The 230686-nt window shown below is 59.6% G+C and carries 207 protein-coding genes, 3 tRNA genes, 3 rRNA genes, 1 pseudogene and 1 riboswitch (1 of these 215 only partly in view); of the genes and pseudogenes, 96 read left to right on the forward strand and 118 right to left on the reverse strand.

Going from position 1 to position 230686, the window contains the following annotated elements:
- The 3 genes from glnG to glnA all read right to left on the reverse strand — a co-directional run.
- Positions 1–653, reverse strand: the 5' end (the start) of a protein-coding gene (glnG, locus tag AAIE04_RS08305) for a nitrogen regulation protein NR(I) (RefSeq protein WP_004931248.1). 760 nt of this gene lie to the left of the window's left edge; only the first 653 of its 1413 coding nucleotides appear in the window; the start codon lies at positions 651–653; its stop codon lies beyond the left edge, outside the window.
- 8 nt (positions 654–661) lie between these two features.
- The gene (glnL, locus tag AAIE04_RS08310; RefSeq protein ID WP_004931246.1) at positions 662–1711 is read right to left on the reverse strand and encodes a nitrogen regulation protein NR(II); all 1050 of its coding nucleotides are present in this window, start codon (positions 1709–1711) and stop codon (positions 662–664) included.
- A 193-nt stretch (positions 1712–1904) separates the two neighbouring features.
- Complete coding sequence (gene glnA, locus AAIE04_RS08315) at positions 1905–3314, reverse strand: glutamate--ammonia ligase (RefSeq protein WP_019452181.1); 1410 nt, start codon at positions 3312–3314, stop codon at positions 1905–1907.
- A gap of 370 nt (positions 3315–3684) precedes the next feature.
- Here glnA and typA point away from each other — a divergent pair, with 370 nt between their 5' ends.
- From typA to fabY, 5 genes are all read left to right on the forward strand, one after another.
- Complete coding sequence (typA, locus tag AAIE04_RS08320; protein WP_004931243.1) at positions 3685–5508, forward strand: ribosome-dependent GTPase TypA; 1824 nt, start codon at positions 3685–3687, stop codon at positions 5506–5508.
- A 166-nt stretch (positions 5509–5674) separates the two neighbouring features.
- On the forward strand, positions 5675–6265 hold the full coding sequence (gene yihX, locus AAIE04_RS08325; protein WP_004931242.1) for a glucose-1-phosphatase: 591 nt from the start codon (positions 5675–5677) through the stop codon (positions 6263–6265).
- A 51-nt stretch (positions 6266–6316) separates the two neighbouring features.
- Complete coding sequence (locus AAIE04_RS08330) at positions 6317–7210, forward strand: virulence factor BrkB family protein (RefSeq protein ID WP_063918305.1); 894 nt, start codon at positions 6317–6319, stop codon at positions 7208–7210.
- Positions 7207–7644: a D-aminoacyl-tRNA deacylase gene (gene dtd, locus AAIE04_RS08335; RefSeq protein WP_074053614.1), complete on the forward strand. Its 438-nt coding sequence runs from the start codon at positions 7207–7209 to the stop codon at positions 7642–7644. The genes AAIE04_RS08330 and dtd overlap by 4 nt, the downstream gene beginning before the upstream one ends.
- 21 nt (positions 7645–7665) lie before the next feature.
- Complete coding sequence (gene fabY / locus AAIE04_RS08340) at positions 7666–8613, forward strand: fatty acid biosynthesis protein FabY (RefSeq protein ID WP_025160304.1); 948 nt, start codon at positions 7666–7668, stop codon at positions 8611–8613.
- Positions 8614–8651: 38 nt separating this feature from the next.
- Here the strand turns inward: fabY and AAIE04_RS08345 are convergent, their stop codons facing one another.
- Both AAIE04_RS08345 and AAIE04_RS08350 read right to left on the reverse strand, forming a co-directional pair.
- Entirely contained in the window at positions 8652–10313 is a 1662-nt protein-coding gene (locus AAIE04_RS08345; RefSeq protein WP_498576780.1) for an AsmA family protein, read from the reverse strand.
- Between the two features lie 128 nt (positions 10314–10441).
- A complete protein-coding gene (locus AAIE04_RS08350; protein WP_019452186.1) occupies positions 10442–11842 on the reverse strand; it encodes a nucleobase:cation symporter-2 family protein in 1401 nt (466 codons plus the stop codon).
- Between the two features lie 240 nt (positions 11843–12082).
- Here AAIE04_RS08350 and gltS point away from each other — a divergent pair, with 240 nt between their 5' ends.
- Positions 12083–13294, forward strand: a complete 1212-nt coding sequence (gltS, locus tag AAIE04_RS08355) for a sodium/glutamate symporter (protein WP_019452187.1) — start codon at positions 12083–12085, stop codon at positions 13292–13294.
- Positions 13295–13337: 43 nt separating this feature from the next.
- On the opposite strand, the gene recG is transcribed toward gltS, so the two are convergent.
- The 6 genes from recG to AAIE04_RS08385 all read right to left on the reverse strand — a co-directional run bounded on the left by recG (position 13338) and on the right by AAIE04_RS08385 (position 20029).
- Positions 13338–15419, reverse strand: coding sequence for an ATP-dependent DNA helicase RecG (gene recG, locus AAIE04_RS08360; protein ID WP_063918309.1), 2082 nt, complete (start codon positions 15417–15419; stop codon positions 13338–13340).
- Positions 15416–16111, reverse strand: a complete 696-nt coding sequence (gene trmH / locus AAIE04_RS08365) for a tRNA (guanosine(18)-2'-O)-methyltransferase TrmH (RefSeq protein ID WP_004931227.1) — start codon at positions 16109–16111, stop codon at positions 15416–15418. The genes recG and trmH overlap by 4 nt, the downstream gene beginning before the upstream one ends.
- A 5-nt stretch (positions 16112–16116) precedes the next feature.
- Positions 16117–18228, reverse strand: coding sequence for a bifunctional GTP diphosphokinase/guanosine-3',5'-bis pyrophosphate 3'-pyrophosphohydrolase (gene spoT / locus AAIE04_RS08370; protein ID WP_019452189.1), 2112 nt, complete (start codon positions 18226–18228; stop codon positions 16117–16119).
- Between the two features lie 18 nt (positions 18229–18246).
- Entirely contained in the window at positions 18247–18522 is a 276-nt protein-coding gene (rpoZ, locus tag AAIE04_RS08375; protein ID WP_004931221.1) for a DNA-directed RNA polymerase subunit omega, read from the reverse strand.
- A gap of 54 nt (positions 18523–18576) precedes the next feature.
- The gene (gene gmk, locus AAIE04_RS08380; protein WP_004931218.1) at positions 18577–19200 is read right to left on the reverse strand and encodes a guanylate kinase; all 624 of its coding nucleotides are present in this window, start codon (positions 19198–19200) and stop codon (positions 18577–18579) included.
- Between the two features lie 211 nt (positions 19201–19411).
- On the reverse strand, positions 19412–20029 hold the full coding sequence (locus AAIE04_RS08385; RefSeq protein ID WP_019452191.1) for a trimeric intracellular cation channel family protein: 618 nt from the start codon (positions 20027–20029) through the stop codon (positions 19412–19414).
- A gap of 253 nt (positions 20030–20282) precedes the next feature.
- Here AAIE04_RS08385 and AAIE04_RS08390 point away from each other — a divergent pair, with 253 nt between their 5' ends.
- Positions 20283–20720 (forward strand): DUF3574 domain-containing protein, encoded by a 438-nt coding sequence (locus tag AAIE04_RS08390; protein ID WP_498576781.1) that lies wholly within the window; start codon positions 20283–20285, stop codon positions 20718–20720.
- A gap of 34 nt (positions 20721–20754) precedes the next feature.
- On the opposite strand, the gene AAIE04_RS08395 is transcribed toward AAIE04_RS08390, so the two are convergent.
- Positions 20755–21939 (reverse strand): NupC/NupG family nucleoside CNT transporter, encoded by a 1185-nt coding sequence (locus AAIE04_RS08395; protein ID WP_004931212.1) that lies wholly within the window; start codon positions 21937–21939, stop codon positions 20755–20757.
- Positions 21940–22287: 348 nt separating this feature from the next.
- On the opposite strand from AAIE04_RS08395, the gene AAIE04_RS08400 reads away from it, so the two are divergent.
- A complete protein-coding gene (locus tag AAIE04_RS08400) occupies positions 22288–22677 on the forward strand; it encodes a hypothetical protein (protein ID WP_019452194.1) in 390 nt (129 codons plus the stop codon).
- 164 nt (positions 22678–22841) lie between these two features.
- On the opposite strand, the gene AAIE04_RS08405 is transcribed toward AAIE04_RS08400, so the two are convergent.
- From AAIE04_RS08405 to AAIE04_RS08445, 9 genes are all read right to left on the reverse strand, one after another.
- Positions 22842–24353 (reverse strand): anti-phage dCTP deaminase, encoded by a 1512-nt coding sequence (locus AAIE04_RS08405; protein WP_498576782.1) that lies wholly within the window; start codon positions 24351–24353, stop codon positions 22842–22844.
- A 91-nt stretch (positions 24354–24444) separates the two neighbouring features.
- Positions 24445–24630 (reverse strand): hypothetical protein, encoded by a 186-nt coding sequence (locus AAIE04_RS08410; RefSeq protein ID WP_498576783.1) that lies wholly within the window; start codon positions 24628–24630, stop codon positions 24445–24447.
- A 629-nt stretch (positions 24631–25259) separates the two neighbouring features.
- Entirely contained in the window at positions 25260–25505 is a 246-nt protein-coding gene (locus AAIE04_RS08415) for an ogr/Delta-like zinc finger family protein (protein ID WP_498576784.1), read from the reverse strand.
- A 2-nt stretch (positions 25506–25507) separates the two neighbouring features.
- On the reverse strand, positions 25508–26257 hold the full coding sequence (sid, locus tag AAIE04_RS08420; RefSeq protein ID WP_498576785.1) for a capsid size-determining scaffold Sid: 750 nt from the start codon (positions 26255–26257) through the stop codon (positions 25508–25510).
- Positions 26258–26679: 422 nt separating this feature from the next.
- Complete coding sequence (locus AAIE04_RS08425) at positions 26680–29361, reverse strand: DUF927 domain-containing protein (protein ID WP_498576786.1); 2682 nt, start codon at positions 29359–29361, stop codon at positions 26680–26682.
- Between the two features lie 9 nt (positions 29362–29370).
- Entirely contained in the window at positions 29371–29721 is a 351-nt protein-coding gene (locus AAIE04_RS08430; RefSeq protein WP_033636586.1) for a DUF5375 family protein, read from the reverse strand.
- Entirely contained in the window at positions 29718–29999 is a 282-nt protein-coding gene (locus AAIE04_RS08435; protein ID WP_145956989.1) for a hypothetical protein, read from the reverse strand. Before AAIE04_RS08435 ends, AAIE04_RS08430 begins: the two co-directional genes overlap by 4 nt.
- A 44-nt stretch (positions 30000–30043) precedes the next feature.
- On the reverse strand, positions 30044–30397 hold the full coding sequence (locus AAIE04_RS08440; RefSeq protein ID WP_498576787.1) for a hypothetical protein: 354 nt from the start codon (positions 30395–30397) through the stop codon (positions 30044–30046).
- Complete coding sequence (locus tag AAIE04_RS08445) at positions 30390–30566, reverse strand: host cell division inhibitor Icd-like protein (protein ID WP_021807316.1); 177 nt, start codon at positions 30564–30566, stop codon at positions 30390–30392. The genes AAIE04_RS08440 and AAIE04_RS08445 overlap by 8 nt, the downstream gene beginning before the upstream one ends.
- A 135-nt stretch (positions 30567–30701) precedes the next feature.
- Here AAIE04_RS08445 and AAIE04_RS08450 point away from each other — a divergent pair, with 135 nt between their 5' ends.
- A complete protein-coding gene (locus AAIE04_RS08450) occupies positions 30702–30896 on the forward strand; it encodes a toxin-antitoxin system HicB family antitoxin (protein ID WP_072010298.1) in 195 nt (64 codons plus the stop codon).
- A 30-nt stretch (positions 30897–30926) separates the two neighbouring features.
- On the opposite strand, the gene AAIE04_RS08455 is transcribed toward AAIE04_RS08450, so the two are convergent.
- From AAIE04_RS08455 to AAIE04_RS08470, 4 genes are all read right to left on the reverse strand, one after another.
- Positions 30927–31145 carry a helix-turn-helix transcriptional regulator gene (locus tag AAIE04_RS08455; RefSeq protein WP_072010297.1) on the reverse strand — a complete coding sequence of 73 codons (219 nt, stop codon included), beginning with the start codon at positions 31143–31145 and terminating at the stop codon, positions 30927–30929.
- Positions 31146–31449: 304 nt separating this feature from the next.
- Positions 31450–32139, reverse strand: a complete 690-nt coding sequence (locus AAIE04_RS08460; protein WP_080289028.1) for a hypothetical protein — start codon at positions 32137–32139, stop codon at positions 31450–31452.
- An 18-nt stretch (positions 32140–32157) separates the two neighbouring features.
- A complete protein-coding gene (locus AAIE04_RS08465) occupies positions 32158–33381 on the reverse strand; it encodes a tyrosine-type recombinase/integrase (RefSeq protein ID WP_043148440.1) in 1224 nt (407 codons plus the stop codon).
- A gap of 175 nt (positions 33382–33556) precedes the next feature.
- Positions 33557–34420 carry a YicC/YloC family endoribonuclease gene (locus tag AAIE04_RS08470; RefSeq protein WP_015379441.1) on the reverse strand — a complete coding sequence of 288 codons (864 nt, stop codon included), beginning with the start codon at positions 34418–34420 and terminating at the stop codon, positions 33557–33559.
- Between the two features lie 126 nt (positions 34421–34546).
- Between AAIE04_RS08470 and rph the strand changes: the two genes are divergently transcribed.
- The 3 genes from rph to tnpA all read left to right on the forward strand — a co-directional run bounded on the left by rph (position 34547) and on the right by tnpA (position 36598).
- Positions 34547–35263 (forward strand): ribonuclease PH, encoded by a 717-nt coding sequence (gene rph, locus AAIE04_RS08475; RefSeq protein ID WP_025160305.1) that lies wholly within the window; start codon positions 34547–34549, stop codon positions 35261–35263.
- A gap of 96 nt (positions 35264–35359) precedes the next feature.
- Entirely contained in the window at positions 35360–36001 is a 642-nt protein-coding gene (gene pyrE, locus AAIE04_RS08480; protein ID WP_063918312.1) for an orotate phosphoribosyltransferase, read from the forward strand.
- A 150-nt stretch (positions 36002–36151) separates the two neighbouring features.
- The gene (tnpA, locus tag AAIE04_RS08485) at positions 36152–36598 is read left to right on the forward strand and encodes an IS200/IS605 family transposase (RefSeq protein WP_498576569.1); all 447 of its coding nucleotides are present in this window, start codon (positions 36152–36154) and stop codon (positions 36596–36598) included.
- Between the two features lie 61 nt (positions 36599–36659).
- On the opposite strand, the gene slmA is transcribed toward tnpA, so the two are convergent.
- The 3 genes from slmA to coaBC form a co-directional block, all read right to left on the reverse strand.
- On the reverse strand, positions 36660–37256 hold the full coding sequence (slmA, locus tag AAIE04_RS08490; RefSeq protein ID WP_004931203.1) for a nucleoid occlusion factor SlmA: 597 nt from the start codon (positions 37254–37256) through the stop codon (positions 36660–36662).
- Positions 37257–37507: 251 nt separating this feature from the next.
- Positions 37508–37966, reverse strand: coding sequence for a dUTP diphosphatase (gene dut, locus AAIE04_RS08495; protein ID WP_015379440.1), 459 nt, complete (start codon positions 37964–37966; stop codon positions 37508–37510).
- The gene (coaBC, locus tag AAIE04_RS08500) at positions 37944–39161 is read right to left on the reverse strand and encodes a bifunctional phosphopantothenoylcysteine decarboxylase/phosphopantothenate--cysteine ligase CoaBC (protein ID WP_043129414.1); all 1218 of its coding nucleotides are present in this window, start codon (positions 39159–39161) and stop codon (positions 37944–37946) included. The genes dut and coaBC overlap by 23 nt, the downstream gene beginning before the upstream one ends.
- Positions 39162–39344: 183 nt before the next feature.
- On the opposite strand from coaBC, the gene radC reads away from it, so the two are divergent.
- The 4 genes from radC (at position 39345) to mutM (ending at position 41603) form a co-directional block, all read left to right on the forward strand.
- Entirely contained in the window at positions 39345–40028 is a 684-nt protein-coding gene (radC, locus tag AAIE04_RS08505) for a RadC family protein (RefSeq protein WP_004931197.1), read from the forward strand.
- Between the two features lie 262 nt (positions 40029–40290).
- A complete protein-coding gene (gene rpmB / locus AAIE04_RS08510; protein WP_004931195.1) occupies positions 40291–40527 on the forward strand; it encodes a 50S ribosomal protein L28 in 237 nt (78 codons plus the stop codon).
- 11 nt (positions 40528–40538) lie between these two features.
- Entirely contained in the window at positions 40539–40706 is a 168-nt protein-coding gene (rpmG, locus tag AAIE04_RS08515; protein ID WP_002442576.1) for a 50S ribosomal protein L33, read from the forward strand.
- Between the two features lie 81 nt (positions 40707–40787).
- Positions 40788–41603, forward strand: a complete 816-nt coding sequence (gene mutM, locus AAIE04_RS08520) for a bifunctional DNA-formamidopyrimidine glycosylase/DNA-(apurinic or apyrimidinic site) lyase (protein ID WP_498576788.1) — start codon at positions 40788–40790, stop codon at positions 41601–41603.
- Positions 41604–41606: 3 nt separating this feature from the next.
- Here mutM and coaD read toward each other — a convergent pair whose 3' ends face one another.
- From coaD to waaA, 3 genes are read right to left on the reverse strand one after another with little or no spacing between them, the layout of a single operon-like run.
- Entirely contained in the window at positions 41607–42092 is a 486-nt protein-coding gene (gene coaD, locus AAIE04_RS08525; protein ID WP_004931181.1) for a pantetheine-phosphate adenylyltransferase, read from the reverse strand.
- 3 nt (positions 42093–42095) lie between these two features.
- Positions 42096–42869 carry a glycosyltransferase family 2 protein gene (locus tag AAIE04_RS08530; RefSeq protein ID WP_498576789.1) on the reverse strand — a complete coding sequence of 258 codons (774 nt, stop codon included), beginning with the start codon at positions 42867–42869 and terminating at the stop codon, positions 42096–42098.
- Positions 42870–44147 (reverse strand): lipid IV(A) 3-deoxy-D-manno-octulosonic acid transferase, encoded by a 1278-nt coding sequence (waaA, locus tag AAIE04_RS08535; protein ID WP_019452200.1) that lies wholly within the window; start codon positions 44145–44147, stop codon positions 42870–42872.
- A gap of 125 nt (positions 44148–44272) precedes the next feature.
- Here waaA and AAIE04_RS08540 point away from each other — a divergent pair, with 125 nt between their 5' ends.
- Complete coding sequence (locus AAIE04_RS08540; protein ID WP_498576790.1) at positions 44273–45286, forward strand: glycosyltransferase family 9 protein; 1014 nt, start codon at positions 44273–44275, stop codon at positions 45284–45286.
- Positions 45287–45330: 44 nt separating this feature from the next.
- Here AAIE04_RS08540 and AAIE04_RS08545 read toward each other — a convergent pair whose 3' ends face one another.
- Genes AAIE04_RS08545 through rfaQ form a run of 3 tightly spaced genes read right to left on the reverse strand, consistent with a single transcriptional unit; the run spans position 45331 to position 48640 of the window.
- Complete coding sequence (locus AAIE04_RS08545) at positions 45331–46431, reverse strand: glycosyltransferase (RefSeq protein WP_498576791.1); 1101 nt, start codon at positions 46429–46431, stop codon at positions 45331–45333.
- A 2-nt stretch (positions 46432–46433) separates the two neighbouring features.
- A complete protein-coding gene (locus tag AAIE04_RS08550; protein WP_498576792.1) occupies positions 46434–47561 on the reverse strand; it encodes a glycosyltransferase family 4 protein in 1128 nt (375 codons plus the stop codon).
- Positions 47558–48640, reverse strand: a complete 1083-nt coding sequence (gene rfaQ / locus AAIE04_RS08555) for a putative lipopolysaccharide heptosyltransferase III (RefSeq protein ID WP_198637210.1) — start codon at positions 48638–48640, stop codon at positions 47558–47560. The genes AAIE04_RS08550 and rfaQ overlap by 4 nt, the downstream gene beginning before the upstream one ends.
- 210 nt (positions 48641–48850) lie before the next feature.
- On the opposite strand from rfaQ, the gene AAIE04_RS08560 reads away from it, so the two are divergent.
- Both AAIE04_RS08560 and AAIE04_RS08565 read left to right on the forward strand, forming a co-directional pair.
- Entirely contained in the window at positions 48851–49807 is a 957-nt protein-coding gene (locus AAIE04_RS08560) for a polysaccharide deacetylase family protein (RefSeq protein ID WP_498576793.1), read from the forward strand.
- Between the two features lie 8 nt (positions 49808–49815).
- Positions 49816–50910 carry a glycosyltransferase family 9 protein gene (locus AAIE04_RS08565; protein ID WP_498576794.1) on the forward strand — a complete coding sequence of 365 codons (1095 nt, stop codon included), beginning with the start codon at positions 49816–49818 and terminating at the stop codon, positions 50908–50910.
- A gap of 36 nt (positions 50911–50946) precedes the next feature.
- Here the strand turns inward: AAIE04_RS08565 and AAIE04_RS08570 are convergent, their stop codons facing one another.
- The 6 genes from AAIE04_RS08570 to rfaD are packed head-to-tail and all read right to left on the reverse strand — an operon-like array spanning position 50947 to position 57320.
- Positions 50947–51924 carry a glycosyltransferase gene (locus tag AAIE04_RS08570; RefSeq protein WP_498576795.1) on the reverse strand — a complete coding sequence of 326 codons (978 nt, stop codon included), beginning with the start codon at positions 51922–51924 and terminating at the stop codon, positions 50947–50949.
- Positions 51921–53162: an O-antigen ligase family protein gene (locus AAIE04_RS08575; RefSeq protein WP_498576796.1), complete on the reverse strand. Its 1242-nt coding sequence runs from the start codon at positions 53160–53162 to the stop codon at positions 51921–51923. Before AAIE04_RS08575 ends, AAIE04_RS08570 begins: the two co-directional genes overlap by 4 nt.
- 28 nt (positions 53163–53190) lie before the next feature.
- The gene (locus AAIE04_RS08580; RefSeq protein ID WP_498576797.1) at positions 53191–54357 is read right to left on the reverse strand and encodes a glycosyltransferase family 4 protein; all 1167 of its coding nucleotides are present in this window, start codon (positions 54355–54357) and stop codon (positions 53191–53193) included.
- A complete protein-coding gene (gene rfaC, locus AAIE04_RS08585) occupies positions 54354–55319 on the reverse strand; it encodes a lipopolysaccharide heptosyltransferase RfaC (protein ID WP_019452210.1) in 966 nt (321 codons plus the stop codon). The genes AAIE04_RS08580 and rfaC overlap by 4 nt, the downstream gene beginning before the upstream one ends.
- A 2-nt stretch (positions 55320–55321) precedes the next feature.
- Positions 55322–56368, reverse strand: coding sequence for an ADP-heptose--LPS heptosyltransferase RfaF (rfaF, locus tag AAIE04_RS08590; protein ID WP_498576798.1), 1047 nt, complete (start codon positions 56366–56368; stop codon positions 55322–55324).
- A gap of 22 nt (positions 56369–56390) precedes the next feature.
- Positions 56391–57320, reverse strand: a complete 930-nt coding sequence (gene rfaD, locus AAIE04_RS08595; RefSeq protein ID WP_063918322.1) for an ADP-glyceromanno-heptose 6-epimerase — start codon at positions 57318–57320, stop codon at positions 56391–56393.
- Between the two features lie 240 nt (positions 57321–57560).
- Here rfaD and kbl point away from each other — a divergent pair, with 240 nt between their 5' ends.
- Both kbl and tdh read left to right on the forward strand, forming a co-directional pair.
- On the forward strand, positions 57561–58757 hold the full coding sequence (kbl, locus tag AAIE04_RS08600) for a glycine C-acetyltransferase (RefSeq protein WP_004931154.1): 1197 nt from the start codon (positions 57561–57563) through the stop codon (positions 58755–58757).
- A 9-nt stretch (positions 58758–58766) separates the two neighbouring features.
- Entirely contained in the window at positions 58767–59792 is a 1026-nt protein-coding gene (tdh, locus tag AAIE04_RS08605; protein ID WP_016929697.1) for an L-threonine 3-dehydrogenase, read from the forward strand.
- A 41-nt stretch (positions 59793–59833) separates the two neighbouring features.
- On the opposite strand, the gene AAIE04_RS08610 is transcribed toward tdh, so the two are convergent.
- From AAIE04_RS08610 to gpmM, 3 genes are read right to left on the reverse strand one after another with little or no spacing between them, the layout of a single operon-like run.
- Positions 59834–60787: a divergent polysaccharide deacetylase family protein gene (locus tag AAIE04_RS08610; RefSeq protein ID WP_309530744.1), complete on the reverse strand. Its 954-nt coding sequence runs from the start codon at positions 60785–60787 to the stop codon at positions 59834–59836.
- Positions 60788–60789: 2 nt separating this feature from the next.
- On the reverse strand, positions 60790–62124 hold the full coding sequence (gene envC, locus AAIE04_RS08615) for a murein hydrolase activator EnvC (protein ID WP_498576799.1): 1335 nt from the start codon (positions 62122–62124) through the stop codon (positions 60790–60792).
- Between the two features lie 9 nt (positions 62125–62133).
- Complete coding sequence (gpmM, locus tag AAIE04_RS08620) at positions 62134–63678, reverse strand: 2,3-bisphosphoglycerate-independent phosphoglycerate mutase (RefSeq protein WP_019452216.1); 1545 nt, start codon at positions 63676–63678, stop codon at positions 62134–62136.
- Between the two features lie 297 nt (positions 63679–63975).
- Here gpmM and AAIE04_RS08625 point away from each other — a divergent pair, with 297 nt between their 5' ends.
- The 5 genes from AAIE04_RS08625 to cysE all read left to right on the forward strand — a co-directional run bounded on the left by AAIE04_RS08625 (position 63976) and on the right by cysE (position 67159).
- Positions 63976–64410, forward strand: a complete 435-nt coding sequence (locus tag AAIE04_RS08625) for a rhodanese-like domain-containing protein (RefSeq protein WP_015379424.1) — start codon at positions 63976–63978, stop codon at positions 64408–64410.
- A gap of 28 nt (positions 64411–64438) precedes the next feature.
- On the forward strand, positions 64439–64687 hold the full coding sequence (gene grxC, locus AAIE04_RS08630) for a glutaredoxin 3 (RefSeq protein ID WP_019452217.1): 249 nt from the start codon (positions 64439–64441) through the stop codon (positions 64685–64687).
- Between the two features lie 57 nt (positions 64688–64744).
- Entirely contained in the window at positions 64745–65215 is a 471-nt protein-coding gene (gene secB, locus AAIE04_RS08635) for a protein-export chaperone SecB (RefSeq protein ID WP_004931139.1), read from the forward strand.
- Complete coding sequence (gene gpsA, locus AAIE04_RS08640; protein WP_019452219.1) at positions 65215–66234, forward strand: NAD(P)H-dependent glycerol-3-phosphate dehydrogenase; 1020 nt, start codon at positions 65215–65217, stop codon at positions 66232–66234. The genes secB and gpsA overlap by 1 nt, the downstream gene beginning before the upstream one ends.
- 103 nt (positions 66235–66337) lie before the next feature.
- Positions 66338–67159, forward strand: a complete 822-nt coding sequence (cysE, locus tag AAIE04_RS08645; protein WP_004931135.1) for a serine O-acetyltransferase — start codon at positions 66338–66340, stop codon at positions 67157–67159.
- Between the two features lie 61 nt (positions 67160–67220).
- On the opposite strand, the gene AAIE04_RS08650 is transcribed toward cysE, so the two are convergent.
- From AAIE04_RS08650 to cpxR, 5 genes are all read right to left on the reverse strand, one after another.
- The gene (locus AAIE04_RS08650; RefSeq protein ID WP_063918325.1) at positions 67221–67892 is read right to left on the reverse strand and encodes a DUF3313 domain-containing protein; all 672 of its coding nucleotides are present in this window, start codon (positions 67890–67892) and stop codon (positions 67221–67223) included.
- Between the two features lie 104 nt (positions 67893–67996).
- Positions 67997–68770 (reverse strand): CHAD domain-containing protein, encoded by a 774-nt coding sequence (locus tag AAIE04_RS08655; RefSeq protein WP_498576800.1) that lies wholly within the window; start codon positions 68768–68770, stop codon positions 67997–67999.
- 61 nt (positions 68771–68831) lie between these two features.
- Positions 68832–69305: a tRNA (uridine(34)/cytosine(34)/5-carboxymethylaminomethyluridine(34)-2'-O)-methyltransferase TrmL gene (gene trmL / locus AAIE04_RS08660; protein WP_019452222.1), complete on the reverse strand. Its 474-nt coding sequence runs from the start codon at positions 69303–69305 to the stop codon at positions 68832–68834.
- Positions 69306–69348: 43 nt separating this feature from the next.
- Entirely contained in the window at positions 69349–70743 is a 1395-nt protein-coding gene (cpxA, locus tag AAIE04_RS08665; RefSeq protein WP_019452223.1) for an envelope stress sensor histidine kinase CpxA, read from the reverse strand.
- Positions 70740–71438, reverse strand: a complete 699-nt coding sequence (gene cpxR / locus AAIE04_RS08670) for an envelope stress response regulator transcription factor CpxR (RefSeq protein ID WP_004931124.1) — start codon at positions 71436–71438, stop codon at positions 70740–70742. Before cpxR ends, cpxA begins: the two co-directional genes overlap by 4 nt.
- Before the next feature lie 148 nt (positions 71439–71586).
- Between cpxR and cpxP the strand changes: the two genes are divergently transcribed.
- The 4 genes from cpxP (at position 71587) to AAIE04_RS08690 (ending at position 75472) form a co-directional block, all read left to right on the forward strand.
- Positions 71587–72066, forward strand: a complete 480-nt coding sequence (gene cpxP, locus AAIE04_RS08675; protein WP_063918327.1) for a cell-envelope stress modulator CpxP — start codon at positions 71587–71589, stop codon at positions 72064–72066.
- A gap of 133 nt (positions 72067–72199) precedes the next feature.
- Positions 72200–73102, forward strand: coding sequence for a CDF family cation-efflux transporter FieF (gene fieF, locus AAIE04_RS08680; RefSeq protein ID WP_154747628.1), 903 nt, complete (start codon positions 72200–72202; stop codon positions 73100–73102).
- 231 nt (positions 73103–73333) lie between these two features.
- A complete protein-coding gene (gene pfkA / locus AAIE04_RS08685; RefSeq protein ID WP_004931116.1) occupies positions 73334–74296 on the forward strand; it encodes a 6-phosphofructokinase in 963 nt (320 codons plus the stop codon).
- A gap of 186 nt (positions 74297–74482) precedes the next feature.
- Positions 74483–75472 (forward strand): sulfate ABC transporter substrate-binding protein, encoded by a 990-nt coding sequence (locus AAIE04_RS08690; protein WP_025160374.1) that lies wholly within the window; start codon positions 74483–74485, stop codon positions 75470–75472.
- Positions 75473–75540: 68 nt separating this feature from the next.
- On the opposite strand, the gene tpiA is transcribed toward AAIE04_RS08690, so the two are convergent.
- Both tpiA and AAIE04_RS08700 read right to left on the reverse strand, forming a co-directional pair.
- Positions 75541–76308, reverse strand: a complete 768-nt coding sequence (gene tpiA / locus AAIE04_RS08695; protein ID WP_025160373.1) for a triose-phosphate isomerase — start codon at positions 76306–76308, stop codon at positions 75541–75543.
- A gap of 127 nt (positions 76309–76435) precedes the next feature.
- A complete protein-coding gene (locus tag AAIE04_RS08700) occupies positions 76436–77020 on the reverse strand; it encodes a DUF1454 family protein (protein WP_019452228.1) in 585 nt (194 codons plus the stop codon).
- 199 nt (positions 77021–77219) lie between these two features.
- Here AAIE04_RS08700 and AAIE04_RS08705 point away from each other — a divergent pair, with 199 nt between their 5' ends.
- The gene (locus AAIE04_RS08705; RefSeq protein WP_019452229.1) at positions 77220–77639 is read left to right on the forward strand and encodes a DUF805 domain-containing protein; all 420 of its coding nucleotides are present in this window, start codon (positions 77220–77222) and stop codon (positions 77637–77639) included.
- A 12-nt stretch (positions 77640–77651) separates the two neighbouring features.
- Here the strand turns inward: AAIE04_RS08705 and fpr are convergent, their stop codons facing one another.
- Both fpr and AAIE04_RS08715 read right to left on the reverse strand, forming a co-directional pair.
- On the reverse strand, positions 77652–78398 hold the full coding sequence (fpr, locus tag AAIE04_RS08710; protein ID WP_019452230.1) for a ferredoxin--NADP(+) reductase: 747 nt from the start codon (positions 78396–78398) through the stop codon (positions 77652–77654).
- Positions 78399–78401: 3 nt separating this feature from the next.
- Complete coding sequence (locus tag AAIE04_RS08715) at positions 78402–79013, reverse strand: helix-turn-helix transcriptional regulator (protein ID WP_019452231.1); 612 nt, start codon at positions 79011–79013, stop codon at positions 78402–78404.
- A 297-nt stretch (positions 79014–79310) separates the two neighbouring features.
- On the opposite strand from AAIE04_RS08715, the gene emrD reads away from it, so the two are divergent.
- Positions 79311–80495: a multidrug efflux MFS transporter EmrD gene (gene emrD / locus AAIE04_RS08720; RefSeq protein WP_074053582.1), complete on the forward strand. Its 1185-nt coding sequence runs from the start codon at positions 79311–79313 to the stop codon at positions 80493–80495.
- A 30-nt stretch (positions 80496–80525) separates the two neighbouring features.
- On the opposite strand, the gene glpX is transcribed toward emrD, so the two are convergent.
- The 3 genes from glpX to AAIE04_RS08735 all read right to left on the reverse strand — a co-directional run bounded on the left by glpX (position 80526) and on the right by AAIE04_RS08735 (position 84060).
- A complete protein-coding gene (gene glpX, locus AAIE04_RS08725) occupies positions 80526–81536 on the reverse strand; it encodes a class II fructose-bisphosphatase (protein ID WP_019452233.1) in 1011 nt (336 codons plus the stop codon).
- 127 nt (positions 81537–81663) lie between these two features.
- A complete protein-coding gene (gene glpK, locus AAIE04_RS08730) occupies positions 81664–83172 on the reverse strand; it encodes a glycerol kinase GlpK (RefSeq protein WP_019452234.1) in 1509 nt (502 codons plus the stop codon).
- A gap of 42 nt (positions 83173–83214) precedes the next feature.
- Positions 83215–84060 (reverse strand): MIP/aquaporin family protein, encoded by an 846-nt coding sequence (locus AAIE04_RS08735; protein ID WP_025160371.1) that lies wholly within the window; start codon positions 84058–84060, stop codon positions 83215–83217.
- Positions 84061–84583: 523 nt separating this feature from the next.
- On the opposite strand from AAIE04_RS08735, the gene zapB reads away from it, so the two are divergent.
- Positions 84584–84823, forward strand: coding sequence for a septal ring assembly protein ZapB (gene zapB, locus AAIE04_RS08740; protein WP_004931092.1), 240 nt, complete (start codon positions 84584–84586; stop codon positions 84821–84823).
- A 60-nt stretch (positions 84824–84883) separates the two neighbouring features.
- Here the strand turns inward: zapB and rraA are convergent, their stop codons facing one another.
- The 7 genes from rraA to priA form a co-directional block, all read right to left on the reverse strand.
- Positions 84884–85369, reverse strand: a complete 486-nt coding sequence (rraA, locus tag AAIE04_RS08745; protein ID WP_019452236.1) for a ribonuclease E activity regulator RraA — start codon at positions 85367–85369, stop codon at positions 84884–84886.
- A 75-nt stretch (positions 85370–85444) separates the two neighbouring features.
- Positions 85445–86362, reverse strand: coding sequence for a 1,4-dihydroxy-2-naphthoate polyprenyltransferase (locus AAIE04_RS08750; protein WP_498576801.1), 918 nt, complete (start codon positions 86360–86362; stop codon positions 85445–85447).
- Between the two features lie 96 nt (positions 86363–86458).
- A complete protein-coding gene (gene hslU / locus AAIE04_RS08755; protein ID WP_004931086.1) occupies positions 86459–87793 on the reverse strand; it encodes an ATP-dependent protease ATPase subunit HslU in 1335 nt (444 codons plus the stop codon).
- Between the two features lie 12 nt (positions 87794–87805).
- Positions 87806–88336, reverse strand: coding sequence for an ATP-dependent protease subunit HslV (hslV, locus tag AAIE04_RS08760; protein WP_498576802.1), 531 nt, complete (start codon positions 88334–88336; stop codon positions 87806–87808).
- A 102-nt stretch (positions 88337–88438) separates the two neighbouring features.
- A complete protein-coding gene (ftsN, locus tag AAIE04_RS08765; RefSeq protein ID WP_498576803.1) occupies positions 88439–89365 on the reverse strand; it encodes a cell division protein FtsN in 927 nt (308 codons plus the stop codon).
- Between the two features lie 65 nt (positions 89366–89430).
- Positions 89431–90459 (reverse strand): DNA-binding transcriptional regulator CytR, encoded by a 1029-nt coding sequence (gene cytR / locus AAIE04_RS08770; RefSeq protein ID WP_019452238.1) that lies wholly within the window; start codon positions 90457–90459, stop codon positions 89431–89433.
- A 291-nt stretch (positions 90460–90750) separates the two neighbouring features.
- A complete protein-coding gene (gene priA, locus AAIE04_RS08775; RefSeq protein ID WP_025160369.1) occupies positions 90751–92946 on the reverse strand; it encodes a primosomal protein N' in 2196 nt (731 codons plus the stop codon).
- A 201-nt stretch (positions 92947–93147) separates the two neighbouring features.
- On the opposite strand from priA, the gene rpmE reads away from it, so the two are divergent.
- The gene (gene rpmE, locus AAIE04_RS08780; RefSeq protein WP_004931078.1) at positions 93148–93363 is read left to right on the forward strand and encodes a 50S ribosomal protein L31; all 216 of its coding nucleotides are present in this window, start codon (positions 93148–93150) and stop codon (positions 93361–93363) included.
- A gap of 77 nt (positions 93364–93440) precedes the next feature.
- On the opposite strand, the gene metJ is transcribed toward rpmE, so the two are convergent.
- Positions 93441–93758: a met regulon transcriptional regulator MetJ gene (metJ, locus tag AAIE04_RS08785; protein WP_004931076.1), complete on the reverse strand. Its 318-nt coding sequence runs from the start codon at positions 93756–93758 to the stop codon at positions 93441–93443.
- Between the two features lie 304 nt (positions 93759–94062).
- Between metJ and metB the strand changes: the two genes are divergently transcribed.
- The 3 genes from metB (at position 94063) to metF (ending at position 98786) form a co-directional block, all read left to right on the forward strand.
- Positions 94063–95223 (forward strand): cystathionine gamma-synthase, encoded by a 1161-nt coding sequence (metB, locus tag AAIE04_RS08790; RefSeq protein ID WP_498576804.1) that lies wholly within the window; start codon positions 94063–94065, stop codon positions 95221–95223.
- Positions 95224–95225: 2 nt separating this feature from the next.
- On the forward strand, positions 95226–97661 hold the full coding sequence (locus tag AAIE04_RS08795; RefSeq protein ID WP_025160368.1) for a bifunctional aspartate kinase/homoserine dehydrogenase II: 2436 nt from the start codon (positions 95226–95228) through the stop codon (positions 97659–97661).
- 228 nt (positions 97662–97889) lie between these two features.
- Positions 97890–98786 carry a methylenetetrahydrofolate reductase gene (metF, locus tag AAIE04_RS08800; RefSeq protein WP_019452242.1) on the forward strand — a complete coding sequence of 299 codons (897 nt, stop codon included), beginning with the start codon at positions 97890–97892 and terminating at the stop codon, positions 98784–98786.
- 113 nt (positions 98787–98899) lie between these two features.
- Here metF and ppc read toward each other — a convergent pair whose 3' ends face one another.
- Positions 98900–101536, reverse strand: coding sequence for a phosphoenolpyruvate carboxylase (ppc, locus tag AAIE04_RS08805; protein ID WP_063918421.1), 2637 nt, complete (start codon positions 101534–101536; stop codon positions 98900–98902).
- Positions 101537–101795: 259 nt separating this feature from the next.
- Complete coding sequence (argE, locus tag AAIE04_RS08810) at positions 101796–102941, reverse strand: acetylornithine deacetylase (protein WP_019452244.1); 1146 nt, start codon at positions 102939–102941, stop codon at positions 101796–101798.
- Between the two features lie 216 nt (positions 102942–103157).
- Between argE and argC the strand changes: the two genes are divergently transcribed.
- From argC to argH, 4 genes are all read left to right on the forward strand, one after another.
- Positions 103158–104162 (forward strand): N-acetyl-gamma-glutamyl-phosphate reductase, encoded by a 1005-nt coding sequence (gene argC / locus AAIE04_RS08815; protein ID WP_025160365.1) that lies wholly within the window; start codon positions 103158–103160, stop codon positions 104160–104162.
- A gap of 20 nt (positions 104163–104182) precedes the next feature.
- On the forward strand, positions 104183–104956 hold the full coding sequence (argB, locus tag AAIE04_RS08820) for an acetylglutamate kinase (RefSeq protein WP_019452246.1): 774 nt from the start codon (positions 104183–104185) through the stop codon (positions 104954–104956).
- 25 nt (positions 104957–104981) lie between these two features.
- Positions 104982–106202 (forward strand): argininosuccinate synthase, encoded by a 1221-nt coding sequence (locus AAIE04_RS08825; protein WP_019452247.1) that lies wholly within the window; start codon positions 104982–104984, stop codon positions 106200–106202.
- 68 nt (positions 106203–106270) lie between these two features.
- A complete protein-coding gene (argH, locus tag AAIE04_RS08830) occupies positions 106271–107644 on the forward strand; it encodes an argininosuccinate lyase (RefSeq protein WP_043140965.1) in 1374 nt (457 codons plus the stop codon).
- 36 nt (positions 107645–107680) lie between these two features.
- Here the strand turns inward: argH and AAIE04_RS08835 are convergent, their stop codons facing one another.
- From AAIE04_RS08835 to AAIE04_RS08850, 4 genes are all read right to left on the reverse strand, one after another.
- Positions 107681–108007, reverse strand: a complete 327-nt coding sequence (locus AAIE04_RS08835) for a type II toxin-antitoxin system HicB family antitoxin (protein WP_019452249.1) — start codon at positions 108005–108007, stop codon at positions 107681–107683.
- Entirely contained in the window at positions 107994–108254 is a 261-nt protein-coding gene (locus tag AAIE04_RS08840; RefSeq protein WP_033652203.1) for a toxin HicA, read from the reverse strand. The genes AAIE04_RS08835 and AAIE04_RS08840 overlap by 14 nt, the downstream gene beginning before the upstream one ends.
- Positions 108255–108415: 161 nt before the next feature.
- Positions 108416–109864, reverse strand: a complete 1449-nt coding sequence (locus tag AAIE04_RS08845; RefSeq protein ID WP_154747634.1) for a dihydrolipoyl dehydrogenase — start codon at positions 109862–109864, stop codon at positions 108416–108418.
- A 72-nt stretch (positions 109865–109936) separates the two neighbouring features.
- Positions 109937–110668, reverse strand: coding sequence for a glutathione peroxidase (locus tag AAIE04_RS08850; RefSeq protein ID WP_019452251.1), 732 nt, complete (start codon positions 110666–110668; stop codon positions 109937–109939).
- Positions 110669–110819: 151 nt separating this feature from the next.
- Here AAIE04_RS08850 and oxyR point away from each other — a divergent pair, with 151 nt between their 5' ends.
- Positions 110820–111737, forward strand: coding sequence for a DNA-binding transcriptional regulator OxyR (oxyR, locus tag AAIE04_RS08855; RefSeq protein WP_015379402.1), 918 nt, complete (start codon positions 110820–110822; stop codon positions 111735–111737).
- Here oxyR and sthA read toward each other — a convergent pair.
- Positions 111720–113117, reverse strand: a complete 1398-nt coding sequence (gene sthA, locus AAIE04_RS08860) for a Si-specific NAD(P)(+) transhydrogenase (RefSeq protein WP_004931047.1) — start codon at positions 113115–113117, stop codon at positions 111720–111722. The genes oxyR and sthA overlap by 18 nt on opposite strands.
- A gap of 218 nt (positions 113118–113335) precedes the next feature.
- On the opposite strand from sthA, the gene fabR reads away from it, so the two are divergent.
- Positions 113336–113968: an HTH-type transcriptional repressor FabR gene (gene fabR, locus AAIE04_RS08865; protein ID WP_019452253.1), complete on the forward strand. Its 633-nt coding sequence runs from the start codon at positions 113336–113338 to the stop codon at positions 113966–113968.
- Between the two features lie 15 nt (positions 113969–113983).
- Complete coding sequence (locus tag AAIE04_RS08870; protein WP_019452254.1) at positions 113984–114355, forward strand: YijD family membrane protein; 372 nt, start codon at positions 113984–113986, stop codon at positions 114353–114355.
- Positions 114356–114388: 33 nt separating this feature from the next.
- Here AAIE04_RS08870 and trmA read toward each other — a convergent pair whose 3' ends face one another.
- Positions 114389–115492 carry a tRNA (uridine(54)-C5)-methyltransferase TrmA gene (trmA, locus tag AAIE04_RS08875; protein ID WP_063918335.1) on the reverse strand — a complete coding sequence of 368 codons (1104 nt, stop codon included), beginning with the start codon at positions 115490–115492 and terminating at the stop codon, positions 114389–114391.
- Positions 115493–115607: 115 nt separating this feature from the next.
- Positions 115608–115827: riboswitch (cobalamin riboswitch) on the forward strand.
- A 69-nt stretch (positions 115828–115896) separates the two neighbouring features.
- Between trmA and btuB the strand changes: the two genes are divergently transcribed.
- The 8 genes from btuB (at position 115897) to AAIE04_RS08915 (ending at position 124325) form a co-directional block, all read left to right on the forward strand.
- A complete protein-coding gene (btuB, locus tag AAIE04_RS08880) occupies positions 115897–117774 on the forward strand; it encodes a TonB-dependent vitamin B12 receptor BtuB (RefSeq protein WP_498576805.1) in 1878 nt (625 codons plus the stop codon).
- Positions 117719–118582: a glutamate racemase gene (gene murI / locus AAIE04_RS08885; protein WP_025921004.1), complete on the forward strand. Its 864-nt coding sequence runs from the start codon at positions 117719–117721 to the stop codon at positions 118580–118582. The genes btuB and murI overlap by 56 nt, the downstream gene beginning before the upstream one ends.
- Positions 118583–118956: 374 nt before the next feature.
- Positions 118957–120498: ribosomal RNA gene (locus AAIE04_RS08890) — 16S ribosomal RNA — on the forward strand.
- An 88-nt stretch (positions 120499–120586) separates the two neighbouring features.
- A tRNA-Glu gene (locus AAIE04_RS08895) sits at positions 120587–120662 on the forward strand.
- A gap of 239 nt (positions 120663–120901) precedes the next feature.
- A 23S ribosomal RNA gene (locus AAIE04_RS08900) occupies positions 120902–123809 on the forward strand.
- A 103-nt stretch (positions 123810–123912) separates the two neighbouring features.
- A 5S ribosomal RNA gene (gene rrf, locus AAIE04_RS08905) occupies positions 123913–124028 on the forward strand.
- Together the 16S, 23S and 5S rRNA genes with 3 tRNA genes alongside form the textbook arrangement of a ribosomal RNA operon.
- Before the next feature lie 93 nt (positions 124029–124121).
- Positions 124122–124198, forward strand: a tRNA-Asp gene (locus AAIE04_RS08910).
- A gap of 51 nt (positions 124199–124249) precedes the next feature.
- Positions 124250–124325: transfer RNA gene (locus AAIE04_RS08915), tRNA-Trp, on the forward strand.
- A gap of 265 nt (positions 124326–124590) precedes the next feature.
- Here AAIE04_RS08915 and hdfR read toward each other — a convergent pair.
- Positions 124591–125418: an HTH-type transcriptional regulator HdfR gene (gene hdfR / locus AAIE04_RS08920; RefSeq protein ID WP_025159876.1), complete on the reverse strand. Its 828-nt coding sequence runs from the start codon at positions 125416–125418 to the stop codon at positions 124591–124593.
- A gap of 119 nt (positions 125419–125537) precedes the next feature.
- Here hdfR and AAIE04_RS08925 point away from each other — a divergent pair, with 119 nt between their 5' ends.
- Entirely contained in the window at positions 125538–125876 is a 339-nt protein-coding gene (locus tag AAIE04_RS08925; RefSeq protein WP_019455272.1) for a MaoP family protein, read from the forward strand.
- A 28-nt stretch (positions 125877–125904) separates the two neighbouring features.
- Here the strand turns inward: AAIE04_RS08925 and AAIE04_RS08930 are convergent, their stop codons facing one another.
- Positions 125905–127428: a YifB family Mg chelatase-like AAA ATPase gene (locus tag AAIE04_RS08930; protein WP_498576806.1), complete on the reverse strand. Its 1524-nt coding sequence runs from the start codon at positions 127426–127428 to the stop codon at positions 125905–125907.
- A gap of 341 nt (positions 127429–127769) precedes the next feature.
- Here AAIE04_RS08930 and AAIE04_RS08935 point away from each other — a divergent pair, with 341 nt between their 5' ends.
- The 9 genes from AAIE04_RS08935 (at position 127770) to AAIE04_RS08975 (ending at position 137043) form a co-directional block, all read left to right on the forward strand.
- Entirely contained in the window at positions 127770–129002 is a 1233-nt protein-coding gene (locus AAIE04_RS08935) for an MFS transporter (RefSeq protein ID WP_019455270.1), read from the forward strand.
- Between the two features lie 133 nt (positions 129003–129135).
- Positions 129136–129234 carry an ilv operon leader peptide gene (gene ilvL, locus AAIE04_RS08940; RefSeq protein WP_013814970.1) on the forward strand — a complete coding sequence of 33 codons (99 nt, stop codon included), beginning with the start codon at positions 129136–129138 and terminating at the stop codon, positions 129232–129234.
- Positions 129235–129376: 142 nt separating this feature from the next.
- Positions 129377–131023: an acetolactate synthase 2 catalytic subunit gene (ilvG, locus tag AAIE04_RS08945; protein ID WP_498576807.1), complete on the forward strand. Its 1647-nt coding sequence runs from the start codon at positions 129377–129379 to the stop codon at positions 131021–131023.
- Positions 131020–131277: an acetolactate synthase 2 small subunit gene (gene ilvM / locus AAIE04_RS08950; RefSeq protein WP_004929955.1), complete on the forward strand. Its 258-nt coding sequence runs from the start codon at positions 131020–131022 to the stop codon at positions 131275–131277. The genes ilvG and ilvM overlap by 4 nt, the downstream gene beginning before the upstream one ends.
- A gap of 23 nt (positions 131278–131300) precedes the next feature.
- Positions 131301–132227 (forward strand): branched-chain amino acid transaminase, encoded by a 927-nt coding sequence (locus AAIE04_RS08955; RefSeq protein ID WP_019455268.1) that lies wholly within the window; start codon positions 131301–131303, stop codon positions 132225–132227.
- A gap of 106 nt (positions 132228–132333) precedes the next feature.
- On the forward strand, positions 132334–134184 hold the full coding sequence (ilvD, locus tag AAIE04_RS08960; protein WP_019455267.1) for a dihydroxy-acid dehydratase: 1851 nt from the start codon (positions 132334–132336) through the stop codon (positions 134182–134184).
- Positions 134185–134188: 4 nt separating this feature from the next.
- The gene (ilvA, locus tag AAIE04_RS08965) at positions 134189–135733 is read left to right on the forward strand and encodes a threonine ammonia-lyase, biosynthetic (protein ID WP_154747878.1); all 1545 of its coding nucleotides are present in this window, start codon (positions 134189–134191) and stop codon (positions 135731–135733) included.
- A 23-nt stretch (positions 135734–135756) separates the two neighbouring features.
- On the forward strand, positions 135757–136320 hold the full coding sequence (ssi4, locus tag AAIE04_RS08970; protein WP_498576866.1) for an immunity protein Sip4: 564 nt from the start codon (positions 135757–135759) through the stop codon (positions 136318–136320).
- A gap of 21 nt (positions 136321–136341) precedes the next feature.
- Complete coding sequence (locus AAIE04_RS08975) at positions 136342–137043, forward strand: DUF2461 domain-containing protein (protein ID WP_038874696.1); 702 nt, start codon at positions 136342–136344, stop codon at positions 137041–137043.
- Positions 137044–137051: 8 nt separating this feature from the next.
- Here AAIE04_RS08975 and ilvY read toward each other — a convergent pair whose 3' ends face one another.
- Positions 137052–137942 (reverse strand): HTH-type transcriptional activator IlvY, encoded by an 891-nt coding sequence (gene ilvY, locus AAIE04_RS08980; protein ID WP_031300319.1) that lies wholly within the window; start codon positions 137940–137942, stop codon positions 137052–137054.
- A gap of 168 nt (positions 137943–138110) precedes the next feature.
- On the opposite strand from ilvY, the gene ilvC reads away from it, so the two are divergent.
- Positions 138111–139586, forward strand: a complete 1476-nt coding sequence (gene ilvC / locus AAIE04_RS08985) for a ketol-acid reductoisomerase (RefSeq protein ID WP_019455262.1) — start codon at positions 138111–138113, stop codon at positions 139584–139586.
- A 48-nt stretch (positions 139587–139634) separates the two neighbouring features.
- On the opposite strand, the gene AAIE04_RS08990 is transcribed toward ilvC, so the two are convergent.
- Positions 139635–140336: a LuxR family transcriptional regulator gene (locus tag AAIE04_RS08990; protein ID WP_063918339.1), complete on the reverse strand. Its 702-nt coding sequence runs from the start codon at positions 140334–140336 to the stop codon at positions 139635–139637.
- A 243-nt stretch (positions 140337–140579) separates the two neighbouring features.
- Positions 140580–141512 (reverse strand): 2-dehydro-3-deoxygluconokinase, encoded by a 933-nt coding sequence (kdgK, locus tag AAIE04_RS08995; RefSeq protein ID WP_498576808.1) that lies wholly within the window; start codon positions 141510–141512, stop codon positions 140580–140582.
- A gap of 237 nt (positions 141513–141749) precedes the next feature.
- Here kdgK and pdeH point away from each other — a divergent pair, with 237 nt between their 5' ends.
- Positions 141750–142541 carry a cyclic-guanylate-specific phosphodiesterase gene (gene pdeH, locus AAIE04_RS09000; RefSeq protein WP_019455259.1) on the forward strand — a complete coding sequence of 264 codons (792 nt, stop codon included), beginning with the start codon at positions 141750–141752 and terminating at the stop codon, positions 142539–142541.
- A gap of 91 nt (positions 142542–142632) precedes the next feature.
- Positions 142633–144672: an AsmA family protein gene (locus AAIE04_RS09005; RefSeq protein ID WP_498576809.1), complete on the forward strand. Its 2040-nt coding sequence runs from the start codon at positions 142633–142635 to the stop codon at positions 144670–144672.
- Here AAIE04_RS09005 and AAIE04_RS09010 read toward each other — a convergent pair whose 3' ends face one another.
- The 3 genes from AAIE04_RS09010 to yhjD all read right to left on the reverse strand — a co-directional run bounded on the left by AAIE04_RS09010 (position 144673) and on the right by yhjD (position 148212).
- Positions 144673–145440, reverse strand: a complete 768-nt coding sequence (locus AAIE04_RS09010) for a CDP-diacylglycerol diphosphatase (RefSeq protein ID WP_063918342.1) — start codon at positions 145438–145440, stop codon at positions 144673–144675. It lies immediately after the preceding gene.
- 101 nt (positions 145441–145541) lie between these two features.
- Positions 145542–146864: an MFS transporter gene (locus AAIE04_RS09015; RefSeq protein ID WP_019455256.1), complete on the reverse strand. Its 1323-nt coding sequence runs from the start codon at positions 146862–146864 to the stop codon at positions 145542–145544.
- A 328-nt stretch (positions 146865–147192) separates the two neighbouring features.
- The gene (gene yhjD / locus AAIE04_RS09020; protein WP_063918344.1) at positions 147193–148212 is read right to left on the reverse strand and encodes an inner membrane protein YhjD; all 1020 of its coding nucleotides are present in this window, start codon (positions 148210–148212) and stop codon (positions 147193–147195) included.
- A 341-nt stretch (positions 148213–148553) separates the two neighbouring features.
- Here yhjD and AAIE04_RS09025 point away from each other — a divergent pair, with 341 nt between their 5' ends.
- The gene (locus AAIE04_RS09025) at positions 148554–149420 is read left to right on the forward strand and encodes a crotonase/enoyl-CoA hydratase family protein (RefSeq protein ID WP_019455254.1); all 867 of its coding nucleotides are present in this window, start codon (positions 148554–148556) and stop codon (positions 149418–149420) included.
- Positions 149421–149436: 16 nt separating this feature from the next.
- Here AAIE04_RS09025 and pdeR read toward each other — a convergent pair whose 3' ends face one another.
- Positions 149437–151431, reverse strand: a complete 1995-nt coding sequence (gene pdeR / locus AAIE04_RS09030) for a cyclic di-GMP phosphodiesterase (RefSeq protein WP_019455253.1) — start codon at positions 151429–151431, stop codon at positions 149437–149439.
- Between the two features lie 543 nt (positions 151432–151974).
- Here pdeR and spy point away from each other — a divergent pair.
- Complete coding sequence (spy, locus tag AAIE04_RS09035; RefSeq protein ID WP_019455252.1) at positions 151975–152466, forward strand: ATP-independent periplasmic protein-refolding chaperone Spy; 492 nt, start codon at positions 151975–151977, stop codon at positions 152464–152466.
- Between the two features lie 88 nt (positions 152467–152554).
- On the opposite strand, the gene AAIE04_RS09040 is transcribed toward spy, so the two are convergent.
- A complete protein-coding gene (locus AAIE04_RS09040) occupies positions 152555–153772 on the reverse strand; it encodes a Tm-1-like ATP-binding domain-containing protein (RefSeq protein WP_498576810.1) in 1218 nt (405 codons plus the stop codon).
- A gap of 351 nt (positions 153773–154123) precedes the next feature.
- On the opposite strand from AAIE04_RS09040, the gene AAIE04_RS09045 reads away from it, so the two are divergent.
- The 4 genes from AAIE04_RS09045 (at position 154124) to AAIE04_RS09060 (ending at position 162687) form a co-directional block, all read left to right on the forward strand.
- Positions 154124–154675, forward strand: coding sequence for a TetR/AcrR family transcriptional regulator (locus AAIE04_RS09045; RefSeq protein WP_498576867.1), 552 nt, complete (start codon positions 154124–154126; stop codon positions 154673–154675).
- Between the two features lie 476 nt (positions 154676–155151).
- Positions 155152–158163, forward strand: a complete 3012-nt coding sequence (locus AAIE04_RS09050) for an autotransporter outer membrane beta-barrel domain-containing protein (protein WP_498576868.1) — start codon at positions 155152–155154, stop codon at positions 158161–158163.
- Positions 158164–158359: 196 nt separating this feature from the next.
- A complete protein-coding gene (locus AAIE04_RS09055) occupies positions 158360–161380 on the forward strand; it encodes an autotransporter outer membrane beta-barrel domain-containing protein (protein WP_498576869.1) in 3021 nt (1006 codons plus the stop codon).
- A gap of 455 nt (positions 161381–161835) precedes the next feature.
- Entirely contained in the window at positions 161836–162687 is an 852-nt protein-coding gene (locus AAIE04_RS09060; protein WP_019455248.1) for a helix-turn-helix domain-containing protein, read from the forward strand.
- Between the two features lie 147 nt (positions 162688–162834).
- Here AAIE04_RS09060 and AAIE04_RS09065 read toward each other — a convergent pair.
- The 4 genes and pseudogenes from AAIE04_RS09065 to AAIE04_RS09080 form a co-directional block, all read right to left on the reverse strand.
- Positions 162835–163650, reverse strand: a pseudogene (locus AAIE04_RS09065) (hybrid sensor histidine kinase/response regulator); the annotation flags it as partial.
- Complete coding sequence (locus tag AAIE04_RS09070) at positions 163647–164141, reverse strand: putative pterin-binding protein (protein WP_063918349.1); 495 nt, start codon at positions 164139–164141, stop codon at positions 163647–163649. The pseudogene AAIE04_RS09065 and the gene AAIE04_RS09070, both read right to left, overlap by 4 nt.
- Positions 164142–164298: 157 nt before the next feature.
- Positions 164299–165651, reverse strand: coding sequence for a glutathione-disulfide reductase (gene gorA, locus AAIE04_RS09075; RefSeq protein ID WP_498576811.1), 1353 nt, complete (start codon positions 165649–165651; stop codon positions 164299–164301).
- A 130-nt stretch (positions 165652–165781) separates the two neighbouring features.
- Entirely contained in the window at positions 165782–166624 is an 843-nt protein-coding gene (locus AAIE04_RS09080; RefSeq protein ID WP_004931012.1) for a 23S rRNA (adenine(2030)-N(6))-methyltransferase RlmJ, read from the reverse strand.
- A gap of 135 nt (positions 166625–166759) precedes the next feature.
- Here AAIE04_RS09080 and AAIE04_RS09085 point away from each other — a divergent pair, with 135 nt between their 5' ends.
- The 4 genes from AAIE04_RS09085 (at position 166760) to rsmJ (ending at position 170558) form a co-directional block, all read left to right on the forward strand.
- On the forward strand, positions 166760–167164 hold the full coding sequence (locus tag AAIE04_RS09085; protein WP_019455244.1) for an ASCH domain-containing protein: 405 nt from the start codon (positions 166760–166762) through the stop codon (positions 167162–167164).
- Positions 167165–167180: 16 nt separating this feature from the next.
- Positions 167181–167642: an HIT family protein gene (locus AAIE04_RS09090; protein ID WP_019455243.1), complete on the forward strand. Its 462-nt coding sequence runs from the start codon at positions 167181–167183 to the stop codon at positions 167640–167642.
- Positions 167643–167760: 118 nt separating this feature from the next.
- Positions 167761–169803: an oligopeptidase A gene (gene prlC, locus AAIE04_RS09095; protein WP_019455242.1), complete on the forward strand. Its 2043-nt coding sequence runs from the start codon at positions 167761–167763 to the stop codon at positions 169801–169803.
- A gap of 8 nt (positions 169804–169811) precedes the next feature.
- Complete coding sequence (gene rsmJ / locus AAIE04_RS09100) at positions 169812–170558, forward strand: 16S rRNA (guanine(1516)-N(2))-methyltransferase RsmJ (protein ID WP_004931005.1); 747 nt, start codon at positions 169812–169814, stop codon at positions 170556–170558.
- A 27-nt stretch (positions 170559–170585) separates the two neighbouring features.
- Here the strand turns inward: rsmJ and AAIE04_RS09105 are convergent, their stop codons facing one another.
- The 10 genes from AAIE04_RS09105 to AAIE04_RS09150 all read right to left on the reverse strand — a co-directional run bounded on the left by AAIE04_RS09105 (position 170586) and on the right by AAIE04_RS09150 (position 181731).
- Positions 170586–171185 (reverse strand): SIS domain-containing protein, encoded by a 600-nt coding sequence (locus AAIE04_RS09105; protein WP_498576812.1) that lies wholly within the window; start codon positions 171183–171185, stop codon positions 170586–170588.
- Positions 171185–172822, reverse strand: a complete 1638-nt coding sequence (locus tag AAIE04_RS09110; protein WP_498576813.1) for an FGGY-family carbohydrate kinase — start codon at positions 172820–172822, stop codon at positions 171185–171187. Before AAIE04_RS09110 ends, AAIE04_RS09105 begins: the two co-directional genes overlap by 1 nt.
- 13 nt (positions 172823–172835) lie before the next feature.
- Positions 172836–173789, reverse strand: coding sequence for an ABC transporter permease (locus AAIE04_RS09115; RefSeq protein WP_498057318.1), 954 nt, complete (start codon positions 173787–173789; stop codon positions 172836–172838).
- A gap of 1 nt (position 173790) precedes the next feature.
- A complete protein-coding gene (locus tag AAIE04_RS09120) occupies positions 173791–174780 on the reverse strand; it encodes an ABC transporter permease (RefSeq protein WP_063918350.1) in 990 nt (329 codons plus the stop codon).
- On the reverse strand, positions 174773–176272 hold the full coding sequence (locus AAIE04_RS09125; protein ID WP_498057319.1) for a sugar ABC transporter ATP-binding protein: 1500 nt from the start codon (positions 176270–176272) through the stop codon (positions 174773–174775). The genes AAIE04_RS09120 and AAIE04_RS09125 overlap by 8 nt, the downstream gene beginning before the upstream one ends.
- Positions 176273–176377: 105 nt before the next feature.
- Positions 176378–177364, reverse strand: a complete 987-nt coding sequence (locus AAIE04_RS09130) for an autoinducer 2 ABC transporter substrate-binding protein (protein ID WP_063918351.1) — start codon at positions 177362–177364, stop codon at positions 176378–176380.
- A gap of 328 nt (positions 177365–177692) precedes the next feature.
- Positions 177693–179036: an NADP-specific glutamate dehydrogenase gene (gene gdhA / locus AAIE04_RS09135; RefSeq protein WP_019455234.1), complete on the reverse strand. Its 1344-nt coding sequence runs from the start codon at positions 179034–179036 to the stop codon at positions 177693–177695.
- Between the two features lie 203 nt (positions 179037–179239).
- Positions 179240–179677: a universal stress protein UspA gene (uspA, locus tag AAIE04_RS09140; RefSeq protein WP_019455233.1), complete on the reverse strand. Its 438-nt coding sequence runs from the start codon at positions 179675–179677 to the stop codon at positions 179240–179242.
- 267 nt (positions 179678–179944) lie between these two features.
- A complete protein-coding gene (locus tag AAIE04_RS09145) occupies positions 179945–180853 on the reverse strand; it encodes a LysR family transcriptional regulator (RefSeq protein ID WP_498576814.1) in 909 nt (302 codons plus the stop codon).
- A 104-nt stretch (positions 180854–180957) separates the two neighbouring features.
- Entirely contained in the window at positions 180958–181731 is a 774-nt protein-coding gene (locus AAIE04_RS09150) for an SDR family oxidoreductase (RefSeq protein WP_074056145.1), read from the reverse strand.
- Positions 181732–182163: 432 nt separating this feature from the next.
- On the opposite strand from AAIE04_RS09150, the gene uspB reads away from it, so the two are divergent.
- Positions 182164–182499: a universal stress protein UspB gene (uspB, locus tag AAIE04_RS09155; protein WP_019455230.1), complete on the forward strand. Its 336-nt coding sequence runs from the start codon at positions 182164–182166 to the stop codon at positions 182497–182499.
- A 135-nt stretch (positions 182500–182634) separates the two neighbouring features.
- Complete coding sequence (locus tag AAIE04_RS09160; RefSeq protein ID WP_498576815.1) at positions 182635–183234, forward strand: LysE family translocator; 600 nt, start codon at positions 182635–182637, stop codon at positions 183232–183234.
- A 98-nt stretch (positions 183235–183332) separates the two neighbouring features.
- Here AAIE04_RS09160 and pitA read toward each other — a convergent pair whose 3' ends face one another.
- Positions 183333–184835 carry an inorganic phosphate transporter PitA gene (gene pitA / locus AAIE04_RS09165; RefSeq protein ID WP_019455229.1) on the reverse strand — a complete coding sequence of 501 codons (1503 nt, stop codon included), beginning with the start codon at positions 184833–184835 and terminating at the stop codon, positions 183333–183335.
- 300 nt (positions 184836–185135) lie between these two features.
- On the opposite strand from pitA, the gene AAIE04_RS09170 reads away from it, so the two are divergent.
- Positions 185136–186335 (forward strand): BaiN/RdsA family NAD(P)/FAD-dependent oxidoreductase, encoded by a 1200-nt coding sequence (locus AAIE04_RS09170; protein ID WP_498057321.1) that lies wholly within the window; start codon positions 185136–185138, stop codon positions 186333–186335.
- A gap of 29 nt (positions 186336–186364) precedes the next feature.
- Here AAIE04_RS09170 and add read toward each other — a convergent pair whose 3' ends face one another.
- Positions 186365–187357, reverse strand: coding sequence for an adenosine deaminase (gene add / locus AAIE04_RS09175; RefSeq protein ID WP_498576816.1), 993 nt, complete (start codon positions 187355–187357; stop codon positions 186365–186367).
- A 14-nt stretch (positions 187358–187371) separates the two neighbouring features.
- A complete protein-coding gene (locus AAIE04_RS09180; RefSeq protein WP_498576817.1) occupies positions 187372–188307 on the reverse strand; it encodes a nucleoside hydrolase in 936 nt (311 codons plus the stop codon).
- A 161-nt stretch (positions 188308–188468) separates the two neighbouring features.
- Here AAIE04_RS09180 and AAIE04_RS09185 point away from each other — a divergent pair, with 161 nt between their 5' ends.
- Positions 188469–189152: a Crp/Fnr family transcriptional regulator gene (locus AAIE04_RS09185; protein ID WP_498576818.1), complete on the forward strand. Its 684-nt coding sequence runs from the start codon at positions 188469–188471 to the stop codon at positions 189150–189152.
- Here AAIE04_RS09185 and AAIE04_RS09190 read toward each other — a convergent pair.
- From AAIE04_RS09190 to AAIE04_RS09205, 4 genes are all read right to left on the reverse strand, one after another.
- Positions 189149–189568: a VOC family protein gene (locus AAIE04_RS09190; RefSeq protein ID WP_004930960.1), complete on the reverse strand. Its 420-nt coding sequence runs from the start codon at positions 189566–189568 to the stop codon at positions 189149–189151. The genes AAIE04_RS09185 and AAIE04_RS09190 overlap by 4 nt on opposite strands.
- 126 nt (positions 189569–189694) lie before the next feature.
- Entirely contained in the window at positions 189695–190111 is a 417-nt protein-coding gene (locus AAIE04_RS09195; RefSeq protein WP_498576819.1) for an SRPBCC family protein, read from the reverse strand.
- Between the two features lie 36 nt (positions 190112–190147).
- The gene (locus tag AAIE04_RS09200; RefSeq protein ID WP_063918359.1) at positions 190148–190945 is read right to left on the reverse strand and encodes an SDR family NAD(P)-dependent oxidoreductase; all 798 of its coding nucleotides are present in this window, start codon (positions 190943–190945) and stop codon (positions 190148–190150) included.
- Positions 190946–190998: 53 nt separating this feature from the next.
- Positions 190999–192009, reverse strand: coding sequence for an aldo/keto reductase (locus AAIE04_RS09205; protein WP_015379355.1), 1011 nt, complete (start codon positions 192007–192009; stop codon positions 190999–191001).
- A 142-nt stretch (positions 192010–192151) separates the two neighbouring features.
- Between AAIE04_RS09205 and AAIE04_RS09210 the strand changes: the two genes are divergently transcribed.
- A complete protein-coding gene (locus AAIE04_RS09210; RefSeq protein WP_015379354.1) occupies positions 192152–193051 on the forward strand; it encodes a LysR substrate-binding domain-containing protein in 900 nt (299 codons plus the stop codon).
- Between the two features lie 33 nt (positions 193052–193084).
- On the opposite strand, the gene AAIE04_RS09215 is transcribed toward AAIE04_RS09210, so the two are convergent.
- From AAIE04_RS09215 to AAIE04_RS09225, 3 genes are read right to left on the reverse strand one after another with little or no spacing between them, the layout of a single operon-like run.
- Complete coding sequence (locus AAIE04_RS09215; RefSeq protein ID WP_498576820.1) at positions 193085–195277, reverse strand: virulence factor SrfC family protein; 2193 nt, start codon at positions 195275–195277, stop codon at positions 193085–193087.
- Positions 195274–198219, reverse strand: coding sequence for a virulence factor SrfB (locus AAIE04_RS09220; protein ID WP_498576870.1), 2946 nt, complete (start codon positions 198217–198219; stop codon positions 195274–195276). Before AAIE04_RS09220 ends, AAIE04_RS09215 begins: the two co-directional genes overlap by 4 nt.
- Positions 198219–199469 carry an SrfA family protein gene (locus AAIE04_RS09225; RefSeq protein WP_498576821.1) on the reverse strand — a complete coding sequence of 417 codons (1251 nt, stop codon included), beginning with the start codon at positions 199467–199469 and terminating at the stop codon, positions 198219–198221. The genes AAIE04_RS09220 and AAIE04_RS09225 overlap by 1 nt, the downstream gene beginning before the upstream one ends.
- 298 nt (positions 199470–199767) lie before the next feature.
- On the opposite strand from AAIE04_RS09225, the gene AAIE04_RS09230 reads away from it, so the two are divergent.
- Positions 199768–200685 carry a DMT family transporter gene (locus AAIE04_RS09230; RefSeq protein WP_498057330.1) on the forward strand — a complete coding sequence of 306 codons (918 nt, stop codon included), beginning with the start codon at positions 199768–199770 and terminating at the stop codon, positions 200683–200685.
- On the opposite strand, the gene pdxR is transcribed toward AAIE04_RS09230, so the two are convergent.
- Entirely contained in the window at positions 200682–202175 is a 1494-nt protein-coding gene (pdxR, locus tag AAIE04_RS09235) for a MocR-like pyridoxine biosynthesis transcription factor PdxR (RefSeq protein ID WP_498576822.1), read from the reverse strand. The genes AAIE04_RS09230 and pdxR overlap by 4 nt on opposite strands.
- Before the next feature lie 161 nt (positions 202176–202336).
- Here pdxR and AAIE04_RS09240 point away from each other — a divergent pair, with 161 nt between their 5' ends.
- The 6 genes from AAIE04_RS09240 to AAIE04_RS09265 all read left to right on the forward strand — a co-directional run bounded on the left by AAIE04_RS09240 (position 202337) and on the right by AAIE04_RS09265 (position 209660).
- Positions 202337–203248: an arginase family protein gene (locus tag AAIE04_RS09240; RefSeq protein ID WP_498576823.1), complete on the forward strand. Its 912-nt coding sequence runs from the start codon at positions 202337–202339 to the stop codon at positions 203246–203248.
- An 883-nt stretch (positions 203249–204131) separates the two neighbouring features.
- On the forward strand, positions 204132–204518 hold the full coding sequence (locus AAIE04_RS09245; RefSeq protein ID WP_498576824.1) for a winged helix-turn-helix domain-containing protein: 387 nt from the start codon (positions 204132–204134) through the stop codon (positions 204516–204518).
- Positions 204519–204624: 106 nt separating this feature from the next.
- The gene (locus AAIE04_RS09250) at positions 204625–205167 is read left to right on the forward strand and encodes a fimbrial protein (RefSeq protein ID WP_498057334.1); all 543 of its coding nucleotides are present in this window, start codon (positions 204625–204627) and stop codon (positions 205165–205167) included.
- Positions 205168–205218: 51 nt separating this feature from the next.
- A complete protein-coding gene (locus tag AAIE04_RS09255) occupies positions 205219–205926 on the forward strand; it encodes a fimbrial biogenesis chaperone (RefSeq protein WP_498576825.1) in 708 nt (235 codons plus the stop codon).
- A gap of 47 nt (positions 205927–205973) precedes the next feature.
- Complete coding sequence (locus AAIE04_RS09260) at positions 205974–208526, forward strand: fimbria/pilus outer membrane usher protein (protein ID WP_498576826.1); 2553 nt, start codon at positions 205974–205976, stop codon at positions 208524–208526.
- Positions 208527–208616: 90 nt separating this feature from the next.
- Positions 208617–209660: a fimbrial protein gene (locus AAIE04_RS09265; protein WP_498057337.1), complete on the forward strand. Its 1044-nt coding sequence runs from the start codon at positions 208617–208619 to the stop codon at positions 209658–209660.
- Positions 209661–209673: 13 nt separating this feature from the next.
- Here AAIE04_RS09265 and AAIE04_RS09270 read toward each other — a convergent pair whose 3' ends face one another.
- The 8 genes from AAIE04_RS09270 to AAIE04_RS09305 all read right to left on the reverse strand — a co-directional run bounded on the left by AAIE04_RS09270 (position 209674) and on the right by AAIE04_RS09305 (position 217114).
- Positions 209674–210297 carry a LuxR C-terminal-related transcriptional regulator gene (locus AAIE04_RS09270; protein WP_498057338.1) on the reverse strand — a complete coding sequence of 208 codons (624 nt, stop codon included), beginning with the start codon at positions 210295–210297 and terminating at the stop codon, positions 209674–209676.
- Positions 210298–210398: 101 nt separating this feature from the next.
- Positions 210399–210938 (reverse strand): fimbrial protein, encoded by a 540-nt coding sequence (locus tag AAIE04_RS09275; protein WP_019455216.1) that lies wholly within the window; start codon positions 210936–210938, stop codon positions 210399–210401.
- A gap of 19 nt (positions 210939–210957) precedes the next feature.
- Positions 210958–211962, reverse strand: coding sequence for a fimbrial protein (locus AAIE04_RS09280; RefSeq protein ID WP_498576827.1), 1005 nt, complete (start codon positions 211960–211962; stop codon positions 210958–210960).
- Positions 211963–211976: 14 nt separating this feature from the next.
- Positions 211977–212588 carry a fimbrial protein gene (locus tag AAIE04_RS09285; RefSeq protein ID WP_498576828.1) on the reverse strand — a complete coding sequence of 204 codons (612 nt, stop codon included), beginning with the start codon at positions 212586–212588 and terminating at the stop codon, positions 211977–211979.
- Between the two features lie 11 nt (positions 212589–212599).
- On the reverse strand, positions 212600–213346 hold the full coding sequence (locus tag AAIE04_RS09290; RefSeq protein WP_498576829.1) for a fimbrial biogenesis chaperone: 747 nt from the start codon (positions 213344–213346) through the stop codon (positions 212600–212602).
- Positions 213347–213370: 24 nt separating this feature from the next.
- On the reverse strand, positions 213371–215872 hold the full coding sequence (locus tag AAIE04_RS09295; protein WP_498576830.1) for a fimbria/pilus outer membrane usher protein: 2502 nt from the start codon (positions 215870–215872) through the stop codon (positions 213371–213373).
- Between the two features lie 71 nt (positions 215873–215943).
- Positions 215944–216492: a fimbrial protein gene (locus AAIE04_RS09300; RefSeq protein WP_498576831.1), complete on the reverse strand. Its 549-nt coding sequence runs from the start codon at positions 216490–216492 to the stop codon at positions 215944–215946.
- A 91-nt stretch (positions 216493–216583) separates the two neighbouring features.
- Positions 216584–217114 (reverse strand): fimbrial protein, encoded by a 531-nt coding sequence (locus AAIE04_RS09305; RefSeq protein ID WP_498576832.1) that lies wholly within the window; start codon positions 217112–217114, stop codon positions 216584–216586.
- Between the two features lie 758 nt (positions 217115–217872).
- Here AAIE04_RS09305 and AAIE04_RS09310 point away from each other — a divergent pair.
- From AAIE04_RS09310 to fetB, 5 genes are all read left to right on the forward strand, one after another.
- On the forward strand, positions 217873–218286 hold the full coding sequence (locus tag AAIE04_RS09310; RefSeq protein ID WP_025159890.1) for a YuaE family lipoprotein: 414 nt from the start codon (positions 217873–217875) through the stop codon (positions 218284–218286).
- A gap of 2 nt (positions 218287–218288) precedes the next feature.
- Complete coding sequence (locus tag AAIE04_RS09315) at positions 218289–219416, forward strand: FKBP-type peptidyl-prolyl cis-trans isomerase N-terminal domain-containing protein (protein ID WP_498576833.1); 1128 nt, start codon at positions 218289–218291, stop codon at positions 219414–219416.
- Between the two features lie 37 nt (positions 219417–219453).
- The gene (locus AAIE04_RS09320) at positions 219454–219741 is read left to right on the forward strand and encodes a FaeA/PapI family transcriptional regulator (protein ID WP_019455208.1); all 288 of its coding nucleotides are present in this window, start codon (positions 219454–219456) and stop codon (positions 219739–219741) included.
- A 191-nt stretch (positions 219742–219932) separates the two neighbouring features.
- On the forward strand, positions 219933–220610 hold the full coding sequence (fetA, locus tag AAIE04_RS09325; RefSeq protein WP_063918372.1) for an iron efflux ABC transporter ATP-binding subunit FetA: 678 nt from the start codon (positions 219933–219935) through the stop codon (positions 220608–220610).
- Positions 220597–221370, forward strand: coding sequence for an iron efflux ABC transporter permease subunit FetB (gene fetB, locus AAIE04_RS09330; protein ID WP_019455206.1), 774 nt, complete (start codon positions 220597–220599; stop codon positions 221368–221370). Before fetA ends, fetB begins: the two co-directional genes overlap by 14 nt.
- 36 nt (positions 221371–221406) lie before the next feature.
- Here the strand turns inward: fetB and AAIE04_RS09335 are convergent, their stop codons facing one another.
- A complete protein-coding gene (locus AAIE04_RS09335) occupies positions 221407–222243 on the reverse strand; it encodes a TIM barrel protein (protein WP_063918373.1) in 837 nt (278 codons plus the stop codon).
- A gap of 31 nt (positions 222244–222274) precedes the next feature.
- Positions 222275–223717 carry a sugar porter family MFS transporter gene (locus AAIE04_RS09340; protein ID WP_154747653.1) on the reverse strand — a complete coding sequence of 481 codons (1443 nt, stop codon included), beginning with the start codon at positions 223715–223717 and terminating at the stop codon, positions 222275–222277.
- Between the two features lie 556 nt (positions 223718–224273).
- Between AAIE04_RS09340 and AAIE04_RS09345 the strand changes: the two genes are divergently transcribed.
- The 4 genes from AAIE04_RS09345 to AAIE04_RS09360 all read left to right on the forward strand — a co-directional run bounded on the left by AAIE04_RS09345 (position 224274) and on the right by AAIE04_RS09360 (position 227475).
- Entirely contained in the window at positions 224274–225779 is a 1506-nt protein-coding gene (locus AAIE04_RS09345; RefSeq protein WP_498576834.1) for a CoA-acylating methylmalonate-semialdehyde dehydrogenase, read from the forward strand.
- Between the two features lie 77 nt (positions 225780–225856).
- Positions 225857–226678 (forward strand): 5-deoxy-glucuronate isomerase, encoded by an 822-nt coding sequence (gene iolB, locus AAIE04_RS09350; protein ID WP_498576835.1) that lies wholly within the window; start codon positions 225857–225859, stop codon positions 226676–226678.
- 174 nt (positions 226679–226852) lie between these two features.
- Positions 226853–227122: a hypothetical protein gene (locus tag AAIE04_RS09355; RefSeq protein ID WP_004930864.1), complete on the forward strand. Its 270-nt coding sequence runs from the start codon at positions 226853–226855 to the stop codon at positions 227120–227122.
- Positions 227123–227136: 14 nt separating this feature from the next.
- Positions 227137–227475 carry a type II toxin-antitoxin system RelE/ParE family toxin gene (locus tag AAIE04_RS09360; RefSeq protein WP_063918375.1) on the forward strand — a complete coding sequence of 113 codons (339 nt, stop codon included), beginning with the start codon at positions 227137–227139 and terminating at the stop codon, positions 227473–227475.
- 48 nt (positions 227476–227523) lie between these two features.
- Here AAIE04_RS09360 and AAIE04_RS09365 read toward each other — a convergent pair whose 3' ends face one another.
- Positions 227524–228360 (reverse strand): MurR/RpiR family transcriptional regulator, encoded by an 837-nt coding sequence (locus tag AAIE04_RS09365; protein ID WP_019455199.1) that lies wholly within the window; start codon positions 228358–228360, stop codon positions 227524–227526.
- 204 nt (positions 228361–228564) lie between these two features.
- Positions 228565–230496: a bifunctional 5-dehydro-2-deoxygluconokinase/5-dehydro-2-deoxyphosphogluconate aldolase gene (locus AAIE04_RS09370; protein ID WP_498576836.1), complete on the reverse strand. Its 1932-nt coding sequence runs from the start codon at positions 230494–230496 to the stop codon at positions 228565–228567.
- Positions 230497–230686: the final 190 nt, after the last annotated feature.

Below are 230686 nucleotides of genomic sequence, written 5' to 3' on the forward strand. Positions count from 1 at the left end.
AAGGCGCCTTTCTCGTGGCCGAACAGCTCGGACTCGATCAGATCCTTGGGGATGGCGGCCATGTTCAGGGCGATGAACGGCGACTTGGCGCGCGGGCTGTGGCGGTGCAGCGCATGCGCCACCAGTTCCTTGCCGGTGCCGGATTCGCCGTTGATCAGTACGCTGATCGACGAACGCGACAGCCGGCCGATGATGCGAAACACGTCCTGCATCGCCGGCGCTTCGCCGATGATGTCCGCCGCCGGATCGCTGGCCGGCTGGTTGCGCACCGGCTGCTGCTGCTCCTGATAATGGCTGATGGCGCGCTCGACCAGCGCCACCGCTTCGTCGATGTCGAACGGCTTCGGCAGGTAGTCGAAGGCCCCTTGCTGATAGGCGCTGACGGCGGCGTCCAGATCCGAATGCGCGGTCATGATGATCACCGGCAGCATCGGATGGCGCTGTTTGATCTGTTTGAGCAGCGCCAGGCCATCGATACCCGGCATGCGGATATCGGACAGCAGCACGTCGGGGGTTTGCGTGGCCAAGGCTTCCAGCACGTCATTGCCGCCTTCGAAGGTGGCGCAGCTCAGGCCCGCGCCGGTGAGCGCGCGCTCAAGCACCCAGCGGATGGAGCTATCGTCATCGACGATCCAGACTATCCCTCGTTGCATAGCAAACCTCACTGACGAATGGGCAGGTAAACCGAGAATTCGGTATGACCTGGCCAACTGTTGAATTCAATTTTTCCGCAATGCTGATCGATAAGATTGCGGGCGATGGATAATCCCAGGCCGGTACCGCCTTCACGGCCGCTGACCATCGGGTAGAACAGCGTGTCCTGCAGCTGCGCCGGTACGCCGGGGCCGTCGTCTTCGACGTCGATGCGCGCCGCCAGGCGGTAGCGGGTGCCGTGCAACGTGATCTGAAACGCGGTGCGGGTGCGCAGCGTGATGGTGCCGCCCGCTTCACCCAGCGCCTGCAGCGCGTTGCGAGTGATGTTCAGCAGCACCTGTTCTATCTGATCCGGGTCGTGGGCCATTTCCGGCAGGCTCGGATCGTAGTCGCGCACCAGCGTGACGTTATCCGGCATTTCCAGCGATACCAGCTGGCAGACGCGCTCCGCGACCTGATGGATGCTTTGGGTGATGTGCTGGCCGGGCCGCTGTGGCCCGAGCAGGCGATCCACCAGATTGCGCAGCCGATCGGCTTGCTCGATGATCACCTTGGTGTACTCGGTTAGCGCCGGATCGGGCAGCGCCTTGGCCAGCAGCTGCGCCGCGCCGCGCAGGCCGCCCAGCGGATTTTTAATTTCGTGCGCCAAACCGCGCACCAGATCGCGGGCCGCCACCTGTTGGGCATGCTGCAACTGTTCCTGGCTCAGGCGGCGCTGATTGTCCATCGGCGCCAGCTCGACCAGGATATAGCCTTCCGGCAGAGCCTGAGCGGTCAGGGAAAGGATATGCGCGCGGCCGTCGACCACCAGGGTCACTTCATTGTCGGTGAAGCCCTGACCGGCGCGCAGGCTTTCACGCATCAACGAGACGTTCAGCGAAAAATAACCGAGCAAATCGGGCAGCGGGGTGCCGAACAGCTTGCGGGAGCTTTGCGCCAGCAACTGCTGTGCCGCCGGGTTGGCGTAGTGAACCGCCAGTGAGTCATCCAACAGCAGGATGCTGTTGATGAGTGAATTGAGGATCTGCCCAGCATCGGGCAGCTTGCCAGTTGCCATACAGCAGACTCCTGCACCTTTTTAGTGCATCTATCCTACTCCATCCGGGATCGGCGCGGTATGGAATAGTTTTGCAGAAAATACGGTGGAGAAAAAAACCCATCCGAAGATGGGCTGAAAGTTTCCACGGCAACAAAAAAGCGATAACAAAAATGTGGGCGCCGTCCGCCTCTGCAGACGGCGCGGGTCGGGCTTAGACGCTGTAGTACAGTTCGAACTCAACCGGGTGTGGCGTCATGCGAACGCGGTCCATCTCTTCTTTGCGCAGTTCGATGTAGGCATCGATCGCATCGTCGGTGAACACGCCGCCGCGGGTCAGGAACTCGCGGTCTTCGTTCAGTGCGGCCATCGCCTCGTCCAGCGAGCCGGCCACTTTTGGGATCTCGGCTTCTTCTTCCGGCGGCAGGTCGTACAGGTTTTTGTCCATGGCGTCGCCAGGGTGGATCTTGTTGATGATGCCGTCCAGGCCGGCCATCAGCAGTGCGGCGAAGCACAGGTATGGGTTAGCCGCCGGATCCGGGAAGCGAGCTTCGATGCGGCGCGCTTTCGGGCTGGAAACCACTGGAATGCGGATAGACGCAGAGCGGTTACGGGCGGAGTAAGCCAGCATCACCGGCGCTTCGTAACCCGGCACCAGACGTTTGTAGGAGTTGGTGGTCGGGTTGGCCAGGGCGTTGATCGCTTTGGCGTGCTTGATGATGCCGCCGATGTAGAACAGCGCGGTTTCAGACAGGCCGCCGTATTTGTCGCCGGCGAACAGGTTGGTACCGTTCTTGGACAGCGACATGTGGCAGTGCATGCCGGAACCGTTGTCGCCGAACATTGGCTTCGGCATGAAGGTCGCGGTTTTGCCGAAGGCGTGCGCTACGTTGTGCACCACGTATTTGTAGATCTGAATTTCGTCGGCTTTCTTGGTCATGGTGTTGAAGCGGGTTGCCACTTCGTTCTGACCGGCGGTCGCCACTTCGTGGTGGTGCGCTTCAACCACCAGGCCCATCTCTTCCATGGTCAGACACATGGTAGAACGCAGATCCTGCGAAGAGTCGACCGGTGGAACCGGGAAGTAACCGCCTTTCACCGCCGGACGGTGGCCTTTGTTGCCGCCGTCGTATTTTGTGCCGGAGTTCCAGGCGCCTTCGATGTCGTCGATGGCCACGTGGGAACCGCGGATGCTGCTGCCGAAGCGGATGTCGTCGAACAGGAAGAATTCAGGCTCTGGCCCGAACAGCACGGTGTCCGCGATGCCGGAAGAGCGCAGGAAGTCTTCGGCGCGTTTAGAGATGGAGCGCGGGTCGCGATCGTAGCCTTGCATGGTGCCCGGCTCGAGAATGTCGCAGCGAATGATCAGCGTAGGTTCTTCGAAGAACGGATCCAGAACCGCCGTGCTGGCGTCCGGCATCAGTACCATGTCAGATTCGTTGATGCCCTTCCAACCACCGATAGAGGAGCCGTCAAACATTTTACCTTCTTCGAAGAAGTCGGCGTTTACCTGGTGAGCCGGGATAGTCACGTGTTGTTCCTTACCCTTGGTGTCAGTGAAACGCAGGTCTACGAATTTCACTTCATGCTCATTCAGCATCGTCAAAACGTGTTCAGCGGACATACTTAACTCTCCCGGTTTATCATTGTCGTCGTCGTGGAACGAATCTGTGGAACTGGCTTTTTTTCGCCTTGAAAAGACTAAAGCGAAAAGCGTGCCAACTTTTAAAAAAGGCTTTCATCGCCTTTCTGCGCGGGTTTTACCCAGCCACAGTATGCACCATTAGCGATAATTTGCACCATTATGGTGCAATTGGGGTGGGCGTGGGCACCGAAATGGTGCAAAAGTGCAACGATTGCGGCTTTTTGCACCGTGAAAGGGATCACAAACTGACCGGTATGCGGTTGTTTATAAGAGATGGTTGTGATCTTGTTTAGTCCCTCGCTTAATACGTGTACAATAGCGCGCTATTTCTAATGCCCGAGGCAAAGCTGTGATCGAAAATTTGCGTAACATCGCCATTATTGCCCACGTTGACCATGGTAAAACCACCCTGGTTGATAAGCTGCTGCAACAATCCGGTACTTTCGGAGAGCGTGCGGAAGCCACCGAACGCGTAATGGACTCCAACGATTTGGAGAAAGAGCGTGGGATTACCATCCTCGCAAAAAACACCGCCATTAATTGGAACGGTTACCGTATCAACATCGTGGATACCCCAGGACACGCCGACTTCGGCGGCGAGGTAGAGCGCGTGATGTCGATGGTTGACTCGGTGCTGCTGGTTGTGGATGCAATGGATGGCCCTATGCCGCAAACCCGCTTCGTGACCAAGAAGGCCTTCGCCAACGGTCTGAAGCCGATCGTGGTCATCAACAAGGTTGACCGTCCAGGCGCGCGTCCTGACTGGGTTGTGGATCAGGTGTTCGACCTGTTCGTGAACCTCGACGCGACCGACGAGCAGCTCGACTTCCCGATCATTTATGCGTCTGCGCTGAACGGCATCGCCGGCGTCGATCACACCGACATGGCGGAAGACATGACCCCGCTGTATCAGGCGATCGTCGACCACGTGTCTGCGCCGCAGGTTGAGCTGGAAGCGCCATTCCAGATGCAGATCTCCCAGTTGGACTACAACAACTACCTGGGCGTTATCGGCATCGGCCGCATCAAGCGCGGTAAAGTGAAGCCGAACCAGCAGGTCACCATCATCGACAGCGAAGGCAAAACTCGCAACGGTAAAGTGGGCAAAGTGCTGGGCCACCTGGGTCTGGAGCGTATCGACAGCACCCTGGCGGAAGCGGGCGACATCATCGCCATCACCGGCCTGGGCGAGCTGAACATCTCCGACACCATCTGCGACACCAACGCCGTAGAAGCGCTGCCGGCGCTGTCCGTCGACGAACCGACCGTAACCATGTTCTTCAACGTCAACACCTCGCCGTTCTGCGGTAAAGAAGGTAAGTACGTGACCTCGCGTCAGATCCTTGATCGTCTGAACAAAGAGCTGGTGCACAACGTGGCGCTGCGCGTCGAAGAAACCGACGATGCGGACGCTTTCCGCGTATCCGGTCGTGGCGAGCTGCACCTGTCGGTGCTGATCGAAAACATGCGTCGTGAAGGTTTCGAGCTGGCGGTTTCCCGTCCGAAAGTTATCTTCCGCGAAATCGATGGCCGCAAGCAGGAGCCATTCGAGAACGTGACGCTGGATATCGAAGAGCAGCATCAGGGTTCCGTGATGCAGGCGATGGGCGAGCGTAAAGCCGACCTGAAAAACATGGATCCGGACGGTAAGGGCCGTGTGCGTCTCGACTACGTGATCCCAAGCCGCGGTCTGATCGGCTTCCGTAACGAATTCATGACCATGACTTCGGGCACCGGTCTGCTGTACTCCACCTTCAGCCACTACGACGACGTGCGTCCGGGCGAAGTGGGCCAGCGTCAGAACGGCGTGCTGATCTCCAACGGCCAGGGCAAAGCGGTTGCGTTCGCGCTGTTCGGCCTGCAGGATCGCGGTAAGCTGTTCCTGGGCCACGGTGCGGAAGTGTATGAAGGCCAGATCATCGGTATTCACTCACGTTCCAACGACCTGACCGTAAACTGCCTGACCGGTAAGAAGCTGACCAACATGCGTGCTTCCGGTACTGACGAAGCGACTACCCTGGTTCCAGCCATCAAAATGACCCTGGAGCAAGCTCTGGAGTTCATCGATGACGACGAACTGGTAGAAGTGACGCCGACCTCGATCCGTATCCGTAAGCGTCACCTGACGGAAAACGATCGTAAGCGTGCCAGCCGCGGTCCTAAAGACGCTTAATCGCTGATTGAGTGTCCCATGCTTAGGGCGCGGTTCTCGCGCCCTGAGTTTTTTCCTCTGTTGTTCCCCGTTTGTGCGGCGCGCTATGCGCTTTTCCGTTCGCTCCCTGTTCAGCTGTTCCTTTTCCCGCTACAGTGAAATCTCACCGGCCCATCAGGAGAGGACTATGCTGTATATCTTTGATTTAGGTAATGTGATCGTCGATATCGATTTCAAGCGTGTGCTGGGCGTGTGGAGCAATTTGAGCGGCACGCCGTTGGCGGTGCTGTCCGATCGTTTCGCCATGGGTGAGGTGTTCCAGCAACATGAACGCGGTGAAATCAGCGACGAAGACTTCGCCGGCAAGCTGTGCGATGAAATGGGCATCGCGCTCAGCTTCGAGCAGTTTGCCACCGGTTGGCAGGCGGTATTCGTCGCGCTGCGCCCGGAAGTGATCGACATCATGCAGCGCCTGCGCAACGAAGGCCACCGGGTGGTGGTGCTGTCGAACACCAACCGTTTGCACTGCAACTACTGGCCGCAGCACTATCCTGAAGTGGCCGCCGCTGCCGATCATCTCTACCTGTCGCAAGATCTCGGCATGCGCAAGCCGGAAGCCGATATCTATCAACATGTGCTGGCCGCGGAAAACACCGCCGCCGCCGACGCGGTGTTCTTCGACGATCACCCGGCGAACGTCCTCGCCGCGCAGGCGCTGGGGATCAAGACGGTGCACGTCACCGATCGCGACGTGGTGCCGGCCTATTTTGCCCAATGAGCGCAGGGCGCGTTAAGCTTAAGGCGTATCAACTGGCATCAAGGAGTGACCATGTCGTTTTTCCGCCGCAAGAAGCTGCCCCCTGCGATTAAGCCCGGCGTTACCTTCGGACGGTTGCTGTACCAGCGCATCGACAACGATGGCCTGACGATGCTGGCGGGCCATCTCGCCTATGTTTCCCTGCTGTCGCTGGTGCCGCTGGTCACCGTGGTGTTCGCGCTGTTCGCCGCTTTCCCGATGTTTGCCGACATCAGCGAACAGCTGAAGAGCTTTGTTTTTGCCAATTTCGTGCCGGCCGCCGGCAACGTGATCCAGAACTACCTGGAGCAGTTCGTTGCCAATTCCAACAAGATGACCGCCGTCGGCACCTGCGGGTTGATCGTCACCGCGCTGCTGCTGATCTCCTCGGTGGACAGCGTGCTGAACACCATCTGGCGCAGCAAGAACAAGCGGCCGATCGTCTTCTCCTTCGCCGTGTACTGGATGGTGCTGACGCTGGGGCCGCTGCTGGTGGGCGCCAGTATGGCCATCAGCTCCTACCTGCTGTCGCTCAACTGGCTGACTCAGACCGGGGTCAACGGTCTGGTGGATCAGGTGCTGCGCATATTTCCGCTGATTTTGTCGTGTATCTCCTTCTGGCTGCTGTATTGCATCGTGCCGACGGTGCGGGTGCCGCCCAAAGACGCGCTGATTGGCGCGGTGGTGGCCGGGTTGCTGTTCGAGCTGGGTAAGAAGGGGTTCGCGCTGTACGTCACCATGTTCCCCTCCTATCAGCTGATTTACGGTGTGCTGGCAGTGATCCCGATTTTATTCCTGTGGGTCTACTGGAGCTGGTGTATCGTGTTACTCGGTGCGGAAATCACCGCGACCATCGGCGAATACCGCGACTACCGCCGGCAGAAGGCGGAGCAACAGGAACCAAAACCAGAAGGGCAGCAGGAATGATTGCGTTGATTCAACGGGTGTTAAACGCCAGCGTCACGGTAGGTGGCGAGACGGTAGGCAAGATTGGCCCCGGTTTGTTAGTGTTATTGGGCGTGGAGCAGGGCGATAACGAGCAAAAAGCGCAGCGCCTGTGCGAACGCGTGTTGGGATACCGCATTTTCGGCGACGAGAACGACAAGATGAACCTCAACGTCCAGCAGGCCGGGGGCAGCGTGCTGGTTGTCTCGCAGTTCACCCTGGCGGCGGACACCCAAAAGGGCATGCGCCCCAGCTTCTCGCGCGGCGCCGCGCCGCAGGAAGCCGATCGGTTGTATCAATATTTTGTTGGCCAGTGCCGCGAGCGCGGCATAGAGACCCAGACCGGCGAGTTCGCCGCCGACATGCAGGTGGCGCTGGTCAACGATGGTCCGGTGACATTCTGGCTACAGGTCTAAGCATTCGGAGAACAGGCGTCTATGTATCACCTACGAGTACCCGTAACAGAGCAAGAACTGAAGGAGTATTACCAGTTTCGCTGGGAAATGCTGCGCAAGCCGCTGCACCAGCCGGTGGGTTCGGAAAAGGATGCCTATGACGCCATGGCCCATCACCAAATGGTGGTGGACGAGGTCGGTAAAATCGTCGCCATTGGGCGGCTGTATATCAATGCCGACAATGAGGCGGCGATTCGTTTTCTGGCGGTAGACCCGACGCTGCAGGATAAAGGGTTGGGGACGCTGGTGGCGATGACGCTGGAATCCGTTGCGCGGCAGGAAGGCGTGAAGCGGGTGGTGTGCAGCGCCCGTGAAGACGCGGTGGATTTCTTCGCCAAGCTGGGGTTCGTCAACCAGGGGGAGATCACCGCGCCGCAAACCACCCCGATCCGCCACTTTCTGATGATTAAACCGGTGGCGACGCTGGACGATATCCTGCATCGCCCCGACTGGTGCGGCCAACTGCAGCAGGCCTGGTATGAACACATCCCGCTGAGCGAAAAGATGGGCGTGCGCATCAGCCAGTACACCGGCCAGCGCTTCGTCACCACCATGCCGGAGATCGGCAACCAGAACCCGCACCATACCCTGTTCGCCGGCAGCCTGTTCTCACTGGCGACGCTGACCGCCTGGGGGCTGATTTGGCTGCTGCTGCGCGAGCGCCATCTGGGCGGCACCATCATTCTGGCGGACGCGCACATTCGCTACAGCAAACCGATCACCGGCAGACCGCGGGCGGTGGCGGATCTCGGTTCGCTGAGCGGCGATTTGGCGCGTCTGGCGCGCGGCCGCCGCGCGCGCGTACACGCCGAAGTGCATCTGTTCGGCGATGAGGATAAGGGCGCGGTGTTCGAAGGCACCTACATGGTGTTGCCGGCCGAGCCGGATGTGCCGCTGGATCAGGGCGGTTCTGAAGCGCTGGAAGAGTAAGGCGGCGGCCCTGCCCTGAAGGCGGGCCGCGCAGTGCATTACGGCAGCTGTTGGTTCACCGTTTGGCCATCGCCGGCGGTGGCCTGCAGATTGCCCTTCAATGAAGCTTTGAACGGCCCGTCGCTGTTCAACAGCCCTTTCAACTGCAGTTCGAGGTTGCCGTCGCCCGTCAGCGGCACCGGCTGCCATCCCCATTGCTGCAAGGTATTGAGCGGTACCGAGCGGCCGTTCAGCGTCAGCTGGAACGGTTTGCCCGGCAGCTGATCGACGCTCGCTTTGGCCTCCAGCAGCCCATTCGGCATAAAGGCGCTGAGCTCGGTGACGTTGATTTGGCTGGCGTCGGCGTTCAGCGCCAGCGAAGGGCGTCGCACGTCGATTTTGTTGAAGGTGGCCTCGCTGCCGTTCAGGTTCAGCGAGCCGGACCACACGCCCCACTGGTGGTCGCGCGCCAGCAGCAGGTTGCTGCCGTAGCCGTCCAGCGCGGTGATCTGGAACGGGAACGCCGGGTTGATGTCGATGATCAGATTGCGGTTGGTGGTCAGCTTGGTGACGTACACCTCGTTCAGCCAATCCGGCAGCGGTTTCAGCCACAGCTCGCGCCAGTCGATCGGCAGAGTGTATTCCAGCGCCGCCATGGCCACTTCATCCAGCTGCAGGCGTTTGCCGGCGCGCAGCCAGCTGCCGGAGGCGCGCAACAGGCCGCCTTCCCAGCGGGTGGTGAACTGCTGAATGGCGATGCCGGCGGAAGAGAGCCGCAGGGTGGCGATCGGGTCGATCAGGTGGAAGCCGCCGTTGATCACATCGCCGGCGTTGAAGTTGAGCGAGCCGTCCTCGCTGCGCCAGTCGCCCTTTTCGACGCTGACGTTTTGCAGCGACAGATCGAGATCGTTAAACGCCCACGCTTTGCCCTCCAGACGCGCGTCGATCAGATCGAACCGCTTGAGGGTGACCGGTGGCAAGGTGGTGAAGCGCTGCATGAACTCCGCCAGCGTCAACGGGGTTTGCAGGCGTACGCCGCTCAGCCGCAGGCGATCCACCTGCCAGCTGCCGTCGACGGCGCGGCTGGCCACGCCGGTCAGGTCACCCTGCGCCAGGTCGGCGCCAAAGTTGTTCAACAGCAGCTGACCCTGCTTTTGCTCTCCCTGCACCAATACCTTCGAGGCGGGAATGCCGTTCAGCGTCATCGAGCCGGCGCTGAACTGGAACTGGTTGTTGTCCCCCAGCAAATGGTCAGCCAGCGGGCGCCATGGCGTGATGCCGGCGTTGACCTGCTGCGCGTTGAGCTGCCACTCGTTATCGTTGGACTGCAACGCCATGTTGCTCAGCTGCAGTACGTCAGCCTGTACAGGCAGCGCCGCCGCCTGCGGCTGCACGTTCAGCGTGCCGTCGCGCAGCGTGACGCTGTGGAAATAGCGCGGTTCGGTGATTTGGCGCAGGCTGAGGCCGAGATCGACGCGTTTGGCGACCAGCGCCTGCGGCTGGCCGTTGCGCGCCAGCTGCACCTCTTCCAGAGCGATCTGGTCCGGCTGGCTCCACGAATGGGTGATTTTTCCTATCGACAGGCGGTATTCGCTGTTGCCACTGATCCAGGCGCTCAGGCGGCCTGCCGCCCAGCGGGTTTGCCCCACCAGATACAGCACCACCGCCGCCAGCACCATCAGCAGCAGCAACGTCAGCAACAGCTTTCCGATAAATTTCATCGTCTACATCCGCATCGGTCAAAAAAGATACCCTGTTTATGCCGCAATTGGCCGGGCATCTCAAGGGCAATGGTCTGATAGACAATAAAAAACGGCCGCAGGCGGCCGTTTGAACGTCAAGGGACGGGTTACTTTTTCTCGTGTTCCTGCGGGAACACCAGGTTCAGCACGATGGCGGTAATGCCGCCGGCGGCGATGCCGGAAGAGAGCAGAGTTTTCAGCCAGTCCGGCGCGAACTGCAGGATCAGCGGCTGCTGGGAGACGCCCATGCCGACGGCCAGCGACAGCGCCATGATCATGATGGCGCGGCGGTTCAGGCGCTCGCGCGACACGATGCGCACGCCGGAGGCGGCGATGGTGCCGAACATCACGATGGTCGCGCCGCCCAGCACCGGCTCAGGGATGTGCTGCACGAAGCCGGCAACCGCCGGGAACAGCCCCAGCGCGATCAGCATCAGCGCCACCACAAAGCCGACGTAGCGGCTGGCGACGCCGGTCAGCTGGATCACGCCGTTGTTCTGGCCGAAGCAGGAGTTGGGGAAGGTGTTGAACACTGCCGACAGCATCGAGTTCAGGCCGTTGGCCAGCACGCCGCCCTTCAGGCGCTTCATGTACAGCGGCCCGCTGACCGGCTGTTCGGAGACGTCGGAAGTGGCGGTGATGTCGCCGATGGTTTCCAGCGAGGTGACCATAAAGATCAGCATCAGCGGCAGCAGCAGGTTCCAGTCGAAGCCCAGGCCGTAATAGAGCGGCGTGGGGATGGTGATCGCCGCCGTGGGCGCCGCCGGCGCGTCGGCGGGCAGCATGTCCATCGCCCAGGCCAACAGATAGCCGACCGCCATGGCGATCACCAGCGAAGCCACGCGCAGGTAAGGGTTGCGCTGGCGGTTCAGCAGGATGATTACCGCCAGCACCGCGCCGGCCAGCAGCAGGTTTTTCGGCGAGCCGAAGCTGTGATCGTTCATCGCGGCATAGCCGCCGCCGATCGAAGTCAGGCCGACCTGAATCAGCGACAGGCCGATGATCATCACCACGATGCCGGAAACCAGCGGGGTGATGATGCGGCGCGCCAGATGCAGCACGCGCGACAGCAAAATTTCGGTGCAGGAGGCGACCATCAGGGTGCCGAACAGCGCGGCCATCATGGTCGGCACGTCGGCGCCGCCGTTTTTCAGCGCCAGACCGCCCATGATCAGCGGCGAAACGAAGTTGAAGCTGGTGCCCTGAATCGACAGCAGCCCGGAGCCCACCGGCCCCCAGGTTTTGATTTGCAGAATGGAAGCCAGACCGGAGGCGAACAGCGACATGCTGATGATGTGCTGAGTATCCTGCGCCGGCAGGCCCAGCGCCTGGCAGATCAGCAGGGCCGGAGTGATCACCGCGACGAACATCGCCAGCAGATGCTGGCCGGCGGCAAACAGCGTTTGTGGCAGCGGCGGGCGATCTTCCAGGCGATAAATCAGTTCACTGGCGCGGGGTTCTGAGGCGGCTTGGCGCGCGGCATCAAGCTCGGAGGATGACATGCTCATGGTGTGGCGTTTCCAGATACGGCAAAGCAGGCATTTTAATGCTCCGCCCCGCAAAAGCAAACGGTTGCGCGTAAATATTATGTTGCCGACTTTCTCGTTTATGTCGCATTTTCATTCATTTTTTCTTGTCATCTCAGCGTTTTTTACTTCTAATCCTGCACTCATCAAGTTTAAAAACTCAGTGGTTTTCTATAACTTATTATTTTTATTTGGATCTTTTCCCTTACATGGAGTACCTGGATGTTTCATCTTGATACTTATGGCACGTTAGTCGCGGCGACGCTGGTTTTGCTCCTCGGGGGCAAGTGCGTCAGGACCATTCCCCTGCTGCGAAAATATACCATTCCTGCTCCCGTCGCCGGTGGTTTGCTGGTGGCACTCCTGCTGTTAGCCCTGAAAAAACTCGTCAACTGGGAAATCAGTTTTGACATGTCGCTGAAGGACCCGCTGATGCTGGCCTTCTTCGCCACCATTGGTCTGAACGCCAACCTGGCGCGTTTGCGCGCCGGCGGCAAGGTGCTGGTGGTGTTCCTGTTCGTGGTGCTGGGGTTGCTTATCGTGCAGAACGCCATCGGCATCGGCATGGCGAAAATGCTGGGGCTGGATCCGCTGATGGGCCTGATCGCCGGGTCGATCACCCTGTCGGGCGGGCACGGCACCGGGGCGGCCTGGAGCAAGCTGTTCATCGAGCGCTACGGTTTTGAAAACGCGACGGAAGTCGCCATGGCCTGCGCCACCTTCGGCCTGGTGCTGGGCGGCCTGATCGGCGGCCCGGTGGCGCGCTATCTGGTCAAACACTCCTCTACACCGGAAGGCTCGCCGGAAGACAGCGTGCAGCCGAGCGGCTTCGAGAAGCCGGAAAGCGGCCGTCTCATCACCTCGCTGGTGATGATCGAAACCATCGCCATGATCGCCATCTGTCTAAGCCTGGGGCAGCTGATTGCCGGCCTGCTGAGCGGCACGGTGTTTGAACTGCCGAACTTCGTTTGCGTGCTGTTCGTCGGGGTGATCCTCAGCAACACGCTGGCCTTCACCGGTTTTTATACCGTGTTCGAGCGGGCGGTATCGGTGCTGGGCAACGTCAGCCTGTCGCTGTTCCTGGCGATGGCACTGATGAGCCTGCGCCTGTGGGAGCTGGCCTCGCTGGCGCTGCCGATGCTGGCGATCCTGGCGGTGCAGACGCTGGTCATGGCGCTGTACGCGATCTTCGTTACCTACCGGGTGATGGGTAAAAACTACGACGCGGCGGTGCTGGCCGCCGGCCATTGCGGCTTCGGCATGGGCGCCACGCCGACGGCGATCGCCAACATGCAGGCGATCACCGATCGTTTCGGCCCGTCGCACGTGGCGTTTTTGGTGGTGCCGATGGTGGGGGCATTCTTTATCGATATCGCCAATGCCATCGTCATCAAGCTGTATCTGCTGCTGCCGGTGTTCCCGGCGGTGGGGTGATATCGCGAGCCAGAAAAGAAGAGGGCGCCGTCGGCGCCCTTTTTTATGCGTTGGAGTAGCGCGCCTTCTCCGGCAGCCAGCGCTCGATCAGCGCCTGGGCATGCTCCGGATAGTGCTGGTGGAGGTGGCGAGCGACGCGTTGCACTTCGGGGATCATCGCCTGGTCGCGCAGCAGGTCCGCCACTTTGAATTCGGCGCTGCCGGTCTGGCGGGTGCCGAGCAGCTCGCCCGGGCCGCGGATCTCCAGATCGCGCTGCGCGATGACGAAGCCGTCATTGCTGTCGCGCAGCACCTGCAGGCGCGTTTGCGCGGTTTTGCTCAGCGGCGTTTTGTACAGCAGCACGCAGTGTGAGGCCACCGCGCCGCGCCCCACGCGGCCGCGCAGCTGGTGCAGTTGCGCCAGACCCAGCCGCTCCGGGTTCTCGATGATCATCAGGCTGGCGTTCGGCACGTCGACGCCGACTTCGATCACCGTGGTGGCGACCAACAGCTGCAGCTCACCCTGTTTAAACGCCTGCATCACCGCCTGCTTCTCCTGAGCTTTCATGCGGCCGTGCACCAGCGCCACCTTCAGCTCCGGCAATGCGGTTTTCAATTCTTCCCAGGTGGCTTCCGCCGCCTGCGCTTCCAGCAGTTCGGACTCTTCGATCAACGTGCACACCCAGTAAGCCTGCCGGCCCTCTTCCAGGCAGGCGCTCTTCACTCGTTGAATGATGTCGGCGCGGCGGGTATCGGGAATGGCGACGGTGGTCACCGGCGTGCGGCCCGGCGGCAGCTCGTCGATGACCGAGGTATCGAGATCGGCATAGGCGGTCATTGCCAGCGTGCGCGGAATCGGCGTGGCGGTCATGATCAGCTGATGGGCGTGGAAGCCCTGTTCTTCGCCTTTCTCCCACAGCGCCAGCCGCTGATGCACCCCGAAGCGGTGCTGCTCATCGATGATCACCAGTGCCAGGCCGTTGAACTGCACCTGTTCCTGGAAGATGGCGTGGGTGCCGACCACCATCGACACCTGGCCGCTGGCGATGGCTTCCTGCTGCGCGATGCGTGCCTTGCCTTTCTGTTTGCCGGCCAGCCAGCCGACCTCCAGCCCCAGCGGTTCGAACCACTGACGAAAATTGTTGGCGTGCTGCTCGGCCAGCAGCTCGGTTGGCGCCATCAGCGCTACCTGCTTGCCGTGCGCGATGGCGCGCAGCGCCGCCAGCGCCGCCACCAGCGTTTTGCCGGAGCCGACGTCGCCCTGCACCAGCCGCATCATCGGGAAGTCTTTTTGCATATCGGCTTCGATGTCGGCCACCACGCGCGTTTGCGCACCGGTCGGCGAGAACGGCAGCTGGGCGAGAAAACGGTTTTTCAGCCGATCGTCCGGCAGCAGCGGCTGCGCCCGGTAACTCTGGGCACCGGCGCGCACCGCCAGCATGCTGAGGTTATGCGCCAACAGCTCTTCGAGGATCAGGCGTTTTTGCGCCGGGTGTTTGCCCAGCTCCAGATCCGCCAGCTGGATGTCCGGCGGCGGGCGGTGCAGGGTGTGCAGCGCCTGCGGCAGGCTCATCAGGCCGCCGCTCAGCTCCGGCGGCAGCAGTTCGGCAATGGCGCAGGTATCCAGCAGCTCCAGCGCCTGGTCGGTCAATTTGCGCAGCGTGGCCTGCCGCACCCCCTCGGTGGTGGGGTAGACCGGCGTCAGCGACTCCTGCAGCTCAACCTCGCTGGTTTCGCCCTGAATGCGGTATTCCGGATGGATGATCTCCGCGCCGTGGTTGCCGCGTTTGATCTCGCCGTAGGCGGTCACGCGGCGGCCGGTGGCCAGGCTGTTCTTCATCGCGGCGTTGAAGTTGAAGAACCGCATGGTGAGGATGCCGGTACCGTCGCTGATCTGGCAGGTCAGCATGCGGCGGCGGCCGAAGCTGATGTCGCTGCGCAGCACTTCCCCTTCTACCGTGGCGTAGATGCCCGGCAGCAGATCGTTGATCGGATAGAGGCGGGTGCGGTCTTCGTAGCGCAGCGGCAGATGCAGCAGCAGATCCTGAATGGTGTCGAGGCCAAGCTTGGCCAATTTGCCCGCCTGGCTGGCGCCAACCCCGGAAAGCGTGGTGAGTGGGACAGCATCCAGCAGGCGGCCTTTCATTTGCGCACCGTCGCCTGCATGGCCGCCCACCATTCGGCGCTGGCGACCACCTGGCCCTGTTCATCGATCTGCGGGCGCGGCAGCCCTTTGCGCTTGGCCACGTTGGCCAACACCGGGTAGCCGCCTTCGAACAGCAGGCGCTGCTGCTCTTCTTCGTCCAGCATGCTGTTATCGCGGCGATACAGGCCGGCGTTTTGCCGTTGGCGCTGCGCCTCATACAGGATCAGCGCGGAGGCTACGGAGACGTTGAGCGATTGCACCATGCCGATCATCGGAATGACGATGTCCTGATCGGCCAGCGCCAGCGCTTCTTCGGTGATGCCGGTTTTTTCCTGGCCGAGCAGCACGCAGGTTGGCCGGGTGTAGTCCACCTCGCGGAAATCGACCGCGCGCGCAGACAGGTTGGTGGCCAGAATTTGCATGCCCTGCGCTTTCAGGTGACCGACCGCGTCGCCGATGGTGCGGTGGGTTTTAACGCTGACCCAGCTGTTGCTGCCGGCGGCGGAGGAAACCAGGGTGCGCATGCGGGTGGTGGGCCACACGGCGTGGACCTGATGCACGCCGACGGCGTCTGCGGTACGGATAATGGCGGAGACGTTATGCGGTTTGTGCACCTGCTCCAGGCAAACCGTCAAATCCGGCTGCCGGGTCGCGAGCATTTCACAAATCCGCGCATAGCGTTCAGGACTCATAAGCGCTAGTTTCGGTTGCGGTTAACTTTGATCACATCCGGCATGATACGGATTTTACGCATAATGTTTGCCAAATGGATGCGATCGCGGGTGGTCAAGCGGATAAAGGCGCTATAAACCCGACCGTCTTTCTCTTCGGTGTTCAGGCTCTGAATATTGGACTCGGCCGCGTTGATCGCCGCCGTCAGGTTGGCCAGCGCGCCCTGGTGGTTAAACATATCCACCTTAATTTCGGCGATGAACTCCTGCTCGGTCTCTTTATCCCACTCGACCGCCATGAACTTCTCAGGCTCTTTCTGATAGCCGCGAATATTGCGGCAGGATTCATGGTGGATCACCAGCCCTTTGCCCGGGCTGACGTGAGCGATAATCGGGTCGCCCGGAATCGGACGGCAGCACTTGGCGAAGGTGATCAACACCCCGTCGGCGCCCTTGATGGCCAGGTTGCGCACGCCGGAGGACGCGCCCAGGCTGGACTGATCGCCCTGCAGGTTCTTCGCCACCACCACGCTCATGGCGTTGCCGAGGCCGATTTCCGCCAGCAGATCGTCCAGCGTCGCCAGCTTCATGCGGTCCAGCTCGTGCTGAATGTTTTCCTGCGGGATTTCGGCCAGCTTGCGGCTGCCACCCAGCGCGTGGTTGAGCAGACGGCGGCCGAGGCCGACGGAGTCGTCGCGCTTGAGGTTCTTCAGCATCTGGCGAATTTTGGCGCGCGCTTTCGAGCTGACCACGAAGTTCAGCCAGGCGGCGTTGGGCCGCGCGCCCGGCGCGGTGATGATCTCGACGGTCTGGCCGCTGGTCAGCGACTGCGACAGCGGGTAGGGCTGACGATCGACGCGCGCGCCGACGCAGGCATGGCCGATATCGGTATGCACCGCATAGGCGAAGTCGACCGGCGTGGCGCCGGCGGGCAGCTCGACGATGCGGCCTTCCGGGGTGAAAACGTAAATCTCATCCGGGAACAGATCGGATTTGACGCTCTCGATAAATTCAAACGAGCTACCGGCGCTTTGCTGCAGCTCCAGCAGGCTTTGCATCCAGCGCTGGGCGCGGATCTGCGCCGTGGTGCCGGTTTCGCCCTGTTCTCTTTCCTTGTAAGCCCAGTGCGCGGCCACCCCCATCTCAGCCATCTGGTCCATGTCTTCGGTGCGGATCTGCACTTCGACCGGCACGCCGTGCGGGCCGATCAGCGAGGTATGCAGCGATTGATAGCCGTTGGCCTTGGGAATGGCGATGTAATCTTTCACCCGCCCCGGACGCGGCTTGTACAGGCTGTGCACCTGGCCGAGCACGCGGTAGCAGGTATCGACCTCTTTGACGATCACCCGGAACGCGTAGATATCCATGATGGAATGGAACCGCTGTTCTTTCAGGTGCATCTTGAGGTAGATGGAATAGAGGTGTTTTTCCCGCCCGCTGACGCGGCAGGCGATGCCGGCTTCCGTCAGCCGCCCTTCGATCTCGGAGAGGATTTTTTGAATCATCTCTTTGCGGTTGCCGCGCGCGGCTTTCACCACTTCCTTGATCACGCGGTAGCGGTTCGGGTACAGCGCCTCGAAGCCCAGCTCTTCCAGCTCGGTTTTCAGGTGATGAATACCCAGACGGTGGGCGAGCGGGCTGTAGATTTCCAGGGTTTCACGCGCGATGCGCCGGCGTTTGTCGGGGCGCAGCGAACCGAGGGTGCGCATGTTGTGCGTACGGTCGGCCAGCTTGATCAGCACGACGCGGATATCCTGCACCATCGCCATGATCATCTTGCGGAAGTTTTCCGCCTGCGCTTCTTTCTTGTCCTGGAATTTCAGCTTATCGAGCTTGGAGACGCCCTCGACCAGTTCGGCGACGCTCTTGCCGAACAGCTGTTCCATATCTTGATAGGTGGCCGGGGTGTCTTCGATGACGTCGTGCAGCAATGCCGCCATCAGCGTCTCGTGGTCGAGACGCATTTCCGCCAGGATGCAGGCCACGGCAACCGGGTGAGTAATGTAGGGCTCACCGCTGGAGCGTGTCTGGCCCTCGTGCGCGTCGCGCGCGACGAGGTATGCCTGTTTGAGGCGCTTAATCTGCTCCTCGGGCAGGTAACGTTGAATCAGCAGATTCAGGCTTTCAAACAGGTACAAGGCGGACTCGCAGTCTAATTAACGACGACCTTCAGCAATCGCGGTAACCGCTTGAATTTCTGCGGCTTCCTGCTCTTGCTGCTCCTGGCGCTCACGCACGTCGAGGATCTGGCTGGTGATCAGGCCTTCTTCGATTTCGCGCAGGGCGATAACGGTGTACTTGTCGTTCTCTTCCGGAACCAGTGCATCTTTGCCGCCGGTCTGGATCTGACGCGCCCGACGAGCAGCGACCAACACCAGGTCAAAACGGTTACCAATTTTCTCTACAGCGTCTTGAACAGTTACGCGTGCCATATTTGTGCTACTCCACAGGTGACGAAAAGACTGGGCATGATACTGAAACTGCCTTCAGTCTGCCAATAGTTTGCTGATTAAAGCGTCATGCCGCAGCAACTGGCGGCCCAAACGCAGGCGTTCGGCGCGAATGATGGTCTTCAGATCGGACAGCGCCAGATCGAAATCATCGTTCACGATCAGGTAATCGTACTCCGCGTAATGCGTCATTTCCGCCACGGCCTGAGCCATGCGCTTGGCGATCACCTCTTCGGAATCCTGCCCGCGCCCGCGCAGGCGGCGGCCCAGTTCTTCCTTCGACGGCGGCAGAATGAAGATGCTGCGCGCCTGCGGCATTTTGGCGCGGATTTGCTGCGCGCCCTGCCAGTCGATATCCAGAAACACGTCTACGCCGGTCGCCAACACTTGTTCGATGGCGGCGCGCGAGGTGCCGTAATAGTTGCCGAACACTTCGGCGTGCTCAAGAAACGCGTCCTGCTCGATCATCCGGCGGAATTCGTCTTTCGAGACGAAGAAATAGTGCTCGCCGTGATTTTCACCCGGGCGGCTGTCGCGCGTGGTGTGCGAAACCGAAACCTGCGTGTCGTACAGCGGTTGCGTCTTTAACAAAGCCTGAATCAGACTTGATTTACCTGCGCCACTGGGAGCAGAGACAATATAAAGCGTGCCTTGAGCCATGATGATGTTCGTTGATAACGGTTGATATGCCAATAACAGCGGATGTGTATTTTCTCCGCACAGTATACACGGCTAACGCGCCGGGTGCAGCGTTAGCTCGCATTTTGCCCGCGGCTTTGCGCGGAAAAAGCGGTGAATGCGCGAATTTGCGCGTTGAAGGGCGACATTTCTGCAGTTTTGGCCTCGGCGGCGGCGCGTTGCCGCCCCGACATCAATGATCCGGATGCTGGTAGTTGAACACCGGCAGGCCGAGGCGGAAGCGCAGGGCGATCAGGCGCGCGCTCAGACCGGCGACCAGCGTGATGATCACCACCAGATTGTGCGGCAGGCTGAGGTGCTGCAGGCCGATATACAGCCAGGCGGCGCTGAAGGAGATGCCGGCGTAGATCTCCTTCTGGAACACCAGCGGGATGCGGTTGCAGAACATGTCGCGCAGTACCCCGCCGAAGACGCCGGTGATCACCGCGGCGATGGCGGCGATAATCGCGCTGTGCCCCATATCCAGCGCCACCTGCGCGCCGATGATGGAGAAGACGATCAGGCCGACGGCGTCGAGCACCAGGAACAGGCGGCGCAGATGGCGCATCAGGGGGGCCACCCAGGTGGTGACGATCGCCGCTATCGCGACGATGACGATGTATTCCGGGTGTTTGACCCAGCCCAACGGAAAATGCCCGAGCAGCATATCGCGCACCGACCCGCCGCCGATCGCCGTGACCGAGGCGATGATGATCACGCCGAACATGTCCATTTGGCGGCGGCCGGCCGCCAGCGCGCCGGTCATGGCTTCGGCGGTGATGCCGATGATATAAAGGATGCTCAGTAACATAAGGGGTTCACAGCGTACTTGCGTCAGAATGATGGACGGCAGGGTAATCGCCGCCGAGGGTGCGCGCTACTGAGTTTTTTTCACCGATGGCGTTTCGGATTAATTTAGCTAATCCAAACTGCGTTTTTATTGCCGATAACCAGCCTTTTTTAACATCTTGCTGCTGATAAAAGCATTAGAAATTTCGCGCTGGTTTCCATCGCTGACTATGCTTTTTGCAGCTAATCCTTCAACTGAGAAACCGAGACTGCAGATGAAAAATTCCCCGAAACTGGCCGCCTGCGCCGTGGTGGCTGCCGCCCTGCTGTTGAGCGGCTGCGTGGCGCCAGGTCACCAGACAACGTCCCCCGCCCCGGTTTGCCGCACCGGCGATCCGCTGGTGCAGACAACGCTCTATTTTGGCCTGAATCGTCCGGCGGGGCCGGCGATCACCGCCGCCGAGTGGCAAACCTTCGTCGACAGCCAGGTGACGCCGCGCTTTAAAGACGGGCTGACGGTGTTTGACGCCAAAGGGCAGTGGCTGGGCCACGACGGCAAACTGGCGCGCGAGAACAGCAAGGCGCTGCTGCTGATCCATGCGCCGGGCAAAGAGAGCGAGAAGAATATCGAGGCGCTGCGCAGCGGCTATAAGCAGCAGTTTGCGCAGGATTCTGTGATGCGGGTGGATGCGCCGGTGTGCGTGGCGTTTTAAAGCGAACTCCCGGCCTTATGGCCGGGAGTGGAGATTACAGCACCAGGCCGGCGATGGCCGCCGACAGCAGGCTCACCAGCGTCGAGCCATAAACCAGCTTCAGGCCAAAGCGGGAAACTACGTTGCCTTGCTGCTCGTTCAGCCCCTTGATGGCGCCGGCGACGATGCCGATGGAGGCGAAGTTGGCGAACGACACCAGGAACACCGACAGAATGCCCAGCCCGCGCGGCGACAGCTCCGCCGCGATCTTCTTCAGCTCAATCATCGCCACGAATTCGTTGGCCACCAGTTTGGTTGCCATGATGCTGCCCGCCTTCAAGGCCTCTTCCGCCGGGATGCCGATCAGCCAGGCCAGCGGATAGAACACGTAGCCGAGGATCTGCTGGAAGCTGATGCCGAGCACCGCCGAGAACAGCGCATTGACGGCGGAGATCAGTGCGATAAAGCCGATCAGCATCGCCGCGATGATCATCGCAATTTTGAAGCCGGCCAGAATGTACTCGCCCAACATTTCGAAGAAGCTCTGATCTTCGTGCAGCTTGTTCAGCTTCAGCTCCGGCTCGTCTTCGACCTGATACGGGTTGATGATCGACAGGATGATGAAGGTGCTGAACATATTAAGGATCAACGCCGCCACCACGTACTGCGCGTCGATCATCGACATGTAGGCGCCGACGATGGAGAGCGATACCGTCGACATGGCGGTGGCGGCCATGGTGTACATGCGGCGCGGCGAGATATCGCCGATGATGCCTTTATAGGCGATAAAGTTTTCCGACTGCCCCAGCACCAGCGTGCTGACGGCGTTGAACGACTCCAGCTTGCCCATGCCGTTGACCTTGGACAGCAGGGTGCCCACCAGGCGGATGATCAGCGGCAGGATGCGGAAATGCTGCAAAATGCCGATCAGGGCGGAAATAAAGATGATAGGGCATAAAACGCCGAGGAAGATGAACGCCAGGCCATCCTTGCTCATGCCGCCGAACACGAACTCCGATCCTTGTGCCGCGTAGGCGAGCAGGGTGTCGAAGAAGCCGGCGACGTGTTTGATCACGCTGAGCCCGCTGGCGGAGTGCAGGAAGAAATAGGCCAGTGCGCCTTCGATCACCAGTAGCTGGATGATATAGCGCAGGCGGATTTTCTTGCGATTATTGCTGACCAGCAGCGCCAGGGCGATGATCACCACCAGGGCCATAATAAATTGCAGAATTTGTGGCATAAACGGTCCGTACGGTTCACGGGCAGGAAAAAAACACATTTAGCCACAGCATCGCCGTCCTTTCATTACCTTGCGTGATAATTAGAACAAAATACTTATGGCATGCGGGATATCTTGCCGAATGTCATCCACACGCGCTGCTCGGCAGTTTTTCATAAGCCCCTGTGAACAGCCTACTGGCCCGCAACCTGATGCAACCTTCGCCCCACGCGTGCAGACGCCTGGAATCTGGCTCGCAATGGGGGATTTTTCCCGGCGCAAAACGTGGTTTTCTCGGCTAAGACGGAGAAACATGCTTGAGCAGGGCGCCGCGACCGGCGCGCATTTTCTCAAGTCAGGAGGTGAACGATGAATACCGGCATGTTGCTCAGGGCGCTGGCCAACGGCGTTAATCCCGACACCGGCGAGCTGTTGAAACCGGCTTCAGCGGCCTGTGCGCCGGAGGCTATCCGCCTGCTGTTCGCGTTGGCCAACGAGTTCGACGGTGAATCCGCACTGCAGAAAAAAGCCCGGCTGACGCCGGAAGAGAAGCGGCAGAAAAATCTCATTGAGGGTCGGCCGGCCAATGCCTATTTCCCCTGGTCGGAAGAGGAAAAACTGCGGCTGCGCGAGAGCCATGCGGCCGGGGCGACGCTGGAAGCGTTGAGCGATGAGTTTGAGCGCTCAACCTGGAGCATTGCGGTGCAGCTGCAGAAAATGGGGTTGATCGGTGAGGAGCAGGCGGCCGCCTATCGCTGATCTGCAGCCATAAAAAAGCCCGCGTGCCGCGGGCTTGATGGCGTGCGGAGCGGGATCACTCGATGTTCTGGATCTATATGATTTTATTTTTTCATATTGTTGATTTATATTGTTTTTTTATTCTTTCTCTTGTTTTTTGTACACATTTTGGTACATTCTGAAATTCAACTTCCAAGATTGAATTTTGAACGTATGTTGCTTATTACTTTTGACTCATACTCACCATAACTATCAAGGTATTGGGTATCTACGTGGTAAGACTCTTCAATGCTATAATTTATGGGCTTACCATTAGCGTTTTTCCTTTTCCTATTATACCCGAAGAATTTTGCATACCTTTTAGGTGCGACGCCCTCAAAATTTTCAAACAAGACTTTATCATGTGATGGAGCATGGTCTGGTTGGCAGATGGTATCGTCATGTAATTGGAGGGCTAAACTTTTTTCGTATGGTTCAATGTAAACAACTCGTTTAATTCCGGCAGCAACAATATGGCGAGCACACACATGGCAAGGATATGTAGTGCAGTATAGACTGTTTCCAGTTGTACCGATGTTAGTATTTCTTGCTAATGCAATAATAGCATCCATTTCTGCATGTACTGCGCGAGAATATTCTATAAGATATTTCGCTTTAGTTTCCTTCATGATTGTTTCTGCAAGCTCATTGGCATTTGATAAACCATTTTCTTGAAGGATTGATTTTATTTCATTTTTCAATAATGCTTTGTGCCTATCATTATGACATCCATTTTTATTAAAGCATCGTTTATCTTTACTACTTTCAGACGTATATAACCCACCACCAAAAGCAGGAACATCATTGCGGCCAGTTGCGATCACATTACCCTCTATATCCATTATGGATGCACCAACTTGGCGGGAAAGGCAAGCGGATCCTAACGAGGCGGAATAAGCGGAGTACATTCCGGATTCATCTTTGGACGGAGTAATATGGTTAACGCCATGGATGAGATCTATAAGCCTTTGAACTGACCTTCTCATAACGTCCGTGTCAAGATTTTTTATAAAATAATCAGATAGTTGTAGTGTTTCTTCAACTTGCTGACCATTTTTTTCTTTTGATTTTCTATCTCGCTCAATTATTTTCGAAATATTATCATTACCTATTGCTTCATCTTTTAGGTTTTGTATTCTTTCGGATACGGTTCTCAAAAGTCCAACTAAGTAGAAATTACTTTTATAAACTTGGTTAAATAATTCAACTTCGGACGGATGTTTGATTTGGTCTATGATATAGGCGGTTTTCTTTGTATTTTTTGTTAGTTCAGATGATTCACCACCATAAATGGCTTCTCTTCGCTCCTGAATTGAAAGCACGGCTAATTCTGCGCAGATAAAGTTACCATGCTCTTTTCTTAGAGTGTCACCAACATTTTGTAGCGTGTCGTAACGCTGGTAACTATCTAAATGAATAGTACTTACCTTTCCAAAATCAGAAATAAGATCACTAATTCTAATGTGTTCAACATGATATCCATTTTGAGTTAGGCAATGTAGTAATTGGTCTTTTAGACTTTTTATTCCTGAGCCTATAGCACCACATAAACCGACAATTAACTCTTGTGATCTTCTACCTTTAATATCGTGGATGCTATCACTATTTGAAGTGAATTCTGTTTTTACAGGGATAATATTTTCTGCAGTATCTGCCATGAAAGTCTCCAGAGTTTTTATAAATAAAAAGGCTAAAAAATTAGCCTTTTAAATAGTGTTTGTATGCTTATTATTTCTTTGTTAAGTATTTCTACCAATTTAATTTGGTAGCAGCCTTTAGAACCTTATCCCTAGCTTTGGATAAAGCCTTATTATTTCTTCTGGTAACTAAGCATTCAACATTGTTATTGTTGTTATAAGGCATGCAGTTGGCTTCGGAACCGACTGATTCCTTTTCATTTTTTTCTTTTTCCACCACCTGCACTAAGCTTAACATGGTTTTTCCCTTAACGTTTGACACGTAAAAAACCGCGTGATTATACCTTTACGGCGTTTTTTTTCAATTCCTGTATATACCCTTTACACCACCTTGTTTCATTCAGCAAGGAAAGGCATTGATATTTTTTGATGGAGAGCACATATAGATATTTAAAATGGCGATTCGTCTATATGTAGTGCCTGCATTTTTTCTAAGAGGATTCTCAATACTGTAACATAAAGTGCAATATTATCTCAGAGCCGCCCAATCCATACATCACAGGCGTAGTCAGAGGGTTGCCACAACATGTATCGTGTCAATGCTCGAGATAGGATGATTGTATAAGTAGATAGTTCAGTGACGTGCTGATACCGCGAACAAAAAGTCGTTCAAACCTCTCGGCGCGCAATGCTATCCCCGCCTCGCCTGCCCGCTTCATGTACCGCTTTTCATGCAGTTGCATGAACGGCTCCAAACCGCGCCAGTACTGGGGCGGGAGGGGGTGAAAAATGCATTTTCTTGCATGCAAAATCATGCACCCTATGCATGCACGCTCAAAAAGAGAAGCCCGCCAGAGAAAAAGCCGCAAAACGGGAGGGGTGAAGTAATAAAAAACCCGCACCGGGAAGGGGGCGGGTCGGGAGGCATCAATGTACGTGGTGGTGGCTTCCGTAGCGGTTCAGCGTTCGCTGCTGTGGTGGCGGTGACACCGGCGCCATGAGCGGTTGTGGCGGCAATGGCTGGCGGATCACGTGCTCGATACTCTCTCGCGTCTTAAAGGTGCTGGAGCAGTCAATATTCTGGCACTGGTAATAAGCCTCTTTGGTCTGTTCCGTCAGATACCGGCTGGTACGGGTGTGTGCACCTCTGCGGCAGAAAGGACAGCGCATCATGGTTATTCCTCCCCTTCCGCTTTGGCTTGTTTGCGGGCAGCGATTTCCTTGCCGAGTTTGATCCGTGCGGCCGGACTGTTAATTAGCCTCTGGTCAAGGCCACTGAAATCCGGGCCGTACAACCCAATCGCCTCAAGAATAGGGTCACTCTCCGTGCTCAGGTGGAAATTAGCGGCACGTTCGACCAGTGCCTGCATGACTTCCTGCATCACGACACCGTGTGGATCTCGCGCACACAGGTTGTTGTTATGGAACTGCTGTTCATCGTGGCCGAGACGCGATTGGGCATGGAGTCGCAAAGCAACCGCGCGGATCAGGATTGAGGCTTGATCCAGCGCAACCTCCAGCGTCATTTCGGAGTAGGTGCGCAAAAGCGCGCGGTGCTTCTGGTCATAAGCACTGGCGGCGTTGCAGACCGCAACCATCGCCTCTTCCTTATCATCTTCCAGTTCGGCCAGCAGCCCGTCGTATTCATTCACCAGTTCACGTTTGATGATGCGTTGGGTATGCAGGTCTTGCATCTCCGGCGTCAGTTCGCCTTTTGCTTTGCGGAACCGCTTACGCCAGCCTTTGTCGTCCATGACGGCCTGCTCTTCCGCTGCGCGTTTCTTATCGTGTGTGGTCGCAATGACCTGACGGATGTCATTCAGTTCCGTTTTCTTTTTGTAAAAGCCGTTACGTGCGTCATCAAAGCCGGGTTGTTGCTGCAACAAGCGTTCAGACAGTGCGACAAGCGGGGTCTTGGTGGTCATCGAAAAAACTCCAGTTCGTTATGTTGTGTGAACAGTGTCCGATAACCGGCACAACCGCTCAATCAAACACGGTTGTCACTCCGGCTACACAACGTGGCCTTTTTTCAATGGGTTAGGTGACAATTTTGGGGAAGGAATGGCCCGCCAGAGAAGGGGCATTTCTGTGAATCGGCCTATGCCTTTATCGATTCTCGGGGGTAACAGGGGTTACACAGGTTACAGATATGATTTTAAAGGGAAAAATGTGTTACCCCGGCGAGAATGGTTGGGGTAACAACTGGTAACAGGATAAAACGACGCCGATATTGTTACCCCTGTTACCCCAAACCAAATAAAAAGGGTAACAGATTTTCTTTAGTGATTACAACGATGTAACCCCTGTTACCTCTGTTACCCCTTAATAATAAGACTCGCGTAAAGCCTTACCCTAAGACGTCACTGGTGAAGACATACAGCTTCTTGACGCCCATCTCTGGCGGGCGGGTGGCCGTTTGCATTTTGCCGTCCTTGGCCGGAACCAGAAAACCGGCTTCCGCACAAAGCCTTGCCACCTTCCGTGCATCGTAACCTTTACAGATTTCCTTCCAGCCGGACGGCATCACATAGAACGTCGTCACCGCCTCCAGCTGCCGGGCATGGTTGCCTTTCTCCACCTTGCGCCAGCCCACCATGTTGCCGGGGCGGTTCATCTCGTTATGCCAGTCGGCAAAGCGGCTGAACTGCCCAGCCGTGAAGAAGGTACGCACCTGCTCCAGCGCTGCAATGTCTTCCTGATTGGCGCTATGGCCCCGGTCGGCCAGCCATGCCCGCATGCAGGTCTGGGTTGCCCGCAGCGCTTCCCCCTCCGGCCAGCCGGTGATGCCGAGCCGTGTAGCCAGCTCCCCAGCCATGGCAACCAGCGCAAAGCGGTTGATGGCCCGTCCGACCTGATTACCGGCGTTATCCGGCATCAGCAGTTGGGTGTACTCCTTCATCAGCGCCTTGGCGCTGGCCGTCATGCCGTTCAGGTCGGCGGTGAGGGCTTTCAGCCAGGCGCGGAACGGCGTGCCGTACACCGTCGCGGTGGCAACTTCAAAATGTTCCGCCAGCGCCTTGCCGCTGTCGAACCCATGCAGGCTTTCAAATACGCCGTATTTGCCGGAGTCGCTCGGTATCTGGAGCATCCGCACTTCCATCCCGGCAAACGTGCGTTCGCCGGCGCGGGCAGCGTGCTCGGTAAGCGACAGTTCCCCGGTGGAGAAGAACAACAGCCGCCACTGCTTGCGGGTGCGTAACTCACCGTCGGTGCCCGCCCGCCCCTTGCCTTGGCCGTTCGCCAGCATATAGGCGATGTTTCCGGCCTCGCGGCCGTCCACCTCCCGGATTTCATCGAGCATCATCGCTGCGTCGTTACGACGGCTGGCGGTGCCTTCCAGCGCATTACCGGTGGAGCGCCATGTGTGCCAATAGTCCGGGCCACCGCACACCGAGGTGGCCGCCTTCATGGTGGTGGTCTTTCCGTCGGTGGATTCGCCTTTGAGGTGATACCCGCCGCCGTCCATTCCCACCAGTCGCAGCAGCGGCGCGGCAAATGCCAGACTGACCGCAAAGGCCACGCGGGAGTTGCCGACACAGTACCGGCCAATCTGCTCCTGCCAGTCGTCCAGCGTCCCGGCCACGCGAAAATCTTTGCCCTGCACGCTGGCGGTTTGCAGAATCACCGCTTCCGCACCGTCGCCAATCACCTCGTCCTGCAACACATAGACGTCGCCGTGCCAGCCGGTTTTGTTCACGCAGGTGACTTTGCGCTCCGGCTTGCACAGGGAGATGTACTCCATCAGCCGGGCGCGGGCCTCGCCGGTGGTGCTGATGTACGACAGGCCGTTAACCAGCAGGATACGGCGCAGCTCTTCGCCGCTGCCGCTCAGCATCTCCATCGGCATCGCCCATTTACGCGGCTGGCCGTAGGTGTCCTCCCATTCCAGCAAACGGCCGAAGTTGCCGCCGTCGGCGTCGCAGGTGATGGCCGTCACCCGTAACGGGTTGCTGATTTTGATGTTGCGGATTTCGGTGTCGCCGTCCGACTTCTGTACCTGCTTGTCGAACCACAGGTATTCCTGCGTCAGCCGGAAGCCCTGCGGCAGTTTCACCGCCGACTTACCCAGTTGCACCAACTCTTCGTTAAATGCCTCTTTGGCGCGTGCCGGGCCGTTCTCCTGCATAAAGTCGTTCCAGTCCGCCTTATGGCGGGTCGGCGGCAGCGTCACGCAGCCGTTGACGGCCTTGGCGGCTTTCTCCGCCCAGACCTTGCCGGTGTTCTCTTTGCCGTCGTAGAAGTCATTGTCTGCGGCAATGACGATACGGGCCTGCGGCCAGCGGGCGTGCACCGCCTGCGCCACGTTCGGCAGATTACTGGCCGAGATGGCAGCCATCACCCAGCCTGCGGCGAGCTGGGCGGCCGTCAGTGCGGTGGCGTAGCCTTCGGTGATAATCACCTGCGTCGGTGGCTCGTCGCTCTGTAGAGACGCGCTGAGGGCGATAAATGCCCCCTTTTGCACCGTCCCCGGCAACAGCCGCTTATCACCCAGCGGAGAAATCAACTGCGCCCCCGTCACGGCGCCGTTTATGTCCGTCAGCGCCAGCAGCAGTGACCCCGGCGGAAAGTCCACGCCGCCGCTCTTGCGGGCCGTGGTGGTCAGCGGCTGCGGCAGGCTGGCAAACCCCTTGCCGGTAAGATACTCGCTTTGCCCCTCCGTGCAGGCGGCCAGCCACTGCGCTACCGTGTCGGCCACCGCCGGTGCCGGTTTGACGGCTTCTCTTCTGGCGGGCTTGGGCGGCTGTTGCTGCACCTGACTCAGTTGCAGCACGTCGGCCACTTCGTTGACTGCCTGACCGAGGCTGAGGCCGTTGACCTTCGCCACCAAGTCCAGTCCGTCGCCGTGTGTGCAGTGTGTGCAAATCCAGCGGCCGTCGCCGTTCTTGTCGTCCATGCGAAACGGCTTGGTGCCGCCGCACGACGGGCAGGGGCCGTGCTGACCGTGAGGGGGTACCGTGACCCCCAGCAGCGGAAAAATAACGTCCCAGCGGCCGCGGGCGGCCTGTTTGGTCTGTTCTAACTTGGTCATTGCGCCCCCTTAATGCAGCGTCGGTGCCGGATGGCCGGATGTGACCGCCACGCCGCACAGCTCCGCCATGATGTTGCAGCCCTGCGCCGTGAGCTGCGGTGCTGCCAGCAGAATGTCCGGGGCCACCATGTCACCCAGCAACGAGCAGGCAATCGCCATGCCTTCGTCAACGCCGTGCAGCTTCACAAACAGCGCTTCGATGTCGCTGGCAATCAGCATCTGCAGGCTGTCCAGCGTGTGGGGAAGCGTCATGCCCTGCGCCGCACAGGCGGCGAGATAGGCTTCGGCCACTGCGCGACGAAACAGCGCGGTGCGCACTTCCAGTGGAATGCAGGAGGCAGAACCGTTATCCAGCGTCATGCGACCACCTCGCCGTTAATTGCGGCGCACTGCGCCTGAACGAAGGCCAAATCCTCCGACAGGTAAGCCACCATCGCGGCCATTTCCTGCGTGGTGATGCCAGTCGGGAACGGTGTAGAGGCGGCCTGCCCGGCGAACAACATATCCAGCAGCGAACACGCCTGCTTGGCGCGATTAAGTTTTTCAAAGGCGTCTTCGGTCATGCCGTAAGACAGGTAGCGGCAGGATGGCGGCAACAGCGTGCCCTGAGCTGATGTTTGCCCATGTGATGAAGTCATGATTTTTGTCCGTCAGAATCGAAAATGAAGCGTGATAAACCGCGTTACAGGAAGCGGGAATAATGGGTGTCGTCGTGCTCCGGCGTCGGCCGTCGCGTCTCCCACTGGCGGCTGTAGACCACCTTTACAGACGGGTGCAGCCGGAGCGGCGACTGACCGGCGGCAGGCCGGGGAGCAAGGTTGCGCGGCGCATCGGCGATTTTGCGGTACACCTCACTGAACCACGGCAGCGGCATGGCGGTCATGTTGCCGGACAGGTCATACTCAAACACCACTTCATAGGCGAACTCCGGGTTGTTACGGGCCGTTGCCTCATCGGCGCGATACAGGCTCAGGATACGCACCGTTCTGCCTTGCTGATGGCGATAGCGCTCGCCGCGCTGGGGAAACTCACGCATGGCAGCCTCCCTGTGGCAGGCGACCGGCAAACAGGAGTACGTAGTCACCGGCCAACTGGCGGCGGGCGCTGCGTTCGTCACCGGCGGTAATGCGCAACATCACCGGGCGGATTTTGCGCTGGGTGCGGTTGATTGCGGCAAAGATGTAGGTACACTTTGATGTAGCCATAGCGTTGCTCTCAATTTACGTGAATGGTGAGGCTCTGGCAGTGTTGGCGCACTGTTCAGAGCCGCTTTTTTTTCAGGGGTTACCGTGATAAGGTGGCCACCTAACGATGTAGGCATTAATTCAATAGGTGGCCACTTGTCAACAGTGACAACTCGAGATCGCAGTCCAAAAGGGGGCGGGCAATCTCCACAGTTTAAAATGCGTATAACTCCTGAGTTGAAAGAACAACTCGAGGTAGAAGCCGCTAAGGACAACGTAAGCTTGGCTAACTGGATGAAAGAGCTAGCTAGGCAAGAGCTGATCCGTAGAGGTGTCGTCCCCAAAGGTTGATTCTTTGTTTGATGCGGCGTTTTGGCCGCATCAGGCAAGATCGTTTTGAGCATTGATCCACTCCCTGATTTCTTCTGCTTTCCATGCAGTAATCTTCGCTGAAATTTTTACTGGTTTTGGAAATGTTCCTGCTGAAACCCTTCTCCAAAGTGTTGCGTGTGAAAAAGGCAGACAAGGCATAAGCGTTCTTTGTCTAACAAAACCCGTCTGCGGTATAAAACCGTAATTATTACAATTAGTTGTTTGCATGCTGATACCTGTGATGCCATGAGATGATGCGAGATTAAAACTCGCAGCGTTGTAGTTCCAGCGAAAATGGGATTACATAAAGTCAATGATAATTCCAATAAAACAAAATCAATTCCAACAAGTTTGCGGGAAATCTAATAATCATTAATTATTTGATTTTTATTGGTTTTTATTTTTTAAGATAATCATTGGGGGCTGCTGGGATACGCTGGGATACGCTGGGATACCCATGGATTGTCATGAGTTGGTTTTTATGGGCAAAAAACACCCACAGATATGCTTTGTGGGTGTTAATGCATTGATTTCAATCGTAAATTGTCTTTATGGCGGCTGATATTTTACTTCGGATTGAAGAAGCTCTTAATCCATCGCTGGAAATTCCATTTTGTTCGACAAAGTCATCAATTAAGTCTTTAACATGCTCAACACATACGGTGTTGTCTTTTTTTAGCCATTTTGATGGATTGGATTTATTTTTCTCCTGCGCCAGTAAGCTTACGGTTATACCAATGATTTTATTGAGGCTAACAACTTCCTCTTCTTTTTTGTAAAGCCCTCTATTGTTTGCGACTAATTGTTTTCCTAGTGATTCAGCCTCGCCACCAATGAATTGAAGAAGTGGCCTTGTTTTGGAGTGCATTGCTAAGTTAGTAATGGCAACTTTACATCTATCAATAATTGCACTTGGTGTTGTTACATCATCCCGACAGTTAAATCCGACTGAGAATATAATATCTGATTTTACTTTCTCATCCATATCTATTGGGTGTGGGTGCGGTTTGTATTCACCATAGTTTGTGACCCTAGGTATTTTCTCGTTTTTAAAAATCTCTTCTAATGTTCTTTTTATTCTCACTCTAATGTGGGTTATTATTTCAAGGTGTTCATCATTTATGTCTTTTCTTCTTGCGTATGGTGATACTCCGACCAAGCATTTAGAGAGCTCATCGATAGTAATAGACGGTAAGGTTGCGAATCTTTCGAATTCTGTCATCCGCTGAAAACTTTTCATTTAATCAGAGTCCATATCTAACTTAATTAATTTATCTTGCCATAATAGTAATGCTTTTTTGCGCTCATCAAAGTACTGATGCCTATTATAAATACCTTCAACACCTTTGATTCTGTGATTAAGACAGCGCTCTGCAACTATAGGGTCAACGCCAAGCGAGGCGAGATGTGTTCTGGCTGTACGTCGAAAATCATGAATAGTGAAATTATCAATGCCATGTAAGTGAGGTCGTAGCTTTGCAAGAGCAACTGGTAGGGTGCTTTCTACAATATGGGGGATCATACGATTTTGCATTTTCCTTGCGGGAAGAACCCATTCACTGTTGCATGACATAATCTTGAGTTCATTTAGCCATAATATGGCATTCTCGGGGAGAGGAATATCAATATCATCACCATTTTTTGTACCGGTTAGGTGCCAAATGGCATTATTTAAGTCTATGTTTTCCCATCGAGCTGAGCATAGCTCCATTTTCCTACAACAAAGGAGTAAAAGTAGTTTAAACGTGAGCTCATTTTGTCGGCCGAATCCTTTGGCTTTTTTCATTGCCGAGAATAATTGGGATAGTTCGTCATCAGTAAGAAATCTTTCCCGCGATTTCTCTTGCCCACCTGCATCCGCAAGTTCGAATGCAGCGGCAGGGTTTACCTCCAGAATATGTCTTTTAATCCCGTAATTGAAAATTCTTTTAGTCCAACGTAAGACATCGTTGGCTACGGTTGGGGCGCCACGTGAAACGATATTTTGTAGCATTTCATCTATATGCCGTGGTTTAACTTCGTCGGCTTTGAGATTACCAATATGCGGATTGATATCCTTATCGATACGACGACGGAGAATATCAGGATGTTTCCAGCGACCAAGGATTTGGCGTTCAAAATACTCAGTTGCTAGATCTGATACCTTGCGTGCATTTTTGTCAGCCTCGATCTTTGCAATGGCGGAAGCCTTACGCTCTTTTTTCTCACCAGCCACGTCATACCCTAGAGCTACTCTTGCGGAAAGCATCCTGACTGTTTCACGCGCTTTAGCAAGGGAAAGCTCCCCATAGGACCCGATCCACATAGCTCGGGCTTTACCTGCCAAACTGTAGCGGAAGCGCCATTTTGGTGTTGCGAAGCTATCGCGGTAGCAAAGATAGAGACCATTACCATCGGCCCTGCCTTCGAAGCGTTCCCCCGCCTTTACCCAAGCTTTTATCTGTATATCCGTAAGTTTGCCCACGCTCAATAACTACCTTGTACCAAAAGTGTATGTACCATTTTCATGGTTGGTACAGTCTATGGTACATCAAAATGGTGAGATTTGAGTAGGTGAAGTGGGACTGGGTGAGATTAAAAAAGCCCGTAAGTTACGGGCTTTTATGAATATTTTATATAGCATGATACATGCTGATAAATTACTCGATGTTCTGGATCTGCTCGCGCATCTGCTCGATCAGCACCTTCAGCTCGATGGCGGAGGCGGTGACGTCGGCATTGATCGACTTGGAGGCCAGGGTGTTCGATTCGCGGTTGAACTCCTGCATCATAAAGTCGAGGCGGCGGCCGACGGCTTCTTTCTTCTTCAGGATGTTGTGCGTCTCTTTCACGTGCGCTTCCAGACGGTCCAGCTCTTCGGCGACGTCGATGCGCTGCGCCATCAGCACCAGCTCCTGCTCCAGGCGGGTGTTTTCCAGCTGCACCTGCGCCTCTTCCAGCTTGCTGACCAGGCGCTCGCGCTGCCATTGCAGGATGTTCGGCATCTGGGCGCGCACTTTGACCACTTCGGCGCTGACGCCGTCGAGGCGCTGTTCGATCAGCGTTTTCAGCGCGGCGCCTTCGCTTTCGCGTGCGACGATAAAGTCATCCAGCGCGCCGTCCAGCGCCTGCATCAGCTCGGCGCTGATGGCGTCCAGATCCTGCTCCTGCGCGGACATCACACCCGGCCAGCGCAGCACGTCGATCGGGTTGATTTCCCCTTCGTCGCTCTGCATTTTCACCCAGTTGGCGGCTTCGACCAGCTGTTTGGCCAGCTTTTCGTTCAGGATCAGCGAGCTTTGCGCGCTTGGGTCCAGTTCGAAACGCAGGTTGCATTCGACTTTGCCGCGGGTCAGGCGGCCACGGATACGTTCACGGATCACCGGCTCCAGGCTGCGGAATTGTTCCGGCAGGCGGATGTAGGTTTCTAAGTAGCGCTGGTTAACGGAACGCAGCTCCCAGGCTGCGCTGCCCCATTCACCCTTGATTTCACGCCGGGCGTAGGCGGTCATGCTGCGGATCATTGATGCGTACCCGTAATAGGAAAAGATGGGGCGATTATAGCGTCGCGGCTGCGGGCAGGATAGGCATTACGTCACGAAGCCCGTATAATGCGCAGCCAATAGTTGATTTGAAGCCGGAGAGAGCCCATGCGTCCTGCAGGCAGAGCACCACAGCAAGTTCGCCCACTGACACTGACCCGTCACTATACCAAACACGCTGAAGGTTCAGTGCTGGTTGAGTTTGGCGATACCAAAGTCTTGTGCACCGCCACGGTAGAAGAGGGCGTTCCGCGCTTCCTGAAAGGCCAGGGGCAAGGTTGGATCACCGCCGAGTACGGTATGCTGCCGCGCTCCACCCACAGCCGCAATGCCCGTGAAGCCGCCAAAGGCAAGCAGGGCGGCCGCACGCTGGAAATCCAGCGTCTGATCGCCCGCTCGCTGCGCGCCGCGGTGGATCTGAAAAAGCTCGGTGAATTCACCATCACCCTCGACTGCGACGTGCTGCAGGCCGACGGCGGTACCCGCACCGCCTCCATCTCCGGCGCCTGCGTGGCGCTGGCCGACGCGCTGAACACGTTGGTGGCCAACGGCAAGCTGAAAGCCAACCCGATGAAGGGTATGGTGGCGGCGGTTTCCGTCGGCATCGTCAATGGCGAAGCGCTGTGCGATCTGGAGTATGTGGAAGATTCCGCCGCGGAAACCGATATGAACGTGGTGATGATGGAAGACGGCCGCATGATTGAAGTGCAAGGCACCGCCGAAGGCGAGCCGTTCAGCCACGATGAGCTGTTGGCGCTATTGGCGCTGGCCCGAGGGGGAATCGAAACCATCTTCCAGGCGCAGAAAGCGGCGCTGGCGGATTGATTTTTTAAGGCGACTGAGAAGTCGCCTTTTTTATGCCCGACGATCGGGCGGTAGTAATGACAAGACCCAAACAGATTCAGACGAGGAGAAGCAGTAATGAAAGCCTATCAGCGCCAGTTTATCGAGTTCGCGCTTAACAAGCAGGTATTGAAGTTCGGCGAGTTCACCCTGAAATCCGGCCGCACCAGCCCGTATTTCTTCAACGCCGGCCTGTTTAATACCGGGCGCGATCTTGCGCTGTTGGGGCGTTTCTACGCCGAAGCCCTGATGGATTCCGGCATCGATTTCGACCTGCTGTTTGGCCCGGCCTATAAAGGCATTCCTATCGCCACCACCACGGCGGTGGCGCTGGCGGAACACCATGAGCGCGACGTGCCTTACTGCTTTAACCGCAAGGAAGCCAAAACCCATGGCGAAGGTGGTTCGCTGGTGGGCAGCCCGCTGCAGGGGCGCGTGATGCTGGTGGACGATGTGATCACCGCCGGCACCGCGATCCGCGAGTCGATGGAAATCATCGGCGCCAGCGGCGCTTCGCTGGCGGGTGTGCTGATCTCCCTCGACCGTCAGGAACGCGGCCGCGCGGATATCTCCGCCATTCAGGAAGTGGAACGCGACTATCACTGCAAGGTGATTTCGATCGTGACGCTGAAAGACCTGATTGCCTACCTGGAAGAGAAACCGGAGATGGCGGACCACCTGGCGGCGGTGCGCACTTACCGCGAGCAGTATGGCGTCTAAATAACAACGCCGGGCATGCCCGGCGTTTTCGTTATCAATCCTAAACCACCTCCTATGGAGGTGGTGATCGTTCATGTGGGGCTATGCCCGAAGGATGCTCATGCTAAATACTGCCTCGGTTTGTTACCAGCAAATCAAGGAGTAAGTAGCATGAGCAGATATGAATCCGCTTCCCACGTATTCTATCGATGTCAGTATCATCTCGTATGGACACCGAAGTACAGATACAAAATCCTCAAGGGTAATCTCGGTAAAGAGCTTTACCGCAGCATTTACATCTACTGCAATATGAAAAAATGCAGAGTAGTCGAACTAAATGTTCAGATAGATCATATACATCTGGTAGTTAGAACCCCACCGAGTTTAAGTGTTTCCGAGCTAATGGGATTTGTGAAAGGGCGGACAGCCATCAGGCTGTTCGCTAAGTTTCCTTATCTAAGAAAGCACAAGCTTTGGGGTAATCACTTTTGGCAAAGGGGATATTTTGTGGACTCGGTAGGGGCAAACGAAGAGATAATTCGACGATATGTACGGTACCAGGACAAGGTAGCGAAAGAGGAAGAAGAAAGACAAATGCAGCTAGGGCTAGAAAAGTAGTGTTTAAGCCCCCTTTTAGGGGGCTGTGTCAAAGCCACCTGCTAAGCAGGTGGATTTTTTACTATTGCAGCTGTGCCGCTAATAGCGGCCAGCGGGCGTCGAATTCCTGCGTGGGGCGATAGCGGAATTCCGAACGCACATAGCGCGACAACATGCCTTCGCAGAAGGCCAGCAGCTGGCTGGCCAGCAGCGTTTCATCGACGATAAAGCCTTTGCCTTCGCGCAATTTGCGCTCTTTCAGCACCTGGCGCAGCTGCGCCTCGATGCGCTCGAACAGCTGGTTGATGCGGCCCTGCAGGCGATCCTGTTCAAACATCAGCGCGTGGCCGGTCATGATGCGCGTCAGCCCTGGGTTGCGTTCCGCAAAGCCCAGAATCAGCAGCAAAATCAGGCGCAGACGATTAAACGTCTCTTTCTCGTCCTGCAAGATCAGGTTGATGCGGGTGATCAGGCTGTCTTCAATAAACTCGATCAGACTGTCGAACATCCGTGTCTTGCTGGGGAAATGCCGGTACAGCGCAGCTTCAGAAACACCCACGTTCGCGGCGAGCTTGGCGGTGGTGATGCGTTGGCTGCCGTCGCTGGACTCCAGCATCTGGGCTAACGCCTGCAATATTTCCTCGCGCCGATTCCTTTTCGTCTTTTCTTTTTCTGCCATGTCTGATTAGACCCTTGCTAAAACTTAACTGACGGAAACCCGCGCACCGGCCGCTGCAGAGCAGGCTCTGTGCGGCTTATGTGATAGCTTTTTTGCGATGCTGGGGTCAGCGGCCTTAACGGCCTTTTTCCGCGCTGCCTGGTGTGCGCTGCAATTGTCGCGGTAAAACCTTGCCGCAGAGACATCCTTCTCCCCGGAAAGGCAAGGTTCAGGCGACGTTTCCCTGCCGGCCATCGTACATTGGGTAGCGCTTAGTGGCGCCCCGAGTGGCCGAAGCCGCCTTCGCCGCGTTCGCTGCTGTCGAACTCTTCCACCAGGTTGAATTCGGCCTGCACCACCGGCACGAAGACCATCTGCGCGATGCGTTCGCCCGGCTCGATGGTGAAGTGCTTCTGGCCGCGGTTCCACACGGACACCATCAGCTGGCCCTGGTAATCGGAGTCGATCAGGCCGACCAGGTTGCCCAGCACGACGCCGTGCTTATGGCCCAGGCCCGAGCGCGGCAGGATCACTGCCGCCAGGCTAGCGTCGGCGATGTGGATCGCGAGGCCGGTAGGCAGCAGCGTGGTTTCACCCGGCGCCAGCTCCACCGCGCTGTCCAGGCAGGCGCGCAGGTCGAGACCGGCAGAGCCCGGAGTAGCGTAGGTCGGTAGCGGGAAATCCTGACCGATGCGTGGGTCGAGGATCTTAACGTCGATTTTTTTCATCATAACGGCTGACTATCTCGTCTATTAAACGTTGGCCAAGGAGTGCCTTGTCGCTCAGCGCCAGGCGTTTCTCTCCATCCTGCCAAAAAAGGTGCAGGGCATTGGTGTCGCTGTTGAACCCGTGCTCTGCAAGCGATACATCGTTAGCGCAAATTAAATCCAGCTTCTTACGCGCCAGTTTTTGCCGCGCGTATTCTTCCACATTCTGGGTTTCGGCGGCAAACCCCACGACAAAGGGTCGATTTTTGGTCATCGCCGCCACGCCGGCGACGATATCGGGGTTTTTTACCATCTTGAGGACGATTTCATCACCCTGTTTTTTTATTTTTTCATCGGCGATCCGCTCGGGGCGATAGTCGGCCACGGCGGCGCAGGAGATGAAAATCTGCTGCTGCGCGGCGCGTTGTTGCACCGCCTGCTCCATCTCCAGTGCGCTGGTAACGTCGACTCGGGTGACTGATGGCGGCGTCGGCAAATTGACCGGCCCGGCGATCAGCGTCACCTGCGCGCCGCGAGCGGCGGCGGCGCGCGCAATGGCGAACCCCATTTTGCCTGAGCTGTGATTGCTGATGAAACGCACCGGATCCAGCGCTTCACGCGTCGGGCCGGCGGTGATCATAACCTGCAAATGTTGCAGATCCTGCGTGACAGAGAAATGGCCGTTCGCCAGTTCGACGATGTCCAGCGGATCCAGCATGCGGCCCGGGCCGACGTCGCCGCAGGCCTGGCTGCCGCTGTCCGGCCCCCAGAGCAGCATGCCGCGTGCCTGCAGCGTTTGCAGGTTGGCCTGCGTGGCGGCGGCGCGATACATCTGCTGGTTCATGGCGGGCGCGGCGGCGATAGGTGCGTCGGTCGCCAGGCAGACGGTGGTCAGCAGATCGTTGGCCATGCCGGCGGCGACGCGCGCCAGCAGATCGGCGGTCGCCGGCGCCAGAATCACCAGGTCCGCCCATTTGCCGAGTTCGATGTGGCCCATGGCGGCTTCGGCGGCGGGATCCAACAGATCGTCGGACACCGGATAGCCGGAAACGGCCTGCAGCGTCAGCGGCGTAATGAACGCCTTGGCGGCGTGGGTCATCACCACGCGCACTTCTGCGCCTCTGTCGCGCAGGCGGCGCACCAGCTCTGGGCATTTGTAGGCGGCGATGCCGCCGCTGATGCCAAGCACAATATGTTTGCCGGAAAGTCCCGTCATCATCATTGTCCGATTGAAAGCCGAAAGATGCGCCATTTTAGCATATCCGCCGTTCAGGTGAGCGATTCCGCAATGGCTGCAAGGCGTTACATTGTGCTTTGCGAAACACTTCGCAATGTTATCAAACACCTGTCGAACGCGCCGGGTGGCACATGGCATGCTGTAGCCCTTTCAGGGAGGAACACGATGAGCAACCCGATTGTGGCGTGCTGGCCGGGCGCGTTGGCACCGCGTGAAAAGCTGCTGATGCAAGGAGCGGCGTCGCTGTCCGACGCAGAGCTGTTGGCCATTTTCTTGCGCACCGGATTGCCCGGCGTGCATGTGATGCAGTTGGCGGAACAACTGCTGCGCCGATTCGGCTCGCTTTATCATCTGATGTCGGCCGATCATCAGGCTTTTTGTAGCCAAAAAGGCCTGGGCGACGCCAGCTATACCCAACTGCAGGCGATTGCCGAGCTGGCGCTGCGCTTCTTTTCCAGCCACTTGTCGCAGGAAAATGCCATGCTCAACCCGCGCGTCACCCAGCATTACCTGCAAAGTCTGCTGGCGCATCGCGAGCGAGAGGTCTTTTTGGTATTGTTTTTAGACAATCAGCACCGGGTTATTCGCCATCAGGAGATGTTTGCTGGTACCATCAGCAGCGTCGTCGTCTACCCGAGAGAAATTGTGCGTGAAGCGCTGAAGGCTAATGCAGCCGCGCTGATTCTCGCGCATAATCACCCCTCGGGTAAGGCTGAACCCAGTCACGCCGACCGTTTGATAACCGAGCAAGTGGTGAAAGCCTGCCAGTTATTGGAGATCCGAGTGCTTGATCATTTGGTGATCGGTCGGGGTGAATGCGTCTCTTTTGCCGAGCGCGGATGGCTTTAAGCGATTTTTTCGCGATCCTTGTGGGATCTTTAGCTGTTCGGGACTTGAGCACTTACGCTTCAGAGCGTATACTACGCCACCTTTGAGAATCTTGGGTTTGGCGCAAGAGCCTATCTCAGCAGGTTTCTGACCTGATGTGTGGTTTCTACCTGATGACGAGAGTCTCCTCAGTATGAAGTTTGCTGAGATGGGCTCTAAAAGCCTGACGAGGCGGCCATACCCTATACGAAGCTCGAGCTGATTTGATTTTTGGAGAATAGACATGTCCCGAGTCTGCCAAGTTACTGGCAAGCGCCCGGTGAGCGGTAACAACCGTTCCCACGCAATGAACGCGACCAAACGCCGTTTTCTGCCTAACCTGCACTCACACCGTTTTTGGGTTGAGGCTGAGAAGCGCTTTGTAACTCTGCGTGTATCTGCTAAAGGTATGCGTGTTATCGATAAGAAGGGTATTGAGACGGTTCTGGCCGATCTGCGTGCCCGTGGTGAGAAGTATTAAGGAACTGAATCATGGCTAAAGGTGTTCGCGAGAAGATCAAGCTGGTTTCTTCTGCTGGTACTGGTCACTTCTATACCACCACGAAGAACAAGCGTACTAAGCCGGAAAAATTGGAACTGAAGAAATTCGATCCAGTTGTCCGTCAGCACGTAGTATACAAAGAAGCTAAAATTAAATAATTTTAGTGGATTAATGAAAAACCCGGCCTTGGCCGGGTTTTTTGTTTTATAAAGGGTAGAAAACGTCGGAGGGGAAGCCAGATGCCTGAATTACCGGAAGTTGAGACGAGCAGACGCGGTATAGAGCCTTATCTTGTCGGCCACAGCATTCAGTATGCGGTGGTACGCAACGCGCGCCTGCGCTGGCCGGTTTCCGAGCAGATCCTGACGCTGAGCGATCAGCCGGTACTCAGCGTGCAGCGTCGGGCCAAATACCTGCTGATCGAACTGCAGCGCGGTTGGATTATCGTGCATCTGGGCATGTCGGGCAGCCTGCGCATGCTGCGTGAGGAAAACGAAGACGAAGCCGGCAAACATGACCACGTTGATCTGGTGATCAATAACGGCATGATCCTGCGCTATACCGATCCGCGCCGTTTCGGCGCCTGGCTGTGGTGCGAAGATTTGGCGACCAGCAGCGTGTTGGCTCACCTGGGGCCGGAGCCGCTGAGCGAAGCGTTCAATGGCGACTACCTGTATGAAAAATTACGCAATAAGCGCACGTTGATCAAACCGTGGCTGATGGATAACAAGCTGGTGGTCGGGGTCGGTAACATTTACGCCAGCGAATCGCTGTTCAGCGCCGGGATCCTGCCCGATCGTCCGGCGGGATCCTTGAGCAAAGCCGAAGCGGCCTTGTTGGCGCAGACCATCAAGGCGGTGTTGCAACGTTCCATCGAGCAGGGCGGCACGACATTGCGCGACTTTTTGCAGTCGGACGGCAAACCGGGGTATTTCGCGCAGGAGCTGCAGGTTTACGGGCGGGCGGGAGAACCGTGCCGCGCATGCGGCACGCCGATTGAATCCGCCAAACATGGGCAGCGCAGCACCTTCTTTTGCCGCCGCTGCCAGCGCTGAGCATCACTCGGCGGCGAGCTTGGCCATCAGCGCCTGGGTGACCACATCGGGCAGGAAAGGCGCGATATCGCCGCCGTGGCGGGCGACCTCCTTCACCAGTGAGGAGGAGATGAACGACCACTCTTCGGAAGGCATCAGAAATACGCTTTCCAGTGTCGGCATCAAGTGACGGTTCATGTTCGCCAACTGCAATTCGTATTCAAAGTCAGACACTGCACGCAGCCCGCGCACCAGGATATTGGCGTTCTGGTGGGCGGCGAAGTGCGCCATCAGCTCACTGAAGCCCAGCACTTCCACATTGTCCAGATGCGAGGTGACCTGCGTCGCCAACGCCACGCGTTCATCCAGGCTGAACAGCGGTTTTTTGCTCGGGCTGGCGGCGATGGCCAGAATCACGTGATCGAACATCAGTGACGCGCGCGTCACTAAATCCAGGTGGCCGTTGGTCATGGGATCGAAGGTCCCGGGATAGATGGCTTTGCTGGTCATGATTCACTTCTCTGAGTAGTTGCGGCCGAATGCCCATAATGCGGCATATTTATTGAAGGTATATTGCGCGTTGACCACCGCTAACAGCAACCCCTGTTTACCGTCCAGGAAGCCGGCGCGCAGCAGCCAGGTTTTGACGAAGGCGCCGAGCGTGTGGGTCAGGATGGACAGGTAGCCGCAGCGCTTGCCGGCCCGGTGGCGCTGCACGGCCCACTCTTCGGCGTAGCGCAGCTGTTTACGCTGGAAGGCGAAGAAATCGCGGCAGGTCAGGTGCAGCATATCGCCGCTGAGGGGGATGACTTTAGCGTCGCCGATGTTCAGCGATTCGTGCACCAGATCGTCGTTATAGCGATAGCGTTGGTTGGCGTACAGGCGGTTGACGCGGTCGGGATACCAGCCGCTGTGGCGCATGAAACGGCCAAGGAACAGGTTGCGCCGCGCGCAGCTGTAGACGGCGCCGTCGTCCGGCGCGTTCAACACCTGTTCGATAGATTGCCGCAGCTCGGGCGTGACGCGTTCGTCGGCGTCGATCATCAAAACGTAGTCATGGCTGGCGTAGCTTTGCGCCAGCTGACGCTGCTTGCCAAACCCTTGCCAGTCGGTGTGCGTGAAGACTTTGGCGCCCAGGCTTTCGGCGACGGCGACGCTGTCGTCTTCGCTGCCGGAGTCCAGCACAATGATTTCATCGGCCCACTCGACCGAGCGCAGACAGTCCGGCAACAGCCCGGCTTCGTTTTTGGCGATCATCACCACCGACAGGCTTTTGCGGCTGCTCATTCAGTGACTCCGGGGCGGCAGGTGCGGTTCCAGCAGCTGCAGCAGGCGCTGCAACGCTCCCTGATTCTGATACAACACTTCCACCGCATGACGACCATAGTAGCGGCGGTAGTCTTCGTCGGTCAGCAGGGTTTCCACTTCCTTCACCAGCGAATCGACATCGGTTACGGTGATCAGGCCTTCGGCCTGCGAAAGCTTGGCGCAAATGTCTTTAAAGTTGAAGGTGTGCGGGCCCATCAGCACTGGGATGGCGTGCGCGGCGGCTTCCAGCGGGTTGTGCCCGCCACGTTCCACCAGGCTGCCGCCGACAAAGGCCAGATCGGCGATGCCGTACAGCAGCATCAGCTCGCCCATGGTATCGCCGATCACCACCTGAGTGCTGCCGGATGGGATTTCGCCGCTGCTGCGCAGGGTGTAGCTGAAGCCGGCTTTCTGCACCAGCTCTTTGGCGGTCGGGAAGCGTTCCGGGTGACGCGGCACCAGGATCAGCAGCAGGTCGGGGTGTTTTTCCAGCAGTTTGCGATGCGCTTCCAGCAGGATGGTTTCTTCACCCTCATGGGTGCTGGTGGCGATCCACACCGGGCGGCGCGGCGCCCATTGGCGGCGCAGCGTAACGGCGCGGGCGGCCAGCTCCGGGGTGACGGAGATATCGAATTTCAGGCTGCCGGTGACGGCCAACTGAGAGCGTTTCAGGCCCAGTTCGATAAACCGATCGCCGTCTTCCTGGTTCTGTGCGGCGATCAGCGTAATGCGGCGCAGCATATCGCGCATGAACCCGCCAATTTTCTTATAGCCAGCGGCGGAGCGTGCCGACAGACGCGCATTGGCGATCACCAGGGGGATCTGCCGCTGATGCAGCGCGTTGATCAGGTTAGGCCATAGCTCGGTTTCCATAATGATCACCAGCTTGGGATTCACCTGGTCGAGGAAGCGGTTCATGGAACCGGGCAGATCGTAGGGCAGATAGACATGATGCACGTCTTTGCCGAAAGCGGACTGGACGCGTTCTGAACCTGTTGGGGTCATTGTGGTCACAGTTATCGGCAAAGCGGGGTAACGGTGGCGTAGTGCCCGCACCAGCGGGATGGCCGCCAGCGTTTCGCCGACGGAGACGGAATGCAGCATGATGCCGCCTGGCACGACTTTCCCGGCGCAGAAGCCATAGCGTTCCGCCCAGCGTTTACGGTAGGCTGGAGCTTTGCGGCTGCGCAGCAGTAAGCGGAGCCAGATCAGGGGTTGGATGAGGTAGAGTAGTACCTGATATAAACGCAGCAACATTCTATCAATTTCATTTATATGGGTTATTCGGAATAGTACCATAACTGGAAGGGAAAGGCGCTAATTTGGTAACCTTGGGTGTCAGTTTCAGACAACCGGCGAGCGATTTCGCCGATAGGCTCGGAATGAAGAATATTTTAATTATTCGCCGCGATAACATCGGCGATCTTGTTTGCACCACACCTCTGATCGAAGGGGTGAAAATTGCCTATCCAGACGCTAAAGTTTATCTGCTGATCAATAAAGTCAGCCAGGACGTTGTTAAAAACAACCCTCATCTCGAGAAAGTTTTTGTCTATAAAAAGGCCAAGCATAAGGCGAAAAATGAAACGACGTTGGGCGTTTATTTCGAACGTCTGATGATCTTCCTGAAGCTGCGCAAAATAAAGTTCGATGCGGTCATTCTGGCCAACCCGGTACCTTGCAAATACAGCCTGCGTTTAGCGAAAATGGCCGGCGCAACCCATATTATCGGCGCCGATTTGGGCACGAAAGATATTGATCGCCCGTTTCGCAAGGACGATTTCCGCGGCCAACATCAGGTCGAACACACTTATAGCTACTTATCGGCGATAACCGATCAATCCATTCCAATCCCTCCGGTGCGGGTGTTTCTGACGCCGGAAGAGCGGCAGCTGGCGGCGCAGCGGCTGCAGGAACGTCTGCCGCCGGTCGAACGAGTCTGCGCCGTGCATATCAGCAGCCGCAGCCCGAAAAGGCGCTGGCCGGTTGAGCGCTATGCCGAAATCATCAACCGTCAGACTGCCGATCCCCACACCGGCGTGCTGATTTTCTGGTCGCCGCAGGGCACGCTGGCACCGGACGACATCGGTGACCAGCAGCGCGCAGAACAGCTGTTGGCGCTGTGCCAAAACGAACGCGTCGCGCTTTATCCGACGGCCTCGGTGCGTGAGCTGTTGGGCGGGTTTGATTTATGCGATCGGGTGCTGTGCAGCGACGGCGGGCAGATGCATCTTGCCGCTGCGTTGAATAAGGATATGGTGGTGTTCTTTGGCGATACCGATAAAGCGTCCTGGCATCCATGGACCGGTCGTCATCATATTTTGCAAAGTGAGTCTGGGCACTGTGAAGATGTTTCTGTCGATGAAGTTTGGCAGAAAATGCAGGCGCTCAACTAGCGAAGAAAATAAGGCAGGCGTCTCCTGCCTTATTTATTTCTTTATTATTTTTTTTTCAGTTCCAGATATTGGCGGCAAATAGGTTCCAGCCCATAGCTCAGCAATTGCTGTTGATTTATCTGCGGCGGCTTGGCGTAAATTTCCGCCATTTTTGCTGCCAGCGACGCTTCGCTTAATTCCGCCAGCGCGTTAGCCATTCCGGCTTTTTCCAGAATTTCCGCAGGGCCACCCGGACAACGGGTGCTGACCACCGGCGTGCCGCACAGCAGCGATTCTACCAGCACGTTACCGAACCCTTCGCTGTCGGAGCTGAGCACCAGCAGTGAGGCATGGCGAATAAACGGGTAGGGATTGGCCTGAAAACCGAGAAACAGCACGCGTTCTGCGATGCCTAGCTCCGCCGCCAGGCGTTTGGCGTCGGCGACTCTGGCGTCGTCTCCGGTACCGATCAAGGCCAATGGCGCCTGAATGCCGGACTGCGCATAGGCTTTCAGCAGCCGGTCATGCCGCTTTGCGGGGTGAAAACGGCCGACATGCACCAAATAGTCCTGGCCGGCCAGTTCGCAAGGCGCCGCGGCCTGTTGCTGGATGGCGTCGATGTCGAACGGGTTGTTGATGACCGCCAGCCGGCGCGGGCGGATCGGCAAGTTCTGCTGCAGATCGTCGCCGACCGCCTGTGAAACGGCGACGATATTTCTCCCCTGGTAAACGTTGGCGATTTTGCGCTGCTTCAGCCAGCGGTCCAGGCCCTTGCGGTGGCCGAGGTAGGAGGTGGAGAGAATGCCGTGAATGCAGAACCACAGACGATCCGCGGCCAACCGCTTGCTGCGGCTGACGATGCGATCGGTTTTATGCAGGTTGGAGAACACCAGATCGAACGCGCCGTGTTGGCGTTCGTGTTCGGCTATCGCCCGATCCAGCGCAGCGGCGCGGCGCGACAGCTCGGTCAGCTTGCGCCAGGGGGCACGGCTGCGATCGGCCACCACCTGATAATCAATGCCTGACGGGATAGGGTAATTGCAGACGTCGCGCAGCGAGATAAGGCTGACGTCATGCCCCTGTTGCTGCATACCCTGACACAGGGTCAGCACCACTTTTTCCGCGCCGCCTCCCGGCAGGCCGTCGATGATCATCAGAATACGCATAGCTAGTCCAGTAACCGGTTATAGAGAGAAATCAGCTGTTTGGAGAGATGCGCCGGCGTAGCCGTCATAATGCGCAATCTCGCCGCTTCGCCCATGGATGATCCCAGCGCCTGGCGCGGCAGCGCACGGATAGCTTCAGTGATGGCCGGCACGTCGAGCGCGTCGGTGACGAAGCCGTTTTCGCCAGGGGTGATAAATTCGGCGCCACCGCAGGTGGTGCTGGTGACAACCGGCAGGCCGCATGACATCGCTTCCAAAATCACGTTGGGGAACGGATCGTACAGCGTCGGCAGCAGCAGCGCGTCCGCCGCCTGGTAGAACGGCAAGGTCTGCTTCTGCACGCCCATAAAGTGAATGCGATCGCTGCAGCCCAGCGACTGCGCCAACGCACGGTAGCGTTTTTCGGCCTTGTCTTTGCCGACCACCAGGAGATGGCTGTCGGTCGCCGCCACGGCGCGGATGGCGGCGGCCAGCCCTTTACGCTCGAAGCCGGAGCCGACGAAGATCAGGCAGTGCGCCTGTTGCGGGATCTGATATTGCTCGCGCAGGCCGCGGCGCAGGGCCTCGTCGGCGGGTGGGAATTTCTGATTGTCGATGGCGTTATAGATCACCGTGATCTTGTCGGCGGGCACGCCAAAGTCGGCGATGATCTCCTGCTTGATCATCTCGGCGTTGCAGATGACGGCTTTCAGCTCCGGCGCAGCGTACATGGCGCGTTCGGCGCACATCACGTAGCGGTGATAGCGGTTTGAAAACAGCCATTTACGCCGCCATTCCGGCAGCAGACGCGCGCGTTGCAGCAGCCAGCGGCGATGTACGCCGTCGCCGGCGCGGTAGATGTCACAGCCGGGAATGCGCTCGTGGCTTTGTACTAAATCGAAGCGCTCTTTCTGCCACAGCGCCCTGGCCGCCACGGCGAACCCCCGCTCGCGGCTGATGCGGCCGAGCTTTAACGGGTTGCACAGGTGGATGTGCCAGTTGGGATTGGCGTCACCCTGCCATTCACGAGTGATGACGTTCAGATCGAGATCCTGTTGCTCCAGCGCCTCCAGGGCGCGGGAAACGAAACGTTCGGCTCCGCCATCCGGGCGGTATTTTTGGCGAACGATCGCCAAACGAAATGCTTTCATGCCAGCGTGCTCCGCGCGGCTGCAATCACCGCGTCTGTAGGAATAAGGTCGAGATACCGTTCGTCGGTGCCGGTATCGATGGCGTCCGGATCGGGCAGTTCACCGAAGTCACCGGCCCAGATCACGGCGCCGGTAGCCTGCCATGGCCGCCAGAAGGTCAGCTTGGAAGGGCCGAACAGCGCTATGCATGGTGTTTGCAGCGCAGCGGCCATGTGCATCGGCACCGAATCCACGCCGATAAACAGTTTGGCGTGATCGATTAAGGCGGCCAATTGGCGCAGCGTCAGTTGCCCGGCCAACGAGATCACGCCCTGCGGCGGGCTGAGCGCCAAAATGCGCTCCACCATGGCTTTTTCTCTGGCGTCGGGGCCGGAGGTGATCACCAACTGGTGGCCGTCCGCCTGTAAGGCGGTGAGGGTAGCGGCCATCTTCTCTTCGCTCCAGCATTTGAAGAACCAGCGCGACGTGGGCTGCACCACAATATAACCGCCGGCGACGCCCTGTTTCTGCAACAGTTGCTCACAAGCCTGCCAATCCTTTGGATCATAACTCATGGTCACACGTTCATTGAGCGCGGGCAGGTTCAGCGGTGCCAGCAATGAGAGATTCTGTTCGACGGTATGCAGGCGGGCGTGATTGTCTACCGGTACCAGCTGCGTGTGACAGTGGCGCCACACGAAGCCGCGGCGTTTGGGAAAATCGAAGCCCAGACGGATGCGCGCGCCGGTCAGGCGCGTGAGGATGGCGCTGCGCCACTGATCGGCCAGGTTGACCACCAGATCGTAGCGCTGCGCTTTCAGGCGGCGCAGCAGCGCCAGTTCGTGCCCCAGGTGCGCGCGGGTGCCCTGCTTTTTCCATTGGCGATCGATGGCGAACAGGGTCGACAGCTCCGGATTACTGGCCAGCATCTCCCGCGTTTCCTGATACAGCAGCACATCGATCTGCGCCTGCGGGTAGTTTTGCCGCAGGCTGCTGATGACCGGCGTGACCAGCAGCATATCGCCGTGGTGGCGCAGTTTTATGATCAGAATACGCTGTACGGATGGGGCGGAAGTTAGGGCTGGCGCGTCGTTCATCATGAGTCGCTTTCTGGGAAACCAATCTTTGATTCTAAATGACCCGATCGCATGTGGCTACTGTTGCACGGTTTTCTTGCCGGGCGGCAAAAAAATCGCCGGGTCGGGGACGAATGCGTCTCAACGTTGTCCAAACCAGGCAGCAAAGTCGTTTGCCCTGGCGAAACGGCCTGCGTAACATAGTGCATTCTGTTGATATCAGGCTCGATATTCATGACTAAACCGGCGTTTCTCATCACCATTGATACCGAAGGCGATAATCTGTGGCAAAACCACGATCGCATCGCGACCGAAAACACGCGTTTCTTGCCGCGCTTTCAGGCGCTGTGCGAAAAATACGCCTTCAAACCGGTTTATCTCACCAACTATGAAATGGCGATGGACCCGGCTTACGTCGAGTTTGCGCGCGACGTGATCGCCCGCGACGCCGGCGAGGTGGGGATGCACCTGCACGCCTGGAACAGCCCGCCGCTGACGCCGCTGACCGACGACGACTGGCGCCACAAACCTTATTTGATCGAGTATCCCGCCGATCAGATCCGCGCCAAGGTCGATCACATGACCAAGCTGCTGGAAGACGCTTTCCAGACCAAGATGCTCAGCCATCGCGCCGGCCGCTGGGCGTTCAACGAATACTACGCCTCACTACTGCTGGAGTATGGCTATCAGGTGGACTGTTCGGTCACGCCGCGGGTCAACTGGCAGTTTTCGCCGGGCAATCCGCGGGGCAACGGCGGCACGGATTACAGCCGCTTCCCGTCGCAGGCCTATTTCATCGATCCGCAGAACATCGCCAAACCGGGCGCTTCGTCGCTGCTGGAAGTGCCGATGAGCATTCAGTACAAGCACTCGGCGCTGATGAATGCGTTCAAGCAGGGTTATGACCGGCTGCGCGGCAAGCGGCGCTCGCCATCCGTCAACTGGCTGCGCCCGAGCGGCGGCAATGTGGACAAGATGATAGGCGTGGCTGAGGCGTCGCTGGCGCAGGGGCATGGCTACGTCGAATTTATGCTGCACTCCTCCGAATTTATGCCGGGCGGCAGCCCGACGTTCAAGACCGAGCAGGATATCGAAGTGCTGTACCGCGATCTGGAACAGCTGTTTGACTGGCTGCAGCAGCGTACGGTGGGCATGACGCTGGCCGAGTATTATCAACTTAAAGCGAACTAAGAACTCACATGTCGAAGAAATGGAAAATCAAGGTTGCCGACTGGTTCTTGCGCCGCTATACGGCGAAATACGGCCGTTTTCAGGACAAGGCGACGTTTGACGGCGCCCAACAGTTTGACAATATCGTCATCTATTCCACCACGGCGTTGGGCGACTTCATGTTCAACACGCCGGCGCTGAGGGCGATGAGGGAACGCTACCCCAGCGCCCACATCACGCTGGTGGTGCACAAGAAAAACCGCGAGCTGGTGGAAAACGGTCGTTATTACGATCGTGTGGTGTATTGGGACAGCAAGATCAAGACGATACGTCCATTGCTGAAATCGCTGCGCGAACATCGGCCGGATTTGGCGCTGATTCTGCACTCCCACCTGCCTTATGACATCATCAGCGCCGTACTGGCCGGGGCGAAGTACATTATCAGGGATAACTACAGCTCGGGCATTTGCGGGCTGGAGCCTTGGCTGACCAACTACATCTTCCATTATTACGGCCACTTCGTGCGCCGCAAACTGGAGCTGATTTCCATCCTGGGTTGCCGCAGCGACGATCCGACGATGGAAATTCCCGTGGACTATCAGCGCGGCGTCAAAAGCAGCGAGCATCCTACCATCGGTTTTCAACTGGGGGCGTCAACAGAATCGCGTTGCTGGCCTGTTTCGCACTATGCGCGGCTGGCCGATGAGCTGGTGGCGAAGCACCCTAATGTACGTATCGTGCTGATAGGCGCACCGTTTGACGACGGCAAGGCAAAGCAGTTTATGAGCCTGATCGGCCCGCAAACGCAGGCCTGCGTGGATAACCAGATCGGTAAAACGGGGCTGCAAGGCTTGCTGACGCTGATCGACAGTTTTCATGTTCTGGTCACCGGCGATACCGGGCCGCTGCATCTGGCGGTGGCGCTGAAGGTGAAAACCATCAGCCTGTTCGTGACCGCCGACTCACGCTCTACCGGCCCGATTCAGGATGCTGAACTGCACCGTATCATTCAGGTGTCGCGTACCGGTTATACGATGCCGCTGGAGGCAGAAAGCCCGATGGGGGTCATCCAGCCGCAGCGGATTTATGATGAGTTGGTCACGCACGTGCCTTTGACGTGCTAGAGGTGCGGTACCGCACCGGCCGCCTGGCCGATGCGGTTAGTGCGGCTTACGCCCGCGCAGTCTCGAAAGAAAGGTATCCACGCGCGCATAGCGCATCTGGCGGACTTTTTTGCTCGGCACGTCGCTGTTGCGGCAGATCTCAGCGGTGCGACGCAGGATATGCAGCGTTGCCGGCGCGTAATGATAATAGCCGTATACCGCCTTCGACATGCTTTTCACCTCGGAAAAGCAGTTGGCCAGCATCAGGGCGGCCAACCGGCGCAGCGGCTCATCCCCGGGATGCTGCGCCACAAAACGCAGCATTTTCTCCATGGCGAACAGCAAATCTTCGATATCTTTGGGTTTGATATTGCGGGTGATGCCTTGGCTGTTGTCCCGATAGAAATAGAGTTCGCAGTCGAGATGGGCGATGCGGCGGGTTTTGAAATACTGAAAAGGCGTGAAAATCACGTCTTCATAGCGCCTGCCGTCTTCGAACGTTTCCCCTTCCAGCAGCGTACGTTTATACACGCGGCTCCAGAGATGCCACATCGAGCGTGCAAACAGCGGTTGCAGGCAGCCGAGCCCCAACTGTGGAAAGTCGTAGGCCACGGGCTGCACTGCGCGGTTATTCGGGGTTGGCGGTTGTTCGGTAAACTTCTGATAATTGAAGTCGATCAGGTCATCTTCCCCGGCTGTCAGCAAGGGCCGCAGGATCGCCAGGTAGTCGTCGCTCAGCAGATCGTCGCCGTCGAGAAAAGTGATATAACGCCCGGTGGCCCGTTGCAGGCCGACATTGCGGGCGTGCGCAATGCCGCCGTTGGCTTGTGAAGTAAAGACCACGCGCGGATGCCGCCGCTGCGCCAGATAGTGGCTGACCAGCGCGCCGGAAGCGTCGGTGGAGCCATCGTCGATGATCACCACCTCGATATCGTCGCTAATCTGTGCAAATAACGAATCCAGCGCAGCGATAACGAACGCTTCATTATTATAAAACGGCACGATAACGCTGAGCAGCGGCTGCTGAGGATTCACGGGGTGGGCTCCTGAACAGGGGGTTGTTTCGGGACGGAAAGAACAGCGGCGATCAGCGCCAGGCAGAATATGACGGTGCCTTCCGTGCTGAAGAAGATGACGTCGCTCAGGCCGTAAACGAACAGGCTGGCGCTGACGCTCAGCAGCAGCGCGTTGCGCTGCGGCCGGAAGGAAGAGAAGAACAGGCTGACATAGAGCGCCAGCAGCAGCAGTGCGCCCCAGGCGCCTTTGAGCGAGTAGGTTTCCAGCAGCTCGTTGTGCAGGTGGACGTTGATGTAGGGCATGACGCCAGACAGGCGAGGCTGCTGTGCGACCATGGCACGGATCTCTTCGCCGCGCTGCTCGGCGGATTGGCCCCAAGGGGCTTGTGAACCGGTACGCCATGCCAGCGTTTGCATCGACAGCCGGGAAATGATCGAGTTTTCAGTCTGTGGCTGATCCATCAGGCGCATGTCGGTCTCAAAGGCCTGAATGCGTTCCTCTATCTGCGGTTTAAACACCAGGCCACAAGCTACGAGCAGCAGCGGCACCGAGGCCACCAACGCGAGTTTGTGTTTCCTGGAAACCAGCTGCTTGGTCGCCAGCAGCGACAGGCAGACCGCCCCCGGGTAGACCAGCATGGCCGCGCGCGTGCCGGTGAGCACCAAAGCAGAGAAGGACAGCAGGAATGCCGCAATGTACCACACCAGACGGTAGCGGGTGCGCAGCATCAGGATGGCCTGCATCATCACCAGATCGATGGCGGTCATCAGGTAGGCAGCGACCGTGGCGCGATCGAAATTGAGCTCTACGCGCGGAATATCCAGACGCAGCCCCTGATAGAGAGAATAGCCGTTGACCGCCAGACCGGTAACGAGAGCTACAACGATCAGCAGACGCTGCGCACACAACCGCTCATTGAGCGCGATCAGCAGGATGAACGCGGTAGCGAGCTGCAGTTTGCCGGTCGACATATAAGAGCGATAAATGTTGATGTAGTCACCCGGCTGTTTGAAGTGGTGCATCCAGAGGATGGTTCCCATGCCCACGCTGAACATCAGTGCGGGCAGCAGCAGATTTTTAACGTTGCTGAAGTAGTAGCGCGGGTACAGGCAAACGGCGATAAAGGCGATGTAGCTGGAAACGTAAAACAGATTGCGTCCGGTCGCGGAACCGAAAGGAATGGTACAAAAAGCGATGGCGCACCCCAGATAGATCAGATAGCTGAAGGCAGGGTGCGGCGTTCTGTGTTTTAGCATCGGGCGTGTTTTCCGGCTCACGTTTTAATCAAGCGATGAAGGATCGCAGCGTGTCGTCGAACTCAGCTTTGAACTGAGCATAGTTGAAATGCTCAGCAGGATAGTGCTGCGCATTGCGGCTCAGAGTCTGGTAGGTTTCGCGCTCCAGTAATTTCTCAACGGCATCCGCACAGTCGAGATGCGACAGCAGCTTGGGCGACACCAGACTGTCGGTCAACGGATCGTAGACCTCATGCGGGAAGTCGACCCCGATACCGGTGAGCTGTCGGTGTTGTTCAATGGTGAGCGATGGCGTCAGGCCAATGCCGCAGACGCCGTCTTTCACCGCCTCCGGCTGGCCGTCAACCTGCGGGAAAATGACCGGCACGCCGAAATAGAGCGATTCCATGCAAGACAAGCCAAACGGTTCGGTTATCGGTGTACTCATGTAGATATGCGTACGATTGAAGAAGCCGGCGACATCATCCTGGTAGCCGCTAAAAGTCACGCGATCGCCGAGCTGAAGCCGGGCCGCCAGCGCCTCGAGCGCTGCGCGATCCGGCCCTTTGCCGGCCACTTCCAGCGTGACGTCATGTCCGCGCCGCAGCAATTCCTGCATCATCAGCAGCGAAACGCTGATGCCTTTCAGGCTGACCAGGCGCGAGGCGGTGCCGATCCTGATCGGCTGTGACAGCACTTTCGGCGCGTCGGCGATCCCCGCCGGCGTCTTGATGCGGTTGATCACTACGTGGTTTGGGCAAGGCAGATTAAAGCGTAGCTCCATCACCCGTTTCGACGCGTGTGAGGCGGAAATCACGCCGTCCAGCATGGCGAAGAAACGCAGCGTCTTTTGATTTTTCGGGTAACGCCAGGAGCAACCGTGATCGTAGTAAACCAGCTTGCCGCGTTTGGGTTTGGCCACCAGCCCTGGCACCAGGTCCCAGACGATCACCACGTCGGCGTTCGCTCGTTCGATTTTCCACTTCAGCAGAAATTTACGCAGGAACTGCGGGCAGCGCAGCGCCAGCGAATTGACCAGACGGTTGGCGAAGATAATAGGTTGATGCGCGGGCAACTGGCGGCGGATCTCTTCGCCGATGTCGGGGCTGATGCACAATATCTGGTTACTGCCGTCGGTGGTATCGTTGATGTACTGCAGGAACAGGCGCTCGACGCCGCCCATTTTACCCAGGTTGATAATATGCAGTTTTTTCATGCTATAACCTTTTGCAACGCCTGCCATGCTGTATCGGCGTCGATTGTCGCCATGCTTTTTTCCGGCGAAATCAGCGAGTGCTGATTTTGCCCGTAGCCGCCGATCAGGCCGGGATCGGTCGGCCCGAACAGCGTGATGTTCGGTTTGTCGAGCGCGGCGGTCAAATGGCTTAGCCCGGTGTCGACCGAGACCACCCCTTTGGCGCCGGCCAGCACTTCGGCCACCTGCTGCAGGCTGAGTTTCGGCAGCACCTCGACATGCGTAAAACCTTCCGCCAACCGCAGCGCGCGCTGATGTTCATGCTCCGCGCCCCACGGCAGTTTGATCTTCAGTCCGCTGTCGGCCGTCAGCGCGATCAGCTCACGCCAGTTTTGCTCCGGCCAGTGTTTATCGTCACGGGTCGTAGCGTGCAAAAACACCAAATACTGTCCGGCATCGGCCGGCGGACTGCTGAGAAAACGCGCGGCGATGGCGTAATCGCCGTAGCTGCCCGGTTTGTCGTAACCGAGGCTTTTGGCGAACAGCTCGCGCGTGCGTTCCACCGCGTGCTGCTGTTTGTCTATCTCATGGCGAACGTTGTAGAACCAGCTGGCGAACGGCTCGCGTGCGCTCTTGCAGTCGGGGCCATGCTTGTTGCCCTTGGCGATGCGCGTGATCAGCGCGGCGCTTTTGATCAGGCCCTGTGCGTCGATCACCACATCGTAGCGGCGTTCTTGCAGCGCGCGCTTGAAGTCGCAGCGCTGCTGCCGGGTGTCGTTGCCGAACCAGTTTTTACGCCAGCGGCGAATGGCCACCGGGATCACGCGGTCCACTGCCGGGTGCCAGGTGGGGATTTGGCTGAAGCCTTCTTCCACCACCCAGTCGAAGCGGATATCGGGAATGGCCTGCAGCGCGTCGGTCAGGGCGGGCAGCGTATGCAGCACGTCCCCCATCGAGGAGGTTTTTACGATTAACACCTGCATGACTATTCCTCGCTGGCGACAAGCAACGGCGTCAGCGCGTCCAACACTTGCTGCGGCTGAATATCGATCAAACTTTGGTGGTATCCCTGATCGGCATCGCCTTTACGCACCTTGTGGTAGCCGCTGATCAAACGGATAACGCGCGCCTTGTCGGAGAGCGGCGGCGTGAAGTCGGGGCTACTTGGGCCGTACAAGGCTATCAGCGGTTTGTTCAACGCGGCGGCAACGTGCATTAAACCGGAGTCGTTGCTGACCACCGCCCGACAGGCCGCGATCAGGATAACCGCCTGCTCCAGCTGGGTTTTCCCGGCCAGGTTGAGGCAGAAATCGCGCGCGTCTTCCTGCAATGCGGCGCGGATCTGTTCACCGGCTTCGTGGTCTTTCGCCGAACCGAACAGCGCGACCTGATAGCCGCTCTCGATCAGCTGCTGAGCCAGCGTTGCGTAGTGATAATGCGGCCAGCGTTTGGCGGGGCCGAACTCCGCGCCCGGGCAGAAGCCGACGATCGGTCGGCTGTCGGTCAGGTTAAAGACCGAAGTGGTTTCGGCGATCTCTTCGTCGCTCACCTGCAGCTGCGGCCACAGCAACGGCTGCGGCAGATCGTCGGCGCGCTGAATGCGGCCTTTGTCATAGGCCAGCGCCACGTAGCGCTGCACCATCAGCGGGAAGGCCGCCTTGTCGAGCACGCGGACGTCGTTCAGCAGGCCGTAACGCATTTCGCCTCGCCAGCCGGTGCGCTGCGGGATATCGGCGAAGAAGGGTACCAGCGCGGATTTGAACGAGTTGGGCAGAACGTAAGCGCGATCGTAACGGTTGGCGCGCAGGGCGCGCCCCAGGCGGCGGCGCTCGCCGAGCCCCAGCGCGCCGTGGCCCAGCGGCATCGCCAGCGCCTGATTGACTTCCGGCATGCGCGCCAGCAGCGGGCGGCACCAGGCCGGCGCCATCACATCGATCTCCGCCGACGGGTATTCGGCCTTCAGGGTGCGATAGAGACTTTGCGACATCATCATGTCGCCAACCCAAGAAGGGCCGATAACCAGTATTTTCATACCCAGCGTTAGTTCCTTCAGCTTATGCGGTGCGGTTCAACCAGGCCATGTACTCTTTCACGCCTTCGGCGACCGTTTTGAACGGTGCGTCGTAGCCGGCGGCGCGCAGCTTGGTCAGATCGGCCTGGGTGTACGCCTGATAGCGGCCCTTCAGCTTCTCCGGGAACTCGATGTATTCCACCGCGCCCTTCTGGTGGAAGTCCACCACCGCGTCGGCCACCGCCTGGAAGGTTTCCGCCCGGCCGGTGCCGCAGTTGAAGATGCCGGATTTGCCGGTTTCCCAGAACCACAGGTTGACCGCCGCCACGTCGCCGACGTAGATGAAGTCACGCTTGAAGTTTTCGCTGCCGGCGAACAGTTTCGGGTTTTCGCCGCGGTTGATTTGGGTGTTCAGGTGGAAGGCGACGCTGGCCATGCTGCCTTTGTGGCCTTCGCGCGGGCCGTAAACGTTGAAGTAGCGGAAGCCGCAGATCTGCGAGTCCGCTTCCGGCAGGATCTCGCGCACGTACTGATCGAACAGGAATTTGGAGTAGCCGTACACATTGAGCGGCGCTTCATATTGGCGCTCTTCGATGAACTCTTCGCGGCCGCCGTAAGTGGCGGCGGAGGAGGCGTACAGGAACGGAATTTCGCGATCCAGGCAGTAGTGCAGCAGGTCTTTGGAGTACTGATAGTTATTGTCCATCATGTACTTGCCGTCCCACTCGGTGGTCGCGGAGCAGGCACCTTCGTGGAAGACCGCTTCGATATCACCCAGATCGTCGCCGGCCACGATGCTGGCGATAAAGTCTTCTTTATCGACATAGTCGGCGATGTCCAGATCGACCAGGTTGACGAACTTGGTGCCGTCTTTCAGGTTATCCACCACCAGGATATCGCGATATCCCTTGTCGTTCAGTGCCTTAATGATGTTGCTGCCGATCATGCCGGCGCCGCCTGTGACGATAATCATTGGGTTACCCCTGCTAAGCTGCCTGGTGGAGCACAATGCCCCACGCTCAATGGCGGTTATCATAGCATTTCATGCCGCGGCAAACAGCGTAAGGGCTCCGAATATCCCGCATTGCCATTGAAGTCCGCTTTTTGCCGTGATATCTGCTGCAATTTTAATATTCTCTCCCGCGCATTCTCGTCAGTTTGGTTACAAATCAGTAAAATATGCCGCAAATAGCCCAATCCTGGAGATAACCGAATGTCAGCGTCTTTTTATCAGCAGTTGGAACAACAGCTTGCCGCCACTCGCAGTGAAGGGCTGTTCAAGGAAGAACGCATCATCACCTCCGCGCAACAGGCGGATATCGCCGTCGCCGACGGCAGCCATGTGATCAACTTCTGCGCCAATAACTACCTGGGCTTGGCCAACCATCCGGCGCTGATCGCCGCCGCCAAGTCGGGGATGGACAGCCACGGTTTCGGCATGGCGTCGGTGCGCTTCATCTGCGGCACTCAGGACAGCCACAAACAGCTGGAACAGAAACTGGCGGCCTTCCTGGGTATGGAAGACGCGATCCTGTACTCCTCCTGCTTCGACGCCAACGGCGGGTTGTTCGAAACCCTACTTGGCCCGGAAGACGCCATTATCTCCGATGCGCTGAACCACGCGTCGATCATCGACGGCGTGCGCCTGTGCAAGGCCAAGCGCTATCGCTACGCCAATAACGACATGACCGAGCTGGCCGCGCAGCTGAAGCAGGCCAAAGCCGACGGCGCGCGTCACATTCTGATCGCCACCGACGGCGTATTCTCGATGGACGGCGTGATCGCCAACCTGAAAGGGGTGTGCGATCTGGCGGACGAATATCAGGCGCTGGTGATGGTGGATGACTCCCACGCGGTAGGCTTTGTCGGCGCCAACGGGCGCGGTACTCATGAATACTGCGAAGTGATGGGCCGCGTCGATATCATCACCGGTACGTTAGGCAAGGCGCTGGGCGGCGCTTCCGGCGGCTACACCGCCGCCAAGAAAGAAGTGGTGGAGTGGCTGCGCCAGCGTTCGCGCCCGTACCTGTTCTCCAACTCGCTGGCGCCGGCGATCGTCGCCGCATCGATCAAAGTGCTGGAACTGCTGGAAGAGGGCGATGCCCTGCGCGATCGCCTGTGGGCCAACGCGCGGCTGTTCCGCGAAAAAATGACCGCCGCCGGCTTCACCCTGGCCGGCGCCGATCACGCCATCATCCCGGTGATGCTGGGTGAGGCGAAGCTGGCGCAGGAGTTCGCCAATGCGTTGCTCAAGGAAGGCATCTATGTGACCGGTTTCTTCTATCCGGTGGTGCCGAAAGGCCAGGCGCGCATCCGTACCCAGATGTCTGCCGACCACACCCCGGAGCAAATCGAACGCGCAGTGGCGGCGTTTACACGTATCGGTAAGGATCTTGGCGTTATTGCATAAGGTAAAACCATGAAAGCACTGTCAAAACTGAAAGCGGAAGAAGGGATTTGGATGACCGACGTGCCTCAGCCGGAGCTGGGCCACAACGACATCATGATCAAAATCCGCAAAACCGCGATCTGCGGCACCGATGTGCATATCTACAACTGGGACGAGTGGTCGCAAAAAACCATTCCGGTCCCGATGGTGGTCGGCCATGAATACGTGGGCGAAGTGGTGGCGATCGGTCAGGAAGTCAAAGGCTTCAGCATCGGCGATCGCGTGTCCGGCGAAGGGCATATCACCTGCGGCCATTGCCGCAACTGCCGCGGCGGCCGCACACACCTGTGCCGCAACACCGTCGGCGTGGGCGTGAACCGTCCGGGCAGCTTCGCGGAATACCTGGTGATCCCGGCGTTCAACGCCTTCAAGATCCCGGATAACATCTCCGACGAACTGGCTTCGATCTTCGATCCGTTCGGTAACGCGGTGCACACCGCGCTGTCGTTCGATCTGGTCGGGGAAGATGTGCTGGTGTCCGGCGCCGGCCCGATCGGTATCATGGCGGCGGCGGTGTGCAAACACGTCGGTGCTCGCCATGTGGTGATCACCGACGTTAACGAATACCGTCTGGAACTGGCGCGCAAGATGGGCGTGACCCGCGCGGTGAACGTCAGCAAGGAAAACCTCAGCGACGTGATGGCCGAACTGGGCATGACCGAAGGGTTCGACGTCGGCCTGGAAATGTCCGGCGCGCCGCCGGCCTTCCGCACGCTGCTTAATGCGATGAACCACGGCGGCCGCATCGCCATGCTGGGCATTCCGCCTTCGGATATGTCGATCGACTGGAACCAGGTCATCTTCAAAGGGCTGTTTATCAAAGGGATTTACGGTCGCGAAATGTTCGAGACCTGGTACAAGATGGCGGCGCTGATCCAGTCCGGCCTGGATTTGACCCCGATCATCACCCACCGTTTCTCGATCGACGAGTTCCAGCAGGGCTTCGACGCCATGCGCTCCGGCAAGTCGGGCAAAGTGGTGCTGAGCTGGGATTAATCTCGGCAGACGTGAAAAGGGCCGGAATTCCGGCCCTTTTTTTATGCTTGCGGTTTGGCTTGCGTCCAGTGCTGCCAATGACGCTTGATGAAGGTCACCGGTGGCGAAGTGGCGATGCTGTCGGCGATGACGCCCAGCGCGGTGCCGGCGTTGGTACTTTCCTTCGGCGGTTTGACCTTGCACTGCTTGATGCCGCCGCTGAACGGGTTCTTCGGCTGCGGTTTCTGCGGTTTAACCGGCGGTGGGACGTAGCTGCCGCCGCCGTTGCCCTGCGGTTCGTTCAGCAGTGCGCTCGGCTTGACCAGCACGATATCGGCGGGCAGCGACGGCAGCATCTGCTGCAGCACTTTCACCGTCGCCGGGCGCGGGTGGCCAATGGCGATGGCGGAGCCGTTGCGCCGCGCCAATTCGACCGCGCGGTTGAACTGACGGCGGATGTCGGCCTCGTTTGCGGTATCGTCGAGGAACACCTTGCGTTTGATCACTTTCACGCCGGTGCCGGCCGCAGCGCGGGTTGCCTGACTGCTGCCGATGGTCATGCTGTCGAGGAAATACAGACGATAGCTTTCGAGCGCCTGCATCACTTTCTGCATGCCCGGCAGGCTGGAGGTCATGGCGCTGCCCATGTGGTTGTTCATGCCGACCGCATAAGGCACGTTGTTCACCGCGTTGCGGATGATGCGCTGGATCTCTTCGCTGCTCATGGAGGGCTGCAGAGTATCGCGCTCCAGCGGCTGCTTGCTGAGCGGCGCCATCGGCATGTGGATCAAGACTTCGCGGCCCTGGCTGTGGGCGCGGGTGGCCATCAGGCGGGCATGCGGCGCGTTGGGCAACACCGCGACCGAGATCGCCGTCGGCATTTGCAGCACCGCGTTTTCTTCGTGAGGGCGGTAGCCCACGTCATCGATGACGATGGAGAGTTTCCCTGCCTGCGCAGCGTAAACCTGCAGCAGACAGCCGATTAACAGAGCTGTACGGGTTTTGACATAGCGCAAATCTATCTTCCCAACCACGGCAGTGGGTTAACCGCCTGTCCCTGACGACGGATTTCGAAATAGAGCGACGGCGTTCCCTGGCCGCCGCTGGTGCCTACCAGAGCGATCGGCTGGCCGGCGCGCACCTGCGCCCCGACGTTGACCAACGCGCTTTGGTTGTAGCCGTACACGCTCATGTCGCCTTTACCGTGTTCGACCACCACCATCAGGCCATAGCCTTGCAGCCAGTCGGCCAGCAGCACGCGGCCATCGGCGACGGCTTTCACTTCGCTGCCTTCGCGGGCTTCAATCACCATGCCTTTCCAGTGTAGCTCGCCCTGCTGCGGTTCGCCAAAGCCGTGCAGCGTGCGGCCGCGCACCGGCCACATCAGCTGGCCGGCCGGACGACCGAGGCCGCCGGTACGCGCCATCAGCGAGCGATCGGCTTCGCTCGGTTTGTAGGTGGTGCCGGTTTTCTTCGCCTGCTGTTCCTTGATGCGCACCTGTTCGCGCACCTTGGCCGCTTCACGCGCTTCGCGTTCGGCGCGCGCACGGGCTTCGCGCTCCGCCCGGGCGATCTTGTCGCGCATGCGGGCTTCGTTCTGGCGCAGTTCCACCAGGCGTTGTTGGTCTTTTTCCAGCGAGGCTTCCAGCGCGGTCAGCGTTTGCTTGCGGGCGCCGCGCGCCTGCTCCAGCTTCTGCTGCTGCGTCTGTTGCTCGCCCAGGAGGGATTTTTGCTGGCCCTGTTTGGCCACCAGCGTGGTTTTTTGCTTCGCCAGTTCAGCGCGGGTCTGCTTCAGCTCTTCGATGGTTTTCTGACGCGCTTCGTTCAGATAGCCGAAATAGGCCAGAATACGTTCGCTGCGCTGGCTTTCTTCACCGCTGAGGATCAGCTGCACGGCGCTGTGCTGCCCTTGCCGGAAGGCGGCGTCGAGCTGTTTGGCGAGGAGGTTTTGTTGGGTCGACTGCTGCTTTTGCAGCTTGGCGATCGAGGCGTTCAGGCCGGAAATGTCCTTGCCCAGCTGGGTGAGCGTGCCCTGGGTGTCGCGCAACTGGCGGCTGGCCTGGGCGATGGTTTTTTCCTGCTGACGCAGCTGATCCTGCAGCGAGCTGCGCTGCTGTTGTTGCTGCTTCACCGCTTTTTCTTTCTCGGCGATGCTCTGCTGGATGTCTTTCAGCTGGGATTTATTGTCTTCCGCCGCCTGGCCGGCGAGCGGCAACAGCAAGACGCCAGCGCAAAATACGCTGGCGCACATGGCGGTGAACGTCCTTGGCGCGGTGCGTTCAGGCAGCGGTCGGCTGCCTGCGTTTGCGCTTCGGGTTACCCTTGATAGTGCAAAAAACGCCTTCTCCCTCATGGAGAAGGATTATTCCACGATGAACAGCGGCTTACCAGTCATCTCTTGCGGGATTTCCATTCCCATCAGTGTTAGCAGGGTTGGCGCGATGTCCGAAAGCTTGCCGCCTTCGACCGCCCGCGCCGGTTTGCCGACGTAAATCAGCGGCACCGGCAGGCTGGTGTGGGCGGTGTGCGCCTGCCCGGTGGCCGGATCGCGCATCTGTTCGGCGTTGCCGTGATCGGCGGTGATCAGCAGCTGGCCATCGACGTCGCGCACGGCGTCAACCACCTGAGCGATGCACGCGTCCAGCGTTTCCACCGCTTTGACCGCCGCTTCATACACGCCGGTATGCCCCACCATGTCGCCGTTCGGGTAGTTGCAGATAATGGCGTCGTATTTGCCGCTGCGGATGGCGCTCAGCAGCTTGTCGGTCAGCTCGGCGGCGCTCATCTCCGGCTGCAGATCGTAGGTGGCGACCTTCGGCGAGTTGACCAGCACGCGGTCTTCGCCCTTGAACGGCGCTTCCACGCCGCCGTTATAGAAGAAGGTGACGTGGGCGTATTTTTCGGTTTCCGAGATGCGCAGCTGGGTTTTGTCGTGCTTCATCAGCCATTCGCCGAAGGTGTTGGCCAGCGACGCCGGCGGATAGGCGCAGGCGGTCGCGATGTCGGCAGCGTACTCGGTCAGCATCACGAAATCGCCGAACTGCACCCGCTTGGCGCGCGGGAAACCGTCAAAATCCGCGTTCACGAAGGCGCGGGTGATCTGGCGCGCGCGGTCGGCGCGGAAGTTCATGAAGATCAACGCGTCGCCGTCCTGCATCGCGGCATCGGCCTCACCGGCGGCGCGAATGACGGTCGGTCTGACGAACTCGTCGTTTTCACCGCGTTCATAGGCGGCCTGCAAGCCGGCAGCCGCATCGTCGGCCAGGTAGTCGCCTTTGGCCGCGGTCAGCAGGTCATAGGCCAGCTGCACGCGATCCCAGCGGTTGTCGCGGTCCATCGCGTAATAACGCCCGATCAGCGAAGCGATGCGCCCGACGCCCAGCGCGGCGAAGGCATCGCGGCAGCGTTGCAGCGGGGCTTCGGCGCTGCGTGGCGGGGTGTCGCGCCCGTCGAGGAAGGCGTGCAGATAGATGGCTTTGGCGCCGCGCTGGGCGGCCAGCTTGATCATGGCCAGGATGTGCTCGTCGTGGCTGTGCACGCCGCCCGGCGACAGCAGGCCCATGATATGCACCGCCTTGCCGGCCGCCACTGCCTTGTCGACGGCGGCAGTCAGCACCGGGTTGGCGAAGAAGTCGCCGTCGGCGATCGCTTTGTCCAGCCGGGTCAGATCCTGATACACGATGCGCCCGGCGCCCAGGTTGACATGACCGACTTCGGAGTTGCCCATTTGCCCGTCGGGCAGGCCGACATCCAGCCCGGAAGCGGCGATCAGCGTATGCGGCTGCTCCTTCCACAGGCGATCCATCACCGGGGTGCCGGCGTTCAGGATCGCGTTGTCCTCCCGCTCTTCACGGTGGCCGTAACCGTCCAGGATCACCAGTACCATCGGTTTTTTGTTGCTCGACATTGCATTGACCTCTTATGAACTTTTTAAGCTGCGAATAGCCATGCGCCCGCCGCAAGCATGGCTATTCGCCCTCGAAAAACCGGCTGATTTTACACCGCCGCCGGCGATAAATAGCCCAAAGAGATCAAGGTTGCGGCGAATCGCGCGGGCTTTTATGCTCTGACGTCGGGAATTTCTCAGCGCAGCCCGCAGTTTCTACAATCGCGCTTGCTTATTGGCTGTATTTGCCGCACTCGGCAGGTATACTCTGGAACCTTGACTTATTTATCCCTTAACTGACGGGAGTTGTTACACCCCATGCTGCAAGAAATTATGCCATTTGTAAGCAGACACCCTATTCTGAGCCTGGCTTGGATCGCTCTGCTGGTCGCCGTGATCGTCATGACGTTCAAAAGCCGTTTCTCCAAGGTCAAAGAGATCGCCCGCGGTGAAGCTATTCGTCTGATCAACAAAGAAGAAGCCGTGGTGGTCGACACCCGCAGCCGCGACGATTTCCGCCGTGGTCACCTGGCCAACGCCATCAACCTGACCGCCAGCGAAATCAAAAACGGCAGCCTGGGCGAGCTGGAAAAACACAAAGCGCAGCCGATCATCGTCGTGTGCGCCAACGGCACCGCCTCCCGCGAGCCGGCGGAGAACCTGAGCAAGGCCGGTTTTGAAAAGGTGACTATGCTGAAAGACGGCATTGCCGGCTGGAGCGGAGAAAACCTGCCGCTGGTGCGCGGTAAGTAACCGTTTAACCTATTTGAGGTGGCAATCCATGGCTAACATTGATATCTACACCAAAGCGACCTGCCCGTTCTGCCATCGCGCCAAGGCGCTGCTGAACAGCAAGGGCGCGGCGTTTAACGAGATCGCCATCGACGGCGATAGCGCCAAGCGCGAAGTGATGATCGAGCGCAGCGGGCGCACCACCGTGCCGCAGATTTTCATCGACGGCCGGCATATCGGCGGCTGTGATGATTTATATGAACTCGATGCTCGCGGCGGCCTGGATCCGCTGCTTTAAGCCGCTTGCCGGTTCATCGAGTGTCAATAAGGACGTTTAACCAAGGGTATTACTCACATGTCAGAACAAAACAGCACTGAAATGGCTTTCCAGATCCAACGTATTTATACCAAGGACATCTCCTTCGAAGCGCCGAACGCGCCGCAGGTTTTCCAGCAGGAATGGCAGCCGGAAGTTAAACTTGATCTGGATACCGCGTCCAGCCAGCTGGCTGACGAAGTGTATGAAGTGGTACTGCGCGTAACCGTGACGGCGACCCTGGGCGAAGAGACCGCGTTCCTGTGCGAAGTGCAGCAGGCGGGCATCTTCTCGGTAGCAGGCATCGAAGGCACGCAGCTGGCGCATTGCCTGGGCGCGTACTGCCCGAACATCCTGTTCCCGTATGCGCGCGAGTGCATCACCAGCCTGGTTTCCCGCGGTACCTTCCCGCAGCTGAACCTGGCACCGGTCAACTTTGACGCGCTGTTCATGAACTATCTGCAGCAGCAGGCGGAAGGCGAAGGTGCCGCACCACATCAGGATGCCTGATGAACACCGTCAATGCTTCAATGACTGTCATCGGTGCCGGCTCGTACGGCACCGCATTGGCCATTACGCTGGCGCGTAACGGCCATCCCGTGGTGTTGTGGGGACATAACCCCGCGCAAATTCAAACGTTGCAGCACGATCGCTGCAATCAGGCGTTTCTGCCCGACGTTCCTTTCCCCGATACGCTGTTGCTTGAAGCCGATTTGGCGCGTGCGCTGGCTGCCAGCCGCGACGTGCTGGTGGTGGTGCCGAGCCACGTGTTCGGCGACGTGCTGCGCCAGCTGAAGCCGCATCTGCGCCCGGACGCCCGCATCGTATGGGCCACCAAAGGGCTGGAGGCGGAAACCGGCCGCTTGCTGCAGGACGTGGCGCGTGAAGCGTTGGGCGAGGCGATCCCGCTGGCGGTGCTCTCCGGGCCGACGTTCGCCAAAGAGCTGGCCGCCGGCCTGCCGACGGCGATCGCGCTGGCGGCGACCGATGCGCAGTTCGCCGACGATCTGCAACGGCTGCTGCACTGTGGCAAGAGCTTCCGCGTCTACAGCAACCCCGATTTCATCGGCGTGCAGCTTGGCGGCGCGGTGAAGAACGTGATCGCCATCGGCGCCGGCATGTCCGACGGCATCGGTTTCGGCGCCAACGCTCGCACCGCGTTGATTACACGCGGGCTGGCGGAAATGAGCCGTCTGGGTTCTGCGCTGGGCGCCGATCCTTCGACGTTCATGGGCATGGCGGGGCTGGGGGATCTGGTGCTAACCTGCACGGACAACCAATCGCGCAACCGCCGCTTCGGCATTATGCTGGGGCAGGGCAAAGGCGTGCAGGAAGCGCAGGACAGCATCGGTCAGGTGGTCGAGGGCTATCGCAATACCAAAGAGGTGTTGGCGCTGGCGCAGCGGCACGGCGTGGAAATGCCGATCACCGAACAGATTTATCAGGTGCTTTACTGCCATAAAGACGCCCGCGAAGCGGCGCTGAGCCTGCTGGGGCGCGCCCGAAAGGACGAAAAGCCCAGCGTGTGACATAAAACGATATGCCGGGGCAGCATGCTGACCCCGCAAATGACCTGGGCCGCTTCGCGCTACCGTGTGAAGCGGCCCGTTTGGCAAGGCAGAGGGGAATGTGATGTCGTCAGAAGAGTTGGAACAGGTCTGGAACAGCATTAAATCAGAAGCGCGAGCACTGGCTGATTGTGAACCGATGCTGGCCAGCTTTTTCCATGCGACGTTGCTCAAGCACGAGAATCTGGGCAGCGCGCTCAGCTATATGCTGGCCAACAAGCTGGCGACACCGATCATGCCCGCGATTGCGGTACGCGAGGTGGTGGAAGAGGCCTATAAGTCCGACAACCAGATGATCGTTTCGGCGGCGCGCGATATCCTCGCGGTGCGGCTGCGCGACCCGGCGGTCGATAAGTACTCCACGCCGCTGCTTTACCTGAAAGGGTTCCATGCGCTGCAGGCTTACCGCATCGGCCACTGGCTGTGGCAGCAAGGTCGGCAAGCGCTGGCTATCTACCTGCAAAATCAAATTTCCGTCGCCTTCGGCGTGGATATCCACCCGGCGGCGACCATCGGCTGCGGCATCATGCTCGACCACGCTACCGGCATCGTGATCGGTGAAACGGCGGTGGTGGAAAACAACGTCTCTATCCTGCAGTCGGTCACTCTGGGCGGCACCGGTAAAACCAGCGGCGACCGTCACCCGAAAATCCGCGAAGGGGTGATGATTGGCGCCGGCGCCAAAATTCTCGGCAATATCGAAGTGGGCAAGGGCGCGAAGATCGGCGCGGGCTCGGTGGTCTTGCAGGCGATACCGCCGCACACCACCGCCGCCGGGGTGCCGGCGCGCATCGTCGGGCGGCCGGAGAGCGATACGCCGTCGATGGACATGGACCAATACTTCAACGGCACCAATCACGGTTTCGAGTACGGCGACGGCATTTGAGCGCCGCTGGCTGAGCCATTCAGGGGGAGCTTCGGCTCCCCCTGTGTTTTTCAAACCGCGTTCAGCCCTGTTTCGGGAAGTTGGTGATATCGGTGACGATGTCGTCGATCGCCGCCTTGACGTCTTCCGCCGTGACCGGTGAGCTGTCGTTGCTGACGGTTTTGCCGTAGGCCTTGCGCACCACTTCCATCACCGTTTTACCGGTATCCTGGTCGATCAACTCACCTTCGATATACAGCGTGGTGTTTTGCGTCCGGTGGCCGGTGGCGGCCATGGTGCTGGCGACCACGGCGGCGACAGGCACCACTTCATAGAACTTCATGTCTTCGTTTTCGGCTGAAACGGCAGTGATGGCGAGCTTGGCCACCAGTACGCGCGAGCCAGCCGGGCTTGGCAGAATGGTAAAGCGGTTCTGCAGCGCAGTTTTAATTCGCTGGGTCGCATACGCCTTAATCTTGTTCAGCGTTTCCTGGCTGACTCGCGCCGTGGGTTTCTCCGCCGGGAAATAGACCACCGGTTGGAAATAGAGGCCGCGATAGTTGGATTCCTTGTAGCTTGGGTCTATCCAGCGCAGCGTTTTATGGCCGCTTGGCGAGGTGGTTTCCTGCAGTTTGCTGTAATCGGACAAGAAGCCCGAATATTGAGATGTCTGGGTGACTTTGGACGAACAGCCCGCCAGCAACAGGCCCGCTGCCAGAACCGCCATGGCAACGCCCAAGCGTGGTTTCTTCATATGCTTTCCTATGATGAGTGGTGATTACCCTTAAAAAACATAGCGCATTATCTGCGCCGCAGCGGGCGTTTTCGGGGCCGGGCGTGCCCTGTCGCGGACTTTTATCAGGATCGTGATACGCCGCCGGTTTTCGCCGCTAGCGCCGGTGATAAGGCGGCGAGTACGGCATCCGCTCTGGCCAGTGCCTGGCGTTGCTCGGCTTGCCACTGGGGCAACAATGGCCAGAGATCCGCCTGGTGTTCGGCCTGCAGGCACCAGACTTCTCGGTCGTGCCACTCGCCGAGGGCGTTTTGCGCCGCTTTCAGACTCGCCGCTGCGCAGGGAGAGAGGGGGAGGCGTTGCGGATAGGCTTCGGCCGCGTAGCGCAGGCGTTTGATCAGCAGCCGCAGGCGGTGGCGATCGTAGCCGGTATCGGCCAACGCCCGGTGCAGTTGTCGTTGCTGGCGCTGCAGGCGTCGGTTCAGACGGTGTTTGGCGGCGTGCCGCGCAGTGCTTCGAAAGCGGCGCGGCCAGGCATGCAGCAGCGAGGGAAAATCGATGAGCTGCGGATGGGCGAGCAGTTGGCGGCAGCGGGCCTGAAAATCGCTCTGGCGCACGTTCGCCTGCCAATCCAGGCGATGGCGCGCCAGTTCGGCGATCAGCACCTCGAGATCGCGCAGCGGCGTCGTGAGCCTGCCTAACTCGGCGGCGGCCCGATCGAGCCGCGTTGCGCCGGGGCTGCCGCGCAAAGGGCGCAACAGGCTGCGAATGCGCCGCAGACAGACGCGCAAGTCGTGCAGCGCTTCGCTGTCAGGCGCTTGCTGCAGCCGCAACAGCGCCGCGTTCAGCGCCAGCTCGAGCCGACGAAGCTGGGTGACAATATCTTCGACGAAAGCCATGTACCGTTCCTGGAAAGAGCATCGCAGCGATGCCACTTCCAGTATGGCGCGTCGTCGCGGATTACGCCTTGATCAACGCGCCGGCATAGTCCAGCTGCCGCCAGGCCTCATAAACCACCACCGCGACGGCATTCGACAGGTTCATGCTGCGGCTTTGCGCCTGCATCGGGATGCGGATTTTTTGCTGCGCAGGCAGCGCATCAAGGATATCGGCGGGCAACCCGCGGGTTTCCGGGCCGAACAGCAGGTAGTCGCCGGCCTGATAGCTGACGGCGCTGTGCGCCGGGGTACCCTTGGTCGTGAGGGCGAACAGCCGCTGCGGATTTTCGGCGGCGAGGAAGGCGGCGTAGTCGGCATGACGGCGGACGCGGGTGAACTCATGGTAGTCCAGCCCGGCGCGGCGCAGGCGCTTGTCGTCCCACGGAAAACCCAGCGGTTCGATCAGGTGCAGATTAAAGCCGGTATTGGCGCACAGGCGGATGATATTGCCGGTGTTGGGTGGGATTTCAGGTTCAAATAAAACGATGTTCAGCATGTTGCAGGCCCCTCGTGAACGAGGGGCGCAGGATAGCAAACTCTTACTGTTCTGTCTTAGCCGATAGGCGTTGATGATGCAGCGGCAGCCACAGCACCAGCCTCAGCCCGCCCAGTGGGCTGTCTTCCGCCTTCACCCAGCCGCGATGCTGGTTGACCGCTGCCTCGACGATAGCCAGGCCGAGGCCGGTGCCGCCGGACTCGCGGTCGCGCGCTTCATCGGTACGGTAGAACGGACGGAAAATCTGCTCGCGATCTTCGGCGCTGACGCCGGGGCCGTCGTCATCCACTTCAATGGTTACGCCCTGATTGTCGGCGCTGAACGCCACGGCGATGCGGGTATGCGAATAACGCAGGGCGTTGCGCACGATGTTTTCCAACGCGCTGTCGAGCGCACTCGCGTTGCCGAACAGCGTCCACGGGCCGGGCGGTGCGACGATCTCCAATTGTTTGCCCATCTGTTCCGCTTCGAAACGGGCGTTGTCCAGCACGTCGGCCCACAGTTCGTTGGCCTTCAGCTGTTCGCGCGCCAGTTCGCCCTTCTGCTGTCCGCGCGACAGCGCCAGCAGATCGTTGATCATCGAATCCAGCCGCTGCGCTTCGGTTTCGATGCGCGCCAGCTCGTGGCCTTCACCGTGACGGCGGCGCATCAGCGCGGTGGCCAGCTGCAGGCGCGTCAGCGGCGTGCGCAGCTCGTGCGAGATGTCCGAGATCAGCCGTTGCTGGGCGTTCATCATGCGTTCCAGCGCGCTGACCATCTGGTTGAAACTGGCGCCGGTGGCCAGGAATTCCTGCGGGCCGGCCTCCAGCTCCGGGTGCTGCTTCAGGTTGCCGCGCGCCACGTCATCGGCGGCGTTCTTCAGCTTGCGCGCCGGTTTCGCCAGACTCCAGGCCAGCCACAGCAGCAGCGGGGCGCTGATCAGCATGGTGACGATCAGCAGCAGCAGTGGCCGGTCGAACATCAGGTTGATGAAATCGGATTGCGGGCTGTTGGCGGGGCGGATCAGGTACAGCTGGTAGTTGTCTTCGCCGTCGCGCACTGCGAACGGCCCCACCAGCTCGACGCGACCGTACTTTTTCTTCTTTGGATGATCCGAGTTATCGGATTGGCCGATGAAATTGCGGACGATCTGCATTTCGTTGCGCTGCGCGCCGATCACCCGGCCTTCGCTGGTGACCAGCAGCAGGCGCTGGCCCGGCGGCGCCCATTTGTCGATGGCGCGGAACAGGCGGCGCCACCACATCAGATCGTTGGCCGGATCGTTTTGCAGTTCGGCCTCGACGTGTTGTTCCAGCATCAACCCCTGCCGCTGCTCGCTGTCGAGCAGCGAGGTCATTTGGCGGGAGTCGAGCTTGGGCACCATCAGCACCAGCATTAGCACCAGGGCTAACGTGAACCAGAAAATGGCGAAGATGCGTGCCGTCAAACTATTGATCATGTTGCAGATACCATCAAATAACCGCGCCCGCGCAGGGTTTTGAACCACGGATGCCCGTCTTTGCGATCCGGCAGCTTACGCCGCAGGTTGGAGATGTGCATGTCGATGGCGCGATCGAACGGGGTCAGGCGTTTGCCCAGCACTTCCTGGCTCAGCAGTTCGCGCGACACCACCTGGCCAAGATGCTGCGCCAGCAGGTACAGCAGGGTGAATTCGGTGCCGGTCAGATCCAGCACCTGGCCGTCGAAGCTGGCTTCCTGGCGACCGGGGTTCAACTGCAGGCCATCGACATCCAGCGTCGGGGCGCCGCTGTCGACCTGCTGTTGCTGTTCGCTCCAGTTGGAACGGCGCAGAATGGCGCGGATACGCGCGACCAGTTCGCGATCGTTGAAGGGTTTCGGCAGGTAATCATCGGCGCCCAGCTCCAGGCCCAGCACGCGGTCCAGCTCGCTGCCGCGCGCGGTCAGCATGATGACCGGCGTCTGGTGATGCTGGCGCAGTTCTTTCAGCGTATCGATGCCGTTTTTCTTCGGCATCATGATGTCGAGCAGCAGCAGATCGACGGAGCTGTCCAGCAGCGACAACGCCTGCTCGCCATCGTGCGCGACGACGATATTAAAACCTTCCATTTCAAGCAGTTCTTTTAACAGCGAGGTCAACTCGCGGTCGTCGTCAACTAACAGAATCTTGTTCATTATGATTTACCTCCAGACGCAAAATACGTCATCAACTGTTGCCATTCCATGACTTTACGTAGTTTTACATGCACTGACGCAGGTTTTCAGGTGTAGCGGTACACTGCTCCTCGTTGATTCGCAAAGTGAGAAAGCTTGAGGAGTTGAAATGCGTAAGGCGACCGCATTAGTTATGGCATCACTGCTGGCAATTGGTTCGACCGCTGCCTTCGCTGCCGACACTATACCGGATGCAGCCCAACCTCCCGGCAACGACGCGATGACCCGAATACCCGGCCAGCACCACATGTTTGACGGTGTCAGCCTCAGCGAACAGCAGCGCCAACAAATGCGCGATTTGATGCGCCAGGCCCGGCACGATCTGCCTGGTGTCAATGTAGCTGAAATGGAAGCCATGCATAAACTGGTGACCGCAGAGAAATTTGATGAAGCCGCCGTGTATGCCCAGGCGGAAAAGATGGCCCAACAGCAGGTCAAGCGCCAGGTGGAAATGGCCCGGGTGCGCAACCAAATGTATAACCTGCTGACGCCAGAGCAAAAAAGTGTTTTAGACCAGAAACATCAGCAGCGTATGCAGCAGATGGAGCAACAAATTTCTGGTTTGCAACAAGCTTCTGCCCAGAAGTGAAGTACGACTGAGTAGTCCCCTGTTTTTCCTTGCCATAGACACCATCCCTGTCTTCCCCGCCATGATGGCGGGGTTTTTTTTATCCGGCATTTCGCTATATTGAGCGCCACACCTTTTGACCGGGGCCCCCATAATGGAACAGCGCTATGCACGCCTGGTGAAGTCCGCTGCGTTGGCCGCTACCGCGCTGGCGTCGTCGCTGCTGTTGATCAAAATCGTCGCCTGGTATCACACCGGTTCGGTCAGTCTGTTGGCGGCGCTGGTGGATTCGCTGGTCGATATCGCGGCATCGCTGACCAACCTGCTGGTGGTACGCTATTCGCTGCAGCCGGCCGATGCCGAACACACGTTCGGCCACGGCAAAGCGGAGTCGCTGGCGGCGCTGGCGCAAAGCATGTTTATTTCCGGTTCCGCCCTGTTTCTGTTCCTCACCGGCTTTCAGCATCTGTATGCGCCGCAAACGCTGCGCGATCCCGGCATCGGCGTCGTCGTGACGGTGATAGCGCTGGTCAGCACCCTGATTTTGGTGACTTATCAACGCTGGGTGGTCAGAAAAACGCGCAGTCAGGCGGTGCGCGCAGATATGCTGCATTATCAGTCAGATGTCATGATGAATGGTGCTATTCTTATCGCTCTTGGGCTAAGCTGGTACGGCTTCCAGCGGGCGGATGCGCTGTTTGCGCTGGGCATCGGCGTTTACATCCTCTATAGCGCGCTGCGCATGGGCTATGAAGCGGTGCAGTCGCTGTTGGATAGGGCGTTGCCGGATGACGAGCGCCAGGCGATTATCGAAGTGGTTTCTTCCTGGCCCGGGGTGAAAGGCGCGCACGATCTGCGCACGAGGCAGTCGGGGCCGACGCGTTTCATCCAGCTGCATCTGGAGATGGACGACACGCTGCCGCTGCGCGAGGCGCATCGGTTGGCCGATCAGGTGGAACAGGCGTTGCGGCACCGTTTTGCGGGGGCAGACGTCATCATTCACCTGGATCCGTGCTCCGTGGTGCCGCCGGGTAGGCGGGGGCATTGGGAGCTATAATCAGATAGAGGCACAGATCGAAGTATTATCATGAATATCTGAGTTAGCTCAGCGTGCCATGCGGTGTTTTTACCGTTATATTGCGTGACTTGAATCAATTCAGCTGGGTGTTTTTGATATAATATCCAGCAATAAGCCGTAAAGCTGGTTTTCTGCAGCCGGAGAGGTTCCAAGACGATCGGCGGAGACAGAATTCTTAAGAAATTGCATCTACACAGTTCAGAGGTAGTCATGATCAAGAAAATCGGTGTACTGACGAGCGGCGGTGATTCGCCGGGTATGAACGCTGCAATCCGCGGCGTTGTGCGTTCTGCGCTTTCAGAAGGTCTGGAAGTTTTTGGTATTTACGATGGCTACCTTGGCTTGTACGAAGATCGCATGGAGCAGCTGGACCGCTATAGCGTGTCTGACATGATCAACCGCGGCGGCACCTTCCTCGGCTCGGCCCGCTTCCCGGAATTCAGGGATGAGAACGTGCGCGCCAAGGCGATTGAAAACCTGAAGAATCGCGGCATCGACGCGCTGGTGGTGATCGGCGGCGACGGTTCCTACATGGGCGCCAAGCGCCTGACGGAAGAAGGTTTTCCGTGCATCGGCCTGCCGGGCACCATCGATAACGACGTTGCCGGCACCGACTACACCATTGGTTACTTCACTGCGCTGGAAACCGTGGTGGAAGCGATTGACCGCCTGCGCGATACCTCCTCTTCGCATCAGCGTATCTCCATCGTGGAAGTGATGGGCCGTTACTGCGGCGATCTGACGCTGGCGGCGGCGATTGCCGGCGGCTGCGAATTCATCGTGCTGCCTGAAATCGAATTCAACCGCGAAGACCTGGTGTGCGAAATCAAGGCCGGTATCGCCAAGGGTAAAAAACACGCCATCGTGGCGATCACCGAGCACATCTGCGACATCGATGAGCTGGCGCGCCACATCGAGCAGGAAACCAAGCGTGAAACCCGCGCCACCGTGCTGGGCCACATTCAGCGCGGTGGTTCGCCGGTCGCTTATGACCGCATCCTGGCCTCGCGCATGGGCGCCTACGCCATCGAGCTGCTGCTGCAGGGCTACGGCGGTCGCTGCGTCGGTATCCAGAACGAAAAAATGGTGCACCACGACATCATCGACGCGATCGAAAACATGAAGCGTCCGTTCAAGGGCGACTGGCTGGAAACGGCGAAAAAACTGTACTGATACGCCGCTCACCGCACGACAAAAAAGCCTCCGCTCGCGGGGGCTTTTTTATGCCCGTCGGCGATATATTCCGGAATCATCTATCCCACAATTTTTTATTCTTTAATTGCCGAGACAGTTTCTGGCAGGCTCTGATGCTAAATCAACCGATTGAGGTTGCGCTTAATTTTCTGGGAGAGCCTGTCGATGCGTAAATGGGGTGTAGGTCTGACATTGGTGCTGTTGGCGTCCGGCGCCATGGCGAAGGATATTCAATTGCTGAACGTGTCATACGATCCGACGCGTGAGTTCTATCAGGCTTACAACACAGCGTTCAGTAAGCACTATCAGGCGGAAACCGGCGACAAGGTGACGGTGCGCCAGTCGCACGGCGGCTCCGGCAAACAGGCGACCTCGGTGATCAACGGCATCGAGGCCGACGTGGTGACGCTGGCGCTGGCCTATGACGTCGACGCCATCGCCGAACGCGGACGCATCGAGAAAGACTGGATCAAACGCCTGCCGGACAACTCGGCGCCTTACACCTCGACCATCGTCTTCCTGGTGCGCAAAGGCAACCCGAAACAAATTCACGACTGGCCCGATTTGCTCAAGCCGGGCGTGTCGGTGATCACCCCGAACCCGAAAACCTCCGGCGGTGCCCGTTGGAACTACCTGGCCGCCTGGGGCTACGCGTTGCACCACAACAACAACGATAAGGCCAAGGCGCAGGACTTCGTCAAAAACCTGTACAAGAACGTCGAAGTGCTGGATTCCGGCGCGCGCGGCTCGACCAACACCTTCGTTGAGCGCGGCATCGGCGACGTGCTGATCGCCTGGGAAAACGAAGCGCTGCTGGCGGAGAAAGAGCTGGGCAAAGACAAGTTCGAGATTATTACGCCGAGCGAATCGATCCTGGCCGAACCGACGGTGTCGGTGGTGGATAAGGTGGTCGATAAGCGTGGTACCCGCGACGTGGCGACCGCCTACCTGAAGTATCTGTATTCGCCGGAAGGGCAGACCATCGCGGCGCAGCACTATTATCGTCCGCGCGATGCGGCGGTGGCGGCCAAGTTTGCCGGGCAGTTCCCGCAGCTGAAGCTGTTTACCGTGGATGACACCTTCGGCGGCTGGACCGAAGCGCAGAAGGTGCACTTCGCCACCGGCGGCGTGTTTGATGAGATCAGCAAACGCTGATGCCGGTTGAGCGGCAATAATAAAAAACCCCGGCAAGCCGGGGTTTTTTTATGGCAAGCCTAAGGCAATCAGGCTTTTTTCGCTGCGGCAGCGGCTTTGACGATCACGGCGAAAGCGTCGGCTTTCAGCGAGGCGCCGCCAACCAGCGCGCCGTCGATGTCCGGCTGAGAGAACAGCTCCGCGGCGTTCTTGTCGTTCACCGAACCGCCGTACTGGATGATGATTTCAGCGGCAACCGCGGCATCGTGCTTGGCGATGTGATCACGGATAAATTTGTGCACGGCCTGCGCCTGCGCAGGGGTAGCGGACTTGCCGGTACCGATGGCCCAGACTGGCTCATAGGCGATCACGGTGCCTTTCATCGCCGGTGCGCCCAGCGTTTTCAGCACGGCGTCGATCTGGCGCGCGCACACTTCTTCGGTTTTGCCCGCGGCGTTTTCCGCTTCGGTTTCACCGATGCACAGCACCGGGATCAGGCCGGCTTCTTTCAGCACGGCGAATTTCTCGGCGATGACTTCGTCGCTTTCTTTGTGGTAGGTGCGACGCTCGGAGTGGCCGATGATGATGTACTGGGCGCCGACGTCTTTCAGCATGTTGGCGGAAACTTCACCGGTGAAGGCGCCGGACAGGTTAACGTCCACGTTCTGCGCGCCCAGCGCGATGCGGCTGCCGGCGAGCGCGTGCTTGGCCTGATCCAGATACATCACCGGCGGGGCGATGGCGACGCCACAGCCGTCAACGCTGCTCAGCTCATGGCGCAGGCCGGCGATCAGTTCGTTGACCATGTGGGTGCTGCCGTTAAGCTTCCAGTTACCCATAACTAATGGATGACGCATGTTTTTTCCTCCAACTAGAAAACGCGAGAGTCGAAATGACAACTGCCGGACCGGCAGTTTACCTGCCCAACAGTATAGAGATCATTAAGCGCGAAGGCTTTGCTTTTCGTCATTAAATACCGCGCCGTTATGGCTCGGAAAGCGCCAGCTTAATCGGTTCAACTGCGAAGGTTACCCCTTTATCGCCGTTGTCCGAGACGACATAGCGAATGGCGCCGACCTGCTGTTGGTAAAAGCGCGATCCTTTGCCTTTTTCCAGCAGGTTGTTCACCTTGTTCTGGCTCTGTTCCACCGTCAACGCCGGTTCGAACTGGCGCATCAGCGCCGCCATGTAGTTGATGGCGATGGCGCGCGCGGCTTTTTCTTCATTGGCCTGCTGCAGCGGCAGGTGAGTGATCTGCAACGTTTTGATTTTACCGGTACCTTTCTCCAGCGCGGTGGAGGCATACAGGTTTTCGTTGAGTTTGCTGGCGGCGCGCGTCAGCAGCGGCGAATCATCTTCGGCCGAGGGAATGGCGCGAAATTCGCCAATCGGCAGTTTGGGATTGTCGCGATTGTATTTCTCGCGGAACTTGACCACCGTCAGATCGAAGGTCGGCGCTCCGGCCAACAGGTAAGGCGCGGTGGGCTTCGTTTCGCCTGCCGGCGGGTCGGCCCAGGCAGTGGCGGCCGCCTGCAGCAGGCAGGCGATGACGAGGGTTTTTCTCAGCATGGCGTATGGCATCAAGGACAAAGATGGCTCCGATTAAAGCGATAACCCGCAGGCCTTGTCAAAGATCCCACGCCATTATCGGTTCGCTGACGAGAAAGCTGTGCGGCGTGCCGCGTTATGCAGGGCGAAAAACTCGGCCCGGCAGCGCCTATGTTACACTGCGGCGCAGAATATGGGCAGGCTTAGAGCGCAGGAATCGATGACGTTACAACAGTGGTGTTTTTCTTTTAAGGGCCGCATCGGGCGGCGCGACTTCTGGATCTGGATGGGGCTGTGGCTGGTGCTGATGGCGGCGGCGTTTACGTTGGCCAATTATCAGCTGGTCGCCATTCAATCCATCGCCTTCTTTATCGTTGCGCTGCTGTGGCCGACGGCGGCGGTGCTGGTCAAGCGGCTGCACGATCGCAACAAGGCCGGCTGGTGGGCGCTACTGCTGATCCTGGCGTGGATGCTGGCGGCGGGCAACTGGCAGATGCTGGCGCCAATCTGGCAATGGGGCGTCGGGCGTTTCATCCCGACGCTGATTATCGTGATGATGATGATCGATCTGGGCGCCTTCGTCGGTACGCCGGGGGACAATCGGTTCGGCCCGGAAGCCGAACCGGTGAAGTTCCGCTGATCTTCCGCCGGGTTACCAGTAGTGTTCGCTGGTGATATGGCCCGGCTTGCGGCGCAGGTGCTTGCGCATCTGGCGGTGGTCTTTCAGCGTTTGCTGGGTGTCCCGCACCATTTGCGGGTTGCCGCACAGCATCACGTGGCTGGTTTCGGCGTCGATGGTCAAGCCGATCGCCGCTTCCAGCCGGCCGTCCTCGATCAGCGCCGGTACGCGGCCGGTCAATGAACCGGGCGCCTCTTCGCGGCTGACGACGGTCTGGATACGCAGCTTGCCGTTGTAGCGCTGCTGCAGTTGCTGCATCAACGGCAGGTAGCTCAGGTCGCGCGCAAAGCGCGCGGCGTGCACCAGCACCAGGTTTTTAAAGCGCTCCAGGCCGGCGCCCTGTTGCAGAATCGATAAATAGGGGCCGATGGCGGTGCCGGTCGCCAGCATCCACAGCGTGTCGCAGTCGGGAACCTCGTCCAGCACGAAGAAGCCGGCGGCTTCTTTGGTTACCATCACCTCTGAGCCCGGCTGCAGCTGATTGAGGCGCGGGCTCAGTTTGCCTTCCGGTACGGTCACCAGATAGAACTCCAGATTGGCATCATCGGGGGCATTGACGTAGGAATAGGCGCGCTGCACCCGTTCGCCGTCGATTTCCAGCGCCAGCTTGGCGAATTGCCCGGCGGTGAAAGGATCGATGGGGGCGTTGACCACCAGGCTGAACAGCCCGTCGGTCCATTGTTTTACCTGCGTAACCTTGCCGTTTACCCATTCAGCCATACTCTAAAGCTCCCGTGGTCGAATCAAATAAGCACAATGTCGTGAGCCGGAAATGGCGTGCGCGGTGCGCTCTACCCGGTAATCGTTGCCGAACAGGCGGTGAAACAGCTGCAGCTCGGAATTGCACAGGCTGCTGCAGCTGGAACCGGCTACGCCGATTGGGCAGTGGTTTTCCACCAACAGCGCGCCGTGCGGATGTTCGATCAACTCGGCCATGTAACCGTCGTGTTGCCGCAGCCGCACCAGGCGGGTTAATCGGTCCTGATGGCTGCGCTCGGCGGACAGCTCTTCGGCATAGCGCAGATAAAGCTGCTCTTCGCGCGCATTGAGCAAGGGTTCCACCCCGGCGCCGCCAAACAGCTGCAACGCGGATTCTCGCAGCCTCTCCTGATCGGCGGCAGCAAAGGCGTGCCCCCGTTCGGTCAGCGACCAGTAGCGCGTCGGGCGGCCGACCTTGCTGCGCGCTTCTTCGTAACAAACCAGCTCACGTTTTTCCAGGGATTGCAGATGTTGTCGGATGCCCATCGGCGTGATGTCCAGACGCTCCGCCAGCATTTTGGCCGAGTGCGGGCCGAGAGCCTTTAACTGCAATAAAATCAGCTCAGGTGTTTTCATGAACCAAATCCCTATGGTGTTATTTTATTTCAAGTTGATGAAAAGAATTATCGATTAAATGCTAAAGCGCGGCTACTGCAAGCACGCAATTTTTAACTCCAAAGCGTTAGTCGTACAGTTTAATTTACGAGCCTGGTCGGGTTTGCTGCCAGTGTGACCTGGATCAATATCTGTCTGAAACTCGCTAAAAAAATCAGATTTGATTAGTTTATGCCGCCATAGAGGGCTGCTCGCCGTTCTGGCTGCTGCAACGGCCATACCGGGACGCTGTGACGAGTTGAAACGTTAACGAAGATAATGAGAAAACTAGAGAATTTTCACCTGCTGGTGATGCTTGTTCTGTTGGTCGCCGTCGGCCAGATGGCGCAAACCATTTATGTTCCCGTTATTGCTGATATCGCTCACGATCTGTCGGTGCGCACCGGCGCCGTGCAGCGGGTGATGGCGGCGTATCTGCTGACCTACGGTTTTTCCCAGCTGATTTACGGGCCGATATCGGACCGTATCGGGCGCCGTCCGGTGATCCTGACCGGCATGATGATCTTCCTGGTCGGTGCGCTGGGCGCGCTGCTGTCCACCAACCTGACGATGCTGGTCGCCGCCAGCGCGATTCAGGGCATGGGCACCGGCGTGGCGGGCGTGATGGCGCGCACCATGCCGCGCGATCTGTATGCCGGTACTGCGCTGCGTTACGCCAACAGCCTGCTGAACATGGGGATTTTGGTCAGTCCGTTGCTGGCGCCGGTGATCGGCGGCGCGCTGGCGATGGTGTTCGGCTGGCGCGCCTGTTACGCCTTCCTGCTGGCGCTGTGCGCCTGCGTCGCCTTCGCCATGTTCCGCTGGCTGCCGGAGACCCGTCCGGTACAGACGGAAAAACGCCGCATGCTGGCCAGTTTCCGCCAGCTGCTGGGCGACAGCACCTTCAGCTGCTATCTGGTGATGCTGATCGGTGCGCTGGCGGGAATTGCGGTATTCGAGGCCAGCTGCGGCGTGTTGATGGGCGGCGTGTTGGGGCTGAGCGGCCTGACCGTCAGCATCCTGTTCATTTTGCCAATTCCGGCGGCGTTTTTCGGCGCCTGGTACGCCGGGCGCGACGGCAAGACCTTCCACACGCTGATGTGGCATTCGGTGATTAGCTGCCTGCTGGCGGGAGCGATGATGTGGATCCCGGGCTGGTTCGGCGTGATGAACATCTGGACGCTGATCGTGCCGGCCGCGCTGTTCTTCTTCGGCGCCGGCATGTTGTTCCCGCTGGCGACCACCGGAGCGATGGAGCCGTTTCCTTACCTGGCCGGCGCGGCGGGCGCGCTGGTGGGCGGCATGCAGAACATGGGGTCTGGTCTGGCGACCTGGCTGTCCGCCATGTTGCCGCAAACCGGGCAGTTCAGCCTCGGGCTGCTGATGTTCGCCATGGCGCTGTTGATCCTGCTGTGCTGGTGGCCGCTGTCCAACCGGATGCAGCATCAGGGTCATACCGCATAACCACAGGGCGCCATTCGGCGTCCTGTTTCGTTACAGCAGAAATTCGTGCAGCGCCGGGTCTTTGCGATCCAGATAGTGGGTTGAACGAATACGGCGGATGGTGCGCGATTTACCGCGGATCAACAGGGTTTCGGTGGTGGCCATGTTGCCTTTGCGGCTGATGCCTTCCAGCAGATCGCCTTTGGTGATGCCGGTGGCGGAGAAAATCACGTTATCGTTGCGCGCCATTTGATCCAGACGCAGCGCCTGACCGGCTTCGATGCCCATCTCCCGACAGCGTGCCAGCTCCTGTTCACCGATGCGGCGGTTTTCGGCGCTGTCGCCTTTCACTTCATGGCGCGGCAGCAAACGCGCCTGCATGTCGCCGTCCAGCGCGCGGATCACCGCGGCGGAGATCACCCCTTCCGGCGCGCCGCCGATGCCGTACATCACATCGACCTCGCTTTCCGGCATGCAGGTGAGAATGGAGGCCGCCACGTCGCCGTCAGGAATGGCGAACACCCGCACCCCCAACTGCTGCATCTGCGCGATGACGCCGTCGTGGCGCGGTTTGGCCAACACGATCACCGTCAGCTGCGACAAGGGTTTACCCAGCCGCGCGGCGACGTTCTGCAGGTTCTCCGCCAGCGGCAGGTTGATATCGATGGCGCCGCGCGCCGCCGGGCCAACCACCAGTTTCTCCATGTACATGTCCGGCGCGTGCAGGAAGGTGCCGCGATCGCCCACCGCCAAGACCGCCAGCGCGTTGGACTGGCCCATGGCGGTCATGCGGGTGCCTTCGATCGGATCGACCGCGATGTCCACCGCGTCGCCCTGGCCGGTGCCGACCTGCTCGCCGATATACAGCATCGGCGCTTCGTCGATTTCACCTTCGCCGATCACGATGCGGCCATCGATATCCACTTTGTTGAGCATGATGCGCATGGCGTGGACCGCCGCGCCGTCGGCGGCGTTCTTGTCGCCGCGTCCCAGCCATTTGTAGCCCGCCAGCGCGGCGGCTTCGGTAACGCGGGAAAATTCGATGGCTAATTCACGTTTCATGGCAAACCTGTCTGTGAGAAAGGGAAGAAAATATCGGCAAAGTTTATCACAGCGCGGCGGCGGCGGGGCGGGGCAAAAAAAAGCGCCGCCCGCAGGCAGCGCTTGTTGGAGGGCAACGGAAGCGGGATTACTCGTGATCTTCCCACGCCTGAGCGCGAGCCACCGCTTTTTTCCAGCCGCTGTAACGGTAGTTGCGTTCGGTGGTTTCGATGCTTGGGCGGAATTCGCGCTCAATCACCGCTTTGCTCTTCACCTCATCCAGATCGTTCCAGTAGCCGATGGCCAGGCCCGCCAGGAACGCCGCGCCCAGCGCCGTCGATTCACGCACTTCAGGGCGCTCTACGCGGGTGCCGAGGATATCGGACTGGAACTGCATCAGGAAGTTGTTGGCGACCGCGCCGCCGTCCACGCGCAGCGATTGCAGGCGGGTGTTGGCGTCGGCTTGCATCGCGTCCAGCACGTCGCGGGTCTGGAAGGCGATGGATTCCAGCGTGGCGCGGATGATGTGGTTGCTGTTGGCGCCACGGGTCAGACCGAAGATGGCGCCACGGGCATACGGATCCCAGTAGGGCGCACCCAAGCCGGTGAAGGCCGGCACCACATAGACGCCGTTGCTGTCTTTCACCTTGGTGGCGAAGTATTCGGAGTCGGCGGCGTCGCTGATCAGTTTCAGCTCGTCGCGCAGCCACTGGATGGACGCACCGCCGATGAACACCGCGCCTTCCAGCGCATAGTTCACTTCGCCGCGCGGGCCGCAGGCGATGGTGGTCAGCAGGCCATTTTTCGAGCGCACCGCTTCTTTGCCGGTGTTCATCAGCAGGAAGCAGCCGGTGCCGTAGGTGTTCTTCGCCATGCCCGGTTGAACGCACAGCTGGCCGTACAGCGCTGCCTGCTGGTCACCGGCGATACCGGCGATAGGAATACGCGTGCCGCCTTTACCGCCGATGTTGGTCTGGCCGTACACTTCTGAGGAAGGACGGACTTTCGGCAGCATGGCGCGCGGGATATCCAGCACTTCCAGCATGCGCTCGTCCCAGTCCAGCTCGTGGATGTTGAACATCATGGTGCGTGAGGCGTTGGTGTAATCGGTAACGTGCACGCGCCCTTGGGTCATCTTCCACACCAGCCAGGTGTCGACGGTGCCGAACAGCAGTTCGCCGCGCTTGGCGCGTTCGCGGGCGCCTTCGACGTTGTCCAGGATCCACTTCACCTTGGTGCCGGAGAAGTACGGGTCAACCACCAGGCCGGTGTTGTGACGGATGTACTCTTCCAGGCCGTCGCGCTTGAGCTTCTCGCAGATGTCGGCGGTGCGGCGGCACTGCCAGACGATGGCGTTATAGATAGGCTTGCCGGTCTCTTTTTCCCAGACGATGGTGGTTTCGCGCTGGTTGGTGATGCCGATGCCGGCGATCTGATCGGAACTGATGTCGGCCTTCGCCAGCACTTCTACCAGCGTCGAGCTTTGCGACGCCCAGATCTCCATCGGGTCGTGCTCAACCCAGCCGGCTTTTGGGTAGATCTGCGGGAATTCGCGCTGCGATACCGCAACGATGTTGGCGTCGTGATCGAGCACGACGGCGCGTGAGCTGGTGGTCCCTTGGTCGAGTGCGACAATGTATTTTTTTTCTACAGTCATGGTAATTATCCTGCTGTTGTTAACCGTTTAAAACTGCACCAATCACGCTTTACGCTGCTGAGCCTTGGCGTCGGACTCTTCTTCCGTCACGCAGACGTCGCACGGCAGGTGGCGGCCAATCAGCGCGCGGTAACCGAAGGCGCCCAGGCCGCAGCCGACGATAGGCGCGAAGATCGGCACCAGGAAGTACGGGATGTCGCGTGCGCCGGTGAAGGCGACTTTGCCCCAGCCGGCCAGGTAGGCGAACAGTTTTGGCCCGAAGTCACGCGCCGGGTTCAACGCAAAGCCGGTCAATGGTCCCATGGAGGCGCCGATCACGGCAATCAGAATACCGATCAGCAGCGGCGCCAGCGGGCCGCGCGGAATGCCGTTGCCGTCGTCGGTCAGCGCCAGGATCAGGCACATCAGAATGGCGGCGATCACCGTTTCCACCAGGAAGGCCTGGCCGACGGAGATGTGCGCGTTAGGGTAGGTTGAGAAGATGCCGGCCAGTTCCAGGCTTTCGTTGCTGCCGCGCACCATATGGTGAGCCGCTTCGAAGTCGAAGAACAGGTTGTAGTACAACCCGTAGACCAGCGCGGCGGCGCAGAAGGCGCCGGCGACTTGCGCAATGATGTATGGCACCACTTTGCGTCCGTCGAAGCAGGCGAACAGCCACAGCGCGAGGGTGACCGCCGGGTTGAGATGCGCGCCGGAAATGGCGGCGGTCAGGTAGATGGCCATGGCGACGCCCAGGCCCCAAATGATGCTGATTTCCCACTGGCCGAAGCTGGCGCCCGCCAGTTTCAGTGCGGCAACGCAGCCTACGCCAAAGAAGATCAGCAGCGCCGTGCCGAGGAACTCGGCGATGCACTGGCCTTTTAATGTCGGACTGGTGGTTTGGCTCATAATGTTGGTGTCCTGCAAAACGGCGGTTGTTGGTTTATAGGCTCAGTTGGGTATACATCCGGCCTATGGGCACAGTTTTTTTCATCTCGTCCAATTATTGAATAAGGACGTGATGTAAATTTATCGTTAACGAACATAAACGAGAAATAGCGAAATCAAAATGTGTGTGGCGCGTCATAAAATTGAGCGATTTCGCGTCGTTTAGTGTTCTTTCTGAGCCATAAAAGTGTGATCTGACCAGTGGTTTAGCGAGGGCTGTTAACAACTCGCGGCGACGGCGGCGGGGATTTTCAGTTTTTGCTGATGGCGGGGGCAGGAAAATTGCAACAGACTGCGCGATGATCCGGTATGTTGCTAGACAGGCGGAGACTGGCTACTTACAATCGTTTTTAACGAATCGAGACTGCGCGCCTTCCGTAACGGCGCGCGTCACTGAGCGCGATGCAATATTCGCAGTCGCTGCAGCCGACGTTGCGGCCGCTACTTATAGATGTACGCCTTGCTATCATGAGGGGACTGAAGCATGTCATTTGAAGTATTTGAGAAACTGGAAGCAAAAGTACAGCAGGCGATTGATACCATCACTCTGTTGCAGATGGAAATTGAAGAGCTGAAAGACAAAAACAACTCTCTGTCGCAGGAAGTTCAGGCTGCCTCCGGCAACCACGAAGCGTTGGTGCGCGAAAACCAACAGCTGAAAGAAGAACAGCACGTATGGCAAGATCGCCTGCGCGCGCTGCTGGGCAAGATGGAAGAAGTCTGATTCCTCACGCCATGCAGCAACGAAAAGGGCGCCTCAGGCGCCCTTTTTCATGACCGAAAATCACTCGATGTCGAGCGGGTCTTCGGAGAGGATGATGCCGGTGTTGTCGGCATACAGATGGTCGCCGGAGAAGAAGGTGACGCCACCGAAGTTGACGCGGATATCGCTTTCGCCCACGCCTTCGCTCACGGCTCCCGCCGGGATCGCCGCCATCGCCTGAATGCCGATGTCGAGCTCTTCCAGATCGTCCACCTGACGCACCGCGCCGTACACCACGATGCCTTCCCATTCGTTCTGGGCGGCCAGGCGTGCCAGCTCGGCGTTGACCAGCGCCCGGCGAACCGAACCGCCGCCGTCGACCAACAGCACGCGGCCGCGGCCGTTTTCTTCAAGCAGATCGAACAACAGGCCGTTATCCTCAAAGCATTTCACCGTGGTGATCTGCCCGCCAAATGAAGTACGCCCGCCAAAATTGGAGAACAGAGGTTCAACAACGTTCACCTCTTCATGATAGATGTCGCAAAGTTCGGAAGTATCGTATTTCATAGGATTTTACGTCTGTTTGCCGCTGGAATGTTCAGTATATCCCTTTATTCGCCCTGTTGGCAAAATCATCAGTTTTTAACTGAGCGCCACGCCGATGGCGAACAGCAGGTTGGCCAGCAGCGCCGCCTTGACCATGTGCTCCAGCATTGGCCGCATGCCGACCGGTGTCGGATCGCGCAGCACGCGCAGGCCGTGGCGCACCAGCAGCGGGATCGCCAGCACGAACAGCCAACCCCACGGGCCGTGGAGATTGAACAGCGTAAACAGCGCGAAACACAGCACCGCGCCGCCGAGCAACAGGGCATGGTAAATGCGCGCCTTGTGCGGGCCGAGACGCACCGCCAACGTGTTCTTGCCGTTCTCGCGATCGCTCTCGATATCGCGCAGATTGTTGATGTTGAGCACCGCCGTCGCCAGCAGGCCACAGGCGGTGGCCGGCAGCATCACGACGCTGTCGAAAGTGTGCGTTTGCAGATAGTAGGTGCCGGCCACGCTCAGCCAGCCGAAGAATACCAACACCGAGATGTCGCCCAGCCCCAAATACCCGTAGGGCTTGTTGCCGACGGTGTAGGTGATGGCCGCCACGATGGACAGCCCGCCCAGCACCAGGAAGCCCACCACGTCGCTGGGTTGCTCGCAGGCGACGGCGATCAGCGAACAGCCGGCGAGGGCGATCAGCACCACCGTCACCACCAGCGCCCGTTTCATCTGCGCCTGGGTGATCATGCCTTTTTGCATGCCGCGCAACGGCCCGATGCGATCTTCTTTGTCGCTGCCTTTGACCGCATCGCCGTAGTCGTTCGCCAGGTTGGAGAGGATCTGCAGCAGGCCGGCGGTCAACAGCGCCAGCAGCGCCACTTCAGGTTTCAGGCTGCCGTGCCAGGCGGCGATCGCCGAGCCGACCACGATGGAGGCAAAGGCCAGCGGCAGGGTGCGGGGGCGTAGACTTTCCAGCCAGGCGGAGATCGGAGTGGTGGAGGTTGATGAGCTCATGTTTCGCTTCTGTCAGTAAGTTGCGGTGTCCGTTAGAAATAATTGTGGGAGGCAATGCCTCCCACACAGATGACTGACAAGACAATGATTGAGCGATTATAGGATAAAACGACTCAAATCTTCATCCGCCACCAGTTCATCCAGATGACTGCGCACGTAATCCGCATCAATTGTAATGGATTGGCCATTAATTTCACTCGCATCGTAGGAAATATCTTCCATCAGACGCTCCAGCACGGTGTGCAGACGACGCGCGCCGATGTTCTCGGTGCTTTCGTTGACCTGCCACGCGGCTTCGGCGATGCGGCGGATGCCGTCGGCGGTGAACTCGATATTGACGCCTTCGGTGCCCATCAGCGCTTTGTACTGCTCGGTCAGCGACGCGCTCGGCTCGGTCAGGATGCGCTCAAAGTCTTCGGTGGTCAGCGCCTGCAGCTCAACGCGAATCGGCAGACGGCCCTGCAGTTCCGGGATCAGATCCGACGGATTGGCGGTCTGGAACGCGCCGGAAGCGATGAACAGGATGTGATCGGTCTTCACCATGCCGTGCTTGGTCGACACGGTGCAGCCTTCCACCAGCGGCAGCAGATCGCGCTGCACGCCTTCGCGCGAGACGTCCGGGCCGGAGCTTTGGCCGCCGCGCTTACAGATTTTGTCGATCTCGTCGATAAACACGATGCCGTGCTGTTCAACCGCTTCGATCGCCTGCTCTTTCAGCTCTTCCGGGTTCACCAGCTTGGCGGCTTCTTCTTCCACCAGCAGCTTGAAGGCTTCTTTGATCTTCAGCTTGCGCGGTTTTTGCTTCTGGCCGCCGAGGTTCTGGAACATCGACTGCAGCTGGTTGGTCATCTCTTCCATGCCCGGAGGCGCCATGATTTCCACGCCCATCGGCGCGGCGGCCAGATCGATCTCGATCTCTTTGTCGTCCAGCTGGCCTTCGCGCAGTTTCTTGCGGAATGCCTGGCGGGCGGCGGACGGCTCCTGGTTTTCTTCCGGCTGGCCCCAGTTGTTCTTGGCCGGCGGGATCAGCACGTCGAGAATACGCTCTTCGGCCAACTCTTCGGCGCGGGTGCGGTTTTTCTCGATCGACTGCATGCGCACCATCTTGATGGCGGCATCGGTCAGATCGCGGATGATGGAGTCCACTTCTTTGCCCACATAGCCCACTTCGGTGAACTTGGTGGCTTCAACCTTGATGAACGGCGCGTTGGCCAGCTTCGCCAGGCGGCGGGCGATTTCGGTTTTACCGACGCCGGTCGGGCCGATCATCAGGATGTTTTTCGGGGTCACTTCGTGACGCAGCATCTCGTTGAGCTGCATTCGGCGCCAGCGGTTGCGCAGGGCAATGGCGACAGCGCGTTTGGCCTTGTTTTGGCCAATGATGTAGCTGTCCAGTTCGCTGACGATCTCGCGCGGAGTCATTTCAGACATGGTATTCGATCCTTACGCTTTGGAAGGCAATTCTTCAATGGTGTGGAAATGGTTGGTGTAAATACAGATGTCGCCGGCGATGTTGAGGGATTTATCAACGATGTCGCGGGCGCTCAGCTCGGTATTTTCCAACATGGCGCGGGCGGCGGCCTGAGCGTACGGGCCGCCGGAGCCGATGGCGATCAGATCGTTTTCCGGCTGCACCACATCGCCGTTGCCGGTGATGATCAGCGAAGCGGTTTCATCGGCGACCGCCAACAGCGCTTCGAGCTTGCGCAGCATGCGGTCGGTGCGCCAGTCTTTCGCCAGCTCGACGGCGGCTTTCACCAGGTGGCCCTGGTGCATTTCCAGTTTGCGTTCAAACAGTTCAAACAGCGTGAAGGCGTCAGCGGTGCCGCCGGCGAAACCGGCGATCACTTTGTCGTTATACAGGCGACGCACTTTCTTGACGTTCCCCTTCATCACCGTATTACCCAGGGTTGCCTGGCCATCACCACCGATGACGACCTGGCCGTTGCGGCGTACGCTTACAATTGTTGTCACGAGCAGACCCTCGTTAAAGACGGAAAGAAGTCCCCGCAGCGCCTGCTTTCGCAGACGCTACGAGGCATATTGACAGTATAGATGGGGGGGGATTGACGCTTTTCAACCCCCAACGGAGAGGGGAATGCAACTCGACATGCCGACGCCCTTCAGGCGCGAAAGGGTTTTGTCCGCGGCGGCGCGGCTGCTGTACGGGCCGAGCACCACGCGATTCCAACCGCCGCCGGCGGTGATGCGGCTCTCGATGCCCTCGAACGCCAGGCGCGCCCGCACGGATTCAGCCTGATCGGTGGCGCGGAACGAACCGCATTGCACCATCCACTTCTGTTTCGATTCCGGTTTGGTTTCCTGCTTCACTTCCGGTTTGGGCTCCGGCTTCGGTTGCGGTTGCGGCTTCGGCTCAGGCTGTTTCACCTGTACCGGTTGCTGGGTGGCCGGCTTCGGCTGCTGGTGCTGCTGCACCGGCGCAGTGGTGGCGCCGTTGTTGAACGGGTTGCGCGGCGCCTGGGTGACCTGCTGCGGTTGCTGTACCGGCTGCTGCTGCATTTGCTGTTGTTGCATCTGCTGCTGCTGGCGATTGCTGCGCGCGTTGGCCTGGCCTGGATCGTTATACGGCACTTCGTTCAGCTGCGTCGGGCGCTGCTGCATGTCGGCCTGCATCTGCTCTAGCAGTTGCCGTTGTTCGGCGGTCAGCTGAGTTTTGGAATTGAGCTCGCCGCCGGCCGTCGGCTCGGTCGGAGTTTGCACGCCGATCTGCCGGTTTTCCAGTTCTTTGATATAACGCCAGCGCTCTTCCGGCTTCGGCGGCAGGCCGTTGCCCGGGCGCGTGGTGTGCGCAGGCAACAACGGCGCGTCTTCCGGCTTGTTGTGCGTAATGAAATAGAGGCCACCGACAAAGATAACCAGCAACGCGGCGGCTAACGCCAGCACGGTTTTGGAAACCTTCGGAGAACTGCGTTTTTTACGGCTGGGGGTTTTACGCTTAGCTCCTGCTGCGCGCCCACGGCTTACATAGTCTTTTTGTGCCACTATTATTCCGCTGTGTCCTGATGAGAGGATAAGTCCGTCATGTTACTGAACCCTAAAATATTTGACTAGCGTTTCGGGGCAGCGGTGCTGCCTCTGATAATCAATTCACTGTCCAATAGCCGGGAGCCGCTGGCCACCGTTTGGCCGTTCAACTGCTCCAGCAGCAGCAACATCGCCTGCTGGCCGATCTGGAAGCGCGGCTGCGCCACCGTGGTCAGCGGCGGATCGCAATACTGCGCCAGCTTGAGGTCGTCAAAGCCGACGATCGACAGATCCTGCGGTACCCGCAGCCCCATTTTTTTCGCCTGGGACAGCACGCCGATCGCCATGACGTCGCTGTGGCAGAACACCGCCGTCGGCGGTTTCGGCTGAGCCATCAGCATCGCCAGCGCTTGCGCGCCGGCTTCGTAGGTAAAATCACCCCGGGTAATATAGCTGCTTTCGACGGTAATGCCATTACGACGTAGCGCTTGAACGTAACCCTGCAGCCGATAATGGCTCAATGGCATCTGTTCCGGCCCGGCGACGCAGGCGATCTGCCGGTGGCCCAGCTGATGCAAATAATGCACGGCTTCAAAGGCGGCGGTCAGGTTGTCGATATGCACCGTCGGCAGCTCCAGCTCGGGAGCGAACTCGTTGGCCATCACCATCGGCGGCAGGTTGCGCTGCTCTTCCTTGCTGGCGTCGAACGGCAGGTTGGAGCCCAGCAGCAGCATACCGTCGATCTGCTTGGTGATGATCAGATTGACGAAGGTGCGCTCTTGCTGGTTCTGCTGCGCGCAGTCGCCGATCAGCACCAGATAGCCTTGCTGGGCGGCGGTCTGTTCGATCCCCTGGATCACGTCGGCGAAAAACGGATCGCAGATGTCGGGTACGATCACCAGGATGGTGCGGGATTCGTTGCGCTTGATATTGCGTGACAGAGCATGAGGAGAATAACCCACGGCCAGGACGGCCTGTTCCACTTTCTGGCGCGTCGGCGTTGACACCTTTTCCGGGTTCATCAGCGCACGCGATACGGTAGCCGTTGAAACGCCCGCCATTTCGGCGACGTCTTTCATGGTCGCCATGGATAACTCTTTCTTGTGTTCCAACGCCTTTCTCCTTGCGTCAGCGCCATGCCGACGCCGCTACTGCTGTTTGCTCACAATGTCCGGCATGCGGTGGCGGGATTGTTGTCATTGAGCGCCACTCGCGTTCGGGCACTCCGTCGCGCTGCGATGTGGCGACAAAATTTGCCCTCGCAGACATTCTAAACAGAATACGCCCCGCCTTTGTTACCTAATTTGCATAAAAAATGTGACCTGAGAAGGTTTTTTAGCGTTCGCTCGCAATTTAAAGGGTAAACGTTTGCACTGCGGCAGCTAAATCGGACTTTTCCGGGATCAACTGTCGATCGGATCGACATCCAGCGTCCATTTCACCTTGCGCGTTTGCGGCAGGGTGCCGATCAGCGGCAGCGAACTTTTCATCAGCTGTTGCAGGACGCGCCGCGCAGGATGCTGCAGTAGCAGCTGCCAGCGGAAACGGCCGCCGCGTTTGGACTGCAGCGCCGGCACCGGGCCCATCACCCACAGCGAATCGTCCTTCAGCGGGCTGGCTTCCAGCAGGTTGCGCAGCTGTTGCAGGAACAGCGGGGCCTGCTGGTTATCGTGATCTTCGGCGCGCACGATGATGTGGCTGGTATAGGGCGGCAGGAACACGCTGTTGCGCTCCGCCAGCGTCTGTTTGGCGAAGGCGTCGTAACCCTGTTGCAGCAGCACCTGCAGCAGTGGGTGCTCTGGATGGTGGGTTTGCAGCAGCACTTCCCCCTGCTTGCCCGCCCGGCCGGCGCGCCCGGAGACCTGGGTGTACAGCTGAGCGAAGCGCTCGGCGGAGCGGAAGTCGGCGGAGAACAGCGCGCCGTCGACGTCCAGCAACGCTACCAGCGTGACGTCGGGAAAGTGGTGGCCCTTGGCCAGCATCTGCGTGCCGATCAGAATGCGCGCTTCGCCGCGATGGATATCCGCCAGGTGCTGTTCCAACGCGCCTTTACGGCTGGTGGTATCGCGATCGATACGGGTGATCGGCGTGTCGGGGAACAGCGGCGCCAGCTCCTGCTCCAGTTGTTCGGTGCCGACGCCGACCGACACCAGGTGGGTCGAGCCGCATTGCGGGCACTGGTGCGGTACCGGCCGCTGGCTGTCGCAGTGGTGGCAGCGCAGCTGGCGCTGATGCTGGTGGAAGGTGTAGTAGTGATCGCAGCGTTGGCACTCGGCGATCCAGCCGCACTCGTGGCACAGCAGTGCCGGGGCGTAACCGCGGCGGTTAAGGAACAGCATCACCTGATTGCCGGCTTTTAAATGGTGCTGCATGCTTTTTAAAAGCGGCTGCGACAGGCCGACCTTCAGCGGCAGCCCTTTCAGATCTATAAGGTGCTGCGCCGCCGGTTTGGCGTTGCCCGCACGCTGGGTGAGCTTCAGCTGGCGATATTTGCCCAGCTGCACGTTGTGCAGCGTTTCCAGTGCCGGCGTGGCGGAGCCCATCACCATCGGGATGTCCTCTTCCCGGGCGCGGAATACCGCCAGATCGCGGGCGTGGTAGCGCCAGCCTTCCTGCTGTTTATAAGAGCTGTCGTGCTCTTCGTCGATGATGATCACGCCCAGCTGGCGGAACGGCGTGAACAGCGCCGAACGGGTGCCGATGACGATGGCGGCTTCGCCGCTGCGCGCGCGCAGCCAAACCGCCAGCCGCTCGCTGTCGTTTAGCCCGGAGTGCAGCACGTCCACCGGCGCGTTGAAGCGCTCGCGAAAACGGGCGATGGTTTGCGGCGTCAGGCCGATTTCCGGCACCAGCACCAGCGCCTGCCGGCCTTTGGCCAGCACGTTCTCCAGCACGCTGAGGTACACCTCGGTCTTGCCCGAGCCGGTCACACCGGCCAGCAGCCAGGCGGCGAACTGTTCATCCTCGCTTCTGATCGCCCCGACGGCGGTGGCCTGTTCGGTATTCAGCCGCAGCCGCTCGCCGAGCACCGCGAAGTTGGGGCGCCAGTCTTGCGTGTCCGCGACCTGAGCGCGCAGATCGATCAACCCTTTGGCGCGCAGCGCCTGCAGAGCGCTTTCCGTCAGCTCCAGCTGACTGACCTGATGGCGATAGACCGGGCGTTGCAGCAGCGCCGCCAGCGCCTGCTGCTGTTTCGGCGCGCGTTTCAGACTGTCGGGCGGCGTGGCACGCCCTTGCTCGGTGGCGAACCACTGCCATAGCGGCGCGGCTTCGGCAGGTTTGCCTTGCCGCAGCAGGATCGGCAGCGCGTGGAACAGTACTTCGCCGATAGGATAATGGTAGTAATCGCTGGCCCAGCGCAGGATGCGCCACAGGCTGGGGGAGAACAGCGATTCGCTGTCGATCACGCTGTCGATCGGTTTGAGCTTGTCCAGCGGCAGTTCGCTGGTGTCGCTGCAGCCGGTGACGATGCCGATCGCATGCTGCCTGCCCCAGGGCACGCCTACGCGCGCGCCGGCCACCGGCTGCATGCCGGGCGGCAGCAGATAGTCGAAGGTGCGGGCGAGGGGGACCGGCAAAGCAACGTGTACGACGGGCATGATCTCATCCAAATTGAAAAAAAAGAGGGCATCAGTTTACACGGCGCATCGGCAAATGTACGGTTCCGATTGCGCGCCCCGGCTAATGCTGTATAATTTGCCGCCTTTGGTATAATTCGATACCAAAATTCTATTATCAACCACGTGTGGTGTCTGGCGAAACAGGGCTGGATAGCGACACGGCCTTAACTGAGGTTTCCCATGAAACAAGGTATCCACCCAAAATACGAAGAAGTTACTGCTAACTGCTCTTGCGGTAACGTGATGAAGATCCGCTCCACCGTGGGCCACGATCTGAACCTGGACGTTTGTGGCGCATGCCACCCGTTCTACACTGGCAAGCAGCGTGACGTTGCTACCGGTGGCCGCGTTGACCGCTTCAACAAGCGTTTCAGCGTACCAGGCGCTAAGAAATAAGATTTCTTATCGTCCGATGAAAAAGGCGCCTTGGGCGCCTTTTTTCGTTTCTGCCGCCGGCGTTCGCCGGGCGGTTCTCAATATTCCCAGGTATCGGGATCGACACCCAGTTCGCGCATCAACGCTTTTGCGGCTTCCGGAATTTCATCGCTGCGCTCTTTGCGCAGGTCTTCATCATTCGGCAGCGGCTGGCCGGTAAAGGCATGCAGAAACGCTTCGCACAGCAGTTCGCTGTTGGTGGCGTGGCGCAGGTTGTTGACCTGGCGACGGGTCCGTTCGTCGGTGAGGATTTTCAGGACCTTCAGCGGAATGGATACCGTGATCTTTTTGACTTGCTCGCTTTTTTTACCGTGTTCAGCGTAAGGGCTGACATACTCGCCGTTCCACTCAGCCATGGGACACCTTAACTTTGTCAGAAAAATTACAAAATTCTAAAAACCGGGCAATTATGCCCGATCTTCACTGTTCTCACTAAATAAATGTCAATTTTACGCGACCAGGGTCACTGAATGCCCCGCTTCGGCCGGGCATTGTGGCTCAACATCTTATCGTCATGTCATATCGGTATAATTTTAGCGGGTATTGTGCCATTGCTCAATCTATACGCAGAGAAGTTTAGATGTCCAGATGTATTGACGTCTATCAATCCTGCGATTACTCTTTAGGCCTCATTCACCGAACCGAGAGCCGAGCGAGCCCATGACGCGTAAACCAGCCACGATTGCCGTACGCAGCGGCCTGAACGACGACGAACAGTATGGCTGCGTTGTCCCGCCGATTCATCTGTCCAGCACCTATAACTTTACCGACTTCAACCAACCCCGAGCCCATGACTACTCGCGCCGCGGCAACCCGACGCGCGACGTGGTGCAGCGCGCGTTGGCGGAGCTGGAAGGCGGCGCCGGCGCGGTCATGACCGGCAGCGGCATGTCGGCGATCCATCTGGTGACTACCGTGCTGCTGAAGCCCGGCGATCTGCTGGTGGCGCCGCACGACTGCTACGGCGGCAGCTATCGGTTATTCGACAGTTTGAGCAAGCGCGGCGCCTATCGGGTGCTGTTCGTCGATCAGGGCAATGAAGAAGCCCTGCAGCAGGCGCTGGCGCAAAAGCCCAAGCTGGTGCTGATTGAAAGCCCCAGCAATCCGCTGCTGCGGGTGGTGGACATCGCGGCGATCTGCACCGCCGCGCACGCGGCGGGTGCATTGACGGTGGTGGACAACACCTTCCTCAGTCCGGCCCTGCAACAGCCGATCGAACTCGGCGCCGATCTGGTGGTCCATTCTTGCACCAAATACCTGAACGGACATTCGGACGTGGTGGCCGGCGCGGTGATCGCCAAAGATCCCGAGCTGGCGGTCGAACTGGCCTGGTGGGCGAACAACATCGGCGTGACCGGCGGCGCGTTCGACAGCTATCTGCTGCTGCGCGGCATGCGCACGCTGTCGCCGCGCATCAAGGCAGCGCAACAAAACGCCGAAGTGATTGTCGGCTATTTACAGCAGCAACCGTTGGTGAAAAAGCTGTATCATCCTTCCCTGCCGGAAAATCCGGGGCATGAGATCGCCCGCCGGCAGCAGCGCGGTTTCGGCGCGATGCTGAGTTTTGAACTGGACGGCGATGAAGCGGTGCTGCGCCGTTTTCTCTCTGCCCTTGAGCTGTTTACTCTGGCAGAATCGCTGGGCGGCGTAGAAAGCCTGATCTCGCATGCAGCGACCATGACCCACGCCGGTATGGCGGCGGAGGCGCGGGCAGCGGCCGGCATCTCCGAGAGCCTGCTGCGCATTTCCGTGGGTATTGAAGACAGTGAAGATTTGATTGCCGATCTGGAACGCGCTTTCCAGGCGGCGGCAACGAGGTAAGCATGAATGCAATTGCTGTAGCAGGGCCGGTGAGCGGGCGTCAACTGCACAAGTTTGGCGGCAGCAGTCTGGCGGATGTGAAGTGTTATCTGCGTGTGGCCGGGATTATGGCGGAATACAGCCAGCCAGGCGACATGATGGTGGTATCGGCCGCCGGCAGTACCACCAACCAGTTGATCAACTGGCTGAAGCTCAGCCAGAGCGATCGCCTGTCTGCGCACCAGGTGCAGCAGACGTTGCGTCGTTATCATAGCGATCTTATCGGCGGCCTGCTGCCGCCGGAAAGCGCCGAGCCGCTGATCGCCGAATTCATTCAGGATCTGGAACGTCTGGCGGTGCTGCTGGACGGCAAAGTCGACGACGTGTGCTATGCCGAAGTGGTCGGGCACGGCGAGATCTGGTCGGCGCGCCTGATGGCGGCGGTGCTTAATCATCTGGACATGCAGGCGGCCTGGCTGGATGCGCGTGATTTCCTGCGCGCCGAGCGCGCCGCGCAGCCGCAGGTGGATGAAGGCCGTTCTTATCCGCTGCTGCAACAATTGCTGGCCCAACATCCGGGCAAACGCCTGGTGGTGACCGGCTTCATTTCGCGCAACGACGCCGGGGAAACCGTGCTGTTGGGGCGTAACGGCAGCGACTACTCCGCCACTCAGGTCGGCGCGCTGGCCGGTGCTGCGCGCGTCACCATCTGGAGCGACGTAGCCGGGGTATACAGCGCCGATCCGCGCAAGGTGAAAGACGCCTGCCTGCTGCCGCTGCTGCGTCTGGACGAAGCCAGCGAGCTGGCGCGTCTGGCTGCGCCGGTGTTGCACACCCGCACTCTGCAGCCGGTCTCCGGCAGCGATATCGACCTTCAGCTGCGTTGCAGCTACCAGCCGGAACAGGGCTCGACGCGCATCGAGCGCGTATTGGCTTCCGGCACCGGCGCCAAGATTGTCACCAGCCACGACGATGTGTGCCTGATTGAACTGCACGTCGCCGCTCAGCATGATTTCAAACTGGCGCAGAAAGAGCTGGATCTGGTGCTCAAGCGCGCGCAGATCAAACCGCTGGCGGTGGGGATCCACCCTGACCGCAACCTGGTGCAGCTGTGCTACACCTCCGAGGTGGTCAATAGCGCGCTGGCGACGCTGCAGGCCGCAGCGTTGCCGGGCGAGCTGCGCCTGCGCGAAGGGCTGGCGCTGGTGGCGATGGTCGGCGCCGGGGTGTGCAAGAACCCGCTGCACAGCCACCGTTTCTATCAGCAACTGAAAGATCAGCCGGTCGAGTTTATCTGGCAGGCGGAAGATGGCATCAGTCTGGTGGCGGTATTGCGCCAGGGGCCGACCGCGCTGCTGATCCAGGGGCTGCACCAAAGCCTGTTCCGCGCCGAGAAGCGCATCGGTCTGGTGCTGTTCGGCAAGGGCAACATCGGCTCGCGCTGGCTGGAGCTGTTCGCTCGCGAACAAACCAATATTTCCGCGCGCAGCGGTTTCGAATTTATCCTGGCGGGGGTGGTGGACAGCCGCCGCAGCCTGCTGAATTACGACGGGCTGGACGCCAGCCGCGCGCTGGCGTTCTTTGAGGACGAAGCGCAGGAGCTGGACGAAGAGTCGCTGTTCCTGTGGATGCGCGCGCACCCGTTCGACGATCTGGTGGTGCTCGACGTGACCGCCAGCGAAGAGCTGGCCGGGCAGTATCTGGACTTCGCCAGCTACGGTTTCCACGTGATCAGCGCCAACAAGCTGGCGGGTGCCTCGTGCAGCGCGACCTATCGCCAAATTCGCGACGCCTTCGCCAAAACCGGCCGCCACTGGCTGTACAACGCCACCGTCGGCGCCGGCCTGCCGGTCAACCACACGGTGCGCGATCTGCGCGACAGCGGCGACAGCATTTTGGCGATCAGCGGCATCTTCTCCGGTACGCTCTCCTGGCTGTTCCTGCAGTATGACGGCACGGTGCCGTTTACCGAGCTGGTGGATCAGGCCTGGCAGCAGGGGCTGACCGAACCGGATCCGCGGGTCGATCTCTCCGGTCAGGACGTGATGCGCAAGCTGGTGATCCTGGCGCGCGAAGCGGGCTACGACATCGAGCCGAATCAGGTGCGGGTCGAGTCGCTGGTGCCGGCGGGCTGCGAGCTGGGTTCCGTCGATCAGTTCTTCGAGAACGGCGAGGCGCTGAACCAGCAGATGCAGCAGCGCTTTGAGGCCGCCAGCGAAATGGGCCTGGTGTTGCGCCACGTGGCGCGTTTCGACGCCAACGGCAAGGCGCGGGTCGGCGTTGAGGCCGTGCGTCCTGAGCATCCGCTGGCCTCGCTGCTGCCGTGCGACAACGTGTTCGCCATCGAGAGCCGCTGGTATCGCGATAATCCGCTGGTGATCCGCGGGCCGGGCGCCGGTCGCGACGTGACCGCCGGGGCGATCCAGTCAGACCTTAACCGGTTGGCGCAGCTGCTTTAATCCTCTGCGGGCGCGGGTTCACCGCGCCCCTTTGCTTTTCCTGCCATACTTATCCTTGTCGCTATCATGAAATTCCCTCTTTGAGCGGGTGAGGATTAATCATCTTATTCCCCTCATTTTCCTGTTGACTCTTTAGCCAACATGCGGCATTTTCTATCTAGACGTCTAAACGTATAGACGCTCATCAAGATGAAATAAAAACAGTGATCGAGAAGAGGTGAGCAGGGTATGAGTTTTTTCCACGCAAACCAGCGGGAAGCGCTGAATCAGAGTCTGGCGGAGTTGAACGGCCAGATTAACGTATCATTCGAGTTCTTCCCGCCACGCACCAGCGAGATGGAAGAGACCCTGTGGCAGTCGATCGATCGTCTGAGCATCCTCAAACCTAAATTCGTTTCCGTCACCTACGGCGCCAACTCCGGCGAGCGCGATCGCACCCACAGCATCATCAAGGGGATCAAGGAGCGCACCGGCCTGGAGGCTGCGCCGCACCTGACCTGCATCGACGCCAGCCCGGCTCAGTTGCGCGACATCGCGACCGACTACTGGAACAGCGGCATCCGCCATATCGTGGCGCTGCGCGGCGATCTGCCGCCGGGCGGTGGTAAGCCGGACATGTATGCGACCGATCTGGTAGCACTGCTGAAAGACGTGGGCGACTTCGATATTTCCGTCGCCGCCTACCCGGAAGTGCACCCGGAGGCGAAGAGCGCGCAGGCAGATTTGATCAACCTGAAGCGCAAGATCGACGCCGGTGCCAACCGCGCCATCACCCAATTCTTCTTCGACGTTGAGAGCTACCTACGCTTTCGCGACCGCTGTGTCGCCGCCGGCATCGACGTGGAAATCGTGCCGGGCATTCTGCCGGTGTCCAACTTCAAGCAGCTGCAGCGCTTCGCCACCATGACCAACGTGCGGGTGCCGAGCTGGATGACCAGCATGTTCGAAGGGCTGGACGACGATGCGGAGACCCGCAAGATGGTCGGCGCCAACATCGCCATGGACATGGTGAAGATCCTCAGCCGCGAAGGAGTGAAGGATTTCCACTTCTATACCCTGAACCGCGCCGAGATGAGCTACGCCATCTGCCACACGCTGGGCGTGCGCCCGGTGGCCGCCGCCTGACACTGGCAGGCCTGTTCCCATGAAGAAAGGGCGTCGCTTTATCGCGGCGCCCTTTTTTGTGGGGGAAGGCATAAAAAAAACGGCCCCGGTAAACGGGGCCGCGATTTGGCTCACTAGCCGGTGTTGCGCATCCCGGCGGCGACGCCGGCGATGGTGACCATCAGCGCCTGCTCCACGCGGGCGTCGGGCTGTTCCTGCTGACGCGAACGGTGCAGCAGTTCGGCCTGCAGGACGTTCAGCGGGTCGGTATAAACGTTGCGCAGCGCGATGGATTCGGCGATCCACGGCAGGTCTTCCATCAGGTGCGCGTCGTTGGCGATGGTCAGCACCACCTTGATGTCGCTTTCCAACTGATCGCGCAGCTGCTGGCCCAGCGGCCACAGCGATTTATCCACCAGGCGCTGATCGTAGTATTCCGCCAGCCACAGGTCGGCCTTGGCGAACACCATTTCCAGCATGGCGATGCGGGTGGAGAAGAACGGCCAGTCGCGGCACATCGCCTCCAGCTCCGCCTGTTTGCCGGCCTTCACCGCTTCCTGCAATCCGGCGCCGGCACCGAGCCAGGCCGGCAACATCAGGCGATTCTGCGTCCAGGCGAAGATCCACGGAATGGCGCGCAGGCTCTCCACGCCGCCGTTCGGTTTGCGTTTGGCAGGGCGCGAGCCCAGCGGCAGTTTGCCCAACTCCAGCTCCGGCGTAGCCGCGCGGAAGTAAGGGACGAAGTCCGGGTTTTCCCGCACATAGCCGCGATACATCCGGCAGGAGGTCTCGGACAGATCGTCCATCAGCGCGCGCCACTCTTTCTTCGGTTCCGGCGGCGGCAACAGGTTGGCCTCGAGGATCGCGCCGGCATACAGCGCCAGACTGCTGATAGTGACTTCCGGCAGGCCGAACTTGAAGCGGATCATCTCGCCCTGTTCGGTGACGCGCAGGCCGCCCTTCAGGCTGCCCGGCGGCTGCGACAGCAGCGCCGCATGCGCCGGTGCGCCGCCGCGGCCGATGGAGCCGCCGCGGCCGTGGAACAGCGTCAGCGCCACGCCGGCTTTTTCACAGGTTTTGATCAGTGCGTCCTGCGCGCGGTATTGCGCCCAGGAAGCGGCCATCACGCCGGCATCTTTCGCCGAGTCGGAATAGCCGATCATCACCATCTGTTTGCCCTGAATAAAGCCGCGATACCAGTCGATGTTCAGCAACTGGGTCATCACGTCGTCGGCGTTGTTCAGGTCGTCGAGGGTTTCGAACAGCGGAGCGACCGGCAGCGCGAACGGGCAACCGGCCTCTTTCAACAGCAGGTGCACCGCCAGCACGTCGGACGGCGTGCGCGCCATTGAAATCACGTAGGCGGCGATCGAGCCCTGCGGCGCTTCGGCAATTACCCGGCAGGTTTCCAGCACTTCCAGCGTATCGGCGCTCGGCTCCCACTTCAGCGGCACCAGCGGGCGTTTGGAGTTCAGTTCGCGGATCAGGAACGCCTGTTTATCGGCTTCCGACCAGCTTTCATAGTCGCCCAGCCCCAGGTAGCGGGTCAGCTCGGCGATGGCCTCGGTATGGCGGGTGCTCTCCTGGCGCACGTCGATGCGCACCAGCGGCACGCCGAAGCAGCGCACGCGGCGCAGAGTATCCAGCAACTGGCCGTTGGCGATGATGCCCATGCCGCAGGCCTGCAGCGATTGGTAGCAGGCATACAGCGGCTCCCACAGCTGTTCGTTGTTCACCAGCAGATCGTGCGGTTTCAGCACGCGCTCGCCCTTCAGGCGGCCTTCCAGATAGGCCTGGGAGCTCATCAGTTGGCTGCGCAGCTGCTTCATGATTTCGCGGTACGGTTCCTGCACCTCGTCACCGCCGGCGCGGGCGCGCAGCTCCGGGGTGCACTCGGTCATCGACAGCTCGGAGACCAGCACCTGAATATCGCGAGTGAACAGGTCGCAAGCTTTCCAGCGGCTGAGCAGCAGCACATGGCGGGTAATTTCGGCGGTCACGTTCGGGTTGCCGTCGCGATCGCCGCCCATCCAGGAGGTGAAGCGCACCGGCACCGCTTCCGCCGGCAGGCTGTAATCGATAGAGTTTTCCAGCTGTTCATTGAATTCGCGCAGGAACGCCGGCACGCCTTCCCACAGGCTGTTTTCCACCACCGCGAAACCCCATTTGGCTTCGTCGATCGGCGAAGGGCGGTGTTTGCGAATTTCATCGGTGTGCCACGATTGGGCTACCAGCTGGCGCAGGCGGCGCATGATCTTGTTGCGCTCGTAGTCAGCCAGATCGTTGTGATCGAGCTGGCTGAGGCAGGTGTTGACCTCCACCAGCTTGTGGATCAGGGTGCGGCGGGTGATCTCCGTCGGGTGCGCCGTCAGCACCAGCTCGATGGAGAGTTGCGATACTGCGTGTTGCAGCTCTTTGTCGCTGAGCTTTTTGTCTTTGAGGCGGCTGAACAGTTGGGCCAGCGCCTCCGGATTGCTGGCGGCTTCGCCGTTGGGCGAAATGCTGTGGTACTGCTCGGCGACGTTGGTCAGGTTGAGGAACTGGCTGAAGGCGCGCGCCACCGGCAGCAGCTCGTCGTTGGACAGGTTCTGCAGGGTGGAGAGCAGTTCCTGGCGATGCGCTTCGTTGCCGGCGCGTGAGGATTTGGAAAGCTTACGGATGGTCTCTACGCGATCGAGAATATGCTCGCCCAGCGCTTCTTTGATGGTATCGCCGAGCAATTTGCCGAGCATACTGACATTACTGCGCATTGCCGAATATTGTTCGTTCATATAACCCCTGACCCAGTTCTGTATGATTTTTATCTTGTAAATAAATTTCACGCGTCAGGCGCAGACCGCCTGCCTGATCCCACCGCGTTCCTGTCCAGTCGTCCAATTGACACTATTTTTAGCAAAAAAACATCAAAATCGGCGCATTTTCTGAAATTTAATTACGGCACGTCGGTTATCAGCACGGCTTATTTCGCCGTCTACTACTTATTTGGAGTTAGGGGAAAGCATAAAGCATTTCCCCTGTTAAATGTCGGGTTTATTGCCGGCAAAAATGAGTGACCAGCTGGCCCAGCAGTTTACGCGTCGGTTCGATAAACGCGGTGTCGAGGTACTCGTCCGGCTGGTGGGCCTGGTCGATAGAGCCGGGGCCGAGCACTAACGTCGGACACACCTGCTGTACGAACGGCGCCTCGGTGCAGTAATTGACCACCTGGGTGCGGGTGCCCAGCAGTTCCTCGATCACTGCCACCATGCGGTGGTCGGTTGGGCACTCGTAGCCTGGCACCGACGCGTGCAGCTCTTCGATGCTCAGGCGGCCCGGCCAGCGTTGGCTCACCGGCTCCAACGCCTGATGCATCAGTTCGTTGATGTTGTCGAGCGTCATGCCGGGCAGCGGGCGGATATCCAGGTGCAGCTCGCAGCAGGCGCAGATGCGGTTGGCTGCGTCGCCGCCGCTGATATGGCCGAAGTTCATGGTGGGATAAGGCACGGCGAACGCCGGGTTGTTGTAACGCTCCTGCAGGGTTTTGCGCAGCGCCATCAGGTGGCTGATGGATTCGTGCATCAGATCGATGGCGTTGACACCGCGCGCCGGATCGCTGGAGTGGCCGGACTGGCCGACGATGCGAATGGCGTTGGCCATGTGGCCCTTGTGCGCGCGGACTGGCTGCAGCGAGGTCGGTTCGCCGATGATGGCGAAATCCGGCCGAATGGCGGTGGAGGCGGCGAAATAGCGTGCGCCGGCCATCGTCGTTTCTTCATCTGCGGTGGCTAAAATGTACAGCGGCTTGGTCAGTTTGCTCGCGTCGATATCGCGCACCGCATCCAGAATAAAGGCGAAGAAGCCTTTCATGTCGGCGGTGCCCAGGCCGTAGAGCTTGTTGTCGTGCTCGGTCAGGGTGAAGGGATCGCGCGTCCAGCGGCCTTCGTCGTAAGGCACCGTATCGGTGTGGCCGGCCAGCAGCAGGCCGCCGCTGCCTTCGCCGATGCTGGCCAGCAGGTTGAATTTGTGGCGCGAATCCGGTACCGGCTGCACGTCGACGCGAAAGCCCAGGTCGGCAAACCATTCGGCCAGCAAGTTGATTAACGCCTCATTGCTCTGATCGAGGCCGGCATCGGTGGCGCTGATCGACGGTGTGGCGATCAACGCCCGGTACAGCTCAATAAATGGAGGTAATTTCATCTTCACTGTTGACAGCCTTTGGTTAGGATAGTATCAATATTCATGCATTTATTTTGAATAAAAATACAGTAAGCCGAAGCGTAAGGGAACCCGATACCCGGATGTTTATAAAAGCATCAACGCCTGGCTCCGTGGGTGAACGGCGCAACAACGCTGGCTAGCCCTGTTACCTGGGTCGAAAACGACCGCACGTCAGTTGAGAAGGTGAAAGGCCACATGTTGAATACGCTGATCGTTGGTGCCAGCGGTTACGCCGGAGCGGAGCTCACGGCTTACCTGAATCGCCACCCACACATGAACATAACCGCTTTAGCGGTTTCAGCGCAAAGTGCAGATGCAGGAAAGTTGCTTTCCGATCTCCATCCCCAGTTGAAAGGCATCGTCGATCTGCCGCTACAGCCGTTGACCGACGTTGCACAGGCGGCGCAGGGCATCGATGTGGTGTTCCTCGCCACCGCCCATGAAGTCAGCCACGATATTGCACCGGCTTTTCTGGCGGCGGGTTGCGTGGTGTTCGATCTTTCCGGCGCCTTCCGCGTGCAGGACGCCGGTTTTTATAGCCAGTACTACGGTTTCGAGCATCAGCATGGCGCTCTGCTGGAGCAGGCGGTGTACGGCCTGGCGGAGTGGCAGAGCGACAAGATCAAACGGGCGCAGCTGATCGCGGTGCCGGGCTGCTACCCAACGGCGGCGCAGTTGGCGCTCAAACCGTTGATCGAAAAGCAGCTGCTGAACCTGGACCAGTGGCCGGTGATCAACGCCACCAGCGGCGTCAGCGGCGCCGGGCGCAAGGCCAGCATGACCACCAGCTTTTGCGAAGTGAGCCTGCAGCCATACGGCATTTTCACTCACCGGCACCAGCCGGAGATCGCCGCGCACCTGGGCGTGCCGGTCATCTTTACGCCGCACCTGGGCAATTTCCCGCGCGGCATTCTTGAAACCATCACCTGCCGCCTGAAAGCCGGCGTGACCGCGCAGGACGTGGCCGCCGCCTATCACGCCGCCTATGACGACAAGCCGCTGGTGCGGTTGTACGACCAGGGCGTGCCGGCGCTGAAAGCGGTGGTGGGGCTGCCGTTCTGCGACATCGGTTTTGCGGTGCAGGGCGAACATCTGATCGCCGTGGCGGTGGAAGACAACCTGCTGAAAGGCGCGGCCGCACAGGCGGTGCAATGCCTGAATATCCGTTTCGGTTTCCCGGAAACCCAGTCACTCCTTTAAACCAGCGTGAGTAAACAGCAATGAACCCGTTAATTATCAAGTTAGGTGGCGTGTTATTAGACAGTGAAGAAGCGCTGGAACGTCTGTTTACCGCGTTGGACAGTTACCGGCAGCAGCATCAGCGTCCGCTGGTGATCGTGCACGGCGGTGGCTGCGTGGTAGACGAGCTGATGAAGCAACTCTCTTTACCGGTGGTGAAAAAGAACGGCCTGCGGGTCACGCCGGCCGATCAGATCGACATCATCACCGGCGCGCTGGCCGGCACCGCCAACAAAACGCTGCTGGCGTGGGCGATTAAGCATCAAATCAACGCCGTTGGCCTGAGCCTGGCGGACGGCGGCAGCGCAGTCGTGACCCAGCTCGATCCGGCATTGGGTCACGTCGGCAACGCGCAGCCCGGCTCGCCCGCGCTGCTCAATACCCTGCTGGGCGCCGGCTACCTGCCGGTTATCAGCTCCATCGGCATCACCGCCGAAGGGCAGTTAATGAATGTGAACGCCGATCAGGCGGCGACGGCGCTGGCGGCGACGCTGGGGGCGGATCTGATCCTGCTGTCGGACGTCAGCGGCATCCTCGACGGCAAGGGGCAACGCATTGCGGAAATGACGGCGCAAAAAGCGGAGCAACTGATCGCGCAAGGCATCATCACCGATGGTATGGTGGTGAAGGTGAATGCGGCGCTCGACGCAGCCCGCACCCTCGGCCGCCCGGTGGATATCGCCAGCTGGCGCCATGCCGATCAGCTTCCTGCTTTGTTTAACGGCGTGTCGATTGGCACCCGGATCCTCGCTTAATTTTAGAATTAGAAAGGAATAGATCATGCAAAACCAAGGCATCAAAAAAATCGTTCTGGCGTACTCCGGCGGCCTGGATACCTCGGCCATCATTCCATGGCTGAAAGAGAACTACGGCGGCTGTGAAGTGGTGGCGTTCGTGGCGGACATCGGTCAGGAGCGCAGCGATCTGGAAGGCGTGGAGCAAAAAGCCCTGCAGTCCGGTGCCTCTGAATGTCACGTGGTCGATCTGCGTGAAGAATTTATCCGCGATTACGTTTATCCGGTGCTGCAGACCGGCGCGCTGTATGAAGGCAGCTATCTGCTGGGCACCTCGATGGCGCGGCCGATCATCGCCAAGGCGCAGGTCGAGCTGGCGCTGAAAGTGGGCGCCGACGCGCTGTGCCACGGCGCAACCGGCAAAGGCAACGACCAGGTGCGTTTCGAAACCACCTACACCGCGCTGGCTCCGCAGCTGAAAGTAGTGGCGCCGTGGCGTGAATGGAACCTGCGTTCCCGTGAGGCGCTGCTGGATTACCTGAAAGAGCGCAACATCCCGACCACTGCATCGCTGGAGAAGATCTACAGCCGCGATGAGAACGCCTGGCACATCTCCACCGAAGGCGGCGTGCTGGAAAGCCCGTGGAATGCGCCGAACAAGGATTGCTGGGTATGGACCGTCGATCCGCAGGAAGCGCCGGATCAGCCTGAACAGGTGACCGTTACCGTTGAGAAAGGCCGCGTTGTGGCGGTTAACGGTAAAGCGCTGTCGCCGTACCAGTGCCTGGAAACCCTGAATGCGTTAGGCGCCAAGCACGGCGTTGGCCGTATCGACATCGTGGAAAACCGTCTGGTAGGCATCAAATCCCGCGGCTGCTATGAAACCCCGGGGGGCACCATCATGGTGGCGGCGCTGCGCGCCGTCGAGCAGCTGGTACTGGATCGCGACAGCTTCAAATGGCGCGAGCAGCTGGGCCTGGAGATGTCTTATGTGGTGTACGACGGCCGCTGGTTCGCGCCGCTGCGCCGCTCGCTGCAGGCCTCTGCCGAAGCATTGGCTGAAGAGGTGAACGGCGAAGTGGTGTTGCAGCTGTACAAAGGCCAGGTGACGGCGACCCAGAAGAAATCCGCCAACAGCCTGTACTCCGAAGAGTTCGCCACCTTCGGCGAAGACGAAGTTTACGATCACAGCCACGCCGGCGGCTTTATCCGCCTGTTCTCTCTGTCTTCACGCATCCGCGCGTTGAACGAGAAAAAGAATAAATAATCGATTGGCGTGACTCTGCAAGGGCGCAGCATGCTGCGCCCTTTCGCATAAAAATTCAGGAGTAAGGTATGGCACTTTGGGGCGGACGGTTCACTCAGGCGGCGGATCAGCGGTTCAAGCAACTCAACGATTCGCTGCGGTTCGATTATCGCCTGGCGGAGCAAGATATCGTGGGCTCGGTGGCCTGGTCGAAGGCGCTGGTGACCGTTAATGTGTTGACGGCAACGGAGCAGCAGCAGCTGGAGCAGGCGCTGAATGCTTTGCTGACGGAAGTTCAGGCCGATCCTCTGGCGATCGTCCAAAGCGATGCGGAAGACATCCACAGCTGGGTGGAGCAGAAGCTGATCGAGAAGGTCGGCGATTTGGGCAAGAAGCTGCACACCGGCCGCAGCCGTAACGATCAGGTCGCGACCGATCTGAAGCTGTGGTGCAAACAGCAGATCGGCGATCTGCATCAGGCGATCGTCCAGCTGCAGCAGGCGCTGGTGGAGACCGCCGAAGCCAACCAGGATGCGGTGATGCCGGGGTATACCCATCTGCAACGCGCGCAGCCGGTGACATTTGCGCACTGGTGCCTGGCCTATGTCGAGATGCTGGCGCGCGATGAGAGCCGTCTGCAGGATACCCTGAAACGGCTGGACGTCAGCCCACTGGGCAGCGGTGCGCTGGCCGGCACCGCTTATCCTATCGATCGCGAGCAGCTGGCCGGTTGGCTGGGCTTCGCCTCGGCGACCCGCAACAGCCTGGATAGCGTCTCCGATCGCGACCACGTGCTGGAGCTGTTGTCCAACGCCGCCATCAGCATGGTGCACCTGTCGCGCTTCGCCGAGGATCTGATCTTCTTCAACAGCGGCGAGGCGGCGTTTGTCGAGCTGTCCGACCGCGTGACCTCCGGCTCCTCGCTGATGCCGCAGAAGAAAAACCCGGACGCGCTGGAGCTGATTCGTGGCAAATGCGGCCGCGTACAGGGCGCGTTGACCGGCATGATGATGACGCTGAAAGGCCTGCCGCTGGCGTACAACAAAGACATGCAGGAAGACAAAGAAGGGCTGTTCGACGCGCTCGACACCTGGATGGACTGCCTGCAGATGGCGGCACTGGTGCTGGACGGCATTCAGGTGAAGCGCCCGCGTTGCCAGGAAGCGGCGGAACAGGGCTATGCCAACGCCACCGAGCTGGCGGATTACCTGGTCGCCAAGGGCGTGCCGTTCCGCGAAGCGCACCATATCGTCGGCGAGGCGGTGGTAGAAGCGATTCGCCAGGGTAAACCGCTGGAAGCGTTGCCGCTGGCGGATTTGCAGCAGTTCAGCGCGACGATTGGCGACGACGTTTACCCGATCCTGGCGTTGCAATCCTGCCTGGACAAGCGTGCTGCCAAAGGCGGCGTAGCGCCACAACAGGTAGCCGCGGCAATCGCCGCAGCGAAGCAGCGTTTGGCTTGATGATGACGAGGGCGGCCTGGCGTCGCCCTTGAACCTTTACCCCGCCAGGCGGGCGCACAGATAACGGTTCAGACTCACGCCTTCCTCCATCGCGCCGATCGCCAGCCTGCGGTGCTGTTCCGGCGTCATGCGCAACACCAGTTTTCCGCTGAAGTTCTTTTCCGCCAGCGCCTGCGGCGGCGTTTCGCCTTGCGCCAGCATATCGGCGATCGTTTCACTCACGACTTTTTCGATACCCTCCAGTGCGCCGGTACGCGTGGCGGCCAGCCAGGACAGCGAGGGGAATTCGGCGCATAGCCCGACATATTCACGATCTTCCGCTGACCAGGTGATGCGATAGGTATAGTGTTCATGCTTTTCCATGTTCTTCCTCCATTCTGGCCAGTGCGGCGATGACCTGCTTAACCTGATATGCCTTGGCTGCGCCGTTGTTGCCGCGTTGGATATTGATGCGCGGATCGCCTGGCCAGGGCATGCGATAAACGTGATGGCTGCTACCGTTTATGCGCGGCGGCCCAAACCATCGCACGCAGATTTTCGCTAACTCGGCGAATTTGATGCTGTTCTGCCGCTGTTGCAAATCAGCGATGTCATCCCTGATCTCGTTCATGCTGCCTCCATTTTAGTATCATTATTGGTATCATTTCAATGTCGCAGCATAAAAAATGAGCGCAGAAGGGCCGTGAGGCAAGAGGAGGGAGGAAAATGTGGAAAGTGCTGCGCAAAAAACCGGGCCTGAAGGCCCGGTGAGTATGAACGGCGAATGAGAGGTTATTCGCCCGGACAGCGCTGGCAGCGCTCGATTTCGGTCGCGCCGAGTTTGAGCTTCGCCTGCAGGTCGCGCAGCGCGGTGCGCAAGCCTTCTTCGATCACCGGATGATAGAACGGCATGTCCAGCATCTGATCGACGGTCATTTGCTGCTGGTGCGCCCAGGCCAACAGGTGCGCGATGTGCTCGGCGTCCGGGCCGATCATTTCCGCGCCGAGGAAACGGCCGGTGCCTTGCTCGCCGTAAACGTGCAGAATGCCCTTGTTGCGCAGCATCACCCGTGAGCGCCCCTGATTCTCAAACGAGACTTTGCCCACTTCAAAGCAGCCGCAGGCGCTAAACTTCTCGCTCAGCTCGCGGAAGGTTGAGCCGACCATGGCGATCTGCGGATCGGAAAATACCACCGAAATCGCGCTGCGGCGCAGGCCCGGATTGATCTCCGGGAAACTGCCGGCGTTGGCGCCGGCGATACGCGCCTGATCGCTGGCTTCATGCAGCAGCGGCAGCTGATTGCTGGCGTCGCCGGCGATGAAGATATGCGGCACGCTGGTTTGCATCGTCAGGCGGTCGGCCAGCGGCACGCCTCGGGCGTCGAGCTGCAGGCCGGTGTTCTCGAGGCCCAGCCGATCGACATTGGGGCGGCGGCCGGTAGCGGCCAGCACGTAGTCCACCAGGATCTCTTGCGGTTGGCCCTGCAGATCTTGATAGCGGATAAATACTTTATCGCCCTCGCGCTGCATCATCTCTACCTTCACGTCGGCATCGAGATAGAACTCGTCCCCCAGCGCTTTGGCGGCGTAGTCGCGCACGGCGCTGTCGGTCAGCGGCCCGACGGCGCCACCGATGCCAAAGACCTTGGTGTCGACGCCGAGGCGGTGCAGCGCTTGCCCCAGTTCCAGCCCAATGACGCCGGGGCCGAATACCGCTACGGACTGCGGCAAATCATCCCAATTGAACAGATCGTCGTTGACGACCAGGCGGTCGCCCAGCTCGTTCCACGGCGCCGGCCAGCTGGGACGAGAACCGGTGGCGATCACGATGCGCTGTGCCACGATGCGTGTATGGTCATCGACCTGCAGCGTGTTGTCGTCGATAAAGCGGGCATAGCCCTGAATTTTGTCGGCGGCCGGGATCTCGTCCACGCCTTCCAGCACGAAGCCGACGAAGCGATCGCGTTCGCGCTTGACGCGATCCATCACCTCGCGCCCGTCGATGCGCGTCTTGCCGGTTGGATGCACGCCAAAACCAGGCGCACGTTCGATTTGATGCACCGCTTCGGCGGCGGCTATCAATAACTTGGATGGCATGCAGCCAACGCGCGCACAGGTGGTGCCGTAAGGCCCGCCTTCGATCATCACCACGCTGGGGGTAGACAGTTTGGCCGCGCGATAGGCGCCGAGCCCTGCGGTGCCGCCGCCGATGACCGCGACATCAACGTTCAACAGTTTCATATCCGCTCCTGAAAGGTAAAAAAAGGGCGGGCCGTAGCCCGCCAAAGTTCACGTTGGCTTTGTTATTACTTATTAAGCTGACAGGAAAGTTTCCAGATCGTCGCTGCCGCCGATGTGACGGCCGCCGATGAACACCTGCGGCACCGTGGCGCGGCCGCTGACGGCGCGCAGGCTGACGGTGGTGGCGTCTTTGCCCAGTACGATCTCTTCATACTGAATGCCGCGCTCTTGCAGCATCTGCTTGGCTTTGGCGCAGAACGGGCAGCCCGGTTTGGTGAACAGGGAGACCGATTCCTGCACTTTGAATTCCGGTGCCAGGTATTTCAGCATGGTATCGGCGTCGGACACTTCAAACGGGTCACCCGGCTTGTTCGGTTCGACGAACATTTTCTCGACCACGCCGTCGCGCACCAGCATCGAGTAACGCCATGAACGCGGGCCAAAGCCCAGATCCGCTTTCTCGACCAGCATGTTCATGCCCTTGGTGAATTCACCGTTGCCGTCCGGCACGAAGGTGATGTTTTCTGCATGTTGGTCGGCTTTCCAGGCGTTCATCACGAAGGTGTCGTTCACCGAGACGCACAGAATGCCGTCGACGCCGTGCTGTTTGAATACGCTGGACAGCTCGTTGTAGCGCGGCAGATGGCTCGAAGAGCAGGTCGGCGTGAACGCGCCCGGCAGCGAGAATACGATAACGGTTTTGTTTTTGAACAGGTCATCAGTGGTCACATCAATCCATTGGTCGCCCTGACGGGTGTGGAAAGTAACCTGCGGAACTTTCTTGCCTTCTTGACTGGTAAACATTGATTAACCCCTTAATTAGGAAAAGTAATTTTTGGTATTTAGCGCAATATCGCTTCGTTGGGACACATTATTGTCGTTGGGGCTTGATAGATCTAATCGCTCATTGCTATCTTATCTATCGCCATGAGCTATCATGGATTGGAGGGAAACAATGAACATTCGTGATTTAGAGTATCTGGTCGCCTTGGCCGAGCACCGGCACTTCCGCCGCGCGGCCGATTCATGCCATGTGAGCCAGCCGACGCTCAGCGGGCAGATCCGCAAGCTGGAAGACGAGTTGGGCGTCATGCTGCTCGAACGCACCAGCCGCAAGGTGCTGTTCACCCAGGCGGGCCTGTTGCTGGTGGAGCAGGCGCGTACTGTGCTGCGCGAAGTGAAAGTGTTGAAGGAGATGGCCAGCCAACAGGGCGAAGCCATGTCCGGGCCGCTGCACATCGGCCTGATCCCGACCGTGGGGCCTTATCTGCTGCCGCAGATCATCCCGACGCTGCACAAAACTTTCCCGAAGCTGGAAATGTATCTGCACGAAGCGCAAACCCATCAACTGCTGGCGCAGCTCGACAGCGGCAAACTGGACTGCGCCATTCTGGCGCTGGTGAAGGAGACCGAGGCGTTTATCGAAGTGCCTCTGTTCGATGAACCGATGAAGCTGGCGGTGTATTCCGATCACCCTTGGGCGCAGCGTGAGCGCGTAGCGATGCCGGATTTGGCGGGTGAGAAACTGCTGATGCTGGAAGATGGCCACTGCCTGCGCGATCAGGCGATGGGTTTCTGCTTCCAGGCGGGCGCGGACGAAGATACCCACTTCCGCGCCACCAGTCTGGAAACGCTGCGTAACATGGTCGCGGCCGGCAGCGGCATTACCCTGCTGCCGTCACTGGCGGTGCCGCCGCAGCGCGAACGCGACGGCGTCTGCTATCTGGATTGCTACAAGCCTGAGCCGAAGCGCACCATCGCGCTGGTGTACCGCCCCGGTTCCCCACTGCGCAGCCGTTATGAGCAGTTGGCCGAGGCGATCCGCGAGCACATGCAGGGCTACATCGACAGCGCGTTAAAACAGGCGGTTTAAGCCGTTCAGCGCCGCCACCCGGTAGGCTTCGGCCATGGTCGGATAGTTGAAGGTCGTATTAACGAAATACTCGATAGTATTGCCTTCACCTTTCTGTTCCATGATCGCCTGGCCGATGTGGATGATCTCCGCCGCACGCTCGCCGAAGCAGTGGATCCCGAGGATCTGCAGGGTGTCGCGATGGAACAGGATCTTCAGGCTGCCGACGTTCATCCCGGCGATCTGCGCGCGCGCCAGATGCTTGAACTGGGCGCGGCCCACTTCATACGGCACCTTCATCGCCGTCAGTTCCTGCTCGGTTTTGCCGACGGAGCTGATTTCCGGAATGGTGTAGATGCCGGTCGGGATATCTTCGATAAGGTGACCGCTGGCTTCGCCGGACGCGATCGCCTGCGCGGCGATGCGGCCCTGATCGTAGGCGGCGGAAGCCAGGCTCGGATAGCCGATCACGTCACCGACCGCATAGATGTGCGACAGCGCGGTTTGGTACATGCTGTTCACCTTCAGCAACCCGCGGCTGTCCGACTCCAGGCCGACGTTCTCCAACCCCAGCGAATCGGTGTTGCCGGTGCGGCCGTTGGCGTACAGCAGGCAGTCCGCTTTCACCTTCTTGCCGGACTTCAGGTGCACGATCACGCCATCTTCGGTGCCTTCGATCTTCTCGAACTCTTCGTTGTGGCGGATCACCACGCCGTTGTTCCAGAAGTGGTAAGAGAGCGAATCCGACATCTCCTGATCGAGGAACGCCAGCAGGCGATCGCGGGTGTTGATCAGATCGACCTTGACGTTCAGACCGCGGAAGATAGACGCGTATTCGCAACCGATCACCCCGGCGCCGTAAATGATCACGTGGCGCGGTTCATGGCTCAGTTCGAGGATGGAATCGCTGTCGTAGATGCGCGGGTGATTGAAATCGACGCTGGCCGGGTGGTAAGGGCGCGAGCCGCAGGCGATCACGATGTGGTCGGCGCGGATGGTGTCCTGGGTGCCGTCCATGTAGCTGACGCTGACGGTGTTGGCGTCGATGAAGCGCGCGTCGCCGGCGAACAGCTTGCACTGGTTCCGCTCATAGAACCCTTGGCGCATGCGGGTCTGCTGGCTGATGACGTTATCGGCGTGGCGTAAAATGTCAGGGAAGGTCGCGCTAAGCGTGCGCGAATTGTTGTAAAGCGGGTTCTGGTTGAATTCGATAATGCGGCTGACGGCGTGGCGGAGGGCTTTGGAAGGGATGGTGCCCCAATGGGTACATCCGCCGCCTACGTTGTTGTACCGTTCGATAACGGCCACGCGGGCGCCCTGTTTCACCAGCCCCATGGCGGCACCTTCACCACCAGGGCCCGAGCCAATCACTATGGCATCAAATTGATAGTGCTGTTGCATGTAGGAGAGACCTGTTTTTTTATACAAGATTACAACGGTATCTTAACATCATAGCGCTGCTCACCCAATCACCATTAGGCTTTTTGAGTCAAAGCACAATCGGCTCAGGGCGGAAGTGTGATAGAGCGCGTTAGTATAAATGCTGTTGCAATAAAATTTGCTATATTGCCGGGTCTAGGGCGTTAGACTGAGAGAATGGAACCTATCTGGATATGCATATGGGCGTCAGAGCACAACAAAAAGAACGGACTCGTCGTTCCCTGATCGAAGCCGCTTTCAGCCAGCTGAGCGCCGAACGCAGTTTCGCCAGCCTGAGCCTGCGGGAAGTTTCACGTGAGGCGGGTATCGCGCCCACCTCGTTTTACCGCCATTTCCGCGATGTGGATGAGCTGGGGCTGACCATGGTGGACGAAAGCGGCCTGATGCTGCGCCAGTTGATGCGCCAGGCGCGCCAACGCATCGCCAAGGGCGGCAGCGTGATCCGCACCTCGGTGTCCACCTTTATGGAATTTATCGGCAACAACCCGAACGCCTTCCGCCTGCTGCTGCGCGAACGTTCCGGCACGTCGGCGGCATTCCGTGCGGCGGTGGCACGCGAGATCCAGCATTTCATCGCCGAACTGGCGGACTACCTCGAGTTGGAAAACCACATGCCGCGCAGCTTCACCGAAGCGCAGGCGGAAGCGATGGTCACCATCGTGTTCAGCGCCGGTGCGGAAGCGCTGGATATCGACGCCGAGCAGCGGCTGCAGCTGGAAGAACGGCTGGTGCTGCAACTGCGGATGATCTCCAAAGGGGCGTATTACTGGTATCGTCGCGAACAAGAAAAAGCTTCTGTGTCCCACGTATAAAAAAGGTAAAAAATGATGGAAAAACCAGGCCGTGAAAATGGCACCTTACTGCTGGCGTTGATTGCCGGCCTTTCGATCAACGGTTCGTTTGCCGCGCTGTTCAGCTCGGTGGTGCCGTTTTCGATCTTCCCGCTGCTTGCGTTGGTGCTGGCCGTGTACTGTCTGCATCAGCGCTACCTGAACCGCGCCATGCCGGACGGCATGCCGAAGCTGGCGGCGGCCTGTTTCCTGCTGGGGCTGCTGCTGTACAGCGCCATCGTGCGCGCCGAATACCCGCAGATCGGCTCCAACTTCCTGCCGTCGGTTCTCTGCGTGGCGCTGGTGTTGTGGATCGGGGTCAAGCTGAAGGCGCGCAAGGCGCTGGATGCGCCGACTCAAGAGTCGTAATGAAACGGGGCGCCATGTGGCGCCCCTGTCGTATCAGCGGTGCTTTTCCAGCAACACGCCGCATTCCATGTGATGGGTATACGGGAACTGATCGAACAGCGCCAGGCGGCTGACTCGGTGGGTAGTCTGCAGCGTTTCCAGGTTGGCGCACAGCGTTTCCGGGTTGCATGAGATATACAAAATGCGCGGGTAAGCCTGCACCATCTTCACCGTTTCATCGTCCAGCCCACTGCGCGGCGGATCGACGAAAATCGTCTCGCAGTTGTAGCCGCTCAGATCGATGCCTTTCAACCGGTTGAATTCGCGCACTCCGTTCATGGCCTGAGTGAAGTCTTCTGCCGCCATGCGGATGATTTGCACGTTGTCGATATGGTTGGCGGCGATGTTGTATTGCGCCGCCGCCACCGACGGCTTGGCGATCTCGGTCGCCAGTACGCGCTCGAAGTTGCGCGCCAGTGCCAGCGAGAAGTTGCCGTTGCCGCAATACAGCTCCAGCAAATCGCCTTTGGAACCGGCGGTGACCGCCAGCGCCCATTCCAGCATCTGCACGTTCATGGCCGCGTTGGGCTGAGTGAAACTGTTTTCCACCTGACGGTAGATCATGTCGCGGCCGGCAACCGGCAGCACTTCGTCAACATAATCCTGGTCGAGCATGATTTTGGTTTTCGACGCCCGACCGATCAGCTGCAGATCGAACCCTTGAGCGCGCAGATCGTCGCGCAGCTGTTCGGCGCGCCGTTGCCAAACCTCATCCAGCTTGCGGTGGTACAGCAGCGAGGCGATGATTTTGCCGCTTTGCGTCGACAGATAATCTATCTGGAACAGTTTGTGGCGCAGGATCGGCTCCGGTTTCAGCGCGGCGATCAGGGCGCTCATCAGACGGTTGATCAGTTCGCTGGCGGCCGGGAACCTATCGACGCGAATACGCTGCTTGGTCTGCTGATCGAACATGATGTGATACATGTCTTCCGCGTCGTGCCAGATGCGGAACTCGGCGCGCATGCGGTAGTGGTCGACTGGCGAGCGGAACACTTCCGGCTCGGGCGCCGCGAACGGTGACATCAACGTCTTCAGACGGGCGACTTTCTCCGCCAGTTGGTCATCGTAACGTTCAATAGGCAAATTCTCGGGCGTCATGTGTGTCTTCTCGTCAGGCAAATTTGATCAGCGGGGATTGTAGGGAATCAGCCCGTGAAGTCCAGTTTTGTCGCGTTTATTATTTGTAACATTAGTAGCAGTCTAGACATCTATTTTCATTGATCGTAGCATTGCCGTCCGGCCTCAAGCAGCGAGTGAAAAGGGAATCCGGTGTGAATCCGGAGCTGACGCGCAGCGGTAAGGGGAAGTCACGGCGATAGCGTTTCGACGCAGACACTGTCCACTGCAGGATGGGAAGTCATCGCCCGTTGCCGGTCGCGCCCCGCGGCCCGCAAATCCCAAGCCCGAAGACCTGCCGGTGTTACGTCGCAATGTCCGTGGCCGTCGCGAACTACCGGCCATGATCCTGCGGCATCCGCCAATTAAGTTTGGATGCTTTTCTCATGACAATTACAAAAAACACGCTGCTGGCGGTGGTCTCCTCCGTCACGGCTTTTTCTGGATGGGCGCAAGACAACACCACGGCCACGAATGGCGATAACCTGGTGGTGACCGCCAACCGCTTCCCGCAGCCGATTTCTTCCGTATTGGCGCCGACCTCCGTCGTCACCCGCAACGATATCGATCGCTGGCAGGCCAAGAGCCTGACCGACGTGATGCGCCGCTTGCCGGGGGTGGACATCGGCCAAAATGGTGGGTTGGGGCAAAAGAGTTCACTATTCATTCGCGGCACCAATTCCAGCCATGTCTTGGTATTGATCGACGGCATCCGCCTTAATCAGGCGGGCGTCAGCGGCTCTTCCGACCTCAGCCAAATCCCGATTTCGCTGGTGCAGAAAGTCGAATACATTCGCGGTCCGCGCTCTGCGGTGTACGGTTCCGACGCCATCGGCGGCGTGGTCAACATTATTACTACCCGCGAAAAGAACGGCACTACGCTGGCTGCCGGCGTTGGCTCCAACGGCTATCAGTCCTATGATGCGTCGACGCAACAGCTGCTGGGCGACAGCACCGTGGCGACGGTGGCGGGGAACTACACCTATACCAAAGGGTATGATGTGGTGGCTGAAGGCAACACCAGCATTCCGCAGCCCGATCGCGATGGCTTCATGAGCAAATCGCTATACGGGGCGGTACAGCACCGGTTCAACGAGCAAATCAGCGGCTTTGTGCGTGGATATGGCTACGACAACCGTACGGGCTACGACGGCTTCTATTCTTACGATAAAAATTTCAATATCACCGGTCTGCCGGATACGCGCAAACTGTATAGTCAAACCTGGGACACCGGGTTGCGCTATCAGGAAGGAATTTACGCCACGCAGTTAGTGGGAAGCTACAGCCACAGCAAAGACTACAATTACGATCCGCGCAAAGGGCAGTATGCGATTTCCTCCAGCCTGGATGATTCAGAGCAATACAATCTGCAGTGGGGCAATACTTTCAAGGTGGCTCAAGGCACCGTCAGTGCGGGCGCCGACTGGCAGGATCAACAGATCAAACCGGGCACCGCGTCCGTCAGCCGCGAGAGAAGCCAGCGCAATACCGGCATCTATCTGACCGGGCAGCAACTGGTGGGGCCGGTGACGCTTGAGGCCGCAGCGCGCGGCGACGATAACTCTGAGTTCGGTTGGCACGGCACGTGGCAAACCAGCGCAGCCTGGGAGTTCATCGAAGGATACCGTTTCATCGCTTCCTATGGCACCGCGTTTAAAGCGCCAAACATGAACCAGCTGTTTAGTACCACTTATGGCAACAGCAACTTGAAGCCGGAAGAAAGCAAACAGTGGGAAGGCGGCTTCGAAGGTTTGACCGGGCCGGTGACCTGGCGCGTTTCCGGCTACCGCAATGACATCGATAACCTGATTGACAGCGATCCGGTGAGTTACCGTTATTACAATATCGGTAAGGCGGCCATTAAGGGTGTAGAGGCCACCGCTTCTTTTGAAACCGGTCCGTTGACGCATCAGATTGGTTACGATTATGTCGACCCGCGCAATGCTAAAACCAATGAAGTGCTGCTGCGCCGCGCGAAACAACAGGTGAAGTATGAGCTGGATTGGCAGCTGTACGACTTTGACTGGGCGGTGACCTATCAATACCTGGGTGAGCGCTATGACAAGGATTATGGCGTTTATCCAAGCCCGACGGTTAAACTCGGCGGCGTGAGCCTGTGGGATCTCGCAGTTTCGTATCCGGTCACATCTCATCTGACAGTTCGTGGTAGAATTGCCAACCTGTTTGATAAAGATTATGAGACGGCCTATGGCTACGCTACTCCAGGAAGAGAATACTACCTCACTGGAAGCTATACCTTCTAACAGCACCGCCACACCTCGCCCGACGGTGCTGGTTTTCGATTCCGGCGTCGGCGGGTTGTCGGTATATCAGGAGATTCGGCAGTTGCTGCCGGATCTCCACTATATATACGCTTTCGACAACGTGGCGTTCCCCTACGGCGAGAAGTCCGAAGAGTTTATCGTTGAGCGCGTGCTGGAGATAGTTGGCGCGGTGCAGCAGCGTCATCCTCTGGCGATTGTCGTCATTGCCTGCAACACCGCCAGCACTGTTTCCTTGCCGGCCCTGCGCGAGCGTTTCAGCTTCCCGGTCGTGGGCGTGGTGCCCGCCATCAAACCGGCCGCCCGTCTTACCGTTAACGGCATTGTCGGCCTGTTGGCGACCCGCGGCACCGTACAGCGCAGCTACACCCACGAACTGATTTCCCGTTTTGCCACCGACTGCAAGATTGAACTGCTGGGTTCTTCGGAGCTGGTGGAGCTGGCAGAAGCCAAGCTGCACGGCGAAGCCGTGCCGCTGCCGGTGCTGAAGAAGATCCTGCATCCGTGGCTGAGCATGCGTGAGCCGCCGGATACCGTCGTGCTGGGCTGCACCCATTTCCCTCTGTTAGCGGAAGAGCTGATGCAGGTGTTGCCGGAAGGCACCCGGCTGGTGGATTCCGGTGCGGCGATAGCCCGCCGTACCGCCTGGCTCATCTCGACGCAGGAAAATCTGGTTTCGAGCCAGGAAGAGAATCTGGCGTATTGCATGGCGTTAAATGAAGATACTGACGCTTTATTGCCCGTTTTGCAGGGCTACGGCTTTAAATCGTTGAAAAAACTGCCGCTTTAACGGCGTTTTGGTCAAACATTCAACGGTCGGAAAAAATATTGAAATTAGGGGTTGCGGCCCGCCGAGAACTCCCTATAATGCGCCTCCACTGACCGGGAACAACGACTGGCAAGCCGCCGGGTCAGCGAGAAGAAAGCGAAATAAACGCTTGACTCTCCGGGCGAAAAGCGTAATATACGCAGCCCGCGCCGATGAAGTTTCTCGGCACTGCTCTTTAACAATTTATCAGACAATCTGTGTGGGCACTCCACAAGACGATATCCAGCATCTTCGGATGCAAAAAAATATCAAGTCTTGAAGAGTGACTAACTGAAGTAAAATTCATGCAGTAAATCTTTGAGCATCGCTTCTCGAGTGGAAGCAAATCAAGCTTTTAATTGAAGAGTTTGATCATGGCTCAGATTGAACGCTGGCGGCAGGCTTAACACATGCAAGTCGAGCGGTAGCACAGGGGAGCTTGCTCCCTGGGTGACGAGCGGCGGACGGGTGAGTAATGTCTGGGAAACTGCCTGATGGAGGGGGATAACTACTGGAAACGGTAGCTAATACCGCATAACGTCGCAAGACCAAAGAGGGGGACCTTCGGGCCTCTTGCCATCAGATGTGCCCAGATGGGATTAGCTAGTAGGTGGGGTAATGGCTCACCTAGGCGACGATCCCTAGCTGGTCTGAGAGGATGACCAGCCACACTGGAACTGAGACACGGTCCAGACTCCTACGGGAGGCAGCAGTGGGGAATATTGCACAATGGGCGCAAGCCTGATGCAGCCATGCCGCGTGTGTGAAGAAGGCCTTCGGGTTGTAAAGCACTTTCAGCGAGGAGGAAGGTGGTGAGCTTAATACGTTCATCAATTGACGTTACTCGCAGAAGAAGCACCGGCTAACTCCGTGCCAGCAGCCGCGGTAATACGGAGGGTGCAAGCGTTAATCGGAATTACTGGGCGTAAAGCGCACGCAGGCGGTTTGTTAAGTCAGATGTGAAATCCCCGGGCTCAACCTGGGAACTGCATTTGAAACTGGCAAGCTAGAGTCTCGTAGAGGGGGGTAGAATTCCAGGTGTAGCGGTGAAATGCGTAGAGATCTGGAGGAATACCGGTGGCGAAGGCGGCCCCCTGGACGAAGACTGACGCTCAGGTGCGAAAGCGTGGGGAGCAAACAGGATTAGATACCCTGGTAGTCCACGCTGTAAACGATGTCGATTTGGAGGTTGTGCCCTTGAGGCGTGGCTTCCGGAGCTAACGCGTTAAATCGACCGCCTGGGGAGTACGGCCGCAAGGTTAAAACTCAAATGAATTGACGGGGGCCCGCACAAGCGGTGGAGCATGTGGTTTAATTCGATGCAACGCGAAGAACCTTACCTACTCTTGACATCCAGAGAACTTTCCAGAGATGGATTGGTGCCTTCGGGAACTCTGAGACAGGTGCTGCATGGCTGTCGTCAGCTCGTGTTGTGAAATGTTGGGTTAAGTCCCGCAACGAGCGCAACCCTTATCCTTTGTTGCCAGCGGTTCGGCCGGGAACTCAAAGGAGACTGCCAGTGATAAACTGGAGGAAGGTGGGGATGACGTCAAGTCATCATGGCCCTTACGAGTAGGGCTACACACGTGCTACAATGGCGTATACAAAGAGAAGCGACCTCGCGAGAGCAAGCGGACCTCATAAAGTACGTCGTAGTCCGGATTGGAGTCTGCAACTCGACTCCATGAAGTCGGAATCGCTAGTAATCGTAGATCAGAATGCTACGGTGAATACGTTCCCGGGCCTTGTACACACCGCCCGTCACACCATGGGAGTGGGTTGCAAAAGAAGTAGGTAGCTTAACCTTCGGGAGGGCGCTTACCACTTTGTGATTCATGACTGGGGTGAAGTCGTAACAAGGTAACCGTAGGGGAACCTGCGGTTGGATCACCTCCTTACCTAAAGATATTAGTTCGAGTGGCGTGCTCACACAGATTGTCTGATGAAAAAGTAACGAGCAAAAGCGTCATAAAAGTACGGTGTCGTGTCCCCTTCGTCTAGAGGCCTAGGACACCGCCCTTTCACGGCGGTAACAGGGGTTCGAATCCCCTAGGGGACGCCAAGCTTCCGACCCACCCGGTGAAAGCGGCGGTCTCAAGTATCTGACGATACACCATATCTTAAAGATGACTTCCGAGTCATGTTTAAGATATTGCTCTTTAACAATCTGGAACAAGCTGAAAATTGAAACATGACGGCTGAAATTTGTCCCTCCGTAGATGTACTGGGATGAAGAGTAACCTGTCATAGAGTCTCTCAAATGTTTGCAGCGCGAACGATGGAAACATCTTCGGGTTGTGAGGTTAAGTGACTAAGCGTACACGGTGGATGCCTAGGCAGTCAGAGGCGATGAAGGGCGTGCTAATCTGCGAAAAGCGTCGGTAAGGTGATATGAACCGTTATAACCGGCGATACCCGAATGGGGAAACCCAGTGTGTTTCGACACACTATCATGTCATGAATACATAGTGGCATGAGGCGAACCGGGGGAACTGAAACATCTAAGTACCCCGAGGAAAAGAAATCAACCGAGATTCCCCCAGTAGCGGCGAGCGAACGGGGAGGAGCCCAGAACCTGAATCGGCTTGTGTGTTAGTGGAAGCGTCTGGAAAGTCGCGCAGTAAAGGGTGATAGCCCCGTACACTAAAATGCACAGGTCGTGAGTTCGATGAGTAGGGCGGGACACGTGACATCCTGTCTGAATATGGGGGGACCATCCTCCAAGGCTAAATACTCCTGACTGACCGATAGTGAACCAGTACCGTGAGGGAAAGGCGAAAAGAACCCCGGCGAGGGGAGTGAAATAGAACCTGAAACCGTGTACGTACAAGCAGTGGGAGCACCTTCGTGGTGTGACTGCGTACCTTTTGTATAATGGGTCAGCGACTTATATTTTGTAGCAAGGTTAACCGTATAGGGGAGCCGTAGGGAAACCGAGTCTTAACTGGGCGATTAGTTGCAAGGTATAGACCCGAAACCCGGTGATCTAGCCATGGGCAGGTTGAAGGTTGGGTAACACTAACTGGAGGACCGAACCGACTAATGTTGAAAAATTAGCGGATGACTTGTGGCTGGGGGTGAAAGGCCAATCAAACCGGGAGATAGCTGGTTCTCCCCGAAAGCTATTTAGGTAGCGCCTCGTGAACTCATCTTCGGGGGTAGAGCACTGTTTCGGCTAGGGGGCCATCCCGGCTTACCAAACCGATGCAAACTCCGAATACCGAAGAATGTTATCACGGGAGACACACGGCGGGTGCTAACGTCCGTCGTGAAGAGGGAAACAACCCAGACCGCCAGCTAAGGTCCCAAAGTCATGGTTAAGTGGGAAACGATGTGGGAAGGCATAGACAGCCAGGATGTTGGCTTAGAAGCAGCCATCATTTAAAGAAAGCGTAATAGCTCACTGGTCGAGTCGGCCTGCGCGGAAGATGTAACGGGGCTAAACCATGCACCGAAGCTGCGGCAGCGACGCTTATGCGTTGTTGGGTAGGGGAGCGTTCTGTAAGCCGTTGAAGGTGGCCTGTGAGGGTTGCTGGAGGTATCAGAAGTGCGAATGCTGACATAAGTAACGATAAAGCGGGTGAAAAGCCCGCTCGCCGGAAGACCAAGGGTTCCTGTCCAACGTTAATCGGGGCAGGGTGAGTCGACCCCTAAGGCGAGGCTGAAAAGCGTAGTCGATGGGAAACAGGTTAATATTCCTGTACTTGGTGTTACTGCGAAGGGGGGACGGAGAAGGCTAGGCTAGCCGGGCGACGGTTGTCCCGGTTTAAGCGTGTAGGGGGTGTGACCTGGTAAATCCGGTTGCATACTAACCCTGAGGCGTGATGACGATGCACTACGGTGCAGAAGTAGTTGATGCCCTGCTTCCAGGAAAATCCTCTAAGCTCCAGGTAACATTAAATCGTACCCCAAACCGACACAGGTGGTCAGGTAGAGAATACCAAGGCGCTTGAGAGAACTCGGGTGAAGGAACTAGGCAAAATGGTGCCGTAACTTCGGGAGAAGGCACGCTGGCATGTAGGTGAAGTCCCTTGCGGATGGAGCTGAAGCCAGTCGAAGATACCAGCTGGCTGCAACTGTTTAATAAAAACACAGCACTGTGCAAACACGAAAGTGGACGTATACGGTGTGACGCCTGCCCGGTGCTGGAAGGTTAATTGATGGGGTCAGCCGCAAGGCGAAGCTCTTGATCGAAGCCCCAGTAAACGGCGGCCGTAACTATAACGGTCCTAAGGTAGCGAAATTCCTTGTCGGGTAAGTTCCGACCTGCACGAATGGCGTAATGATGGCCAGGCTGTCTCCACCCGAGACTCAGTGAAATTGAACTCGCTGTGAAGATGCAGTGTACCCGCGGCAAGACGGAAAGACCCCGTGAACCTTTACTATAGCTTGACACTGAACATTGAGCCTTGATGTGTAGGATAGGTGGGAGGCTTTGAAGCGTGGACGCCAGTCTGCGTGGAGCCATCCTTGAAATACCACCCTTTAATGTTTGATGTTCTAACTCTGCCCCGTGATCCGGGGTGAGGACAGTGTCTGGTGGGTAGTTTGACTGGGGCGGTCTCCTCCCAAAGAGTAACGGAGGAGCACGAAGGTTAGCTAATCACGGTCGGACATCGTGAGGTTAGTGCAAAGGCATAAGCTAGCTTGACTGCGAGAGTGACGGCTCGAGCAGGTACGAAAGTAGGTCTTAGTGATCCGGTGGTTCTGAATGGAAGGGCCATCGCTCAACGGATAAAAGGTACTCCGGGGATAACAGGCTGATACCGCCCAAGAGTTCATATCGACGGCGGTGTTTGGCACCTCGATGTCGGCTCATCACATCCTGGGGCTGAAGTAGGTCCCAAGGGTATGGCTGTTCGCCATTTAAAGTGGTACGCGAGCTGGGTTTAGAACGTCGTGAGACAGTTCGGTCCCTATCTGCCGTGGGCGTTGGAAGATTGAGAGGGGTTGCTCCTAGTACGAGAGGACCGGAGTGAACGCACCACTGGTGTTCGGGTTGTCATGCCAATGGCATTGCCCGGTAGCTAAGTGCGGAAAAGATAAGCGCTGAAAGCATCTAAGCGCGAAACTTGCCTCAAGATGAGTCTTCCCTGGGCCTTTAAGGTCCCTGAAGGAACGTTTAAGACTAAGACGTTGATAGGCTGGGTGTGTAAGTGCAGCGATGCATTGAGCTAACCAGTACTAATGATCCGTGAGGCTTAACCTTACAACACCGAAGGTGTTTTGGTGAGACCAAGACAATATTCAGCTTGTTTACAGATTGGATTAACTGGCTTCAGCGATGAAGCGGGTTGATTAAAACGAATTTGCCTGGCGGCAATAGCGCGGTGGTCCCACCTGACCCCATGCCGAACTCAGAAGTGAAACGCCGTAGCGCCGATGGTAGTGTGGGGTCTCCCCATGCGAGAGTAGGACACTGCCAGGCATCAAATAAACGTTATCAGCGTGACGGCTGGTAATGCGCAAATCGCAGAGCGCGATTTGCCGGCATCGACAGATGCAACGTAAAAGAATCGGTGGAGCGGTAGTTCAGTTGGTTAGAATACCTGCCTGTCACGCAGGGGGTCGCGGGTTCGAGCCCCGTCCGTTCCGCCACTTATTTAATTATGCCTGCTTTCTTAGCAGGCATAATGTTAAGCGAGATTTAGGGGCGTAGCTCAGTTGGTAGAGCACCGGTCTCCAAAACCGGGTGTCGCGAGTTCGAGTCTCTCCGCCCCTGCCATATTAAGAACCCTTTGCGAAAGCAAAGGGTTTTTTTTTGCCTACTGTTCTCTGTCTTAGAGTATTACGGCTGCGGAAAAGAGCGCATTAGACGCCATAGGGCGAAGTTTGCCCGCTCCCGGTTGCCGCATGTATTTCCAATCCCCCCTTAACCCCCTTGAGTGTCGTACCGTTTTGCGTTTTCTTCTCTCAGAAGGCGATAGCCGCATTTTAACTCAATAGACAGCCACGACCACGATGGCGGCATTTAAGGCCGCCATAACGTGTTAGGCTGCGGTATTTAAAGGTATTTTAAGTAATTGTCGAATCAAAGGCTGTTGATCGCTGTTTTGCAACCAGACGGCATACAGTGGGCGAATAATCGGCGGGATCTCGGCGGCGGCAACCAATTGCGGGTACTCTTTTTCCCATTGGCTGGGCAGGAAGGCGCAGCCGCCTGTGGTTTCCAGCAGCTGGCGCGTGAGATGAGCGGAGGTGGTGGTGAGTACCGGCACGTTATCGCCTTCCAACATGCGGTTTTCCTGTTGGTGGAAGTCGGCCCCCCATTCCAGCTTGATGTAGGGCATCGGGGCCTGCTTGTCGCGATGTGCGGATGAGAACAGGCGTAAAGAGAAATTGCTTAGCTGCTGGCTGGCCAATTCATCCATCTTCGGCGGTTCTGTGGTGATCAGTAAATCGAGCTGCCTTTCATGCAGTTGTTTTACCAAAGAGTGCCTTAATGCCACCCTGGCTTCGAGCTGCAGCGCCTCGCGCTGTTGATAGAGCGCCTGTAGCCACGGGGTCAGATAGGCCTCCCACAGCGAGGCGGTCGCGCCGATCGATAACTCGGTGTGTTGCAGCGAACGCACGACCTCTTTCTTCGCCAGCTGCCAGGTGTTCATCAGGCTCTCTGCATAGGGCAGAAGCCGCTCACCAGCTGGTGTCAGGCGGATATTATTGCGATGACGGGTAAATAAATTTGCGCCCAACTGGTTTTCTAGCTGACGGATGCGGAAACTGACCGCGGACTGCGTTAAGTACAAAGATTCTGCGGCTCTGCCAAAGTGACGCGTTCTACTGACCTCCAAAAAGGTTTTCAGTAATTCGGTATCCACACCTATCTCCAAAAAAATTTGTCGTTAAGATTTAAATGTTTTGTTTTACACGCTGTCAAGCCTATCTAATACTCCGCGCCATAAACAGCACGGCCATAAGAGAATTAGGAGCGTGTCAGATGGCGGATAGCTTCACCACGACCAATCGTTTTTTTGATAATAAACATTACCCTCGCGGGTTCTCCCGTCACGGCGATTTCACCATTAAAGAGGCGCAATTGCTAGAGCGCTTCGGCTACGCGTTTAACGAGTTGGACTCAGGTAAACGTCAGCCGGCCACTGAAGAAGAACAGCTGTTCGTCGCAGTGTGCCGCGGTGAGCGCGAAGCGGCTACCGAGCAGGAAAAAGTATGGGCTAAATATCTGGCGCGCACACGTCGCCCGAAGAAATTCCATACTCTGTCCGGCGGTAAACCGCAGGCTGACGCAGTAGAAGATTACAGCGACAGCGACGACTAAAGACGATGGGGCCTGCGGGCCCCATTTTCTATTCCAGACTCCGATGCAGCTGTAACAGCAGACGATCCATACTGCGATAGCCCAGCGCTTCGCTGAGGTGGCGCCTGTTGAGCTCAGCATCTCCCGCCAAATCCGCCAGCGTGCGTGCAACCTTCAAGATGCGCTGCCAGGCGCGGACCGATAGCCCCAGCGCGTTCAATGTCGTCTCCAAAAACTCGGCGTCCGCCGCCTGCAAAACGCAATCCCGTTCCACTTCGCGGTTGCTCAACAGCGCGTTGATTTTGCCGGCGCGTTCGAGCTGCCGGGCGCGCGCCAGTAACACTCTTTCTCTCACCTGCTCGCTGCTTTCTCCATGCCTTTGCCGCTGACTGAGCGTACCCGGCGGCAGCAGCGGCACCTCGATAGACAGATCGAAACGGTCGAGAAAAGGCCCCGACAGCCGAGCCAGATAACGCAGCACCTGCTGCGGTGAGGCGCGATTGTGCAACCCGTGGTAATGCCCGGTCGGGCTGGGGTTCATCGCTGCGATCAATTGTACCCTTGAAGGGAAGCAGACCTTGGCGTTGGCGCGTGAAATCACGATCTCGCCGGATTCCAGCGGTTCACGCAGCGCATCCAGTACTTTACGCTCGAATTCAGGCAGCTCATCCAGAAACAGCACGCCGTTATGCGCCATAGAAATCTCGCCCGGGCGCGGCAGTGAGCCGCCGCCGACCAATGCCGCCATCGAGGCGCTGTGATGCGGCGCGCGAAACGGCCGCAGGCGCGATAGCAAAGCGGTGGGAACATGATGCTGCAAGCTGGCGACCGCCAGGCTTTCCAGCGCTTCATGCTCCGCGAGCGGCGGCAGCAAGCCCGTGAGACGGCTGGCCAGCATGGTTTTACCGGTGCCAGGCGGCCCGATCAACAGCAGGTTATGCCCGCCGGCGGCGGCGATCTCCAGTGCCCGTTTGGCCTGTTCCTGGCCGATGATGTCGCGCAGGTCGGCGCTTTCGCAGACGTTGTCCGCAGCGGGAGGTGTGGTCGCCACCGGCAGTTCGCCCTGGCCAAGCAGAAAGGCGCAGACTTCCAACAGGTGTCGGGCGGTATGGGAGTGCGACTGTGCGATCAGGCCGACCTCGGCGGCGTTATCCGTTGAGAGGATCAGTTGTCGCCCGGCCTCGGCCGCCGCCAGCGCCGCCGGGATAGCGCCCTTGACCGCGCGCAGTGAGCCGGACAGCGCCAGCTCGCCGAGAAACTCGTAGCGCGCCAGGGGGGCGAGGGGCAGTTGCTCGGAGGCGGCGAGGATAGCCAACGCTATCGGCAGATCGTAACGCCCGCCTTCTTTCGGCAGATCGGCGGGCGCCAAATTGACGGTGATGCGCCGTGCGGGGAAGGTGAAACCGTTGTTGATCAGGGCGCTGCGCACCCGATCGCGCGCTTCTTTCACCGTGGTTTCCGGCAGACCGACCAACGTCAGGCCGGGCAGGCCATTGCTGATATGCACCTCTACCGTGACGGAAGGGGCCTGAACGCCGATGATGGCGCGGCTATAGATTACCGCCAGTGACATATTGCTCTCCTTGCTGAAGGCGACATGATGCGCGATTCATCCTGGCGGCGCGCGGCGTTATTGGTAATTTTTCCATGATGTTCGCAGCCTAATCACCGATTTTCATCGAAGCGAATAAGATTGTGCGAGCTGCCTCGCAGCCTGCGGCAATACCCATTAACAATTCGCTGAAGGCTGCAACACATTAGCGGCCCAGACGCATTGCACCCATAGGCTTAATGGGTGTATTTAACAATTGATTAAAAGAAAAATCACTTCTTTGACACACTCCGACCGCCGCCGCATTCCGCCCGGCAGCCGCTAAATCTCCTGACTTCGTACTCTACGGTAGGGATAACACTATGTTTGGTTGGACCTCGCTGCAACGCAACGCGGCAATCGCCAGCTTTTCAAGCTGGACGCTCGACGCTTTCGATTTTTTCGTGCTGGTATTCTTGCTCAGCGATATCGCACAATCCTTTCACGTCGGCCTGGAGCAGGTCACGTTGGCCATTCTTCTCACGCTGGCGGTGCGGCCAATAGGCGCGCTGATCTTTGGGCGAGCGGCGGAAAAATATGGCCGCAAGCCGATCCTGATGCTGAATATCGTCTTCTTCTCGGTGTTTGAACTGCTTTCCGCCGCTGCACCTTCGCTGACGGTCTTTTTGCTGTTGCGGGTGCTGTACGGCGTTGCGATGGGCGGTATCTGGGGCGTGGCGTCGTCATTGGCGATGGAAACCATACCGGACCGCTCGCGCGGGCTGATGTCGGGCATTTTCCAGGCCGGTTATCCGTTCGGTTATTTGCTGGCGGCGGTGGCCTATGGCCTGCTGTTCGAAACGGTCGGCTGGCGCGGCATGTTCGTCATCGGCGCGGCACCGATCCTGCTGCTGCCGTTTATTTATTATTGCGTGCACGAGTCGCCGGTGTGGCTGGCGGCACGTGAGCGTAAAGAGAGCACCGCCTTGCTGCCGGTGCTGAAGAGCCACTGGAAGCTGTGCTGCTATCTGGTGTTGCTGATGGCGGCGTTCAATTTCTTCTCCCACGGCACCCAGGATCTGTATCCGGTGTTTCTGAAAGTTCAGCACGGTTTCGATCCTAAAACCGTCAGTATCATTGCCATTAGCTACAATATCGCATCAATTATCGGTGGCGTATTCTTCGGTTCGTTGTCGGAAAAAATCGGCCGGAAAAAAGCGATCATCATTGCCGCGCTGCTGGCGTTGCCGGTGATCCCGCTGTGGGCGTTTTCCAGCGGTTCGCTGATGTTGGGGCTCGGCGCTTTCCTGATGCAGTTCATGGTGCAAGGCGCCTGGGGCGTAGTGCCGACCTACCTGACCGAGCTGGTGCCGGCCAACACCCGCGCGGTGCTGCCGGGGTTCGTGTATCAGCTGGGCAACCTGATCGCCTCGGTCAACGCCACGTTGCAAGCCAGCATCGCCGAGCATCATGGGCATAATTACGGCCTGGCGATGGCGATCGTCGCCGGCACGGTAGCGGTAGCGATCGCCCTGTTGGTGTTCTTCGGCAAGGATACGCGCGGCAAGGCCATCACCGGCGCGGTGAAAAATCCGGGCATGCGCGCCAACGTATGAAATCCGGGCGATCCGCATGAGGTATGACCAGATTGCGCCGAATAATAACGCAAAAAAAGTGTTGTCATGTCGCGCGCGGCTGTGGTACCTCTGTAAGCATTAGTTCTGAATGAGCACAGTGAACAAACCCATTATGAAAGCCTTTGCCCAAGTGATTAGCCTAGTCGTGATTAGCGTGGTGGTGATTATTATCCCACCGTGCGGGGCTGCACTTGGACGAAGAAAGGCTTAGCAAACAAGCCGGAATCGCAAGAGAACCCCCGCACCGTCAGGTCCGGGGGTTTTTTATTGGCAAGAGAAAAGTGGAGCAAGGGGCGGAAGATGAAAAACAGAACAAAATCCTGCAGTTGTCGAAGTAAGGCGGGGAAATAACTATGAATGGCGCTCAGTGGGTAGTTCAAGCGTTGCGTGTGCAGGGAGTGGATACCGTATTCGGCTATCCGGGTGGGGCAATCATGCCGGTGTACGATGCGCTGTATGACGGTGGTGTGGAACATCTGCTGTGCCGCCATGAACAGGGCGCCGCCATGGCCGCCATCGGCTACGCCCGCGCCACCGGCAACGTCGGCGTTTGCATCGCCACTTCCGGCCCCGGCGCCACTAACCTGATCACCGGCCTGGCTGATGCGCTGCTCGATTCCGTTCCCGTTGTCGCCATCACCGGTCAGGTGGGTTCCGCGCTGATCGGCACCGATGCCTTTCAGGAGATCGATGTTCTCGGCCTGTCTCTGGCCTGCACCAAGCACAGTTTCCTGGTGGAGTCGCTGGACGCCTTGCCGGGCATTATGGCGGAAGCGTTCGCCATCGCCGCCGGCGGCCGCCCTGGCCCGGTGCTGATCGATATCCCGAAAGACATCCAGCTGGCGCAGGGCGACTTGCATCCGCACCTGATGCCGGTCGATGAAGCGCCGGCGTTTCCGGCGGCGGCGTTGGCGGAGGCGGCCGAGCTGCTGGCGCAGGCGCACAAACCGATGCTGTACGTCGGCGGCGGCGTGGGCATGGCGCAGGCGGTGCCGGCGCTGCGCGAGTTCATCGCCGTGACCCGCATGCCGAACGTCGCCACCCTGAAGGGGCTGGGCGCGCCGGATGCGCAAGATCCGCTGTACCTCGGCATGCTGGGCATGCATGGCGCCAAGGCCGCCAACCTGGCGGTGCAGGAGTGCGATCTGCTGATCGCCGTCGGCGCGCGTTTCGATGATCGCGTGACCGGCAAACTGAACGCCTTCGCGCCGCACGCCAAAGTGATCCACATGGATATCGATCCGGCGGAGATGAGCAAGCTGCGCCAGGCGCATGTGGCTCTGCAGGGCGATCTGAAAGCATTGCTGCCGGCGTTGCAGCGCCCGCTGAACATCGCCGCCTGGCAGCAGCGGGTAACGGCGCTGAAAGCCGAGCACGCCTGCCGCTACGATCACCCCGGCCAGCCGATCTTTGCGCCGCTGTTCTTGCGCCAGCTGTCTGACCGCAAGCCGGCCAACAGCGTAGTGACCACCGACGTCGGTCAGCACCAGATGTGGAGCGCTCAGCACATGACGTTCGAGCGCCCGGAGAATTTCATCACCTCCAGCGGCCTCGGCACCATGGGATTCGGCGTGCCGGCCGCGGTAGGCGCTCAGATTGCCCGCCCGCAAGATACGGTGATCTGCGTCTCGGGTGATGGCTCCTTCATGATGAACGTGCAGGAACTGGGCACCATCAAGCGCAAGCAGCTGCCGCTCAAAATCGTGCTGCTGGACAACCAGCGCCTCGGGATGGTGCGTCAATGGCAGCAGTTGTTCTTCGACGGCCGCTACAGCGAAACCAACCTGTCCGATAACCCCGACTTCCTGATGCTGGCCGCCGCCTTCGGTATTCCCGGCCAGCGCATCAGCCGCAAGGATCAGGTGGAGGGCGCCCTCGAGGCGCTGTTCAACACCGAAGGCCCTTATCTGCTGCAGGTCTCTATCGACGAACTCGAAAACGTCTGGCCGCTGGTGCCGCCGGGCGCCGGCAACGAAACCATGTTGGAGGAAATATCATGATGCAGCATCAACTCTCGATCCAGGCGCGTTTTCGCCCCGAAATGTTAGAGCGCGTATTGCGGGTCGTGCGTCATCGCGGCTTTCAGGTTTGTGCTATGAATATGGTTTCCCCGGCCAACGCCGACAGCATCAATATCGAATTGACCGTTGCCAGCCCGCGTCCGGTCGCCTTGTTGTCATCTCAATTAAGCAAGCTGATGGACGTCTCCTGCGTCGAGATCCAGCAGCCAACATCACAACAAATACGCGCCTGAGGCGCCGAGAAGGATAAATAACAATGACAAAGAAAGCCGATTACATTTGGTTCAATGGTGAGATGGTTCCTTGGGCCGAGGCCAAAGTGCACGTGATGTCGCACGCGCTGCATTACGGTACGTCGGTATTTGAAGGCGTGCGCTGCTACGACTCGCACTTGGGGCCGGTGGTGTTTCGCCATCGCGAGCACATGCAGCGTCTGCACGACTCGGCGAAAATCTACCGCATGCCGGTTTCGCAAAGCGTCGACGAGCTGATGGAAGCCTGCCGCGCCACGCTGCGCAAGAACAACCTGGTCAGCGCGTACATTCGCCCGCTGGTGTTCGTCGGCGATGTCGGTATGGGTGTCAACCCGCCGGCCGGTTATAAAACGGACGTGATTATCGCGGCGTTTCCTTGGGGCGCGTACCTGGGTGAAGAGGCGCTGGAGCAAGGTATCGATGCGATGGTCTCCTCTTGGCACCGCGCGGCGCCGAACACCATCCCGACCGCGGCCAAAGCCGGCGGCAACTATCTCTCCTCCCTGCTGGTGGGCAGCGAAGCGCGCCGCCACGGCTATCAGGAAGGCATCGCGCTCGACGTGCACGGTTACATTTCCGAAGGGGCGGGCGAGAACCTGTTCCAGGTGAAAGACGGCGTGATCTACACCCCGCCGTTCACCTCGTCGGCGCTGCCGGGCATCACCCGCGATGCGATCATCAAGCTGGCGAAAGACATGGGCTTCGAAGTGCGCGAGCAGGTGCTGTCGCGCGAATCGCTGTACCTGGCCGATGAGGTGTTCATGTCCGGCACCGCGGCGGAGATCACGCCGGTGCGCAGCGTGGACGGCATTCAGGTCGGTATCGGTAAACGTGGCCCGGTGACCAAACAGATTCAGGAGGCGTTCTTCGGCCTGTTCACCGGCAAGACGGAAGACAAGTACGGCTGGCTGGATCCGGTAAACCCTTAACGACAAGGCTCGCCGCGCAGCGTGGCGGACGACAAGACAGACAAGATAAGAATATCCAGGCGGTTCGTTCGCCGCCTGCCATAAATACATTTGGAGTGAAAAGAGCATGCCTAAGTACCGTTCCGCCACCACCACCCACGGCCGCAATATGGCGGGTGCCCGCGCCTTGTGGCGCGCGACCGGGATGACCGACGCCGATTTCGGCAAGCCGATCATCGCCGTGGTCAACTCCTTCACCCAGTTCGTCCCGGGCCACGTGCATCTGCGCGATCTGGGCAAGCTGGTCGCCGAACAGATCGAAGCCTCCGGCGGCGTGGCCAAAGAGTTCAACACCATCGCGGTGGATGACGGCATCGCCATGGGCCACGGCGGCATGCTCTATTCCCTGCCGTCGCGCGAGCTGATCGCCGATTCGGTTGAATACATGGTGAACGCCCACTGCGCCGACGCGATGGTGTGCATCTCCAACTGCGACAAAATCACCCCGGGCATGCTGATGGCTGCACTGCGCCTGAACATTCCGGTGATCTTCGTCTCCGGTGGCCCGATGGAGGCCGGCAAGACCAAACTCTCCAACCAGATCATCAAACTGGATCTGGTGGACGCCATGATCCAGGGGGCCAACCCGAACGTCAGCGACGCCGACAGCGAGCAGATAGAACGTTCCGCCTGCCCGACCTGTGGTTCCTGCTCCGGCATGTTCACCGCCAACTCGATGAACTGCCTGACCGAAGCACTGGGCCTGTCGCAGCCGGGCAACGGCTCGCTGCTGGCCACCCATGCCGATCGCAAGGAATTGTTCCTCAACGCCGGCAAACGCATCGTCGAGCTGACCAAACGTTATTACGAGCAGGACGACGCCAGCGCGTTGCCGCGCAATATCGCCAACAAGGCGGCGTTTGAAAACGCCATGACGCTGGATATTGCCATGGGCGGTTCGACCAACACCGTGCTGCACCTGCTGGCTTCGGCGCAGGAAGGCGAGGTGGACTTCACCATGGAGGACATCGATCGCCTGTCGCGCAAAGTGCCGCACCTGTGCAAAGTGGCGCCGAGCACGCAGAAATACCACATGGAAGACGTGCACCGCGCCGGTGGGGTGATCGGCATCCTCGGCGAGCTGGATCGCGCCGGTTTGCTGAACCGTGAGGTGAACAACGTGTTGGGGCTGACCCTGCCGCAGACGCTGGAAGCCTACGACGTGATGCTGACCCGCGACGAAAGCGTCAAGAAAATGTACTCCGCCGGGCCGGCCGGCATCCGCACCACGCAGGCATTCTCTCAGGACTGCCGCTGGGATTCGCTGGACACCGACCGCAAGGAAGGCTGCATCCGCACCCGTGAACACGCCTACAGTCAGGACGGTGGGTTGGCGGTGCTGTACGGCAACCTGGCGGAAAACGGCTGTATCGTCAAAACCGCCGGTGTAGACAAAGAAATCCTCACCTTCCGCGGCCCGGCCAAGGTGTACGAAAGCCAGGATGATGCGGTAGAAGCGATCCTCGGCGGTAAAGTGGTGGCGGGCGACGTGGTGGTGATCCGCTACGAAGGGCCGAAAGGCGGGCCGGGCATGCAGGAAATGCTGTACCCAACCACCTACCTGAAATCGATGGGGCTGGGCAAGGCGTGCGCGCTGATCACCGACGGGCGTTTCTCCGGCGGCACCTCCGGGCTGTCCATCGGCCACGCCTCGCCGGAAGCAGCTAACGGCGGCCTGATCGCCCTGGTGCAGGACGGCGACATGATCGCGATCGACATTCCTCATCGCGGTATCCAGCTGGATGTCAGCGAGCAGGAGCTGGCGGCGCGGCGTGAGGCGGAACTGGCGCGCGGCGACGCGGCCTGGACGCCAAAAAACCGTGAGCGTCAGGTGTCCTTCGCGCTGCGCGCCTACGCCTCGTTGGCCACCAGCGCCGACAAAGGCGCGGTGCGCGACAAGAGCAAACTGGGGGGATAAACGCATGGCGGTCTCTCAACCCCTACCCAGCGCCCCGTGCGGCGCGGAATATCTGCGAGCGGTGCTGCGCTCGCCGGTCTACGAGGTGGCGCAGGTCACCCCGTTGCAGGCCATGAGCAAAATCTCTTCGCGCCTCGGCAACACCATTTTGGTGAAGCGCGAAGATCGCCAACCGGTGCACAGCTTCAAGCTGCGCGGGGCCTATGCGATGATCGCCGGGCTGGACGAAGAGCAGAAGGCGCGCGGCGTCGTGACGGCTTCGGCCGGCAACCACGCGCAGGGCGTTGCCTTCTCCGGTAAACGGCTGGGGATCAAAACGCTGATCGTAATGCCGGTGTCCACCGCAGATATCAAGGTGGATGCGGTGCGCGGCTTCGGCGGCGAAGTGCTGCTGCACGGCGCCAATTTCGATGAGGCTAAAGCGAAGGCGATCGAGCTTTCCCAACAGCAGGGCATGACCTTCGTGCCGCCGTTCGATCACCCGACGGTGATCGCCGGGCAGGGCACGCTGGCGATGGAGCTGCTGCAGCAAGACGCGCATCTGGATCGGGTCTTCGTGCCGGTCGGCGGCGGCGGCCTGGCCGCCGGGGTGGCGGTGCTGATCAAGCAACTGATGCCGCAGATCAAGGTGATTGGCGTCGAGGCGGAAGACTCCGCCTGCCTGCGCGCGGCGTTGGATGCCGGCCATCCGGTAGATCTGGCGCGCGTCGGGCTGTTCGCCGAAGGCGTGGCGGTGAAGCGCATCGGCGACGAAACCTTCCGCCTGTGCCGTGAATATCTGGACGACGTGATTACCGTGGACAGCGACGCCATCTGCGCGGCGGTCAAAGATCTGTTCGAGGACGTGCGTGCGATTGCCGAACCTTCCGGCGCGCTGGCGCTGGCGGGGCTGAAAAAGTACGTCCAGCAGCACAACATTCAGGGCGAGCGTCTGGCGCATGTGCTGTCCGGCGCCAACCTCAACTTCCACGGCCTGCGTTACGTTTCCGAACGCTGCGAACTGGGTGAACAGCGCGAAGCGCTGCTGGCGGTGACCATTCCGGAACAGCAGGGCAGCTTCCTCAAGTTCTGCCAACTGCTGGGTGGCCGCTCGGTGACCGAGTTCAACTATCGTTACGCCGATGCCGACAACGCCTGCATCTTTGTCGGCGTGCGTCTGACGCGCGGCCACGCCGAGCGGCGGGAGATCATCGACGAGCTCAACGCCGGCGGTTATCAGGTGGTGGATCTGTCGGACGACGAGATGGCCAAGCTGCACGTGCGCTACATGGTGGGCGGGCGCCCGTCGAAGCCGCTGCGCGAGCGGCTGTACAGCTTTGAGTTTCCGGAGTCGCCGGGCGCGCTGCTGAAGTTCCTGCAGACGCTGGGCGCGCACTGGAACATTTCGCTGTTCCATTACCGCAGCCACGGCACCGACTTCGGCCGGGTGTTGGCGGCCTTCGAACTGGCGCAATCCGAGCCGGAATTCGAGCGGCACCTGCAGGCGCTGGGCTACGATTGCCACGACGAAACCGACAACCCGGCGTTCCGCTTCTTTTTGCAGGGGTGAGTCCGGTGTGTTTATCCGGCCGGTTGTCCCGCTTAGCGGTAGACGGTCGGGAGATGGAAAAACAAATCGCGGCGCGCGATGGCGCGCTTTTCGTCGGTGTGGATGCGCAGCTCGAGGAGCATTTCCTCACGCCGGGCCAGCGGCTGTCGCCGCCGGGCGTCGGCAACGTCATGTTGCTGATGGTATGCCTGATGATGGGGCTGGCGGGCGTGATGGGTCTGGCCACGGATGTGGCGGCCGCCTGGAGCGGCAAGACCTCCGCCGCCGTGTTGATGGGCAGCGGCGCGATCGTGGCGGTGTGGATGACGCTGATCCTGTTCCATCTGGTGCAGGGGAAAAACAGCGGGGTGGTATTGTTGCAATATTACCTTGGCATGCTCGGCCTGTGTTGCCTCGGCGCCGCGGCGGCGTGGGCGGCGGGCATGACCGGCATCGCCACCGGTGCCTTGCTGCTAGGGGGCGCGGTTGGCGGCGCGCTGTCCAGCAACCGGGCGGCGTTCTACCTCTACGTCGCTTATTTTCGCACGCGTCGGCGCGTGTTTATCAAACGCCGTTGGCAGAGGGAAGATCTGCGTAACACCCGATAAACCGTCAGAACGGAAAAACTTATGACGCAACCTTTCTCCGGCTTCAGCCAGCAGGGCTTGAATTTCCTGCAGCAGGTGCGGATCGAAAACGATAAGGCGTGGTTCGACGGCAACCGCGACATCTACGATCGCGAGCTGCTGGCGCCGTTCCGCGCGCTGGTGGAGCAGTTGGCTCCCGGCATGTTGGCGATCGATCCGCAGTTCGAGACTCGCCCGGCGATCGGCAAAACGCTATCGCGCATTCATCGAGATACGCGTTTTTCTCACGACAAGTCGCGCTACCGCAGCCGCATGTGGCTGACGTTCAAGCGCCCGAGCAAAGACTGGAAAGACGCGCCGGTGTACTTTTTCGAACTGGGGCCGGACATGCTGCGCTATGGCCTTGGCTACTACAGCGCCAACAAGCCGACCATGGATCTGTTCCGCCATACGCTGAGGCAGCGGCCGCAGCCTTTCCTTGAGGTAGCCGCCTGCTGTCGGCCGCCGTTCGAGCTGGTGGGCGAGAGCTACAAGCGCCCGCTGGTGAAGGAGCAGGCGGCGGAGATCGCCACCTGGTACAACCGCAAATCGTTCGCGGTGATGGTGACCGATAGCGAAGTGGAAAAGCTGTTCAGCGCCGATCTGGTGCCGCTGCTGGCCGGGGCATTTTTGCAGCTTGAGCCGCTCTACCACTGGCTGATGCAGGTAGAGACGATGAAGCAGATCGATCCGGCGGATCTGTAAACCTCGCGTCAGCGGGGATGCAGCAGACGCCAAAAGGCGTCGATCAGCGGATCGCTCAGGCGTTTTTTCTGGACGCAAACCCCCAGCTCGAAGGGTTCGACCATCGAGATGTTATCCAACTGCGAGATGCGGTTGCGCACCGGCTCCGGGCTGTTGTCCACCACCACGCTCGGGATCAGCGCGATGCCGCAGCCCAGGGCCACCATCGACACGATCGCTTCGTGGCCGCCGACGGTGGCGTAAATCAGCGGATTGCTGATGCGGTGGCGGCGGAACCACAGCTCGATGCGTTTTCGCGAAGGGCCGTGTTCCGGCAGGATGAAAGGGATCTCGGCCCAGTCTGGCTTGTCGGCGAACGCCTGGCTGCGCACCGCGCAGGGCAGCGCCGGCGCGATCAGCACCAGCGGAATTTCGCCGATTTTGGTGAACGCCACGCTGGCGGGCAGCGTTTCCGGCCGGCCGGCGATGCCGAGATCGGCCTCGCTGGACTGCACCTTGTCGACCGCGTCGGCGGCGTCGCCGGTGGTCAGTTTGATCTCCACCAGCGGGTGCTGCGCACGGAAGCGGTCGAGGATCGGCGGCAGGTGGCTGTACGCTGCGGTCACCGAGCAGAACAGCCGCAGTTCGCCACTCAACGACGGGCCGTGCTGGCCGAGCGAGTGCTTCAGCTGCTGATATTGCAGCAGCGTTTGCTGGGCGAATTCTTTCAGCTGTTCGCCGGCGTCGGTGAGCTGCACGGTGCGGTTGTCGCGCAGGAACAGCGGCTGCCCGAGGATCTCTTCCAGCCGCTGGATCTGGCGGGAGAGCGTCGACGGGCTGACGTGCATCGCCTTGGCGGTGCGCCCGAAGTGATGGCTTTCGGCCAGATGCAGGAACAGCTTTAAATCACGTAAATCCATATCGATACGCTCGCAGTTGGAGTGTTGCATAAATTGCAATATCACGTTCTCAATATATCAATTTAAGCAACGCATTTCCTGTTATACATTGAGTTTAACGAATCTCCGCACAGACAGGGCGGGGAATGAAAATAACAATGCAAGACAACATCAAACCGGAGTACCACCATGGCTAACTATTTCAACACATTGAACCTGCGTCAGCAGTTGGCGCAATTGGGTAAATGCCGCTTTATGGCGCGCGACGAATTTGCTGACGAAGCCGGCTACCTGAAAGGTAAAAAAGTGGTGATTGTCGGCTGTGGCGCCCAGGGCCTGAACCAGGGGCTGAACATGCGCGACTCCGGCCTGGATGTCGCCTATGCCCTGCGCAAAGAAGCGATCGACGAGAAACGCGCTTCATGGCGCAAGGCGACCGAAAACGGCTTTAAGGTCGGCACCTACGAAGACCTGATCCCGCAGGCGGATCTGGTGGTCAACCTGACGCCGGACAAGCAGCACACTTCCGTGGTGCGAGCGGTGCAGCCGCTGATGAAAGACGGCGCGGCGCTGGGTTACTCCCATGGCTTCAACATCGTTGAAGTGGGTGAGCAGGTGCGCAAAGACATCACCGTAGTGATGGTCGCGCCGAAATGCCCGGGCACCGAAGTGCGTGAAGAGTACAAACGCGGCTTCGGCGTGCCGACCCTGATTGCGGTTCACCCGGAAAACGATCCGAAAGGTGAAGGCATGGCGATCGCCAAGGCCTGGGCGGCGGCGACCGGCGGCCACCGCGCCGGCGTGCTGGAGTCTTCCTTCGTCGCCGAAGTGAAATCCGACCTGATGGGTGAACAAACCATTCTGTGCGGCATGCTGCAGGCGGGTTCGCTGCTGTGCTTCGACAAGCTGGTGGCGGAAGGTACCGATCCGGCTTACGCCGAGAAACTGATTCAGTTCGGCTGGGAAACCATCACCGAAGCGCTGAAGCAGGGCGGCATCACGCTGATGATGGATCGCCTGTCCAACCCGGCCAAGTTGCGCGCTTATGCGCTGTCCGAACAGCTGAAAACCATCATGGCGCCGCTGTTCCAGAAGCACATGGACGACATCATTTCCGGCGCGTTCTCCAGCGGCATGATGGCCGACTGGGCGGAGGACGACGTGAAACTGCTGACCTGGCGCGAAGAGACCGGCAAAACCGCGTTCGAGAATGCGCCGCAGTTTGAAGGCAAGATCAGCGAGCAAGAGTACTTCGATCACGGCGTGCTGATGGTGGCGATGGTGAAAGCGGGCGTTGAGCTGGCATTCGAAACCATGGTCGATGCGGGCATCATCGAAGAGTCGGCTTACTACGAGTCGCTGCATGAGCTGCCGTTGATCGCCAACACCATTGCACGTAAACGTCTGTATGAAATGAACGTGGTCATCTCCGATACCGCGGAGTACGGCAACTACCTGTTCGCCAACGCGGCGGTGCCGCTGCTGAAGGACTTTATGACCACCCTGCAGGCGGGTGATTTGGGTAAAGCCGCGGCGGGCACGGCGGTAGACAATGCGCAGCTGCGTGACGTGAACGAAGCGGTGCGTAGCCACCCAATCGAAACCGTCGGCCGCAAACTGCGCGGTTACATGACCGACATGAAACGCATCGCCGTTGCGGGCTGATTGTCCGCAAGATGAAGCACAAAAAGCCGGCTGAGATGCCGGCTTTTTTTATGCCTCCGGCGGCGCGATCAGCTGCTGCTCGAGACCGCGCCGGATCGCGTGTTTGGCGTTCGTCACCCCCAGCTTACGCACCACATTGCCGATGTGAAATTTCACCGTGCCGGTTTTGATCCCCAGGATCAACGCGATCTCATGGTAGGTTTTGCCCTGGCTGGCCCAATAGAGAATTTCTCCTTCGCGCGGCGAGAGCCGATCCGTCCGGCTTGTTTCGGCACTGGCCAACGCCAGCGCATGCTGGTGGGTATCGACCAAGACCATCTGCAGGTTGGCCCGCTCGTCTGCCATCAACTGTCGCAGTTCGGCGTCATCGGCCGCCGTCGCGCTGATCGACAAGATCGCCAGATTGTTGTCGTGATCGTGCAAAACAAAGCTGCAACCGTGCACGATGTCGTATTCCCGCGCCTGATTGAAGATCTTCCGGTAATGCCGATCCTCGGTGGTGAGAGGGGTGTCATGCCACATGAAGGGCGCGCAGCGGCCATGGGCGGCGCGGACGACGGGATCGATGTGCTGATAGCGATTGGCGCTGTAGATATTCAGCCATTCTTGCGGGTAGCTCGAAACCAGCAGATGGCGATCGGGATGGTGTTTGTTGAAGGTCAAATAAGCGTATTTGAATCTGCTGAAGGCGTGCAGTTGGCCGTCAAGATGCAGTCTTGCGGCGACGGCGTTGGCGAATGCGACGGCCATCGGTAACCTCCCTGTCGTTCGGCGGTTCAGCCCGACCTGCACTAAAGTCCAGCTAGTCAGTGCGGCGGATTGAAATTTATACTCGGCTAATAAATTCAAAAAGGCGGCAATGCCAAGACCCGAGCTTAACAGCTATGGGCGAAAATAAGCCAACGCCAGGGAAATTCTTTCACTCATTCTCTTATCAATGCTTCTGGGATCCCGTGCGAGGGCGGCGAGATAATCTCGCCGCCGCCTTATTGGTCATGCCGGCATGGCCGCTGCGGGAATGATGGCGCCACGGTGTTGGATCACCGCAGCGGCGAGCAGATGGCCGCGCTGCGCCGCCTGTTGGGCGCTGCCGCCGTTCAGGCGTAGCGTCAGGTAACCGGCGCTGAAAGAGTCGCCCGCCGCAGTGGTATCCACTACGCGCTCCGGCGGCAGCGCGATCGCCGGCACCTCAAGCCGCTCCCCCTCTGCACTGAACACCAGGCACGCGTCTGCACCGCGTTTGATCACGATCTCGCCGACGCCGAGCGCCTGCGTACGTGTGACCACCCGTTCGATAGGCTGCCCACCCCACAGCAACTCTTCATCATCCAGCGTCAGAAAAGCGATGTCGGTACAGGCCAGCACCTCGCGATAGGCCTGCTGCGTTTCCTCACGGCTTGGCCACAGGCGCGGACGGTAGTTGTTGTCAAAGATAACCTTGCCGCCGTTGGCGCGGCAGCGGCGCAGCAGCGCCAGCAGCTTGGTACGATCGGCGGGAGCGAGGATCGCCAGGCTAATGCCGCTGAGGTACAGGTAATCGAACTGCGCCAGCCGGGCGCACAGCTCGTCGGCCTGCGGTCCCGCAAGCCAATACCGGGCGGCGGCGTCGTTGCGCCAGTAGTAAAAGGTGCGTTCGCCGGCGGCGTCGGTTTCGATCATATACAGGCCCGGCAGTTTGTTTTCCAACTGCTGAACCAGCCCGGTCTCGACCTTCTCTTGCCGCCAGGCCTGCAGCATCTCGCGGCTGAAACTGTCGGTGCCGAGTGCGGTGACGTAATGCACCCGCAATGCCTTTTCCGGCATTTGGCGGGCGAGGTAGACGGCGGTGTTGAGGGTATCGCCGCCAAAGCCGCGCGTCAGCTGCGCGCCCTGTTGCGACAGCTCGATCATGCATTCGCCGATCACGGCGAGATTTCGGATAGTCATCGTCAATAAGCCCTGGCTAAACAAGAAGCAACAGCCGTCAGTCTCCACGTAAGGCAGTGAGGGAGTCAATAAATTAAAACAGTGTTTTAATTTTTTATGATCGCGATCGGCTAGCGCCGGCAGGGCGAGGGAGAAGCGCACGGCAATTCGTGCTTAAAGTTTTACGCCGCGCTGCCGATAAGCTGGGTAAAGAAACAGCGGCAGCGCTCTCATTTCCCCGCCACGGCGATAGTACCGATGATAACCAACCTGATCTCTGGTCTGCTGGCGCCCTGTTTTGCCCTCTATGCCTGCGCTAAATCGCGGCGCTACTGGCGGCAATGCCGGCGCTTGTATACCTTCCAGCCGATTTATCGCACCAGCGGCGCGCTGCTGGCGGTGGAACTGCTGACGGCGGTGTATCACCCGAATGAGCCGGACAAACGGCAATCCCCGGAGCACTATTTTGCCTCGCTCGACGTCGCTCAGCGTTTGCGGGTGATCCAGGAACAGTTGGCGTTGCTGCAGCGCTGGCAGGCGTTGTTCATTCGCCACGCGGTGATGGTGTCGGTCAATATCGACGGCATCGCGCTGCAAGCGTTGCAGCGCCATAGCGCGTTGCAACGGCAGATCGCCGAGATGCCCTATCTGCGTTTCGAGTTGGTGGAGCACGCCGAAACGGCATCAAACCGCCCGCTGCAGCAGATCGTCGGCGGTGAACGGCTGTGGTTGGACGATTTCGGCAGCGGGCTGGCCAACTTCTCCGCCGTTGGCGCCTGGCGTTATCAATACATCAAGGTGGCGCGCGAGCTGTTCACCTTGCTCAAGCAGTCGGAAGAGGGCGTGCAACTGCTCGGCACCCTGATCAAGATGATGAACCAGCACAGTGATGGGGTGATCGTCGAAGGCGTGGAAACCGAACAGGAGTGGCGGCTGGTGCAGCGTTCCGGCGCGTTGGCCGCGCAGGGCTACTACCTCTCTCGCCCGGCGTGCTTTGAAACCCTGCACAGCGTACCGACGCTGTTCGCCGCGCCCGGCGCATCGGCGTGAACTCCGGCCTATCCTCAGCTAGGCTTAAACGGGGCTGCTAATACCTTTTCCTTTCATTCGGCAGCCCGTTTTATGCGCTGAGGGAGCCGCTATGACAAGAACAGGAAAGGTTTTCAGCTGGCTGGGCGGCATTGTGCTGCTGGCGATCGCCGCACTGGCGATCTTCATCGCCACCTTCGACTGGAATCGACTCAAGCCCACCATCAACGACAAAGTGTCGGCCGAACTGCGGCGGCCATTCGCCATCCGGGGCGATCTGGGCGTCGACTGGTCGCGCAATCCGGATGAGGGCGGCTGGCGCGCCTGGGTGCCCTGGCCGCATATCCATGCCGAAGATGTGTGGCTGGGTAATCCGAAAAACATGCCCGGCGACAGCATGGTGACGCTGCAGCGCGTCGACGCCAGCATTGCACCGCTGGCGTTGCTGGGGAAAGAACTGCTGATCCCGCGCATCTGGCTCAAGCAGCCGAATGCCTCGTTGCAACGCCTGGCCAACGGCGACAATAACTGGACGTTTGACCTGGCCGCCGGTCAGGATCCGCAGCAACCGCCTTCCGACTGGTCGTTCACCGTTCACGACATCGTGTTCGACAAGGGGCAGATCGCCTTTAAAGACGCCATCCTGAAGGCGGATTTCCGCGCCGTTATCGATCCGCTCGGCAAACCGCTGCCGTTCAGTGAAGTGACCGGCAAACAGGACGGCGGCAGGGCCGTGACACCGGATTACGTTTTCGGCTGGCAGGTGAAAGGCAAATATAACGGCGAGCCGTTGAGCGGCAGCGGCAAGATAGGCGGCATGCTGTCGTTGCAGAGCGCCAACTTGCCGTTCCCGCTGCAGGCCGATGTGCGCTCCGGCAGCACCCGGGTGGTGGTGGCGGGCACCTTGTCCGATCCGCTGAACCTCGGCGGCCTGGACGTGCAGCTGAAATTTTCCGGCGAAAGCCTGGGCAACCTGTATGGCCTGACCGGCGTGTTGCTGCCGAATACGCCGCCGTATGCGACCGATGGCCATCTGAGCGCCCGTCTGCATCAGCCGGGTGGCGCCGTGTTCGAGTATCAGAAATTCGATGGCAAAATCGGCGACAGCGACATTCACGGCGATTTGAAATACGTTGCCGGCAAACCGCGGCCGACGCTGAGCGGGGCGGTGAACTCCCGGCAGCTGAGATTGGCGGATTTGGCGCCGCTGATCGGCGCGGACTCCAACGCCGCCAAAGCCGGGCGCGGCGAGAAGAGCCACCAGCCGGCGGACAAGGTGCTGCCGGTTGAACAGTTCGATACGCAAAGCTGGCGCAAGATGGATGCGGACGTGAAATTCGCCGCCGCGCGCATCGAGCGCGGCAGCGATTTGCCGCTGAGCGATCTGGCTACGCATCTGAAGTTGAACAACGGCGAACTGCGTCTGGATCCGCTGCGCTTCGGCATGGCGGGCGGCAGTATGAACGCCGTCGTGCGCCTCGACGGCAGTAAAAAGCCGATGCGCGGCCAGGTGGATATGCATGCGCGCAAACTTCAGCTCAAACAGCTGTTGCCGAACGTGGAAGCGATGAAGCGCAGCCTCGGGCAGATGAACGGCGACGCCAGGCTGGCGGGCAGCGGCAATTCGGTGGCTGAACTGCTGGCGACCAGCAACGGCGATCTGCGCCTGTTGATCAATAACGGGGTGATCAGCCGCAGCCTGATGGAGATCCTCGGCCTGAACGTCGGCAACTATCTGGTGGCGCAGCTGTTCGGTGACGACGTGGTGGGCATCAACTGCGCGGCGGCAGACGTCGGCATCCGCAGCGGCGTCGCCGCGCCGCGTCTGTTCGTGTTCGACACCGAGAATGCGGTGATCAACATCACCGGCAACACCAATTTCGCCACCGAACGGCTGGATTTGTCCATCGATCCGGAAAGCAAGGGCATGCGCGTGCTGACCCTGCGCTCGCCGCTTTACGTGAAAGGCACCTTCAAGCACCCGGACGCCGGGGTCAAAGCCGGGCCGCTGATTGCTCGCGGTGCGGCGGCGGTGGCCTTGGGGGCGGTGCTGACGCCGGCGGCGGCGCTGCTGGCGCTGGTCTCGCCCAGTGAAGGCGGCGAGGAGAACCAGTGCGGGCAGATCCTGCGGGAGATGAAAGGCAAAAAATAGTCAGGCGCGTGGCGGCGGCGTAAGCAGCCGGCAGTCGTGATCCTGGAGCTCTTCCGCCGAGGCCAGGGTGAACGGCAGCAGGCTGCGCTCGGTCGCCAGCAGCAGGAAATCGCCGTCCGGCAGCGTGGTCATCGCCAGGCCGAAGCTGCCCATGCGCCCGTCGGCGCGCGGCAGGCCGGCAGCCAACAGACGGAAGGCGCCCTGTTGTTCCAGTTCGGCGGGGGTCACCCGCCGCCCCAGATAGTCATGCCCCAACAGACCGCCGGGCAGCGGTTGCCACTGATTGATGAAATCGGGGCCGATCTGCGCCAGCCGCTGTTTTACCGTCGGCAGCAGGCAGGAGATATGAATGTGCAGCTGGTTTTGCGTGCGGCCATATTCCGAGTTAATCGCCAGCGAAATATCGCCGTCGTCGATCGGCTTGCCATAACGTTCCGCCATCACGTGGCGCGCGCGCCAGGCCTGGGCGAAGAAATTCGGCGTGGCGGCGTCCAGCACCGCCGGGCTTTCGATACCGGTGATTTTGGCGCTGGGCATCAGCAGATATTGCAGCGGCCCGTTGCGGTCTTTAAACACCACGAAACCGGCCTGTGCATCCACCTGCGCGCAGGGCGCCGGGTTGTCATGCGCCTGCTGATTGGGCAGGCATTGCTGGCTGACGATGCGCCACAGCGCATCGGGATGGTCGGGCTTCAACCCGTAATAGAGTGCGATGGCGAGCGCCGCCAGCAGCGCAACGCAGACAAATACCCCACGACGCAGAGACATCGGCCGATCCTGTTACCGAGAGAAACGACCAGCATAGCCCGATTTTATGACAGGAAACGCACAACGCGTGCGGCCCCCCGTAGTGAGGGGGCCGCAGGGGATCACAGCGACTGGTGGCGGGTTTCTTTCATCAGCAGCAGGGCCAGCAGCGTCAGCCCGGCCATCGCCGCCAGGTACATGCCGACGTAGAACAGCCCGTAGTGGGCTGCCAGCCAGGTGGCGATATACGGCGCCACGGACGCCCCGAGGATCGACGCGACGTTGTAGGAGAACGAGGCGCCGGTATAGCGCACTTCGGTCGGGAACAGCTCCGGCAGCAGCGCGCCCATCGGGCCAAAAGTCAGCCCCATGATGCTCAGGCCGCACAGCAGGAAGCCCATCACCAGCGCCTGGTTGCCGGAGCCCAGCAGGCTCGGGAACAGGAACGCGAAGCCGATCATCAACAGGGTAATGGCGATCATGGTCTTGCGGCGGCCGAACGCGTCCGCCAGCAGGCCGGCGATCGGCACCATCACGCCGAAACCGATCACCGCCACCATCAGCATCCACAGGAAGCTGTTGCGGGAGTAGCCGAGGCCCAGCGGCTGCGGCGCGGTGCCGTAGGTCATCGAATATACCGTCATCAGATAAAACAGCGTGTAGGTCGCCAGCATGATGAAGGTGCCGAGGATGGTGGCTTTCAGATGCTTGCTCAGCAGCGTGCCGAGCGGCACTTTCACCTGTTTTCCGGCCTTGGCCGCTTTGGCGAATACCGGCGTCTCATGCAGCGACACCCGAACGTACAGGCCGATCAGCACCAGCGCGGCGGAAAGGATAAACGGCACGCGCCAGCCCCATTCCATAAACTGCTGGTCGCTCAGCAACCAGGAGAGCAACAGGAAGGTGCCGTTGGCGAAGAAGAAGCCGATCGGCGCACCCAGTTGGGGGAAGGAGCCGTACAGCGCGCGTTTTTTGGCTGGCGCATTCTCCGTCGCCAGCAAGGCGGCGCCGCCCCATTCGCCGCCCAGCCCCAGGCCCTGGCCAAAGCGCGCCAGCGCCAGCAGGATAGGGGCGAAGATGCCGATGGTTTCATAGCTCGGCAGCAGGCCGATCAGCACGGTGGAAATCCCCATGGTCAGCAGCGAGGCGACCAGCGTCACCTTGCGCCCCACGCGATCGCCGAAGTGGCCGAACAGCGCAGAGCCGATAGGGCGCGCGACAAAGGCGACGGCGAAGGTGGCCAGCGACTGCAGCGTCGCGGTGGTCGGATCGCCCTGTGGGAAGAAGATATGCGGGAACACGATCACCGCGGCGGTGGCGTAGATGTAGAAATCGAAGAACTCGATGGCGGTGCCGACCAGCGAGGCGACGATGACTTTTCCGCGGGAGTTTACCGGTGTGGGTGCGTCGCCGGCGTCGAGTGGGGGTGCGATGGTGGCTTGCATAATTTTTCTTATCGTTAGGAGGGGTAAAAATCCATCTTAGTGACAGCATTCGGCCTTTTCAACGGCGGAACTTTGGCCAGTGCCGTCACTAACCGGTTAAAAAGACTAATGTTTTATCCATCATCTTTTCTGCAGCGTTAAACGTTGAGAAATGGATTCCACGCAGAGGGAATAGCTACAAAAAGGGGAAAGAAAAGTGATTGGGTAGTTTGTTATGCTGGTTTTCTGGATGGCGTACCGCACGATTCAGAGAAATTGACTGGTTTTTTGCCTGATAACCAGAGGAAAGTGCCGGTGCGTGCGGAAACACCGGCACGATAGCATGGCTTCAGCGCGCCGGAGGCTCGCGTTCCGGCAAGGCTTTGTCGCCTTTGTAGTCGGCGGTGGCGATCCAGGCGGCGCAAAACAGCGTCAAGCGGGCGAAGAAGTAGAAGAACGCCATCAGCCCGATCACCGAGCCGAAGGCCGCCCCTGAAGGTGACTTCGCCACCTGCGGCAGCGTCATCGTCATCACGAATTTGATCACCTCAAAACCGATGGCGGCGAGCAAGGTGCCGCGCAGCAGCGCTTTTTTCTTCGGTTTGTGGCGCGGCAGCATCCAGAAAATCCACAGGAACAGCAGATAGTTGGCGAAGATCGATATCGACAGCGCGATCAGCGTCAGCGCCGGCCGCAGCCATTCGATGCCGTCCAGCCCCAGCGCGTTGACGATCGCCGCCTGCGCCGATCCGGCGACCGAGGTCAACGACAGCGTAATGATCAGCGCGACCACCAGGCCGGTCAGCGAGATGAAGTCGCGGGTATATTTGAAGTAGATTTTCTCCTGATCCTGCGGATTGCGTTCCCAGACGTCGCGCGACTGTGCGCGGATCGCTTCGCGCAGGTTGCCCATCCAACTGATGCCGGAATAGAGCGCCAGCGCCAGGCCGGTCAACCCCACGGTGGTGCGCTGCTGAATGGCGGTGTTAACGGTGTTCTTCAGCGTGGTGGCCAGCGTCGGATCGCTGATGCTGCCGACGATCCTGTTGATCAGCCTGGCCAGCAGATCCGGGTTGGAGGCCAGCACGAAACCGGCGGCGGCGAACGACACCATCAGGATCGGGATCAGCGAGAGGAATGAAAAATAGGTGATGGCGGCGCCGAATTGGCTGCCGAGCCGATCGTTAAAGCGTTCGGCGGCGCGCAGCAGGTGCGCCACGCTCGGCCAGGCTTTGATGCGTTCAATTAGACGTGAAAAACCACCGATGCGGCGGTCGAGGGTCTCATGGCCGGTCTTGATGGCGATAAGCGGCTTCGGCGGCGTGTCTTGTGCGGGTTGGCGGTGTTCCTGGTCTGGTCCTGTAGGCATTACTTCACGATTTCCTTAACGTTAAATGGCATGTTTCAGCAGTGATTATAGTCAAAGCTCCGCGGCGGTTTGCGCGCCGGGCAGGCGGACGGTCATTTTCCGAGCTTAACGCGTTAGCGCCCGGCATGAAATGCCGGGGAGAGCCCGATAGGTAAGATTCCTATGAAAACCCCGTGGTGCCTCGGTTTTTTTCACTTCCCTACCTCCAATTTTTATCTGTTTCGTCGGTGAGAAAGCGTTTACTCATGGTGTGGCGTCGCGCTTTGCCGACCGCCGCTCCGCTGCAGCCGTAGGGGCTGAAACGGTCTCATCCGTCATCAACAGAAAAACTGGAAGGTCTTATGAAATTACTTAATCATCCCACCTGTCGTCCGTTTACCGAAGCGGGCAACCTGACGCAGCTTTCCGCCTACTATGAAGAGGGGCGACACATCATGTGGATGCTGCTGCGCGCTGCGCCGCGCCCCTGTTTTAATCAGGCGCTGATCGAGGACATCATGACGCTGGCGCAGGCGGCAAAAGAGTCTTCGCTGCGGTTCGATTTCTGGGTCACCGGCTCGCTGGTGCCGAACATGTTCAACGTCGGCGGCGATCTGCAATTCTTCGCCGAAGCGATCAAAAACCGCAAACGCGAGGCGATGATGGCCTATGCACGTGCCTGCATTGACTGCGTGCATGCGGCGGCGCGCGGTTTCGACACCGGCGCGGTCAGCATTGCCATGGTCGAAGGCAGCGCGCTGGGCGGCGGGTTTGAAGCGGCGCTGGCGCACCACTTCGTGTTGGCGCAGAACAATGCGCGCATGGGGTTTCCGGAGATCGCGTTCAACCTGTTTCCCGGCATGGGCGGTTACTCGCTGGTGGCGCGCAAGGCGGGCATGCGCTTGGCCGAGGAGCTGATTTGGGGCGGCGAGTCGCACACCGCAGAGTGGTTCGAAAGCCGCGGGCTGGTGGATCAGCTGTTCCAGCCCGGCGACGCCTACATGGCGACGCGCACCTTTATCGATACCATTCGGCCGAAGCTCAACGGCATGCGCGCCATGTTGCGGGCGCGGCAGCGCGTGTTGCAGCTGACGCGCTCCGAGCTGATGGACATTACCGAAGATTGGGTGCACTCGGCCTTTACCATTGAGGAAAAGGACCGTGCCTACATCGAGCGGCTGGTGATGTTGCAGGATCGCCACACCCTGAACCTGCGTCGTGCCGGCTAACCTTAACGCGCCCGCCTCATGCGGAAGGTGAGGGCGGGCGATAAGACTGCAGCCAATGCTCCAGCTGTTCCGGGAGCATTGGCCGCGCGAACAGAAAGCCCTGCTTTTCGTCCACGCCGACCTCGTCGAGGAAGTGGTTTTCGCTCTCGGTTTCCACGCCTTCGGCGATCACTCTGAAGGCCAATGCCTCCGCCGCCGCAACGATCGCGCGTACCAGCGATTGCGAAACCGGGTTGAAATTCACCCCACGCACGAAGCTTTTATCCAGCTTGATGGCGTCCAGCGGAATACGCGCCAGCTGCGCCAACGACGAATAACCGGTACCAAAGTCGTCGAGATGCACCTGCGCACCCAGTTCGCGCAGCCGGGTGATCAGCACGCGCGCGCGATTTTCGTCTTCAATCAGGCTGCTCTCGGTCAATTCGAAGTCCAGCAGGCATGGGGCCATGCGATGATGGCGCAGCACCCCGAGCAGGTCGTTGACGATGCTGTCATCGGCCAGTTGCCGGGCGGAGAGATTGACCGCCACCCGCAGATTCAACCCCTGCTCTTGCCACTGCGCCGCCTGGCCGGCAGCGGTCTGCAGCACCCATTGGCCCAGCGGACCGATCAGGCCGGACTCCTCGGCGTAGGAGATGAACTGCAGCGGCGGGATGAGGCCGCGCTCCGGAGAATCCCAGCGCACCAGCGCTTCCACGCTGTGCACTTCACCGCTGCGCGCGTCGATTTTAGGCTGGTAGTACAGCACCAGCTGATTTTGCTCCAGCCCTTTGCGCAGGTTGGTATCGAGCCACATGTATTCGGCGACGCGTTTGTTCATCTCCGGCGAGAAAACGGTATAGGTGCGTTTGCCGTGCTCCTTGGCGACGTACATGGCGGTATCGGCGCTGCGGATCAGGCTGTCGAGATCGTTGCCGTGCTCCGGGCACAGTGCGATGCCGATCGAACAGCCGGTATACACTTCAATCAGACCGATACGGAACGGCGTTTTCAGCCGATCGATGATGCGCTGCGCCAGCGTTTGCAGGCGCTCGCGGTCGGTCTGCGGCGCCAGCACCAGAAATTCGTCACCGCCCAGACGGGCGAGCACCTGATCGGGGCTCAGGCAGCCGAGGATCGCCAGCGCGACTTCGACCAGCAGCCGATCGCCGAACATATGGCCGTAGGCGTCATTGACCTTCTTGAAGTTATCGAGATCGAGGTAGACCAGGCCGAAACTCTCTTCGCCGCGCGTGGCGATGGCATGATTGATCTTGTCCTGGATGGCGTTGCGGTTCGGCAGGCCGGTGATGAGATCGGTGTTGGCCAGCACCCGCAGCCGCTCCTGCGCGCGGCGTTCTTCGGTAATGTCGGTACCGGAGCAGATCAGAAAAACTTCGTTCTTGCCGCTGCCGCTGTGCACGAACTTGTTGCGGAACAGGAACAGCCGTTCACCCTTGACCGTCTTTACCCAGCGTTCAACTTCATACGACGAACCGTTGCGGAAGAAGCCGGCGATGTTGCGCCGTGAGGCGGCGGCTTCTTCCGGGCTCATGAACAGTTGGAAAACGTTTTTGCCGATCACTTCGTGTTCTTGCAGCCCGGTGTACTCCTCGCTCAGCCGGTTGAAGCGTTGGATACGGCCGTGTTGATCGACGATCACGATCACCGAGTTGGCTTCGGACACCACCTGTTCGGCGAAGGAGAGGCCGTGCACCAGATCGCGCGCCACGGATTGGGTGTCGCTGAAGGCCGAAGCGGTGCCCGCCCATTCGAGATGGTTGACGCGTCGTCCGACCAGATGCAGATGCAGCGGTTCACCGGCGAGCGTAATGGTCAGTTCAAGGCTGGCGGTGACGCCGGTCAGGCGGCGAATTTTCGCCGCTTCCATCGCGCTGAGCGCCACCGCGATGTGGGCTTTGCCCTTAACGGCGGACAGCTCCAAAGCATTGCTGTCAAACGCCAGCCGCCAATGGGGGCTCTGGGTGCCGAAGTGGGCGTTAAGAAGCTCAGGGCCTTGGTCTGCGGACATGATGATTCCTCAAAAGAGCACGGGCGGCCGGTCAGCACGAAGAACCGGCGGGCAGCCTGTTGGCCCGAAAGTGGTCGCCGTGCGCGTCTGTGCATCATATAACAGGTTTCCACAGGCGGGGCGGGTGATGGAAACTATTATATAAGCAATGATTGGTTTTGCGGCGTAAGCGGCACCTGACGGCCGGTTGTCTTAAAGTGTAGGAGGAGAACATCGGGCCGCGCGAAGTTTGTACAGATTCTTCTCGCTAGCGAAAAACGGTTGATGCAAGGTTGCCGTGAACGCGAGTAAATTATAGCGTTGAGGGTGAGACTGAAAAATAACTCCGCCGAGGGGATTTGCGCCGGGAAATTAAAATTTCCGCCGAATAAACGCCATCTTCATACTTTTTTCATAATTGGTGAATAAACCCATGATGGGTTTTAAAAAGTTTACACACCCTCGCATTACTTGAATTTTATCAGCCTATTATTATCTCCGACGACGAATGAGCCTGTTAACGTACAGCGCTCCTGATGAAGAAAAATTTTTAAGGAAATGATTATGCGTAAATTGACGGCTTTATTTATTGCTTCCACGCTGGCCCTGGGTTCTGCTTCTGCGGCGTTCGCCGCCGACACGACAACCGCTCCGGCGGCGGATGCGGCACCGATGAAAATGATGCATCACAAGGGAGAAGGCAAAGGCGGCCCGTTCGCTGGGCTGAACCTGACCGAGCAACAGCGCCAGCAAATGCGCGACATCATGAAAGATTCGCACCAAAAACGCGGGCCGGGCATGAAAGAGGAACGCCAGGCGCTGCATAATCTGGTCGCTTCCGACAGCTTTGATGAAGCGAAGGCGAAAGCGCAAATTGACACGATCAATAAAGCGCAATCCGAACGCATGCTGGAGCGCGCCAAAGCAGAAAATAAAATGTATAACCTGCTGACTCCTGAGCAGAAAAAACAATACAATGAGAATTATCAGAAACGCGAACAAAAAATGATGGACCACATGAATAAAATGAAGGAGCAGATGTCCTCCGGTCAGTAATATGCGTTCGCAGTGAATAATAAGGGCCAGACGAAATGTCTGGCCTTTTTCATGCATGATTGTCGGTCGATGTTGTATTGCGCGATCGTCATTTCCCGCCGCCAATTTGTCGGAACTGTTCAGCAACGGCCTGCGCAAAACGCGGGTCATTAATATGATAAGGCGTTTTTATCAATCGGCGCCTGTCGGTGGCGTGCACCGTTTCCTCCAGCGTTTGCGTAAAGGCGGCCAGCGCCGCCGGATCCCAGAACGGTTGGCCGGGCGCATCCAGAGCCGACACGCCGCCCGTCGGAATCACAAAGCGCACTTCGCCCGTGCAGGCGTTGATTTTTTCGCCTATCCAACGCCCGGTTAGCGCGTTTTCCTGCACGCTGGTGCGCACCAGCGTGACTTGCGGGTTGTGATGGTGGTGCAGACGGTTGGCGTAGTGAGCCGGTACCGTATTCGGCGCGCCGAAGTTGATCATGTCGATAGCGCCGCAGGAGATCACGCACGGGAGGCCGGTACGCGCGATGGCGCCGAAACGATCGGCATTACAGGGCAGCACACCGCCAAACAGGTAGTCGGTCACTTCGGTGGTGGTTAAATCGATGGCGCCGTGCAGTTGGCGGCTATCGATCAGTTTTTCCAGCGCTCTACCGCCGCTGCCGGTCGCGTGAAACGTCAGGCAATCCCATTGCGGTGCAAGGTTGGCGACCAGCGCCTGAACGCAGGGAGTGGTAACGCCAAACATCGTCAGGCCGATCGCGGGTTTGTCTTCGAGATGATCGGCGGCAGCGAAGCGTACCGCCCCGGCTATCTGACGCGCCGCGTTGCCCAGTACCCGCCGTGAGATGCGGTTGAGGCCGGCGAGATCGGTGACCGAATACATCATGTTGATGTCGCTGGCGCCAACATAGGCGGAAACGTCGCCCGCCGCCATGCTCGAGACCATCAATTTCGGCATGCCAATCGGCAGCTGCTGCATGGCCGGCGTAATGATGGCGGTGCCGCCGGAACCGCCCAGGCCAAGCAGGGCGGCGATATCGCGCCGCGTCAGGATAAAGCGTTCAAAAGCGATCGCCATGGCGGCGATCGCTTGGCCGCGGTTGACGCAGAAGACCGCGCCTGCGCCCGCCGGATGGTGGCGAGCAACCTCTTCTGGGCCGATATCGGCCGGGGAGTTAAACGGCAAGCTACGGGTGGAGAGATCGACGGTTAGCGTGGGCAAATCCAGGCTGGCAATCAGCCGCCGCACATACTCCAACTCTTGTCCTTTGGTATCTGCTGTGGTAGCAATATAGACAAAATTTGAAGTATCTTTCATGCATTTTTCCGAAGGGATTTCTAATTTTTAATTAAAAACATTATGTTATGTTTTTTGATGTTCCCTGGTGTTGGCTTTTAAGTTAAATTGATTAATGTATTTATATAATGAGACGGTAGTATCATTTTTGCAAGGGCAGCTCAATGAAAAATGGGACTCCTGTCTCATTTTTGAGCTTTTTAGCGCGGCCGAGGTTTCACCGCCAACCGGTCGGCCGTGGCGTATCTCCGGTCGCGCAAGCATGTGCAGATGTATGAGGTTTAAGTGCCGATAAATGCTTTTCCCGCCCCGTCCGATCTTTCACTGACTTCCGCCCGGGCTAAAACCTATCGTTTGCTGCTGGGGAGCGCGATGGCGCTGTATGACGAAGGGGCGTTCCCTTCGATCACCGAACTGGCGGCGCACGCGCAGGTTTCACGTGCAACTGCCTACCGCTATTTCCCCACTCAAAGTGCGCTGATTACCGCCGTGGTGACGGAAAGCCTGGGGCCGATCCTGGCCTGGCACCCGCAAGATAACGATGCGCTGAAACGCATTCAGCAGTTGCTGGCCTTCGCCTATCCCCAGATGGAGCGACATGAGGGCGCATTACGCGCAGCGCTGCAGCTCTCTCTACAGCAGTGGGCGAACGCGACGCCGGGCGAAAAATTCGTGCGTGGTAACCGTAAGCGGCTGCTGCAGCTGGCGGTAGAACCGTTGCAGGGCAAACTGCCGCCGGATTCTCTACAGAGAGTGATTTATGCTTTCTCGCTGATTTACGGTTCGGAGGTGTTCCTGGTGCTGAAAGATATCTGGGGGCTGGAGCTGGAGGGTATTCAGGACGTCACGCAGTGGATGGCTAAAGCTATCCTCCGTCAGGCGGAAGAGGATGCGATGAACAGCAAAAAAACATCAGCAGGATAATCCAATTTTTGCCGATGGCCGAGTGATAAACCAGCATAATTCACTGAGTGAATATTGGCAAAATTTATAATTAAAAGTGATAAAAGACGCCTGTTAAGCACTTTTCAGGCGATCTCCCCCTTCGATTCAATCTGATTTATATCTTATTTATCAATATGTTAAGTTTAATTTCTCGCTTTCTAACGCCACTTAGACACTGTGCAATATCATTGTCCTTTCTTATCGCTGTTCACCTGATTCACCCTTGAAACGTTCTCTCCTTCCCCTGGACTACCGAATGACACATTAAGCGCACTTGAGATTGTTGTGCTTTATTTATTTGGTGTTACCAAACTGTTACACAAAAAATCTTATAAAACATTTGCAAACAACAACGGACGGTATCTGGGATGGAGAAGAAACTTAGAGGAGTCAAATCCGCTCGGGCGGCCTTCGGCTGGCCTGAGATCGGGGTTCATCGCGCGCAGTGGAGCGCAATGTTGATCTGCCTGACGGCGATTGGCGGGGCGCAGGCCGCAACCTATATAGAGAACGGCAAGGTAGGCGATCCGGCCAGCTGGCGCAGCAGCGAGTTCAATGCAGAATGGGGGCTGGGGGCGATCCACGCCGACCAGGCCTACGCCGCCGGTTATACCGGAAAAGGCATCAAACTCGGCATTTTCGATCAGCCGGTCTACGCCAAACACCCCGAGTTCGTCGGCCCCGATAAGGTGATCAATCTGGTTACGCATGGCACTCGCGAATACACCGATCCCTATATTCCGGTGAAAAAAGGCGATGACTTCCGCTATGACGGTACGCCGAGCACTGACTCCAGCGGCAAATTAGGTTCGCACGGCACTCACGTGGGCGGCATCGCCGCCGGTAGCCGCGACGGCGGCGCCATGCACGGCGTGGCGTTCAACGCGCAGATCATCAGCGCGGAAAACGGCGACCCCGGCCCGGAAGACGGCATTGTGCTCGGCAACGACGGCGCGGTGTATCAGGCCGGCTGGGATGCGCTGGTGGCCAGCGGCGCGCGCATTATCAACAACAGCTGGGGCATCGGCATTACCGAGAAGTTTGATAAGGGTGGTTATGACCCGGCTTATCCGCATTTCACAGTAAACGATGCGCAAAAGCAGTTCGATCAGATCAAACAGATCCTCGGCACCAAGCCCGGTGGCGCCTATCAGGGCGCGATCGATGCGGCGCGCAGCGGCGTGGTCACCATCTTTGCTGCCGGTAACGACGGCAATCTGAATAACCCCGATGCTATGGCCGGCCTGGCCTATTTTGTGCCTGAGATTGCACCGAACTGGCTGTCGGTCGCCAGCCTGCAGGATCCGACCAATACCGGCGACTACAGCATCAGCACCTTCTCTTCTCGCTGCGGTTACACCGCCAGCTTCTGTGTCTCGGCGCCAGGTACCCGGGTGTACAGCTCGGTGATCGCAGGCACCAGTGTGGACAATCTGACTACCGGCTATGCCAATAAAAGCGGTACCTCGATGGCGGCACCGCACGTGGCCGGCAGCGTCGCGGTGCTGATGGAACGTTTCCCGTACATGACCTCGGCGCAGATTGCCGACGTACTGAAAACCACCGCCACTGATATGGGGGCACCGGGTATCGACGCGCTCTACGGCTGGGGGATGATCAACCTGGGTAAGGCCATCAACGGTCCGGGCATGTTGGTTACCGAGCAGGATATCCCTGAGGAATTTCTGGTTAACGGTGCTTACGGCCCGACCCAGTTCGTGGTGGATTTGCCGGGCGTCGGCGCGGTGCTGGACAAAGGCAAGCCGACCGAGCGCGTCTGCAGCGATACGCTTTGTGGCCTGGATTTCTGGACTAACGACATCTCCGGCCACGGCGGCCTGACCAAAGAGGGCGTGGGCACCCTGGTGCTGACCGGCACCAACACCTATGCCGGCCCGACGCTGGTCAATCAGGGGCGGCTGGCGATCAACGGCTCGGTCACCTCGGATGTCAGCGTGCAGAACGGCGGTATCGTCGGCGGCAGCGGCACGGTCGGTTCACTGACCGCACGAAGTGGCGGCACCGTGGCGCCGGGCAACTCGATTGGCACCCTGAACGTGGCCGGCAACGTCAGCTTCGAGCCGGGGTCGCGCTACGCGGTGGAAGTGGGCCCGAACGGCCAGAGCGATCGGATCCAGAGCAGCGGCTCGGCGACGATCGGCGGCGGCGAGGTGGCGGTGACGCTGGAGAACAGCCCCAACCTGCTGACGGAGAGCGAGGTGCGCAGCCTGCTGGGCCAACAGTACAACATCCTGACGGCGCAGCAGGGGGTGAGCGGGCAGTTTGATGCGGTGGCGCCGAACTACCTGTTCCTCGGCACCGGGCTGAGCTACCAGCCGACCGGAGTGACGCTGAGCGTCGGGCGCAACGGCACGAGCTTCGCCAGCGTGGCGCAGACGTCGAACGAGCGGGCGGTCGCGGCGGCGGCGGATGCGCTGGCGGCGGGCAACCCGGTCTACGAGAGCATTCTCAACAGCGGCACGGCGGGCGAGGCACGGCAGGCGTTCCGCCAGCTGTCGGGGCAAATCCATGCGGACATCGCGTCGGCGCTGGTGAACGACAGCCGCTACCTGCGTGAGGCGCTGAACGGGCGTCTGCGTCAGGCGGAAGGGCTGGCGAGTTCGTCGGCCATCAAGGCGGACGAGGGCGGAGCCTGGGCGCAGCTGCTGGGGGCGTGGGACCACGCGTCGGGCGACGCCAACGCTACGGGTTACCAGGCCTCGACCTACGGGGTGCTGGTCGGGCTGGACTCGGCGGTTGCGGACGACGGGCGGCTGGGGGTAGCGACCGGCTACACCCGCACCTCGCTGCACGGCGGGTACGGGTCGAAGGCGGACAGCGACAACTACCACCTGGCGGCGTACGGCGACAAGCAGTTCGGTGCGCTGGCGCTGCGCGGCGGTGCGGGCTACACCTGGCATCGCATCGACACCAAACGGTCGGTGAACTACGGAATGCAGTCGGACCGTGACACGGCGAAGTACAGCGCGCGCACCGAGCAGCTGTTCGCGGAAGCGGGCTACAGCGTGAAGGGGGAGTGGCTGAACCTGGAGCCGTTCGTGAACCTGGCGTACGTGAACTTCGAGAACAACGGCATCGGGGAGAGCGGTGGCGCGGCGGCGCTGCGCGGGGACAAGCAGCATACCGATGCGACGGTGTCGACGCTGGGTCTGCGTGCGGACACCGCATGGCAGGTGAGCCCGGGCACGACGGTGGCGCTGCGCAGCGAGTTGGGGTGGCAACACCAGTACGGTGGAGTGGAGCGTGGCACGGGTCTGCGGTTCAACGGCGGCAACGCGCCGTTCGTGGTGGACAGTGTGCCGGTCTCGCGCGACGGGATGGTGCTGAAGGCGGGGGCGGAAGTGGCGGTGAACGAGAACGCCACGCTGTCGCTGGGCTACGGCGGGCTGCTGTCGCAGCATCATCAGGACAACAGCGTCAACGCCGGCTTCACCTGGCGCTTCTAAGACGCTTCTTCTCAATCCTTGTACGGGAACCGTCTGCGGGCGGTTCCTTTTTCACATCCTGCTAATGAGAACCCGACGCACCTGGGGCGTCGGCCAATAACAAGCAAAAGGTAAGGAAATGACAACAACAATGGGTTTTGATAGCAAAGGAAAGGCTCGTCGCTCACCGTGGCGGCTGAACGCGCTGGTCTGCTGCATGGCGCTGGCGGGGTATGCGCAGGCCGCAACCTATATAGAGAACGGCCAGGCGGGCGATCCGGCCAGCTGGCGCAGCGCCGAGTTCAATGCCAACTGGGGGCTGGGGGCGATCCATGCCGATGAGGCCTACGCCGCCGGCTATACCGGCAAAGGGCAGAAGGTGGGCATTTTCGACACCCCGGTTAACCACCATCCCGAGTTCGCCGGCGACGGCAAACTGATCAACGTCGTCACCGAAGGCTACCGCGCCTATACCGACCCGCACCGGCCGGGGATCAACGCTGGCGATCGCTTTTACTTCGACGGCACCTTCCATTTCTATAGCGGGGCGACATTGAGCAACCACGGGGTGCACGTCGCGGGGATCAGCGCGGCCAACCGCGATGGCACCGGCATGCACGGCGTGGCCTTCGATTCGCAGGTGATCAGCGTCGATAACGACAACGACGGCCCGGCTTACGGAGAATTCCTCGGTCTGGACGGCGCCGTCACCAATGCCGGCTGGCAGGCGATGATCAAGAGCGGCGCGCGGGTGATCAACAACAGCTGGGGCGTCAGCATTCCCGACTTTCTGTCCGACGGCGGCCGCGATCCTAATGCGCTGCACTTTGAGCTGAAGGATGCGCAGGAACAGTTCGATCAGGTCAAACCGCTGCTCGGCAGCCTGGCCGGCGCAGGTTATCAGGGCGCTATCGACGCCGCGCGCAAGAATATTCTGGTGCTGTTCGCCGCCGGCAACGACGGCAACTACAACCAGCCGGACGTGATCAGCGGCTTGGCCTACTTTGTGCCGGATATCGCGCCGAACTGGCTGTCGGTCGCCAGCGTGGCGCAGGATGCGGCATCAAGCAACAGCGTGCCTTACACCATCAGCAGCTTCTCTTCCCGCTGCGGCTATACCGCCAGCTTCTGCGTGTCGTCACCGGGCAGCAAAATCTACAGCACCGTGGCCAACGGCTCCGATCCGGCCCATCTGGTTTCGGACTACGGCAATAAAAACGGTACCTCGATGGCGACGCCGCACGTGACCGGTGCGGTGGCGGTGTTGCTGCAGCGCTTCCCGTACATGACCTCGGCGCAGATTGCCGACGTGCTGAAAACCACCGCCACCGATATGGGGGCGCCGGGCATCGACGCGCTCTACGGCTGGGGGATGATCAACCTGGGTAAGGCCATCAACGGTCCGGGCATGTTCTATACCGTTGAGGATATTCCCGCAGAATTCCGCATCCCGGATCCGACGGGCGTGGCCTATGGCTCGACCCAGTTTGTCGCCAATATTCCGGGGATCGGCGCCGAGGTGGATGCCGGTACGCTGCACGCCAGGAAATGTGATGACTTCCACTGTGGATGGGAAACCTACTCCAACGACATCTCCGGCCACGGCGGCCTGACCAAAGAGGGCGTGGGCACCCTGGTGCTGACCGGCACCAACACCTATGCCGGCCCGACGCTGGTCAATCAGGGGCGGCTGGCGATCAACGGCTCGGTCACCTCGGATGTCAGCGTGCAGAACGGCGGCATCGTCGGCGGCAGCGGCACGGTCGGTTCGCTGACCGCACGAAGTGGCGGCACCGTGGCGCCGGGCAACTCGATCGGCACCCTGAACGTGGCCGGCAACGTCAGCTTCGAGCCGGGGTCGCGCTACGCGGTGGAAGTGGGCCCGAACGGCCAGAGCGATCGGATCCAGAGCAGCGGCTCGGCGACGATCGGCGGCGGCGAGGTGGCGGTGACGCTGGAGAACAGTTCCAATCTGCTGACGGAGAGCGAGGTGCGCAGCCTGCTGGGCCAACAGTACAACATCCTGACGGCGCAGCAGGGGGTGAGCGGGCAGTTTGATGCGGTGGCGCCGAACTACCTGTTCCTCGGCACCGGGCTGAGCTACCAGCCGACCGGAGTGACGCTGAGCGTCGGGCGCAACGGCACGAGCTTCGCCAGCGTGGCGCAGACGTCGAACGAGCGGGCGGTCGCGGCGGCGGCGGATGCGCTGGCGGCGGGCAACCCGGTCTACGAGAGCATTCTCAACAGCGGCACGGCGGGCGAGGCACGGCAGGCGTTCCGTCAGCTGTCGGGGCAAATCCATGCGGACATCGCGTCGGCGCTGGTGAACGACAGCCGCTACCTGCGTGAGGCGCTGAACGGGCGTCTGCGTCAGGCGGAAGGGCTGGCGAGTTCGTCGGCCATCAAGGCGGACGAGGGCGGAGCCTGGGCGCAGCTGCTGGGGGCGTGGGACCACGCGTCGGGCGACGCCAACGCTACGGGTTACCAGGCCTCGACCTACGGGGTGCTGGTCGGGCTGGACTCGGCGGTTGCGGACGACGGGCGGCTGGGGGTAGCGACCGGCTACACCCGCACCTCGCTGCACGGCGGGTACGGGTCGAAGGCGGACAGTGACAACTACCACCTGGCGGCGTACGGCGACAAGCAGTTCGGTGCGCTGGCGCTGCGCGGCGGTGCGGGCTACACCTGGCACCGCATCGACACCAAACGGTCGGTGAACTACGGAATGCAGTCGGACCGTGACACGGCGAAGTACAGCGCGCGCACCGAGCAGCTGTTCGCGGAAGCGGGCTACAGCGTGAAGGGGGAGTGGCTGAACCTGGAGCCGTTCGTGAACCTGGCGTACGTGAACTTCGAGAACAACGGCATCGGGGAGAGCGGTGGCGCGGCGGCGCTGCGCGGGGACAAGCAGCATACCGATGCGACGGTGTCGACGCTGGGCCTGCGCGCGGACACCGCATGGCAGGTGAGCCCGGGCACGACGGTGGCGCTGCGCAGCGAGCTGGGGTGGCAACACCAGTACGGCGGAGTGGAGCGTGGCACGGGTCTGCGGTTCAACGGCGGCAACGCGCCGTTCGTGGTGGGCAGCGTGCCGGTCTCGCGCGACGGGATGGTGCTGAAGGCGGGGGCGGAAGTGGCGGTGAACGAGAACGCCACGCTGTCGCTGGGCTACGGCGGGCTGCTGTTGCAGCACCATCAGGACAACAGCGTCAACGCCGGCTTCACCTGGCGCTTCTGACGTTCTGCGGGGATCAAAAGAGCAACGGAGCCGGCATGCCGGCTCCGTTTTTATTTGCGGCGGTGGGGGGAGTCCGTATGATGGCGCGGCGCCAGGGCAATAAAAAACCGGGACCCTTGCGGATCCCGGCTTAAAAGTGGGTAAAACAGATTAGCGCTAAAGGCTCAAGCCCCGTTTTGCTTGTGCAGTCCGAGCGATGTGAGCATCGTCTCAGTAGCGGCAACGGAACAAATTTTCCCTGGTGTGACTATGGTTATTATTAAAAAACGTGCTGGTGTTATTTTTTATAGTGTATTGCTGTATGTCTCTTTTGATACCATGTTTGACGATGCAACATGGTATGTCAAGCAACGTTTTTAACGCATAATTGCATGAGATGCTAGTTTTAGATGTGGCTTTTTCATCAGAAATAATCAAAACGACTGATAAATCAGTAAAAAAAATCGAAGGAACAAATGGATAACAATCATCAAAAATTCGATTCACAGTCGATTGCCAATCGGGTCAGGGAGCTGTTTTTACATTACGGGATTGGAAAACGTCAGCATGCCCGAGAGCTCAGCCGCATCTTGGATCTGAGTTTTTCACATGCGCACCGCAAACTGAAAGGGCAAAGTCCCTGGACGCTGGAGCAGATCAACAGCGTTGCGGCTGCGTTGGGAGAAACGCCGGCGGCGATCGCCGATTTTAGCGCCGAACATGAGAGCGCCGAACCAAACATGGCGCGTGATGCCATCTTTTTCGTGGCCGGGGTGGCGATGCCTTGCGTCGGGCACATCGGTGATGAACTGCCTGCGGGGCGGCCGGCGGAGTTTGTGGCGCTGCGCGTAGAGGGGCAATGGCAGATCTATCGCGCCGATGAGGCGCCGGCAGGCCCGCGTTACGGCGTCGATCTGATCGAAATCCGGCCCGGTTACGGCGACGACGAGCGCTTGAGCATCGCGGTATTGGACGATTCGCATCAGGCGGCCGATGAGCTGGCCAAGTACCTCGGCGGTTGCGGTTTCAACGCGGTGGCGTTTTACGACGTCGACAGCTTCTGCCAGGCGTTACAGCAAAGCCTGTTTGACGGTTACGTGGTGGATTGGCTGATCGGTGAAGAAACGGCGGACCGCTGCATCGCCACCATCCGCGCCTCCGACAACCCGGATGCGCCAGTGCTGGTGCTGACCGGCGAACTCGGCACCGACCGGCGCGAATCAGAGATAGCGCAAGCGATGCGTGAGTACGACGTGCTCGGCCCTTACGAAAAACCGGTGCGGCTCCATGTGATCGAAGCCGCACTGCAACGTTGTTTTAATCTTTAGCGGGAAACACCTCGGCCAGCGCGCTCGACAATGCATCCAGCCGGACCGGCTTCATCAGATAGTTGTCGAACAGCGCACGCTGGTCCGCCGTCAGCTGCTCCGGCGTGTAGGCGCTGATGCCGATGATCGGCACATGGCGGTTGGGGCCGCGGCGGTTTCCAGCCGTTGGAAGGTGTCCGCATGTTCCGCCGACACCCGGGTGTTCACCAGCACGTCGATGGCCGACATCACGCTCTGCAGTGAAGTGCGCAGCTCGTGGCCGATGGCGCCGAGGAAGGCGTTTTTGGTGCGGGTCGCTTTCTCCGCCTCGATCGCCTTGGCCTGCTGGCGAATGGTCAGCCGCTGCTGACGGAACACGATGAGCGTAATGGCGATCAACGCGATTACCGAGAACATGACGATCACCAGCCCATAGAAAATGATGTGCCGTTTCTCGATGTAGTCCTCATAGGCGGCGGTGCGTTGCTTCACCTCGGCGTGGTCGGTCAGGTTGGCCATTTCGATGGCGTAAGGTTTGATGGCCTTCATGGCCGCGAAAACCTGGCCGAAGTCGATTTTCGGGCTGTCCAGCAGCTTATCGATGCGATCCATCTGCAGGCGCATCTGTTTGACCACTTCCGGGTAGCCCGGTTCGGCGTACAGCGGCTGGGTGGATTCAGAGACGGTTTCCAGCACATAGAAACGCGAATAGAGGATCTCGAACCGCAACCGCAGGTTGTCGCTGTCCACCTGCGGGGCGTGGCTCTGCTGTTCGACCAGCGTGTCGAATTCCGCCAGCTTGATGGAGAACTTGGCGATCGACCAGGAGTAGTTCTCCTGAGTACCGGCGATGGCGTACAGCCCTTTTTTCGACAGCGTGGCGCTGTAGTAATAGAGCGTGACGGTCGAAGCCACCAAAAACAGCGCGGCGAAAATGGCCGGGATCGCCAGCCTGCTGCCGTTCTTAAAGGTCGTCAGTTTCATTTGATCACGATCCGGTCGACTTGCCAGATAAAGCGCGAGTTGTAGAGCGGCGAATTCAGCTCAGGCCCGGCGGCGTCGCGCGGGTAAACCAGGAACAGCGGGCCGAAGTTTCTGAGCTTCAGCATCTCCCCGTCCATCTTGTAGGCCAGGATCATGTTGTACTTCTTGACGTCGGACAGCGGCACGTCGATGTAATAGTCGTTCAGCGCGTAGAAGGTCAGCGTTTCGCCTCTGGCGCCGACGCGCTCCAGAATATCGGCCACCGAAATCCCTTCAAACTTTCTCTGCGGTGTCCAGGAGGTGGAGGTGGTGATGCTGCGCACCGGCATCGCCAACAGTTGCTTATCGGTGAACAGATAGCTTTTGTTGACCGGGTCGGTCACGTTGTCGATCTTGCCCGCCACTTCCAGGGTAAAGCTGAGCGCGCTGCTCTGGGCGATAATCAGGGCCACGCAGGCCATCGCAAGGGTTTTGCATAGTTTGAACAGCATCGGTGTTCTCCAGAGGCGCGGGGAGGTTGTATCAGTCCCGCTAATTTATCAGGCTGAATAATGGCAGAAAAAGCAGGCGGGTGCGAAGGGAATAGTAAACCGCACAAAAAGAACAGGCCGGATAAATACCGGCCTGCGAGTTGGCTAACCGCAGCGGTTAGCGCATGGTGACGAACTCTTCCGCCGCGGTCGGGTGGATGGCCACGGTGTTGTCGAAGTCCTTCTTGGTGGCGCCCATCTTCACCGCTACGGCGAAGCCCTGCAGGATCTCGTCCATGCCGAAGCCGATGCCGTGCAGGCCGACGATTTTCTCTTCTTTACCCGCGCACACCAGCTTCATGCGGCACGGCTGGCGGTGCTGCGTCACGGCGCTGTACATGGCGGTGAAGGAGGATTTGTACACCTTCACGTTGTCCGTGCCGAACTTCTCGATGGCTTCCGGCTCGGTCAGGCCAACGGTGCCGATTGGCGGGTGGCTGAACACCACGGTGGCGATGTTGCTGTAGTCCAGATGCTCTTCCGGCTTGTTGTTGAACAGGCGCTCGGACAGGCGGCGGCCGGCGGCCAAGGCGACCGGGGTCAGCTCTACCGCGCCGGTGTTGTCGCCCACGGCGTAGATGCCTTTGACGTTGGTGTTCTGGAATTTATCGACGTCAATATAGCCTTGCTCGTTGGTTTTCACACCGGTGACGCCGAGGTTCAGGTTGTCGGTCGCCGGTTCGCGGCCGATGGCCCAGATCAGGCAGTCGACGGTGAATTCCTTGCCGTTTTCCAGCTGCAGCGTCAGGCTGCCGTCGGCGTTCTTGACGATCGCTTTCGGCACCGATTCGGTGTGCAGGCTCGGCCCTTCGGTGTTCATTACTTCCACCAGGGTTTCGACGATCATCGGATCGAAGCTGCGCAGCGGCGCGTGCTTGCGCACGAACAGGTGCGTTTCGGCGCCCAGCGCGTTCAGCACGCCGGCGATCTCCACGGCGATATAGCCGGCGCCGACTACGGCGACGCGTTTCGGCATGGCGTCCAGCTCAAAGAAGCCGTCGGAGTCGATGCCGTATTCGGCGCCCGGAATAGCCGGATGGCTCGGGCGGCCGCCGGTGGCGATCAGGATGTGGTCGGCGGTGATGGTCTCGCCGTTCACTTCCACGGTGTGAGCATCCACGAAGCGCGCGAAGCCTTTGATCACGTCGACCTTGTTCTTGCCCAGCACGTTATCGTAGGAGTTGTGGATGCGATCGATATAGGCGGTGCGGTTGGCGACCAGCTTTTTCCAGTCGAAGGCGTTGACGGTGGTGTCGAAGCCGTAGTCCGGGCCGTACTGATGGATAGCCTCGGCGATCTGCGCCGCGTGCCACATGACTTTTTTCGGTACACAACCCACGTTTACACAGGTGCCGCCCAGCTCTTTGGCTTCAATCAGCGCACACTTTTGGCCGTACATGGCTGCCCGGTTGATCGATGCGATACCGCCGCTGCCGCCGCCAATTGCTAGATAATCGTAATGTTTCGTCATCTGGGATTTCCATGAGTTGTGAATTTGAAGAGGGTAAGAGTTTAACGCCTGACCGGGGTTTGTCGCAAAGATTGCGTCGATGGCTGCGATAGGTGGAGGCCGGGCGCGGCGAGCCGCACCCGGCTGGGGATTATTCCGGTACCACCCAGTTCACCAGATGGTGGCCGATGCCCGACGGCACCAGCACCTTGTGCAGCCACGGCAGCACGTTTTTCATCTGCTGTTCCAGCTTCCACGGCGGGTTGATGACGATCATGCCGGAGGCGGTCATGCCGCGCTGATCGCTGTCGGGCTTCACCGCCAGTTCGATCTGCAGAATGCGGCGAATGCCGGTGGCTTCCAGATCGCGCAGCATGCGTTTGATCTGCTGGCGCATCACGACTGGATACCACAGCGCATAGGTGCCGGTGGCGAAACGCTTGTAGCCTTCCTGAATGCCTTTGACCACGTCCTGGTAATCGGTCTTCATTTCATACGGCGGGTCCATCAGGATCAGACCACGGCGCGACAGTGGCGGCAGCTGGGATTTCAGCTGCTGATAGCCGTCGGCGCGCTGCACTTTGGCGCGCTCGTCTTTCTGGAATTCGCTGCGCAGCAGCGGGTAGTCGCTCGGGTGCAGCTCGGTCAGGTGGATTTTGTCCTGCGGGCGCAGCAGCTGGCGGGCGATCAGCGGCGAGCCAGGATAATAGCGCAGCGTGCCGGAACGGTTGAAGTTATGCACCACGCTCATGTAGGCCGCCAGCTCTTCCGGCAGATCGTCGCGCTGCCACAGCAAGCCGATGCCTTCCAGGTATTCGCCGGTGCGCTCGGCGTGTTCGCCGCTGAGCTGATAACGGCCCGCGCCCGAGTGGGTGTCCAGATACAGGAACGGCTTCTCTTTTTCCTTCAGCGACTCGATGATCAGGCTCTGAACGGTGTGCTTGAGCACGTCGGCGTGGTTGCCGGCGTGGAAACTGTGGCGATAACTTAACATGACGGGTGGCGGTTCCTTGTGCTCCGCAGGCGGAGCATTCAATGCAATAAGGCTTATAATCTGCACAGTATAAACTGTCTGGCCGGGAAAAACTGGACTCCGTTGCCGCAGACGTTCACAGAAAGGGACAGGACGATGAGCAAACAGGCGATTTTGGCAAACTACCCCGACGCGGCGCGCTGGGCGTTTGGCGACGGCCCCGAATTGGCCGACGAACTGCTGCAGTTGGTGCTGAGCGGGGAAAAGACCGCCACCTGCAGCTCCTATGCGAGCTATCGCCGGGAGCAAACGCCGATGATCGGCGACGATAACATTATTCTCGACGGCCGTGGCGAACCGGCCTGCGTGATCAAAACCCTGGCGCTGCGTTTGGTGCGCTATGACCGGATGACCGCCGAGATGGCGGCCAAAGAGGGCGAAGGCGACAAAAGCCTGGCGTTTTGGCGCCAGGGGCATCAAGAGTTCTTTACCCGCGAGGGCACTTTTGCGCCGGACATGTGGCTGGTGTTCGAAGAGTTCGAACTGGTTGAAACGCTGTGAATCACAAGGAGAAAGGATGAGCTGCATTTTTTGCGACATCGTGGCGGGCAAGGCGCCGTGCCATAAAATCTGGGAAGACGACGACCATCTGGCGTTCCTGTCCATCTTTCCCAACACCGACGGTTTCAGCGTGGTGATCCCCAAGGCGCACCACCCGAGCTACGCGTTTGAGCTGCCGGACGAGGTACTGAGCGCGCTGATGCTGGCGACCAAGCGGGTGGCGAAGCAGCTGGACCGCGCGTTCGACGACGTCGGCCGCTGCGGCATGGTGTTCGAAGGCTACGGCGTCGATCATGTGCACGCCAAACTGATCCCGCTGCACGGCACCGCATCGCTGGAGCAGTGGCGGCCGATCGAATCGACCTCGCCGAAGTTTTTCGAGCGCTACGAGGGCTATATCTCCTCCCACGACGCCGCGCGCGCCGACGACGAGCAGCTGGCGGCGCTGGCCGCCCGCATCCGCCAAAGCGCCGTTTAAGGCACGAACGATCAACGCCGGGCATTGATTTTCCTGCTGTCTGGCTCCATGTTAGAGATTCATACGCATTTTAAGGCTCGCCCCTGCGGCGGGCCTCAACGCTAATCAGGACTGCCCTATGACAAATCCGTTGCTGACCCCGTTTTCCCTGCCGCCGTTCTCGGCGATCCGCCCTGAAGATATCGTGCCTGCGGTGCAATCCGCGCTGGCGGACTGCCGCGCCGCGGTAGAGCGCGTGGTCGCGCAGCCGGGGCCGTTCACCTGGGACAATCTGTGTCAGCCGTTGGCGGAGTCGGACGATCGCCTGTCGCGCATCTGGTCGCCGATCGGGCACCTGAACTCGGTGAAAAACAGCCCGGAGCTGCGCGCCGCCTATGAACAGGCGCTGCCGCTGCTGTCCGAGTACGGCACCTGGGTCGGCCAGCACGAAGGGTTATACCAGGCCTACCGCAGCCTGAAAGAGGGCGCGGCGTTCGAGGCGCTGAGCGTGCCGCAGCGCAAGGCGGTGGACAATGCGCTGCGCGACTTCGAACTGTCGGGCATCGGCCTGTCGGCGGACAAACAGCAGCGCTACGGCGAGATCGTCGCGCGCCTGTCCGAACTGGGTTCCACCTACAGCAATAATGTGCTCGACGCCACCATGGGCTGGAGCAAGCTGATTACCGACGAAGCGGAACTGAGCGGCCTGCCGGAAAGCGCTCTGGCGCAGGCGCAGGCGATGGCGCAGGCCAAAGAGCAGGACGGCTGGCTGCTGACGCTGGATATGCCGAGCTACCTGCCGGTGCTGACCTACGCCGACAATCGTGCGCTGCGCGAAGAGATGTACCGCGCCTTCGCCACCCGCGCTTCCGATCAGGGGCCGAACGCCGGCAAATGGGACAACAGCGAAGTGATGGCGGAAACGCTGGCGCTGCGCCATGAGCTGGCTCAGCTGCTGGGCTTCGACACCTACGCCGACAAGTCGCTGGCGACCAAGATGGCGGAAAGCCCGGAGCAGGTGATCGGCTTCCTGAGCGATCTGGCCAAGCGCGCCCGTCCGCAGGCCGAGCAGGAGCTGGCGCAGCTGCGCGCCTTCGCCAAACAGCACTATGGCGTGGACGAGCTCGAAGCCTGGGACATCACCTATTACGGCGAAAAACAGAAACAGCACCTGTTCTCCATCAGCGACGAGCAACTGCGCCCGTACTTCCCGGAACAGCGGGTGGTGGAAGGGCTGTTCGAAGTGGTGAAACGCATCTACGGCATCACCGCCAAAGAGCGTAAAGACGTCGAAACCTGGCATCCGGACGTGCGCTTCTTCGATCTGTTCGACGCCGACGGCGAGCTGCGCGGCAGCTTCTACCTCGATCTGTACGCCCGCGAAAACAAACGCGGCGGCGCCTGGATGGACGACTGCGTCGGCAGCCTGCGCAAGGCCGACGGCACGCTGCAAAAACCGGTCGCTTACCTGACCTGCAACTTCAATCGCCCGCTGGGCGACCAGCCGGCGCTGTTCACCCATAACGAAGTGACCACGCTGTTCCACGAGTTCGGCCACGGTCTGCACCACATGCTGACGCAGATCGATACCGCCGGCGTCTCCGGCATCAACGGGGTGCCGTGGGATGCGGTCGAGCTGCCGAGCCAGTTTATGGAAAACTGGTGCTGGGAGCCGGAAGCGCTGGCGTTTATCTCCGGCCACTATCAGAGCGGCGAGCCGCTGCCGAAGGAGATGCTCGACAAGCTGTTGGCGGCCAAGAATTACCAGGCGGCGCTGTTTATCCTGCGCCAGCTGGAGTTCGGCCTGTTCGATTTCCGCATGCACTTCGAATACAGCCCGGAAAAAGGGGCGCAGATCCTGCCGACGCTGGCGGAAGTGAAGAAAATGGTGGCGGTGGTGCCTTCGCCGAGCTGGGGCCGCTTCCCGCACGCCTTCAGCCACATCTTCGCCGGCGGCTACGCGGCGGGTTACTACAGCTATCTGTGGGCGGAAGTGCTGTCGGCCGACGCCTACTCGCGCTTCGAAGAAGAGGGGATCTTCAACGCCGAAACCGGCAAATCCTTCCTCGACAACATCCTGTCGCGCGGCGGTTCGGAAGAGCCGATGGCGCTGTTCAAACGCTTCCGTGGCCGCGAGCCGCAGCTGGATGCTATGCTGCGCCATTACGGCATTAAAGGATAACTCGACACGTGAGCGTGTGTTTATTGTGTGAAGCAGGCGCCGATCCCGGCGCCTTGTCTGTTTTGGCGCAGCGCTGGCGGCTGGCGTCTGATGACGACGCGCCGATGGCGCTGGTATTGACCCCGCAGCGGCTGGAGCTGCGCAAGCGCGACGAGCCGAAGCTCGGCGGGATCTACGTCGATTTCGTCTCCGGCGCCATGGCGCACCGGCGCCGCTTCGGCGGCGGCCGCGGCGAGGCGGTGGCCAAAGCGGTCGGCATCAAGGGCAGCTACCTGCCGGACGTGGTGGACGCCACCGCCGGGCTGGGGCGCGACGCCTTCGTGCTGGCGGCGCTGGGCTGCCGGGTACGGATGCTGGAACGCAATCCGGTGGTGGCGGCGTTGCTGGACGACGGCCTGCAGCGCGGTTATCAGGATGCGGAAATCGGCCCGTGGCTACGCGAGCGCCTGACGCTGCTGCACGCTTCCAGCCTGACGGCGCTGGCGGATCTCAGCCCGCGTCCCGAGGTGGTGTATCTCGATCCGATGTTCCCGCACAAGCAGAAAAGCGCGCTGGTGAAGAAAGAGATGCGGGTGTTTCAATCGCTGGTAGGCAGCGACGATGACGCCGACGGCCTGCTGGAACCGGCGCGCCGTTTGGCGACCAAGCGCGTGGTGGTGAAACGCCCGGACTACGCGCCGCCGCTGGCCGACGTGCCAGCGCACGCCGCCACGCTGACCAAGAGCCACCGCTTCGATATCTACATGCCGCTGTAATCTCCGCCGGGCCCGCGTGTCGGGCCCTCAACGCTGTTCCCGCAAACTTTTCCCTACGCCGCCGCCCGGATGCACCGCCAGCAAGGCGTCCTTGTCATAACCGCTGCGCGCCATCAGGCAGGCGCAGGCGGCGTCGAAGATCGCCAACACCAGCACAATTGAGGTGGTGGCCAGCATGCTCAGCGGATCTATCTCCTTCTGCACCCCGGTAGCGATCGTCAGCTGCGCCGCCTGCGCGATGGCGGAATGCGGATTTTCCGTCACCGCGATCAGCGTCACCCCTTTGGCCTGCAGCGTCGGCAGCAGGCGGGTCAGCTCGTCGGAATTGCCGCCGCGCGAGATCAGGATCAGCAGATCGTCGGCGCGTAGAAAGCCCAGATCGCCATGCGCCGCGCCGGTGGCGTCGAGATAGACCGCCGGTCGCTCCACGCAGGCCAGCATATGGGCTATCTTGCGCGCCGCAATCCCCGACGTACCGACGCCAGTGACGGCGATTTTACCGCGGCAGTCGGCCAGCAGCGCCAGCAGGCGCTGCCAGGTGTGCGCGTCGAGGCGTTCGCCCAGCTGGGCCAGCTCCTGGCTGTAGGTTTGCCAGCCCTGGAGAGCCTGCCGCCATTCCTGCTGCATCACGCCTCCTCCTGCATCAACCGGCGGTATTTCATGTGGTCGTTGTACAACTCGTGGAACACCCGGTATTTGCGGTCGTAATAGCTTTTAATCTGGTTGGTCTGCGGCGTGACCGTCTTGCCGATGCGGCTCATGGCGCTCATCGCCTCCGGCAAGGTGTCGAACACACCCGCCGCCACGGTGCCCATCATGGCACCGCCCAGCAGCATCGCTTCGCTCTCCTCCGGCAGCAGCATGGCGCAGCCGGTGGCGTTGGCGTGCTCCTGCACGAAGATCGGGTTCTTGGTGCCGCCGCCGCTGGCCATGATGGTGTCGATGCTGTAGCCGCTGTGGTTCATGGTTTCGATGATGTGGCGGGTGCCAAGCGCGATGGCCTGGATGGTGGCCAGGTAGTGCAGCGCCATGTCCTCCGGCGTGCGCGACAGCTTCAGCCCGGTCAGGATGCCGGTCAGCGTCGGGTTGGCGCGCGGCGAGCGGTTGCCGTGGAAGTACGGCAGCATATGAATGTCTCGCGTCAGGAAAGCGATGTTCTCCGGCTCACCGGCCATGCGGCGCAGAATGGCGTTCAACACCTCATAAATGGTCTGGCCCTGGGTTTTTGCCTGCGCCAGCAGCTCCGGGTAGCACGGGTGCGACTGGATGACGTGATCGATCAGCGCGCCGGTGGCGGACTGGCCGCCTTCGTTCAGCCAGTATTCCGGCAGGATCGCCGAATAGTACGGCCCCCAGACGCCACCGATAAAGCGCGCGGTGCGCGACATCGCCATATGGCCGGTGGAGGTGCCGCCGATCAGCGCGACGCGGCGGTTGAAGTCGGCCACTTCACCGGAGACGCCGGTAGCGCCCAGCGTGCCGAGGGTGCCGGCGTGCGCGTCGATGATAGATACGCTCACCGCCGTGCCGGCGATCAGACCCATTTCGCTGGCGGCGCGCTGGGTCAGGCCGTGGCCCAACGGTTCACCCATCATTTTGACGTCGCTGCCGATCTTGGCCGCGTCGTGTTCCAGCAGGTCTTCGAGCCCGATCTGCTGGAAGTAGCTCTTGTCCCAACGCTGTTCGTGGCCGAGATAGGTCCACTTACACACCGTCGAGCACAGCGAACGGGTGGCGTCCTGGGTGGCGCGCCAGGTGAGGAAGTCCGGCAGATCGAACAGGTAGCCGGCGTTGGCCCAGGTGGTGGGCATGTGCTGTTTCAGCCACAGCAGTTTCGGCGTCTGCATCTCCGGCGAAATGATGCCGCCGACGAAATCCAGCACCCGGTGTTTGGTGGCGTTGATGCGCTCGGCCTGGGCGATCGCCCGGTGATCCATCCACACGATAATGTTCTGCTCGGTGCGGCCTGAAGGGCTGATGGTCAGCGGTTTGCCTTCTTTATCCAGCACCACCAGCGAACAAGTGGCGTCGAAGCCCAACCCTTTAACCTGGATCGGGTTGATGTCGGCCTGGTTGACTGCGTCGCGCACCGCATTGCACACCGCCTGCCAGATGTTATCCGACGACTGCTCGACGAAATCCGCCTTTGGCCGATACAGGTCGATGGCCCGGCTGGCCTGACCGACCATGCGGCCGTTGAGATCGAATACGCCTGCGCGCGCGCTTCCGGTGCCCACATCTACGCCAATAAAATAGCTCGCCATTATCTGTTTTCTCCTAAGCTTTTCGATTCTGTAACGCGATAAACAGGATCAGCACGCCGCCCCACAGAGCCATGGTCAGGTAGCTGCTGACCCCCAGCAAATTGAGGCCGCTTTCCAACATTTGCAGCACGATCAGCGCCAGCACCAGACCCAGAATGCGGCCGAAACCGCCGTCCGGGTTAATGCCGCCTAGCACCGAGGCCAGAATGGTCACCAGCAGATAAGATTCGCCGTAGCCGGCCTTGGCCGAGTTGAACTTGGCCATCATCAGCAGCGCGGCGCCCCAGCCGAGCAGCGCCGACAGGATATACACCGCGATCTGCACCCGCGCGGTGTTCACGCCGCTAAAACGGGTGGCCTGCTCGTTGGAACCGAGCAGGTACAGGCTGCGGCCCAGCGTAGTGTGCTCCAGCAGCAGCCACAGACCGATCGCCACCAGCAGGAACAGGATCAGCGCCACCGGCACGCCGAGCACGGCGCCGTTGCCGAGAAATTGAATCGCCGCCGGGAAGCCGGAGATCACGGCGCCGTTGGTCAGCAGGATATTCAGGCCGGTGATCAGGGTCATGGTGCCGAGCGAGGCGAGGATCGGCGATACGCCGATCCAGGCCACCAGTGCGCCGTTGAGCGCGCCGATCGCCACCGCCACCAGCAGGCCGGCCAACAGCGCCAGCACCAGGAACAGCGGCTGGTCGGGATGGCTGACGATGATCGCCGCCATCACCAGCGAACAGGCGTTGGCGCCGGCGATGATCGACAGGTTGATGCCGCCGGTCAGCATGGTGATGCCCATGCCGAGCGCCAGCAGGCCGAGGATCGGCAGCTGCGAGGCGATCGACTGAAAGTTGCCGAGGCTGAAGAAGCGCGATCCGAGCAGCCCGGCGAACAGCAGCGCCACCGCGATGATGATCGCGCCCTGCAGGCGAATGATTCGATCGCTTGGGATCAACCGAGTTAACTGCGTCATGTCAGATCTCCTTGAGCAGCTTGCGTTTTTCGTTCCAGGCGGTGGTGCTGATGCTGATCAAAATGATCGCGCCGCTGAATACCTGGTGCCAATAGGCCGAGACGCTGAGCAGCGTCAGCCCGTTTTGCAGGAAGGCCAGCAGTACCACGCCGAGCAGGGTGCCGGTCAACGACCCGCGGCCGCCGCTCATGCTGGTGCCGCCCAGCACCACCGCCGCCAATACCGTCAGCTCGAAGCCGAGCAGCGAGTTGGGCGCCACCGATTGGGTGATCTGCGCCTGCACCACCGCCGCGACGCCGGCCAGGATGCCCATGTAACCGTAGACGCAGAAGTGCAACCGCAGCAGGTTGAGCCCCAGGCGCGACGCCGCGTCGCGGTTGCCGCCCATGGCGTAGATCTGGCGCCCCAGCCGGGTACGGTTCATCAGCACGCCGGTGACGACGATGGTCGCCAGTAGGCACAGCAGCGGCAGGGTCAGGCCGTAGTCGTAGCCGTCGGCGCCCTGGAACGAGAACCAGTTGATGCCGTTCATGAACCAGTCCGGGAAGCCGTACAGCCAGGTGCCGTTGGTGGCGTACACCAGCAGGCCGTAGAACAGGTTGAGGGTGGCGATGGTGATGATGATCGCCGGCACTTTCAGCCAGTACACCAGAAAACCGTTCACCAGCCCGAGCAGCAGGCCGACGCCGGCAGCCAGGGCGAACGCCAGCGGGAAGCTGCCGCCGTGCTGGATCACCCAGCTGGCCATCACATATTGGGCGATGGCGGTGATGGCCGGGAACGAAATGTCGATGCCGCCGGCGATCAGCACCACGAACAGGCCGCAGGCCAGGATGCCGAGAATGGCGTAGCTGGTGGCGACGTCGGTCAGGTTGCCGAGCGTCAGAAACTCGTCGGTGCCGGCGCTCAGGCCGATCGCCAGCAGCAGCACCAGCAGGCCGAGATAAAACTCGTGCCGCCCGGCCAGGCGGGCCAATAATGACTTATCCATTCACCACCTCGGCGATCTGTTGTTCGGTACTCTGGTGCGGCGCGAATTCGGCGATCAGCTCGCCCTTGCGCATCACCATCACCCGATGGCTGTTGTAATAGGCTTCCGGGATCTCGTCGCAGATCATCAGCACCGCCATACCCAGCTGCGCCAGATCGCGGGCGATCTGGTAGATCCCCTCTTTGTTGGCGATGTCTACGCCGACGGTAGGCGAGTCGAGGATCAGGATCTTCGGCTGAGTCGCTACCCATTTGGCGATGGCGATGCGCTGGGCGTTGCCGCCGGACAGGGTCTTCACCGGCAATGCGCTGTCGGACACCTTGATGTTCAAATCGCGGATCAGCCGGTTGACCAGCTCGGTCGCTTTGGCGTGATCCAGCAATCCAAACGAGGTATGCAGCCGATCGAAGACGGTGACGATGGTGTTGTCGTAGATCGATTGATCCATGATCAGCCCCTGCGTCAGACGATCCTCCGACACATAACCGATGCCGTGGCGCACCGCTTCGCGGTTGTTGTGCAACTGTACCGCTCGGCCCTCGATGCGGATCTCGCCGCTGTCCGGCCGCGTCATGCCGAACAGGCTGAGGCACAGTTCGGTGCGGCCGGCGCCGAGCAGGCCGACGATCGAGACGATCTCGCCGCCGCGCAGCGCCAGATTGACGTTGCGGTATTTCTCGCCGCGGCTGAGGTTGCGCACTTCGAGCAGCGGCGCCTGTTCGGTCGACGGCAGCGGCGGCAGCGGGCTGTAGTGGAAGCGTTGGCCGGTCATCAGGAACGCCAGTTCATGACTGTCCAGTTCGCTGGCCGGCCAGGTACCCACCAGCTTGCCGTCGCGCATCACGCTGATGCGGTCGGCGACTTCCATCACTTCATCCAATCGGTGGCTGACGAACACCACGCAGATGCCGGCGGCCTTCAGCTCGTTGACCACCCGCAGCAGGCCGTCGACCTCCTGGCGGGTCAGCGAGGCGGTCGGTTCATCCATGATCACCAACCGCGCCTCGGCGGCGATGGCGCGACAAATCGCTACCAGCTGCCGATCGGCGATCGACAGTTTTTCCACTTTTTTATCGGGGTCGATACGCACGCCGACCCGCGCCATGGCGTCCAGCGCCGTCTGGCGCATCAATCGCTGGCGTACCCAGAAGCGGCCGCCGGGCAGGTAGCTGTGGATGGCGATGTTTTCCGCCACCGTCAGGTTAGGGAACAGCGACAGGTCCTGATAGATCACCTGTATGCCGTAATAACCGGACAGCTGCGGCGTCAGGGCGTGGAAAAGTTTGCCTTCCAGCGAAATATTGGCGCCTTTTTCCGGCTGATAGACGCCGGAGATGATTTTAATAATGGTGCTTTTGCCGCAGCCGTTTTGCCCGGCCAGGCAGTGCACTTCGCCTTTATTCAGCGTCAGGTTGATCTGGTCTAATGCCAGCACGCCTGGGAATCGCTTGCTGATATTCTCCAGGGTGATAAATGCGGGGGAGGTTGTCATAACGTTAACCTGTGCTTGCGTAGCGGCCGAAGCCCTGGGCGCAGCAAAGCTGCGCCCCTACGAGGGTTTAACTACTTTCCCGGTGTGGCGAAATTACGCGAAAAATCAGAATCCGAGCGATTTGGCGTTGTCTTTGGTGACTTCCAGAATCTTATTAAACCGAATCACTTTGTGCTCCATATCGACGTCGGCCTTGCCCAGCCCCTCGATCGACAGATCTTTGTTCACTTCCTTGCCCTGCAGCAGCTGATCGGCCACCGTGACCAGCGCATAACCGGCATCTTTCGGATCCCACAGCAGCGCTTTCTTGATGTCGCCGCGCATCAGGTAAGGGGCGGCCTGCGCCGGCATGGCGATGCCCACCACCGCGATTTTGTCCTTGGCGCGCTTCTTGGCCACCGCCTGGCCGGCACCGATCGGGCCGAGCGAGCCGAAGCCGATGATGCCCTTCATCTGCGGATAGGTTTTCATCAGATCCAGCGTGGTGGCGTAGGATTTGTCGATGCTTTCCGCCACCGGCAACCGCGAGGTGACTTCAAACATGTCCGGGTATTTTTCTTTCTGGTATTTGATGGCGGAATCGGCCCAGGCGTTGTGCAGCGGTACGGTCAGCGAACCGACGTAGATCGCGTAACCGCCTTTGCCGCCCATGTCTTTCGCCAGCTCATCGACGTTGGCCTGCGCGTATTTCTCGCTGTCGATGGTCTCGATGTCCCACTGGCCGATCTGCTGGTCCGGGGATTCATGGGTCAGCACCACGATGCCTTTGTCGCGCGCCTTTTTCAGCACCGGCTCCAGCACCTTGGCGTCGTTCGGCACCACGATGATGGCGTTGACGTTCTTGGCGATCAGATCCTCAATCACCTTGACCTGCGCGGCCGGATCCGGCGTAGCAGGGCCGGTCTGGTAGGCGTTGACGTCGAGTTTTTTCGCCGCCTCGTTAACGCCCGTTTCCATGCGGTTGAACCACGGAATGCCGGTCACTTTGGCGACCACGGCGATCTCATATTTATCAGCGGCGAACACAGGTGTTGTCGATAACATGCACGCAGAAACCACACATGCATTTAATAATGCGAGGTTAAATTTCATTAGCTGTACCTTTTTTTATCTGTAGGGGTGGCGGTTTTTCCACCGCTGCAGATTACAAAGGAATGGAAGAGGGGGCGTAGCTGAAGTTAATAAAATGTGATCTGCGCACATTTAAGTAAAATATTGACAGGTTTGTTGTTAAATAAATGTTTAATTATTTGGCGGTGGTAAATTTACTACCGATTAAATGGTAGTTTGAAACTACTTGATAACTTAAAATTAACAAATTGAGATCATTTTGACGGCGTGAGGGCGGAAAAAAATGCCGGCGCAGAGGCCGGCATTGAAGCATTTAATCGATGTGTGAACAAGATCACCTTTGCGGCGATTACAGCACGCCCTGCGCCAGCATGGCGTCGGCGACCTTGACGAAACCGGCGATATTCGCGCCGTGTACGTAGTGAGTTTGCTTGCCTTCGCCGCCGTATTCCACGCAGGCGTGGTGAATATCCGCCATGATATGTTGTAAACGTACATCCACTTTCTCCGCCCGCCAGCCGATGCGCGCGGCGTTTTGCGCCATCTCCAGCCCTGAGGTGGCCACGCCGCCGGCGTTGGCCGCCTTGCCCGGCGCGAACAGCACCCCGGCGTCGAGGAAGGCGTCGGTGGCCTGGATGGTGGTCGGCATGTTGGCGCCTTCCGCCACCGCTTTCACCCCGTTGCGGATCAGCGTTTGCGCCGCGTCGAGATCCAGCTCGTTCTGAGTGGCGCACGGCAGGGCGATATCCACCGGCACGTTCCACGGCTGCTGGCCCGCCAGATAGGTCAGGCCGCGCTCGCGAGCGTAATCCGCCACCCGGCCGTAACGCTGGTTTTTGATCTCCGCCAGGTGCGCCAGCTTCTCGGTGGTGAAACCATCTTCGTCCACCAGGGTGCCGCCGGAATCCGATACGGTGATCACGCGTGCGTCCAGCTCCAGCGCTTTTTCGATGGTGTACTGCGCCACGTTGCCGGAGCCGGATACCGCCACCCGCATGCCTTCAAAGCCCAGGCCGTGGCGTTGCAGCATGGCGTCGGTGAAGTACACCAGGCCATAGCCGGTCGCCTCGGGGCGGATCAGGCTGCCGCCGAAAGAGAGGCCCTTGCCGGTAAACACGCAGGCGGTATTGTTGGACAGTTTCTTCATCATGCCGGTCATAAAGCCGACTTCACGGCCGCCTACGCCGATGTCGCCGGCCGGCACGTCGGTGTCCGGCCCCAGATGGCGATACAGTTCGGTCATCAGCGCCTGGCAGAAGCGCATGATCTCGCCCTGGCTTTTGCCCTTGGGATCGAAATCGGAGCCGCCTTTGCCGCCGCCCATCGGCAAGGTGGTCAGCGCATTCTTGAAGGTCTGCTCAAAGCCGAGAAACTTCAGGATCGACAGGTTTACCGACGGGTGGAAGCGCATGCCGCCCTTGTAGGGGCCGATGGCCGAGTTGAACTGGACGCGGAAGGCGCGGTTGACCTGCACCTGGCCGCGATCGTCCACCCAGCTGACGCGGAACTGAATGACGCGCTCGGGCTCTACCAGGCGCTCCAGCAGCGCCTGTTCGCGATAGCGCGGGTTGCGTTCGATAAACGGCCACAGCGAAGTGAACACTTCGCGCACCGCCTGCAGATATTCCGGCTGGTGGGGGTTATGGCGCTGTAACGAGGACAGGAAAGACTCTACCGATGCGGCATATTCCATGGATAACTCCTTTTAGCATTAAATGTTCCCCCGCTGTTTTTTATAGAAATGGATTTAGGCGATGCTCGGGGGGAGGATGTTGTGTCTTTAGCGACTATATCATCGGAGGGCGGTTGATTATCAAGCGATTAATCGGTGTGACGGCATGAAAAACGCCCGCATGGCGCGGGCGTTGGGCAGCTTGGTTAGCGGGCGCTTACTTTTTACTCGTCTTCTTCATCGCGCAGCGGCACGATCAGCATGTCGATGTGCACGGTATTGATCAGCTGGCGCGCGGAAGACATCAGCTTGCTCCAGAAGTCCTGGTGGTGGCCGCACAGCACCAGGTCCATATCGTATTTCTTGATGGCGTCCACCAGCACCTGCGCCAGATCGCCGCTGCCGCTCAGGGTCTCGCTGATCGGGTAGCCGGCGTTCTGCGACAGCTCGGTCAGCGCCTGATGGGTTTCCTCGGAGATGCGTTTTTGCATGTCGCCGAGGTTGACGTCGATCAGGCCGGTATAGAGATCGGAATAGTTGACATCGACGTGGATCAGAGAAACTTTAGCGTTGTACGGCCGCGCCATAGAGACGGCTTTCTCTACCAGGATCTTGCTTTCCGGGGATAGGTCTACCGCGATCAATATGTGTTTGTAAGCCATAAGAATACTCCTTCCATAAACATGCCGATTAAAAAGGGTTAGCAGGCGTTCCATGTACCCGCCTGGCGCTTTTGGTTTCATAGTATCATTCGGATAACGCAATGATATGTTGGGGCGATCACACTGCGCCGCATCGAAACGCTCTCCGCCCGATACCTTTCGTTGTACACCCGCGCGGCGTAAAAGCCTATGGGTTATGCGAATGCTGACGGTCTGACCGCTTGAATTATAAGCGTTATTAAACAAAGTATAGCGCTAAATGTGCAATCAGCGTTCCAGATGCGGCTGCAGCAGGCTTTCAAACCACTCGTGAAACACCGCCAGGCGGCGCGAACGCTGGCGGCGATGGGGATAGATCAGCGCGATCGGCATGGAAGCGGGGCGGTAATCGAGCATCACTTCCACCAGTTCGCCGGCGTCGAGCAGATGCTGCACGTCGTAACGCGGGATTTGCATCAACCCCAGCCCGGCACGGCAGCAGGCGATATAGCTTTCGGCGTTGTTGACTACCACCCGGCTGGGCAGTTCGAGCCGCTGCGTGTGGCCGTCGTCGGTCAGGTATTCCCAGGGGGATTCGCGGCCGGTTTTGGGGGAGGCGTAACCGATGCTCCAGTGTCCTGGCGCGAGATCGCCGGGTTGCTGCGGGTAACCAAATTCGCTCAGGTAGGCGGGGCTGGCGCAGTTGATCTGCGCGATGCGGCCGAGCGGGCGCATCACCAGGCTGCTGTCGTGCAGATCGCCGACGCGCACCGCGCAGTCGACCCCTTCCTGCACCAGATCGATGGCGCGATCGGCGGAGCCGAGCATCAGCTGCAGGTGAGGATGGCGCCGCAGCAGGCCGGGCAGCGCCGGGGCGATCAGCCGGCGGGCGATGCGGCTCGGCACGTCGACGCTGAGCCGCCCGGAGGCCTGGCGCTGGCTGGCCTGAAACGACTGATCGATGTCTTCCACTTCGGCCAGCAGCGGGCGCAGCCGTTCGAGCAGCTGTTCGCCGTCGGCGGTCAGCCGCACCTGCCGCGTGGTGCGGTGCAGCAGGCGCACGCCCAGCTGCGTTTCCAGTTGTTGCACGGCGGCGGACACCGAGGCGCGCGGCACCTCCAGCGCATGGGCCGCCCGGATAAAGCTGCCCATTTCCGCCACCTGCACGAATACGCGGTATTGATTGAATCTGTCCATCTCGTTGACCTGCTGTTCCTTGGCGCCGTTCCCGACAGAAAGTGTAGCCGCATGGCGCGGTTGCGCGCGAGCAGGTGCGGGGGCGATATTTGCCCCCGCCGGGATTATTTGGTGGTGTAGCCGCCGTTGATCAGGATGGTTTGGCCGGTTACCCACCAGCCGTCGCTGACCAGATGGCGGATGAACGGCACCACGTCTTCGATATCGGTCAGGCCGGTTTTGCTGAACGGCGACAGCGCCGCCGCCGTTTTGTGGTAGGCCACGGCGTCCGCGCCTTCCGCCGGGTAGAAGAATGGCGTATCCATCGGGCCGGGGCCGACCGCGGTCACGGAGATGCCGCGTTCGCCGAACTCCTTGGCGGCGGCGCGGGTGAAATGCTCCACCGGCGCCTTGGTGCCGGCGTAAGCGGCGTAGAACGGCGTGAAGGCGCCGAGCAGCGAGGTGACCAGCGTGCAGATTTTACCGTTGTCGTTGAGGTGCTTGCCCGCCTCTTTCAGGAAGAAGAACGCAGTTTTGGCGTTGACCGCCGTCATCTCGTCATACTCGGCTTCGCTGATGTCGACCATCGGTTTTTTCAGCACTTTGCCGACGGTATTGATGGCGATATCCGGCTTGCCGACGGCGGCGATCGCATCGGCGAACAGCTTCTCGACCGCGCCCGCGCGGGTCAGATCGGCCTGCAGCGCGACGCCTTGCGCCCCGGCGGCCTGAATGGCGGCGACGGTTTTCTCCGCCTCGGCTTTGGAAGCGGCGCTGTTGTAGTGGATCACCACCGCTTTGGCGCCTTGTTCAGCCAAATCGCGAGCGATCAGCCCGCCGAGATTTTTGGCGCCGCCGGCGATCAGAACGGTTTTTCCCTTGATTGAATGGTTTGCCATAACAGTTTCCTTGGATGAACGTAACGGAAACCTGAGTCTAGCCAGCGCCGGGGGAAAGATCAGCGGCGTGCGGCGGGATAGACTATCCAGAAAAACCGACTAATTATCGGCCGGCGACGACTCGCTATCTCGCCCCGGCGGGGGGCTTTCGGCGCACGGCGGTAAATTTTATCCACTGATCAGGCCAGTTTGCGTTTCATTAACCTACAATGATGGATATGGGCCTCATCATTTCCCCTCTGAGTAGAACCACGCTGTGCAAGTTTCTCTGTGCAGTGCGGCAACGTCTTCGGAGGCGGTGGGTTATGGGCGTGGCCCGTGCAGGCAAAAAAGGGGATGAGAGCGGTAAGCTCCAGCAGAGTATCGGGTAATGAGGTAGGGCGGTTGGACCCGGCGGATGGCCGTGGATAACAACGCCTTGAGGGGGTAATCATGATCAGTACCGTCGCGCTGTTTTGGGCCTTATGTGTGGTGTGTGTGGTAAACATGGTGCGGTATTACTCTTCTCTGCGCGCGCTGCTGGTGGTATTGCGCGGCTGTGACCCGTTGCTGTACCAATACGTCGACGGCGGCGGTTTCTTCACCGCCCACGGGCAACCCAGCAAGCAGCTGAGGCTGGTGCGCTATATCTTTGCGCAGCGCTATGTCGAGCACCACGATCCGGAGTTTATTCGCCGCTGCGAGCGGGTGCGCGGGCAGTTTATGCTGACTTCGGCTCTGTGCGGCCTGGTGGTCATCAGCCTGATAGGGCTGATGATCTGGCATTGATTCCCGCCTCGTCTGGCGGTTAACGCAGGAGAGTTCAGGGTTCACGCTACGTCACGGATCCCGAATTTTTCTGCGCCGTGCGGCGATCGTTTCTGCCATTGGCGTTCCCCGCACGGTCGTTTACTATCACGTCATATGAATATCAATGTCATCGACTTCCTGCCCGTTCTGTTGCCTGTCGCGCTGTCTCCCGGAGCGAGTTTTACTCTGGCGATGAACAGCGCGTTGGCCGGCGGGCGCAGCGGGTTGTTCCGCACGCTGGCGGGAACGGCGCTGGGGATATACACCCATGCCTGCCTCATCGCGTTAGGAGTCTCCGCGGTGCTCATGGCCTCTCCAGCGGCGTTTGGCGCCCTGAAAGGCGCTGGAATAGCGTATCTCCTGTGGCTGGGCGTTCAGCTTATCCGCAGTGGGATGCGCACCCGTGGCGGGGAGATCGGCGAAGGCGCCCGCGCCGTCACGCTAAAGGATGCCTGGTTGGCCAACGTGCTCAATCCAAAAGCCATCATTTTTTATCTGACGGTCGTGTCGCAGTTCGTCGGTCAGGATGGAAAGATGAGCGGCTATCTGGCGCTGGCCTCCGTGCATGTTATCGTAATGAGCGTTTGGTTGATGATGGTCAGCAAAACGCTCATCTTCTCGTCCCAAAAAGCCAATCCTCTGACGCTGAAAAAATGGGTTAACGTCGTCGGCGGCATATTGCTTATCCTGTTCTCTCTGAAAAGTCTGTTCTAGTGCCTGCGAGCGGCGACAGGCCCTAAAATAATGCCGGCCCCTTTGTGAGGGGCCGGCATTATGCGGCCATTCGGCCGCCTTTCTCATGATGCTATCAGTTAGATCAGCTTCAGCGCCACCCAATACAGCGCACCGGAAAGCAGAATCGAGATTGGCAGGGTCAGTACCCAGGCCAACAGGATGTTTTTCACGGTTTTGCTCTGCACGCCGCCGCCGTCCACGATCATCGTCCCGGCAACCGCCGAAGAGAGCACGTGGGTGGTGGAGACCGGCATGCCGGTATAGCTCGCTACGCCGATCGACAGCGCCGCGGTCATCTGGGCCGACACGCCCTGGGCGTAGGTCATGCCTTTCTTACCGATCTTCTCGCCGATGGTAGTAGCCACGCGTTTCCAGCCCACCATGGTGCCGAGCGACAGCGCCAGCGCGACGGCGACGATGATCCACATCGGCGCATACTCGACGGTCTGCAGCAAATCCTGACGCAGGTTCTTCAGGAAGCGCTGGTCGGCAGATGAGGTTTCCGGCAGCTTGGCGACTTTATCCGCCGTGTCGGTCACGCACATCAGCAGGCGGCGCAGGTGGCTGCGCTGCTCAACCGTCAGCTGATCGTAGCTTTGCAGGTTGGTCAGCATGCCCTGAGCCAGTTCGATCGCCGGCATGGCGCGCGAACTGTCGCAGTGGAACTCGGCCGGCTTGTTAGGTTCGGCTTCGTCATCCGGGCTTGGCACCAGCGGCGTCAACGACACCGCATGCGACAGCGCGTCACCGTGCTGCTGGTAATATTGCTGCAGGTGGGTCACGGCATCACGCGTACGGGTGATGTCATAACCGGTTGCATTCATATTGACCACGAAGCCGGCCGGCGCCACGCCGATCAGCACCAGCATGATTAGGCCGATGCCTTTCTGGCCATCGTTGGCGCCGTGCGAGAAGCTGACGCCAATCGCCGACAGGATCAGTGCGATACGGGTCCAGAACGGCGGCTTGCGTTTGCCGTCGACCTTTTCACGTTCCGCAGGGGTCATGTGGATACGCTGGCGTTTCTTGGTGCCACTCCAATAGCGGCGCAAGGCGAACACCATCACTCCCGCCACCATCATGCCGACCAGCGGCGAGAACAGCAGAGAAAGGAAAATGCCAATCATTTTCGGGACGTTAAGCGCATCCACCACCGAAGTGTGGGTCATCAGGGCGTTGGTTAAACCGACACCGATGATTGCGCCTATCAGCGTATGGGAACTGGAGGCCGGCAGACCGAAATACCAGGTGCCGAGGTTCCAGATGATTGCCGCCAACAGCATGGAGAAGACCATGGCTAATCCGTGTGCTGAACTGACGTTCAACAACAGATCGGTAGGCAACAAGTGGACGATGGCGTAAGCAACACTCAAACCGCCGAGCATTACGCCAAGAAAGTTGAACAAACCTGCCATCACGACCGCAAGTTGCGAGCGCATGGCGCGGGTATAAATAACTGTAGCGACCGCATTGGCCGTATCATGAAAACCGTTGATGGCTTCATAAAACAACACGAACAACAATGCGAGAATTAACATCAGGCCGGTATGGAAATCCAGGCCAGCGAACAAATGCAGCATAAGCGTTACGCCAGTTTGTGGACATGAACGCCGCGCATTATCAGTGACAACCGGGGCCGGGGAAAAGGAAAATATGACGTTTTTTTGATTTGGACATGACGAAACGATGGCGTGTCTATAACAAAAATATGAAATATCAACGCGTTATTCTCCTCTGACCTCTGTAATATTTTCTTACTATGGCGTTGACGGCGCCGGGGCTTTACAATCTGCCGCCGTGAATTTGGCGGTGACCGGCGGCGAAACGGCGTAATATGGCGCTCTTTTGTCGCGATTGTGGTTTTGATAAGAGAGGCTCAGGTGGAACAGTTTGATGTCGTAGTGATTGGGGCGGGCGCTGCCGGCATGTTTTGCGCCGCGCAGGCGGGGCAACTCGGTTGCCGCGTGTTGCTGCTCGACAACGGCAAAAAACCGGGCCGCAAGATCCTGATGTCCGGCGGCGGGCGCTGCAACTTTACCAACATGTATGCCGAACCGGCGGCCTACCTGTCGAACAACCCGCATTTCTGCAAGTCGGCGCTGGCGCGTTATACCCAGTGGGACTTCATCGATCTGATCAACCGCTACGGCATCGCCTACCATGAAAAAACGCTGGGGCAGCTGTTCTGCGACGACTCGGCGCAGCAGGTGGTGGATCTGCTGGTCAAGGAGTGCGAGCTGGGCCAGGTGACGATGCGCCTGCGCAGCGAAGTGCTGGGCGTGGAGAAAACCGCACAGGGTTACGAGCTGGCGCTGAATGGTGAAAAAGTGAGTGCTCGCTCACTTGTGGTGGCCAGCGGCGGATTATCCATGCCGGGGCTGGGCGCCTCGCCGTTCGGTTACAAGCTGGCGGAGCAATTTGGCCTCAAAGTGCTGCCGACGCGCGCCGGGCTGGTGCCTTTTACCCTGCATAAGCCGCTGTTGGAGCATGTGCAGACGCTATCCGGCGTCTCGGTGCCGGCGGTGATCACCGCCGAGAACGGCGTCAGTTTCCGCGAAAGCATCCTGTTTACCCACCGTGGCCTCTCCGGGCCGGCGGTGCTGCAGCTGTCGAGCTATTGGCAGCCTGGTGAGTATGTGAGCGTTAACTTACTTCCTGAGCTGGATCTGGCGGCTTTCCTCGATGAACAACGCCGGCAACACCCGAACCAAAGCCTGAAAAATACCCTGGCGTTGCAATTGCCGAAGCGGCTGGTGGAATGCTTGCAGACGCTGGGACAACTGCCGGAGGCGACGCTGAAGCAGCTGAATGCCCCGCAGCAGGCGGCGCTGGTGGATCTGTTGCAGAACTGGCGCGTGCAGCCGAACGGCACCGAAGGCTACCGCACGGCGGAAGTGACGCTCGGCGGCGTCGACACCAACGAACTTTCCTCCAAGACGATGGAAGCCCACAAGGCGCCGGGGCTCTACTTCATCGGCGAAGTGGTGGACGTGACCGGGTGGCTGGGCGGTTACAACTTCCAATGGGCCTGGAGCTCGGCCTGGGCCTGCGCCCAGGCGCTGGCGGCGCAGGAACGTTAAAACGCCGCTCAACCTAGAAATGCGCCGGGTCACATTGGCCCGGCATTGAGCTGATTCATTAATTTTATTTTAGTGTCATCGTCGAGAAAACTCGCCTCCAGCGCCTGCCTGTTACTGCGGTTAAAATCTTCATCGCGCCAGCCGAAGGCGTCGTGCAGCAGCTGATATTCCTTGTTCAGCGTGGTATCGGCGACGGTGCGCGCATCGGTATTCACATTCAGCCGCACCCCCCACTTTTTCAGCCGGTCTATCGGATGGTCGTCGATGCTGTCGAACAGATTGCAGGTGAGGTTACAGCTGGGGCAGATCTCGAGCAGCACGCCGGTGGCTATCAGACGCTCGACGAGCGCGGGGTCCTCGATGCTCCGGACGCCGTGGCCGATACGCGACACCTGCAGCCGATCCAGCGTCTCCCGCACGCTGTCTGCGCCTTTCGCCTCACCGGCGTGGGCGATGACGTTGCCACCGGCCTCACGCACGGCGCGAAAGGCCGCCACATGGTGGGTTAGCGGATAACGCGCCTCGTCGGCGGCCAAATCCAGCGCTACCACGCCACGGCCCAGAAAGTTAACCACGAGCCCGGCGGTTTGCAGGCTGGCGGCCGCATCGAAATGCCGCAGCGTGCACAGGATCAGCCCGGCGGTGATGCTGTAAGTTTGCGCGGCGTCATGCATCGCGGCGAGCACCGTCTCGACCACCGATTCGCCGGTTAATCCCATCCGGGTATGCAGCAGCGGAGCAAAGCGCACTTCCGCATAGATGACGTTATCCGCCGCCAGCTGCGCGAACAAGTCATCGACGGCCAGCGTTATCGCCTGGCGTGTCTGCAAGAGGTCTATTTGCGGCGCGATCTTGCTTAAAAAGTCCCCCAGATCGGCGCATCGCTTCGGCGCGATAAATTGCCGATTAAATGCCGCTCTGGTTATTTGCGGGTCGGCCTTCTTTACATAGTGATAGCTTAAACAGGTATCCAAATGGACGTGTAATTCCACCTTGTTTAATTTGCTCGGATCGAAAGTCATGGCGGTCACCTATTTCATTCGCGGTGAGATAACAGCGAGAACAGTTTTTCTTTAAACAGGCCGGGTTTAATGCGGGTAATTACGCGCGCATTGGCCGGTTTGCCGGTCAGGTGGGTGGAATCGATGACGTAATGGCCGTAAGACCCTTCACTTTTATATTCTACCCAGGAATACGCTTCCAGACTGGTCTCGACGATGTCCGGGTAGAGCGCCACCGCCATGGTGGTCGGATCGGGTAAATCAAACCCTATACGCTCGGTGCGCCCGGCGTTAAACGCCATCAGCGTGCGGTTGCAGCGCACGGCAAAGCGCCCCAGCTCGCTGAGATCATTCAATCGAGCTATATCGCGTTGGTCGATAAACGCTTCCCCCATGCCGATCTCCCAGCCGACAAGGGTGAGCGGCAGCCCGGCAGTGAGCACCAGATGCGCGGCTTCGGCGTCGGCGTAAAAATTAAATTCGGCCAGCGGGGTGATATTGCCGGGCGTCAGCCCGGAACCGCCCATGACATAAACCCTTTTCACGTGTTCGGCCAGCGCGGGCGCCTTCAGCACCGCCATCGCAAGATTGGTCAGCGGCCCGAGGGTGACGATTTCCAGCTCGCCATTGAGCCGTGCGGCACAGTCGATGATGGCGTCTACGGCATGAACGGGTTCTGCGCTCAGCCGTGGGTTCGGTAAGGCCATGTCGCCCATGCCGTCTTCGCCGTGAATATGGTGCGAGTGATAGCGCGTGCGGAAGAGCGGTTTCGCCATGCCGGCGTAGACCGGAGGGGCGTAGGCTCCCGCTTTTTCCACGCAAATGAGCGCATTTTTGACGCATTGTTCAAGTGAGCAGTTGCCTGCGACGGTGGTGATCGCTTCCACCTTCACGTCGGGTTCGCGCAACGCCATCAGCAGCGCGACGGCATCGTCGGAAGCGGTATCGGTGTCTATCAGAATATGTCGCATGGCACTCTCCTTGGGTGAGGTCTGCGGAGAACATACCCAGACGACCCGAGGCAAAAAAGGCCAGATGTCCTTTTTCGTTCTGAAGCGCGCCGGCTATGCTGGGCGCAGCCGAAAAGATAGGATGCAAGTCGTTAACGGATAAGCCCCGGGAGTGAATCGCCGTGAAAACTGTCGGTGACAGCAAGCTAAAAGAAGCGTTTATCGACGCTCACGATCTGCGAACGGTGCTTTCGCCCCCGTTGCTGGCCGCCTTGCGCCTGGTCAGCGTCGAGGCCGGCGAGCACCTGGTGACGCAAAGCGATCGTTTGAGCCACCTATATTTGCTCGTACAGGGAAAATTGCAGGTGGAGAATTACGACGCGAACGGCATGCACATCGTCTTTTCCTTTGAAACGGATTTTTCCGTAATCGGCGATCTGGAGCTGTTCTCCCAGGCGCAGCGGTCGGTGTTCAGCAGCGTTCAGGCGGTGACGGACGCGCTGATCTTCACGCTGCCCATTGAGGTGATCAGAGAGCGAGCCATGCGCGATCCCGCCTTCCTCACCTTTATGTGCCGGCAGCTGAGCGACAAGCTGCTTAACGCCTCATTGCTGCATGCGAGCGGCGGCTTAACGGCAGAATATAAGTTGCGAAAGTTTCTGTTATTTAAAATAAAAGACGAAGGCGTGCAGATTCAGCTCGAAAATCGGGAGTTGTTGGCGGGCAGATTAGGCATCTCCGTCAGGCAACTGAGCCGCGCACTGGCGCAGCTCGCGGCGGACGGCATGATTCAGTTTAAAAACAAGTCACTGCGGGTGACGGATCGCCGGCGGCTATCCGGCCTGGAAGACAATCAGAGGGCCTAACCGATCGCCGGCCCCTTCAATTCCACGCGATTGCCGTCCGGATCGCTGAAATAAATGGACGGGCCGTCGCCTTCAGCGCCATAGCGCGATTCGGCGGGATCAACGCCGATCCCCTGCGATCGCAGATAGGCCAACAGCTCGTCCTCGTTGAAAGGATCGATGCGCAGGCAGATGTGATCGACATTTTGCCGGTGAGGATCGGGCGCCGTGCCGCCTTTTTTCCCCAACACGCCGTTAATGTCCACCAGATCGATCATGGCCGCTCCGGCGCGCAGGTGCATCAACCCCAAATCCGGCCGCTGTTTGGCGATATCACAGCCGACGATCCGGGTATAAAAATGCAGGCTTTTCTGCATATCGCGCACGCGCAGCACCACATGGTCGATAGTCTTCAGGCTGAAAGGGCGCACGGCCATCTCCTCAAACGGAAGTCTCCTTTACAGCATAAACGGCGCTGGCGGATTTATCCTGCTCCAGAGCTAAAGCAAAAAAACGGCCGATGGTGAAAACCATCGGCCGTAAGCGTGAGGAGTGTTCACGCATTAGCGCGGGAAGTTGCCGCTCAGCGCATCCAGGCCATCCTGGTAGATGCCATGGAACAGGGCGACGGCTTCGTCGTCGCTGATATTGACCGGCGTGAAGCTGCCCGACCATTCCACGCGCGCCACGTTGGCGTCGTCGGTGGCGTGTACCGACAGGGTGGACAGGTAATTCACCACCGGGAACGGCGCCTGCATGATGGAGTAGCTGTAGCTGCGTTGACGGTTGTCGAACGCTTCCAGCCGCTCGATGACGGTGCCGCCGTCGGCGGTGGTTAAGGTACGCACGCGGCCGCCTTCAGAAACGACGCTTTTCGGAATGAACGGCAGCCAGTCAGGCAGGGCGTCGAAGCCGCCGATCAGTTGCCATACGGTGTCGGCGGATGCCGGGATGTCCATAGAGACGGATGTATTAGCCATTTTCTTTCTCTCTTAATATCGGTTTAGGGTACGGAATTACATTGCCAGGGTGTCGACGACGCCACCGTCAACGCGCAGCGCCGCACCGGTGGTGGCCGAAGACAGCGGAGACGCGAGATAAACGGCAAGGTTGGCCACTTCATCGACGTCTGCCGCGCGCTGAATAATGGAGCTTGGGCGTTCGGTTTTGACGAACTCGTCGGCCTGATCGCGTGCGCTACGCCCGGATTTGGCCGCCGCATCCGCCAGCATTTCTTGCAGGCCTTCGGTAAAGGTTGGCCCTGGCAGGATGGCGTTGACCGTCACGCCGGTGCCGGCGAGGCGTTTCGCCAGGCCGTGAGACACCGCCAGGTTGGCGCTTTTGGTGACGCCGTAGTTGATCATGTCCGCCGGGATGGCGACGCCGGATTCGGACGACACGAAAATAATGCGTCCCCAGCCCTGTTCGGTCATGCTCTGCGCGTAGTGGCGCGCCAGACGCACGCCCGAGAGAACGTTGACGTTATAGAAGTGCATCCACTCGCTGTCGGGCACGGTAAAGAAGTCTTTATCGTTGAAAATGCCCAGGTTGTTGATCAGCACGTCGGCTTTAGGCTCCGCGGCGAACAGGGTCTCTGCCCCTTGTTCCGTGCCGAGATCGGCGACCACGCCGCGTACCTGCGCGCCAGGCACGTTGGCGCTGATGTCGGCGATGGCGTGATCGACCCCGGTTTTTTGACGGCCGACGATCACCACGATGGCACCCGTTTTGGCGAGCCCGCGCGCGATGCCGAGACCGATACCGGAGGTGGAGCCGCTGACGACGGCGACCTTGCCTGAAAGATCCAGTTTCATCATGTACCTCATAGAGTTAATCGATGTAATGGGGCCATGCGGCCCCATAAAACTTAACGAATCGGCAGCGGCGCGTTGTCGGCCACCAGTTTCTGACGGCGCATCTCCGCCCAGAACTCAGCCGGGATCACTGCATCCAGCGCAGCCAGATCTTCGGCCATGCGGCCAGGACGGCTCGAACCGGGGATCACGGCGGCGACGGCCGGGTTAGCCAGCGCAAACTGCAGCGCGGCGGCTTTGACGTCTACCTGGAAGCGAGCGGCGATCTCTTTGATTTTCGCGACTTGCTGGCGAATAGCCGGGGACGCTTTCTGATATTCGAAATGTTCGCCGCCAGCCAGCACGCCGGAGCTGTATGGGCCGCCGACGACGATATCGACATTCTGTTCCAGCGCTTCCGGCATCAGGCGTTGCAGGGCGCGTTCGTGATCCAGCAGGCTGTAGCGGCCGGCCAGCAGGAAGGCATCCGGTTTCGGCTCATCAAGCGCCAGCGTCAGTTCGCAAGGCTCGACGCGGTTGACCCCGAGGCCCCAGGCTTTGATCACGCCTTCGTCACGCAGGCGGGACAGTGCGCGGAAGGCGCCGGTACGGGCGATATTGAACTGTTCCAGCCAGCTGTCGCCGTAGAAATCCTGAGCGACGTCGTGGATCCAGACGATATCCAGACGGTCGGTTTTAAGACGCTTCAGGCTGTGTTCAATGGAGCGAAGCGTACCGTCTTCCGAGTAGTCGTTCAGGATCTTGTTTTTCAAACCGTGTTCGAACAGGCCGCCTTTCTCACCCAGATCGCGGGCGGCGGGATCTTCCATTTCGTCCAGCATGATGCGGCCCACTTTGGTGCTCAGCACGAACTCATCGCGTGGATACTGAGAGAGCGCTTCGCCCATGCGAATTTCCGACAGGCCGGAACCGTAAAGCGGTGCGGTGTCGAAGTAGCGGATGCCCAAGTCCCAGGCGCTGGTTACGGTAGCCAGCGCTTCTTCTTCTGGAATGGCGCGGAACATATTACCGAGCGGCGCGCCGCCCAAACCGATCTTGCCGGGTAAAATATTTTTGATGCTCATGGTGAATCCTCAATACGTTATCTTTTCAGGGAAACTAGTGGGGCTCATACAGCGTCTGCCCCGTCACGAGGCTAAAGATAACTTGGCAAGTTGTGACTTGATAGGACATAATTTGTCTAAGTTAAGTCCTTTGAGGTCTCACATGATCGATTTACGTCAGTTGAAATACTTTGTGGCGGTGGCGGAAGAAGAGCACGTCGGCCGCGCCGCCGAACGGCTGCACATTTCCCAGTCACCGCTGAGCCGGCAGATTTCCCAGCTTGAGGAGCGCCTCGGATTGATGCTGTTCGAACGCAATCAGCAGCGCATCCGCCTGACCGCCGACGGCCAGACGTTTCTGGCCGAAACCCGCGCGCTGTTGACGCACGCCACCCGGCTCGAGTCGCTTGGGCGCCGTCTGGGGCGCGGGGAAGACGGCGGGCTGTGCATTGGCTATATCGAAAATGCGATGCACTCCGGCGTCTTGTCGAACGCCTTGCGGTCGCTGCGGGTGTCCCGGCCGGATGTGCACATCGTGCTTTACAGCCAGCCTTCTTCCATGCAGCTGGAAGGGCTGCGGCAGCGTAGCCTGGACGTAGCGCTGGTCAATACGGCGCCGGATCGCGACGATCAGGATTTAGACTATACGCAGGTGTTGGACGATCGCATGCTGCTGGCCCTGCCACAGACGCATCCGCTGGCGGACAGGGAAACGCTGCAGCCGGCGGATCTCACCGATCAGGCCTGGATCTCGGTGATCCACAAAGAGGATGCCCATTCGCGCGACGACTTCGTGGCGGCCTGCGTGAAGGCCGGGTTCGATCCGGATATTCGACTGGAAGCGGGCGAGCCGCTGACCGCGCTGGGGCTGGTCGCCGCCGGGTTGGGGATGACGCTGATCCAGCACAGCTTGCGGCATAACGCGCCGCAGGGCGTGGTGCTGCGCGAACTGCCCTGGATGCAATACACCACGCAGCTGTGGGCAGTGTGGCACAAGGCCAACCTGCGCCCGCTGGTCACCCATTTCCGCGAAGTGATGTCGGCCGGGCCGGCCTGCCACTAACTGCGCGGTGGTGTCCGACCCGGATTGTGTCCGCTACGGTACAGCGCGCAGGGCGGCGACGATCGCCGCCAGCTCGGCGCGCTGCTCGTCTGCCAGAGCGGGCTGCGCCTGCGCCGCATTCTCCGCCAGCAAGGTCTGCAGGCCGATCAGCCAGTCATAGATATAAAACGCGGTATTTTTGGTCGGCGTCGGCGCCAGCCGGGTGAGCCGCTGCTGGCCGCTCCAGTCCACTGCCGGCTGCGGCGGCGGGGTAAAGATCGGCTGGCCGGGGTTGACGCGGCTCTCGGGGCGCGTTGCCGCATCGCGCCGCTGGAAGCCGAGCCAGGCGACGAAGTCGCCCAGCAGCGCCAACGCCTGGCTGATCTGCCGATCTTCCCCTTGTTCCGGCAGGCCGCCGGCGCACAGTGCGCGCTGCAGCTCATCATCGAGCTGCAGGCGGCAGGCGGCGCCGATCAGCGCATCGACCAACAGTTCGAGGTGCGGTTTGTCGACGCCGAGCAGGTCCAACAGCTGCCGGTTGTCCGGCAGTGCGCGCAGATGATTGATCCAGTCTGCGAAGATTCGCGCGGCAAAAGGCGATGCCGGTTGTCCGCCCGCCGCCGCGGGTTCTTGTGCGCCGAACAGATCGATATCCAGTCCGAACGGTGAAGGCGTCGCCGTCGGGGTCGGCGCGGCGTGCTGCTGTTGCTGATAGAGCTGGCGCAGCGTATCGCGCTGGGGCAACAATCGTTCCAGCAGTTCGCCGTGGCGGCCGGCCTGCGCCTGCAGCGCGCGCAGCAGCTGTTGGGCGCGTTGTTGGGTCGCGTGCGGATCGGCGGCGGTGAGCCAGTTGCCGAGCAGGCTTTCCGTCAGCTCGCGCTGCAACTCTTCGCGCAGCTCGAGCAAGCGCGCTTGCTTGTGGGCCGGGCGCGCCTGTGCGGCCAGGTAGTTCACCATGCGGCGGCAATCCTGCTCATCCAGCGCCAGCAGCGTGGCCCAGCTGTCACCGGGTTCGCCGACCTGGCGCTGAACGGCGTCGTCGGGGCGCGATTTGCCTTCCTGGCGTTGGTCGAACGGCGTGATAGCCCAGATTAAACCGGGCTTGCGGCGCTGGCGCAGCGCCGGGGTTTCCCCCTGGGTGTGGTCGACCCAGCCGGCGAGCGCCTGGCCGATGCGCGCGGCGTCCTGCGGTGTTGCGGCGGCATCGGTCACCAGCAGCAGGCTGGCATGCAGGCCGTCCGCACAGCGGGTCAGCAAATGGGCGCGCTTCGCCTGCTGCAGGCGCTGCGTCGGCTCTGCCTGCGGGCAGCTGCGGCTGCCGGGCAGGTCGATCAGGGCTACGTCGGCGGGCAGGCCTGCCTGCGACGCTGGCGGCAGGGCGGTGGTCACTTCAGCGGTCAGCCAGGCCAGATCGCTTAGCCCAATCTCCCGCTCATCGCCTTGTTCGGTCAGCACGGCGAACGCGGCGTTTTCCGGCGCGGTGCTCGCCGTCAGCAGCGCCAGCGCGCGGCGCGGAGCGTGAACCTGCCGGCTGCCGCCGAGGGCCTGCAGCGCGTGCGCCAACTGGCGATAACGCGCCGTCAGCGTCGGCTCCTCCCCCCACAGCGGCGCAAACAGGCGCGCGCGATCGTCGATGCTCAACTGCGGCGCCAGCGTCACCGCCTGCGGCCAGAAGTGCCTGTCCAGCGTGTGTTGTGCTTTGCCGCCGTGGCGGCGCAGGCTGTCCCACAGCGCCAGCACATCGTTGCCGTCAAGGCCGTCGACGGCGATCGTCTGGCGGTGGCGCGCCAGCGTCTGCAGATGGTCGGCGATCGCGCGGGCGTCCCAGTCCGGGCGGAAGCCGCTCATCGCCGCGGCGTCGAGCGTGATGGCCAGCCACTGCGCTTCATTGAGCAGGGCGAGGGCGATCGGATACTCGGCGGGGCCCGCTTCGGCCGCCGTGCAGTAGCGCACCGCGAGCGAAATGTCCGCGTTGAAGCGCTTTGCGCCCGGCGCCAGCGCCGCCAACAAATGGGCTTTGGCGGCGGCGTTGTGGCCATACAAACCGATGGCGAGCTGTGCAGGCCGGGTGTTTTCCAACCGGGCGGCACGGTTATGGCAACGGCGCAGACGCTGTATCAGGCGATCGGCCTCCCGCTCCAGGCGGGGGGATTGGCGGCGTGCGGCGTCTACCCAGTCGATCGCCTGCAATATGCCGGCGCTGAGCGCGTTATTCGGGGCCGCTGGGGCGAAGGTTTGTGTGTTCATCGTGGGTAAATGCTCCCGCTGTCTATCCAGTAGTGGGTCGCACCGGAGGCGCTGGCAGCCAGGGTATTGAGTTTCAGTTGCAGGTGGTGCGCCGGGACGGGGCTGCCGTCGGCCAGCAGCGCCTGCGCGATCTTGACGCTCTCAGCGCCCTGTTCGGCGCTGGCGGTGATGGCCAGCCGCAGACTGATCACCGCGTCGCCGGCCAGCTTGCGCGCCAGCTGGGCGTCATTGATGGTCAGCGTATAGAGCGGCGAGGCCGGCCAGCGTTCGTTGTCCAGCTGGCGGAAGCCCAAACGCAGCGGGCCGCGCAGCTGGAAGCTGCCGGCGGGATCGAGCGCGAAATCGGCGCGATCCAGATCGATGTCGCGGTAGTAGACGTTATCGTCCGCCAGCATGTTGTTGCCGTCCAGCATGCCCAGATAGCGAATGGTGGAATAGGGCTGGAAATCCCCGACGTTGAAGTAAAAGCTTTCCAGCCGTAGATCGATCGCCAGCAGGCACAGCATGGCGCCCACGGCGGCGGTGGATTTGGGATTGTCGATGCGGCCGCGTTTGTTAAACGGATACCAGCTGCGGGTGTGATAGCCCTCAAGCGGCAGAATGCGGCTGGCGGGCAGCGGCTGCAGGTGGCGCAGCAGTGCCTGTACGCCGGGGAAGCGCGCCGGGCGGCCGGTCAGCAGCAGTACGTCGCAGGTATACAGCGCCACCACTTCGGCCAGCAGGCGCAGACAGTGGCCGATGCCGATGCGATCGGACAAGAAGGCGGCGTGCAGGTCGGCCAGACGGATCACCAGCGGCGTGTGCAGGATATCGAAGGCGTCGCTGTCGGCTTCGCGTTGCACTTCGCCGTTGATAAACGCCAGCACCTGCGGCGTCGGCCGTTGCGGCAGCAGATCGCCGAGGCTGGCGGCGATTTCCGCGCGGCTGTCCAGCGGATCGTATTCTTCATAGGCACCGAGCAGTGCGCGCCCGGCGGGCATGAAAATCTGCAGCGCGGCCTGCTGGCGCAGGGTGGATAGCCCGTCCATGCGCCCTTCGTTGCCGAACAGCTTATCCATCAGCGCCGCTGCGGCGCTCACGCCGGCGGCCTCGACCGCCTGTTGTACGGCGGGCAGGACAAACTGCTGAATGATGTCCAGCAGGATGTCGTCGCCGGCGACCTTAAAGCCCTCGCGGAACAGCAGGCGCGGATTGATTTTGATGTTGCTGCCCACGCCGTCGTCGAGTGAGTAGTGCGTTATCGCCAGATCCGTGGTGCCGCCGCCAATGTCGATAGAGGCGATGCGCAATGTCTTGCCGGCCTGTTCACCCGGCGCCAGCGGCCGATCGGGCCGCGCCATGGCGGCGAAGAAGGCATCGGTGCGGCCGGCGAAGTTCACCTGGGTTTCGTTGTACAGATAGACCATCTGGCCGCAGGTGGCTTCGTCCCACTCGATCTGCACCTGCGGCGCCGGGAAGCGGGTGTGTTCGCCGTCGAACGGCGCATCCTGCGGGTGCCAGCCGAGGGCTTTCCACACCAGCCCGATCGCTTCCTGCATGCGGCGGCGGAAGAGTTCGCGCTCCGGCTTCGGCATCGCCGAAGGCAGCGTCAGAATGATGGCGCGCAGACGGCGCGGTGCGGCGGCGTTCGGCATGCGGCTGCGCTGGGCGATGCTGTTGATCTGCATCAGCGCCTGCGCCAACAGCTCGCTCAACATCAGGCTCATCACCGCACTGCGGCTGTAATGGGCGGCGAATACCGGCAGCCGTTGCGCCGTCGGCAGGGCGGACAGCGGTATGCCCTCATCGTTGATCAGCGTGGTCAACGGCGCGGCGGCGGCCATCGGTTCGTGCCGTTCGTTGAAGCGCCAGCCGGGCGCATAGCGCTCCTCATCCCACAGATAGCGGCGCGGGCTGGAGATGCCGGTGGTGCCTTCATGCCCTTCGCGTCGCTGCGCCAACTGCGCGGCTTCGCGGCCGACCCGGGTGATGGAGGGCCATTGGAAGGCGTCGTCGCGCCCGCTTTGGAAAGACAGATGCGGCTTGCCGAAGACGGCCTGAGAAAACTCCACCCGACTCTCGAACAGTTCGTTATAGACGCGATGCGGTTCGGACAGCGATCGCAGCTGCAGCTCATAGGTTTGCTTCAGGCCGTTGCTCTCTTCCGGATGGTCTTCGACCAATACGCCGCAGGTGTGGGAGTTGCCGACGTCCAGCACCAGATCGACGTCGATCGCCGGCTGTTGCAGCGTCGCAGCCGCCATTTTTATCTGCGGCACCGCCAGCTGATGGCCGAGCATGTGCAGCAGGTTGAGGTAGTGCGCCTGGTACTCGAAGGTTTTCAGCCCGGCGTTGATCTCCGCCTCGGCGCGCTGTTCCAGCTCGGCTGCGCGCTGGCTGAACGCCTCGCGCAGCCAGCCGTCCACCCAGGTCAGATCGAGAAACTCGCCCAGCTCGTGATTGCGGTGCGCCAGCGCGAAGTTAAGGCCGGCGCCGAGATCGCTCTCGCCCGGCGCCAGCGCTTCCTGGCCGGGCACGGCGGCGCGGGTGTCGAAGGCCAGCACCACGCGCAGCAGGTGACCGTCCTGATCCGGCTCATCCAACTGCACCACCTGCAGGCGCGCCCAGTTATCCGGGCCTGATAAAAACACGCCCGCCGGGGTGTGGCGCAGGAACGGCAACGGCAGCCAGAGCTTATCCAGCAGGCGCAGCGACTGCTGCAGCGGATAGCTGAACTCCGGCCGTACCACCTCGGCGGCCTGTCCGCCTTCGGCCGGCAGCTGGTATTTGCCGCTCTCGGCCTCCCATTGCAGGCGCAGCAACGGGCCGCTGGCGGTCTTGCGCACGAATTTGCCGGGAAACTCGGCGTCCAGCAGCGGCGTCAGGGCAAAGTCCAGAAACTGGATGCCGCTGTCCTGAATCAGCGTAATGCCGTGTTTGTAGTCCGTAAGGGGTGCCAGCATCATTTACTCTCGCGCTTGAACGTCATGGGATAGGTGGTGTCCGCATCGTAGCGGCCGGTGCACTCCGCCGCCCCGGTCTCGCCCTGGCGGCAGACGATTTCCGGGATCTGGTAGCGGCTGCCGTCGCTGCAGCGCGCCTTGGTTCGGCTGTTGATCACCAGATTGCCGGACTGCATCAGCCCGGCCTCGACCGCCACCCGGCAACTGACGCCGTCGCCGTAGGCGATGATGGCGTTGCCCTTGCCCGCGTTCAGACGGTATTGCAGGCTGGGGCGTTTGCCGGTGATCGGATCTTTCAGCGCCACCGTGGCGCGCCATTTGCCGTTAAGAAAACGGGTGGAACCGGCCTTTACCGCTTCGGGTGGCAGCACCAGTGCGTTTTTGTCCACCGGCTGCGGGAGGACCGGCGCCGGTGGCGGCGGCATCAGCGTCGCGTGCGCCAGCGGCAAGTGCAGTTTTGGCAACGGTGCGGCCGCCTTCACCGGCGACGCCGGCTGCGGTTTTGCGGCCAGCGGTGCCGGCTCTGGCGCAGGCGGGGTCGGCGAACGGCCCAGCCAGCCGGCCAAGGCGCCGCCCAGTAGCAGCATGAGCGGCAATCCTATCCAGATAGCGCGGTGCCGGCGTGGGCGTGCGGCTACCGGGGGCGCGACGGTTTCGGCCGGGGTGGGCACCGGTTCAGGTTCTGCTGCCGGAGCCGGTGTTACCGGCTCGGCCATGGCCGGTTTGCGCGGGGCGGCGGCGATCGGCGCCGGTTTTTCCACTTCCGTTTCGGCAGGCCGCAGGCAGGCCAAAGGATCGTCCGGGCTCTGCGCCTGCGGTTTGATAAAGCCCCAAAAGGTCAGCACCGGCCGGTCGTCCAACAGATAGACGTGGTTGGGATCGGGGATATGCATCGCTTTGGCCAGCAGCGCGCCGAACAGGCGGTGGCTGGGGTGATCGGTCGCCTGGGTTTGTTCCGTCAGGCTGCGGAAGGTCGTCAGGCAGTGTTCCAGATGGCGCACCGCCTGCGCTCGCTGGGCATCGCTCGCCGCCAGCCAGGAGGTGACCTTGCCGGGGAAGGGCGCATACCAGTCGATGCGGGTGCCGCTTTCGTTCGGCTGCGGGATCGCCAGGCAGTCGGCGGCCTGCTGCTGCCGGCGAAGGCGCAGGGTTTCCCGCAGCTGCTGCGCGCAGGCGTAGACCGGTTGCCCGTTCTCGCCTAAAGCCAGCACATCATCCAAACTGCCACTGCGTAAGAAGGGTTTCACCACGGCGCCGCACCTTGTCCTGTTCTACAAAAACGCATAAAAGTCCATGATACCGCGCCGACTGCGCCGCCAAACGGCCAAGGACAGCCCGAAAAACGCCCTTCTTTGGCGTTAGCGCCGCGCTTTGCTAACCGGTACAGCAAAAATCTCGCTATCTGGACCTGTCTCTGAACCGCTTTATCTGAAAAATAGAACGCAGCCCCGGCAAGCTGCGCTGGGGAACGATGTTCTCTTTCACTTATGGCATCGCCTCGCGGGTTGCCGATTTCGGTATGCCTCAGGCGTGCGGAGCGTTCGCATCATGGACAGCCAGTCTGAAAAAACTCTTGTGGTTACCTCTACCGTTCATCCCGCCGCCGGGCATTCGGCTCAGGGCTGGATGAACGGCTTCATCGGCATGATTATCTTCAGCGGCTCGTTGCCCGCCACCCGGGTGGCGGTGCTGGAGCTCGATCCGCTGTTTTTGACTGCGGTCAGGGCGGCGATCGCCGCCTTGCTGGCCCTGTGCGCACTGCTGCTTACCCGCCAGGCGCGGCCGACGCGGGCCGATTTAGCGCCGTTGCTGTTTGTGGCGCTCGGCGTGGTCATCGGTTTTCCGCTGCTGACGGCGCTGGCGCTGCAACACACCACCTCGGCGCACTCGCTGGTGTATATCGGCCTGCTGCCGCTGGCGACCGCCGGTTTTGGCGTTTTGCGCGGCGGAGAGCGGCCCAAGCCCGCTTTTTGGGCGTTTTCGGGCGTCGGCGCCGCGCTGGTGGGGGCCTTCGCACTGAGTCAGGGGAGCGGCGGCTCCTGGCTGGGGGATGCGTTGATGGTCGGGGCGGTGTTGCTGTGCGGTCTGGGTTATGCCGAGGGTGCGGTGCTGTCGCGCCGGCTTGGCGGCTGGCAGGTGATCTCCTGGGCGCTGGTGGTGGCGTTGCCGTTGACGCTGGCGGCCGCCTGGCTGGCGGCGCCGGCCGGATGGCCCGTGGTCAGCGGCAAGGCGTGGCTGTCGCTGGTTTATGTCTCGGTGTTCAGCATGTGGATCGGGTTTATCTTCTGGTATCGCGGCCTGGCGCAGGGCGGCATCGCCGCGGTTGGCCAGCTGCAGTTGCTGCAGCCGTTTTTCGGCCTGGCGCTGGCGGGCTGGCTGCTGCATGAGACCGTTCAGCCGATGATGATCGCCGTGATGGCCGGCGTGGTAGTTTGCGTGTTCGGTGCCAAACGTTTTTCCCGCTAGGCACCGTTGCGGGCGCAGGTTTGGATCACCTCTGCGAGCCGCTCCACCGCCTGTTGTACCTGGCGATCGGCATAACCGCCCAACCCCAGCACCAGCCCCGGTTCACCGTTGCCGGGTGCATACATCGGCGATACCGCCCGCAGCGCCAGCCCGGCTTGGTTGGCGCGCAGGGCGATCTGTGCGTCGTCGAGATCTTTCCTCAGCCACAGCACCATGTGCATGCCCTGATCGCAGGGCTGCACCATCGCCAACTCGGCCGGGATATGTGCGTTGATCGCCTCGATCAGCACCCGGCGTTTCTCGGCGTAGACGCCGCGCATTTTGCGGATATGCCGGTCGAGATACCCTTCGGCGATAAAGGCGGCCAGCACGTGTTGATCCGCGCTGGGCGGATGGCGATCCATCAGGATCCTGGCGCCGCAAAACGCGTCGACCAGCGGCGGCGGCACGATGGCGTAACCCAGCCGCAATGACGGGAACAGCACCTTGCTGAAGGTGCCGAGATAGAGCGTCCGTTCGGGTGCCAGCCCTTGCAGCGAGGGGAACGGATGACCGGCATAGCGCATCTCGCTGTCGTAATCATCCTCCACGATCCAGGCCTGCCGCTCTCTGGCCCAGGCCAGCAGGGCGCTTCTTTTCGCCATGCTCATCGGCATGCCCAGCGGATATTGATGCGACGGCGTGACAAAGGCGGCGCGGGCGTCGGCGGCCAGACGGATGCCCGCGGCGACGTCGATGCCGTCGTCGGTGACGGGCACCCTGACCATGCGGCGGTCGCGAAACAGGCTGTCGAAAATGGCGGTAATGCCGGCGTAGGCGGGGTCTTCCACCCAGGCGCTGTCGCCGGCGTCCAGCAGGATCTGCGCGGCTAGATACAACCCCTGCTGGGTGCCGGAGGTAATGAGGATTTGCTGCGGCGTGCAGTTCACGGAGCGGGAACGCCGCACATAGTCGCAGATGGCTTCGCGCAGCGGCAATGCGCCCAGAGGATCGCCATAGCCCGAAGGCGCGCCGGGGCCGCGTGCCCGGATGCGGTTGCCGAGCCGCCGCCAGACATCGTCGGGCGCGGTATCGCCGATCGGCACCGAGACGGTGAACGGCACCGGCGGCAGCGCCCGCGCCTGAGCGGCAAAGCGCGCCAGATGCTGCGCCTGTGAAGAAAGCGGCGCCGCCGCCGGCGGACTGACCTGTACGGTGGCGTGTGGCAGGCGGCGCGGCGCCTGATAGTGAGCAACTCGGGTGCCGGAGCCGGGCTGCGGTTCGAGAAAGCCTTCCGCCGTCAGTTGGGCGAACGCCTCCAACACCGTGCCGCGCGCCAGATTCAGCGCCGCCGACAGCCGGCGCGTCGAGGGCAGCAGATCGCCCGCTTTCAGATCGCCGCGGTGGATGGCCTGACGCAGAGCCTGCGCCAGCTGGTGGCTAAGCTGACCCGCCTGGCGATCGAGCTCGCCGAGGGCGGGAACGTCAACGACTTTGGCTGTTCTGGGCATGAGTTCCGGTTCGCTTTACGGTGTGAAAATAGACATTCAGAGTAAACCGCTTTTGCCCTGTGCGCTATGCGCCATGCAAGATTGAAAAAAGAACGCGCGCTCGGCGCTGTGGCGCTTATGCTTTTGGCTACGACGACGTTTTTTGCACGGAGATCGCGCGTATGCACCTCATTCTTGCACCGAGCAATCTGGGCCTGCGGCCGTTGCGGCCCGGCCATGTGCCCGGCGTCTGGCGGGCGCCGCAGGCGCTGATGGCGCAGCGGCTGGTGGAAAGGCTGGCGGCGAGCGCGGTCAGCACCTTGCCGCAACGGCCTTATTCGCCGCTGGCGCAGCCCGGCACTCGCATCCGCAATGGGCATGCTATCCGCGCCTTCAATCTACAGTTGGCGGAGGCGGTTGCTGCTGTGCAGGGGCAAGGAGACTTTCCGTTGGTTGTCGGCGGCGACTGTTCGATCCTGTTGGGGGCGCTGGCCGGGGCGCGCCGGGCGGGGCCACTGTCGCTGGTGCATATCGATGGTCACAGCGACTTTCGCCACCCCGGCAACTACGATACCGCACAGCTGCTGGGGGCGGCGGCAGGGATGGATTTGGCGCTGGCGAGCGGCCGCGGCGAGCCCCTGCTGACGACCTGGCCCGGCATCGCGCCGCCGCTGGTGCCGGAACGGCAGATTGTGCAGTTGGGGGAGCGCGAAAACCGGGATGCAGACTTCGCCTGGCCGGATATTGCGCAGACGGCGATCGAGCGCATCGACGTTTTTACCGCCCATCAGATCGGCGAGGCGGAAATTGTCCGGCGTATCGAGCGGGTATTGGCCGCGCAGCCGCAGTGGCGTTTCTGGCTGCATTTCGACGTGGACGTGCTCGACCAAACAGTGATGCCGGCGGTCGATTCGCCGGGGTCACCCGGCATCGATCGGCAATGGCTGGAGAATATCGGCGCGCGTCTGCTGCAAAATCCGCTGTGCTGCGGCATGACGGTGACGGTATTCGATCCCGATCTCGACCCCGCCGGCCATTATGCGGCGCTGCTTGTCGATATATTGGCGGCGATGTTTCGGATCAACCATACATAATGTCACCAGGCTTCTAATGGGGTGACATCATGCATTGATGACTGGCGGCGGACTTGAAATAAGGCCCAAGGCAGAGGTTCTGATGACGGCTTTTGTGTTTTAACCGCAGAGGTGCCGTGGCTGTTTGGAATTGGCTGGTGACAGAGCAGGCCTAACGTCAAAGATGAGGTGCACGTTAATATCAGATATCGCGCTGCGAAACACTTTGGGTTGCGTCCGGCGCCGTCCGTATCAGCTGGTTGCGATATTCCCCTTGGCTTTCGGCAGCGATTGGCCTAACAAGCCTACATATTTTCTTAAAATTAAGTTAATCCCTAAGTCTGATATGCTTAAAATTATATTTTTTTCCTATCTTAGCGATATGAAAACCTATTTATAGATAATTAATAAGTATTTTATTTTAACTTTAAATTAATTTTAAATATATAAAACTATTTTGAATTGTTTTTGTGTATTATATGTCTGTGCTATAGAAATGCAGGTTTCATTATTAATATTAATTTAAATGATCATGATTAATCATGTTTTCAACATAATAAGAGAGGAGGTGAAGAAGGGCTTGAGGTGCTTAGCTCAGCTGATCAGATCTATTCTGCGTGTTTTTGAAGTTTACACCTGTTTTTTTTAAAAATGCAGGATTTAAAACTCATGTTTTGATGTTGGTGATAATTGAGATTTTTCTCTTGGGTGGAGAGAATGATGGCATAAAACGCTGGCTACTTGTCATTATCATGGCGGTAATCTCTTATTATGTCTCTCCATTGTCCTGAAAACTGATTAATTTAAGGGGATTGCCCAAGAGGTTTCTGAATTTATAATGATCTATAGACATTATGAATCTAAATGATGCGACTTTATTTTCTTTTTTATCCAGGGAATCTTGATGATGGAACGCCATCTGTTCGGTTTTATCATAGATAACGATATTCAGCTGGATATCGCCAATAAAAGGTTGGTGAGAATAAAATCTCTGGCGCCGGAGAAATGGGTGCACTTTAGCGCGGTGACGTTAAATGATGCCATGATGCGCCTGCTGGTGTTTTTGTTGCAGCATCATGGTAACGGCCAGAAGCTCACTAAAACGGAAATACTGAGAAGGGTTTGGGATGAAAACAGTTATGCCTCATCCAGCCAAAAACTTTGGCAAACTATTAAAGAACTCCGGCTAAGGCTTGATGTGATAGGTTTGCCGCATGACTTCATTATTAATGTGAAGGGGGCGGGTTATGCTCTCAATAACCCTGTCGTTACGCCTTTATTCTACAGCTAATGGCGTAATAAAAATACGCATGTCGATATTCTCGTTCTTGTTGAGCGTGACATATGGAAATGGCAGGCAATAGAGTGCGTGATATTTAAAATAATCAGGAGTCTATATGAAAAAGTCCTCTGCGATATTGTTCGCTTTGCTGGGCTTGCCCGGCCTGGTAAGCCAGGCTCTGGCAGCCAATAACGGGACAATCAACTTTAGCGGTACCGTGACCTCGATGACCTGCGACGTGCGGCTGAATGGGCAGGAAAATGAAAGCGCCGTTCTGCTGCCGCCTGTCAGCCAGGAGCAGCTGAAAACGGCGAGCTGGACCGCCGGCCGTACGGCGTTTGAGCTGAAACTGAATAATTGCCAAGGGGTGATGAAGTCTGCAGCCGCTTACTTTGAGGCCGGTGCAGGGGTCGATTCGAGCGGACGTTTGCGTAATACGGGTTCGGCGAGCAATGTTGTATTGCAGTTGCGTGAGGGCTCCGGCTCTTTTAATCCGATCGTCGCGGGTAACCCAAGCCAGATAGCGAACGCCACTTACTACGCCATTCCCTCCACCGGCATCGTCACTCTGCCGTATGTCGTTGAATACTACTCCATGGGCGTGGCGAGCGCAGGCTCGGTAGTGGGCAGCGTCGTGTATTCCCTGCAGTACAAATAACCGTTTATCAGGGGGGCTCTCCCCCCTGTATTCCCAATAGTGATTGGAGCGATGATGAGCATCAAGCCGCGTATTTTTGCGCATGCATTTTTTCTGGCGATTATTGCCTCTTTTTCCATGATGGCTTCCGCCAGCGTAGTTATTCATGGGACACGGGTAATTTATTTATCATCGGATAAAGAAGTTACGGTGAAATTAAATAATGTGGGCAAATCGCCGGTACTCATTCAAAGCTGGGTTGATGCCGGCGATCCGACGGCGAAGCCGGAAAATATCAATGTGCCTTTTATTTTGACGCCGCCGATTAATCGAATCGATGCCGGTAAAGGGCAGACATTGCGCCTGAGCTACACCGGGGCGCCGTTGCCGACGGATAAGGAGAGTGTTTACTGGCTTAACGTGCTGGAGATCCCGGCTAAAAAGCAGCTTAAAGGTGATGAAAATCTGCTGCAAATGGCCTTTCGCTCGCGCATCAAGCTGTTCTTCAGGCCGGCGAGCCTGAACGGCGACGCCAATGAGGCGGCAACAACATTGAACTGGTCCGCGACACCGGGCGGCGTCACGGCGACTAACCCAACGCCGTATTTCGTGTCGCTGGTCAGCCTTGCCGCCAATGGTAAGGAGATTGAGGGGCAAATGGTCGCACCGCACTCCTCGTTGGCGTTCAAAGGCATCAGCGTCGCGGCGGGAAAAACGCTGAGTGTTGAATTCGTCAATGATTACGGCGCCGTCCATAAATTCGATGCCATGGTCAAGTAAGCGGGTAGCGAAACATGAGCGCCTTTGCGGCTGACGGGGAGAGTGACATGACCGGAGAATTCAGCGCCGCGTGCGTTAATCGTAATAGCTCATGGCGCTTAACGCCGGCGGCACTGTGCGTGATTGGGGCATTAAGCGGTCCTGCCGGTGCCGAGAGCATCGAGTTCGATTCGTCATTTCTCTATGTAGGTGAACGCAGTGAAGTCGATTTAACGCGGTTTGCCCGCGGGGCTTCAGGGCTGTCCGGAAAGCATCGGGCGGCGGTTTATATCAACGGCGAAGGCATCGGCACTAAAGAGATTGAGTTCAAAACCCGCGCCGATCGCAGCCTGTATCCTTGTCTGACGGCGGATATCGTCGAGGGGATAGCGTTTAACGAGGCTGCGTTGCCGAAGGCTCCGCTGACGCAGCAGGATGCGTGTTTTGATCTGCCGCAGCAAGTACCTGATGCGCAGATGAATTTCGACAGCGGCGAGCAGCGGCTGGATATTGTGATACCGCAAATTTATATGCGTAGAACCGCGCGTGGCAGCGTTGATCCCGCGCAATGGGACAGCGGCGTCGCGGCCCTGTTTCTGAATTACAACCTGAACGGTTATTCCAGTTCGTCGCGCGGAGCGGACTACAACTCCTTCTATGGCGGCTTGTCCGGCGGCGCCAACCTGGGCGCCTGGTATCTGCGGCATAACGGTGCTTATCACTGGACGCAGAACGGCGCGTCCGACTACGCCAGCATCAATACTTACCTGCAGCGCGATATTCCCGCGTGGCAGGGCCGAGGCGTTATCGGCCAATCGAACACGACCGGCCAACTGTTTGACACGTTGCCGTTTAGCGGCGTTCAGCTCGCCAGCGATGAACGGATGTTGCCGGAGTCGCAGCGCGGCTATGCGCCGGAAATTCACGGCATCGCCAGAACCAACGCACAGGTGACCGTGCGGCAAGGCGGACAGATTATCTATCAGACCACGGTGACCCCCGGGGCGTTTGTGATCGACGATCTGTATCCCACCGGCTATGGCGGCGATCTGGAGGTTACGGTGCGTGAAGCGGATGGCGCGCAGAGCGTGTTCAGCGTGCCGTACGCGGCGGTCACCCAACTGCTGCGTCCGGGGGCCGATCGTTACGAAGCGGTGTTGGGCAAAGTCGACAGCGACTCGCTGCGGGAAAAGCCCTGGCTGTATCAGGCGACTTACCAGCGGGGGCTGACCAATGGATTGACCGGTTACGGCGGTCTGCAGGCCGCCAAAGAGTATCAGGCCGTGCAGCTGGGCGCCGCGTTCGGCACCTCGTTGGGCGCGGTGGGGTTTGACGTGACTCAAAGCGCCAGCCGACTGAACCGCGAGCGGCGCCAGAGCGGGCAGAGTTATCGGCTCAGCTACAGCAAGGTAGTCAATGAAACCAACAGCAGCCTGTCGCTGGCCGCCTATCGGTTTTCGACCTCGGGCTACATGGACTTGATGACCGCCATGCAAACGCGTGAGCGCATGGCGCAGGGCGAGGGGGAAAACGCCGTATCGCGCACCAAGCATCGTCTGACTTTCTCTGTGGCTCAGGGGCTGGCCTCCGGGTGGGGGCAGCTTTATGTCAGCGGCTCGCTGCAGGATTATTGGAACGGGCGAGGACGCGATAAGCAGTATCAGTTGGGTTACAGCAACAGCTATCGTTCGATGACTTATGGCCTGAGCGCGGCGCGCAGCCAGGCGAGCAACGGCCTGGCGCAAAACAGCTTTTTGCTGAATATCAGCCTGCCGTTGGGGCGCCGCGACAACGCCGGCACACCGCAGCTGCGTCTTGGTCTGGCGCACGACAGCCACGGGGCGACGAGTCAACAGGCGGCGATTTCCGGTAATTTAGGCGCCGCCAATCAGTTCAGCTACGGTCTGAGCGCGATGAACGCCAATCGCAATGGCGCCAGCGGTTCGTTGAACGGCCAGTATCGTGGCCAAACGGCGCTATTCAGCGGTTCTTACAGCGCAGGCGAAGGTTATCGCAGCGCCTCCGCCGGCCTCAGCGGCACCCTGGTGGGGCATGCCGACGGCGTGTCATTCAGCTCTTACGGTTCTGAAACCTTTGCGCTGGTGGAGGCGAAAGGCGCCGAAGGCGCCGGTGTCTCCAGCTATCCGGGAGTTGCTGTCGATGCGCGCGGTTATGCGTTGGTGCCTTACCTGAACCCGTATCAACTCAATGAAATCAGTCTGGATCCCAAAGGCGCCGCGTTTGATGTCGAACTGGAAACGACAACGCGCAAGGTCGCGCCCTATTCCGGCGCGTTGGTCAAAGTGAAATATAACGCGCGAAAAGGAACGCCAATCCTGATCGAAACCCTATTTGCAGGGGCTCCAGCGCCGTTCGGCGCCGAGGTGCTCGACAGTGACGGCGAGGTGGTCGGCGCGGTGGGGCAAGGGGGCGTCATCTATGCGCGGGTCGGGCGGGATAAAGGGACGCTGCGTGTCCGCTGGGGGAGTGGCGGGGATAAACAATGCCGCCTGAGCTACATGTTGATGCCGCAACAGCAGAATACGCCACAGGCGTTGCAACGCTTTAAAACGCTCTGCCGCCGGCATGCCGGGGCGGAAAAATCGAGCGATCTTAGTTAAAAACAAACCGGCGGCACCAGGCGCCGACACTGAATGAGAGGTATCCGCGTGAAGCTGCGACACACCCACTTTATCTGGTTGGCTTGCGTTATGTTAACGCTGACGCTGGTCAAATCGGCACGGGCCGGCTGTGATTATATGGCGAACTCCGACTTGAAAAGCACGCTGTATGTGAACGCGCCTTTTGTTTCCAGTCATCTTACCGTGGGGCCGGATGTGCCTGTCGGCACGGTATTGTACTCGCAAAATTTTAATCCGGCGTTCAGGACGGTCTGGGTCGAGTGTACCGAAGAACAGAGATTCGTCGGCACCTACATCAATCATGAAACGCTGCCGCATCCGCTGTCGCCGTGGAGCGGCAATTTCGGCAAGGTTTATGAAACCGGTTTGCCCGGCGTTGGCGTGTTTATTGACAATTACGATCTCGATTACGCGTTGCCGATGATTTCGGGCGGTACGGGGGTGTTGCGCTACCATGGATGGTCGGCGAACGGTTACAAGTATCGCATTCGGTTGATTAAGATCGGTGACGTGCAACCTGGCATTATTACCGGCGACGATCTGCCCTGTTGGGTCAACAAGATTGGCCCGCTGGCCGAACCTATGCTGGCGATGAAGATCTGTTTTACCGGCGCGATTAACGTCGTGTCGCAGAGCTGCACTACGCCGGATGTGTTTGTCGCCATGGGCAAATATGACATGGGGCGGTATTTCCGGGGCAAGGGGAGCGTGACTGAATGGCAGGATGCGTCGATTCGCCTGCTGAACTGCCCGAAGTTTTACGGCAGCGCGGAGACCTATTATTCCCGCGATGGCGATAGCGGCACGACCAGCACGACCGCCAACAGCTTGGCGCTTTCGCTGACGCCCAACACGGCGGTGATTGATGACGTTAACGGCATCATGGGGCTTAAAGACGGCAGCGGCAGCGCCGGCGGAGTCGGCATTCAGTTGGCTTATGGTGCATCATCCCCGCGGCCGGTGCAGTTCTCGCGGGAGATCAACGTGCCGCTTTCCCCTGCAACGCCCACGTCTTTCAGCATTCCGTTGAAGGCCCGCTATATTCAAACCGAGCCTACGGTCACGCCGGGCGCCGCCGACGCGACCGTCACCTTCAACATCAATTACTATTGAACCGGCGGGGCGGTTAATTCAGCCCCCGCTGATTGAGCAGCACCTTATTCAACTCGCTGTTTTTACGCACGTTCAGCTTGCGCATCGCCGAGCGTTTATGGGCGCTGATGGTTTTCTGGCTGCGTTGCAGCAGGCCGGCGATGCTGCAGGCGGACATGCCGCTGCTCATCAAACCCAGCACCTTTTTCTCGCAGTGGCTGAGCGCGGCGATGCGGCAAGCCTGGCATTTCCACATGCCGGCGGCGTGCAGCGCCACCCACGGGTGCTGGATGAACTTTTCCAACGCCATCTGCAGCTTGAGGCGGATGGCGTAGGCCGAATCGCGCCGATGAATGCTGAACAGCGGCGGCGAGTTTTTTACCTGTTGCTGGGTCGCGTCGTCGAGGATCAGCAGGGTCAGCTGCCGTTGGCGCGGGGTGCCGTAGGGGCTTTGATAGCAGCTGGCGCAGCCCCAGCGCTCTTCCGGCGTGCGAAGCACGATTTCGATGTTATCCAATGCCTGCAGCGCCAGCGGCGAGAACTGCGGGTACAGGCGATGGCATTCGTTCAGGGAGTGCAGATAGTCCTGCAGCAGCAGACGCAGCCCCTGCTGGTAGAAGTTATCGCTGTCGAACAGCGTGAAGCGAATATCTGGCATGGGTACCTCCTTAAAAGGCCGCGCCGGAGCGAACGGTGACGGCCAATCGCCGGCGATTGCGCGCCGGTCGTTTTCCTGATTTCCCTGGGAAGGTGCGGGGCTTATTGGTACGCCAGCACAAAATTGGCGACGGACGTGAATTCGCCTTCGGTAATGCTTTGGTTTTGAATCGCGCTGGGCCGCCCCTGCACATAGGCGGTGAAGTTCAGGCTGTTGGGGCCGTTTTGCAGCGCGACGGCGCTGGTGGCCTTGTTCAAATCGATGTCCGCGCCCTGATGATCGAACAGGGCGATGGCGGCGCCGTTCGCGCCGTTGTTGATCGCCAGCTTGCCCGGCAGTTCTCCGTCTTCGGTGCCGCTGAAGGTCACGCTGACGGATTTGAACACCGTGGTCTTGCAGTCGGTCAGCTTGATGCTGAACGGCACCGGCGTGGTATGGCCGTAGCGGTACAGGGTTTTGACGATCACCGTGCCCATCTCCACCAGTTGATCGGCGGACTGCGGTTCGATATTGCACGGGCGGCTGACCACGGTACCGTGGAACTGCACCGGCGCGCCGATAAGCTCGGTGTTCGCCGCTGCCGGCATGACGGCAACCCACCAGGGCGCGCAGACCAGCAGCGTTAAAGCGCGTAGACGCATTTTTTCGTTCCTCCCTCGGTTACTGGAATGCCGCCACGATGGTGGCCGACGCGTTGAATTCCCCTTCACCGATCTCCGTGCCGCCGTTGGCGAACGGCGCCGCCACCAGGTTCCAGGAGCCGCCGTTGCCGATGTTCGGCACCGGATAAAACTCATTCGGGATGACCAGCTGGCCGTTGTGGGTCAGCCGGATGCCGAGATCGTTCTTGTCGGTTTTGAACACCTCGTTGCTGAAGGAGGCCGCCGTACCCGACACCGCCAGCTTGATGTTCAGCGTGCCGTCCTCGAAGCTGCCGCCCTCGCACTGGAAACGCACCGGGATGCTTTGCGGGTAGTTCGAGCCGTTGAGATCGCTGCCGCCGATCTCGCCGAACTCCACGTTGATCAGCTGGCCTTCGTTCACCACGCATTTATCTGGCACATAAAGGATCGCGGACTGGATAAACACCTGCGCCATCGGATTAGGGCCGAAGCCGCCGTCGGTCGAGCCGAGACGGCCGTACATCTCGATGATCTGCCGATCGTTAATCTCGACGCCGTTGATGATTTTTTTGCGCACCCGGAAGGTGATCTTGCCTTTGGAGCCGCTGCCGTAGTTGTTGACCTGCAGGTACGGTGGGCGGCAGCTGTGTTGGCTCAGCAAATTCGATTCGTTGTAAAAAGGCACGGTGACGTAGGCGTTCTTGTTGCCGGCGATCCACACCTCGGCCTTCAAATCCAGAAAGTCATTCAGTTTTAAATAGCCGTTGCCGTAGTCGGAAGGAGGCAAGGCTGAATCCGACTTGTAAAAGTGTGGGCTGGTGGGGATAGGGGTATCGCAATACACCTTGCCGGTATAGGTTCCACCGAGATCATAGGGAAACAGTTTGGTGAACCCCACCTGGTTGGTGATGTTGCTTTCATTCAGATCGATATAGAACTGTTTCGGCCCGCCGTCCGGCGTGACATAGCCGTTGGCCCAGGCGGCGGGGGCCGCCAGCGCGATCGCCAGCGGCAGGCAGAGTTTGGTCAGTTGAGTTTTCATTGCGTTCTCGAACCTCACAGGTAAATCACCTGAATATGCGCCACGGCGTCGAACCCGGCCGCCATCACCGCCCGCTGGGTGGATTCCACGCTGGCGCTGAACCACAGGGTGTTGCTGCCGGGCTGCAGAATGTAGGGGCGGCTGCGCTGATTCAGTTCCAGCGCGCGGCCCTGCTGATCTTGCAGCCGCAGGCCGATGCCTTGCACGCCGCCGTTCAGCTTCAGCAGCGACGGATTGTCGACGTCGCTTTCGCCGAGGAACACCAGCGTGGCGGCCTGCTCACCCTGCAGGTAGAGGCGGCCGGCGTCGCCGTTGCGCGGGCCGGCCGGGTTATCCGCCAGCGCTCGCGCGCCCAGCAGGCAGTTGCGGAACGAGAGGCGAAAACGCACCGGCGCACTGCGATCGCCGGCGTTTCGGAAGTCGCGTGCGCTGACGTCGCCCAGATCGACGGCCTGATCCCGGCTATCCGGCGTCAGGCTGCAGGGAGAGCTGAGCAGGCCGCCGTGAAAGCTGACGGTGCCGGTCGTGCCTTCGATCACGCCCAGCGGCGTTGCCGCCAGCGCGCTGCCGCCGCACAGCAGCGCGCCGAGCAGCAGCGGGCGCAGTCGATCGGTGAATTCAGCCATGCTGGACCTCCTTATTTTTTCTCGGGCACGGCGGTGCAAACGCTGCCGTTGCAGGCGAAGCGCAGCTCGGGGTGGCCGCCGTAGTCGTTGATGTAGGTGATGACGAAGCTGTTCATGCCGGTGTCGTGCAGCTTGAGGCTTTCGCTGGATTTCGGCTTCACCATCAGAGGTTGAAAACCGCCGATCGCGCCGCCGCCCTGTTTTTGCGTTTGCCGCGTCATGCCGGTCAGGGTGATGTAAAACGGCGTCGGGTTGTCGACGGTGATGGCGCCGCCGCTTTTACGGAACACCAGCTTTTCCTGCCACACTTCACCCTTGGGCGCGACAATCGCCTTCGGCCGGTAGAACAGCTTGATCTGCGTTTGCAGCGCCAGCTGCATCACGTTGGTTTTGGTGCTTTTCGGCGGGATCTCGCGCAGGTTGAAGTAGAACACCGACTCGCGATCCTGCGGTAGACGATCCGCCTCCGGCGTTTTGGTGATGCGCACTACGCTGCGCTCGCTCGGCTCCACGCGCTGCAACGGCGGCAGCACCACCAGCGGCGAGGTGATTTTCTGGTGCTGCTCGTTCTCCAGCCAGGACTGCGCCAGGAAGGGCAGCTCTTTGTTTTCGTTGACGATATTCAGGCTGATCGATTTGGCGTCGCTCACATAGACGGCGCGCGTGCGATCCAGCGATATCGCCGCGTCGGCGGTGGGCAGTACGGCGCTCAAGGCCAGGCCGGCGGCGGTCAGTAGCGTTATCGGGTGTTTGTTCATGTCATCATTTCTCAGCGTTACGGATTACAGGGTGGCGCACGGCAGCAGCAGCTGGTCCAGCGGCTTGGCGGCGCCCGGGATCACGATGCGGCAGCGGCGTTGACCTTCCCAGGCGACGTCCAGTTTTTCCTCCGGCTGCACGCCGGTCAGGTAGACCGAGCCGCCGTCGTTGACCACCGCGACCTCGCGGCCTTTCTCGCTCAGCACCGCGGCGCCGAACGGCGGTTCGCTGCCGTCCGCAAGGCGAATGGTGGCCAGCAGCTTGCTGCCTTTCACCACCTCGAAGTGGCGGTAGCCGATGGCGCCTTCGGTCAGCGTGCCTTGCACCACTGCGCGGGTGGCCTCGACGTCGTCCGCCAGCTTGTTGACGTCGATGCGGGTGTCGGTGTTGTAGTAGCTGGTGATGTCGGAAATCACCGCCAGCCCGAAACGGTTGCTGTAGGCGCGGCCGTTGTTGATCGGCACGCCGGCGATGCCGTCGGTGTCGAGCATCATGCGGCTGCCGCCGTTGCTCGAGTTTTGGTGCGCCGCGATGCCGTACCGGGTAGCGGTGAGGCCGCCGCGGAACGAACCGCCGATCGACGAGTAGCTGTCCTGCTGATAAGAGGCGCTGGCGTTCAGCGAGCCGAACGAGGCGTTGTGGGTGTAGTACCCGCGCGCCAGCGATTTGCCGGACTGATTAAAGCCGCCGCTGACCTGCCAGGTATTGTCCGGATCGCTGTAGTCGTTGTACGACGCGGTCTGCGTAACATCGCCATTGTTGGTTTGCAGCGCATAGCCGACACGGCGGCGATCGCCGATCGGCACGGTGAAGTTGAGCATCACGCTATCGTCGGTGCGGCCCTGGTAATAGGTGCGGTAAGCCGACAGCGAGGCGGTGATGTTGCTGATATCGCCGATGCTGAACAGCTTGCTGGCCGACAGGCCGTAACGATCCTGAGTTCGCGCGTCCCAATAGGTCTGGTGCGAGTAGGTCAGGTAGGCGGTGATCGCCTTGGTGGTGTCTTCCGCCATAAAGGTTTTGCTGGCGGTGATGGTGTACAGCTCTTTCTGCCGGCCGTTGTAATTCTTGTCGTAATCACCGTAACGCTCCTGCAGATATTGCGACATGTTCATGAACTTGCGCTGCGAGAAGCGGTAGCCGGCGAAGGTGATCTGGCTGTTCAGCTCGTCGAAGCGTTTGGCGTAGTTGAGCTTGAACGACATGCCGCTGGCGGTCGGCTCGCCGGGCAGACGGGCGATCGACTGGGTGACGTCCAGCGACATGGCGCCGAACACGTTCAGATCGCGGCCGAGGCCGAGCGCCCAGGCGTTATAGTCGCCGCCGAGCAGCGCGCCGCCATACAGCGACCAGGCGTTGCTTAACCCCCAGGAGAAGTCGCTGGCGGAAAACAGCGGCCCCTGAGTGCGGTGGTCGTAGGCCGAGGTCTTGCCCAGCGCCACGTTGTAGCGCACGTAGCCCGGCCGGGTCAGGTACGGAATGGTGGCGGTGTCCACCTGGAAGGTCGAGACGGTGCCGTCCTGCTCTTCCACTTTGACGTCCAGCTTGCCGCGCACCGAGCTGTTGAGATCCTGAATGGCGAACGGCCCGGCGGGCACGGTGGTTTCGTACAGCGTGCGGCCTTCCTGCGAGACGGTGATCTTGGCGTTGCTCTTGGCGATGCCGCGCACTTCCGGCGCATAGCCCTGCAGATTAGGCGGCAGCATGCGCTCGTCGCTGGCCAGGTTGAGGCCGGTGAAGCGATAGGCGTCGAACACCCCGGAGTCGAGATAGATCTCGCCCACCGTCAGCTTGGCGGCCTGCATCGGCAGCGCGCGGTAGGTGTAGATCTGGTTCCAGTCGAAACCGGTGCTGCGATCGCCGGCCTGCTGGTTGTAATTGGACTGGAAGTCCGCGCGCAGGCGCCAGGCGCCCAGGTTGGCGCCTAAGGTGCCGTAGCTGCTCAGGTTCTGGGCGGTGTTGTTGTTATGGCTCTGCTTGCCTAGCTGACCGCTGACGTTGTAATCCAGCAGCAGGCCGGGAATGCCGTCATCCCACTGTTCGGGCGGCGTCCAGTCGGGATCGGAGTATTTCATCCATGCCTGCGGGATGGTGATCGCCAGCACGCCGCCGCCGATGCGATCGGAGACGGTCGCACCTTTGATCGCGCGAATGTCGGCGCACTGGTTGTCGTGCCACAGGGTGACTTTCTTGGCCGCCTCTTCCTTCAACGCCATTTTTTCCACCAGGTCGGGCGGCAGGCACACCTGGCTGCCGCTCTTGTTATCTGGTGACGGTAAATACTGAATGCTGCGCTGAGGCAGCGTTTTCTGGTTGATCTTGATATCCAGCAAATAAGCGCCGGGCATGACGTAGTCGGCGTCGGAGAAGCGCGAAAGATCCACTTTGCTGCGCTCGCCGATATCCAGGACGTCGGTATTGAATTCCGTGGCGGAAAATGCCGGACGCACCCAGAGGAAAGACAGAATGACGAGGAGAGGTAGGTGTTTCCGTGTCAGTAATGACGTCATAACATAATCACTCATGGCAAGTCCGCGCCCAATAGCAGGTCATCCGTACGACCTGAATACGTAATGCTGTGCAGCGCCCGCCGGCGCTAGAGATAAGACAGGGTGAATTTGGCCAGAGAGCTGAAGCCGCCCGCCCGCGCCTTATCGGGATGTATGCGCAGCTGCGCGCCGAAACGCAGCGTGTTGTCGCCGGCGACGATCTGATAATCCGCCGTCGTGCTGCCGAGCGGGATCGGGGCGCCGGCATCGGTCAACAGCTCGATAGCCACGCCTTGCGCCTCGCCATACACGCCCAACAGGGAAGGATCTTGGCTGTCGGCGGTGCCGTCGAACGTGACGTTGGCCGCGCGATAGATAAAGTCGGGCTTCACCTGGCTGGCCAGTTCGCAATTCACCAGTTTGATCGTGAAATGGCGACGGCTGCCGATCAGCACCGATTGCCCGTCCTGTGAGGCATCGGTCATGGAAATCAGACCGAAATCGACGGTTTGATCCAGGCTGTCGCTGGCGATGCCGCACGGTGTTTCGACGATGGTGCCGCCCAGGCTGACTTTGCCGTGGCCCTGATTTTTCGCTGCCGCCGCGTTGCCTACGCTGAGCGCGATGAGCAACAGACCGCAAAGGCGGATAGTCATGCTGGCGTCTCCCTGTCTTTCCCTGTTCCCTTGCCGCTCTCGTCGGCATGCAATAAAGCGGGGGATGCCCTGCGGCATCCCCTGTGGGGTATTACAGGTAAGCCAGGGTGAAGTTCGCCACGCTGGTGAAGTCGCCCGGCACCACGGCGGTGGAGGCGCTGCTGCCCTGCAGGTAAGCGGCGAATTTCAGCGAGTTGTCGCCGTCGTTCAGGCCCTGACCGTCGGTCGCCGTGCCCAGTTCCACTTCTTTGGAGTGCAGGTTGTCGTAGATCACGATGCCGGCGCCGGTTGCCGTGCCGCTCAGAGCCAGCAATTTGTTGTTGACCGGATCAGGCGTACCGGTAAAGGTCACTTTGACGTTTTTCATGGTGGAGATGGAGCAATCTTTCAGTTCGATGTTGAAAGGCTGCATGCTGGATTTACCCTGGTTGGCCAGGATACGGCTGCTGATCTGGCCCATTGGCACGGTTTGGTCAACGGATTCCGGTGCGACGCTGCATGGCGCATCGATAATTTCGCCGGTAAAGGTGACTTTACCGCTGCCCTGATTAGATGCGGCATGAGCAACAGATGCGGAAGCGAAAGCAATCACGGTTGCCAGCATTAATTTATTCAGTTTCATTTCTCAAGTTCCTGTAGAGAGTTTTTAAATAAAAAGAACAGCACATCTAAATCCCCCGCAGCGGCGGCAACGCCATGTCGCCGGCCGTACGGCTGGAGCCAGATCCTTTTGCTCTGGGCAATACGCCAACATCCGTTATTTATGAGAAATAACGAGATTTTGGAAATCAGCAATGGATTTCTTGGTAAATAAAATACGAGTTTTAAGTGTGACGTGTTGCTGGGAATATTCTTGCAAATAATAGTATTGCTTGGAAATAGATTTTATTAAATTAAGTCAAATTCAGAATATAAAACCAAAAGGAAAAAGAAATATATTTGCTTTAAAATCAATAGATCGTATACAAATATTATCCAGTATAAATCACTATATAAATAACGATATGCGAGATATTAGATCGGGGGAAATAGGGTGGCACCTACAATTCACAATATTGTTTTGCTAATATCGCCCTTAGGCAGCAGAGGCTGAATTTTCTTACTGAAACAAAATATAAAACATAATTTATTGTTTTTATTGTTATTTCATGGTTGTTTGTGCATGAGGGAGTGGGGTTTCTTATTCGCGTTTAGCCAGCGTTTAGACCTAATTGGTTAACAATTAAATAACAATTTCACCGGTAGTGAATTATTCTATCGCATTGCGTGATAGGGATTTTTCACTGCCTAACCCATTTTGATTAATCAAATTAAGGCATGCGTTGCTGCCGTTCGCTACATAATGATGACTTGCGTGACAATTAAAGGATTATAAACGGAATGATAACGATGATTAATGCTTGCGGCGGACGCCGCACGGTGGGTTTGGCCATATTTTTGTTTTCTGTTATGGCGCTTTCTGGCTGTGCAGGCGGTAGCAAGACAAACCTGAATTCCGTGAAAAAACTTTCACAGAACAATCCTAATGATAAATCTGATGAACAGCGCATCGCGCTTTGTCAGCAACGGGTTAATTCCTTAAAGAATATTAATCCGCAAAGCTATCAAAAACGCATCGCCTATTTTAACGGCCTGCTTTCCAACGCCTCCGGATATGCCGGGGTGCGCGGCAACGTAGATGAAAGCACCCGCAAAGCTATTGATGCGCTTTATCAATATAAAACCGAGAAATTCTGCGCCGACGTCGAACATGAGCTGATGTCCGATCTGTCTGACCGGGTCGAGAATCTGTAGCCGTGAAGCGCAGTGCGCAAGGATGGGGGATAGGGATCCTGCTGTTGGCGGTGAGCGGGACCGTTTGCGCCGATGACGACGGCATTCCTGCCCTGTTGAAGTTTGCCGAACAGCGGCAGGCGCCGCCGGCCGCGCCCAGGGACGATGCCGAGCGCAAATCGGCGCCCGTACCGGCCGCTAAACCGACCGCCGTCGCAGGCGCAGATGGCGCTCGTTTAACTGCACTGACGCACTCTTTGCAACAGCAGGCGGAGAAAATCCGTCAGTTGGAGTTGCAGTTGGCGGCGGCTCAGGCCGCTGCGGCGCCGAAAAGGGAGCCGGTCGGCGTCGATATTCGGCCGCTTATCGATGCGTTGAAAGGGGTGAAGCAGGCCATTGCGCCGGTGCCTGAGGTGGGCGTGCTGGTCGCCTCGCTGACGCGAGCCGAACAGCGCAGCGCAAGTTTGACCGCGCAGCTGGCGCAGCAACGGCAGCGGATAGAAACCTTGCTGACAGAACGGCGGCAGGCGGTGCAAGCGCCACCGCTGGCCAGCGATGCGGACAAGCAGGCCTATGCCGCCGGCGTATCGCTGGGGCGCGACATTTTGCATCTGCAGCAGGAGAACCAACGGGCAGGGCTGGAGGCGGACAGGCAGCTTTTGCTGGCGGGCATCGCCGATACCCTGGCCGGCCGGTTGCGGTTGGATGACGCCGCCATCGACAGCGCGCTGCGCACGGCGCAGCAGCGTTTGCAGCAGGCGCAGACTCCCCCTGCGGACGGCAAGGCCTACCTGGCCGATTTCGCCCGACAGGAGGGGGTGAAGCAGGATGCGCTCGGTTTCTACTACCGGGTCGACTATGCCGGCAGCGGCGCGATTGGCACCGACGATCGGGTGGACATCGTGGTGCGCGAGAGTTTGCCCGACGGCCGGGTGGTCAAAGATATGGAGCTGGCGGGAACGGTGATCTCGCAGCCGTTGACGCGCTATCCGCCGCTGTTTCGCGCCGCTATCGAGAAGCTGCAGCGCCACGGCTCGATCACCCTGGTGGTGCCACCTGCGCTGGCATACGGCAAGCAGGGCAGCCCGCCGGCGATCCCCCCGAACGCCACCATGATTTACACCCTGCGCATCGCGGACGTGCAACCGTGAGCGGGGTGCTCAGCAGTAACCACTCAGGAGGAATGCTATGGCCAAGGCGCCGAATACGTTTGAAAGCAGAAAATCGCTGATGCTGAATGTGTTGCAAGGATTGTGCAGGGATCGTGTGGAAGGGTCAGGGGGCCATCATCCCCCGCCGGAGCAGTGGCCGAAGACGCGCGAGCTGGCAGATAAATGCGGTGAAAACATCTATACCACCCGCACCCTGCTGCTGGCGTTGGAAAAGGAGGGCAAGGTGCGCTGCACCCACCGCAGCATCAATAATTCTCTACGCTGGTACAGCTGCGAAGAACAGGCAGCGATGAAAAAAGAGTGATTCGGCCCTGGCGGTCGCTTTTGACTATTCCTACAGCTAAGCATTAATTAATCTTATCATTTGGCGGGGGCTTTCCGCTCCGCCAATCCTCCTTTGCGTTCCCCGCCCGCCGCGCAGGCATTGCTAAGATGTTTTTTGCGGCCATATACTTATCGCTCAGACGGAAACAGGTGTAGGGAGCCGGCATCGTAATGAAGGAAAAGAAAGACATACTGAGATTGGATGATATTCATTATCAAATAGACAACCAGGTGATCCTGGACTCGGTCTCTTTCACCCTGGGTGAAGGCGAGTTCAAGCTGATCACCGGACCTTCCGGCTGCGGGAAAAGCACCCTGCTGAAAATCATCTCTTCCTTAATGGATCCGACCCGCGGAAATATCTATTTCGACGGCCGGGCGATCGCCGAGATGTCGCCGGAGGCGTACCGCAAGCAGGTCTCTTATTGTTTCCAGACGCCGGCGCTGTTCGGCAATACGGTTTACGACAATCTGGCGCTGCCCTATCAAATCCGCCAACAGTCGCCGGACACGGCGAAAATGAAGGCCGATTTGGCGCGTTTCGGGTTGCCGGAGGCGATGCTGACTAAAGGCATCAATGAGCTTTCCGGCGGGGAAAAACAGCGCGTGTCCCTGATCCGCAACCTGCAGTTTATGCCGCGGGTGCTGTTACTCGATGAGATCACCAGCGCGCTGGACGAGGAAAACAAGCGCAACGTCAACGAAATCGTTCATCAGCTGGTGGCGGAGCAGCGGCTGGCGGTGCTGTGGGTAACGCACGATACCGAAGAGATAGCGCATGCGGACGAGGTGATCACCCTGCGCGCGCACCGCGCCGAGCAACAGGAGCAACAGCATGAATCAGCATAACATCACCAACGAATCCTTGGGCTTGTCGATGATCCTGGTGGTGGTCGCCATTCTGATCAGCCATCGGGAAAAGCTGGCGTTGGAAAAGGACATTATCTGGAGCATCTGCCGCGCGGTGGTGCAACTGATCATCGTCGGCTATGTGCTGAAGTATATTTTCGACCTGGATAACGCCGTTCTCACCGTGCTGATGGTGCTGTTCATCTGCTTTAACGCAGCCTACAACGCCAAGAAACGCAGCAAGTACGTCGAACACGCCTTCGTGACGTCGTTTATCGCCATCACCACCGGTGCAGTGCTGACGCTGGCGGTGCTGGTGTTGACCGGGTCTATCGAATTTACGCCGATGCAGGTGATCCCGATCTCCGGGATGATCGCCGGCAACGCCATGGTGGCGGTGGGGCTGTGTTACACCAACCTCGGCCAGCGTTTCAAAAGCGAGCAGCAGAAGATTCAGGAGATGCTCAGCCTGGGGGCGACACCCAAGTTCGCTTCGGCGGCGCTGATCCGCGACAGCATCCGCGCTTCGCTGATCCCGACCGTGGACTCGGCGAAAACCGTCGGGCTGGTCAGCCTGCCGGGCATGATGTCCGGGCTGATCTTCGCCGGCATCGATCCGGTGAAAGCGATCAAATACCAGATTATGGTGACCTTCATGCTGCTTTCCACCGCCAGCCTGTCGACCATCATTGCCTGCTATCTGGCCTACCGTAAGTTTTATAACCAGCGTCACCAGCTGGTGGTCGGCAACCTGAAGTAACGCCATGAAAAACGGCCTCCGTGGAGGCCGTTTTTTTTACCCTTGCAGCAGGGCGATGCTCTGGCGGATTTCCCGTTCGATATCCGCCTCACTCCAGCTGTCCAGCTGGGAAGAGAAAGGCTCGAAGGCATAGATGCCGGCGTAGCCCAGGCGTTCCAGGTTCTGCACCTGACGGCGGCTCTCCAGCCGATCCCCCTCGCTCAGCATGATGCGCTCTTCGTCGCTCAACGCGCCTTTCTCCCGCGCGTCTTCCACGCCGGACAGATGCACCAGGCCGATCTGCGCCACCTGGATTTGGGCGTCGAAATCGGCCTGCGTCACGCCGCTCAGATAGTGGTGGAAAGTATCGAGCACGATGCGGTACGGCGCGCCGGCATCGCGGATGATCGCCTGGGTCAGCAGCGACGATCGCAGCGAACTGATGCCGAAACCCAGCGGTTCGACGTATCCCTGTACGCCATAGCGGGCAAACAGCGGCGCCAGCAGCCGCAATGCGGCGAGGGTGTCATCCCGTTTTTGCTGCTCGCTGCGCTGGTCATCGGCGCTGCAGTGCGGGCACAGCACCAGCGCCCGGCTGTGGATGGCCTGGGCCTGCGCCAGCAGCGCTTCGGCGCGTTGCAGAAGCGCCGCCGGGTCGTCTACCCGGTTGAACATGCCAAGGGCGTTGATCGTGACGATGTCGATGCCGTATTGTGCGGCAAGCGCGTTGAGCTGCGCGTCGCTCAGATCGTCGGTCACCTTGCCGCTGGGCATGTCGTTGCGCAGCTCAACCTTGCTGAGCCCGCAACGTTTCACCAGGCGGAAAAAACTGTCCAGATCGAGATTCGGCGCGATCTTGCGGTTAATGCAGAAGCGGTCCAGCGCAATGGTCATGAGGCATTACTCCAGCGGTCAGGGTGAGAGATCAGGATTTGCCGTTTTCCAGCGGCAGCGGCTTGCCGTCGGGCAGAGGATGGCGGTGGCGTTTGGCCAGCACCACCTGCTCCATTTTTTCCAGTGAGACGCCTTTGGTTTCCGGGATATAACGGCCGATAAACCAGTAGCTGAACAGGCAGCAGGCGGCGAAGATCCACATCGGGAAGGCACCGTGGAAATGCGAGAACAGGTAAGGATGATCGTTGATCATCGGGAATGACTGCGATACCGCGAAGTTGGCGACCCACATGCAGCCGACGGCGATGCTCATCCCCTGCGCGCGCATGCGGTTCGGGAAGATCTCCGACACCAGCACCCAGGCGCCGACGCCCCAGGACAGCGCATAAAACACCATGAAGAACAGCATGCCGAACAGCGCGAAATAGCCGGTGGCCTGGGTGTAGAGCGCGTACGAGGTGAGCAGCAGGCCGGCGATGGCGCCCAGCGTACCGTAACGCATCAGCGGAATACGGCCCATGCGATCCATCAGCATGGCGCCGATCACCGAACCGACCAGCTGCAGCACGCCGATCCAGATGGTCTGGAACAGTGCTTCCTGCGCGTTTTCGGTGACGGTTTTCAACACCACCGGCGCGTAGTACATCATCACGTTGACGCCGGTCACCTGTTGCAGCATGGCGATCATGCAGCCGACGAACAGGATGAACCGCACCCGCACGTCGCCGTAATTCAGTTTCCGGTGTTGTTGCTGCCGATCCTGCTGCAGCGAGTCTTTGATTTCTTTCAGCAGATTCTGCGCGTGGGCAGCGTTGGAGACCTTGGTCAACATCGCCAGCGCCTGATCGTCGCGGCCCATCATCACGTTCCAGCGCGGCGATTCAGGGATAACGAACACCAGGATGCAGAACAGGATGCAGGGGATCACGCCCGAGGCGAACATCCAGCGCCAGCCCATTTCCACCAGCCAGGCTTCGCTGGCGAGGCTGGCGATTTTGAAGTTGACGTAGAAAATCACGATCTGGCCGAACACGATGGCGAACTGCTGCATGCTGAGCGCCCGCCCGCGCATGTCTTTCGGCGACACTTCCGACATGTACATTGGCGACACGGTGGCGGCGATGCCGACCGCCAGGCCGCCGATGATGCGGTAGATGACGAACCAGGTGAAGGTCGGTGCCAATGCCGCGCCGACGGCGGACACGGTGAACAGCAGCGCCGCCAGCATCAGCGCCTTTTTACGGCCCCAGCGCGCCGCCAGCGGCCCGGCGGCGAAGGCGCCGACCACGCAACCGATCACCACGTTGGAGACCGCCCAGCCGGTTTCGGCCGGGCTGAGGCTGAAGTAGGTTTTCAGCGCTTCGATGGCGCCGGAGATCACGGCGGTGTCGTAGCCGAACAGAATGCCGCCCAGGGCGGCGATGCCGCAAATTCGCAAGATGTAGCCGGTATTGTGCTTACGCTGATATGACATGTGTTGCTCCGATTTTTATCCTGGCTTCCGTCCGCACGGTTGGGTTATCGGAAAGAGGGCGAGCGGAAGGGTGTGAACCGTGCCTGTCATCAAGGCGATGTCGTCGATAAATGCTGGAACAAACAAGAACATTTATTTCATAATTAGTGAATAATGGAATATTGATTTTTAGATCCAGTTCAAAAAAAACCGTCGCGAGTGGCCCGGACGCTTTGAGCGTTCGGCGCTGGGCGATAGCGGCGGCAGGGCAGGCGCAGTGCGGATTTTCTGTAGCAAAGTCAGCGTGCATCACCCACAGTTTCTCTCTCGTCGCGGTATCTGCTCTGGCACGACAATGAAAGCGACGGCCGATCGACACCGCAAAATTGCGACCTCACGCACTAAAAACAAATTTTCCAAAACAATTTATTTGAAATTTTTTTTTCAATGAAATAGAGTTTGCTGCATCCGGTCAGGATTTAGCCGGCTTGCCGACGGAGTGCGACGAGCGGGACGATTAACGCCGCTGCCGCCTGCGAGTGGCCAGGCGGCAGCGGACTTGAAAAGAGGGCGTGACATGAAAACCGTGGGTAACTTTATTGACGGGCAGGTGTGCCTGAGCAGCAGCAATCAAACCGTCGACGTGCATAACCCGGCCAGCGGGCAGGTTGAGCGGCGCGCCACGCAGAGCACCGCCGCCGAAGTCAAACAGGCCATCGACGTGGCCCATCGGGCGTTCGCCGACTGGTCGCGCACCACGCCGCTGCGTCGCGCGCGCATCATGTTCAATTTCAAGGCGTTGCTGGAACAGCACCGCGACGAGCTGGCCGAGCTTATCGTCAGCGAGCACGGCAAAGTGTATTCGGATGCGCTGGGCGAACTGACGCGCGGCATGGAAGTGGTCGAATTCGCCTGCGGCATCCCACATCTGATCAAGGGCGAGTATTCGGCGGACGTCGGCAGCGGCGTCGACAGCTTCTCGCTGATGCAGCCGCTGGGCGTGGTGGCGGGCATCACCCCGTTCAACTTCCCGGCAATGGTGCCGATGTGGATGTTCCCTATCGCGCTGGCCTGCGGCAATACCTTTATCCTCAAACCGCCGGCGCTGGTGCCTTCGGCCTCGGTGCGCCTGGCGGAGCTGCTGAAAGAAGCCGGCCTGCCGGACGGCGTGTTCAACGTGGTGCACTGCGCCAATGAAGACGCGGCGCAGCTGTGCACCGATCCGCGCATTCAGGCGGTGAGCTTCGTCGGTTCTTCCACCGTGGCGGAACATATCTACACCACCGCCAGCGCGCACGGCAAGCGAGTACAGGCCTTCGGCGCGGCGAAAAACCAGGCGATCGTCATGCCGGACGCCGATCTGGACGCCACGGTCAACGCGTTGATGGGCGGCGCGTTCGGCTCCGCCGGAGAACGCTGCATGGCGTTGCCGATCGCCGTCGTGGTCGGCGATGATACCGCCGACAAGCTGATCGCCAAACTGAAGCCGCTGATCGCGCAGCTGCGCGTCGGCCCTGGCTTGCAGCAGGGCGGCGAAGAGAATGAAATGGGGCCGCTGGTGTCGTCCGCTCACCAGAAGAAGGTGCTGGGCTACATCGATCTGGGGGTGGAAGAAGGCGCGACCCTGGTGGCCGACGGCCGCAATTATCAGGTGCCGGGCTATCCTGAAGGCTATTACGTTGGTGGCACGCTGTTCGATCACGTGAAGCCGAACATGCGCATTTACCGCGAAGAGATCTTCGGGCCGGTGCTGGGCATCGTGCGGGTGCCGGACTATCGCACCGCCATCGATACGGTCAACGGCCATGAGTTTGGCAACGGCAGTGCCATCTTTACCGGCAGCGGCCACTACGCGCGCCAGTTCGTGCAAGAAGTGCAGGCCGGGATGGTCGGCGTCAACGTGCCGGTGCCGGTGCCGATGGCGTTCCACAGCTTCGGCGGCTGGAAGCGCTCGGTGTTTGGTGCGCTGAACGTGCACGGCACCGATGGCGTGCGTTTCTACACGCGCATGAAGACCGCCACCGCGCGCTGGCCGGCCGGGCAACAGACGGTGTCCGAATTCAGCATGCCAACGCTGGGTTAAGCGATCGCAGAGTATGAGCGGGCCGTTGTTCCTTTGGGGCAGCGGCCTTTGCACGGGGTGTTAACAGGAGAATCGAGATGTCTTCACTGCTTGCCAAATGTCAGACGCCGAACGCCGAGGGGCGTATCCAGCACGTGACGCCGGAAAATGCCGGTTGGCGCTATGTCGGCTTTGACGTTTACCGCCTGGCCGCCGGGCAGTCGCTGCAGTTGGAATGCGGCGACAACGAGCTGTGTCTGGTGCTGGTGGCCGGTATTGCCTCCGTGGCCACGCTGCGCGCCGAATACCCGCATATCGGCAAGCGCATGAGCCCGTTCGAACGCACGCCGCCTTACGCGGTGTATGTGCCGCATCACGATCGCATCGAGGTGCGGGCGGAGACCGAGCTGGAGCTGGCGGTGTGCAGTGCCCCCGGCGGCGGCCACCTGCCTTCACGGCTGATTACGCCGGCGGATATCGGCGTGGAGCGGCGCGGCAAGGGGCGTAACCAGCGGTTGGTGCACAACATTCTGCCGGACAGCGAGCCGGCCGATAGCCTGCTGGTGGTGGAAGTGTATACCGACGAGGGCAACACCAGCTCCTACCCGAGCCACAAGCACGATCGGGAAGACTCGCCGGACGAAACCTATCTGGAAGAGACCTACTATCACCGCATTCAGCCGGAGCAGGGATTCTGCATGCAGCGCGTCTATACCGACGATCGCACGCTCGACGAGTGCATGCCGGTCTACAATCGCGACGTGGTGAAAGTACCGCGCGGTTATCACCCGGTGGCGACCCTGGCGGGCTACGACAACTATTATCTCAACGTGATGGCCGGGCCGGTGCGGCAGTGGAAGTTCACCTGGGAAAAAGACCAAGCCTGGATTAACGGCGAAGGTTACCCCGCCGCGCAATAAGCGCTTGAGGCCCGGCTTGCCGGGCCTTCTCTTTATCAGGGTATAAATTTGCCCTAAATTTGCCCTCCATCTTGCTCAAATGATAACCTGTCGGCACGCGTTCGCTCTCTGACTGAGTGAATCCCAATAACCGCTGTGATACAGCGTGATTGCCTATGCGCAGGAGGAACAACCATGACGACCACCATGTCCCAAAAAGCGGCGCGCGAAGGATTAGGTTCGCCCGACCTGTTTGAAGGCGGGGTCTATGTCACAAAAAATGGTGTCGCTGAGCTATTTGTGCAAACGGCGGCTGAGAGAGAGGCCGAAATTCGGGAACGCAATCTCGAGCGCCAGTCCAATGCGTTGTTGAAACTGACTATGATGGCGAAGCAAGAGATTAAAAATCAGCGCGGTCTGTCGCCCGAAGAAACCTTGCAGCGGCTGCGTGACGCGCGGAAATAGGCCCGAGGTGCAGGATGCCCCAGGAAATACGTTTTACCGTCGCGCCGGCGGCGGAATGGAGCCTGAAAGACATCGAGTCTTACAAGAGCGGAACGATAGGGGCCGCCGCAGCCGGAGTGTTCGTGGATAACCTGCTGTTATCGTCCCTTGCGGCAATTGCTGACGATCCCGCCCGCTACCGCTTCAACGCCGTGCTGGCGGGCATGGGGGTGCGGTTGCACGAACGATTGGATCCCGACAGCGAATACCGTGTCATCTATGACTACGACGGCCAGACGGTGGAGATTCTGCTTTTCATCAGCATGAAGCAGGATCTGGAAAGCGTGCTCTACCGTTATTTATTGCTGCAATAATCCCGCCGCGCCCGAGCCTGTCTCGGGCGCTTTCGTCAGACGTGCCGCTTACTCGTCCCGGGCGTTATTCAGCGCCAGCGAGACCGCCAGCGTCTGCGCCAGGCACATCGAGGCCACCTGCGAACGGAACCCGTCCACCTGCGCTTCGCGCACCACGAAACAGACGTCGCTGAAGGCGGCCAGCGGGCTGACCTGGCTGTCGGTGATGGCGATCTGCTGCGCGCCGCGCTTGGCGCCCAACTCCACCAGTTCCACCGCCTCGCGGGCGTACGGTGAATAGCTGATGGCGATCACCACGTCTTTCGGTTTCACCATGCTCAGCTGTTCGGTGAACATCCCGCCCAGCCCGTCGATCAGAAACGCGCGACGCTCCAGATGGCGCAGCGCATAGGTGAGGTAGGAGGCGACGCTGAACGAGCGGCGCAGGCCGATCACGTAGATGTTTTCGGCGTTGTTGAGCAGATCCACGGCGCGATCCAACTGCTCGGGAGCGATTTGCATCGCCAGCTGCTGCAGCGCCTGCGCGTTGACCATGGTGAATACGTTGAGGATTTCGGCCGGTTTCTCCGGCGCGACGTTGTCGTCGGTGGAGGTCTGGCGGAACAGGCGCGCGCGCTCGGTATAGTTCACCGTCTCTTCCATCAGATGCTGACGGAACACCTGCTTCATTTCGTTGAAGCCGCTGAAGCCAAAGGCGTTGGCGAAACGGATCAGGGTGGAGGGCGGCACGCTGGCCTGTGCGGCGATGGAGGCAACGGTATCGAAAGCGATGCTGTTACTGTTATCCAAAATATAGCGCGCCACCTGCTTCAAACGCTTGCTCAGCGTTTCATAACGGTGGCGGATCTCGTCCTGTAACAGCGAAAGTTGAGTTGGGTTGTTCATCCATTCGGCTCGCAGTGGGGTGAAGGCGCATTGGCCTGACGCCTGACATATTGACAGGGTATTTTAACAGACGGAGCGGAAATTTCATTTCCTCAAAAAGCGATTTATTCGATCGCACGTTGCGCGACTTCACAGAAAATGGGCAAAAAAATCCCCTTAAAGCGGCGAAATGGCCTTAAGGGGACGTGAACTCGCTTCTCGCTGTCAGTGAGCGCCGCTCGTCTGCGGCCGGTACTGGCGCCAGAAATCGATCAGCGTCAGGTATTTTTGTTTCACCTGCTCGATCAGCGCCGCATCGTCGAGTTCCCCCTGCAGCCAACGGCGCGAAGGTTGACCGAAGATGGTGCGACCGACGGCGAAACCTTTCACCCAACGCGCATCTGCGGCGGCGGCAAAGCCTGCCTTCAGCACCGCCTCAGGGGAGTCGAGCCCCAGGATCAGCACGCCGCGGCAGAACGGATCGTAGCTGTCGATCAGCGCGCCGACCCGTCGCCAGTTTTCCGCGCTCAGCGGCGGCAGTTTCCACCAGTCCGGCTGAATGCCCAACTGGTAGAAATGCTCAATCATCTCCAGGTAATAACGTTCGTCCTTGTCGGCGTTGCTGTCCGGCAGGATCACCTCCAGCAGCAGCTCATGGCCGGATTTGCAGCAGCCGCGGTAGACGTCGGCGATCAGCTCATCCTGTTCGCGGCGCAGTTCCGCAGCGTCATGCGGGTGATAAAACACCAGGCACTTCACCACGTGCTCCTGCGGCCAGTCGATCAACTGCGAGCCGATATTGCCGTGCTCCAGACGCAGCGGGCGCGAGCTGGGCAGCTCTACCGGCCGGCCGATCCACCATCCCTGGCCGGTGATTTCGTTCAGCGCCGCCTGCCCATAGGTGGTGTCGGCCAGAATGCCGCTGTTGCCGTTGAGGCCGGCCTGTGTGGCAGCCTGTTGCGCGGCGGTGAGCAGCAGGGTTTTCAGATGCGGAATGCGTTCCTCGCCGACGCCGGCCTCGCGCGCCATGTCCGCCAACTGCTTGCGGTGATCGAAGGCGAACACGCACAGTTCCGGCCACTGTTGCTTGCGGGTGGTGACCCGGTGCAGGTGGTTCAGACGCGCATCGCGGTCTGGGCGCGTGACCTGCTGTTCACGCTGCAGATAGTCGTCCAGCTCCCGTTTGGTCGGCATGGCCGGCGCGCAGCCGTGGCGCGAGACCACCAATGCGCCGCAGGCGTTGGCGTAACGGCAGGCCTGATCCCAGCCCTCATCGTTCAGGTAGCCGCGCAGCAGGCCGGACATAAACGCGTCGCCGGCCCCCAGTACGTTCAGCACCTCAACCCGCACGCCGGCGTGCAGCTTCACCTGCGTCCAGCTGTCGGCTATCTCGCCCTCGAACACGGAGCATCCCTGCGCGCCGCGCTTGCACACCAGCGTGGCTGCCGTGGTGCGGCGCACGTTTTTCAATGCCGTCAGTGTATCAGTGCTGCCGCCGGCGATATGAAACTCCTCTTCGGTGCCGACGATCAGATCGAAATGGTGCAGCACCTCCTGCAGCTCGCGGGTTACCTGGTCTGATTCCACAAAGCGGGTTTCGCCGTCGCCCAGCGACGTCAGCCCCCACAGCACCGGGCGATAATCGATGTCCAGCGCGGTGCGCAGGCCGTGGCGGCGCGCGTATTCCAGCGCCTTCAGCACGGCGGCGCGGGTGTTCGGGTGCGACAGGTGCGTGCCGGTGATGGCCAGCGCGCGCGAAGAGGCGATGTAGGATTCGTCGATGTCGCTCGGCGTCAGCGCCATGTCCGCGCAGTTTTCGCGATAGAAGATCAGCGGGAAGGTTTCCTGATCCTTGATGCCGAGGATCACCAGGCCGGTTAACCGCTGTTTATCGGTGATCAAGCAGCGGGTATCGGCCCCGACGCGCTGCAGCTCTTCGCGCAAAAAGCGGCCCATGTGCTCGTCGCCGACACGCGCCAGCATGCCGGATTTTAACCCCTGAATGGCGGTGCCGTAGGCCACGTTGCCGGAAGAGCCGCCGAGGTATTTGGCGAATGTGCCGGTGTCTTCCAGACGCGCGCCGATCTGCTGAGCATAGAAATCGACGGCGATGCGCCCGAGACAAATGACATCAAGCTGTTTTTCTTGTGTAGCCATACCCGTTTCCTTCTGTTTAAGCAAAACTCCGGCGGCGGCCCGAGCGTGGCGCCCTGCTGGAAGCATGTGGACAGTATGGGGAATGAAAATTTCAATTTCAATATAGAATGAAATTTACACCCCAAAAATGTGATGCGTTTAAAACATCGACAAAGGAGAGGAAAAAGCCGATGAAGCGGCTGTGAAACGG

This window comes from Serratia sp. Ae19-1 (assembly GCF_059801225.1).

Coding starts and splice junctions, on each gene's coding strand:
- AAIE04_RS09220 (WP_498576870.1), bottom strand. CDS start 198,219: ATGCTGGCACCCCTTACGGACTACAAACACGGCATTACGCTGATTCAG.
- metB (WP_498576804.1), top strand. CDS start 94,063: ATGACGCGTAAACCAGCCACGATTGCCGTACGCAGCGGCCTGAACGAC.
- AAIE04_RS08935 (WP_019455270.1), top strand. CDS start 127,770: ATGTTTGGTTGGACCTCGCTGCAACGCAACGCGGCAATCGCCAGCTTT.
- AAIE04_RS09195 (WP_498576819.1), bottom strand. CDS start 190,111: ATGGCTAATACATCCGTCTCTATGGACATCCCGGCATCCGCCGACACC.
- rfaC (WP_019452210.1), bottom strand. CDS start 55,319: ATGCAGGTGTTAATCGTAAAAACCTCCTCGATGGGGGACGTGCTGCAT.
- AAIE04_RS09130 (WP_063918351.1), bottom strand. CDS start 177,364: ATGAAATTTAACCTCGCATTATTAAATGCATGTGTGGTTTCTGCGTGC.
- ilvG (WP_498576807.1), top strand. CDS start 129,377: ATGAATGGCGCTCAGTGGGTAGTTCAAGCGTTGCGTGTGCAGGGAGTG.
- glnA (WP_019452181.1), bottom strand. CDS start 3,314: ATGTCCGCTGAACACGTTTTGACGATGCTGAATGAGCATGAAGTGAAA.
- AAIE04_RS08845 (WP_154747634.1), bottom strand. CDS start 109,864: ATGAAACTGTTGAACGTTGATGTCGCGGTCATCGGCGGCGGCACCGCA.
- AAIE04_RS09295 (WP_498576830.1), bottom strand. CDS start 215,872: ATGAGTGATTATGTTATGACGTCATTACTGACACGGAAACACCTACCT.
- emrD (WP_074053582.1), top strand. CDS start 79,311: ATGAGAAAACTAGAGAATTTTCACCTGCTGGTGATGCTTGTTCTGTTG.
- AAIE04_RS08550 (WP_498576792.1), bottom strand. CDS start 47,561: ATGAAAGCATTTCGTTTGGCGATCGTTCGCCAAAAATACCGCCCGGAT.
- trmL (WP_019452222.1), bottom strand. CDS start 69,305: ATGCTGAACATCGTTTTATTTGAACCTGAAATCCCACCCAACACCGGC.
- AAIE04_RS09210 (WP_015379354.1), top strand. CDS start 192,152: ATGATCGATTTACGTCAGTTGAAATACTTTGTGGCGGTGGCGGAAGAA.
- ilvM (WP_004929955.1), top strand. CDS start 131,020: ATGATGCAGCATCAACTCTCGATCCAGGCGCGTTTTCGCCCCGAAATG.
- AAIE04_RS08395 (WP_004931212.1), bottom strand. CDS start 21,939: ATGCCACAAATTCTGCAATTTATTATGGCCCTGGTGGTGATCATCGCC.
- trmH (WP_004931227.1), bottom strand. CDS start 16,111: ATGAGTCCTGAACGCTATGCGCGGATTTGTGAAATGCTCGCGACCCGG.
- glnL (WP_004931246.1), bottom strand. CDS start 1,711: ATGGCAACTGGCAAGCTGCCCGATGCTGGGCAGATCCTCAATTCACTC.
- AAIE04_RS09115 (WP_498057318.1), bottom strand. CDS start 173,789: ATGACGCAGTTAACTCGGTTGATCCCAAGCGATCGAATCATTCGCCTG.
- AAIE04_RS09080 (WP_004931012.1), bottom strand. CDS start 166,624: ATGTTAAGTTATCGCCACAGTTTCCACGCCGGCAACCACGCCGACGTG.
- ilvY (WP_031300319.1), bottom strand. CDS start 137,942: ATGGATTTACGTGATTTAAAGCTGTTCCTGCATCTGGCCGAAAGCCAT.
- pdeR (WP_019455253.1), bottom strand. CDS start 151,431: ATGTCCGCAGACCAAGGCCCTGAGCTTCTTAACGCCCACTTCGGCACC.
- AAIE04_RS09335 (WP_063918373.1), bottom strand. CDS start 222,243: ATGACCATTGCGCTGGACCGCTTCTGCATTAACCGCAAGATCGCGCCG.
- AAIE04_RS08330 (WP_063918305.1), top strand. CDS start 6,317: ATGTCGTTTTTCCGCCGCAAGAAGCTGCCCCCTGCGATTAAGCCCGGC.
- rfaD (WP_063918322.1), bottom strand. CDS start 57,320: ATGATTATCGTCACAGGCGGCGCCGGCATGATCGGCAGCAACATCATT.
- AAIE04_RS08410 (WP_498576783.1), bottom strand. CDS start 24,630: ATGTTAAGCTTAGTGCAGGTGGTGGAAAAAGAAAAAAATGAAAAGGAA.
- AAIE04_RS09160 (WP_498576815.1), top strand. CDS start 182,635: ATGAATATCAATGTCATCGACTTCCTGCCCGTTCTGTTGCCTGTCGCG.
- AAIE04_RS09305 (WP_498576832.1), bottom strand. CDS start 217,114: ATGAAACTGAATAAATTAATGCTGGCAACCGTGATTGCTTTCGCTTCC.
- uspA (WP_019455233.1), bottom strand. CDS start 179,677: ATGGCTTACAAACACATATTGATCGCGGTAGACCTATCCCCGGAAAGC.
- AAIE04_RS09265 (WP_498057337.1), top strand. CDS start 208,617: ATGTTAACGCTGACGCTGGTCAAATCGGCACGGGCCGGCTGTGATTAT.
- AAIE04_RS09190 (WP_004930960.1), bottom strand. CDS start 189,568: ATGGCCGTGCGCCCTTTCAGCCTGAAGACTATCGACCATGTGGTGCTG.
- btuB (WP_498576805.1), top strand. CDS start 115,897: ATGACAATTACAAAAAACACGCTGCTGGCGGTGGTCTCCTCCGTCACG.
- AAIE04_RS09345 (WP_498576834.1), top strand. CDS start 224,274: ATGAAAACCGTGGGTAACTTTATTGACGGGCAGGTGTGCCTGAGCAGC.
- AAIE04_RS09205 (WP_015379355.1), bottom strand. CDS start 192,009: ATGAGCATCAAAAATATTTTACCCGGCAAGATCGGTTTGGGCGGCGCG.
- AAIE04_RS08650 (WP_063918325.1), bottom strand. CDS start 67,892: ATGAAGAAACCACGCTTGGGCGTTGCCATGGCGGTTCTGGCAGCGGGC.
- AAIE04_RS08470 (WP_015379441.1), bottom strand. CDS start 34,420: ATGATCCGCAGCATGACCGCCTACGCCCGGCGTGAAATCAAGGGTGAA.
- rfaQ (WP_198637210.1), bottom strand. CDS start 48,640: ATGATGAACGACGCGCCAGCCCTAACTTCCGCCCCATCCGTACAGCGT.
- AAIE04_RS09110 (WP_498576813.1), bottom strand. CDS start 172,822: ATGGCGAGCTATTTTATTGGCGTAGATGTGGGCACCGGAAGCGCGCGC.
- AAIE04_RS09365 (WP_019455199.1), bottom strand. CDS start 228,360: ATGAACAACCCAACTCAACTTTCGCTGTTACAGGACGAGATCCGCCAC.
- AAIE04_RS09370 (WP_498576836.1), bottom strand. CDS start 230,496: ATGGCTACACAAGAAAAACAGCTTGATGTCATTTGTCTCGGGCGCATC.
- rraA (WP_019452236.1), bottom strand. CDS start 85,369: ATGAAATACGATACTTCCGAACTTTGCGACATCTATCATGAAGAGGTG.
- AAIE04_RS09250 (WP_498057334.1), top strand. CDS start 204,625: ATGAAAAAGTCCTCTGCGATATTGTTCGCTTTGCTGGGCTTGCCCGGC.
- ilvD (WP_019455267.1), top strand. CDS start 132,334: ATGCCTAAGTACCGTTCCGCCACCACCACCCACGGCCGCAATATGGCG.
- AAIE04_RS09085 (WP_019455244.1), top strand. CDS start 166,760: ATGAGCAAACAGGCGATTTTGGCAAACTACCCCGACGCGGCGCGCTGG.
- grxC (WP_019452217.1), top strand. CDS start 64,439: ATGGCTAACATTGATATCTACACCAAAGCGACCTGCCCGTTCTGCCAT.
- waaA (WP_019452200.1), bottom strand. CDS start 44,147: ATGTTGCTGCGTTTATATCAGGTACTACTCTACCTCATCCAACCCCTG.
- sid (WP_498576785.1), bottom strand. CDS start 26,257: ATGACCACCAAGACCCCGCTTGTCGCACTGTCTGAACGCTTGTTGCAG.
- AAIE04_RS09275 (WP_019455216.1), bottom strand. CDS start 210,938: ATGCGTCTACGCGCTTTAACGCTGCTGGTCTGCGCGCCCTGGTGGGTT.
- cysE (WP_004931135.1), top strand. CDS start 66,338: ATGTCGTCAGAAGAGTTGGAACAGGTCTGGAACAGCATTAAATCAGAA.
- rpoZ (WP_004931221.1), bottom strand. CDS start 18,522: ATGGCACGCGTAACTGTTCAAGACGCTGTAGAGAAAATTGGTAACCGT.
- AAIE04_RS09270 (WP_498057338.1), bottom strand. CDS start 210,297: ATGCCAGATATTCGCTTCACGCTGTTCGACAGCGATAACTTCTACCAG.
- pdxR (WP_498576822.1), bottom strand. CDS start 202,175: ATGCCCAGAACAGCCAAAGTCGTTGACGTTCCCGCCCTCGGCGAGCTC.
- AAIE04_RS08580 (WP_498576797.1), bottom strand. CDS start 54,357: ATGAAAAAACTGCATATTATCAACCTGGGTAAAATGGGCGGCGTCGAG.
- AAIE04_RS08430 (WP_033636586.1), bottom strand. CDS start 29,721: ATGACGCTGGATAACGGTTCTGCCTCCTGCATTCCACTGGAAGTGCGC.
- slmA (WP_004931203.1), bottom strand. CDS start 37,256: ATGGCAGAAAAAGAAAAGACGAAAAGGAATCGGCGCGAGGAAATATTG.
- AAIE04_RS08870 (WP_019452254.1), top strand. CDS start 113,984: ATGGAAAAACCAGGCCGTGAAAATGGCACCTTACTGCTGGCGTTGATT.
- AAIE04_RS09055 (WP_498576869.1), top strand. CDS start 158,360: ATGGCGCTGGCGGGGTATGCGCAGGCCGCAACCTATATAGAGAACGGC.
- AAIE04_RS09010 (WP_063918342.1), bottom strand. CDS start 145,440: ATGTCTCTGCGTCGTGGGGTATTTGTCTGCGTTGCGCTGCTGGCGGCG.
- sthA (WP_004931047.1), bottom strand. CDS start 113,117: ATGCAACAGCACTATCAATTTGATGCCATAGTGATTGGCTCGGGCCCT.
- coaBC (WP_043129414.1), bottom strand. CDS start 39,161: ATGATGACGGGACTTTCCGGCAAACATATTGTGCTTGGCATCAGCGGC.
- fetA (WP_063918372.1), top strand. CDS start 219,933: ATGAAGGAAAAGAAAGACATACTGAGATTGGATGATATTCATTATCAA.
- AAIE04_RS08715 (WP_019452231.1), bottom strand. CDS start 79,013: ATGAAAACACCTGAGCTGATTTTATTGCAGTTAAAGGCTCTCGGCCCG.
- AAIE04_RS08455 (WP_072010297.1), bottom strand. CDS start 31,145: ATGCAAACAACTAATTGTAATAATTACGGTTTTATACCGCAGACGGGT.
- rfaF (WP_498576798.1), bottom strand. CDS start 56,368: ATGAAAATACTGGTTATCGGCCCTTCTTGGGTTGGCGACATGATGATG.
- radC (WP_004931197.1), top strand. CDS start 39,345: ATGAGCAACCCGATTGTGGCGTGCTGGCCGGGCGCGTTGGCACCGCGT.
- AAIE04_RS09070 (WP_063918349.1), bottom strand. CDS start 164,141: ATGCTGTTCAAACTATGCAAAACCCTTGCGATGGCCTGCGTGGCCCTG.
- glpK (WP_019452234.1), bottom strand. CDS start 83,172: ATGACTGTAGAAAAAAAATACATTGTCGCACTCGACCAAGGGACCACC.
- trmA (WP_063918335.1), bottom strand. CDS start 115,492: ATGACGCCCGAGAATTTGCCTATTGAACGTTACGATGACCAACTGGCG.
- AAIE04_RS08835 (WP_019452249.1), bottom strand. CDS start 108,007: ATGGAAAAGCATGAACACTATACCTATCGCATCACCTGGTCAGCGGAA.
- pyrE (WP_063918312.1), top strand. CDS start 35,360: ATGAAAGCCTATCAGCGCCAGTTTATCGAGTTCGCGCTTAACAAGCAG.
- AAIE04_RS08925 (WP_019455272.1), top strand. CDS start 125,538: ATGGCGGATAGCTTCACCACGACCAATCGTTTTTTTGATAATAAACAT.
- gpsA (WP_019452219.1), top strand. CDS start 65,215: ATGAACACCGTCAATGCTTCAATGACTGTCATCGGTGCCGGCTCGTAC.
- kbl (WP_004931154.1), top strand. CDS start 57,561: ATGTCAGCGTCTTTTTATCAGCAGTTGGAACAACAGCTTGCCGCCACT.
- AAIE04_RS08655 (WP_498576800.1), bottom strand. CDS start 68,770: ATGGCTTTCGTCGAAGATATTGTCACCCAGCTTCGTCGGCTCGAGCTG.
- AAIE04_RS08435 (WP_145956989.1), bottom strand. CDS start 29,999: ATGACTTCATCACATGGGCAAACATCAGCTCAGGGCACGCTGTTGCCG.
- yhjD (WP_063918344.1), bottom strand. CDS start 148,212: ATGCCTACAGGACCAGACCAGGAACACCGCCAACCCGCACAAGACACG.
- coaD (WP_004931181.1), bottom strand. CDS start 42,092: ATGACCAGCAAAGCCATCTATCCCGGGACCTTCGATCCCATGACCAAC.
- AAIE04_RS08440 (WP_498576787.1), bottom strand. CDS start 30,397: ATGCGTGAGTTTCCCCAGCGCGGCGAGCGCTATCGCCATCAGCAAGGC.
- AAIE04_RS08955 (WP_019455268.1), top strand. CDS start 131,301: ATGACAAAGAAAGCCGATTACATTTGGTTCAATGGTGAGATGGTTCCT.
- mutM (WP_498576788.1), top strand. CDS start 40,788: ATGCCTGAATTACCGGAAGTTGAGACGAGCAGACGCGGTATAGAGCCT.
- gltS (WP_019452187.1), top strand. CDS start 12,083: ATGTTTCATCTTGATACTTATGGCACGTTAGTCGCGGCGACGCTGGTT.
- AAIE04_RS08445 (WP_021807316.1), bottom strand. CDS start 30,566: ATGGCTACATCAAAGTGTACCTACATCTTTGCCGCAATCAACCGCACC.
- AAIE04_RS09040 (WP_498576810.1), bottom strand. CDS start 153,772: ATGAAAGATACTTCAAATTTTGTCTATATTGCTACCACAGCAGATACC.
- glpX (WP_019452233.1), bottom strand. CDS start 81,536: ATGAAACGTGAATTAGCCATCGAATTTTCCCGCGTTACCGAAGCCGCC.
- AAIE04_RS08425 (WP_498576786.1), bottom strand. CDS start 29,361: ATGACCAAGTTAGAACAGACCAAACAGGCCGCCCGCGGCCGCTGGGAC.
- AAIE04_RS09180 (WP_498576817.1), bottom strand. CDS start 188,307: ATGCGACATATTCTGATAGACACCGATACCGCTTCCGACGATGCCGTC.
- AAIE04_RS08390 (WP_498576781.1), top strand. CDS start 20,283: ATGAAAAATTCCCCGAAACTGGCCGCCTGCGCCGTGGTGGCTGCCGCC.
- uspB (WP_019455230.1), top strand. CDS start 182,164: ATGATCAGTACCGTCGCGCTGTTTTGGGCCTTATGTGTGGTGTGTGTG.
- rpmB (WP_004931195.1), top strand. CDS start 40,291: ATGTCCCGAGTCTGCCAAGTTACTGGCAAGCGCCCGGTGAGCGGTAAC.
- fpr (WP_019452230.1), bottom strand. CDS start 78,398: ATGGCTGAATGGGTAAACGGCAAGGTTACGCAGGTAAAACAATGGACC.
- tpiA (WP_025160373.1), bottom strand. CDS start 76,308: ATGCGTCATCCATTAGTTATGGGTAACTGGAAGCTTAACGGCAGCACC.
- AAIE04_RS09005 (WP_498576809.1), top strand. CDS start 142,633: ATGACAAGAACAGGAAAGGTTTTCAGCTGGCTGGGCGGCATTGTGCTG.
- AAIE04_RS08540 (WP_498576790.1), top strand. CDS start 44,273: ATGAAGAATATTTTAATTATTCGCCGCGATAACATCGGCGATCTTGTT.
- priA (WP_025160369.1), bottom strand. CDS start 92,946: ATGCCCGTCGTACACGTTGCTTTGCCGGTCCCCCTCGCCCGCACCTTC.
- AAIE04_RS08930 (WP_498576806.1), bottom strand. CDS start 127,428: ATGTCACTGGCGGTAATCTATAGCCGCGCCATCATCGGCGTTCAGGCC.
- argH (WP_043140965.1), top strand. CDS start 106,271: ATGGCACTTTGGGGCGGACGGTTCACTCAGGCGGCGGATCAGCGGTTC.
- murI (WP_025921004.1), top strand. CDS start 117,719: ATGGCTACGCTACTCCAGGAAGAGAATACTACCTCACTGGAAGCTATA.
- rpmG (WP_002442576.1), top strand. CDS start 40,539: ATGGCTAAAGGTGTTCGCGAGAAGATCAAGCTGGTTTCTTCTGCTGGT.
- AAIE04_RS08735 (WP_025160371.1), bottom strand. CDS start 84,060: ATGAGCCAAACCACCAGTCCGACATTAAAAGGCCAGTGCATCGCCGAG.
- AAIE04_RS08850 (WP_019452251.1), bottom strand. CDS start 110,668: ATGTTTACCAGTCAAGAAGGCAAGAAAGTTCCGCAGGTTACTTTCCAC.
- cpxA (WP_019452223.1), bottom strand. CDS start 70,743: ATGATCAATAGTTTGACGGCACGCATCTTCGCCATTTTCTGGTTCACG.
- AAIE04_RS09105 (WP_498576812.1), bottom strand. CDS start 171,185: ATGCAGCAGGAATGGCGGCAGGCTCTCCAGGGCTGGCAAACCTACAGC.
- yihX (WP_004931242.1), top strand. CDS start 5,675: ATGCTGTATATCTTTGATTTAGGTAATGTGATCGTCGATATCGATTTC.
- AAIE04_RS08750 (WP_498576801.1), bottom strand. CDS start 86,362: ATGAGCTCATCAACCTCCACCACTCCGATCTCCGCCTGGCTGGAAAGT.
- AAIE04_RS09060 (WP_019455248.1), top strand. CDS start 161,836: ATGGATAACAATCATCAAAAATTCGATTCACAGTCGATTGCCAATCGG.
- prlC (WP_019455242.1), top strand. CDS start 167,761: ATGACAAATCCGTTGCTGACCCCGTTTTCCCTGCCGCCGTTCTCGGCG.
- gorA (WP_498576811.1), bottom strand. CDS start 165,651: ATGACGAAACATTACGATTATCTAGCAATTGGCGGCGGCAGCGGCGGT.
- AAIE04_RS08705 (WP_019452229.1), top strand. CDS start 77,220: ATGACGTTACAACAGTGGTGTTTTTCTTTTAAGGGCCGCATCGGGCGG.
- AAIE04_RS08840 (WP_033652203.1), bottom strand. CDS start 108,254: ATGAACGAGATCAGGGATGACATCGCTGATTTGCAACAGCGGCAGAAC.
- AAIE04_RS09200 (WP_063918359.1), bottom strand. CDS start 190,945: ATGAAACTGGATCTTTCAGGCAAGGTCGCCGTCGTCAGCGGCTCCACC.
- argB (WP_019452246.1), top strand. CDS start 104,183: ATGAACCCGTTAATTATCAAGTTAGGTGGCGTGTTATTAGACAGTGAA.
- AAIE04_RS09145 (WP_498576814.1), bottom strand. CDS start 180,853: ATGGACAGATTCAATCAATACCGCGTATTCGTGCAGGTGGCGGAAATG.
- argE (WP_019452244.1), bottom strand. CDS start 102,941: ATGAAATTACCTCCATTTATTGAGCTGTACCGGGCGTTGATCGCCACA.
- fabY (WP_025160304.1), top strand. CDS start 7,666: ATGTATCACCTACGAGTACCCGTAACAGAGCAAGAACTGAAGGAGTAT.
- AAIE04_RS08825 (WP_019452247.1), top strand. CDS start 104,982: ATGCAAAACCAAGGCATCAAAAAAATCGTTCTGGCGTACTCCGGCGGC.
- dtd (WP_074053614.1), top strand. CDS start 7,207: ATGATTGCGTTGATTCAACGGGTGTTAAACGCCAGCGTCACGGTAGGT.
- ilvL (WP_013814970.1), top strand. CDS start 129,136: ATGAAAGCCTTTGCCCAAGTGATTAGCCTAGTCGTGATTAGCGTGGTG.
- AAIE04_RS09320 (WP_019455208.1), top strand. CDS start 219,454: ATGGCCAAGGCGCCGAATACGTTTGAAAGCAGAAAATCGCTGATGCTG.
- gdhA (WP_019455234.1), bottom strand. CDS start 179,036: ATGGAATATGCCGCATCGGTAGAGTCTTTCCTGTCCTCGTTACAGCGC.
- spy (WP_019455252.1), top strand. CDS start 151,975: ATGCGTAAATTGACGGCTTTATTTATTGCTTCCACGCTGGCCCTGGGT.
- pdeH (WP_019455259.1), top strand. CDS start 141,750: ATGATAACCAACCTGATCTCTGGTCTGCTGGCGCCCTGTTTTGCCCTC.
- AAIE04_RS09300 (WP_498576831.1), bottom strand. CDS start 216,492: ATGACTATCCGCCTTTGCGGTCTGTTGCTCATCGCGCTCAGCGTAGGC.
- AAIE04_RS08990 (WP_063918339.1), bottom strand. CDS start 140,336: ATGGCCGTCGCATTCGCCAACGCCGTCGCCGCAAGACTGCATCTTGAC.
- AAIE04_RS09245 (WP_498576824.1), top strand. CDS start 204,132: ATGATGGAACGCCATCTGTTCGGTTTTATCATAGATAACGATATTCAG.
- AAIE04_RS09230 (WP_498057330.1), top strand. CDS start 199,768: ATGGACAGCCAGTCTGAAAAAACTCTTGTGGTTACCTCTACCGTTCAT.
- AAIE04_RS09150 (WP_074056145.1), bottom strand. CDS start 181,731: ATGGCAAACCATTCAATCAAGGGAAAAACCGTTCTGATCGCCGGCGGC.
- AAIE04_RS09045 (WP_498576867.1), top strand. CDS start 154,124: ATGGCGCTGTATGACGAAGGGGCGTTCCCTTCGATCACCGAACTGGCG.
- tnpA (WP_498576569.1), top strand. CDS start 36,152: ATGAGCAGATATGAATCCGCTTCCCACGTATTCTATCGATGTCAGTAT.
- AAIE04_RS08350 (WP_019452186.1), bottom strand. CDS start 11,842: ATGAGCATGTCATCCTCCGAGCTTGATGCCGCGCGCCAAGCCGCCTCA.
- cpxR (WP_004931124.1), bottom strand. CDS start 71,438: ATGAACAAGATTCTGTTAGTTGACGACGACCGCGAGTTGACCTCGCTG.
- oxyR (WP_015379402.1), top strand. CDS start 110,820: ATGAACATTCGTGATTTAGAGTATCTGGTCGCCTTGGCCGAGCACCGG.
- ilvA (WP_154747878.1), top strand. CDS start 134,189: ATGGCGGTCTCTCAACCCCTACCCAGCGCCCCGTGCGGCGCGGAATAT.
- ppc (WP_063918421.1), bottom strand. CDS start 101,536: ATGAACGAACAATATTCGGCAATGCGCAGTAATGTCAGTATGCTCGGC.
- envC (WP_498576799.1), bottom strand. CDS start 62,124: ATGAGGGAGAAGGCGTTTTTTGCACTATCAAGGGTAACCCGAAGCGCA.
- iolB (WP_498576835.1), top strand. CDS start 225,857: ATGTCTTCACTGCTTGCCAAATGTCAGACGCCGAACGCCGAGGGGCGT.
- AAIE04_RS08625 (WP_015379424.1), top strand. CDS start 63,976: ATGCTGCAAGAAATTATGCCATTTGTAAGCAGACACCCTATTCTGAGC.
- metJ (WP_004931076.1), bottom strand. CDS start 93,758: ATGGCTGAGTGGAACGGCGAGTATGTCAGCCCTTACGCTGAACACGGT.
- fetB (WP_019455206.1), top strand. CDS start 220,597: ATGAATCAGCATAACATCACCAACGAATCCTTGGGCTTGTCGATGATC.
- recG (WP_063918309.1), bottom strand. CDS start 15,419: ATGAAAGGCCGCCTGCTGGATGCTGTCCCACTCACCACGCTTTCCGGG.
- ilvC (WP_019455262.1), top strand. CDS start 138,111: ATGGCTAACTATTTCAACACATTGAACCTGCGTCAGCAGTTGGCGCAA.
- argC (WP_025160365.1), top strand. CDS start 103,158: ATGTTGAATACGCTGATCGTTGGTGCCAGCGGTTACGCCGGAGCGGAG.
- AAIE04_RS09015 (WP_019455256.1), bottom strand. CDS start 146,864: ATGCAAGCCACCATCGCACCCCCACTCGACGCCGGCGACGCACCCACA.
- AAIE04_RS09120 (WP_063918350.1), bottom strand. CDS start 174,780: ATGGATAAGTCATTATTGGCCCGCCTGGCCGGGCGGCACGAGTTTTAT.
- AAIE04_RS09290 (WP_498576829.1), bottom strand. CDS start 213,346: ATGAACAAACACCCGATAACGCTACTGACCGCCGCCGGCCTGGCCTTG.
- fabR (WP_019452253.1), top strand. CDS start 113,336: ATGGGCGTCAGAGCACAACAAAAAGAACGGACTCGTCGTTCCCTGATC.
- AAIE04_RS08415 (WP_498576784.1), bottom strand. CDS start 25,505: ATGATGCGCTGTCCTTTCTGCCGCAGAGGTGCACACACCCGTACCAGC.
- pfkA (WP_004931116.1), top strand. CDS start 73,334: ATGATCAAGAAAATCGGTGTACTGACGAGCGGCGGTGATTCGCCGGGT.
- AAIE04_RS08700 (WP_019452228.1), bottom strand. CDS start 77,020: ATGCTGAGAAAAACCCTCGTCATCGCCTGCCTGCTGCAGGCGGCCGCC.
- AAIE04_RS09125 (WP_498057319.1), bottom strand. CDS start 176,272: ATGACAACCTCCCCCGCATTTATCACCCTGGAGAATATCAGCAAGCGA.
- metF (WP_019452242.1), top strand. CDS start 97,890: ATGAGTTTTTTCCACGCAAACCAGCGGGAAGCGCTGAATCAGAGTCTG.
- AAIE04_RS08560 (WP_498576793.1), top strand. CDS start 48,851: ATGACTAAACCGGCGTTTCTCATCACCATTGATACCGAAGGCGATAAT.
- pitA (WP_019455229.1), bottom strand. CDS start 184,835: ATGCTGCATTTGTTCGCTGGCCTGGATTTCCATACCGGCCTGATGTTA.
- AAIE04_RS08795 (WP_025160368.1), top strand. CDS start 95,226: ATGAATGCAATTGCTGTAGCAGGGCCGGTGAGCGGGCGTCAACTGCAC.
- tdh (WP_016929697.1), top strand. CDS start 58,767: ATGAAAGCACTGTCAAAACTGAAAGCGGAAGAAGGGATTTGGATGACC.
- AAIE04_RS09050 (WP_498576868.1), top strand. CDS start 155,152: ATGTTGATCTGCCTGACGGCGATTGGCGGGGCGCAGGCCGCAACCTAT.
- AAIE04_RS09285 (WP_498576828.1), bottom strand. CDS start 212,588: ATGGCTGAATTCACCGATCGACTGCGCCCGCTGCTGCTCGGCGCGCTG.
- add (WP_498576816.1), bottom strand. CDS start 187,357: ATGACTTTCGATCCGAGCAAATTAAACAAGGTGGAATTACACGTCCAT.
- AAIE04_RS09260 (WP_498576826.1), top strand. CDS start 205,974: ATGACCGGAGAATTCAGCGCCGCGTGCGTTAATCGTAATAGCTCATGG.
- AAIE04_RS09340 (WP_154747653.1), bottom strand. CDS start 223,717: ATGTCATATCAGCGTAAGCACAATACCGGCTACATCTTGCGAATTTGC.
- AAIE04_RS08345 (WP_498576780.1), bottom strand. CDS start 10,313: ATGAAATTTATCGGAAAGCTGTTGCTGACGTTGCTGCTGCTGATGGTG.
- AAIE04_RS08545 (WP_498576791.1), bottom strand. CDS start 46,431: ATGCGTATTCTGATGATCATCGACGGCCTGCCGGGAGGCGGCGCGGAA.
- gmk (WP_004931218.1), bottom strand. CDS start 19,200: ATGGCTCAAGGCACGCTTTATATTGTCTCTGCTCCCAGTGGCGCAGGT.
- gpmM (WP_019452216.1), bottom strand. CDS start 63,678: ATGTCGAGCAACAAAAAACCGATGGTACTGGTGATCCTGGACGGTTAC.
- cpxP (WP_063918327.1), top strand. CDS start 71,587: ATGCGTAAGGCGACCGCATTAGTTATGGCATCACTGCTGGCAATTGGT.
- AAIE04_RS08690 (WP_025160374.1), top strand. CDS start 74,483: ATGCGTAAATGGGGTGTAGGTCTGACATTGGTGCTGTTGGCGTCCGGC.
- AAIE04_RS08530 (WP_498576789.1), bottom strand. CDS start 42,869: ATGAGCAGCCGCAAAAGCCTGTCGGTGGTGATGATCGCCAAAAACGAA.
- AAIE04_RS08565 (WP_498576794.1), top strand. CDS start 49,816: ATGTCGAAGAAATGGAAAATCAAGGTTGCCGACTGGTTCTTGCGCCGC.
- AAIE04_RS09355 (WP_004930864.1), top strand. CDS start 226,853: ATGACGACCACCATGTCCCAAAAAGCGGCGCGCGAAGGATTAGGTTCG.
- rph (WP_025160305.1), top strand. CDS start 34,547: ATGCGTCCTGCAGGCAGAGCACCACAGCAAGTTCGCCCACTGACACTG.
- secB (WP_004931139.1), top strand. CDS start 64,745: ATGTCAGAACAAAACAGCACTGAAATGGCTTTCCAGATCCAACGTATT.
- AAIE04_RS08575 (WP_498576796.1), bottom strand. CDS start 53,162: ATGCTAAAACACAGAACGCCGCACCCTGCCTTCAGCTATCTGATCTAT.
- AAIE04_RS09255 (WP_498576825.1), top strand. CDS start 205,219: ATGATGAGCATCAAGCCGCGTATTTTTGCGCATGCATTTTTTCTGGCG.
- AAIE04_RS09240 (WP_498576823.1), top strand. CDS start 202,337: ATGCACCTCATTCTTGCACCGAGCAATCTGGGCCTGCGGCCGTTGCGG.
- kdgK (WP_498576808.1), bottom strand. CDS start 141,512: ATGACTATCCGAAATCTCGCCGTGATCGGCGAATGCATGATCGAGCTG.
- AAIE04_RS08460 (WP_080289028.1), bottom strand. CDS start 32,139: ATGACAGAATTCGAAAGATTCGCAACCTTACCGTCTATTACTATCGAT.
- AAIE04_RS09360 (WP_063918375.1), top strand. CDS start 227,137: ATGCCCCAGGAAATACGTTTTACCGTCGCGCCGGCGGCGGAATGGAGC.
- AAIE04_RS09215 (WP_498576820.1), bottom strand. CDS start 195,277: ATGAACACACAAACCTTCGCCCCAGCGGCCCCGAATAACGCGCTCAGC.
- AAIE04_RS09310 (WP_025159890.1), top strand. CDS start 217,873: ATGATAACGATGATTAATGCTTGCGGCGGACGCCGCACGGTGGGTTTG.
- AAIE04_RS09280 (WP_498576827.1), bottom strand. CDS start 211,962: ATGAAAACTCAACTGACCAAACTCTGCCTGCCGCTGGCGATCGCGCTG.
- AAIE04_RS08385 (WP_019452191.1), bottom strand. CDS start 20,029: ATGTTACTGAGCATCCTTTATATCATCGGCATCACCGCCGAAGCCATG.
- AAIE04_RS09090 (WP_019455243.1), top strand. CDS start 167,181: ATGAGCTGCATTTTTTGCGACATCGTGGCGGGCAAGGCGCCGTGCCAT.
- AAIE04_RS08400 (WP_019452194.1), top strand. CDS start 22,288: ATGAATACCGGCATGTTGCTCAGGGCGCTGGCCAACGGCGTTAATCCC.
- AAIE04_RS08405 (WP_498576782.1), bottom strand. CDS start 24,353: ATGGCAGATACTGCAGAAAATATTATCCCTGTAAAAACAGAATTCACT.
- AAIE04_RS08975 (WP_038874696.1), top strand. CDS start 136,342: ATGACGCAACCTTTCTCCGGCTTCAGCCAGCAGGGCTTGAATTTCCTG.
- rpmE (WP_004931078.1), top strand. CDS start 93,148: ATGAAACAAGGTATCCACCCAAAATACGAAGAAGTTACTGCTAACTGC.
- zapB (WP_004931092.1), top strand. CDS start 84,584: ATGTCATTTGAAGTATTTGAGAAACTGGAAGCAAAAGTACAGCAGGCG.
- fieF (WP_154747628.1), top strand. CDS start 72,200: ATGGAACAGCGCTATGCACGCCTGGTGAAGTCCGCTGCGTTGGCCGCT.
- dut (WP_015379440.1), bottom strand. CDS start 37,966: ATGATGAAAAAAATCGACGTTAAGATCCTCGACCCACGCATCGGTCAG.
- hslU (WP_004931086.1), bottom strand. CDS start 87,793: ATGTCTGAAATGACTCCGCGCGAGATCGTCAGCGAACTGGACAGCTAC.
- AAIE04_RS09025 (WP_019455254.1), top strand. CDS start 148,554: ATGAAATTACTTAATCATCCCACCTGTCGTCCGTTTACCGAAGCGGGC.